Source organism: Klebsiella sp. CN_Kp091, from assembly GCF_040065095.1.
Classification (GTDB): Bacteria; Pseudomonadota; Gammaproteobacteria; order Enterobacterales; family Enterobacteriaceae; genus Klebsiella; species Klebsiella aerogenes.
In genome coordinates this window covers 1-210,013 of record NZ_JBEAIO010000002.1, presented here as the reverse complement: position 1 = coordinate 210,013, position 210,013 = coordinate 1, and the positions used below count along the sequence as shown (strand labels likewise).

The following is a 210,013-nucleotide window of genomic DNA, read 5'->3' as shown; positions in this document are numbered from 1 at the left end:
GAAGCCGCGCATCCGCAGCAGCCGGTGTATCAGCCTGAATACGCGCCGCAGCAGCAGCCTGTTTACCATCAGGAACCGGCGCCTGCCGCTGAGCCTGAAGCGCCGCAGGAAGAAACTAAACGCCCGCCGATGTATTACTTCGAGGAAGTTGAAGAGAAACGCGCGCGCGAACGCGAGTTGCTGGAGTCCTGGTACCAGCCAATCCCTGAACCAGCGAGCCCGGTGGCGACCAAACCGATAACCACTCCGACTGCTCCATCCATGCCATCCGTTGAGGCCGCCGCCGTGACAGCCGTCGCCGCTGGCGTTCATCAGGCCACGACTTCTGGAAGCGCAGCCGCGGCCGCCTCAGTGGCGTCAACCGTCGCTGACGCAGCGCCCGTTTTCAGCCCGGCATCCAGCGGCCCGCGGGTACAGGTAAAAGAGGGCATCGGTCCGAAACTGCCGCGTCCGAATCGCGTCCGCGTACCGACTCGTCGGGAACTGGCTTCCTATGGCATTAAGCTGCCGTCTCAGCGTATTGCTGAAGAGCGCGCGCGTCGGGCCGAGCTTGAACATCATTACGATAATGAACCGTTGAGCGACGAAGAAGCCGATGCGCTGGAACAGGACGAGCTGGCTCGTCAGTTTGCCGCAACCCAGCAACAGCGCTATGGCGAGTCCTATGAGTCAGAAAGCGATGAGCAGGACGAAGACGCTGCCGCTGAAGCGGAACTGGCGCGCCAGTTTGCCGCCACTCAGCAACAGCGCTATGCCAGCGAGCAGCCGCCGGGAGCTAATCCCTTCTCACCGGCGGACTATGAGTTCTCGCCGATGAAAACGCTGGTCAATGATGGTCCGAGCGAGCCGCTGTTTACGCCGACGCCGGAAGTACAGCCCCAGCAACCGGCTCAGCATTATCAACAACCGGCAGCCGCGCCGCAGCAGGGTTATCAACCTGCGCAGCAGCCCGTACACCATCAGCCGGTAGCGCCGCAGCCGCAGGCTTATCAGACGGCTCAACAGCCAATGCAGCAGCAACAGCCGGTTGCGCCGCAGGGTTATCAGCCGCCCGCGCCGCAGCCGCAGGAGAGCCTTATTCATCCATTGCTGATGCGTAATGGCGACAGCCGTCCGCTACAAAGACCAACAACGCCGTTGCCGTCGCTAGATCTCCTGACGCCGCCGCCGAGCGAAGTTGAACCTGTCGATACCTTTGCGCTTGAGCAGATGGCGCGCCTGGTCGAAGCGCGCCTCGCCGATTTCCGCATTAAAGCGGATGTGGTGAACTACTCGCCGGGCCCGGTGATCACCCGTTTTGAGCTGAATCTTGCGCCGGGGGTGAAGGCCGCGCGTATCTCTAACCTGTCGCGCGACCTTGCGCGTTCGCTGTCGACCGTGGCGGTGCGCGTGGTAGAAGTCATTCCGGGGAAACCTTATGTTGGCCTGGAATTACCGAACAAAAAACGCCAGACCGTATACCTGCGCGAAGTGCTCGATTGCCCGAAATTCCGCGAGAACCCATCGCCGCTTACCGTGGTGCTGGGCAAAGATATCGCCGGCGATCCGGTGGTGGCCGATCTGGCGAAAATGCCGCATCTGCTGGTTGCCGGTACCACCGGTTCTGGTAAATCGGTCGGCGTGAACGCCATGATTCTCAGCATGCTCTACAAAGCGCAGCCGGAAGACGTTCGTTTCATCATGATCGACCCGAAAATGCTTGAGTTGTCGGTGTACGAAGGTATCCCGCATCTGCTGACGGAAGTGGTCACCGACATGAAAGACGCTGCCAATGCGCTGCGCTGGAGCGTCAATGAAATGGAGCGCCGTTATAAGCTGATGTCGGCGCTGGGCGTGCGTAATCTGGCGGGCTACAACGAGAAGATCGCTGAGGCCGCGCGCATGGGACGTCCGATCCCGGATCCGTACTGGAAACCGGGCGACAGCATGGATGCCGTACATCCGGTGCTGGAAAAACTGCCGTATATCGTGGTGCTGGTGGATGAATTCGCCGATCTGATGATGACCGTCGGTAAGAAGGTAGAAGAGCTGATTGCGCGTCTGGCGCAGAAAGCGCGCGCGGCGGGCATTCACCTGGTGCTGGCGACCCAGCGTCCGTCGGTTGACGTGATTACCGGTCTTATCAAGGCCAACATCCCGACGCGTATCGCCTTTACCGTATCAAGCAAGATTGACTCGCGCACCATCCTTGACCAGGGCGGCGCAGAATCGCTGCTGGGCATGGGTGATATGCTCTATTCCGGGCCAAACTCCACGATGCCGGTTCGTGTGCATGGCGCGTTTGTCCGTGACCAGGAAGTACACGCCGTGGTGCAGGACTGGAAAGCGCGCGGTCGTCCGCAGTATGTTGACGGCATTACCTCCGACAGCGAAAGCGAAGGCGGTAGTGGCGGCTTTGATGGCGGCGAAGAGCTGGATCCGCTGTTCGACCAGGCTGTCAACTTCGTGACCGAGAAGCGCAAAGCCTCGATCTCCGGGGTGCAGCGTCAGTTCCGCATCGGCTATAACCGCGCGGCGCGCATCATTGAGCAGATGGAAGCTCAGGGGATCGTCAGCGAGCAGGGCCATAACGGTAACCGTGAAGTCCTGGCGCCGCCACCCTTCGAGTAAGTGCAAAGTTCGGTAAATAAGCGCAAAATCAGCCTGTTCTGCTATTCCGTTGCTATCAACGGCTCTACAGTAGAGACAGAACAGGCTCCCGCGTCGGGAGTGACGCACAATAAGGATCAACAATGAAGAAACTTGCCATCACCTGTGCATTATTGTCTGGCTTCGTGGTAAGCCAGGTTTGGGCAGACGCTGCCGGCGACTTAAAAAGCCGTCTGGATAAAGTCAGCAGCTTCCATGCCAGCTTCACTCAGAAAGTAACCGACGCAAGCGGTAATGCCGTGCAGGACGGGCAGGGCGATTTGTGGGTGAAACGCCCGAATCTGTTCAACTGGCATATGACCCAGCCGGATGAAAGCATTCTGGTGTCGGATGGGAAAACGCTGTGGTTCTACAACCCGTTTGTCGAGCAGGCAACCGCGACCTGGCTGAAAAACGCGACCAGCAACACGCCGTTCATGCTGATCGCCCGCAACCAGTCAGCGGACTGGCAGCAATATAATATCAAGCAAAACGGCGATGATTTTGTGCTGACGCCAAAAAGCGGTAACGGCAATCTGAAGCAGTTCACGATCAATGTCGGTCGTGACGGCACTATCCATCAGTTCAGCGCCGTTGAGCAGGACGACCAGCGCAGCAGCTATCAGCTGAAGTCGCAGCAGAATGGCGCCGTCGATGCATCTAAGTTCACTTTTACGCCGCCGCAAGGGGTGACGGTGGACGATCAACGTAAGTAGAGGCGAATGTGAGCAACTTTTCGCTCGATTTTTCCGATAATGCATTTCAACCTCTGGCCGCCCGTATGCGGCCAGAAAATTTAGCGCAGTACATTGGCCAGCAGCACCTGCTGGCGCCGGGCAAACCGCTGCCGCGGGCGATTGAGGCCGGGCATCTGCACTCGATGATCCTGTGGGGGCCGCCGGGCACCGGTAAAACTACCCTTGCGGAAGTGATCGCCCGCTATGCTAATGCCGATGTTGAACGTATCTCGGCTGTCACCTCTGGCGTCAAAGAGATCCGCGAAGCTATCGAGCGCGCGCGGCAAAACCGCAACGCCGGCCGACGCACTATCCTGTTTGTTGATGAAGTGCATCGTTTCAATAAAAGTCAGCAGGACGCCTTTCTGCCGCACATCGAAGACGGCACTATTACTTTTATTGGCGCGACGACCGAAAATCCGTCATTTGAACTTAATTCCGCTTTGCTCTCCCGCGCTCGCGTCTATTTGCTCAAATCACTGACCACGGACGATATCGAGCAGGTGCTCAACCAGGCGATGAGCGACAAAGCGCGAGGTTACGGCGGACAGGATATTGTCCTGCCGGATGAAACCCGCAAGGCGATTGCCGAACTGGTTAACGGCGACGCGCGCCGGGCGTTGAATACGCTGGAAATGATGGCCGATATGGCTGAAAACGATGATTCGGGCAAGCGAGTGCTGAAGGCAGAGTTGCTTACCGAAATTGCCGGCGAGCGTAGCGCGCGTTTTGATAATAAAGGCGACCGTTTTTACGATCTTATCTCCGCGCTACATAAGTCCGTGCGCGGAAGCGCGCCGGATGCGGCGCTGTACTGGTACGCACGGATCATTACCGCGGGCGGCGACCCGCTGTATGTTGCGCGCCGTTGTCTGGCTATCGCGTCTGAGGATGTCGGTAACGCCGATCCTCGCGCCATGCAGGTGGCCATTTCCGCGTGGGATTGTTTTACCCGCGTCGGGCCGGCGGAAGGCGAACGGGCTATCGCTCAGGCGATTGTTTATCTGGCCTGCGCGCCGAAGAGTAATGCGGTGTACACCGCCTTTAAGGCCGCGCTGGCCGACGCCCGCGATCGCCCTGATTACGACGTGCCGGTTCATTTACGCAATGCGCCGACCAAACTCATGAAAGAGATGGGCTATGGTCAGGAATACCGCTACGCGCACGATGAGCCTAACGCCTACGCCGCCGGCGAGCAGTATTTCCCGCAGGAAATGGCGCAAACGCGCTATTATCAGCCAACAAACAGGGGGCTCGAGGGCAAAATCGCTGAAAAGCTCGCCTGGCTTGCCGAACTGGATCAAAATAGCCAGATAAAACGCTACCGCTAATTGTGGCGTTGCGGTAAGGTTATTACCTATATTTCCGTGGCCGTAGTTTGCGGCCACTTTTCCTATTTAAATTCGATAAGCACAGGATAAGCATGCTCGATCCCAATCTGCTGCGTACCGAGCCAGACGCAGTCGCAGAAAAACTGGCACGCCGGGGCTTTAAGCTGGATGTAGATAAACTGCGCGCTCTTGAAGAGCGTCGTAAAGTTCTGCAGGTTCAAACCGAAAACCTGCAGGCGGAGCGTAACTCCCGATCGAAATCCATTGGCCAGGCGAAAGCGCGCGGGGAAGATATCGAGCCATTACGCCTGGAAGTGAACAAACTTGGCGAACAGCTGGATGCCGCAAAGTCCGAGCTGGAAACGCTGCTGGCGGAAATTCGCGATATCGCGCTGGCGATCCCGAATATTCCTCACGATGACGTGCCGGTTGGCCGCGACGAAAACGACAACGTTGAAGTCAGCCGCTGGGGTACGCCGCGCCAGTTCGATTTCGAGGTGCGCGACCACGTTACGCTGGGCGAAATGCATGGCGGTCTGGACTTCGCCGCCGCCGTTAAGCTGACCGGTTCCCGTTTCGTGGTGATGAAAGGCCAACTGGCCCGCCTGCACCGCGCACTGGCGCAGTTCATGCTGGATCTGCACACCGAACAGCACGGCTATAGTGAAAACTATGTTCCGTATCTGGTGAACCAGGACACGCTGTATGGTACTGGCCAGTTGCCGAAATTCGCCGGCGACCTGTTCCATACTCGTCCGCTGGAAGAAGAAGCCGATAGCAGCAACTACGCGTTGATTCCGACCGCCGAAGTGCCGCTGACTAACCTGGTCCGCGACGAAATCATCGACGAAGACGATCTGCCGATCAAAATGACCGCCCATACGCCGTGCTTCCGTTCTGAAGCGGGTTCCTATGGTCGTGATACTCGCGGTCTGATCCGTATGCACCAGTTCGACAAAGTTGAAATGGTGCAGATCGTACGTCCGGAAGACTCCATGGCGGCGCTGGAAGAGATGACCGGCCACGCTGAGAAGGTTCTGCAACTGCTGGGTCTGCCGTACCGTAAGGTAGCGCTGTGCACCGGCGATATGGGCTTCAGCGCCTGTAAAACCTATGACCTCGAAGTGTGGGTTCCGGCGCAGGATACCTATCGCGAAATTTCTTCCTGCTCCAACGTCTGGGATTTCCAGGCGCGTCGTATGCAGGCGCGTTGCCGCAGCAAGTCCGACAAAAAGACTCGTCTCGTTCATACTCTGAATGGTTCTGGTCTGGCGGTTGGCCGTACGCTGGTTGCGGTGATGGAAAACTATCAGCAGGCCGATGGCCGTATCGAGATCCCGGAAGTTCTGCGCCCGTATATGCGCGGCCTCGAATATATCGGTTAATCTTTTCTGCTCTTTCCTTAAAAGCGCCTGCGGGCGCTTTTTTTATATCCTTATTGATACCGGGCAATAATCCATTCAGTGAATCCGGTGATACTCCCTTTGGATTAATACAGCATAAAAAGCCAATAAAATCCGATATATATAAAATTATATAACGATTGTCAGCTTATTGTGAGCAACCAAAGCGAGTATCTATGAAAATCAAAGCCCCCGATGCTTTACTGGCTGCCGAAGTTAGCCGACGTGGTTTAATGAAAACCACGGCGATAGGCGGCCTGGCGATGGCCAGCAACGCATTGACCTTGCCCTTTACGCGTATTGCGCACGCCGCTGATACGTTGGCCCCGGAAAATGAGAAGGTCGTCTGGAGCGCCTGCACCGTAAACTGCGGAAGTCGTTGTCCGCTGCGTATGCACGTGGTTGACGGCGCGATTAAGTACGTAGAAACCGATAATACCGGTGACGATAACTACGACGGCCTGCATCAGGTCCGCGCCTGTCTGCGCGGCCGCTCTATGCGCCGCCGCGTCTATAACCCTGACCGGCTGAAATATCCGATGAAGCGCGTTGGCAAACGCGGTGAAGGAAAATTCGAACAAATTAGCTGGGAAGAGGCGTTCGATACTATCGCCAGCAATATGCAGCGCCTGATTAAAGATTATGGCAACGAATCTATCTATCTGAACTACGGAACTGGGACGCTCGGCGGGACTCTGACTCGTTCCTGGCCGCCGGGTAAAACCCTGATTGCACGTCTGATGAACTGCTGCGGCGGCTATCTCAATCATTATGGCGACTATTCATCGGCGCAGATTGCGGCAGGGTTGAATTACACCTATGGCGGTTGGGCAGACGGTAACAGTCCGTCAGATATCGAAAACAGTCAGTTGGTGGTGCTGTTCGGCAATAACCCTGGCGAAACGCGAATGAGCGGCGGCGGGGTCACTTACTACCTTGAGCAGGCGCGGCAGAAATCCAACGCCCGCATGATCATTATCGATCCGCGCTATACCGACACCGGCGCCGGGCGTGAAGATGAATGGATCCCGATTCGTCCGGGAACCGACGCGGCGCTCATTTCAGCGCTGGCATGGGTGATGATTACTGAAAATCTGGTCGATCAACACTTCCTCGATAAATACTGCGTCGGCTACGACGAGAAAACCTTACCTGCCGATGCGCCGGCTAATGGGCATTATAAAGCTTACATTCTTGGTCAGGGCTCCGACGGTATCGCTAAAACGCCGGAGTGGGCATCCACTATTACCGGGATCCCGCGTGAGCGCATTGTGAAGCTGGCCCGTGAGATTGCGACGGCGAAACCGGCGTATATCAGCCAGGGCTGGGGACCTCAGCGTCACGCCAACGGCGAAATCGCCACCCGCGCCATCTCTATGCTCGCCATTCTGACCGGCAACGTTGGGATCAATGGCGGTAATAGCGGTGCGCGTGAAGGTTCATATAGCTTGCCTTTCGAACGCATGCCGACGCTGGAAAACCCGGTAGAGACCAGCATCTCCATGTTTATGTGGACCGACGTGATTGAACGCGGTCCGGAAATGACCGCGCTGCGTGATGGCGTACGCGGCAAAGATAAGCTCGACGTGCCGATCAAAATGATCTGGAACTACGCGGGTAACTGCCTTATCAACCAACACTCTGAGATCAACCGCACCCACGAAATTCTGCAGGACGACAAGAAGTGCGAAATGATCGTGGTAATCGACTGCCACATGACGTCGTCTGCGAAATACGCCGATATTCTGCTACCGGACTGTACCGCCTCGGAGCAGATGGACTTCGCGCTGGATGCCTCCTGCGGCAATATGTCTTACGTCATCTTTGCCGACCAGGCTATTAAACCGCGTTTCGAATGCAAAACTATCTATGAGATGACCACCGAGTTGGCGAAACGTATGGGGGTGGCGGAGAAGTTTACCGAAGGGCGCACTCAGGAAGGCTGGATGCGCTATTTGTATGAGCAGTCGCGTAAAGCGATTCCCGAACTGCCGGATTTTGATACTTTCCGCCAGCAGGGCATCTTCAAGCAGCGTGACCCGCAAGGTCATCATGTGGCGTATAAAGCCTTCCGTGACGATCCGCAGGCCAATCCGCTGACCACGCCATCGGGCAAAATCGAAATCTACTCCCAGGAGCTTGCCAAAATCGCCGCGACCTGGGAACTGCCTGAAGGCGATGTGATCGATCCGCTGCCGATCTACACCCCAGGTTTTGAAAACTACAACGATCCGTTGACCGCTAAATATCCGCTACAGCTGACGGGGTTCCACTATAAATCTCGCGTCCACTCAACGTATGGCAACGTTGATGTCCTGCAGGCAGCCTGCCGTCAGGAGATGTGGATTAACCCGATCGATGCGCAGAAGCGCGGCATCGCCAACGGCGATCGCATTCGCATTTTCAACGACCGCGGTGAAGTGCATATCGAAGCGAAAGTGACGCCGCGAATGATGCCGGGCGTCGTCGCGCTGGGCGAGGGCGCCTGGTATAACCCGGATGCCTCACGCGTGGATCAGGCCGGCAGCATTAACGTGCTGACCACCCAACGACCGTCGCCGTTGGCGAAAGGCAACCCATCGCATACCAACCTCGTCCAGGTTGAAAAGCTGTAAGGAGTAACCGATGACAACTCAGTATGGATTTTTTATCGATTCCGCCCGTTGCACCGGTTGCAAAACCTGCGAGCTGGCCTGTAAAGACTACAAGAACCTGACGCCGGACGTCAGCTTCCGTCGTATCTACGAGTATGCCGGCGGCGACTGGCAGGAGGACAACGGCGTCTGGAATCAGAACGTTTTTGCCTACTACCTCTCTATCGCCTGTAACCACTGCGAAGACCCGGCGTGCACCAAGGTCTGCCCGAGCGGGGCAATGCACAAGCGCGAAGATGGTTTTGTGGTGGTCAATGAAGAGGTGTGCATTGGTTGTCGCTACTGCCATATGGCCTGCCCGTACGGCGCGCCGCAGTACAACGCCGCTAAAGGGCATATGACCAAATGCGATGGCTGTCACGAGCGTGTGGCACAAGGCAAAAAGCCGATTTGCGTCGAGTCCTGCCCGCTGCGGGCGCTGGACTTCGGGCCGATTGCCGAACTGCGTGAAAAGCACGGCCAACTGGCCGCCGTGGCGCCGCTGCCGTCAGCGCACTTCACCAGGCCGAGCATTGTGATAAAACCAAACGCCAACAGCCGTCCGTGCGGCGATACCACTGGCTATCTGGCCAATCCGAAGGAGGTCTAAAATGGGAAATGGATGGCATGAATGGCCGCTGATGATTTTCACGGTCTTCGGGCAGTGCGTCGCCGGGGGCTTTATCGTTCTCGCGCTGGCGTTGATGAAGGGCGAACTTTCGCGCGAGCGGCAGCGGCGGGTGGTAATGAGCATGTTCGGGCTGTGGGTGCTAATGGGGATCGGTTTTATTGCCTCCACCATGCACCTTGGTTCTCCAATGCGCGCGTTTAATTCGCTGAACCGCGTTGGCGCATCCTCGTTAAGCAATGAAATCGCCAGCGGCGCGCTTTTCTTTGCCGTCGGCGGGATTGGCTGGCTGCTGGCGGTGGTAAACAAACTGCCGTCTGTGCTGCGCAATCTGTGGCTGGTCGTCACCATGATCCTCGGCGTCATCTTTGTCTGGATGATGATCCGCGTGTATAACACCATCGATACCGTACCCACCTGGTATACCATCTGGACGCCGCTCAACTTCTTCCTGACCGTGTTTATCGGCGGGCCGCTGTTGGGCTACCTGCTGCTGCGTGTCGCGGGTGTGGACGGTTGGGCAATGCGTTTATTGCCGGTGATTATGCTGGTGGCGTTGGTGATTAGCGTGACCGTCGCGTTGATTCAGGGCAGCGAGTTGGCGACGATCCATAGTTCGATTCAGCAGGCTTCGGCGCTGGTGCCGAATTACGGTTCTTTAATGGCATGGAGGACGGTCGCGTTAGTGCTGGCGTTGGTCTGCTGGATTGTACCGCAGCTTAAAGGTTATCAACCCGCATTGCCGCTGCTGGGGCTGGCGTTTGTGCTGGTGCTGGTCGGCGAGATGATTGGCCGCGGCGTATTCTATGGTCTACATATGACCGTCGGTATGGCTATCGCCAGTTAATAACGTGAAATCACGCCGGAAGCCTATTTCGGCGTGATTAAAAAATGCGGTTGATTGATGAAATTTTTCTACTGATATTTCCTTCCTGGTTTTCCAATAAATTAATAAAAACAATGGAATAATATAAAGAATAATTCCGTTGCCGTTGCGCTGGATAAAAAACTTCTATCGTTGCCCTGAAAACCGCGTCAGGCCTGAATTCTGGCGGATTGACAATGTTTACAGCGGTGTCATGATGCGCACGAAATCTGAACTTCCTCACGGTTAACACCCATGACCATCTACACTCGCCCAGTGCAAATGTTGCTCTGTGGCCTGCTTCTGTTGACGCTGGCAATCGCGGTTTTAAATACGCTTGTCCCGCTCTGGCTCGCCCATGAAAATATGCCAACCTGGCAGGTTGGGATGGTCGGCTCCTCTTATTTCACCGGTAACCTGGTGGGAACCTTATTTGCCGGTTGGGTCATTAAACGTCTGGGGTTTAATCGTAGCTATTACCTGGCGTCATTGATTTTTGCCGTCGGCTGCGTTGGCCTGGGTATTACACTCGGTTTCTGGACATGGCTGAGCTGGCGTTTTATCGCCGGCGTGGGCTGCGCGATGATCTGGGTGGTGGTGGAAAGCGCGCTGGTGTGCAGCGGTACTTCCCGCAGCCGTGGTAGGCTGCTGGCGGCGTACATGATGGTCTATTACGTCGGTACCGTGTTGGGTCAACTGATGGTAAGTAAATTACCGACCGATTTAATGAGCGTGTTGCCGTGGGTTACCGGCCTGGCGCTGGCGGCGATCCTGCCGCTGCTGTTTACGCGTATCATGAGCCAGGCCGACGAGCCGCATGAAACGGTACGTATCTGGCCGATGCTGAAGCTGCGTCAGGCTCGCCACGGTGTGAATGGCTGCATTATATCCGGTATTGTACTCGGTTCACTATACGGCCTGATGCCGCTGTGGCTGAACCATCAGGGCGTCAGCGATTCCGGTATTGGTTTCTGGATGGCGGTGATGGTCAGCGCCGGGATCCTTGGGCAGTGGCCGGTAGGGCGTTTGGCTGACCGCTATGGCCGTCTTCTGGTGTTGCGCGTTCAGGTCTTTGTGGTGATTCTGGGCTGTCTGGCGATGCTCAGCCAGGCGGCAATGGCGCCGGCGCTTTTTGTGCTCGGCGCATCCGGTTTTACTTTGTATCCGGTGGCGATGGCCTGGGCCTGCGAGAAGGTTGAACACCATCAACTGGTGGCGATGAACCAGGCGCTGCTGATGAGTTATACCATCGGCAGCCTGCTGGGGCCGACCCTGACGGCAATGCTGATGCAGAACTTCTCTGATAACCTACTGTTTATTATGATCGCCAGCGTATCGTTTATTTACCTGCTGACGCTGCTGCGCAAAGCCGGACATCACCCGACGCCGGTGGCACACGCCTGATACCCTCAGGGCATCGATGGGAGGGCCCCATCGATGCGTGCAATCGTGAATATAACAATATAGCTACTGTATTGGGTGTAACTTAGCTGGAACGCGATATTGCTTACCATCGTATTGCAGCGTCCATGTTTTTTGCGTCGGAATATCTTTCGACCTGCACTCGTTATTTTCGTCCAGCCAGGCCGTTGAGGCGACATTCTTTTCGCTGACTTTTATGTCGCTAAAGCCATGATGTTTTGTGGCGCCCATTGCCAGCGTGCGTATGATATTCGTAAATTCCTCGGCGCAGTTGCCATCCAATTCCCCGACGCTATATTTTAGCACTATGCCGTCCAGCACTACGCGAAGCTGGCCGCGATCGAGTGTATAAAGCCATAGCGCCTCTTCACTAATGGGATTAACGCGAGAACTTCCGGTTTTCTGTATGCGCAATCCAAACGCAGTTTGCTCTGGCGCTATCTTCCAGCGCGCGGTATCAATAGCAAGATCGCTAATATAGATCGCGTCATCGTTCATACGTTCGGGAAGATGTAAACGTTGCTTAACTTCAAGAGTTGCAGTATCAAGTACCAGCAGCTCGAGATCGGCATTATGGTTATGGTCGCGCTGTTCTGGCTCCATTAGCGGAACGGCGGCCAGCGTGAGCTCGGGATGAGCAGGCCAGATGCGACAAATAGCGCTAAAAGGCGAGCCATTTTGTGTTTTGATAAATTGCTCTGCCGGTGTGATGACCCCCTGCTCAGTCGGCTGAGCATCAGGCCATACCTGTTTAATGATGGCATTGATATCACAGCTGCTGGCGGCAAAAATGCACTGCGATGCCAGTAAGAATGTTGTTGAAACTAACAGGCGTATAGTCATCTTCCGGATGTCCATTTTCAATGCTTCCATGACGAACTAAGAAAAACGTCAGCTTATTTGGGCGACGTTAATCAAGTAGAGGGGCTAGCTTTTTCGGAATAGGGTAGTGTTTGCCATCAAAGTGCAATAACCATGTCTCTTTGCCGGTTTTTTCCATATCTTCGCAATCGTTCTCTTTGGAAATGGTTCTGGTGGTATGTTCGTTTCTTCCACTTACCCGGATATCGGCATAGCCTCCATTGCCGGATGAGGGAACCATGACCAGAGTACGTTCAATATGATCGAATTCCCCTGCGCACATGCCATCCCATTCACCATGTGTTCTGTTAACGACAAGGCCATCAAGTACTTTATGAATCTGATTGTTATCATATGAATACAGCCACAACACCTCTTCTCTAAAAGGGGCTACTCTGGAGGGATTCCTCAGAGTAATGCGTAAACCAAAAGCGGTTTGCGTAGGCGTGATTTTCCAGCGGGCGGTATCAAGGGCAATACTATCAATACTAATCGTATCATCATTCATACGGTCGACGAGGCGTAACCGCTGTTTCACCTCGAGAGTGGCGGAGTTGAGGACCAGAAGTTCAAGATCGCCAGTATGTTCGTAGTCAGTTTGTTCGTGAGACATCAGCGGAATGGCCGCCAGCGTGATCTCAGGATGAGCCGGCCAGACGCGGCAAATTGCGCTCTGCGGTGAATAACTATCGCTTTCACCGCGAATAATTATTGATTTACCTTGCGGCACGCCTTCTGGCCAGGCCTTTTTGACGATGGTATTGAGATCACACTCGCTAGCAGCAAAGACGCACTGGGCTGATAGCAGGGAAAGAGCGAAGATAAGTAAGCGCATAGATTCCTTTCTAATGCATAGTTAACTGTAATAATAATAACGGCTGCTTAATGGCAACCGTTATTATGGTATAGAGCCGTTAGTACATCACCTTATGACCATACTGCTCAAGGATACCCTTCACCCGCTCCATGGTCTCTTTCTTCGGCGGGTGTACGCCGTCAAGCTTGTACTCTTCGCCCATCGCTACCCATTTGTGTTTACCCAGCTCATGGTAGGGCAGGAGTTCGATTTTCTCGACGTTGCCCATATCGCGGGTAAATTCACCCAGGCGATGAGCGGAATCGTCATCATCGGACCAGCCGGGAACGACAACGTAGCGGATCCATACGTTAATCCCTTTCTTTGACAGATACTGCGCGAATTCCAGCGTACGATGGTTAGAAACGCCGACCAGGTTCTGGTGGATTTCATCGTTCATCTGTTTGAGATCAAGCATCACCAGATCGGTGACCTCCAATAGCTCGTCAATCACCGGATCGTAGCGGCGCACGAATCCGTTGGTATCGAGGCAAGTATGAATTCCTTCTTTTTTACAGGCGCGGAACCAGTCGCGGACAAATTCCGCCTGCAGGATCGCTTCGCCGCCGGATGCGGTGACGCCGCCGCCGGAGGCATTCATAAAGTGGCGATAGGTCACCACTTCTTTCATCAATTCTTCAACGGTGATTTCTTTACCGCCATGGGTATCCCAGGTGTCGCGGTTATGGCAGTAAAGGCAGCGCATCAGGCAGCCCTGGAAGAAGGTAATAAAGCGGATGCCTGGGCCATCGACGGTGCCACAGGATTCAAAGGAGTGAATACGACCAATAGTTGACATTGCGGTGATATCTCCGGGTTCGGCCCTCCAGGGCCTGTGATGCACAGCTCAAACCGGCTGTGTTAAGTCTGTTTTGACAGGTACCCAAAGTATAGATAACTGGCAAAGCAGGCTGGGGCAGGGAATCACTTGTTAAAAAGGCCCCACTGATGTGGGGCCTTTATTGTACGCTTTTTCAGTCAGACAGGGAATTACATGGTCTGAGTGAAGGTACGAGTAATAACGTCCTGCTGCTGTTCTTTAGTCAGGGAGTTAAAACGTACCGCGTAGCCAGATACGCGGATGGTCAGCTGCGGATATTTTTCCGGGTTTTCCATCGCGTCGAGCAGCATTTCGCGGTTCATGACGTTCACGTTCAGATGTTGACCACCTTCGATGGACGCTTCGTGGTGGAAATAACCATCCATCAGACCGGCCAGGTTAGTCTTACGAACTTCGTCATCTTTACCCAGCGCGTTCGGTACGATAGAGAAGGTGTAAGAGATACCATCTTTAGCGTAAGCAAACGGCAGTTTAGCAACGGAAGTCAGAGAGGCAACAGCACCTTTCTGGTCACGGCCGTGCATCGGGTTAGCACCAGGTCCGAACGGCGCGCCAGCGCGACGACCGTCTGGGGTGTTACCGGTTTTCTTACCATACACGACGTTAGAGGTGATGGTCAGAACAGACTGAGTCGGGATAGCGTTGCGGTAGGTATGCAGTTTCTGAATTTTCTTCATGAAACGTTCAACCAGGTCAACGGCCATGTCATCGACGCGAGCATCGTTGTTACCAAACTGCGGGTATTCGCCTTCGATTTCGAAGTCGATAGCCAGACCGTCTTCGTCACGAATCGGTTTAACTTTCGCATATTTGATAGCAGACAGGGAGTCAGCAGCAACGGACAGACCTGCGATACCACACGCCATGGTGCGGATAACGTCACGGTCGTGCAGCGCCATCAGAGAGGCTTCGTAGCTGTACTTGTCGTGCATGTAGTGGATGATGTTCAGCGCGGTGACGTACTGTTTAGCCAGCCAGTCCATGAAGTGGTCCATGCGCTCCATGACTTCGTCATAGTTCAGCACGTCGCCTTTGATCGGCTCAGATTTCGGACCAACCTGCATTTTCAGTTTTTCATCAACGCCGCCGTTGATGGCATACAGCATGGTTTTCGCGAGGTTAGCGCGAGCGCCGAAGAACTGCATTTGCTTACCAACAACCATCGGGCTTACGCAGCATGCGATAGCGTAGTCGTCGTTGTTGAAGTCCGGACGCATCAGGTCATCGTTCTCGTACTGCAGAGAAGAGGTATCGATGGATACTTTAGCGGCGAATTTCTTGAAGCTCAGCGGCAGTTTTTCAGACCACAGGATGGTGATGTTCGGCTCCGGAGACGGCCCCATGGTGTACAGGGTGTTCAGGAAGCGGAAGCTGTTTTTGGTTACCAGAGTACGGCCGTCAACGCCCATACCACCGATAGATTCAGTTGCCCAAATCGGGTCGCCGGAGAACAGCTCATCATATTCCGGGGTACGCAGGAAGCGAACCATACGCAGTTTCATGACCAGGTGGTCAACCATTTCCTGCGCGTCTTGCTCGGTGATTTTACCCGCCTGCAGGTCACGTTCGATGTAGATATCCAGGAAGCTGGAAGTACGACCGAAGGACATTGCCGCGCCGTTCTGAGATTTAACGGCGGCCAGGTAACCGAAGTAGGTCCACTGGATAGCTTCCTGAGCGGTAGTCGCCGGACCAGAGATATCGCAGCCGTATTTCGCTGCCATTTCTTTGATCTGACCCAGAGCGCGATGCTGTTCAGCAATTTCTTCACGCAGACGGATGGTTGCTTCCAGATCTTCGCCGCTTTCCAGTTTCTCTTGCAGAGACTGGAACTGAGCGTATTTGTCTTTCATCAGGAAGTCGATACCGTACAGCGCAACGCGACGGTAGTCACCGATGATACGGCCACGGCCGTAAGCATCCGGCAGACCGGTCAGCACGCCGGATTTACGGCAGTTCAGGATGTCTTTGGTGTAAACATCAAATACGCCCTGGTTGTGAGTCTTACGGTACTCGGTGAAGATTTTTTTCAGCATCGGGTCCAGTTCGCGATTGTACGCTTTGCAGGAACCTTCAACCATTTTGATACCGCCGAACGGGATAATCGCACGTTTCAGCGGAGCTTCAGTTTGCAGACCAACGATTTTCTCGAGCGCTTTCTCGATGTAGCCCGCGTCGTGAGAAGTGATGGTGGATGCGAGGGAAGTGTCGAAATCAACAGGCGCGTGAGTGCGGTTTTCCTGTTTAACGCCTTCCATTACGCTGTCCCACAGCTTGGTGGTCGCATCAGTTGCGCCAGCCAGGAAGGATTCGTCACCTTCATATGGGGTGTAGTTTTTCTGGATAAAGTCACGTACGTTGACTTCGTTCTGCCAGTCACCTTTCGCAAAACCTTCCCAGGCTGTGGCTAACTTTTCATTAAGCTCGGACATGTAACACCTACCTTCTTAAGTGGATTTTTTATTTACTGCCTGAGACAACCATTAGTGATGATCGTCGCCACGCAGGTAAATGACCCAGTACGTCAACCCAACCAACAAACCACCGCCGATGATGTTTCCGATAGTGACTGGAATCAGGTTATCAGTGATAAAGTTCATAACGGTTAAGTGAGAAAAACTCTCCGGAGTTGAACCGATAGCGGTCCAGAATTCCGGGCTCGCAAAGTTGCGAATTACGATACCCATCGGGATCATAAACATATTCGCGATGCTGTGTTCAAAGCCGCTGGCGACAAACATCGCAACCGGCAACACCATAATCATCGCTTTGTCCATCAGGCTGCGGCCGGAGTAGCTCATCCAGACGGCCAGACATACCATCAGGTTAGCCAGGATACCCAGGCAGACGGCTTCAATAAACGTGTGGTGCATTTTGTGGTCTGCAGTTTGCAGAACATTTAAGCCCCAGCCGCCGTTGGCAGTCATATATTCGCCGGATAACCACATTAACAGTACAAACAGCAGCGCGCCGATCAGGTTTCCAACATAGACGTTAAGCCAGTTTTTTGCCAGCTGACCCCAGGTAATACGTCCACTGGCTTTCGCCACGACAATCAGTACGGTCGAGGTGAAAAGGTCAGCACCGCAGATGACGCAAAGAATCAGACCTAGTGAGAAGCATACCCCGCCGATAAGTTTGGCAATCCCGAAAGGCATTGCGGCAGTACCGGTGGTCGCCGTGATATAAAACACAAAAGCGATGGAGATGAAGACACCTGCGGTAATCGCCAGATAAAACGTCTTCAGCGGATGTTTCGTCGCTTTATAGACACCTGCTTCTTCGGCGACTTTCGCCATCGCGGCAGGGAGTAAAAGATCAAAAGGGTTGTCAGCTTTCACACTAACTCTCTCTTTATATAAGTTGGCGGTGTGATACTAACAAAGCATTATAGAAGGGAATTTGATGTAGATCATATCCTACCGGAGTCATAGGCCCATTTTGCGTGTGGAATTAGCTTGTTATTGACTTATGATTTTGATTTTAAAGGAAAAACTAAATTTTAATATTTGCAAATAATGTTGAAAATTTCCATGGGTGACCATTGATTACGGTTAATTAAAATGGAGTATTTTTATTAAAATTAACAATCTAAATATCACCAAAGTTTGATTTTTACGTATATTTAACTTTGCTCCTACAAAATGGCGTGGTTTTGCCACAAATCATAAGAAAACGGAGCCGCTGGCGGCTCCGTACATTATTTTTTACCCCTAAAGGATTATTTGGCCCAGAAGGCCGCTTTGGCACGCTGTAGCTTTTCGTAGGCTTTCAGTAAAGACTGATGCGCCGGGAAAGCGCGCAGATCGTTATCGACCGCCTGAAGGCCATAGAACGGCGCTTCGCCGCTCAGCGCGGCGCTCGCGGCTTCTACCGCATCTGCGCCATACATACGGATGAAGGCATTCAGATACTGCAGCGGCTGGCGTTCTTCTTCCTGACTAAGCAGCAGCAGCGTTTGCAAGCAGCGATAATAGTTGGCGCGCTCAGGGCTGAAGATGGAGGCATTGAATTCCATGGTCCACTCCGTCCAAATCAGCGCCTGATCCAGATCGCCGCCGGCCAACGCCAGCATTGCTTTCAGTTCGCCGATGCGCAGGGTATACCAGCCGTTGTCTTTGCCGGTTGCCAGGCCTAACAGCTCGCGGACGCGTGTGAAATCATCAAGGCCTTCATCGTCCATCTGTTCGATGAGCGCCAGATAATCTTCTTTTTCCCACTCGCTACCCGGCAGGGAGAGAATGGTGCTACGCAGGTGCGCGCCCATGCTGTTATTGGCGAGCCACAGGTCTTCCGCTGGATAAATATCTGACATCCCCGGAACGATGATCCGGCAGGCGTAGACGCTTAGATGTTCGTAGTCGGCGATATAGACTTCTTTATCTTCAGCTTTGAAGATAGCCATCAGGGTGGCGAACTCTTCTTCAGTTGTGCCGGAGAAATTCCAGTCCACGAACGGATAGTCGGCATCCTGTTTAAACATATCCCAGGAGATCAGGCCGCTGGAATCAATGAAGTGAGTTTCCAGGTTGGCATGCTCGGCAACTTCTTCGTCATCAAAGGTCGGCGGGGTAAAGACGTCGAGGTCTTTCAGGCTGCGGCCCTGTAGTAGTTCGGTAACGGTACGCTCCAGCGCCACGCCGAAATCCGGATGGGCGCCGAAAGAGGCGAAGCAGGTACCGTTAGCCGGGTTAAACAGAACCACGCAGATAACCGGGTATTTACCACCAAGGGAGCCATCGTAGGCGAAGATCGGAAAACCTTCGGCTTCGAGTTTGGCGATAGATTCAACGACGCCCGGATAGCGCGCCATTACTTCAGCCGGGATCTCCGGCAGGCTGATGCTTTCTGCGATGATGCGGTTTTTAATATGACGCTCAAAGACTTCAGACAAGCCCTGCACGCGCGCTTCATTTGCGGTATTACCGGCTGACATGCCGTTGGAGACGTACAAGTTGCCGACGATGTTCATCGGAATATAGACGGTTTCGCCGTCTGATTGACGGGTAAACGGCAGGCCGCAAACGCCGCGCTCGTCGTTACCGGATTGCAGATCCACGAGCATGCTGGCGGTCAACTGATCGTCCGGATCGTAAAAGGCGCGCAGGCGGGCATCCAGCAGGCCTTCTGGTACTTCATCGTCCTCGGTCAGTGGAAACCACTTTTCGTTCGGATAATGAACGAATGGACCATTGGCGATGGTATCGCCTAACCAGAAATCCGCGAAGAAGTAGTTGGTAGACAGACGTTCGAAATATTCGCCCAGCGCGGAAGCCAGCGCCGCCTTTTTAGTTGCGCCTTTACCATTGGTAAAGCACAGCGCACACTCTTTATCGCGAATGTGAACGGACCACACGTGTGGTACCGGGTTCAGCCACGAGGCCTCTTCGATATCAAATCCGAGGTCGAGCAGTTTCTGCTGGAAGCGAGCCATGGAATCTTCCAGGGCGGCATCTTTGCCGGGGATAAATGTCTGGGTCATAGCAATTCGTTTATTGTTGGCAGGATGGGCAATGATACGGGTTTTACCGGTAAGTGGCTATGTCGTTAGCCGCGGCAATGGATAAAAAGAGAAGAGCGGTAAATGGCATGCGGAGAAACTCCACATGCCATAGCAAGTTACAGGATAGGCGTACAAATGCTAACGATCATCGCGGCGCCGGCAAGACTGGTACCGACGATGCCTGCCGCCATCACTGCGAAGCCTGCACCCAGCGTAAAGGGCCCGGTAATCGCGCCGATGACAATTGTCGGGATGCTGACCAGCAAACCAATTGCCGCCGGAATGGATAACAGGCCAAAGCCGCCGCTCACATCAGACATTTCGTTATAGGTTAATTCACGCATAAATATTCCTTTAAAAGTGATTAATACCAGTCTTCATCGGCTGGTTTAAAAATTTTAATGATCGGGGAATGCGGCGGTAAATGGCCATGCTCTCGCGGAAACATAATTCATGAAGAATTAAGATAATATTCAAGTATTAAATGAGTTGACGGATTGCGCTATGGCGAGATCGTTACCTGTGAATGTAGTGGATAACTATTTATGCCGTGGGTCCAAATCCGGAATGGGTGACGGAACGCAGGCTAAAAGCGATTCTCTTGCAGCAATTATGTCGGTTTAATGACGTCAAGCTGGTTGATTCTTTTGTGTGACGATGGCCTCGTTTATGGGCCGCTTAGTTTTACTCGTTGCGGTGTGTGTCACTGAATGATAAAACCGATAGCCACAGGAATAACTTATGCCCGCGACGGTTCGCGTGCAGACAATATAGCAACGTGGTGAGGGGAAATGGCTCAGGTCTATAACTTTAGTTCGGGCCCGGCAATGCTGCCGGCAGAGGTTCTCAAACTGGCGCAACAGGAGCTGTGCGACTGGCACGGTCTGGGGACGTCGGTAATGGAAATCAGCCACCGTGGTAAGGAGTTTATCCAGGTGGCTGAAACGGCAGAACAGGATTTCCGCGATCTGCTCAATATCCCTTCCAACTATAAAGTGTTGTTCTGTCATGGTGGCGGTCGCGGTCAGTTTGCCGGGATCCCGTTAAATCTGCTGGGTGATAAAACGACAGCAGATTATGTGGACGCTGGTTACTGGGCGGCAAGTGCGGTGAAAGAAGCGCAAAAATACTGCACGCCTAACGTTATCGATGCGAAAACCACCGTTGATGGCCTGCGGGCCGTTAAGCCGATGAGCGAATGGCAGTTGACGCCGGGCGCAGCCTATCTGCACTTCTGCCCAAATGAAACCATCGATGGTATTGCTATCCACGAAACGCCGAATTTTAACGAAGATGTCGTCGTCACCGCGGATTACTCCTCCAGTATTCTGTCCCATGAAATCGACGTCAGCCGCTATGGCGTGATTTACGCTGGCGCGCAGAAGAATATCGGCCCGGCAGGGTTGACGCTGGTTATCGTGCGTGAAGACCTGCTGGGTAAAGCCAGCATCGCCTGCCCATCGATTCTTGATTACACCGTGCTGAACGCCAATGATTCAATGTTCAACACGCCGCCGACCTTCGCCTGGTATCTGGCGGGGCTGGTATTCAAATGGCTGAAAGAGCAGGGCGGCGTGGCCGCGATGGATAAAATCAACCGTCAAAAAGCGGATCTGCTGTATGGCGTGATTGATAACAGCGATTTTTATCGTAACGATGTAGCCGCTGCTAACCGCTCGCGGATGAACGTGCCGTTCCAGCTGGCGGATAGCGCGCTGGATAAACTGTTCCTCGAAGAGTCTTTTGCGGCCGGTTTGCATGCGCTGAAGGGCCATCGCGTGGTAGGCGGTATGCGTGCTTCTATTTACAATGCGATGCCGCTGGCCGGCGTCAAGGCGCTCACCGACTTCATGCAGGACTTCGAACGTCGCCGCGGCTAATTGCTGAGCGCTTATTTTCATCCCCGCGGCTGGTCTGCGGGGTTTTTATTCTGTTTTTTGAGAGTTGAGTTCCATGGAATCCCTGACGTTACAACCCATTGCGCGCGTTGATGGCACCGTAAACCTGCCCGGGTCAAAAAGTGTTTCTAACCGCGCTTTGCTGCTGGCGGCATTAGCCCACGGCACCACCGTGCTGACCAATTTGCTGGACAGCGATGATGTTCGCCATATGCTTAATGCGCTTAACGCCCTGGGAGTTCACTACACCCTGTCCGCCGACCGCACTCGTTGTGAAGTCACCGGCAACGGCGGCCCGTTACAGGCCAGCGGCGCGCTGGAGTTGTTCCTCGGGAATGCCGGTACGGCGATGCGCCCGCTGGCGGCGGCGTTGTGTCTCGGCCACAACGATATTGTGCTGACCGGCGAACCGCGGATGAAAGAGCGGCCGATAGGCCACCTGGTCGAGGCGTTACGCCAGGGGGGCGCGCAGATTGAGTATCTGGAGCAGGAAAACTATCCGCCCCTGCGCCTGCGCGGTGGTTTCAACGGCGGCCAGGTAGAAGTCGATGGCAGCGTCTCCAGCCAGTTCCTTACCGCTTTACTGATGACTGCTCCGCTGGCGCCGCAGGACACGACGATTGCGATTAAAGGCGAGCTGGTATCTAAACCTTATATCGATATCACGCTGCACCTGATGAAAACCTTCGGCGTTGACGTTGAAAACCACAACTATCAGCGCTTTGTCGTGCGCGGCGGGCAACAGTATCAGTCGCCGGGCGATTACCTGGTGGAGGGCGATGCCTCTTCAGCCTCTTATTTCCTCGCTGCCGGCGCTATCAAGGGCGGGACGGTAAAAGTGACCGGTATTGGTCGCAATAGCGTACAAGGCGACATTCGCTTTGCCGACGTGCTGGAAAAAATGGGCGCGACGGTTGTCTGGGGCGACGATTTTATCGCCTGTACCCGCGGTGAGTTGAATGCCGTTGATATGGATATGAACCATATTCCGGATGCGGCCATGACCATTGCTACCGCGGCGTTGTTTGCGAAAGGCACCACGGTGCTGCGCAATATTTATAACTGGCGGGTGAAAGAGACCGACCGCCTGTTCGCGATGGCAACTGAACTGCGTAAAGTCGGCGCCGAAGTGGAAGAGGGCGAAGACTATATTCGCATTACGCCGCCTGCGACGCTGAAATTCGCTGAAATCGGCACCTACAACGATCACCGCATGGCGATGTGTTTCTCGCTGGTGGCATTGTCGGCGACGCCGGTCACTATCCTTGACCCAAAATGCACGGCGAAAACGTTCCCGGACTATTTCGAGCAGCTGGCGCGAATTAGTACCCTGGCGTAAATTCTGTCTCGTCCGATAAGGTAAAGCTTTGTCATCTTGCGGGCTGGTATTCTGCCAGCCCGCTATAATTGCGCAATTCTTCTACATTTAATTTCAACTATTCCGTAATTTGCACGCAAGGCTCACTTTCTGGCGCATTGATGCGTATAATGCGCGGCGTTTATATTCATGCGCCTTGCTAAAGGAGAAAAAGATGACGGCAAATGTTCCGGTAATCACCATTGATGGACCTGGCGGTGCGGGTAAGGGCACGTTGTGCAAGGCAATGGCGGAAGCGCTTGGCTGGCATCTGCTTGATTCCGGCGCCATCTATCGCGTTTTGGCGCTGGCGGCCTTACATCATCACGTTGACGTCGAGTCAGAAGAGGCGCTGGTTCCGCTGGCAGCCCATCTCGATGTACGTTTTATTTCTACGGACGGCAATCTGGAAGTGGTGCTGGAAGGTGAGGATGTCAGTGCGGAGATCCGTACCCAGGAAGTGGCCAATACCGCCTCGAAAGTCGCTGCCTTCCCGCGGGTGCGCGAAGCGCTGCTGCGCCGTCAACGCGCCTTTCGCGAACTGCCTGGCCTGATTGCCGACGGCCGCGATATGGGCACCGTCGTTTTCCCCGATGCGCCGGTTAAAATTTTCCTCGATGCGTCGGCGGAAGAACGTGCGCAGCGCCGCCTGCTACAGTTGCAGGAAAAGGGTTTTAGTGTTAACTTTGAACGTCTTTTGTCCGAGATAAAAGAGCGTGACGATCGCGACCGTAATCGCGCCGTGGCGCCGCTTATCCCGGCCGCTGATGCTTTAGTTCTTGATTCCACCGAACTAAGCATTGAGCAAGTAATTGAAAAAGCGCTACAATATGCGCGCGAAAAACTGGCTGTCGCTTAGCCGTTAACCGGTAAAGCGTTGCGAGCCTCCGAATTATAGCAGTACCCCCGCAGCAACGGAGTGTTAGCGGGTATGTTAAACAACCCCATCCGGCACGGAGCCAGGTGGACGTTAAATATGAAACCTGAAGATTAAACATGACTGAATCTTTTGCTCAACTATTTGAAGAATCCTTAAAAGAAATCGAAACCCGCCCGGGTTCCATCGTTCGTGGTGTTGTTGTTGCTATCGACAAAGATATCGTACTGGTTGACGCTGGTCTGAAATCTGAGTCCGCCATCCCGGCTGAGCAGTTCAAAAACGCCCAGGGCGAGCTGGAAATCCAGGTTGGTGACGAAGTTGACGTTGCTCTGGATGCAGTAGAAGACGGCTTCGGTGAAACCCTGCTGTCCCGTGAGAAAGCTAAACGTCACGAAGCTTGGATCACGCTGGAAAAAGCTTACGAAGACGCTGAAACTGTAGTCGGTGTTATCAACGGCAAAGTTAAAGGTGGCTTCACTGTTGAGCTGAATGGTATTCGTGCGTTCCTGCCGGGCTCCCTGGTAGACGTTCGTCCGGTGCGCGACACGCTGCACCTGGAAGGCAAAGAGCTTGAATTCAAAGTCATCAAGCTGGACCAGAAACGTAACAACGTCGTTGTTTCTCGTCGTGCCGTTATCGAATCCGAAAACAGCGCAGAGCGCGATCAGCTGCTGGAAAACCTGCAGGAAGGCATGGAAGTCAAAGGTATCGTTAAGAACCTCACTGACTACGGTGCATTCGTTGATCTGGGCGGCGTTGACGGCCTGCTGCACATCACCGATATGGCCTGGAAACGCGTTAAGCATCCGAGCGAAATCGTAAACGTTGGCGACGAAATCACTGTTAAAGTGCTGAAGTTCGACCGCGAGCGTACCCGTGTATCTCTGGGCCTGAAACAGCTGGGCGAAGATCCGTGGGTAGCTATCGCTAAGCGTTATCCGGAAGGTACCAAACTGACCGGTCGCGTGACCAACCTGACCGACTACGGCTGCTTCGTTGAAATCGAAGAAGGCGTTGAAGGCCTGGTTCACGTTTCCGAAATGGATTGGACCAACAAAAACATCCACCCGTCCAAAGTTGTTAACGTTGGCGATGTAGTGGAAGTTATGGTTCTGGATATCGACGAAGAACGTCGTCGTATCTCCCTGGGTCTGAAGCAGTGCAAATCTAACCCATGGCAGCAGTTCGCGGAAACCCACAACAAGGGCGACCGTGTTGAAGGTAAAATCAAGTCTATCACTGACTTCGGTATCTTCATCGGCCTGGACGGCGGCATCGACGGCCTGGTTCACCTGTCTGACATCTCCTGGAACGTTGCAGGCGAAGAAGCAGTTCGTGAATACAAAAAAGGCGACGAAATCGCTGCAGTTGTACTGCAGGTTGACGCAGAACGTGAGCGTATCTCCCTGGGCGTTAAACAGCTGGCGGAAGATCCGTTCAACAACTACGTTGCTCTGAACAAGAAAGGCGCTATCGTAACCGGTAAAGTAACTGCAGTTGACGCTAAAGGCGCAACCGTAGAACTGGCTGACGGCGTTGAAGGTTACCTGCGTGCTTCTGAAGCATCCCGTGACCGCGTTGAAGATGCAACTCTGGTTCTGAGCGTTGGCGACGAAGTTGAAGCTAAATTCACCGGCGTTGATCGTAAAAACCGCGCAATCAGCCTGTCTGTTCGTGCGAAAGACGAAGCTGACGAGAAAGATGCAATCGCAACTGTTAACAAACAGGAAGATGCAAACTTCTCTAACAACGCAATGGCTGAAGCTTTCAAAGCAGCTAAAGGCGAGTAATCTTAGTTATTCAGGCCACAACGGTCTGAATAATGACGAGTTTACTTGACAGATTGCAGGATTCGTCCTGTAATCAAGCACAAAGGGCGGCTACGGCCGCCCTTGTTTAAGCTGTAAGCTAACTTTGCCTTGAAGGAAACCGGAGGAAAAATGACCAAGTCAGAATTGATAGAAAGACTTGCCAGCCAGCAATCTCATATCCCGGCGAAAGCGGTGGAAGATGCTGTTAAAGAAATGCTGGAACATATGGCCTCAACGCTTGCTCAAGGTGAGCGCATTGAAATCCGCGGTTTCGGCAGCTTCTCTCTGCACTATCGAGCACCTCGCACCGGGCGTAACCCGAAGACTGGCGATAAAGTGGAACTGGAAGGTAAGTACGTTCCGCACTTTAAGCCTGGGAAAGAACTACGCGACCGCGCCAATATTTACGAAGAGTAAGTTTTACCGCATCAGGCAAAGACTTACTTAATAAAAAAGCACCTGAGGGTGCTTTTTTTATGCCCGTTTTCCGTGTCCGCTCGCAAAATTTTTGTCATCTGAAAGCAAGAGACAATATTTCCCGGACAGCGCGACGCAACGCCATTCTTTTCAATATGACCACGGCGGCGAATTGTCTGACACTCCCCGATAACAGGGAGGAGTTATGCGATTACCACATCTGGCAGGCTGCGCCATAATCGGAATCTCGCCGCTGCTTTGGCTACCGGCGCTACCGAATATGTTAAGCGTTTGGTGTCTTATTGGCGCTGCGCTAATTATTACCACGCTGCGCAAACCTTACACAACGTATGCCGCATTGACGTTGCTGTTGTTCGCGTGGGGAATATTACATGCCCGGCAAGCGCTGTGGCCCACTGAGCATATTCCCGGTCGCAGCCGGCAGGCCGTTATTGAGCTGGTAGGCGGTGATGGCCTGACGAGCTGGCAAGGTAAGATAATCCGTCTTGAGGGGCGGCGTTTATATCCCGCGGTTGGGATTACCCTCTACGGCGGCGAACTGCCTGAAGCAGGCTGCGTTGGGCAGCGCTGGCTGATGACCATCCGCGCCCGTCCGGTACATGGGCAGCTAAATGAGGGCGGCTTTGATAGCCAGCGTTACGCCCTTGCGCAGCATCGTCCGCTTAGCGGACGTTTTCTAAATGCCTCATCGCTTGATTCACGTTGTAGCTCCCGGGCCCGCTATCTGGCCTCGTTGAACCGCGCACTCGCTGAGTATCCATGGAGAACGGTTATGCTCGGGCTGGGAATGGGGGAGCGCCTCGCGGTTGCGGATGAGATAAAAAAGTTAATGCAGGAGACGGGAACGTCCCATTTAATGGCTATCTCCGGCCTGCATATTGCGCTGGGGGCGTCACTTGGCTGGTTGCTGGTTCGCGGAATACAGTTCTTTCTTCCGTGCCGCTGGATAGGTTGGCGGATACCGCTGCTTGTCGGGTTAAGTTGCGCGCTGTTTTACGCCTGGCTTACCGGCATGCAACCCCCGGCGCTTCGTACCTGTGCGGCCTTAACCGCAGGATGTCTGTTGCGGCTACAGGCCAGGCGCTGGTCGCCCTGGCAAATATTTTGCTGTTGTATTGCGGCAATACTGCTGGCCGATCCACTGGCGATGATTTCAGAAAGCCTGTGGTTATCCGTGTTTGCGGTTGCTGCGTTGATTTTCTGGTATCAGCTCGCGCCGCTTTGCCGGCACCGCTGTCGTTCACCGTGGCGGCAGCTGCTGGCGCTAAGCCACCTACAATGCGGCCTGATGTTACTGCTTGCGCCGCTGCAGATAGCCCTTTTTCATGGTATTAGCCTGACTTCATTGATAGCTAACCTGGTTGCCGTTCCGCTGGTGACATTTCTAATAGTCCCGCTGATTTTAGCGGCCATGCTACTGCATCTTAGCGGTCCGGCGTTGCTTGAAATGGCGTTATGGCAACTCGCCGATCGGTTGCTGGCAATATTATTCTGGTTCTTACGCCATTTGCCTGCGGGATGGGTATCGCTCGACGAACGCTGGTTGGCGGTCAGTTTACTGCCGTGGCTGGCGCTCCTGGTATGGCGTTTTCAGGCCTGGCGTCAGATGCCGTTACTCTGTATTAGCGGCGTGGCGCTCCTTAGTTGGCCCTTCTGGCGCACCGCTTCACCGGACGAGTGGCGGGTGACGATGTTGGATGTCGGCCAAGGGCTGGCGGTGGTCATCGAGCGTCAGGGGGCGGCAATGCTCTACGATACCGGTCCTGCCTGGCCGGGAGGAGATAGTGGCCAGCGGCTTATCGTACCCTGGTTACGCTGGCGCGGCCTCCACCCGGAAGGCGTAATATTGAGCCACGAGCATCTTGATCATCGCGGTGGCCTGAATGCGATTATTCAGGCGTGGCCAAATCTCGTGATTCGTAGTCCGCTTAACGCGCGCGGGCATCTACCCTGTCGCAGAGGGGTAACCTGGCGCTGGCGAGGGCTCCGATTTCAGGCACTTTGGCCATTGCCGACGGGTGAACATAAAGGGAACAATGGTTCCTGTGTAGTTAGGGTCGATGACGGCAAGCGTAGCGTTTTACTTACCGGCGATATCGAAATCCCGGCCGAACAGCGGATGATAAGCCATTACTGGCAGCATCTTGTGTCTACACTTATTCAGGTCCCGCACCACGGCAGCAATACCTCATCTGGTCTGACGTTGCTGCAGAGGGTAGGAGGAGAGGCGGCTATCGCCTCGGCAGCGCGTTACAATGCATGGAAGATGCCTTCCAGTAAAGTCGAGCAGCGTTATCGTGAGCAAGGGTATCAGTGGTTTGATACACCGCACTCGGGGCAAATAACGATTGTTTTTTCTCCAGATGGTTGGCAAATCCATAGCTTACGAGATCAACTTTTACCTCGTTGGTATCATCAGTGGTTTGGCGGGGACGCGCAGAACGGGTAGAATATGCGGCTATTTCAACATAAGCTGGTTTATTGAATGCAGAACGATAAAGATCTCTCCACGTGGCAGACCTTCCGCCGACTTTGGCCGATGATAGCGCCGTTTAAAGCCGGGCTAATCGTAGCGGCCGTGGCGTTGGTGCTTAACGCGGCAAGTGATACCTTCATGTTATCGCTTCTTAAACCGTTATTGGATGATGGTTTTGGTAAAACGGATCGCTCAGTGCTGTTATGGATGCCGCTGGTGGTGATCGGTTTGATGGTGCTTCGCGGCATCAGTAGCTATATATCGAGCTACTGTATCTCCTGGGTTTCCGGCAAAGTGGTAATGACGATGCGTCGCCGCCTGTTCGGTCATATGATGGGCATGCCCGTCGCCTTCTTCGACAAACAGTCCACCGGGACGTTGCTGTCGCGTATCACCTACGACTCCGAACAGGTTGCTTCATCTTCCTCCAGCGCGTTGATAACCGTAGTGCGTGAAGGGGCCTCAATTATTGGCCTGTTCGCCATGATGTTCTATTACAGCTGGCAACTGTCGCTCATTCTTATCGTGCTGGCGCCTATCGTCTCAGTCGCGATTCGGGTGGTTTCGAAGCGTTTTCGTAATATCAGTAAGAATATGCAGAACACCATGGGCCAGGTGACCACCAGCGCGGAACAGATGCTTAAAGGGCATAAAGAAGTGCTGATGTTCGGCGGCCAGGCCGTTGAAACCAAGCGTTTTGACAAGGTCAGTAATAAGATGCGTCTGCAGGGGATGAAAATGGTCTCCGCGTCCTCCATTTCCGACCCGGTCATTCAGCTGATTGCCTCTTTGGCGCTGGCCTTTGTGCTCTACGCGGCGAGCTTCCCAAGCGTCATGGAAACCCTGACTGCCGGTACCATCACCGTGGTCTTTTCGTCGATGATCGCGCTGATGCGCCCGCTGAAATCCCTGACTAACGTCAACGCGCAGTTCCAGCGCGGTATGGCCGCATGTCAGACGCTTTTCTCCATTCTGGATTCCGAACAGGAGAAAGACGAAGGCACTCGCGTGATTGAGCGCGCCAAAGGTAACCTGGAGTTCCACAACGTCACCTTTAGCTATCCAGGCCGCGAAGTTGCCGCGCTGCGTAACATCAATTTGAGCATCCCGGAAGGGAAAACCGTTGCGCTGGTAGGGCGTTCAGGCTCAGGTAAATCCACCATTGCCAGCCTGATTACCCGGTTCTACGACGTCGACGAGGGGCAGATTCTGCTGGATGGCCACGATTTGCGCGAGTACAAACTGAGCTCCCTGCGCGATCAGGTGGCGCTGGTTTCGCAGAACGTGCACCTTTTCAATGACACCGTCGCCAATAACATCGCCTATGCGCGTACCGAAGAGTACACCCGCGAGCAAATTGAAGAAGCGGCGCGTATGGCCTATGCGATGGACTTTATCAACAAGATGGATAATGGACTGGACACGATTATCGGCGAGAATGGCGTGATGCTCTCCGGCGGTCAACGTCAGCGTATCGCTATTGCGCGCGCGCTGCTGCGCAACAGCCCTATCCTGATCCTCGATGAAGCCACCTCGGCGCTGGATACCGAGTCGGAACGTGCGATTCAGGCGGCGCTGGATGAACTGCAGAAAAACCGTACCTCGCTGGTTATCGCCCACCGTCTGTCGACTATCGAACAGGCTGACGAAATTGTGGTAGTGGAAGATGGTCGTATCGTTGAACGCGGCAGCCATCTTGATCTGCTGGAACATAAAGGCGTTTACGCGCAGCTACACAAGATGCAATTCGGTCAATGATAGCGCGCATCTGGTCCGGCGAATCGCCGCTATGGCGGCTATTGCTGCCGCTCTCCTGGCTGTATGGCCTGGTGAGCGCTTTCATTCGTCTTAGCTATAGGCTAGGGTGGAAAAAAGCCTGGCGCGCGCCGGTGCCGGTCGTCGTGGTCGGTAATCTGACCGCCGGCGGCAACGGTAAAACGCCGGTGGTAGTATGGCTGGTGGAGCAACTGCAGCAGCGAGGCATTCGCGTCGGCGTGGTGTCTCGCGGCTACGGCGGCAAAGCCGACCGCTACCCGCTGTTGCTGGATAATGTAACCAGCACCGCGCAGGCGGGGGATGAGCCGGTGTTAATTCATCAACGCACCGGCGCGCCGGTGGCGGTTGCTCCACTGCGTAGCGAGGCGGTAAAAGCCTTATTAGCCGCTCACGATTTGCAAATTATCGTCACCGATGATGGTCTACAGCACTACAAGCTGGCGCGGGATAAAGAAATCGTCGTGATAGACGGTGTACGCCGTTTTGGCAACGGTTGGTGGTTGCCGGCCGGGCCGATGCGCGAGCGCGCATCCCGCCTGAAAAGCGTCGATGCCGTTATCGTCAACGGCGGCGTCTCGCGCCCGGGGGAAATCCCGATGCAGTTGCGTCCCGGCATGGCGGTGAACCTGCTTACCGGCGAGCGTCGCGATGTTGCGACCCTCGACAACGTAGTGGCGATGGCCGGTATTGGCCATCCGCCGCGCTTTTTCGCGACGCTTGAAAGCTGCGGCGTACGGCCGGTGAAAACCGTAGCGCTGGCGGATCATCAGGCGCTGAGTCAAAGCGCAGTCGCCGCACTGGCAACCTCGGGACAGACGCTGTTGATGACCGAGAAAGACGCGGTGAAATGTCGTGAATTCGCCGCCGCTAACTGGTGGTATCTGCCGGTTGACGCCATAATGACCGATGATCGCGCACAGCGGTTGCTCGCGGACTTAGTGACGCTGGCGCAACGTTAGCCTGCGTACTGGTTTTGCTCGCCGCTGTGCTTGAATCCCCTACGGAGAACTTGCATGTCGGTATTGCAACTGTCGCTAAAAGAAGCTCGCCATCTTCATCTCGCGGCGCAAGGGTTACTGAAAAAGCCCCGGCGTCGCGCACGCCAGACTGACATCCTTTCCACCATCCAGCAGATGTCGCTGCTGCAAATCGATACGATCAACGTGGTCGCCCGTAGCCCTTATCTGGTGCTGTTTAGCCGTCTTGGCAGCTATCCGCAGCACTGGCTGGATGATTCTCTGCGTAGCGGCGAACTGATGGAATACTGGGCTCATGAGGCCTGTTTTTTGCCGCGCAGCGATTTCGCCCTCGTACGCCATCGGATGTTGAATCCCGACAAGATGGGCTGGAAATACCATAAAGAGTGGATGCACGAACATGCCGCCAGCATAGAAGAGTTGCTGGCGCATATCGCGCAAAATGGCCCGGTTCGCTCGGCGGATTTTTCCCATCCGCGTAAAGGCGCCAGCGGCTGGTGGGAATGGAAACCGCATAAACGTCATCTTGAAGGGTTGTTCACCGCCGGCAAACTGATGGTCGTTGAGCGGCGTAACTTTCATCGCGTCTATGATTTAACACATCGGGCAATGCCGCACTGGGATGATGAGCGCGACGCGCTCTCCCGCCTGGAGGCCGAGTCCATTATGCTGCGCAACAGCGCGCGCAGCCTCGGCATTTTTCGCCCACAGTGGCTGGCCGATTATTATCGCCTACGCCAGCCTGCATTACCGGCGCTGCTGAAGGGCTGGCAGGATGAGGGGCTGGTGACGCCGGTCATAGTTGAGGAACTGGGTGAAATGTGGCTGCATCGCGATCTGCAAGCTGTGCTGGAATCGGCACCCGGCGGGAAGTTAACCGCCAGCCACAGCGCCGTGCTCTCGCCGTTTGACCCGGTGGTGTGGGACCGTAAACGCGCCGAGCAGTTATTCAACTTCAGCTATCGGCTGGAATGCTATACCCCGGCGCCGAAACGGCAATATGGCTACTTTGTGCTACCGTTGCTGCATCAGGGCAAACTGGTTGGCAGGATGGACAGCAAGTTGCACCGTAAGGGAGGCATGCTGGAGATCTTTTCGCTGTGGCTGGAAGAGGGCGTGAAAGTGACTGCCGGGCTGGAAAGCGGGCTCCAGCGGGCAATTAATGATTTTGCGCGCTGGCAAGGTGCAGAAGAGGTTGTGCTGCGCCAGTTACCCGCGACGCTATTTGCTAACCAGCGGCAAGGTTGGGGCGTTGATGCCGCGTGATACGCGGGCGACCATCCTGTGATATGCTGCTGCCAAATCTATTCGGTCCATCAGGAGGAATCATGGATCACCGTTTACTTGAAATTATCGCCTGCCCGGTTTGCAACGGTAAGCTGTACTACAGCCAGGATAAGCAAGAGCTTATCTGCAAAGCCGACAGCCTGGCCTTCCCGCTGCGCGAAGGCATCCCGGTACTACTTGAAAACGAAGCGCGCTCACTCGCGGTAGAAGAGAGCCAGCCATGAGTTTCGTCGTCATTATTCCTGCTCGTTTTGCCTCCACGCGTCTGCCGGGAAAACCTCTGCAGGATATCAACGGTAAACCGATGATAGTCCACGTGCTGGAGCGCGCCCGCGAATCTGGCGCGGATCGCATTATCGTCGCCACCGATCATGAAGATGTCGCGCGTGCGGTTGAAGCCGCGGGCGGCGAGGTTTGCATGACCCGCGCGGACCATCAATCCGGCACCGAACGTCTGGCGGAAGTCGTTGAAAAATGCGCTTTCAGCGATGACACCATCATCGTCAATATTCAGGGTGATGAACCGATGATCCCGTCGGCGATCGTGCGACAGGTGGCGGAAAACCTCGCGGCCAGCACCAGCGGGATGGCAACGTTGGCGGTACCTATCCACGATGCCGAAGAAGCATTTAACCCGAATGCGGTCAAAGTGGTCATGGATGCCGACGGCTACGCGCTCTATTTTTCTCGCGCGACTATTCCGTGGGATCGCGATCGTTTTGCAAAATCGCGCGAAGAAATTGGCGATTCCCTGCTACGCCATATTGGTATTTACGGTTATCGCGCTGGTTTTATTCGTCGTTACGTTAGCTGGGCGCCAAGCCCGCTTGAGCAAATTGAGATGCTCGAACAGCTGCGCGTACTGTGGTATGGCGAAAAAATCCACGTCGCGGTGGCGGAAGTGGTTCCTGGCACCGGCGTTGATACGCCGGAAGATCTGGAGCGTGTCCGCGCCGAATTGCGTTAATCCTTACCGTCCCCTTCGCCTGGAGGGGACATATTTCTGCCGCTAATTAGCCCATTTTTGATCTTATCCGCTGACAAGTCGCCCCCATACGCTCATTATGAAAACAGTAGTTTTCATGAGGGTATCTATGATGGAACAGTTGCGAGCCGAACTGAGCCACCTGCTTGGCGAGAAGCTAAGTCGCGTGGAGTGCGTTAGCGAGAAACCCTCGTCAGCGCTATGGTCGCTGTATGATGCGCAGGGAAACCCAATGCCGCTGTTGGCGAAAAGCTTTACTACGCCCGGCGTAGCGCGCCAGCTGGCGTGGAAAATTTCGCTGCTTGCCCGTAGCGGCACCGTTCGTATGCCGGTGGTATACGGCGTCATGACGCATGAAGAACATCCTGGACCTGACGTATTGCTGATTGAACGGTTACGCGGCGTTTCAGTGGAAGCGCCGGCGCGTACGCCCGAGCGGTGGGAGCAGCTGCAGGATCAGATTGTCGAAGGGTTACTGGCGTGGCATCGCCACGATAGCGGCGGCTGTGTGGGGATGGTCGATAGCACTCAGGAAAACCTCTGGCCTCACTGGTATCGCCAGCGGGTAGAAATGCTGTGGAGCACGCTCAACCTCTATCACGACACCGGGCTGACGATGCAGGATAAGCGCATTTTATTCCGCAGTCGTGAGAGCCTGCCGCAGCTGTTTAGTGATTTTAGCGATAACTGCGTGCTGGTTCATGGCTGCTTTACGCTACGTAGTATGCTCAAAGACGCGCGCAGCGATCAGCTGCTGGCGATGGTCGGTCCGGGGATGATGCTGTGGGCGCCGCGCGAGTACGAACTGTTCCGCCTCGCCGACGGCGGGTTAGGGGAGCAGTTACTCTGGCGCTACCTGCAGCGGGCGCCGGTCGCGGAGTCTTTCGTCTGGCGGCGTTGGCTGTATCAGCTATGGGATGAAGTCGAAAGTCTGGTGAATACCGGGCGCTTCGATCGCGCCCGTTTCTCGCTTGCCGCGAAATCAATCCTGCCCTGGATCGCCTGACGCTCCCTTCAGCCACTGCCAGCTTCGTCCCAGGGTCTCGTAAATCGCGCGTTCGCTGTGCATCAGCCAATACGGTGACGGCAGGGCGCGCTCCCAGGGGTTAAGCGCTGATTCCACCGCCAGCTGGTTGGCAGGCGCCGGTAACGGATTCAGTCCGGCATGGCGGAAAAATATCATCGCTCGCGGCAGGTGCGAGGCGGACGTCACCAGCAGGAATGGCGCCGCGCCGATGGCTTTTTTGACTTCAGCCGCTTCCTGTTCGGTATCTTTTGGTCGGTCAAGGACGATAATCGCGCTACGCGGTACGCCGAGGCTTTCGGCGACGCGCGCCCCCGCCTCGGCGGTACTAACCGGGTTGGTTTTGGCCGCCGCGCCGGTAAAGATCATTTTCGCGCCTGGGTTTTCCCGCCACAGGCGTATCCCCTCAGCCAGCCGCGGCAGACTGTTGTTGATCAGGTTCGAGCTTGGCGCCCACTGTGGATTCCAGGTATAACCGCCGCCCAGCACCACAATATACGCAACGGATTTGCCGCCGCGCCAGGTCGGGTAGCTTTTCTCGATCGGTTTTAACAACCCGTCAGCCACCGGCTGCAGGCTTAATAGCGCCAGCAACAGCCAGCTCAGAGTAACCAGCGCTTTGCCGGTTTTCTGAAAACGGCTGCGCCATAGCAGGATGATGCCGATCGCCATCAGCAATAACAGCAGAGGAAGCGGCAGCATCATGCCGCCCAATACCTTTTTCAGTGTGAAAAGCATCCCAAATGGTTCCTTTTTTAACCATATAAGCAAAGTTCTGCGTGGATCTTATAACAGATCGCTTCATTATCGCCGTGGGTATGACAAAATAGCGGTTTTGTGTTGGCTTGTGGAGTCGTCCGTGCAGGATCGCAATTTTGATGACATCGCTGAAAAGTTTTCGCGCAATATTTATGGCACCACCAAGGGCCAACTGCGCCAGGCGATCCTTTGGCAGGATCTGGAACCGCTGCTAACGCAGATGGGGCCAGGGCCGTTGCGGGTGCTTGATGCCGGCGGCGGCGAAGGGCAAACGGCGATCCGCGTCGCGGAATTAGGCCATCACGTGACGCTATGCGATCTTTCCGCCGAAATGGTGGCGCGTGCTCAGCAGGCCGCCCGCGATAAAGGTGTGATCGACAACATGCATTTTGTACAATGCGCGGCGCAGGATATTGCTCAGCATTTGGAAAGCCCCGTCGATCTGATACTGTTTCATGCGGTGCTTGAGTGGGTCGCGGAACCGCAGGAAATGTTGCGCACGCTGTGGTCGGTATTGCGCCCAGGCGGCGCGCTGTCGTTAATGTTCTACAATGCTAACGGCCTGCTGATGCACAATATGGTCGCCGGAAACTTCGACTACGTGCAAATTGGCATGCCGAAAAAGAAAAAACGCACGCTATCGCCGGATTATCCGCGCGATCCGCAGCAGGTTTACGGTTGGCTGGAAGATCTCGGTTGGCAGATAACCGGTAAAACCGGCGTGCGGGTGTTTCATGATTATCTGCGTGAGAAACGTAAACAGCATGACAGCTTTGCGGCGCTGCTGGAGCTGGAAACGCGCTACTGTCGCCAGGAGCCGTATATCAGCCTGGGCCGCTATATTCATGTCACCGCGCTTAAGAAAGATCCAGGCGCACAGCCGCAGATGCAAGGATAAACTATGAGTGAATTTTCCCAGACAGTCCCCGAACTGGTTGCCTGGGCCAGGAAAAATGATTTTTCCATCTCGCTGCCGGTCGACAGACTCTCTTTTCTGCTGGCTGTCGCCACGCTGAACGGCGAGCGGCTGGAAGGGGAAATGACCGAGGGAGAACTGGTGGACGCGTTCCGCCACGTTAGTGATGCGTTTGAGCAGACCAGCGAAACCATCAGCCAGCGCGCCAATAACGCCATCAACGATATGGTGCGCCAGCGTCTGCTGAACCGCTTTACCAGCGAAATAACGGAAGGGAATGCGATCTACCGCCTGACGCCGTTAGGTATCGGCATTACCGACTACTACATTCGCCAGCGCGAATTTTCTACCCTGCGTTTGTCGATGCAGCTGTCGATTGTGGCCGGCGAACTGAAGCGGGCGGCAGATTCCGCGGATGAGGGCGGCGATGAATTCCACTGGCATCGCAACGTTTTTGCGCCGCTGAAATATTCGGTGGCGGAAATCTTCGATAGTATCGATCTGACTCAACGCATCATGGATGAGCAGCAGCAGCAGGTGAAAGATGATATCGCCCAGTTGCTGAACAAAGACTGGCGCGCGGCGATTTCCAGCTGTGAACTGCTGTTGTCCGAAACCTCCGGCACCCTGCGCGAATTGCAGGATACCCTGGATGCGGCGGGCGACAAGCTGCAGGCCAACCTGCTGCGTATCCAGGACGCCACCATCGCGCGCGACGATCTGCATTTTGTCGACCGTCTGGTGTTCGACCTGCAAAGCAAGCTCGACCGTATCGTCAGCTGGGGCCAACAGGCTATCGACCTGTGGATCGGTTACGATCGTCACGTACATAAATTTATCCGTACCGCCATCGATATGGATAAAAACCGCGTTTTCGCCCAGCGTTTGCGTCAGTCGGTGCAGACCTACTTCGATGCTCCGTGGGCGCTGACCTACGCTAGCGCCGACCGTTTGCTGGATATGCGCGATGAAGAGATGGCGCTGCGCGATGAAGAAGTCACCGGCGAGCTGCCGGCAGACCTCGAATTCGAAGAGTTCAACGAAATTCGCGAGCAGCTGGCCGCGCTGATTGAAGCGCAGCTGGTGGTTTACAAAGAGAAGGGTATGCCGCTGGATCTCGGCCTGGTGGCGCGAGAGTTCCTGGCGCAGTATCCGCGCGCGCGTCACTTTGACGTCGCGCGAATCGTTGTTGACCAGGCGGTACAGCTGGGCGTCGCCCAGGCAGATTTCACCGGACTGCCGGCAAAATGGCAGCCGATTAATGATTACGGAGCCAAGGTACAGGCGCATGTCATTGACAAATATTGAACAAGTGATGCCAGCTAAGCTGGCGCAGGCGTTGGCCAATCCGTTATTTCCGGCGCTGGATAGCGCCCTGCGCGCAGGCCGTCACATTGGCCTCGATGAGCTGGATAATCACGCATTTTTGATGGATTTTCAGGATTACCTGGAAGAGTTTTACGCTCGCTACAACGTTGAGCTGATCCGCGCGCCGGAGGGGTTCTTCTACCTGCGCCCGCGCTCCACGACCTTGATCCCGCGCTCGGTATTGTCAGAGCTGGATATGATGGTCGGCAAAATTCTTTGCTACCTCTATCTCAGCCCCGAACGTCTGGCTAATGAAGGCATCTTCACCCAGCAGGAGCTCTACGATGAGCTGCTGACGCTGGCGGACGAAAGTAAATTACTGAAGCTGGTGAACAACCGTTCCACCGGTTCCGACCTCGACCGCCAGAAGCTGCAGGAAAAAATGCGCGCGTCCCTCAACCGCCTGCGCCGCCTCGGCATGGTGTGGTTTATGGGCCACGACAGCAGTAAATTCCGCATCACCGAATCGGTGTTCCGCTTTGGCGCTGACGTGCGCGTTGGCGACGATCCGCGCGAAGCGCAGCTGCGCATGATCCGCGACGGTGAAGCGATGGCGCTGGAGAATCACCTGCAGCTCAATGATGAGAATGAAGAGAATCAGCCGGATAGCGGGGAGGAAGAATAATGATTGAACGCGGTAAGTTTCGCTCGCTGACGCTGGTTAACTGGAACGGTTTTTTTGCCCGGACCTTCGATCTTGATGAGCTGGTAACCACCCTTTCCGGGGGCAACGGCGCAGGTAAATCCACCACCATGGCGGCTTTCGTCACGGCGCTGATCCCGGATTTAACCCTGCTGCACTTCCGTAACACCACCGAAGCGGGCGCCACCAGCGGTTCGCGCGATAAAGGCCTGCACGGTAAACTGCGCGCTGGGGTCTGTTACTCGGTGCTCGATGTGATCAACTCACGCCACCAGCGCGTGGTCGTCGGGGTACGTCTGCAGCAGGTTGCCGGGCGCGATCGTAAAGTCGATATTAAGCCATTTGCCATCCAGGGATTGCCAACTTCGATCCAGCCGACCCAACTGTTGACCGAAACGCTCAACGAGCGCCAGGCGCGCGTCGTGAGCCTCAACGAGCTGAAAGACAAGCTCGACGCCATGGAAGGGGTGCAGTTCAAACAGTTTAACTCGATTACCGAATATCACTCGCTGATGTTTGATTTGGGCGTGGTAGCGCGTCGTCTGCGTTCAGCATCCGATCGTAGCAAATACTACCGCCTGATTGAGGCCTCGCTGTACGGCGGGATCTCCAGCACCATTACCCGCTCCCTGCGCGATTACCTGCTGCCGGAGAACAGCGGCGTGCGTAAGGCGTTCCAGGATATGGAAGCGGCGCTGCGTGAAAACCGTATGACCCTGGAAGCGATTCGCGTTACTCAGTCCGATCGCGATCTGTTTAAGCACCTTATCAGCGAAGCCACCAACTACGTGGCGGCGGACTACATGCGCCACGCCAACGAGCGGCGAATCCATCTGGATAAAGCGCTGGAGTACCGTCGCGAGCTCTTTACCTCGCGTTCGCAGCTGGCGGCAGAGCAGTACAAACATGTCGATATGGCGCGCGAGCTGCAGGAACACAACGGCGCAGAAGGCGATCTGGAAGCTGATTATCAGGCCGCCAGCGATCACCTGAACCTGGTACAAACCGCCCTGCGTCAGCAAGAAAAAATCGAGCGCTACGAGGCGGATCTCGACGAACTGCAGATTCGTCTGGAAGAGCAAAATGAAGTGGTGGCGGAAGCCGCCGACCAGCAGGAAGAAAACGAAGCCCGCGCCGAGGCCGCCGAACTGGAAGTGGATGAGCTGAAAAGCCAGCTCGCCGATTACCAGCAGGCGCTCGACGTGCAGCAGACTCGCGCCATTCAATACAATCAGGCGCTACAGGCGCTGGAACGCGCGCGTGCGCTGTGTCACCTGCCGGATTTAACCGCCGACAGCGCCGACGAATGGCTGGAAACTTTCCAGGCGAAAGAGCTGGAAGCGACGGAAAAAATGCTGTCGCTGGAACAGAAAATGAGCGTGGCGCAAACCGCGCACAGCCAGTTTGAACAAGCGTATCAGCTTGTTGCGGCGATCAACGGTCCGCTGGCGCGTAATGAAGCCTGGGATGTGGCGCGTGAATTATTACGCGACGGCGTCAACCAGCGCCACCTGGCGGAGCAGGCTCATGGGCTGCGTAGCCGTCTCAACGAGCTGGAACAGCGTCTGCGTGAACAACAGGACGCCGAGCGCCAGCTGGCCGAGTTCTGTAAGCGCCAGGGCAAACGCTACGATATCGACGATTTGGAAACGCTGCATCAGGAGCTGGAAGCGCGCATCGCTTCGTTAGCCGATAGCGTTTCTAACGCTCAGGAACAGCGCATGGCTCTGCGTCAGGAGCTGGAACAGCTGCAGTCGCGTACCCAGACGCTGATGCGCCGGGCGCCGATTTGGCTGGCGGCGCAAAACAGCCTCAACCAGCTGTGCGAGCAGAGCGGCGAGCAGTTTGAATCAAGCCAGGATGTCACCGAGTACCTGCAGCAACTGCTGGAGCGCGAGCGCGAAGCAATTGTTGAGCGTGATGAAGTCGGCGCCCGCAAGCGCGCCATCGACGAAGAAATCGAGCGTCTCAGCCAGCCGGGCGGTTCTGAAGACCCTCGTCTGAACGCGCTGGCAGAGCGCTTTGGCGGCGTGCTGTTGTCGGAAATCTACGACGACGTTAGCCTCGAAGATGCCCCGTACTTCTCCGCACTTTATGGCCCATCGCGCCATGCGATCGTGGTTCCGGATCTGTCACAGGTGGCGGAGCAGCTCGAAGGGCTGGAAGATTGCCCGGAAGACCTGTATCTGATCGAAGGCGATCCGCAGTCCTTCGATGACAGCGTTTTCAGCGTCGATGAGCTGGAAAAAGCGGTGGTAGTGAAAATTGCCGACCGCCAGTGGCGCTATTCGCGCTTCCCGACGCTGCCGCTGTTTGGCCGCGCCGCGCGTGAAAACCGCATCGAAACGCTGCACGCAGAGCGCGAAAGCCTCTCCGAGCGTTTTGCTACGCTGTCGTTTGACGTGCAGAAAACGCAGCGCCTGCATCAGGCCTTCAGCCGCTTCATCGGTAGCCATCTGGCGGTTGCCTTTGATGACGACCCGGAAGAAGAGATCCGCAAACTCAACAGCCGCCGCGGCGAACTCGAGCGCGCGCTGAATGCGCATGAAAGCGATAACCAACAGAACCGCGTCCAGTACGAGCAGGCGAAAGAGGGCGTGTCGGCGCTTAACCGCCTGCTGCCGCGCCTGAATCTGCTGGCCGATGAGACGCTGGCCGATCGCGTAGATGAAATCCAGGAGCGTCTGGACGAAGCGCAGGAAGCGGCGCGCTTTATCCAGCAGCATGGCAATCAGCTGGCGAAACTGGAACCGATCGTCTCGGTACTGCAGAGCGACCCGGAGCAGTTCGAGCAGCTGAAAGAAGATTACGCCTATTCGCAGCAAATCCAGCGCGATGCGCGCCAGCAGGCTTTCGCGCTGGCGGAAGTCGTGCAGCGTCGCGCCCACTTCAGCTATTCTGACTCGGCGGAGATGCTCAGCGGCAATAGCGATCTCAACGAGAAGCTGCGCCAGCGCCTGCAACAAGCAGAATCCGAGCGTAGCCGCGCTCGCGAAGCAATGCGTAGCCACGTTGCGCAGTTGAACCAGTACAACCAGGTGCTGGCGTCGCTGAAAAGCTCGTATGACACCAAGAAAGAGCTGCTCAACGATCTGTATAAAGAGCTGCAGGATATCGGCGTGCGCGCCGATGCCGGCGCGGAAGAGCGTGCGCGTGCGCGTCGTGATGAACTGCATATGCAGCTGAGCAACAACCGCTCCCGCCGTAATCAGCTGGAGAAAGCGTTGACCTTCTGCGAAGCGGAGATGGACAACCTGACCCGCAAACTGCGCAAGCTGGAGCGCGATTACTGCGAAATGCGCGAGCAGGTAGTGAGCGCTAAAGCGGGATGGTGCGCGGTGATGCGTCTGGTGAAAGACAACGGCGTGGAACGTCGTCTTCACCGCCGCGAGCTGGCCTATCTCTCCGCCGACGAACTGCGTTCGATGTCGGATAAGGCGCTGGGCGCGCTGCGTCTGGCGGTCGCCGATAACGAACACCTGCGCGACGTCCTGCGTATTTCGGAAGATCCGAAACGTCCGGAGCGCAAAATTCAGTTCTTCGTTGCCGTTTATCAGCATCTGCGCGAGCGAATCCGCCAGGATATTATTCGCACTGACGATCCGGTAGAAGCGATCGAGCAGATGGAAATCGAACTCAGCCGTCTGACCGAAGAGCTGACCAACCGTGAACAGAAGCTGGCGATCAGCTCCCGCAGCGTGGCGAATATCATTCGCAAGACCATCCAGCGTGAACAGAACCGTATTCGCATGCTCAACCAGGGGCTGCAGAGCGTATCGTTCGGTCAGGTCAACAGCGTGCGTCTGAACGTCAACGTGCGCGAGACCCACTCGACGCTGCTTGATGTACTGTCTGAACAGCATGAGCAACATCAGGATCTGTTTAACAGCAATCGCCTGACCTTCTCGGAAGCGCTGGCCAAACTGTATCAGCGCCTGAATCCGCAGATTGACATGGGGCAACGTACGCCGCAAACCATCGGCGAGGAACTGCTCGACTACCGCAACTATCTGGAGATGGAAGTGGAAGTTAACCGTGGTTCAGACGGCTGGCTGCGCGCGGAGTCCGGTGCGCTGTCGACCGGTGAAGCGATCGGTACCGGGATGTCGATTCTGGTGATGGTGGTGCAGAGCTGGGAAGATGAATCCCGTCGTCTGCGCGGGAAGGATATCTCGCCTTGCCGTCTGCTGTTCCTCGATGAAGCAGCGCGTCTTGATGCCCGCTCTATCGCTACGCTGTTCGAACTGTGTGAACGTCTGGAGATGCAGCTGATTATCGCGGCCCCGGAAAATATCAGTCCGGAAAAAGGCACCACCTATAAACTGGTGCGTAAAGTGTTCAATAATCACGAACACGTACACGTTGTCGGTCTGCGCGGTTTTGCCGCGCCGGTACCGGAAGCGCTGCCTGGGACCGCTGACGCCTCCTGAAAGGGCGTCGATTAATAGGAAAAAGGGTGACAATTTGTCGCCCTTTTTGTTTTTCTGTACAGTACGCTAACAGGGTATAGCCTTTAAACTTCTTTACATTTGGTAAGGCAAAAGCGTTTTCGCCTTTATATACTGAGAATAAGCCCCATTAGGCGGGCAGCAATGTGTTAACAGGGGGCAAGGGATGTTGCTAAAGAAACGGTATGGTCGACAATTGTCGGTGCTCAGCTTGAGCCTGGCTTTTGCATTTGCTCCACTGTTTAATGTTCAGGCCGCAGAGCCTGAAGTTATACCCACCGACAGCTCTGCGACGGTGGGCGATCTTTCGTCGGCATTAGTCCAAAGCGACGGGCAGTCCGTTGCGGTCGCGCAAATGGCCGGCGAGCAGCCGCTGGCGGCGGATGCCGTGGCGAAAAGCCGCGCTGAAATCGAGGCCATGCTGCCGTCGGGTTATCACCCGGTTTATATCAACCCGCTGGTGGCGCTGTACGCCGCCCGCGACATGAAACCCATGTGGGAGAACCGCGATGCGGTACAGGCCTTCCAGCAGCAGCTGGCAGAGGTCGCTATCGCCGGCTTCCAGCCGCAGTTCACCACATGGGTAAGCTTACTCACGGACCCGTCCATCAGCGGCATGGCTCGCGATGTCGTACTCTCCGACGCCATGATGGGATATCTGCATTTTATTAGCGGTATTCCGATGCAGGGGAACCGTTGGCTGTATGGCTCAACGCCGTACAAAATGGCGACGCCGCCGCTGTCGGTGATTAACCAGTGGCAGCTGGCGCTGGATAACGGTTCGCTACCGCAGTTTATTGCCGGATTGGCGCCACAACATTCACAATATGAAGCAATGCATCAGGCGCTGCTGACGCTGGTGGCGGATAACCGTCCGTGGCCGCAGCTGACCAGTAATGCCTCGCTGCGTCCGGGCGAGTGGAGCAACGATATTGGCGCGCTGCGTGAAATTCTGCAGCGTACCGGCATGCTGGATGATTCGGCGAAAATCGCCCTACCGGGCGATGTGGTAAGCCCATCGGCGAAACCGAAATCGAAAGCAAAACCTGCCGCGCGCGGCGTTTACGATCGCCAACTGGTAGAAGGCGTGAAGCGCTTTCAGGCCTGGCAAGGGCTGGGCGCTGATGGCGTCATCGGCCAGTCCACCCGCGACTGGCTGAACGTCTCTTCAGCGCAGCGTGCCGGCGTACTGGCGCTGAATATCCAGCGTCTGCGTTTGTTACCGAGTAAATTGTCCACCGGCATCATGGTCAATATTCCGGCGTTCTCGCTGGTCTATTACCAGGACGGCAGTCAGGTGCTGGCATCGAGAGTCATTGTCGGTCGTCCGGATCGTAAAACGCCGATGATGAGCAGCGCGTTGAACAACGTGGTAGTCAACCCGCCGTGGAACGTGCCGCCGACGCTGGCGCGCAAAGATATTCTGCCGAAGGTGCGTAACAATCCGGGCTATCTGGAGCAGCATGGCTATACGTTGATGCGCGGCTGGAACAGCAAAGAAGCTATCGATCCGTATGGTGTCGATTGGTCTACCATCACCGAGAAGAATCTACCGTTCCGTTTCCAGCAGGCGCCGGGCGCGCGCAACTCGCTGGGACGTTATAAGTTCAATATGCCAAGCTCGGATGCTATTTATCTCCACGATACGCCGAACCACAATCTGTTCCAGAAAGATGTTCGCGCGTTGAGCTCTGGCTGCGTTCGCGTCAATAAAGCCTCTGAACTGGCGAATATGCTATTGCAGGATGCTGGCTGGAATGATTCACGCATTTCCGACGCGCTGAAGCAGGGGGATACGCGCTACGTCAATATTCGGCAAAATATTCCGGTTAATTTATATTATTTGACCGCCTTTGTTGGCGCTGATGGACGTACACAATATCGAACAGATATTTACAATTACGATCTCACCGCGCGATCCAGCGCACAAATTCTGCCAAAAGCGGAACAATTAATCAGGTAAATGAAGTAGTTCTGCGAAAAATGTTGTCCTAGCACTGAACGAAATCGGGCCATGGTCGTCTACAAGGCCCGTATTTCCTGGGGTGAGGCTGCCTTGACGTTGGCAATAATGCCCGGTAAGGTGCCTTTCGTGCGCCAGAAGTGCATATACATATAATCCGCAAAAATGTATTGCGGCGGTCAATACGACCCAGCCAAAAATGTTTTAGCGGAAAAGTATATTACGATTCATTTACCTGTAGACCTGATTATCATGGACAAATTTGACGCTAATCGCCGCAGATTGCTGGCGTTGGGTGGCGCTGCCCTCGGTGCTGCCGCCATTCTCCCTGCGCCGGCATTTGCCACCCTCTCGACCCCCCGACCGCGTATTTTGACGCTGAATAACCTGCACACCGGTGAATCACTCAAGGCGGAGTTTTTCGATGGTAGAGGCTATATTCAGGATGAATTAGCAAGACTTAACCACTTTTTCCGTGATTTCCGCGCGAACAAAATTAAGTCTATTGACCCAGGATTGTTCGATCAGCTTTACCGCCTGCAGGGACTACTCGGCACCAACAAGCCTGTCCAGCTCATCTCCGGTTATCGCTCCGTTGATACCAACGATGAACTTCGCGCACGAAGCCGTGGTGTAGCGAAACACAGCTATCACACCAAAGGCCAGGCGATGGATTTCCACATTGAAGGCGTTGCCTTAAGCAATATTCGCAAAGCGGCGTTATCTATGCGCTCAGGTGGTGTAGGATACTACCCACGTAGCAACTTTGTGCATATTGATACCGGTCCGGTACGGCACTGGTAACGAAAGGAGCATCATGAACTATCGTATTATTCCGGTCACGGCGTTCGCCCAAAACTGTTCTTTAATTTGGTGTGAACAAACCCGGCTTGCCGCTCTGGTCGATCCTGGCGGCGATGCCGAGCGCATCAAGGAAGAAGTGGCGGCGGCAGGCGTCAGCCTGATGCAGATCCTGTTGACGCATGGTCACCTGGATCACGTCGGCGCGGCAGCCGAGCTGGCGCAACATTACGGTGTGCCAATTATTGGACCGGAAAAAGAAGATGAGTTCTGGCTGGAAGGATTGCCGGCGCAAAGCCGCATGTTCGGGCTGGATGAGTGTCAGCCGTTGCAACCGGACCGCTGGCTGAATGAAGGCGATGTGGTGACCGTCGGCAATATCGCTTTGCAGGTATTGCACTGTCCTGGCCATACGCCGGGGCACGTGGTTTTCTTTGACGATGCCTCTCGTCTGCTGATTTCCGGCGATGTGATTTTCAAAGGCGGAGTAGGGCGCAGCGACTTCCCGCGCGGCGACCATGGACAACTGATTGATGCGATTAAACGTAAACTGCTGCCGTTGGGCGACGACGTGACGTTTATCCCCGGTCATGGCCCGTTATCGACGCTGGGATATGAGCGCCTGCATAATCCGTTCCTGCAGGATGAAATGCCGGTCTGGTAATGCCTGACCTCAAGGAAGTAAAAAAGGCCGCGTTTGCGGCCTTTTTCTTATGCGTCAGGGCTGAGAATTACAGCACCGCGACGATGGCTTCGCACAGCGGCGCCATATTATCAGGCGTCATGCCGGCAACGTTGATACGCCCGGACGCGACCGCATAAATAGCGAACTCTTCACGCAGACGCAGTACCTGCTCTTTGGTCAGGCCGCTAAACGAGAACATCCCATTCTGTTTGGTGATGAAGGTAAAGTCGCGGCTGGCGCCTTTTTCCTGCAGAGTATTCACAAACAGTAAGCGCATGCGCTGAATACGCTGGCGCATATCGGTGAGTTCTTGTTCCCAGATGGCGCGCAGCGCGTCGTTGCTGAGAATCGTCGCCACCACCGAGGCGCCGTGCGCCGGCGGGTTTGAGTAGTTGGCGCGGATAACCGCTTTCATCTGGCTGAACGCGCGATCGACGGTGTCCTGATCGGCGGCAACCAGCGTACAGGCGCCAACGCGCTCGTTATACAGGCCGAAGTTTTTCGAGTAAGAGCTGGCGACCAGTAGCTCTTTATGCAGCGCGGCAAACGCGCGCAGGCCTTCAGCGTCTTCTTCCAGACCGCGGGCGAAGCCCTGGTAGGCGAAGTCAAACAGCGGCAGCCAGCCTTTTTCGGCGGACATTTGCGCCAGCTGCTGCCACTGCTCCAGCGTCGGATCGATACCGGTTGGGTTGTGGCAGCAGCCGTGGAACAGCACAACGTCGCCCGCCTGCGCTTCGTTCAGGCTGGCCAGCAGACCGTCGAAATCAAGCTGGTGGTTAGCGGCATCGTAGTAAGCGTATTCACGCACTTCCAGCCCGGCTGCGCCGAAAACGCTTTTATGGTTCGGCCAGCTTGGGTTGCTTACCCATACCCGTTTAACGTCGGTGTTTTTGGCAAGGAAATCAGCCGCTACGCGCAGGCCGCCGGTGCCGCCTGGGGTTTGGGCGGTACGGGCGCGCTTATCGCTGATAATTGCGCTTCCTTTACCGAACAGCAGCTCCTGAGTGCAGCGACCAAACTCCGGAATACCATCAATACCGAGGTAGTTTTTGGTGGTTTCATTTTCCAGCAGATATTGCTCGGCTTTTTTTACGCTGGTCAGAACAGGTGTTTTACCTGTCTCATCTTTGTAAACACCAATTCCGAGGTTAATTTTGCCTGGGCGGTCATCGGCACGAAACAGATCGGCCAGGCCCAGAATAGGGTCGGCAGGGGCGGCTGTAATGTTCTCAAACATGACGAGGTTCCATTGTGATTACTGAGGGAAATCCGCTATCAGGGTAACGGTAGATTTACAAATTGCCAACCGTTTGCGACAAAAAGCGAGAAGGTTTTTGCAAGTTACGATCTTCGTCTTAGTAACGCAGAAAAGCAGGACCGAAGTCCTGCTTTTTAGGCATATCACGAAGGGGTGTACTACAGATTAGAACTGGTAAACGATACCAACCGCAGCCTGGTCGTCGGTGGCAACGCCAGCTTCACGAGTATAGGAATTGTCGTCCAGCTGGTTGAACTTGTACGCCGCGTACACGTTCATGTTTTTGTTGAAGTAGTACCAGGTACCCAGTTCAATGTATTTAACCAGGTCCGCATCGCCGCCGCCGAAGCCGCCGCGAGCCTGCAGGTTTTTACCTTTCGTCTGCACGTAGCCGAGGGACGGACGCAGACCGAAATCGAACTGATACTGAACCACGGCTTCGAAGTTCTGAGTTTTGCCCGCGAAGTAGTTATCTTCTTCCGGCGTCATGTTGTAAGTCTGGGAGTACATGACAGCGGCGTAGATGTTGTTAGCATCGTACTTAGCAGAGGTTGCCCATGCTTCAGCTTTGTTACCGTTACCGTCACGCTTCTGGTCGGCGCTGCGGTTGGAGTTAGCGTAACCTGCGGACAGCGCGATACCGTTATCAAACGCGTAAGTTGCCGCGGTGCTGAAACCGTCGCCATTCTGTTTACGAACAACGCGGTCGTGATCGTTTTTACCCTGATACTGAAGCGCGAAGCTCAGGCCGTCCACCAGACCGAAGAAGTCTGAGTTACGGTAGGTGGCCACGCCGTTGGTACGGCCGGTCATGTAGTTATCAGTGTAGTTCCAGCCGTCGCCGCCCCACTCAACCAGCATATCGGTTGCGGATTCGACGTCGTAGATAGCGCCGTAGTTACGGCCGTAATCGAATGAACCATATTCGCCCGCTTTCAGACCGGCGAAGGCCAGACGGGTTTTGGTGGTCTGGGAACCTTCAACGTTGGACGCATCCATGTTGTATTCCCACTGGCCGTAACCGATCAACTGGTCGTTGATCTGGGTTTCGCCTTTCAGGCCGATACGGGCATAGGTGGTGTCGTCGCTGCTGGTGTCACCATTGGTGGTCCAGACATGTTCGCCAACCATTTTTCCGTAGAAATCCAGTTTGTTACCATTTTTGTTATAGATTTCCGCAGCGTTGGCCGCACCGGCTACCAGCAGGGCAGGGATCACCACTGCCAGAATATTGCGCTTCATCATTATTTATTACCCTCATTAATATTTTTTATATGACACTTGCCACCGCCAGCAATAAATTCCGTCAATGAAAATTTACAGAACTATTGAAGATAGTTTGGTGTCTGAAGGCATCTTTCCATCGGTGGTGCCGTTTCGCTAGCCGGAAAATGCTACCAATATCGTAAATTGGTTACAAAAAGAAAAAACATGTAACTAAATATGTATTTTTAGGAACTTTGTGAACTCAATCAAAATTCCGTTCCACTTTGCGAAGATTGTCACCTTCTCATATATATCTATATGAATTAGTTATGAATATTTTCGATAAAGCCAGATTTGATTATTTTTTGACTCAATTACGTCCCATTTTCGCTCAGGCGCTATTTTTGCATAACGTGCGCAGAATGATTAAAAAATAGCCAATTCAATCAGCGTATTCACTTGTGTCTTAACATAAGGTGCGAAATCTACGTACTAAGGGTAAGGAAATAGTGAGTAACATAATTACGAAATGTGAAGGTTGATGTTTAAGTTTGTTGAAATTCGTTCACGAAAATTGACATAAAAAAAGGTCGGCTTGCGCCGACCTTGTCAGTGTTTTTACGAAACGCGATTAGAATGTGGCGTTACGTGGCGTACGTGGGAAAGGAATCACGTCGCGAACGTTCTGTACGCCGGTTACGTAGGCGATAAGACGCTCGAAGCCCAGACCGAAGCCGGAATGCGGTACGGTGCCGTAACGGCGCAGATCACGATACCACCAGTAGTCTTCTTTATTCAGACCCATTTCGGCCATACGCGCGTCCAGCACATCCAGGCGCTCTTCACGCTGGGAGCCGCCGATGATTTCGCCGATGCCCGGCGCCAGAACGTCCATTGCGGCGACGGTTTTACCGTCTTCGTTAAGGCGCATGTAGAACGCCTTAATGTCTTTCGGATAGTTTTTCACGACCACCGGCGCTTTGAAGTGCTCTTCGGCCAGATAACGCTCATGCTCGGAGGAGAGATCCACGCCCCAGTACACCGGGTTTTCAAACTGTTTGCCGCAGTTTTCCAGGATAGTGACGGCGTCGGTGTAATCAACCTGGGCAAAATCAGCAGAGACAAAACGCTGCAGACGGTCGATGGCGTCCTTATCTACGCGCTCGGCAAAGAACTTCATGTCATCCGCACGCTCTTCCAGTACCGCCTTGAAGACGTACTTCAGCATGGCTTCCGCCAGACCGGCAACATCGTTGAGGCTCGCGAAGGCAACTTCTGGCTCCAGCATCCAGAACTCCGCCAGGTGGCGGCTGGTGTTGGAGTTTTCGGCGCGGAAGGTTGGGCCGAAAGTATAGATTTTGGACAGTGCGCAGGCATAGGTCTCACCGTTCAACTGACCGGAAACGGTCAGGAACGACTCTTTACCGAAGAAGTCTTTATCGAAATCGACTTTACCCTGGTCGTTACGCGGCAGGTTTTCCAGATCCAGCGTTGATACGCGGAACATTTCACCGGCGCCTTCGGTATCGGAAGCGGTGATAAGCGGGGTGGATACCCAGAAGAAACCCTGTTCGTCGAAGAAACGGTGCAGCGCCTGCGCCAGGGTGTGACGTACGCGCGCTACCGCGCCAATCAGGTTGGTGCGCGGACGCAGGTGCGCCACTTCACGCAGATACTCGATGCTGTGGCGTTTCGCCGCCATCGGGTAAGTGTCCGGATCTTCAACCCAACCGGTGACTTCCACGCTGGAGGCCTGGATTTCAAAGCTCTGGCCCTGACCCTGGGAGGCCACGACTTTGCCGGTGACGATAACCGAGCAGCCGGTTGTCAGGCGCAGCACTTCCTCATTGTAATTGGGCAGAGAATTATTAATAACGGCCTGTACAGGATCAAAGCAGGAACCGTCATAGACGGCGAGGAAAGAAAAGCCAGCTTTAGAATCTCGGCGGGTACGCACCCATCCGCGCACGGTGACTTCGCTGTCAACGGCAACGCGGCCCTGGAGTACGTCGGCTACAGGCACAACGCTCATAATAGTCTCTCTTTGTAGTCCAATAAAAAATTCTGTTTCCCCCTTCAGAGGGGGGATATCTATGTTACCTGTCATCTTCCATCAGACAAGCAGAATTCGCACATGGGAGGGCGGATTTCGGAAATAAATTAGCCGCGGGGCCGTTCTTTACCTTCCGTTTACCTCTTTTACGCGAATTATTCGATAATGACCGTCATTTCCTGCTTCGCGTTTTGCATCGATACGATGGTGCGGAAGGATTTGATATTCCCCGAGGCAAAGAAGAGCTCACGGGTCAAGGCTTCGTATTCCGCCATATCGCGGACGTTGATCACCAGTAGAAAATCGAAGTCGCCGGTGACGTAATAAACCTGCTGCACCTGCGGGCAACTGACAAACCGCTGTTTATCCTCTTCAAGTAGGTCAAGGCGTTCATTCTCGATCGTAACCTGCACCATGATGGTGGTTGGGCGGCCCACTTTACTGGCATCAACCACGCTCACGCTGCCTTTAATGATGCCAGCCTCTTCCAGCGCGGCAATTCGCCGGTTGACCGCTGAAGCGGAAAGACTGACGCGATCGGCGATTTCCCGCTGCGACAGGCGATTGTTGCGCTGTAGCAGGGTGAGAATTTTTTTATCCCAACTATCCAGTTTCATTATCTTTGTCGCCCTAAATACCTGTGATCGACCTCACGTATGCAACTTTGTTGCGTGATAGAGGTGAATCAGAGTGAAAATTGCGAAGCTATGGGCAATTTTGCGCCATTTAACCATCGGCGGCAGTGTACCATCTCAGACAGTGGTAAAGCGTGAAATCGCTACAGAAAGCCACTGACGTTATTTCTATTGCCTAAATAATTCGAGTTGCAGAAAGCCAACGCACATGCAACTTGGAGTATGACGGGTATACATCGATTTATTCGACCATCTCTTTATTGGCCGCGCGGATCCCTGCGCCCTTTATTTGGCCGGGCTGGTCGTTGATTAATTCATCGTCGTACGACGATATGGATAAAAGGTTTATTTATGACGGACACGATTAAATATCAACTCAACGCCCGGCATCTGCCGTATGAACAGGGGGTGGACCTCAGTCTGCTCAATGAAAACGTTGGCGACGAAGTGCTGGCATTCCATCAAAAATTCCCCGCCTATCGGGTAACGCCGCTGCGCAAGTTGGATTATTTAAGCCAGCGTCTCGGGCTGGGATCGTTGCATATAAAGGATGAAGCGCAGCGTTTCGGCCTTAACGCCTTTAAAGGATTAGGCGGTTCTTATGCGATGGGAAAATATCTCGCTGAACAGCTTGGGCGCGATATTAATACTTTGAGCTTTAGCGATCTTAATTCACCAGAAATTAAAGCCCGTATTAAAGATATTGTGTTTGTCACCGCCACCGATGGCAACCACGGCCGCGGCGTGGCGTGGGCGGCGGAGCAGCTTGGGCTACGGGCGGTTGTTTATATGCCTAAAGGTTCCTCGCCGGTACGCGCGCAGAATATTCGCCAGCATGGTGCTGAGTGCACAATAACCGAACTCAATTATGACGATACCGTCCGTCTGGCGGATAAAACCGCCAAAGAGCAGGGGTGGGTACTGCTGCAGGACACCGCCTGGCAGGGCTATGAACAGATCCCTACCTGGATCATGCAAGGTTATATGACGCTCGCCGTTGAAACCTGGCAGCAGTTGGCGCAAAGCGGCGCCAGGATGCCTACGCATCTGTTTTTACAAGCCGGCGTCGGCTCTTTTGCCGGCAGCATTATGGGGTATTTCGTTGAGAAGATGCAGCAGGATGCGCCGACGATAGTGATCCTTGAACCGCATAAAGCGAACTGCCTGTACCGTTCGGCAACCATCAATGACGGGCAACCGCACAGCGTCGGCGGCGACATGGCGACGTTAATGGCCGGCCTTGCTTGCGGCGAACCCAATATCACCAGCTGGCCGATGCTGCGTGACCATGCCCGTTGTTTTATCTCTGCCGATGATTGTCTTGCCGCTAACGGCATGCGCCTGCTGGCCGCGCCGCGGCCAGGTACCGATGAACCCTTTATCTCCGGCGAATCCGGCGCCATCGGCGCGGGAGTGCTTTATGCGCTGATGACCCAGCCGGAATACCGAGAACTTGCCGAAGCGCTGCGCCTGAATGCCGATGCGCAGGTCCTGTTAATCAGCACTGAAGGAGACACGTCACCGGATGTCTATGAAGACATCGTCTGGTTTGGCCGTAATGGCTAATCGCCATCGGCAATAACAAGAGGGCCATCTTACCTACCCTACGAGCCCTCGGTATGACATGCGTTCTGACTAATAACGAAAACATACGCGGATTCGCGTAATGCATAGAGAGAACCTGACCGATGAATACTGAAAATGCTGTGACAGAAAGAGGATGTTGCGATGCCGCAAAGTGGCATAGCGAAGATACCGTGTGGGTGCTTGGCCTGTTCGGCACGGCAATTGGCGCCGGGGTGTTGTTTCTGCCGATTAACGCCGGGATTGGCGGTTTCTGGCCGCTGCTTATCGTTTTTGCTCTCGCTTTTCCGATTACTTATCTGGCGCATCGCGGGCTGGCGCGATTTATTTATTCTTCCAACACGCCGGAAAGCACGATCACCGATGTCATTGGCGAGCATTTTGGCGCGCTAGCGGGGAAGGTGTTTACTGTTATCTATTTCTTCGCCGTGTACACCATTTTGATTATGTATGCGGTAGCTATTACGAATACAGCGCAGAGTTTTATCAGCCATCAGTTGGGACTGGCGGAGCCGCCGCGGGCAGTGGTGTCCATCGTGCTGATCCTCGGGCTGATGTTTATTGTCCGCCTCGGGCAGCGTTTGATTATGCGCGTGATGAGCACCCTGGTTTATCCCTTCATTATTTCACTTATTTTTATGGCGCTGTTTTTGATCCCGCACTGGAACGGCGCGATTTTGCACACCGTGAACTTCAGCGCAATGGGCGATGGGCGCGGCATTTTACTAACGCTGTGGATGACATTTCCGGTGCTGGTTATGTCGTTTAACCACTATCCGATCGTCTCGCCGATGGTCGTGCGCCAGAAGCAGCGCTACGGACTCGCGCTTGCCGAGCGCAAATGCGCGCAGATCCAGCGCTATGGCATCCTGTTAATGACCGTGGTGGTGCTATTTTTCGTTCTCAGCTGCGTGTTGAGCCTGTCGCCGCAGCAGTTAGCGGAAGCAAAAGCGCAGAATTTGTCGATCCTGTCGTACCTCGCCAACCAGTTTGAGACGCCGATTATTGCCTGGCTATCGCCAATCATTGCGTTTGTCGCGATTACGAAATCGTTTCTTGGCCACTATATCGGCGCTTATGAATCGCTGCGCGATCTGATTATCGAGGCCGCCGCCGCGCGGGGGAAAAAACCGACTATCCGCGCAGTTGACGCCGTTATTCTGGTTTTTATGGTCCTCACCTGCTGGTTCGCCGCCTATAAGAACCCAAGCATCCTCGGCATTATCGAGTGCATCAGCGGCCCGACCGGGGCGGCGATTCTACTGCTGTTGCCGATGTATGCCATTCATAAGTTACCGGTGCTGGCGCCGTATCGCGGCAAAGCCAGCAACGTTTTCGTCACCCTGATTGGGTTAATTACCGTATCCGCCATTTTTTACGGCATGTTCCAGTAAACCCGAACAATAGCGAGATGTTTTATGAGTCATGATCTACAGATAAACGGCCAGCGGCTGATCGATTCCCTGTTCGCGCTTGGTGAATGCGGCGCGTTGGAAGGCGGCGGCGTCTGCCGCCTTGCGGCGACCGCGGAAGATAAAGCCGGTAGGGACTTTGTTGTTGCCCGGATGAAAGCGCTGGGGCTGACTATCTATATCGATGCTATCGGCAACGTTACCGGTGTTTATCGCGGAGAAGAGGCGCTACCGATGGTGATGATGGGGTCGCATATCGACACCGTGGGTACTGGCGGCCTGTACGATGGCAACTACGGCGTGATGGCCGGTCTCGAGGTGATTGCCGCCCTTCAGGATGCCGGGATTCGTCCGCGACGTCCGTTAGCCGTAACCTTCTTTACCAATGAGGAGGGGGTGCGCTTCCAGCCCGATATGATGGGAAGCGTGGTGTTTGCCGGGGAGTATCCACTGGCGCAGGCCCTGGCGGCAAAAGACCACAACGGCATTACTCTTGACGAGGCGCTGCGGGAGATTGGCTATAAAGGCGAACATCAGCCGGGCAATCTGCCGGTAGATAGCTACGTCGAACTACATATCGAACAGGGACCTATCCTCGATAAGGAACGGATTGATATCGGCGTCGTCACCGGCGTGCAGGGTATTTCATGGCAAGAATTTACGCTAACAGGCGTGTCGAATCATGCCGGTACGACACCTATGTCCATGCGCCGCGATGCCGGCCTTGCAGCGGCGAAAATCGCCGTTTTCGCCCGTGAACTGGCGATGGGCCTCGGCGGCAATCAGGTGTCTACCGTCGGGCATATGAGCGTTAAACCCAACCTGATTAACGTCATTCCAAATCACGTCGTGATGTCGGTGGATTTACGCAATACCGATAACACTATCTTAATTGAGGCGGAACGGCGCTTAGCCGAGTTTGTCGTCACAACGGCGCAGGAAGAGGGGGTGGAGATAGCCAGCCGTTCACTGGTGCGTTTTAACCCGGTCATTTTTGCCGATGAAATCGTCAATGCCGTTGAAGCGGAGGCGAAACGTCAAGCCCTCAGTTATCGGCGCCTGCCGAGCGGCGCCGGCCACGACGCGCAATTTATGGCTTCGGTATGCCCCGCAGGGATGATTTTTGTCCCCTGTGTTGACGGCATTAGCCACAACGTCAATGAACATAGCGAAGCCAAAGATCTCATTGCCGGCGCCAATGTGCTGCTGCAGGTGGTATTACAGCGCGCGCAGCGTGCGGCATAATTTTTACAGGAGTGAAGAATGAATCAACAACAGTTAAAGCAGCAGCTTATTGCCTGGCGCCATCACCTGCATGCCAATCCGGAAAGCGCCTTTGAAGAAGTCAAAACCTCGCAGTTTATCGCCGAGAAACTCGAAGCGATGGGCATTGAGGTTCACCGTAATATAGGTAAAACCGGGCTGGTGGGCGTATTGAAATGCGGCGACGGTAACGGTGTTATCGCCATCCGCGCCGACATCGATGCTATTCAATTGAACGAACAGGGCGAACGGCCTTACCGCTCCACGACCGCCGAACGGATGCACGGCTGCGGGCATGATGGCCATACCTGCATTGCGCTGGGCGCGGCGCAGTTGCTATTGCAGCGGCAAAACTTTAACGGAACCGTCTGTTTTGTTTTTCAACCTGCGGAAGAACCCGGTTATGGCGCCAATGCGATGATGACGGACGGCGTTATCGAGCGTTTCGGCATCGAGGAGATTTACGGCCTGCACAATATGCCGGGTATGAAAGCCGGGACCATCGCCACCCGTGTCGGCGGCATTATGGCCAGCGAAGATAACTTTATTATCCGTATTAAGGGGCAGGGGGCGCATGCCGCCCGGCCGCATATGGCGAAGGATCCGCTGGTGATTGCGGCAGAAATTATTCTGGCGCTGCAGACCATCGTTTCACGCAATATCGACCCGAACGTGCCGGCGGTGATCTCCTGTACGGAGCTTCATACTGACGGTATCCGCAATGCGATCCCCACGCATGTGGAAATTAAAGGGGATACCCGCAGCTACTCCGCTGACGTACAGGCGCTGCTGGAAGCGCGCATGCGGACCATCAGCGAAGCGATTTGCGCGATGCACGGCGCGCAGTGCGAGTTTAGCTATACCCATGAATTCGCCCCGACGGTGAACTGGCAGCAATGCGTTGATGTCGCGGTCAATGCGGCGGTGAACGTCGTGGGGGCGGAAAATGTCGACGGCAACGTCGCGCAGATGATGATTTCGGAGGACTTCGGCGCCTTCCTGCAGGAGATTCCCGGCTGTTTCATCTTTTTAGGTAACGGCGATGCGTCTGATACTCAGGGCAATACGCCGCTGCATAACGCTTGCTACGACTTTAATGATGAAATTTTACTGACCGGCGCGGAGTATTTTGCCGAGGTGATCAGGACGAGATTGCCGCAGTAGAGATGTTGGTCGGCCCGGCAGCGTAACGCCGCCGGGCCGTTTTTTTAACTCGCCTTTTTAATCGGCGGCAGATCGAAGGCCTCACGCAGGGCACGGACGAAAGCCTTGTCGTGGCAGATGGTTTTACCCGGGCTATCGGAGAGTTTCGCCACCGGCTTGCCGTTACATTCTACTAGTTTTATGACGATATTCAGCGGTTTCACCTGTGGGATGTCGCAGGTTAACCGGGTGCCGATACCGAAACTGAGATTCACCCGCGAGGAGAAGTGGCGATACAGATCGACCGCTTTGCCGAGGTCGAGGTTATCGGAGAACACCAGCACTTTACTCATCGGGTCGATACCCAATTTCTGATAATGGGCGATAGCTTTCTCGCCCCACTCCAGCGGATCCCCGGAGTCATGGCGCAGTCCCTGATAGCGGGTGGCGAATTCAGGACCGAAATCACGCAGGAAAGCGTCCATGGTGATGCAGTCGGTCAGAGCAATACCCAGCCGATCCGGATATTCCGCCAGCCAGGCGGCAAGCGCCGCGCGCTGGCTGCTGGCAAGGTTTGGACTGATCTGCTGGTGGGCCTGGAACCATTCGTGCGCCTGGGTGCCCATCGGGGTTAAATTGAGTCGGCGGGCCAGATCGTAATTGCTGGTGCCGACAAACCACGGCTCCTGCTGCAAGCGCTGCACGATAGCCTGCTGTACTTCACGGGAGAAGCGGCGGCGGGTGCCGAAATCCATCAGGCGGAATGCCGACATATCGATGTCGGCGGTTATGTCGGCGAAGTCGGCAAGCTTATGTTCGAGCGTCTCCAGCGCCAGATCGACGCCGATTTCCGGCGAACGGTAGTGGTGCACCAGTTCGCTGATGACCGCCAGCAGCGGCACTTCCCACATGATCACTTCGCGCCACGGCCCGGCGAGGCGAATATTCAGCTTGCCATGATCGTTGATAACGGTGACCTGGCTTGGGTCGTAACGGAAGTCGCGTAGCCAGTCGAGATAGTCCTGCGAGAAGAACGGCAGGGTGGACAGCCAGCGATACTCATCGTCCTGCAGCTTCAGGTCGCGCATGGTTTCGACCTGCTCGCGAATCGCGTCGGCATAGATGCCGAGCAGATCGTCTCCGCGGCAGCGGAACTCTGCCGCTACCTCCACATCGTAGTAGCGGTGGAAGACGGCCTGCTGCATATGCAGCTTATAGGCATCCGTATCAAGCAGCGAGTGCAGTACAGGAGAAGTGAATTGTGTCATGGTGCGCAGTAGCATCCTCTCACTGGGGCGTTCCATTCAAACCAAAGCAGAAAAAAGGAGGCGGAGTATACCTTTAATACCCGGTGCTGTCCTGCTGCGATGGCTCGACGGTAACGCTGACGGTCATTTGCGAGGCCTAGTTTAATATATTGAACACGGATCACACCACAAGCTTTGCGTCGGGTCGAGCGCATTTCGTGCCTCATGTGTTATCAAAATGTAGCGATTTTCGTGTTGAACGTTGAAAAGATGAAGATTCTGCATAGCGCGATCTGCGCAACAGGAATAGACTGGAGCCGATACTTTACAGACACGCTAAAGGTTTTTTATGACACAACAGCCCCAAGCCAAATACCGCCACGACTACCGTGCGCCGGATTATCTGATTAGCGATATTGATTTGACCTTTGACCTGGATGCCGCGAAAACCGTTGTCACGGCCGAGAGTAAGGTTTCCCGTCACGCGGCTGCGTCTGATGTGCCATTGCGTCTGGATGGCGAAGACCTGACCCTGATTTCACTGCAGGTGAACGGCCAGCCGTGGAACGACTATAAAGAAGAAAATAATCAGCTGGTGATTGGCGGTTTGCCGGACAATTTCACCCTGACTATCGTCAATGAAATTAGCCCGGCGGCGAACACCGCGCTGGAAGGCCTGTATCAGTCAGGCGAAGCGCTATGTACCCAGTGCGAAGCAGAGGGCTTCCGCCATATTACCTGGTACCTCGACCGTCCGGATGTGCTGGCGCGCTTCACCACCAAAATCATCGCCGATAAGGCGAAATACCCCTACCTGCTTTCTAACGGTAACCGCGTAGCCCAGGGTGAGCTGGACAATGGCCGTCACTGGATCCAATGGCAGGATCCGTTCCCGAAACCCTGTTACCTGTTCGCGCTGGTAGCCGGCGATTTCGATGTGCTGCGTGACACCTTCACCACCCGTTCCGGGCGTGAAGTCGCCCTTGAACTGTACGTTGACCGCGGCAACCTCGACCGCGCGCCGTGGGCGATGACTTCGCTGAAGAATTCGATGAAGTGGGACGAAACTCGTTTCGGTCTCGAATATGACCTCGACATCTATATGATCGTCGCCGTCGACTTCTTCAATATGGGCGCGATGGAGAACAAAGGCCTCAACGTCTTTAACTCTAAATACGTGCTGGCCCGTACCGATACCGCGACCGATAAAGACTACCTCGATATCGAACGCGTCATAGGTCACGAATATTTCCATAACTGGACCGGCAACCGTGTGACCTGTCGCGACTGGTTCCAGCTCAGCCTGAAAGAAGGGCTGACCGTATTCCGCGATCAGGAGTTCAGTTCCGATCTCGGCTCGCGTGCGGTAAACCGTATCAATAACGTGCGTACCATGCGCGGGCTACAGTTTGCCGAAGACGCCAGCCCGATGGCGCACCCGATCCGTCCGGATATGGTTATCGAAATGAACAACTTCTACACCCTGACGGTCTATGAAAAGGGCGCCGAAGTGATCCGTATGCTGCACACCCTGTTGGGCGAAGCCAATTTCCAGAAAGGGATGCAGTTGTACTTTGAACGCCATGACGGCAGCGCCGCCACCTGCGATGATTTCGTGCAGGCGATGGAAGATGCTTCGAACGTGGATCTGTCGCATTTCCGTCGCTGGTACAGCCAGTCCGGCACGCCGGTCGTTACCGTGCATGACGACTATAACCCGGAAACCGAGCAGTACACCCTGACTATCAGCCAGCGTACGCCGCCGACCGCGGAACAGGCCGACAAGCAGCCGCTGCACATCCCGTTCAGTATCGAGCTGTACGATAACGAAGGCAAAGCGATCCCGCTGCAGAAGGGCGGTCATCCGGTACATCACGTATTGAATGTCACCCAGGCGGAACAGACATTCGTCTTTGATAACGTTTACTTCCAGCCGGTACCGGCGCTGCTGTGTGAATTCTCCGCGCCGGTCAAGCTTGAATATAAGTGGAGCGACCAGCAGCTGACGTTCCTGATGCGCCACGCGCGTAACGACTTCTCGCGTTGGGATGCCGCGCAGAGTCTGCTGGCGACCTACATCAAACTCAACGTTAATCGTCATCAGCAGGGGCAGCCGCTGTCGCTGCCGATCCACGTCGCTGACGCCTTCCGCGCGATCCTGCTCGATGAGAAAATCGATCCGGCGCTGGCGGCGGAAATTTTAACGCTGCCGTCGGCCAACGAAATTGCTGAACTGTTCGCCATCATCGATCCGATTGCCATCGCGGCGGTGCGCGAAGCGCTGACCCGTACGCTGGCGAAAGAACTGGCCGATGAGCTGCTGGTGGTTTACAACGCCAACAAGCTCGACAGCTATCGCGTAGACCATGCCGATATCGGTAAACGTTCCCTGCGCAATACCTGCCTGCGCTATCTGGCTTTTGGCGATGTTGAATTGGCAGATAAGCTGGTGCAAGCCCAGTATCATCATGCTGACAACATGACCGACGCGTTGGCTGCGCTGTCGTCGGCGGTGGCGGCGGAGTTGCCGTGCCGTGATGCATTGATGCAGGAGTATGACGATAAGTGGCACCAGGACGGTCTGGTGATGGATAAGTGGTTTATTCTGCAGTCCACCAGCCCGGCGGCCAATGTGGTTGAGACGGTACGCGGCTTGCTCAAGCACCGTTCATTCACGATGAGCAACCCAAACCGGGTACGTTCGCTGATCGGCGCCTTCGCGAGTAGCAACCCGGCGGCGTTCCATGCCGAAGACGGCAGCGGTTACCAGTTCCTGGTGGAAATGCTGACCGAGCTCAATAGCCGCAACCCGCAGGTGGCGTCGCGTCTAATTGAGCCGCTGATTCGTCTGAAACGCTACGATGAGAAACGTCAGGCCAAGATGCGTGCGGCGCTGGAACAGCTGAAAGGGCTGGAGAATCTCTCCGGCGATCTGTTCGAGAAGATTACCAAAGCGCTGGCGTAACGGCCGCAAAATCCCCGGTGGCGCTCTCGCTTACCGGGGCTACAGCGCTGTGCGATTTGGTAGCCCGGCCGAGCGAAGCGCGGGCCGGGGACATTAGTTAGCCATGACCAAACAAACGCGGCGCACGATCGCTGTCGCCGCGCTTCATCACCCGATCGAGCACCTGTGCTTCCAGTTCCGCCAGCTTTGCCGAGCCGAACCGCCGCGGACGCGGAATATCCACGCTCAAATCGAGGCCAATTTTCTTTTCTTCTATTAACAGCACCCGGTCGGCCATCGCCACCGCTTCACTCACATCATGAGTTACCAGCAACACGGTAAAGCCGTGTTCTTGCCAGAGCGAAACAATCAATTCCTGCATTTCCAGACGGGTGAGGGCGTCAAGCGCTCCCAGCGGTTCATCCAGCAGCAGCAGACGCGGGCGATGGATCAGCGCGCGGGCCAGCGCAACGCGCTGTTTTTGCCCGCCGGAGAGGGCCGCCGGCCACTCATCGGCTCTCTCTTCCAGCCCGACGCTGGCCAGCGCCTGGCGGGCGGCATCGCGCCACTGGCCCTTCAGCCCAAGTCCAACGTTGTCGATAACCGTTTTCCACGGTAGCAACCGCGCGTCCTGGAACATCATGCGCGTATCCTCCTGGATCTGCGCAAGCGGCGTCGCGCCTGCCAGCAGTTCGCCGCCATTGGGTTTTTCCAGCCCGGCCAGCAGGCGCAGCAGGGTGCTTTTACCGCCGCCGCTGCGGCCGACCACTGCGACAAATTGCCCGGTAGGAATATGTAAATCCAGCTCATTGAGAATGACATTGTCGCCGTAGCGTTTGCTGACCCCATTGAGTAACAGCGGGATCCCGGGATTAAGACGAGCAGTATTCATGCGTTAGCCTCCTGAAGACGGTACGCCGGGTTCCAGCGCAGCCAGACGCGTTCCAGCAGTTGCGCGCTAAAATCGGCGAGCTTGCCGAGAATGGCGTAAAGAATAATGGCGACCACCACCACATCGGTTTGCAGAAATTCGCGGGCGTTCATCGCCAGATAGCCAATCCCGGCATTAGCCGAGATGGTCTCAGCAACGATAAGCGTCAGCCACATTAATCCGAGAGCGAAGCGAATGCCGACCATAATCGAGGGCAGGGCGCCGGGGAGGATTACGTGGCGGAAGAGGGCGAACCCGGATAAGCCATAGCTACGCGCCATTTCCACCAGACCGCGATCGATATTGCGGATACCGTGCCAGGTATTGATATAAATCGGAAACATCGTCCCCAGCGCGACAAGAAATATTTTGGCGCTTTCGTCAATACCAAACCACAAAATCACCAATGGAATTAGCGCCAGATGCGGCACATTGCGCAGCATCTGGATGGAGGTATCCAGCAGGCGTTCGCCCCAGCGCGAGAGGCCGCTGATGAGTCCGAGCGTCAGGCCGATGGAGCCGCCAATGGCGAAGCCGAGTAAGGCGCGCCAGGAACTGATCGCCAGGTGTTGCCACAGCTCGCCGCTGGCGGAGAGCGTCCAGAAGGCTTTCAGTACCCCCTCCGGAGAGGGGAGAATACGGGTTGAGAGCCAGCCTACCGATGACGCCAATTGCCAGATAAGCACGGTGCCCACCGGTAAAAACCAAGGAGCGAGGCGTAATAGAAGTTTTTGCGAAGAGGCTGCCATAGTTCGCTCCCTAACTTTGCGCCGCTTTACGCGGGATAAATTCGTTCGCCACCGCTTCGCCCTGCAGGCGCAAGTTTTGCGGCTGAGGGATCGTCGGGACGTTGACATCGAGCAGCGGGAACAGCAGTTCGCCGACTCGCCAGGCTTCCTCAAGGTGCGGGTAGCCGGAGAAGATAAAACTGTCGATGCCTAGTTCGGCGTATTCATTAATACGTTCGGCGACGGTAGCCGCATCGCCCACCAGCGCGGTGCCCGCGCCACCGCGCGCCAGACCGACGCCCGCCCACAGATTCGGGCTGATTTCCAGCTTGTCGCGACGGCCGTTGTGCAGCGCCGCCATGCGGTGCTGGCCAACAGAATCGGTTTGCGCGAAGGCTGCCTGCGCGCGGGCGATGGTTTCGTCATCCAGATGGGAGATTAAGCTTTCCGCCGCTTGCCATGCCTCTTCATTGGTTTCGCGAACGATGACGTGCAAACGAATACCAAAGCGGACGCTGCGGCCGAGGCGCGCGGCTTTCTCACGCACCTGGGCGATTTTTTCCGCCACCTGCGCTGGCGGTTCGCCCCAGGTCAGGTAGAGGTCGACCTGTTCGGCGGCCAGATCCTGTGCAACGTCCGAGGAGCCGCCAAAGTAGAGCGGCGGTCGCGGCTGTTGCTGCGGCGGGAAGAGCAGTTTCGCCCCGCGCACGTGCTGGTGCTTGCCGTGGAAAGTCACGGTTTCACCTTCCATCAGTTTGCGCCAGATATGGGTGAACTCGGCGGAGGCTTCGTAGCGTTCGGTGTGGTCGAGGAATACGCCATCGCCGGCTAATTCATTTGGATCGCTGCCGGTGACCAGATTGAACAAGGCCCGGCCATTAGAGAGCCGGTCAAGCGTGGCAGCCTGGCGCGCGGCGACGGTGGGGGATACCACGCTTGGGCGCAGCGCGACAAGAAACTTCAGCCGTTGGGTGACGGGGATCATTGAAGCGGCAACCAGCCAGGCATCTTCGCACGAGCGTCCGGTAGGAATGAGTACGCCGGTGAAGCCGAGCCGGTCGGCGGCCTGGGCGATTTGCTGCAGATAACTGTAATCTACCGGGCGCGCGCCTTCATCGGTGCCCAGATAGCGGCCGTCACCGTGGGTGGGTAAGAACCAGAACATATTCAGACTCATGATTTCGCTCCTTGTGCGGGGGCAGGCTGCCAGATACGGTTTTGAATAGTGATTTTTTTCGGTACCAGCTTGTTTTCATAGAAGAGATCGGCGGTTTGCTGCTGGCGAGCGGCCGTTTCAGCACTTACCGGTGATATCGCAGTGGGCGGACGATGGTCGAGATAGCTGGCAATCACCGCTTCGGGTAGACCCATCGTTTTGGCCAGCAGGGCAATACTTTGCTGGCGATGGCTAATGGTCAGGGCATCCGCCTGGCTAAAGGTCTCCAGCACGCCTTCGATAAAGGCGCCGTTCTTTTCGGCATAAGGACGAGCGGCAAGATAGAACGAACCGGTCTGCTTTAGGTCGCTACCATCTTTCAGTACCCGTACCCCGCCTTGCAGCAGCGCCGCAGAGTAATAGGGATCCCAGATGGCCCAGGCGTCGACATTGCCCTGCTGGAAGGCGGCGCGAGCATCGGCGGGGGCGAGATACACCGGCTGGATATCGCTGAATTTCAGACCTGCCTGCTGTAGAGCGCGCAGCAGCAGATTGTGCGAGCTTGAGCCCTTCTGGAACGCCACCTTACGGCCTTTCAGTTCAGCCACGCTTTTGATTGGGCTGTTATCGGCAACCAGAATCACTTCCGCTTTCGGTTTCGCTGGTTCAGCGCCGATATAGACCAGATCGGCGCCGGCAGCCTGAGCGAAAATCGGTGGGATATCGCCGGTGCTGCCGATATCAATACTGCCGACGTTCAGCGCTTCCAGCATTTGCGGCCCGGCGGGAAACTCGACCCACGAAATCTTAGTTTGCGGATAGCGTTGCTCCAGCAGTTGATGGCTCTTCGCCAGCACCATACTGACGCTGCCTTTCTGGTAGCCGATGCGTAACGCTTCCGGCGCCTGCGGGGCCGCATGCGTAATAAAGGAAAGCATGAGTAGCCCGCCGAGGGTTAGGGCACGCAGAGGATTAAGCATGCTCAACCCCCTGTAACGTCTTTAGTCCGGGGATGCGGCTGTTGCGGCGATTCAGCGCCTGCCAGAAGGTCTCCAGCGCCTGGTCGAGACGGTTTTGCAGATTCGGTGTGAACTGCGGCTTGTGTTGATAATCGGTGACCTGGCTGTCATCGGCGAATACGCCGTGGAGGATCTCCTGCGCTTTGAGAGCGTTAAGCACTGGTTTAAGCGCGTAATCGACCGCCAGCATATGGGCGATGGTGCCGCCTGTCGCCAGCGGCAGGACAATTTTGCCTTCCAGAGCGCGTTCGGGGAGCAAGTCTAGTAGCGTCTTCAGCGCGCCGGAAAAAGAGGCTTTATAGACGGGAGTGGCGATAATCAGGCCATCAGCGCCGGCCAGTTGTTCATTTAAGGTATGCAGAGCGGGGTTATCGAAGCGGGCGTAAAGCAGATCTTCGGGATCGAAATTCTGTAAATGCCAGTGATAGACTTCGATGTCGGCCGCGGTAAGTTTCTCTCTGGTGTACTCCAGCAATGCGCTTGAGCGAGAAGGGTAGCGGGGGCTGCCCGCGATTGTAATAACGCGCATACACTCTCCTTATAACCAAATGTTTGCATTTATCTATAATTGATAACATTTTATGGCAGTGTGACAGAGGGCGTTTATTTCCCTAAATGATTTTTCCGGCGTTAAATTGCCAAAATGCGCATAACAGGCGGCTGAGAAGTAAACGTTTGCGTTGGTCGCGTGATTTTTTGTCGCAGGTCAATTCCCTTTCGGGCGCGGATCGAACATAATACGCCCCCGGTTTGCACACCGGGAATCCAGGAGAGTTCATGTACTATCCCTTCGTTCGTAAAGCTCTTTTTCAGCTCGATCCTGAGCGCGCTCATGAAGTAACCTTCCAACAATTACGCCGCGTCACCGGCACGCCGCTGGAAATGCTGGTTCGACAAAAAGTACCGTCGAAACCCGTTACCTGCATGGGGCTCACTTTCAAGAATCCGCTGGGGCTGGCGGCCGGGCTTGATAAAAACGGCGAGTGTATTGATGCGCTCGGTGCGATGGGCTTCGGCTCAATCGAAATTGGTACCGTGACTCCGCGTCCGCAGCCGGGCAATGACAAGCCGAGGATCTTCCGTCTCGTCGATGCCGAAGGTTTGATCAACCGCATGGGCTTTAATAACCACGGCGTTGATAACCTGGTCGAGAATGTGAAAAAAGCGCATTTTGACGGCGTGCTGGGGATTAATATCGGTAAAAATAAAGATACTCCGGTAGAGCAGGGTAAAGATGATTATCTGATTTGTATGGAAAAAGTCTATCCATACGCTGGATATATCGCCATTAATATCTCCTCGCCGAATACCCCAGGGTTACGTACTCTGCAATATGGCGAAGCGCTGGATGATTTACTCAGTGGTATTAAAAATAAGCAGCTCGAACTTCAACAGAAACATCAAAAATATGTTCCTGTGGCGGTGAAGATCGCCCCGGATCTTTCTGTCGAAGAATTGATCCAGGTAGCCGACAGCTTAGTCCGCCATAATATTGATGGCGTCATTGCTACCAATACCACCCTCGATCGTTCATTGGTCCAGGGGATGAAGCATTGTGATGAAACCGGTGGGTTGAGTGGTCGTCCATTACAATTAAAAAGCACCGAAATTATTCGTATGCTGGCCACGGAATTAAATGGTCGTTTGCCAATTATCGGAGTTGGCGGTATTGACTCGGTGATCGCCGCTCGTGAAAAGCTGGCTGCTGGCGCCACGCTGGTACAGATTTATTCCGGGTTTATTTTTAAAGGCCCGCCGCTGATTAAAGAAATTGTTACACACATCTAATCTTTTCCGCCTCTGAATCTTCCCCAGGGCTTTATTTCCAGCCCTGGTTGTTTTATATTCCTTCATTGTTGCTTATTTAGACATTTTAGTCTTTTCTTAATTTTAGAAATTATTCTGTAGCAGGATGCCATTGCTTTGCAGAAGGAAGTGGAAGAGGACGGGGGTAGAAATGCGGATTAAACCTGACGATAACTGGCGTTGGTATTACGACGAAGAGCATGACCGCATGATGCTCGACTTGGCCAATGGTATGTTATTTCGCTCACGTTTTGCCCGGCGCATGTTAACGCCTGATGCTTTCGCGCCATCGGGATTTTGCGTCGATGACGCGGCGCTCTATTTTTCTTTTGAAGAAAAATGCCGCGAAATTGAATTAAACAAAGAGCAGCGTGCCGAATTAGTATTAAATGCCTTAACCGCGATCCGTTTTCTGAAACCACAGATGCCGAAGAGCTGGCATTTCACCACGCATCAGCAGAACTGGCAACCCGCCAGCGGCGACGCCGCCAGCGTGTGGATCAGCGATACCGGCGAGCAGGTCAATTTGCTGGTGGTTGAACCGGGTGAAAACGCCACGCTTTGCCTGCTGGCGCAGCCGGGACTAACTCTGGCTGGCCGGGTAATGCAGTTGGGCGATGTGATTAAAATTATGAATGACAGACTGCAGCCGGCGCAGAACACGGCCAGCTACAGCCTGGGGCAGGCGGTTTAAGGCGCCAGGCGCAGCGCGGTTTTCGGTACGCAGCTGCAGCATAAAATGGTGCCATCCGCGGCGACCGCATTTTTCTTTAACGGACTCACTTCACCCTCTTCCAGGCGGATCCGACAACTGCCGCAGATCCCGGCGCGGCAGGAATAAGGGATACGAATGCCCTGTTGTTCCAGCTGCTCCAGCAGCACCTGCTGGTTGTTGCCGGTAAACTGTTGCCCTTGCCACTCAATCTCAACCGTCGCTTTTGGCTGCGCATCGGCCGCCAGCGTATCGTCGCTATCGCCAGCGCCATAGGTTTTAGCCGGGCCGCGCGTCAGCACTTCCACCTCATCACCCACGCGGATTACGCCGCTGTTGCGGGCGATCAGGTTCTGGCCAAAATCGACATCGCCGTTATCCTGCGCGGTACGAAAACGCTTTAACGTTTCCAGCGGCTCGCCGGACGGATGCTTTTGCCCACGCTCCGGGCTGACGGTGGTGAAAATGCAGCGGCTGCAGGGTTTGGCAACATCAAATACCACCTCGCCGATACGTATGACTTTCCAGCTATCTTCATCCCACGCCGCGGCACCGGTGACCACCAGATTAGGGCGAAACTGTTCTATGCTTACGCTGGCAGGGCACCGTTGCTGCAGGTCGCGAAGCGAGGCCTCGTTGGCGAGCAGGTAGGGATAACCATCGGCGAAGGAGAGGGGTACCGCGTCGTGGCGTTTTACTCGCCGGGTTAGCTGCGGCCCGAGCCAGCGCAGTTGGACGTCGCGGTTGAAGAAGCCGCTGAGCCACTGGTTGATGGCGGCTGGCGCGATTAAGGCGGTGAAATGGTTGCCCCACACCTCCGTCGGCTCGCCCTGGGGAGCGAAATCATCAAAGCGCACCAGCGCGCTGCTGCCATCCGGCGCGGTCAAGTGCAGGCCGTCATGAAGCGGCGAAGGCAGGAATTTCACCATCTGCGGAAACTGGCGCGCGGTAATAAACGTACCGTCGGTTTCAGTCAGCATAAAGATGCGGTCGAAGGCCATGCCGCTAATATCGGCAAAGGCATGGGTGACGCCAATTCCGCGCATGGATTTGACGGGATGAATAAAAAGTTTCGATAGCGTTACCATACGCTGCCCCTGGGTTCAAAAATAAGCCTTTAACTTTATGACATAGGGCACATATTGGCTATAATGCGCACCAATTTTCTTTAAGTAAAAGTGACGATATGAAATCTCTGTTTGCCAGCACGGCTCGTGGTCTCGAAGAGCTGTTAAAAACTGAACTGGAAGGTCTTGGCGCCACGGAGTGCCAGGTCGTCCAGGGCGGGGTTCATTTTCAGGGAGATACGCGCCTGCTGTATCAAAGCCTGATGTGGAGCCGGCTGGCCTCGCGCATCATGCTGCCGCTGGGTGAGTGCAGCGTGTATAGCGATCTGGATCTCTACCTGGGGGTTCAATCGATTCCGTGGACGGAGATCTTTACCACTGACGCCACCTTCGCGGTGCATTTTAGCGGCCTCAATGATGAGATCCGCAATAGTCAGTATGGCGCATTAAAAGTCAAAGACGCTATCGTCGATAGCTTCACGCGTAAAAACCTGCCGCGTCCGAATGTCGATCGTGAAAATCCCGATCTGCGTATCAACGTCTGGCTGAACAAAGAGACGGCGCATATCTCGCTGGATCTGAGCGGCGAAGGTCTGCATCTGCGCGGATACCGTGATGGTACCGGCATGGCGCCTATCAAAGAAAACCTCGCGGCGGCAATCGTCATGCGCTCCGGCTGGGTGGCGGGAACGCCGCTGCTCGATCCGATGTGCGGCTCCGGCACATTGCTGATTGAAGCGGCGATGCTGGCGACCGATCGCGCGCCGGGCTTACACCGCGGCCACTGGGGCTTCGGCGGCTGGGCGCAGCACGATGACGCTATCTGGAAAGAGGTAAAAGCTGAGGCGCAAACGCGCGCTCGCCAAGGGCTGGCGGCTTATGAATCACGCTTCTACGGCTCTGATGTCGACGAGCGCGTAATTGAACGCGCGCGCCGCAATGCCCGCCGCGCCGGTATTGGCGAGCTCATCAATTTCGTAGTGAAAGACGTCGCGCAGCTCAATAATCCGCTGCCGAAAGGCCCGTACGGCACCGTTATCAGCAACCCGCCGTACGGCGAGCGTCTGGAAAGCGAACCAGCGCTGATTGCCCTGCACAGCCTGCTGGGACGGATTATGAAAAACCAGTTTGGCGGCTGGAACCTGTCGGTCTTCAGCGCCTCGCCGGAATTGCTGAGCTGCCTGCAGTTGCGCGCCGATAAACAGTTTAAAGCCAAAAACGGCCCGCTGGACTGCGTACAGAAGAACTATCATCTGGCGGAAAGCGAAGGCGGCAAGCCGGCGATGCTGGCGGAAGATTTTGCTAACCGCTTGCGCAAAAATCTGAAGAAGTTTGAAAAGTGGGCTCGTCAGGAAGGTATTGAATGCTATCGCCTGTACGATGCCGATTTGCCGGAATACAACGTGGCTATCGACCGCTACGGCGAATGGGTGGTGGTGCAGGAGTACGCGCCGCCGAAAACCGTCGATGCGCACAAAGCGCGCCAGCGTCTGTTCGATATTATCGCCGCGACTATCGCGGTATTGGGGATCGCGCCGAATAAACTGGTGCTGAAGACCCGTGAACGGCAGAAGGGTAAAAATCAGTACCAGAAGATGGCGGAGAAGGGCGACTTTATCGAGGTACAGGAGTATAACGCGCGTCTGTGGGTTAACCTTACCGACTATCTCGACACCGGTCTGTTCCTCGACCACCGTATCGCCCGTCGTATGCTGGGCCAGATGAGCAAGGGTAAGGATTTCCTCAACCTGTTCTCCTATACCGGCAGCGCCAGCGTCCACGCCGGTCTCGGCGGCGCGCGTTCAACCACCACCGTCGATATGTCGCGCACCTATCTGGAGTGGGCGGAACGCAACCTGCGTCTCAATGGCTTAACCGGCCGCGCGCATCGCCTGATGCAGGCGGACGTGCTGGGTTGGCTGCGGGAAAGTACCGAGCAGTTCGATCTGATCTTTATCGATCCGCCGACCTTCTCCAACTCCAAACGAATGGAAGACGCCTTTGACGTGCAGCGCGATCATATCCGTCTGATGACCGATCTAAAACGTCTGCTGCGTAAAGGCGGCACGATTATGTTCTCGAATAACAAACGCGGTTTCCGTATGGATCATGACGGGCTGGCGGCGCTTGGCCTGAAGGCGCAAGAAATTTCGCAAAAAACGCTGTCGCAGGATTTTGCCCGCAACCGTCAGATCCACAACTGCTGGCTGATTACCGCGGCCTGAAAGGAATAAAGAATGTCACTGATTAGTATGCACGGCGCCTGGCTTTCGTTCAGCGATGCGCCGCTGCTGGATAATGCTGAACTGCATATCGAAGATAACGAACGCGTTTGTCTGGTTGGGCGTAACGGCGCGGGTAAATCGACCCTGATGAAAATCCTCAACCGCGAGCAGGGTCTGGACGATGGGCGTATTATTTATGAACAGGATCTGATCGTCGCGCGTCTGCAGCAGGATCCTCCGCGTAACGTCGCCGGTACGGTGTACGATTTTGTCGCGGAAGGGATCGCCGAACAGGCGGCGTACCTGAAGGCCTATCATGACGTTTCGCATCAGGTGATGACCGATCCGAGCGACAAAAATTTAAATGAACTGGCCCGCCTGCAGGAACAGCTGGATAACTTGGGGCTGTGGCAGTTAGATAGCCGTATCAACGAAGTGATCGAGCAGCTTGGCCTTAACGCCGACGCGCAGCTTGCGTCGCTGTCCGGCGGCTGGCTGCGTAAAGCGGCGCTGGGCCGCGCGCTGGTTAGCGGGCCTCGCGTACTGCTGCTGGATGAACCGACTAACCACCTCGATATCGAAACTATCGACTGGCTGGAAGGGTTCCTCAAATCTTTCAAAGGCACCATCATCTTCATTTCGCACGACCGTTCTTTTATCCGCAATATGGCAACGCGCATCGTCGATCTCGATCGCGGCAAGCTGGTGACCTATCCGGGCAATTACGATCAATATCTGCTGGATAAAGAAGAAGCGCTGCGGGTTGAAGAGCTGCAGAATGCTGAATTCGACCGCAAGCTGGCGCAGGAAGAGGTGTGGATCCGCCAGGGGATTAAAGCGCGTCGTACCCGCAACGAAGGACGCGTCCGCGCGCTGAAAGCCATGCGTCGCGAACGCGGCGAGCGCCGTGAAGTGATGGGCAGCGCGAAGATGCAGGTCGAGGAGGCTTCTCGCTCCGGCAAAATCGTCTTTGAGATGGAAAACGTCAACTATCAGGTTGACGGCAAAGTGCTGGTCAAAGATTTCTCCGCGCAAATCCAGCGTGGCGACAAGATTGCGCTGATTGGCCCGAACGGTTGCGGTAAAACCACGCTGCTGAAGCTGATGCTCGGTCAGCTACAGGCCGATAGCGGGCGTATCCACGTCGGTACCAAGCTAGAAGTCGCCTACTTCGACCAGCACCGCGCGGAGCTGGATCCGGACCGCACGGTGATGGATAACCTTGCGGAAGGTAAGCAAGAGGTGATGGTAAACGGTAAGCCGCGTCACGTGCTGGGCTATCTGCAGGACTTCCTGTTCCATCCAAAACGGGCGATGACCCCGGTACGCGCGTTGTCCGGCGGGGAGCGTAACCGTCTGCTGCTCGCGCGCTTGTTCCTGAAACCCAGTAACTTATTGATTCTCGATGAACCGACTAACGACCTTGATGTCGAAACGCTGGAACTGCTGGAAGAGCTGATCGATGGCTACCAGGGCACCGTGATGCTGGTGAGCCACGATCGTCAATTTGTCGATAACACCGTGACCGAGTGCTGGATCTTCGAGGGCGGCGGGCGTATCGGCCAATATATCGGTGGTTATCACGACGCGCGTGGACAGCAAGCGCAGTCGCTGGCGAATAAACAGCCGATTGTAAAAAAAACGGCGGAAGTCGCTCAACCGAAAGCAGAAAGTGTCAAACGCGCCGCCAGCAAACTAAGCTATAACCTGCAGCGCGAACTGGAACAGCTGCCGCAGAAGCTGGAAGATCTGGAAACTCAACTGCAGACGCTGCAGGAAAAAGTTGCCGATCCTTCGTTCTTCGGCCAGCCGCATGACCAGACCCAGCAGGTGCTGGCGCAGTTAGCGGAAGCGGAACAGGCCCTGGAAGCGGCCTTTGAACGCTGGGAATATCTCGAAGGACTCAAAAACGGCGCTTAAGCTGAGGAGTGTTCATGTGCGATCATCATCATGCTGCGCGGCACATATTGTGCCCACAATGTGATCTGCTGGTGGCTTTGCCGCCGCTGGAGCATCGCCAGAAAGCCGCATGCCCACGCTGCGGCACCACGCTCACCACATCGTGGGACGCGCCGCGGCAGCGTCCCACGGCCTATGCGCTGGTGGCGCTGTTCATGCTGCTACTGGCAAACCTGTTTCCTTTTGTTTATATGAAAGTCGGCGGGATCAGCAGCGAAATTGAGCTGCTGGAAATACCAAACGTGCTGTTCACCGAGGATTACGCCAGCCTTGGTACGTTCTTTTTACTGTTTGTCCAACTGGTCCCGGCGTTTTGTCTGGTGACCATCTTATTGTTGGTCAATCGCGTTCATATGCCTTCACGCTTGAAGGCGTTTCTGGCGCGGATTTTGTTTCACCTCAAAAGCTGGGGGATGGCCGAGATTTTCCTCGCCGGGGTGCTGGTCAGCTTCGTTAAACTTATGGCCTACGGTGATATCGGCGTAGGGCTGAGCTTTGTTCCCTGGTGTCTGTTCTGCCTGCTGCAGTTGCGGGCGTTTCAGTGCGTCGATCGCCGCTGGTTATGGGACGACATTGCGCCAATGCCGGTCATTAAGCAGCCGCTTCGCCCTGGCGTGCCGGGGCTGCGACAGGGGTTACGCTCCTGCTCGTGCTGTACGGCGGTGCTGCCAGCGGATGAGAAAGAGTGTCCGCGCTGTCACACCAAAGGTACCCCGCGGCGTAAAAACAGCCTGCAGTGGACGCTGGCGCTGCTGATGACATCGTTTGTGCTCTATCTACCCGCCAATATTCTGCCGATTATGATTACCGATCTGCTGGGCGATAAAATGCCGTCGACGATCATGGCGGGCGTCGTTCTGCTGTGGAGTGAGGGCTCTTACCCGGTTGCGCTGGTTATCTTTATCGCCAGTATCATGGTGCCAACGTTAAAAATGATCGCTATCGGTTGGCTGTGCTGGAGCGCGAATGGTAACGGCGCGCGTGATTCAGAGCGTATGCACCTAATCTATGAAGTGGTTGAATTTGTTGGCCGTTGGTCAATGATCGACGTTTTTGTCATCGCGGTACTCTCGGCGCTGGTGCGCATGGGAGGCTTGATGAATATCTATCCGGCGATAGGCGCGGTGATGTTCGCGCTGGTCGTTGTTATGACCATGTTCTCGGCCATGATGTTTGACCCACGTCTATTGTGGGACCGTGAACCAGATCCAAGCCATGAGGAAATGCAACAGCATGGAAAATAAGAGCGGAGAAGCGAAAGTGCAGAAGGTGAAGAACTGGTCACCGGTCTGGATCTTTCCGATTGTGACTGTGCTCATCGGCGCATGGATACTGTTTTACCACTACAGCCACCAGGGGCCGGAGGTGACGCTTATCACCACCAACGCCGAAGGCATTGAAGGGGGTAAAACGCGTATCAAGAGCCGCAGCGTTGATGTCGGGGTAGTGGAAAGCGCTATCCTGACTGATGACCTGAAACATGTAGAAATTAAAGCGCGTCTGAACTCGGGGATGCAGAAGCTGCTGCATAAAGACTCGGTGTTCTGGGTGGTAAAACCGCAGGTGGGGCGCGAGGGGATTAGCGGCCTCGGCACCTTGCTTTCCGGCGCCTATATCGAATTGCAGCCAGGTAAAGCAGGTTCTGTGGCGCCGCAGTATCCGCTGTTGGATTCGCCGCCATTGGCTTCACCGGATGCCAAAGGTATCCGTGTTCTGCTGGAAAGTAGCAAAGCCGGGCAACTCTCTCCTGGCGATCCGGTGCTGTTCCGCGGCTATCGCGTCGGTTCCGTTGAAACCAGCACCTTTGATACGCAGAAGCGTCGCATCACTTACCAGCTGTTTATCAACGCGCCGAACGACCGTCTGGTGACGACTAACGTTCGCTTCTGGAAAGATAGCGGTATCGCGGTTGACCTCACGTCCGCGGGGATGCGCGTTGAGATGGGATCGCTGTCGACGCTGTTTGGCGGCGGTGTAAGCTTTGACATTCCGGAAGGATTGGATCTCGGCGAGCCGGTGGCGAATAAAACGGAATACCACCTGTTTGACGATCAGAGGAGTATCCAGGATTCGGTGTTCACCCAGCATATTGATTACGTCCTGTTCTTTAAAGATTCTGTGCGTGGTCTCCAGCCGGGGGCGCCGGTTGAATTCCGCGGTATTCGCCTTGGTACCGTCGGCAAAGTACCGTTCTTTATCCCTGGTTTGAAACAGAGCCTGAACGATGATTATCGTATCCCGGTAGAAGTGCGTATTGAGCCGGAACGTCTAATCAACCAACTGGGCGGCGACCCTAATATTCGCGCGCATATTGACGATCTGATCAATCGCGGCCTGCGCGGTTCGCTGAAAACCGGCAACCTGGTCACCGGCGCGCTGTATATCGATCTCGACTTCTATCCGAAAGCGCCTCCGCGCGGCAAGATTCAGGAGTTCGGCGGCTATCCGATCATTCCAACCGTCAGCGGCGGTCTGGCGCAAATCCAGCAGCGTCTGATGGATGCGCTCGATAAGATCAACAATCTGCCGATTAACCCACTGCTGGAGCAGGCGACCAGTACCCTGGCGCAGAGCCAGAAAACCATGCAGCGTGTCCAGACTACGCTCGACAACTTGAATAAGATCACCTCAAGCCAGTCGATGCAGCAGCTTCCTGCCGATATGCAGAACACGTTGCGCGAGTTGAACCGCAGTATGCAGGGCTTCCAGCCGGGCTCGGCGGCCTACAATAAGATGGTTGCGGATATGCAGCGACTGGATCAGGTACTTCGTGAACTGCAGCCGGTACTGAAAACCCTCAACGACAAGAGCAATGCGCTGGTATTTGAGGCCAAGGATAAAAAAGATCCGCAGCCGAAGGGAGCGAAACAATGAAAAAGTGGTTAGTGGCGGCAGCGGTATGCGTACTGACGGCCTGCAGCAGCGGTGGTGAGAGTAAAACTTACTATCAATTACCGGTAGCAAAGAGCGGCGCGCAAAGCGCCGCCCATCAGAGCAAGAATTTGCTGTGGGTTGAGCAGGTCAGTATCCCTGATTATCTGGCCGGGAATGGCGTGGTTTATCAGACGACCGATGTGCAGTATGTGATTGCTAATAACAACCTGTGGGCCAGCCCGCTGGATCAGCAGTTACGTACTACGCTGGTGGCGAATCTGAGTAACCAACTGCCGGGTTGGGTGGTGGCATCGCAGCCGTTAGGCAGCGAGCAGGATACGCTTAATGTCTCCGTTAGCGGCTTCCACGGCCGCTATGATGGCCGGGTCATTGTTAGCGGTGAATGGTTGCTTAAGCATCAGGGGCAGCTGATTAAGCGTCCGTTCAATATTGAACTTAAGCAACAGCAGGATGGCTACGACGCGATGGTTAAGACCCTGGCGCAGGCCTGGAGCCAGGAAGCCACCGCGATTGCGAGCGAGCTGAACCGCCTGCCATAAGTAAAATTAATAAAATTAAAGCCGCCGCGACCTGAAAAATCGCCGCGGCTTTTTTTATTTGTCGCTTCAGATTGATAGTTGTGCTGGCTCACGATTTTTGTACAAATGAACTTTCATATAGCTCACAAATATGACACTGGCGTGAATTTTGCGCATTGACGCTGCCTGCGTTTCGCGGTAAAGGTTATACGTGGTTGCATATTTAGTGACCACTGTTTTCTTTTCCACCAGATCAAATAATGAGGGAAACGAGGCATGAAGAGACAAAAACGAGATCGCTTGGAACGGGCACATCAGCGTGGATATCAGGCCGGCATTACCGGCAGATCGAAAGAAATGTGTCCCTACCAGACCCTTAATCAGAGGTCCCATTGGCTAGGAGGTTGGCGAGAAGCCATGGAGGACAGGGTGCAAACTGCCTGACTGTCTCTTTAAAAAAGAAGCCTTCGCTCTGCGAAGGCTTCGCCTTTTGTGCTTCAGGACCTTTTGTACTTCAGAATAAGTACGGAAGGTAAATCAGAACGCGGAAGTATCCTGGAACAGACCTACTTTCAGGTCAGTTGCAGAGTAGATCAGACGACCATCAACCAGCACTTCGCCATCCGCCAGGCCCATGATCAGGCGACGGTTTACAATGCGTTTGAAGTGGATACGATAGGTGACTTTTTTCGCCGTCGGCAGAATCTGACCGGTAAATTTCACTTCGCCTACGCCCAGCGCACGGCCTTTCCCTTCACCGCCCAGCCAGCCCAGATAGAAGCCAACCAGTTGCCACATTGCGTCCAGACCCAGACAGCCAGGCATTACCGGGTCGCCGATGAAGTGACAACCGAAGAACCACAGGTCCGGGTTGATGTCGAGCTCAGCTTCAACGTAACCCTTGTCGTAGTTGCCGCCGGTTTCGGTCATCTTGACGACGCGGTCCATCATCAGCATGCTCGGCGCCGGCAGTTGCGGGCCTTTCGCGCCAAACAGTTCACCACGACCAGAGGCAAGAAGATCTTCTTTTGTATAGGATTCGCGTTTATCTACCATGTTTTCAGTAAGCCTTATTTTGAGTTCGGGACGCAGGATAGCTAACACGTGTAAGCTGAACAAGTCCGATCAGTTCGAATTTGATCCGCCTAACCAGCGTAGCGGCCATGGAAAACGATGGCGAGTCTCTTGTTGCATCGCCTGCGCAATCCGTTCCTGAATAGTTTGTCGTAGCGTTTGTCCTTCACCATCCCATTGCAGCTGGGTGAGAAGCGGCAGGGCTTCGGTAACATCATCAATGGCCCAGATAAAGAACTGCTCATCAGCCACGGCCTGGCGAAGTTCCTGGGCGAGGCTCAGATGGCGGACGTTGGCAGATGGGATAATGACGCCTTGCTTGCCTGTTAATCCGCGCTGCTGACAGATGGTGAAGAAACCTTCAATCTTTTCGTTTAGTCCGCCGACCGGCTGGACGCGACCGAACTGATCGACCGAACCGGTAATTGCAATACTCTGGTTGATTGGCACATTGGCCAGCGCGCTGATGAGAGCGCACAGTTCAGCCATTGAGGCGCTATCGCCATCCACTTCACTGTAGGACTGCTCGAAGGTCAGTGATGCGCTAAACGGCAGCTGCTGTTCAAGTTCAAGCTCGGACATGATAAAGGCCTGCATGATCATCATGCCTTTGGCGTGAATATTGCCGCCCAGTTCAGCTTTGCGTTCTACATCAATAAATTCGCCATCGCCGATATGCACTACGCAGCTGATGCGCGAAGGTTCGCCAAAGGCGCGCGGGTGGCCTGGAAACTCGATTACCGACAGGGCGTTGATCTGACCGATGCATTCGCCTTCGGTATCAATCATTATCTGATCGAGAAGAATTTCATCGCGCATCCGCTCGGCAAGATAGCCTTCACGCCATTCACGGCGCTCAAGCATGGTTTGCATCTCCGCGCCGCTAATCAATTCGCCTTCGCAGAAGGCTGCCGCTTCACGCAGCTGGCGACTAATCCAGAGAGGGGAAAGCGGAAGCGTCTCCTGATCGCCGGTGTCTCGCGCGCCTTCTGCAATCAGCAGCGGCCATGCGTCCGCCGCCGGCCCCGGCAGCGAAAGCTGACGAGCATTCTGCCAGACCCACTGGCACCAGAGTTTCAGGGTGTCGGCATCGGCTATCTGCAGGTTGTCTTCATACTCGCTGTAAATGGCCTGCGACGCGAGTTCCGGTTCCATCTCCTGAAAGTCAGCCAGCGCATCGCGCTCGCCGATCAGAATGATCCTCAGGTTCAGCGGCATGGAGGGAATGCTAACGGGAAGAGGGCGGGATTCGTCAATAGACAGCCAATCAAAACGCTGACGGGTCACCATGTTCTTCAGGCGCATCCATAGCAGCGGCTGGGCCAGTAGCGCACGCAGGGAGAGCAACAGGACGCCACCGTTCGCGCGGTGGACCAGACCTGGCTGCAGCGAAATTTCGCCGTTAAATTGGCGTACGCAACCAAAGAGCTGCTCCGCTTCAATCCAGTCGGCGGATTCAACCGGACCGCTGCTGGCAAAATTGTCTTCCGCGCTTTGTGCCGGCGACATGGTTACGTTGCCGCCGTTGACCTGATAGCGTACACCGAAGAACTCTGTTGTAGATTGCTGCAGGCTGCGGGCGGCTTCGGCTACCCAATGCAGATATTCCGGTTCTTCCGGCGCCTTTACCAGCATAAATGATGAAATGGCTGGCGTGATCAGAAGCTGTTCCAGCGCATAAAATAAACGGGGCTGTAGATCGCCGGCGAGGGATGCCTCTGTCTCGGCGAGATTGACCTGGGTAAACAGCGCCTGATAACTTTCCGTATCAGGAGCGAGGTCGTTTCGGGTAAGTTTCGTAATGGTCAAAGTCGCTGTTTTTTAGTCAGATGTAAAACGAGCGATTATACCCGAAGCCGCGTCTGAGCACACGGAGGATTGCGTTTATCACGCTGATAATGGAATCGTCCACATCACGAAAGATGATTTATTCTCAGCACATCCAGAAAAAACTGATATCCTGAAATGAGTTACACGGTCACATTGAGATCGCAATGAAATATCAACAACTGGAAAACCTTGAAAGCGGCTGGAAATGGAAATATCTGGTAAAGAAGCACCGGGAAGGTGAGCTGATTACCCGCTACATTGAAGCCAGCGCTGCGCAAGCCGCGGTCGATGTCTTGCTGACGCTCGAAAATGAACCTGTTCTGGTGAATACCTGGATCGATCAGCATATGAATCCGGAGCTGGTTAACCGGATGAAGCAGACTATTCGCGCACGACGCAAGCGTCATTTTAACGCCGAGCATCAGCATACGCGGAAAAAGTCCATCGATCTGGAGTTCGTTGTATGGCAACGCCTGGCCGGGCTTGCCCAACGGCGAGGAAAGACATTATCAGAAACCATCGTACAGCTGATTGAAGACGCCGAGCATAAAGAAAAATATGCCAGCAAGATGTCGAGCCTGAAGCACGATCTGCAGGTGCTCTTAGGAAAAGAGTAAGTCCCGCTACGATGTCGCTCTTTATTTTTCCTTTGAACTCAAAATCAGGCCAAAAAAAACCCCGCATAAGCGGGGTTTTTTATCGTAGAAAACTTAAGCCTGCGGCTGAGTTACTACGTCTTTGTAACCTTTAACTTCGATCGCTACGCGACGATCCGGAGCCAGGCAGTCGATCAGTGCAGCGCGAGCTTTCACGTTGTCACAGGTGTTGCCGGTAACCGGATCAGATTTGCCCATACCGCGAGCAGAGATCTTGTTAGAAGGGATACCTTTAGCTACGAGGTAGTCAACAACGGACTGAGCACGTTTCTCAGACAGTTTCTGGTTGTACTGCTCGGAACCGATGCGGTCGGTGTAACCCAGAACAACTGCAGAACCGTCTTTCGGATCCATGTTGCTCAGCTGGGTGTACAGCTGATCCAGAGCCTGCTGACCTTCTGGTTTCAGAGTTGCTTTGTTGAAGTTGAACAGTACGTCAGACTTCAGGGTGAAGGTCTTGGTGGTGACTTCCGGAGCTGGAGCTGGAGCCGGAGCTACAACCGGTGCATTGTCTTCCTGACCGAAACGGTAGGAAACACCAACGCTCAGCATGCCGTTGTCCGGACGAACGCCTACAGTGCCTGCGTCGCCGATGTTGTTAACCCACTGGTATTCCAGACGGGTAGCGATGTCACGGGTCATAGCCCACTCAACGCCGCCAGCGAATACTGGGGAAACGCCGGTGTCGTGGTTGTCGCCAGCGATGCTGTTGCTGGAGTCAGCGCGCCATACCATGCCGCCCAGACGGGTGTAGATGTCCAGATCGTCAGTGATCGGGTAACCCAGTTTAGCGGTCAGCTGAACGCCCTGAGCTTTGAATGCGCCGTTAACTTTGTCGCCTTTGTAAGGCATACGGCCCAGCCAGTCGTAACCCATTTCGAAACCGAGGTACGGGTTAACCTGATAACCACCGAACGCACCAGCGCCCAGCTGGCTTTCGTGGGTCGGGCCATTGTTGTTCAGGTTGCTGTTGTACCAGCCGGTGTCATGGAACTGGGACCAACCCAGTTTACCACCTGCATACCAGGTGTTATCTTTCGGAGCGGCCTGCGCTACGGTAGCGAAGCCAGCCAGTGCCACTGCAATCGCGATAGCTGTCTTTTTCATTTTTTGCGCCTCATTATCATCCAAAATTCGCCATGAAGGTACATAAGACCTCACGGTTAAATCCTTCACCGGGGGCGTGACTCGTTGTTAACTATGCTGATACATGCAGCGTAAGCCGATCACCCCTGGCGATGTAAAGTCTACAACTTAGTTAGAAACTTACAAGTGTGAACTCGGTCAGGCATATGAAAAAAAAGGGTTGTATACACAATATTTAACAAATATGGTTAATTTGTGAACACGGTAAAAAGTCGCAAAACCGCACCACACCGGGATCTCAGTGAAATTAACCACTTTGTGAGAATGGTTTTTGATGAGGCAAAAAAAATTCCAGGATTAATCCTAATTTCACTCAATGATATAAATTTGAGTGAATTTTTAGCCCACTTAATTGTCTCCCAGGCTGGCTTGTATTTCTCACCGGGCGCATGATAAAGCCCATCGCATGACCTTCTTCTGCAGCCTGCGCCAGACGTTCATGCTCTTGTTCAGTGAGTTCATCCGCCAGCCAGCCGATAACCACGCTATAATTCCCGGTACGTAAAGCGCGAATCATCGATTCCAGAGTGTTGCAGGGTGACATCTGGTTAATTTGCATCACTTTTGATAGCGGCAGGCCGGACGACTGTACCCATTCTTTACTCAGCTTTTGCTGCGGCGTGAGCCACAGCTGCCAGCGCGACTGCTGGCCCAACTGTTGTAATAAAGGTAGCAACAAAAGCTGCGTCATCATGGGTTGATCTTCGCGATAGACGATTTCACTAATCAGCCCAGTGGCTGAATGTTCGACGACGCTGTGCGAAGGGCGACGTACTGAAGCCGAAGTCAGTGGTGAACGATTTGCGTGAGCTGAAGTAAACATAGTCTATCCCGCCTGTGAGTTACTGTATGCATATACAGTATATCTGCCAGGGGTTAACGTCAACCTCATTTTCCCATTTTCGCATATATTTTATTCACTCTCCTCGCCTATGAATCAGAGCCGCAGCGACTTATTTATATGAATTCACGGTCTCTGTGCTGAACCCGCTGGAGACATTCTCCTCCATTAATCTCTACTTCACGGCTGCCGACCATGTCGTCAATGGGGCCGATATGCTGTTCATCAATTAACATTGCTTAAGTATTCAGCGAGTCTCTGCAACAGGATTTGCAGAATAACTTTTTCCTGAAAGCGCCTCGCAAAACGGCGAGCTGGTTGAAATGAAGCCAAAATTCATCTTGCTGCACAAAACGAACTCACTTATTTTCTTCAATAACGGATCCGTTAATAAAATTACTTTTATGTCCATGATTACCAAAGGAATGATCATGAAGAAAATTTCAAAATTACGGTTCCTCCAGTTTCAGGAGTGCCTTTCCCCCTTAGGCAAAATCAGTAGCCGGCCTTTATTTGGCGGATACAGCCTGGCGATAGAGAATACCGTGTTTGCCATGGTGGCCGAGGGCGAAATCTATCTTAGAGTGTGTGAGCAAAGCGCAGAATATCGGGTCGAGCATCATAGCCCAATGCTAATCATGCGCAAAAATGGTCGGCCGGTGGCGCTAAAATATTACCGTATAGATGAAGCATTATGGCAGGACAGTAAAATGCTGTTTCATCTCTCGAAACTGTCATTGCATACGGCGCGTAGCGAAAAGCAGCATCAGCGTGATTCCGGCAGGCTAAAGGATTTGCCTAATATCAGCTTCCACATGGAATTGATGTTGATTCATGCTGGAATAACCGATGTGAAAATGCTGCGTACAATCGGTGCGGAAAAAAGCTGGTTAAAATTGAGGGAGCATAATAAAGGAATATCAATCAATGTCCTCGAGTCCCTGGCGGGCGCGATTGCCGGCACCCATTCCGCCGCGCTCCCGGCGCAGCGGCGCCAGGAGCTACGGGAGTGGGCTAATACGCAAGGATACGGCGTGGAGGATTACTCCGGTTGACCGGCAATCCGGCGCTGCAGGCGACATATTTCGGGCAGCAGTGCGAGCAGTAGCCCAATCTGCTGCAGGACCAATGGTTCTTTACTGTCGGCTCGTGGTTCCAGATGCTGAATTCGCGATTGCAGATTGCTGAGCGCCAGCTGAACGCGCTGTTCGTCAGCGGGAGAATGATGCAGCGCATCATCAACGTAGCAGACGGCATCATCGAGTAACGCCAGTATTTCCGGAGTCGTCAGCTTTTCCCTGTGCGCCCCCAATGCGGAAATATAGCTGGTAAAAGTATGGTTAAGGCACAGCAGGCGGAATGCCGTTTCACGCATTGTGTTATCGGCTTTGGGCTCTGTGGATAAATTGGATACCACTGATGCCAGCTCGCTATCCCGGTTATGTGCATTACGTCGGGCGACGCGATACTCAAGACGGTTGTCGCGCCCCTGATGATACTGCTCAAGAATAGCGTCCAGATAACGGCAGTTAGCGTTGATAGCCTGATCCAGTACGCGAGGTAAATTACGGAAGTTCCAGTCTGGCCAGATAAAGGTCACTGCCGCCCAGGCGATAGCGCAGCCGATTAATGTATCGAGGATACGCGGTAAAGCGACTTCGAATCCCTCGCCCAACAGGTTAAAGCACAGCAGTACCAGCAGCGTGATAAACATAGTGGCATGCGCATACTGGACGTTGCGAAAAGCGAAAAATAGCACACCGGTTAGTACTATGAGCAGCAGTTGGCCTTCGACCGAAGGAACCAGCAGCAGCACCGGTAGGCCGATCGCGACGCCAATCAATGTACCGATGATCCTTAACGCCAGGCGATGCCGGGTAGCGTTATAGTTAGGCTGGCAAACAAACAGGCTGGTGAGCAAAATCCAGTAACCGTGGTTGAGGCCGGTAAACTGAATAAAGGCATAGCCCGCGCACAGCACCAGCGACATCCGCACCGCGTGGCGGAAAAGCGCCGATTCCGGGGTCATATTACTGCGCAGCCGTAACCAAATGTCGCTAAACCCGCTGGGGCGATCGTCTGCAAGCAGGTTTTCGGGGTGGTTGCTGGCCAGCACGCTGGTTTGCACCGATTCGATGGTTGCCAATTGCGCATCAATGGCGCGCAGGTTATTGAGCAGAAAACCCAGCGCTTTGACCTGATCTTGCGGCGCGCCGCTGGCGCGGACGCGATCCAGCGCCGCGTCGAGATGCATAAAGGCGCGTTCGAAGTGCGCATCGTGCTGATACGGAATGCGTAAGAGGATGGCGCGGGAGAGTTTCTGACACGCCTGCGCCTGCATCGACAGCATCCGCTGGAAGCGGAACATCACATCGCTGTAGCGGAAATGGTCGCGAAGCGTCTGATACTGAATATGCGATGAGCTGGCACGTTCATGAATGTCCTGGGCGACGAAATAGTACTGCAGGGTGCGACGAGTACCACGTTGCCCGCGGTCACCGCGCAGGCGCGTCAGTAAAGACGCTTTCGTCTGGTTAAGCATCGCAACCAGCTTGCCGTTAGCAAGCGCCAGATCGTACAACGGCGCCTGACTTTCATCTTCGATATCCGGATCGAACAGTCGGGATTTAAGTTCGAGATACTGCGCCAGCTGTTCATAGCTGCGCGCAAGGTTATCCTGCAGCGGGCGAATGGGAAAAATAAGATGCCCGGCGAGCGTTAATACGTTGTACCAGATGGCCCCAGCCAGCAAAAAGAGCGGCTGCAGGTACCAGCTATTATACAGAGTGACCCCTAACATGGTGTAGATAGCGATCAGTAAGGCGCCGAAAGCAATGGTGGCATAGCGTTGACCCAGCCCACCGAGCAGGATGAACCCAGTTGTAGACAGAGTTAAGCCAATTGCAAACAGCCACGGCCATGGAAACAATAATTCCACCGACGCTGAAGCAATAAAGAAACAGACCAGCGTAATAGCGAGATTACGTAGCCGCCCGGTAAGGCGATCGTCAAGGTCGGTCAACGCCGCGGCAACCACGCCAAGCGTTAACGGGATGGTGAGTTTGACTTCGCCAATCCACCACGGCGCAACCGTGGTGCCACAAAGCGCAATAAATATCCTGGCGTTATATAACCAGGCGCTATTCCATGTATAACGGCGGAGCAGGGGGCTTAACATAACAGTGTTCCGTACAATTACTGAAAGCGACGGCGGGCGTTGGCTTCGCGCGCGGCGCGCGCCGTTTCAACGGAGACCACGCGGCGTCCTACTGGCCAAAGCGCAATGGCGGCAATTTTAAAGTTGGCGATCCCGACAGGGATACCAATGATGGTCAGGCACTGGGCGATACCGCTGAAGATATGCATCAGGCATAGCCACCAGCCAAAGAACATGAACCACAAAATGTTCAAAATAGTGCCGCCCGCGTTCAGTAAGCTGTTTTTTGCTTCAGGTTCCAGTTCATCAACATGAATGGCTTCATTACCGTAGGGGAAAAGCGATAGCCTGGTGATTTCCCAACATGAACGCGTCAGCGGTAACGTGAAGATCAAAATAATACTGACCAGCGTCGCCAGTAGCCAACCGAGCGTGGTGGCGAAACCGCCAAGAACAAAGTTCAAAATATTCAGAATGGTACGCATAAACCCTCTGTTTAACCCTATGGATAATAAGACCCGACAATTGTAACGTTTTTTTGCGCTGGAGCACCTGCTCGCGGGCGGTTAAACTTAAAAACATTCAAACTGATTGAAATTTGGCGATATATGGAACTTAAAGCGACAACATTGGGCAAACGCATGGCGCAGCATCCTTATGATAGGGTGCAGTTGCTGAATGCCGGGGTTAAAGTCTCCGGCGATCGTCATGAGTATCTTATACCTTTCAATCAGTTATTGTCAGTTCAATGTAAGCGCGGTCTGGTGTGGGGCGAGCTGGAGTTCGCGCTGCCTGAAAGCAAAGTTGTGCGTTTGCATGGTACCGAATGGGCTGAGACGCAGCATTTCTATCATCATCTCAATAATCTTTGGCAGCAGTGGAGCGCGGAGATGAGCGAAATTGCCGCGCAATTACTGCGCCAACAGTTAAGTGAAATTGAACGCGCCAGCGCCGAAGGTAAGTGGCTGACCCGCCAGCAGGTCGCCGATGTTCAGGCGAAGATACGCCGGGCCTTAACCGGACTGCCTTTTCCTGAGAGCCGTCTGGATGAATTCGATAACTGCCGCGAACTGTGGCGCCAGTGTCAGTGCTGGCTTAGCGATATCGACGAGGCTCGCCTGGCGCATAATCAAGCCTATACCGAAGCCATGCTGGAACAGTATCGCGGTTTCTTCGATAAGATTGAGTCTTCGCCACTTAACCCGGCGCAGGCGCGGGCGGTGGTTAACGGCGAGCGTTCGTTGCTGGTACTTGCCGGCGCCGGTAGCGGCAAAACCTCGGTACTGGTTGCTCGTGCAGGGTGGCTGTTAAACCGCGGCGAGGCGGCAGCCGATCAGATCCTCCTCCTGGCGTTTGGCCGTCAGGCGGCTCAGGAAATGGATGAACGTATTCAGGAGCGATTGGGAACCGACGAGATTGCTGCGCGGACCTTTCATTCACTGGCGTTACATATTATTCAGCAGGGCAGCAAGAAGGTGCCGGCGATCAGTAAGCTGGAAAACGATACCGCCGCCCGGCAAAAGCTTTTGTTGAAGGCCTGGCAGCAGCAGTGTCAGGAGAAAAAAGCGCAGGCGAAAGGCTGGCGTCAGTGGTTGATGGATGAGATGGAGTGGCAGATTGACGAAGGCGATTTCTGGCAGGATCGCGCGCTGCTGCGTCGTCTGGCCGGTCGTCTTGACCGCTGGGTTAGTTTGATGCGTATGCATGGCGGCTCGCAGGCGGAGATGATCGCCAGCGCGCCTGAAGAGGTACGCGACCTCTTTAATAAGCGTGTGAAACTGATGGCCCCGCTGCTGAAAGCCTGGAAAACGGCGTTAAAAGAGGAGAATGCCGTTGATTTCTCAGGGCTTATACACCAGGCGGTCAACATACTGGATAAAGGCCGTTTTGTGAGCCCCTGGAAACATATTCTGGTGGATGAATTTCAGGATATCTCTCCACAGCGCGCTGAGCTGCTGGCGGCGCTGCGCCGGCAAAATAAGCAGACGACGTTATTTGCCGTCGGTGACGACTGGCAGGCGATTTATCGCTTTAGCGGCGCGCAGCTTTCTTTAACGACGGCATTTAACCACTACTTTGGCGAAGGGGACTGTTGCGCGCTGGATACCACCTATCGATTTAACGGTCGTATCGGCGAGATCGCCAACGGTTTTATTCAGCAAAACCCGCATCAGTTGGCTAAGCCGCTGAATAGCCTGACTGCTGGCGATAAGAAAGCGGTGACCCTGCTGCCCGATGATAAACTCGACGATCTGCTCGACAAGCTAAGCGGCTACGTTAAACCCGAACAGCGGATTTTGTTGCTGGCGCGCTATCACCATCTAAAACCCGCCGCGCTGGAAAAAGCCGCAACGCGTTGGCCGCATCTGCAGCTAGATTTTATGACAATTCATGCCAGCAAAGGCCAGCAGGCCGATTTTGTTATTGTGTTGGGCTTGCAGGAGGGTGATGACGCCTTCCCGGCGCCGGCCAGAGAGTCGGTAATGGAACAGGCATTGCTGCCACAGCCGGAAGATTTCCCTGATGCTGAAGAGCGTCGGCTACTGTATGTGGCGATAACCCGCGCCCGCCTGCGGGTTTGGCTGCTGTTCAATAAAGAACGACCATCGCCGTTTGTTGAGATGCTGCAGGAACTGGGCGCGCCGGTGGCGCGAAAGCCCTGAGCATCGGCGGCCTTGGGGCCGCCGCGGGTATTACTTCAGGCGCTCGGCAAGGTAGCGCTGGTAATCAGGGATGAGAATTTCAATCGGTTGATTAAAGTCCGGCGACTGGATGATAAAGTCAGCGGTGGCGGCATTCGTGGCTACCGGAATATTCCAAACCGTCGCCAGACGCAGGAGCGCTTTGACGTCAGGATCGTGCGGCACTGCATTCAGCGGATCCCAGAAGAAGATCAGTACATCAATTTTCCCTTCCGAAATCAGCGCGCCCACCTGCTGGTCGCCGCCCATCGGGCCGCTCAACATTGCTTTTACTTCCAGCCCGGTGGCGCGTGAAACCAGATTGCCGGTGGTCCCGGTAGCATAAAGCTGGTGCTGTGCCAGTAGCGCCTGGTGACGTTCGACCCATTTCATCAGCAGATCTTTGCAGTGATCGTGTGCTACCAGCGCGATATGTTTGCGTGCGGGTAAGGTACGTGTTGTCAGTTCCATAATGGGGTTCCACTTATATTAACTTGCAGACAGATTACTGGAAGTGACTGATGCTGCAAGCGTCGGGGAGAAAAATTTTGCCGTATCTGTGAGTTAGGCTGGATGGCTGGTTTACCCGGATTAGCTTACACTAGGGCTAAAGTGCAGGAGGATTATGATGAAAGAGAACGATATTGCCGGCATTCTGACTACCACCCGGACAATTGCGCTGGTAGGCGCCAGCGACAAGCCAGACCGCCCGAGCTATCGGGTCATGCGATATCTGCTGGAACAGGGATATCACGTCATCCCGGTTTCGCCCAAGGTGGCGGGCAAAACGCTGCTCGGTCAACAAGGCTATGCCACCCTGGCGGAGGTACCTGAAAAGGTCGATATGGTCGATGTGTTCCGCAATTCCGAAGCGGCGTGGGGCGTGGCGCAAGAGGCTGTCGCCATCGGGGCGAAAACGCTATGGATGCAGCTTGGCGTTATTAATGAACAGGCGGCGGTAATGGCGCGTGAAGCGGGGTTAAATGTGGTTATGGACCGCTGTCCTGCGATTGAAATTCCGCGGCTTGGGCTGGCGAAGTAAAATAAAAAACCCCGTGTTAACGGGGTTTTTAACAAAGCATCGGGAACATAGGCCAGTCAGTTACGCAGCCGCGGCGCCTGCAACTGCTTACGGATAGTCTGCGCCAGTTCGTCCATCGACGGCTGTTCGGGATGTTCATCGCTGGCTTCACTACTGAGCTGCGCTTCCGCGAGGTAGGTGTGAACAGGCTGGCCGTCCTCATCTTCCATCACAACATGATACCAGGGGGCCGCGCGCAGTTCATCGTTGGCGCCGATTTCATCCGCGGCGGGCTCGTCAAGCGAATACTCTGGATCGATATCAACGATTACGCCAAGGTAGCCGAGTAGCGTATGGCGAACCTGTTGGCCGATACCGAATTTGCTGGCAATCATAGTCACCTCCCGGGAAACGCTGGCGCCCACTGTATCCATCATCTTCAAATGTTCTTGAGTCATTAGAATAACGTGTGGGCGATGTTCCGCTTTTCAAGTTACATGACGCGACAGGCAAACCCTTTCAGATACAGACCTTCCGGGTAGGTTGCGATCACCGGGTGATCGGCAGCCTGACGGAACTGCTCTATAAATTGTACATCACGCCCGGCATCTATTGCGGCGTCGGCGATGATTTTCTGAAATAAATCGGTGGTCATCAGGCCGGAACAGGAGAAAGTCAGCAGTACGCCACCTGGGTTCAACAGCTGGATCGCCAGCATATTAATGTCTTTATAGCCGCGGCAGGCGCCCATCAGCTGGCTTTTGTTTTCGACGAATTTCGGCGGATCCATGACGATGACATCGAATTTTTCCCCCTGATCGCGATATTTACGCAGCAGTTTGAACACGTCATCGCGTACGAATTCGGCTTTCGACAGATCCAGCTTATTCAGCTCAACGTTCTGTCTGGCGACATCCAGCGCCTCCTGTGAGGTATCAACGCTGGTGACCTGACGGCAGCCGCCCATCAGCGCAGAAACCGCGAATCCGCCGGTATAAGAGAAGCAGTTGAGGACGCGCTTATCGGCGACGTAGCGGCGGGTCGCCAGACGGCTATCGCGCTGATCGAGATAGTAGCCGGTTTTATGGCCGCCCTGGATATCCACCAGCAGCTGCATACCGTGTTCGGTAATAGGCAGCAGCGCCGGCGGCAGTTCGCCTACCACCGGGCCTTGCGCCAGATCCAATCCTTCTTTTTTACGTACCGCCACATCGCTGCGATCGTAGATCGAGCATTGCGGGAACAGGGTTTGCAGAGCGCTAACGATAGCCGCACGCTGATATTCCGCGCCGGCGCTCAACAGCTGCAGGACGAAGAAATCGCCAAAGCGATCGATTGTCACGCCTGGCAGGCCGTCGGATTCCCCGGCGATTAAACGATAGCTGTCAAGACCATCGCGTTCGGCCAGCCATTGACGCCAGGTTTGCGCCTGCTGCAGGCGACGCTCAAAAAAAGCATTATCGATAGCTTCATGACGATCGAAACTCCAGACGCGGGCGCGGATCTGCGAGGAGGGCGAATAGGCGCCGCGAGCAAGCCATTTCCCCTGCGAATCAACGATATCGATCGTCTCGCCGGAGCGAGCTTTACCTTCCATCCGGGCGACGGCGCCGGAGAAAATCCATGGATGGCGACGCAGCAGGGATTTCTCGCGTCCTTTGGCTAATACTAAGCGTGGGATAATGGAATCTGTCATGGGGCTACCTTTAAGCGACGGAGCGTCGGCACCGAAAAATGGCGCGTAGATTAGCATAACTGGCTGGGGCAAGCACCATTCCTGCCGCCGTCGGGCGGATGTTTTAGCGTCAGGCAAAAGCGATTATGCTGGCGATAATTTGCTATGCTCTGCATCAGGATAGCGCAGTTGAGGAGGTAATAATGGCGAAGGTATGCACGATGGCGTGGGTTCACGGAGTCGTTCAGGGCGTGGGATTCCGCTATTCAACGCAGCGTGAAGCGCTGCAGCTGGGACTGACCGGTTATGCGCGAAATCTGGATGATGGCAGCGTGGAAGTGCTGGCCTGCGGACAAGCGGAACAGGTGGAAAAACTGATTGCCTGGCTTAAGGCCGGCGGTCCGCGTAGCGCAAGGGTCGACAGGGTGTTAATCGAGCCCCATCAACCCACCAGAGAGTGGCAAAAATTCGCCATTCTCTATTAAATGCACTTCACCGGTTTAGGCAGGCCGGCGATTTTCGTCGCCTGCTTGGCCGGCCCTTTGGGGAATAACCGGTACAGATAGCGGCTGTTGCCTTTCTCTTCACCGAATTTATTCGCCATTGCTTTGACCAGCATACGGATGGCTGGCGAAGTGTTGAATTCCAGATAAAAATCGCGCACGAAGCGCACTACTTCCCAGTGTTCGACGGACAGGGTGATCCCTTCCTGTGCGGCGATAACTTCCGCCATCGCTTCACTCCACTGAGTCGTCTCTTTCAGATAGCCTTCGCTATCGGTCTCTATTTCACTGCCTTCAAAGATAAACATGATTTTTCACATAATGCGGAAACTGCGCGCAGTGTAGCAAAAAATAAGGCCCCGCATAAGCGAGGCCTGGTGTTGCAGGAGAGAAGGTTAGTCTCTGCTGGCGAAGCCGAGGATGCTCAGCAGGCTGACGAAAATGTTGTACAGCGAAACATACAGGCTAACGGTGGCGCGAATGTAGTTGGTCTCGCCGCCGCGGATGATGTTGCTGGTTTCAAACAAAATCGCGCCGGAAGAGATAAGGATGAACACCGCGCTGATGGCCAGATGCAGAGCCGGCAGCTGCAGGAAGATGTTCGCCACCATACCAATCAGAACGACCACCACGCCCGCCATCAGCATGCCGCCGAGGAAGGACATGTCTTTGCGCGTCGTCAATACGTAAGCCGAGCAGCAGAAGAAGACCAGCGCGGTGCCGCCCAGCGCCAGGCCGATCAAATCGCCCATGCCTGCGGAGAGGTAAGCGTTCAGCATTGGCCCCAGAATGTAGCCGAGGAAGCCGGTAAAGGCGAAGGCCGCCAGAATACCGCTTGGTTTATTAGCCAGTTTGTAGGTCAGGAACATCAGACCATACATGCCCACCAGGGTGAGGATAAGCCCCGGAGACGGCAGCATCAGCACGGTGCTGGCGGTGGCGGTGATAGCCGAAAACGCCAGCGTCAGGCTGAGCAGAAAATAGGTGTTACGCAGAACTTTGTGCGTGCTGAGCAGCGATGAACGGTCACGCGATGAGGTAATTATACGATCCATGAGTCACTCTCTTATGACAGATGTAATTAGTTATGAAGCATAAGAAAAGCGAGCCGAAAGCCATAATGCTTTTACCCATCTTTACTCAGATCCCGGCGCCGGTGGGATAGCTTTTTATTCTGGAAAAATGGATTACGACAGTATGTTTATGCGTTCAGCGGCGGAAAGCAGATCTGAATCTTATAGGTCACTGAAAAATATTGCCTTAATGTCAGTCAGCGACTAAGTGTGGAAGGGGTATCAACGAAGCATAAAGGCAAGGGAAATGAAACTACAACAATATAACCACATCACGCACGCATTACTGGTTTTGGGGTTACTCGGCAGCGCGGCCGCGGCAATGGCCGCCCAGGTCCCGCAGGGTACCGAACTTGCAGCAAAACAGGAGCTCGTCAGGAACAACGGTAATGAACCCGCCTCGCTCGATCCGCATAAGGTCGAAAGCGACGTTGAGTATAATATCATCAGCGATCTGTTCGAAGGGTTGGTGAGCGTTTCGCCGCAGGGCGAGATTCAGCCGCGGCTGGCGCTGAAGTGGGAGAATAAAGATAACCTCGTCTGGACTTTCCATCTGCGCCCTGGCATCACCTGGTCCGATGGGACAGCGATTACCGCGCAGGATATCGTCTGGAGCTGGCAGCGGCTGGTCACGCCGACCACCGCTTCGCCGTACGCCAGCTATCCGGGTAATATGCATATCGTTAACGCCCGCGATATTTCGGAGGGAAAACAGTCGCCGGAAACTCTCGGCGTAAAAGCGCTGGACGATACCACGCTGCAGGTCACGTTGGATCAGCCTAACGCCGCCTTCCTCGCAATGCTTGCTCACCCGTCGCTGGTGCCTATTGATAAGGTGCTGGTGGAGCGCTTTGGGGATAAATGGACTAAACCGGAACATATTGTGACCAGCGGCCCTTACACGCTTTCGAAGTGGGTCGTCAACGAGCGCATCGTGGCGCAACGCAATCCTAAGTACTGGGATAATGAACATACGGTAATCAATAAAGTGACCTATCTACCGATTACTTCCGAAGCGGCGGATGTGAATCGTTATAAAGCCGGTGAGATAGATATTGTTTATACGCTGCCGGTGAACCAGTTTGCGTTACTCAAGAAAACGATGGGCTCGCAGCTGAATGTTTCTCCACAGCTGGCGACCTACTATTACGAACTCAATACCACTAAACCGCCCTTTAATGACCCCAGAGTGCGACGGGCGCTCAACATGGGGCTGGATAAAGATATCATCGCCGATAAGGTGATGGGGCAGGGGCAGCGTCCGGCATGGCTGATTAGCCAGCCCGATATCGGCGGCGTTACGCTTAAACAACCGGATTACGCCAGCTGGCCGCGCGACAAACGCATTGCCGAGGCAAAAAAACTGCTTAACGAGGCGGGTTTTAACGAAAGTCATCCGCTGGTCTTTAACCTGCTTTATAACACCTCGGAGACGCACCAGCGCATTGCCATCGCCGCCAGTTCGATGTGGAAGAAAAATCTTGGCGTAGAGGCGAAGCTGCAGAATCAGGAGTGGAAGACCATGCTGGATACCATGCATACGCATAATTTTGATGCTGTGCGTTATGCCTGGATCGCGGATTATGACGATGCGGCGTCATTCCTCAATAACTTCCGCACCGGCGACAGCGAAAACACCAGTCAGTACAGTAACCCGGCCTATGATAAAGCGCTGCATGATGCGGCGAAGGCGGCGGATACCACCGCGCGAGGCAAATTCTATCAGCAAGCGGAGGATCTGTTGGCTGAGGATGTGCCCGCGATTCCGGTTTATCACTACGTGCGTACCCATTTAGTGAAGCCGTGGGTCGGTGGGTTCGAGCCGGATAAGCTGGGCTATTACTACACCAAAGATATGTACATCATAAAACACTGAGTCAAAGGGCGTTCTTAACGCCGAATTTCTGCGCAAACTGCCTGAAATTCAGACGAATAACGCAGATTTGTTTGTTTTTAAGGCAGTTGAACAAAATGATGCTTTACAGCATCGGCAGAGGTGTTTATAGTGCGCCCCATACCGGAAGCGTGGCCGAGCGGTTGAAGGCACCGGTCTTGAAAACCGGCGACCCGAAAGGGTTCTAGAGTTCGAATCTCTACGCTTCCGCCAAATATAAGCCCCGAGCTAATTATTAGCTCGGGGCTTTTTCTTTTTTATCGGTATTAAGTTGCCATCTGGTATGCCATAACTGTCTGGCTGTGATGCTGAGCTTGAGAATTCGTCGGACAATACCACCGTCATGCGCCTGAACATCCATCAGACTCAGCATACCTGACTTCTTCATCGAATCACTCCATATGCTGCTTTCAAAATTGCGGGTAATGGCTTTTATGGCGGCTTCTGGTTTCTCTATCAGCCAGCTGCCACGGTGGAAGTCCTGAGTCATAGCCCAGCCGAGGACCGTTTTCCCTGATACTGCGGGTCAGTGCCGAGATATCGGCAAGTTGCTGAATGAGCGTTTCAATCTGTGCCAGTGCAGTGTTACGCCCGGTAATGGTACGTTCAATGCTGGTGAAGCGAATCACGTCGGTATGGTCGATTAATACTTCAGGTTCAGTTTGCATGTTGTTATCTCCATAAATTAAATGACCCGCAATCATGAACGCATCGAACCGGTTCTCGTTGCAACCTGAGCACTAGAACAAATATTATGAACCTATGTGCGCCCCCTCTTGTTTTATTGAGGGGGCGCGGCTTAGAAGATATTGAAGCTGTAGCCGACGATAAACTTCACGTCGTTACGATCGGTTTTATAGTTGCTGTCCGTCGCCCTGAACAGTGCAGGGAGCAGGGTGAAGGAGAGGCCTTTCGCCATGCCCTCTGCTACCGAGTAGCGAGCGGATAGATCGAAAGACACCATACTACCGTCGTACTTTCTCACTGAACCGGTTTTGCTGACATCGCTCACCACATGCCAGCCGTAGGTTCCGGCCCCTCCCAGGGTTAGCTCCGGTAGATTAAAATCTGCGAAGTTATAACTCACGCCAAAACGAACAGCATGGGCTCCGGAAACGTTAAAGTCTTCCAGCTGTGACAGCGTTGGCTGATAATCACGCTTATCGGAGTTCGCCCACGGGGTTAAGCGGAAGTTGTAATCCCCGGTGTTGGGTGCGTAGTTCTGACTGTAGCCGAGCGACCACACGGTATTGTTGTGACTCAGGTTAAAACCTATCCCAACATAGTATTCCGTTGATGGATCTTTAATCTTCGACAGATCTTCGATGTAGCGGGCGCCCTGATAGAAGAGCTTACTTTGCAGGGAGAAAGCTTTGGTCAAAGTATCGTTCCGTTCGACCAGCGCCTGCCAGTTGCGACGATAGCCTTTACCTTCGCCGTAACCAACGTCGAGAACGGTATTTCCGAAGTTATAGACCGCACCCACCGTGTGAATGTAATCGATGATTTCACCGGCTTTAATAATTTTGCCATTGTCATCAAGCCCGGCGGCGTTGTTCTGGTGCCAGGCCGTAGTCATCGGTTTAAAATCACGGCTCCAGTCGTTCTTGAAGCGGTCGGCCCAGGCGTAGGTTAGCCGCAGTTTATCGAGGGTCAGGGCACTGTCGAACCCGCGGAAGGCGTGGGGGTTGAGACCCCAACTGCTTTTAACGGTACCGGAGTTGATGGGGGTATAACCCGCCGCCAGCTTGAAGTTGGTACCTGCATCGCCAAGATTGAGCTTTAGTGCGGCAACCGACACGCTCATGTAGGACTTCTCGCACGGGCTGAACTTGCCTGGCTGGCCACATTCGTAGTCGTAGTAAAGGATCTCCGACTGACCGACAGTATGCCCGAGTTTGATGTTGGCGTTACCCCAGAAATCAAAGCCAATGACATCTTTGTAATAGCCAGAAATATAGCTAATCGCCACGTTACCGGTCTGGTTCTGGATCCCGGCCGGACCCAGTCCGTATTTACCGGTAGTAGGATCTTTGACTGCACGATGACGAATGTATAACGAGGTATTGAAGTTTAATTTGCCTTCATCATAAAATGCTTTCTCAAACTGCGAAGGCGCTTCATAATCCGTTTCTTCTTCCGCAAAGGCATTTGGGGCAATAAAAAGCAACAGCGATGCACACAGAGAAACTCTGAGCTTATGACTTGTCATTATTATATACCTTATAAAACCCTGTATTGTAGGGCGAGGGGACGTAATACTTATTTAAAATTATTGTTATTTATCAGTTCCGGGATCTGGGTGCCATATTTTTCCAGGAGATATTCATTATGTTGCGCCGAATTAGCAATATTACCGCTCAGAAACACCGGTAGACATTTATTATCACGCCCCAGCTTTGCGATGATTTCTGCAAACAGGCTGTGCATAATAAAGAGCCCGGTCATCGAGGAGACTGGCGCAAACGGCGTCGTATGATCCGCAAGCGACAGCACCGCATCACCGATGGGCACCTGGTTATCTATCGCGATATCTGCGCAGTCGCGCAGTTTGAGGCCAGCCTTGTGCTTCGACGGTTGGGTCTCGGCATATAGGAAACTGGTCAGCGCCAACGTAAATGCCCCATGCTCTCTTGCCCACAATGCCGCATCCACCGGCGCGGGGTTGATCCCGGAAGTTGAAATAACAATTAATGCATCTTTATTGGTTATCGCGAACTTCTCCAGATGCCCGGCGATATAATCATTTTGCTTTTCATAATACGATGAAGCTGCCGCACCTTCATGTAGCATTAAAGGCTCGATAAATATCGGCCGGACTGGGGCGATACCGCCGGCGCGATAAAACATATCTTCAGCGAAAATATGTGAGTGACCACAGCCGAAAATATAAATCACACCACCCTGATTAATGACCTTTGCCAGTTGCCCGGCGGCGGAGGTGATTTTATGGCTTTCCTGTTGGGTAATATCGTTAAGTTTCTTCTGGACGATATTTAAATAACTTTGAATCATTGTCATAACCAGTATCCTGACCATTGCGGTTGGTAGATTCGGTATAACGCTTCCATGTAGAAGTAATCCCCCCAGAGATTACATTCATCGATGCCTTTGCCAAGGGCATAGGCGTAAACACCGTGTTTAAGTAAGCCTTCGCAGGCGTCGTCATCGCGGGCAGAAGCGCCGCGCATTAATGCCTGCAGAAGCTGACGCGCCAGTTTCTCGTACCCGGCCTCCGGGAAGTGCTTGTGCGCTTCGAGCAGGCCGCACACGGCAATGGCCAGCGCGGAGCTGTCTTTTGGCGCCGCCGGATCAGTGGCAAGCAGCAGATCCCAGGCCGGAACACCGTCCTCCGGCAGGTAGCGGAAGAAGTACTCGCAGGCCTGCTGCCAGCGCTCGTAGTAGTCGGTTTCCCCGGTGGCAGACCAGTGAAGTGGGATCCCGAGAATGGCCCACGCCTGTCCGCGCGCCCAACAGGAGTTATCGCTGTACCCCTGGAAGGTTTTCCCGTGTGAAGGCGCACCGCTTTTCGGGTCAAAATAGAAGGTATGGAAAGTAGAGCCATCTGCGCGAAAAATGTTGTTGATAACCGCCGCATAGTGACGTTCAGCAACGATTCTATAACGCGACTCACCGCTGATCTTCGCCGCCACGTGGAGCAGAGGAAGGTTAATCAGTGAATCGATAATAAGCCGGTACTCCTGCGGGTCATTAAGCGTTCCCCAGGCCTGGATAAAACCGGCGCTGTCGTGAAAACGATTCACCAGCAGATCGGCCGCCGCCACGATAAGCGGGGTTAACTCGTCGCGCTCCGTCAGTTTCCAGTGCGCGACCGCCGACAGGCTATAAAGGAAGCCGATATCGTGATGGTCAAGGACATGGTGTGCCACCAGGCGCGCTTTAAAACTGACGACGTTACGTTCAACGCCGTCCAGGTATGCCGTATCGCCGCTGAACTCCCAGGCCATGGCCTGCATCCCGGTCCAAAAACCATTGGTCCAGTCGTTATTCTCTTTCAGGACATAGCGATTGTTGTGAGTGCAGGCGGAGGGGAATTTCTCGCCATACAGGCCCATGTTGCGCGTGATGCGCTGCACACATGCCGCCAGCGCATCCCGACAGTCGTCGGGAGTGATAGCAGGAAAGGGCAGCGGTGCGAGGCGATTAGACAGAGTCTCTTTCATGTTTTTCCCCTACAGCGTAAACACGCGCTCTTTGTACTGACTCATCAGCGCATCGTTGTATTCTTTGCCACCGGCCAGATTGATGCTGCGCATCACCGGCGGCGCGATACCCTGTTCCAGCAGCATCTCGATGCAGCGGATTACTACGTTATTGATGATGAAGGCCGCAGAAAGCGAGGACACCGGGCCGGTCATGATGTTGCCGTTATCCATACTCAGCGTGCAGTCACCGGCCGGACAGCCGTTATCGAGAATGACGTCGGCATATTCGCAAATGCTCTCGCTCGTTGATACCGACTCTCCGGTGTAGCGGGTGATTACAACCAGCTTCAGTCCCATCTCTTTAACCTTGCGTGCCAGCTCAACGTGCAGCGGCTTGGTGCCGGAGTTGGAGATAATCACAAAGCAGTCTGCCTCGCGCAGATCCAGCAGCCCGGAAAAGATATCGCCAATCCCTTTGAGCGAATCAAACCAGCCGGTTGGTCCATAGAACTGATCGATGGCTTTGGTGTTGACCAGGCCACCCGCACGACCGGCCAGCTCGACCGCCGCGGCAAACGAATGGCCGGAGCCAAAACCGTGAATGATGCCGTTGGCTTTGACGCACTCGGCAAACAGCGCCGCCGCCTGCTCAACTTCAGCACTCTGAGTAAGAAACACCTGATCCAGCGTTGCTAATACATGCTGATAATACTGCTGCTGATGTGGTGACATTCCTTATCCCTTATCGGCTTTTAAAAACGTAGTGATACAGGCGTTTGGTTCTTCCGGGGTCATCTGTGCTGTGACCGCTACGCCTTTTTCCAGCAACGCGTTGATGGCAGCAATCTCTGCATCGTTAACGCTTACCGAACGTTTAATCTGGCGACGATCGTCTTTGTTGGACATATTGCCGATATTGAGCTGGGTGAGGGCAGCGCCGCAGTTCATCAGCTTCAGCGCCAGCTCCGGCGTTTTCAGCAGGATCAGAACGCGCTGACCGTCGTAGTTCCCGGCGAGGATATTGGCGCTCGCTTTCTCAAAAGAGAGAATAGAGGTGTTGCAGCCTTCCGGTGCCGCACTGCGCAGCAGCATCTTTTCGACGTCGTTTGCAGCAACGGTGTCGTCAATCACCATAATGCGGTTGGCGTTGAAATGGCTTACCCAGCGGGTAGCCACCTGGCCGTGGATCAGTCGGTCATCGACGCGGATGTGAACAATACCTTTCATAATAACTTCCTTAAATCAATGTGTTGCTTAACCGAGAATATTCAGGTTGTAGCCAACGATACCTAAAATAATCAGAACGAAAATGACGCGAGTTGAGTTCATCTTTTTGAGCCCCAGCAGCCAGTAAGTGAACCCCACAACCAGCAGTGGAATAAGCCCCGGCATTATCTGGTCGGCAATGCTCTGCAGCTTCAGCGACACTTCGCCGTAGCTGAACTCAAAGTTAAGATTTGCCTTCACCACCGAGGGAATAAGCGCCCCGATGACCGTCAGCCCGAGAATGTTGGCCGCACGGGTAATTTTGTTGAGGCTGTTGGTCAACGATCCCAGCAGGTTCACCCCTTCCTGATACCCTTTACTGATGCTAAAGCGCATAAACAACATGCGAACCAGAGCGAATAGCAGCCAGAGGATAAGCCCTACCGGGTTGCCCTGTAGCGCGAGGTATGACGCGACGGAACCGATAATGGTGGTCGGGATAACGAAGAACAACGTATCTCCGATGCCCGCCAGCGGCCCCATCAGACCGGTCTTAATCCCGGCAACGGCATCTTTACCCGCAAGCCCGGTCTGCTCTTCCAGGGCGATATTTACCCCGAGGATCCCAGGCGCCATGGTGTTGTTGGTGTTAAAGAATTGGCTGTGTACTTTAGCTGCATCCTTCTGCTCTTCAGGTCTGGTGTATTTCTTCTCAAGGAACGGGTAGATGCTGTACAGATAGCCCAGACCCTGCATTTTTTCGTAGTTCCAGCCAGACTGACCGAAGAGAAACCAGCGCCAGAATACGCGTGTTAGTACTTTATTCATCGCCCATTGCTCCATTTGCCGGGGACTCGGTGGTTTGCGTTGCCTGTTTTTCTGAGTTGAAGACGTAAAGCGCAATCGCCAGTCCCAGCAGTGCGGCACCCAGCACCGGCACTTTCAGATAGGCCGACAGAAAGAAGCCCAGAATCAGGAATGAGATGTTCTTCTTAATCGGTAAATAACGAAGCAGGATGGCGATACCCAATGCAGGCAGTACGCCGCCGGCGACTTTCAGACCGTTCATGATGGAAGCAGGGATCCAGGTCACGACGTCATTAACGAAGGTTGCCCCGAGGAGCAGCGCTAACAGCACCGGCAGCATCCGCGAGAGCGAGATCGGCACCTGGCCCAGCAGGTTCATTCTTGCCGCCGCCTTCACCTGACCGTCTTCAATCAGCTTATCGGCCTTATGATGAATAAAGGTGTTGGTGAAGCGGGCGAGGATATCCAGCTGCACCATTAAGAGCCCAATCGGTACGGCAATGGTGGCACCGAACGCCGCGCCCTGGCCGCTGATGATGGCAAAGGTGGTTCCCAGCACCGCGCCGGTCATGTAGTCCGGAATCGATGCGCCGCCGAAGTTACCCACGCCCAGCACCAGCAGGTTCAGGGTGCCGCCAACGATAAGACCGGTGTTCATGTCACCCATAATCATCCCGGCAAAGAAGCCCGCCATGCTAGGTTTCACCAGCCCAAGCGTCGTGTTGTTGCCGTCATATATCGCCAGCCCTGAATAGAGCGTTAGTAACGCTATCTGCCAGACCGCAATGTGCTCCATTTTTTATTCGTCTCCGTCATTTGTTTGCGCGCCAAGCGCTGCCTGCTGTAAATGGTAAATACCATCACGCGCCGTTGTTATTATTTCATTCAGCGAGGCGGGAGTATGATTTTCATCAATCGCCATCGTTATTTCGAGAATTAAGTTTAAATTCATCCCAGAGAGTAGGGTGATATTATCCCACAGGTTGTTGCTGACAATAACCTCCATTGCGGAGTTATACGGCGAACCGCTTTTTAAATCAGAAAGAATAATAATGTTTGATTCTGCTGTACTGAGGGCGGTTATTTTATCGCGAAGTTCCTGTTTAAATACTGCTATACCTTTCTCACCATCGAGTTCAACTACATGGAGGTTAGGCTGTGCGCCGAGAATCAATTCTGTAGCCTGTCTGGCGCCGCTGGCGAAACCTCCATGAGAGATTAATAATATTTGATTCATCCTGCCCCCTTATCTGGTGTTCTGATTTCAATATAAAATGATTCTAACCGTTTCCAGGTTTCAATATATTCAATGATCTGGCCCTGCTCGTTATTGGTAAAACGCTTCATCATGATAACGGGCTGATTGGCGCCGAGACCAAGGTGCTGCAGTACTTCAGGCTCGACATCGGTTTGGGCGCAGATAGTTTGTCGGTACGGCATGGTATACATATCAAGACCATTGTTGACTTTAAATGCCTCGTAAATGGAACTGAGAGCCGAGTTCTTAACCGTCAATTTACTGGAAAAATAGTGAGCCGGTATATGGGAAATTTGCAGTGCGTAAGGTTTGTTGCTGTCAAATTTCAAGCGCGCAATGCGGTAATATCTTTCATCATCTTTTAAACCAAGCTTTTCTTTAATGTCAGAAACGTTTTCTAATTCGCATTGGATAACTTTAACTGACTGCATACCTTTTAAATCGTTATCTGACTCTGAAAAAATAATACTCTCATTGCGTTTGGCTTTCGAAACAAAAGTACCTTTTCCCTGGTAGCGGATCAAATAACCATCATTCACTAATTCATGAATGGCACGAATTACCGTGGCAGAACTCACAGAGTAGCGTTCTTTTAATTCCGACTCGCTGTAAAATTTTTCGCCGGGCTTAAAGGTACCGTCTCTAATTTCGTCTAACAGGGCCGTTTTAATCACCTGGTATTTCGTTGACTGTGCCGATGCTTTCATTGTTTCGCCAGTTTCTGTCTACATTGATTTTATTTCGTAGTCTTACGATACCTGTACCAGTTTGCCCGATCAACCACTCAACACAACTTAACCGGTTAACCTGTTAAGTTGTTTTCTGTATTGTGACGCATTTCTCAATTTCGTAGCTACTGATAAGGGAGAACGTAATGAATCTATGTCTAACTGGCTGTGTTTGAACACGACTGATTGTGAACGATCACATGACAGGCATCAGCAAAAGCCAGTAGAGACAACCATTCAGTAATGGTGCGTACATGGCTTCACTGAAGGTTTATTCATGCGGGAAGTGCTGTTGAACGAAAGGAGCTTTACTGTTGAAGAGCCCTACACCTACTCAGGACAACGCTTTGATGACCACACTCTATGGATTTAGTCTTCTATCTATAGCCTGTGGCATTTCAATATTAGCTACGCTCTGGATATGCAGAACATGAAGCTGCATTCATACTCTTTTCCCGCCGTTCCGGATGAGTCAGATTGACAGAAGGCCATGTAAACTCCCATCCACGTAAATTCTTTTAGCTTTATCCTTCAGCTATTGCCCTCTGATCTGGTTGGGTTTTGAGCAACGGAGTAAACATCGGGTAGGGGAGCCTCTTTAATCTTGCCGGTGGAGTCAGCAATTCTTTTCCTTCAGTTGCTCTCGCATCTACTGCAACGTACAGATAAATATGGGTAAAGACGCCGTAGAGAAGACCAGCCCATTGCGTCCTTGTTTATGGATAAATAGCTGTAAGCCTCGATCTTCATAGAGGTAAAAATCAGGTACCACACCGCTCAAAAGCCGGGCCTGGGAAGCGGTAAGCAGTGAGAGAGTCGAGATCATGGTATATACATTCCCTTGCCTGGTAAATTTAAAAGCCAAATTCTGCGTTACTTTGCGCGCAGGCAATCCTGGTTCATTATATTCTCCAATCGTAATAACCTTTCCGGTATCGCCATTAAAAACATATCTCACTTTCACTGAGTAAGTTCCCGCTTGCCTGTTAAAACTAATTTTCCCCCAGCAGGAGAAGTGATCTTTATCATAATTTTCAGTTACATTGAGTAACAATGGAGATAAGGCGAGGGTTAACAATATCAAAACAAAAATCCATTTCTTTTTCATGTTAGCGCTCGATAAAAAAAGTTGAAAAGCAAGAGGAGGTATCATCTGTGTTTTTATTACAAAAATGCATAAAAATCTTCGTGGCACGAGTATCCATTGCGATGTAGACATTTTTAGCCGTTTCACAGTGAATGTTTTTCTGCTGAAAAATAGAAAAATAATCTGCTTTTTGTCTAAGCTTATCCTTTTCACTTTTCATTAAGGTACAGTTGTTTATATCACCTATGCTGTAATAATTTTTAAAGTAATCATGAGTATTGTCACTTAAGTAATAATAAAAGGTGAAAATTGATAGCATCAATAATAGGACCGCAGAAACTGATCGCCATTTGTATTGATAAACAATGTCGATGAAATTAAGCGTGGCTTTCAAGGGAGAAATGCTGGTTTTCTGGGGAGGTCCAGGGTTAATCTCTGGTATTTTATGTTGTGTAGGGGAATATATACCATAGGCATTGTAGTCATTATTTATAATTTCCATATTATAACTTACAGATACATCATGACGTTTTTCTTTAGACGCAGCGCCTGCTGGAGAAACGTTTTCTGTAGGGGCATTATCCTCCTGCATAAGAATAGCTGTACCCAGAAAGCTGAATCCTTCTCGAGGTATGGTATGGATAGTATCATGAGAAATACCTACTTCTCGCAGAGCTTTACGTATCAGCGAAATGTTTTGATAAAGCGTATTGGCGCTGGTGTATTGACCTCTGCTTTGCCAAACATCTTGCGATAAATCATATTTTGTGACGATCTCACCCTTCTTTTCTAATAGTAGGGTTAAGCACCTGCTTGCCGGCACATTTAAAGAAACTTGCGCATACTCTTCTGATATTGGTACTAATAATTGCTGAGCAGGGTAGAAGTACACACTGTTATTGATAAGATATTTTTCTTTCATTCATTAGAACGCTAATTAATATGATAGATCTGTTACGATAAAATTATATGACAAAAAAACATATAACACAACAATATGTATTGAGGGTTAATTGGTGGAAATTATGTAAAGCGTTACTGTTATCAAGAGTGAAATAATAAATGCATGACAGGTTGTTATAATTTTTTGTTGCTTCATTTAAACGTTAATGCAAGCAATATTGATTATCATTTATTTATGGTGCGTTTAACGCAATGTATTGTTTTAATTGGTTTTTTATGGTTCTCATGAGATCTCATGAATTCTTATTTTAGGGAATGTAACTGACAGAGAAAGATTCAGAAAAAATGAGTGAGGAAATTTATGAAACACAAGTAGGGTAAATCTTAAAGATTGTTCAACAAAAGACAAATGAATAATCAACAAAGTTATCTTATGCGAGTGTTTTATAGGGAGAATGCGCCTTGATTCTTAGTCGATCCGATTATCCTTGCCAATTAAGTAATGTCACGTTTACATCAATTATTGATGATATGAACAAAACCTTGAGCGGTTTATACCATAACAGCAATTGCTATGTCTTTTTTATAGATGGAGACTCGCCTAACGTTAGTCTGCATGCTAAAAAGATTTATCTCGAAAGGAAGCGCGGTAAGAACATTTTTATGGTAACGCTGACCGCGAGGAAGAAAAATTACTCGACGATAATTAATCATCTGTCCGACCTGGTGATATGCAAGAAAGCATCATATTCATTTTTAAAAGAAGCGATAGAGTGGATGCTAAAAGCACCGCCAAAGGATACTGAGGACTATTTTCTGGGCGATATTTGGGGGAATGTCCTTAAAGGAACACAGAAAGAGTATGAAGTCCTCGACCTACTTTTTAAGGGTTACACTCAAAACCAAATAGCAAAAATATTAAATCTATCTGTGACAACGGTCAGCGGATATAAAATGAAAGCAGTCAGACGCCATGGGCTGAGAACTTTTAATGAGCTATACATACAAAAATTTAAAAACAATATTAATATCTACGATACTTGATAATAAGCCATGCAAGGTATTGCATGGCTTATCCTTGCACAACTATTTTTTTGCGAATTACAGCAACCACTGGTGATATTTTCTATTGATAGGAGAAAGTAATACTGGCAATTGCATTCGCGCTACCAGCCGTGATCTCCCCAGTTTGCACATATCTTACCGTAACAGGAATGGCGACATTTCCCTGTTCTTTTGTTGTGACCAGCTGAATTTGGCCGGTGGTGCCTTTTAATGAACTATCGGGCCCTAACGAAATGGGTTCTTCGCTATCAACAAAAAACTGTACGCCGATCCCTTTTGCATCAGAGTCCGGAGTCAATCCTACGGTTTTACTGGTGTTAGATACATCAGATTGATCGGTAATAACCATTGCCAATGCTATATTGGCATCACAGTTCAATGTAATTGTGGATGAAATGCCGTCGGAGCGACTCCCCACGCCTTTGAATACACTCTCGCTGACCTCTCCCATGGGAAAATTGATTAAAGATTGGTCCACATCACAGCCATTGGCAGTCGTTGAGATAGTGGTAGGACTAATCACTATTTTGGAAGTAGTCGATGCCCCGGAAAGAGACTCATGGCCTGTCATGACCGCGGCGGTGATTTCTGGTGTCGTTATTATGCCGGTTTCCAGTCGTCCACTAATTTTGACGAAATGGATTTGCGCATCAAAACCAATCTGACCAACTGCTCCGCTCCAGGTTGTGCTCTCTTGATCGGTTAGCGGAATATAGCTAGTGGCTTTGGTATCCTTGACGCCAATGGTAAAACCAATACCAGGCACACCTGTTTCATAAACACCATAAACCAGACCATTTACCGTTAATGTGACGCCAGAAGGTTGTAAGCCGCTACCTAGTTTGACGGTTGCTGATTTACAGGGATAAAGCCAGTTAGGACAGGTAAAAACATTATCTACGCTGACTGTAGTGGTAGCGCCTATCTGCTGACCAAAGGTGGAGGCGTCAGCATTTTGGGTGACGCTGATTGGCGCAGGGGTAAGCACAATCTGAGGTGTCGTGGCGGTAATGGCCATCGCTAAGTAACTATATGAAATAGATAAAATTGTAATTAATATTTTTAATATAATTTTCATTAATGATGGAGTCCATTTTATAGCTAATAAGTTAGCGAGAATAGAATGAAAAATTGACCTACTAGATAAAATCACGGGAAAGTAACGGTATAGGTCGCCGTACTATTTGCTTCTCCTGCGCTAAGTGAGGCGCCGGTGGCAATGTACTGAGCATAAAACTGCAATGCCATGGTATTACCCTCGTTCAGCAAGTAATTTTTTGATGCGCTACCCAGAGGAACGATCGTTTTATCTTCATTCAAGATTTTAATCGCGACGCCGCTGGCGCCACCTTCGGTCAATGCTAAAAAATCGCTATTTGTTCGATCGGGAACACCGGAAAATGTCACTACCGCACCGCTGACCGAGGCCGCACAATCCATTAATCGGATGGTGAAAGGTACCATTTGTGCGCTGCTATTGGTCTGCGTCAGCTGTGTTATATTGATCTCTTTCATATCTACATCAATCATTCTGGAGTCGTTTTCAACGACGCAACCGCTAGCGGTAATTTGTCCGGTAACATTAAGTAAAACGTCATATCCGAAAGCGTTGCGTATCAAAAACGGCATAAATAAAACCAATAACGGCATGACAATTTTCATTATTTACACCTTACTGACGTCGAATAAATACCTGTCACTGTATTGCTTTTTAATGCCCTGATATCGTATTTTGCAGTACAAACTTGAGTATTAGACTTTCCCCATCTGGCGGTTAATCGGCCAACATCTGCTAGTCCATTGATATAAACAAAACCAGAATCATCAACAATGCCGTTGTTAATGGAGCCATCGTCCGTTTCAGCGTTGACGATAGTGCCAAAAGGCAAAGGCAGTCGATCGTCTTTAACGAGTCTGAACATGACTTTCTTACCGACTCGCGCTTTGAATGTCGCGCGCACCAGCGCGCCTTCTGAAGGGATGACCGTTTTAACTGCTTCATCCAGTTCAACGTCCTGATTTAATGTCTCCTCGCGTAGTTGAACTCGATTTTCACGATAGGCGGTTGCATAAGGAATAATCGTATATCCATGTCCGTCAGTCTGGATACCGGTACCATTCACTAGTTCTGCATCAGATGCCCCTGCGGCTTTCACCAGAATATTTGTGTTTCCCAACTGCTGACCCAGAGTTAATCCGTCCTCATGGAGGACCATTGCTCCGGTAAATCCATATTTCAAAGACTGATTATCCCGGGAATAGCTATAACCAAGATCGGTAATGCCATAGCGTCCTTTATAATTTAAGGCTATATTACCGCCGGCAGGCGAATGGCGTTGGTGATATTGATAGAGGTTGTAGCTGAGCTTATTATAATCAAGTGCATTACCGCTAAGGCCGATAATCTCATTATAATCACCTTTATCAGTTCTCATCATTGAGGTATTGATTCTTGCTGTAGTTTTAGAACCGTTGGTTAAAAAGCTCGAAATAGGCAAAGAAAACGCCAGGTTCACGATTTTATCTTTTTCTGCGTTCCACGGATTACGGTTCTGCGCATAGCTTAGGGTGTAAGAAAGATTGCCCACGCTGCCGGAATAGCCAAATTGCAAGTTGGTATTTTTTTTCTCTGAACGCCAATAGTCCTGATGGTTGAACGATACATAAGCGGAGCCAAGCCCGTGTAAGCTTTGCGAAATCAGTATTTGAGACATCGCCTTTTTAGCATAACGCAGATTATAGCTATTAGTTGTATTAATCACCGGTTTGCCATTTTCATCAGTATTATACTCGATGGTTTCACCTTTCATCTTTTTATAAGTAGTATCACTAAATGAATAGAAGCCATCGGTAGAGTAGCGATATGCGGCAAAATTAAAGTTGGTACCAAAATCAGTAAGTGACCTGGCATAACGAAGTAGCAGTGAATTACCACGATGTTTTTCATCGTTTGATAGCTGACTCTCCGCATGGGTAATATCCAGGGAAATAGCTCCCCATGCCCCCATGTTTCTGGCGATGCCCAGTGCGGTTGCCTTATATCTTTGTGATAATTGCATTCCTCCGTAAAGCGTCAAACCCCAAGGGGAGCCCCAAAATAAAGACGTTTGCGTATAAAAAGGCGTGTTTTGTTCGCTTTTTAAACCAGAACGATAATGACCGGCACTAAGTGCATATTTCAGGTGTCCTTCTCTGACAAGATTAGGGACGCTCGAGTAAGGCACAACATAGTTTGTTGACTGCCCATTTTCTTCCATCACCTCAACGTTCAAATCTCCGCTGGCTGATGTTGGGTATAAATCGTCAATAGCAAAAGCACCAGGCGCAACGAACGTCTGATAAATAACATTATTATTTTGCCTGATAGTCACCCGGGCATTACTTTTTGCAATCCCGCGTACCGTCGGGGCGAACCCCTGTAGACTGTCTGGCAGCATGGAATCCTTCGACTCAAGTTGAATTCCGCGTATTCCAACGGTGTCGAATATGTTATAGGCGGTATTCGTTTCACCCAGAGTGATTTGACTTCTGAGAACACGAATATCACGTTGTAAATAACTATTAATATGGCTCCACTCACCTCCATTGTGGGTGTTATAAACCCAGTTTTGCTGGTTTCGTAATCGCCATGGTCCCCAGTTAACTCCTCCATTAAGGCCCAGAAAATAGTTACTCTGTGTAGAGTTAGTGCCCGAGCGGTAACGGTACTCGTTGCCACTAAACGTATAGTTAAGCATTGCCGCTGTGATCCCGTTTTCCCATTCTTCAGGGGCGATTGCTCCTCTGGCTTTATTTTTTAATAAAATCTGAGGAATGGAAAAGAAGACTTTCATCTGTTGTTGATCAAACATTACTGATATATCAGGTAACAGGCTAAAGTTTACACATTCTATAGTGTGCGAAGATTTTAATTTACTCAAGACAACTGGATTCAAACCCAGGTTCTCGAGTGTAGTAGGGGAAACACAGGGCGATAAAATGGCTGTATTATTTCTGGTTTTAACTTCAAACAATAAAGTGTCAGTTTTGAGAAATTTGTTGTTTACAAAAATATCTACCTTGTAATGCCCGGGTTGTAACTCAAGGCCTTGCTCAAACGATGATAGGTCAGCAACTGCATTGTTTTTATCACTGATGAATGCAGGATTGAATTTATAGCCAGCAGCTTGACTTTCATGTGTTAGAGTGAAGACAATTATAATAAAACCAGTTGCTAAAAATAGGGGGGTAGGGTGTGTAAGAGAATGTTCAGCATCCATTTTACTTCAAGTCCTGAGAGTCGAATCATATCATCCAGACAAATTAGAAATGCAAAGTTATAGGTTTGGTTTGAGCACCATAGTCATTAATTGTCTGAAACTTTATTACTCCATCTGTCGTTACGCCATTTTTAATTCTAATGCTTTCCCGGGGCGGAACCATTAGTGGGTTTAAATGCCGTCCATTGATGGTTAGATTTACCAACGTCAAAAAATAGGGCGAAGAGTTGGTTAACTCGATTTCGTTACCATATTTTTTGGCGCTTAACATTTCAGGTGCATCCTGTGGTCTTACCGTTAAGGCCTGCGGACGATAAAATAGTTTAATGCGATTCGCAGATGCCAACTGTAATGTATTACCGTATTTCTCTTCGTTTAAAGGAGGCACTGCTTTTACCGTTAACCAGAAAATACTTTCCTTATCCGCCGGTAACTCTGGCCCCGCGTATATTACACGCAAAAGTTTTTCACTCTTCGGCTTTAGCACGGAGAGTGGTGGTGTGATCATAAAATCGCTCGTCCGGTTCCCCTGATAATCTTCCGTCCAGGGTTGAATCAGAAATGCCATATTTTCGTCTGTGTTTCTGACCGAGAGCGATAGTTGCCTGGCATCAGAGGGATAGATCAAACGGGTTACCCCGAGCCCGACGCCGCCAGCAAACGAGAAGTCGATAGAAAATAGTATTATGGAAGTAGATAGAATTAACAGTGAAAAAAAACTTTTCAAAATGCACTCCTGTTTACTGTAAGAAAATATTTTTCGCACTGGTGAATGCTTATCCAATTAAGGGCATAAATATGCCCCTGGAATGAACATAATTTAAAATAAAAGTTCTTATGGATAAATCATGGTGAAAGTTGCGGTAGCATTCACATCACCAGCGCCGGCCTGGCCTAATGCATAATATTTAGCCATGAAATTAAGCGTAGTTTGACCGGTAGTTAAACTAATTGGCGCGGTCGGTTCATCTAGTTTAATTTCATTATTCTCGCTATCATACAATTTAATTCCCACCTGAGTTGCTGAGTTTCCACCATCTACTAAAGATAATACGGTTGAATCACCAGGGACGCTGTTGCCTGAAAAAATGACCTGTACCGTATTTGATGTATTAGTATTGCACTCCTCAAGTACGATAGGCACATTCGTAGGATTGGCGGTATCCCCCGCTACTTTCAGTAATGTCGTACTGACTGGGTCAAGAGGAATAGTCTGGCTAACACTGCCCGCTGCGACGGTGCAACTAGCATCGACCACTTTACCCGTAAAATTAATAGTGCCATCCGTTACCGGCAGGGCATATGCTGAGTTAAGCGAAATGTATAAGGTTGAAGAGGCAATTAACGCGTAAATAATTCTTTTTTTGAACATGGACTAATTCCTTTTTGATTAATACAATGTGAAAAAACAGATGGCTTAATCAGGTTGATTAATTTCCTGGAGTAAATGGCTGCTCCAGCTACTTATTACATAATATGACGTTGATTTTTTCTTATTATCTGGTGAGGCTAACTTGCCTCTTTTATAGTAACGATAGTACGGCGGTAACAGAGCAAAAGATATAGGACACCTCTTGCGGTTATTCAAAATAATCCTATTAATGGCGTGGGTATCAACTCAGCGAAAGCAAAACATGGTACCGGCGATATCCAATAGTCAAATTTATACAGAATACTTCTGGTGACCAGAGTTGGCCGTTGTAAAAATGCCGCTTTCGCTGAAGTAACGATTATGGGTACAACGTCTGCTGAGACTTGCTGAGCTCTTCTCGAGCCTGGTTAAGCTTTTTTAGCTTTTTGGACACATCTTTCGGATCTCCGCTATATTCGGCGTCTTTAAGTTCAAATTCTCGCTCACTGACTTTTTGCTGTTTTTCTCTGATTTTTTGTTCACGCTCCCAGCGCAGAGATTCATCGCTACAGTTCGTCTCGACTCTTCTCAGCGCTCTCTCTAAACCAGCAACCCGGTAATCATTATGATGCGCTTTTGCATAACGGATTTGTGTTTGAATTTTCTGTTTCTTGATGCTGCATCCGGCGAGGTCTCTGGCTATTGTGTTTTGCGGCAAACACAGTATTAGGGGAATAGCGGCAAGCAATAGTTTTATTTTTACTTTTAAAAACAACATTAAATTTCTCCTGGTTAGGTATAAAAATACAGAGGAGTATAAGGTCGTTATTTGAAAATTAAAATGAGAGGTTTCTCGAGAAATATCTCAACATTTAACATAAAAAGCATTTGGCTCATTATCGGTCTTTGTTTATTGTAAATGGCCTCAATGAGGCCATTTGCTCGTATTCGGCAGCAAGTACCTGTATTCTCTGCCTTTGAATCGCGGCTATACTTATTTTAATTATTCTGCGTTTCCCAGTAGGGCGGCATCCCAATCTTTTCAACCATAAAGTCGATAAATGCCCGGACTTTATGCGGCACTCTCCTGTTTTGCGGGTAGAGCATCCAGATGGCGGTTTCGCTGGGGAACATACTAAATTCCCACTCCGGGAATACCCGTTGAATGAGCCCTTGTTCTTCAGCCTGCTGCGATAGCCAGTTCGGTAAAATCGCAATCCCGGTGTGATTGACGCAGGCATAAAGCATGGCGGCGCTATCGCTAACGCTCAGTCGGTAGTGAATCGGGATGCGCTGCCATTCATCTTCTGAACCCATCTTACGCGTATACCAACCGGCGCCATGCAGACGAGAAAACATCACGATATCGATCTGCTGTTGATCGGCGCCTGGTGTTGCTGTAGGGCGGTTTTCCGCAATCCACCTTGGGCTGGCCCAGGCTGAGCGCGTCTGCGAAGCCAGTTTACGGGCATGAATCGATGAGTCAGGCAAAACACCGATGCGAATACTCAGGTCGATGCGCGTTTCAATCAGGTCCTGCACTTCATCGTTAAAACTGATATCCAGCGAAATGTTAGGGTGCAGACGAAGAAATTCATCCACGAAAGGCATCACGTGCAGACGGCCAAAGGTACTGGGTACGCTTAACCGCAGCAGGCCGGAAGGCTGTTTATCCAGTGCGGAAGTTAACTGGCGGGCTTCCTCCCATTGTAATAACAGTTGTTGGGCGTGCGAGTAAAAAAATGCCCCGGTTTCGGTTAATGCTAATCCACGGGTAGAGCGGTTAAACAACGTCACCTGTAAATACGCTTCCAGCTCGGAAATATGGCGAGAGACGGTGGATACTTCGATATTTAAGGCTTTGGCGGCAGCGCTGAAACTTTTATAGTCAGCGGCGCTAACGAAAGTTCTGATTGCGGATAAATGGTTCATCTGCTCTACGTCTCATTGATGATGAATGTTTCTCAGCAACCTATTCTGGTATAGCCAACTACAATAGCGGTCCTGATGGCACAGCTTATCACTTTGTTTCTCTAATTATTCCCGGCAATATCTAAGGATAATTATTATGAGGGTATAAAAAAGGCTTCCCTGACTGTGGGAAGCCGGATAATTGATAGTGATATTTTATTTTGCGCTGACGCGCCAGACGGTATTACCGACATCGTCGGCAATGATTAACGCCCCTTCATTATCCTGCGCGAGTCCGACCGGCGCACCGTACAGTTCTTTCTCATCGCGCGAGACAAAGCCGGTGACTACACTCTCTGGTTTACCGACGGGTTTGCCGTCTTTAAAGGCGACGAAGCTGACTTTATAGCCATTCAGCGGCGAACGGTCCCAGCTACCATGCTCGCTGATAAACACGCCGCCCTGATAGGTTTGTGGCAACATGTTTCCGGTATAAAACAGCATTCCCAGCGGCGCAACGTGGGAACTCAGGGCATAATCCGGCTTGATCGCTTTGGCGACCATGTCCGGGCGCGGCGGCTGTACGCGGCGGTCAACGTGCTGTCCGAAATAGCTCCACGGCCAGCCATAAAACCCGCCATCCTGCACCGAAGTCAAATAATCAGGTACCAGGTCGGCGCCGATTTCATCGCGCTCGTTGGCAATAGCCCAAAGCTTGCCCGTCTGCGGTTCCCAGCCAAGTCCGGTAGGATTCCTGATCCCGCTGGCGAAGATACGGCTTGCGCCGGTGGCCGTATCAACCTCCAGAACGGTGGCACGACGATATTCAATATCCAGGCCATTTTCGGTGATATTACTGTTCGAGCCGACGCCTACATACAGCTTCTTACCATCCGGGCTTGCCAGTAACGCTTTGGTCCAGTGGTGATTGACGGTGCTGGGCAGGTCCGCCAGCTCGCTCCCCGCATCGCTGATACGTGTCGCCCCCGGCTGGTAGTGATAACGCATGATGTTGCCGGTATTGGCGACGTAAAGATTATTGCCGATTAGTTGGACACCGAAAGGCGAGTGCAGATGTTCAAGGAAAATATGTTTTTCCCAGCCGCTGGCGTTTTTACGCAATAGCGTAATGCGATTCCCGCCTTTTCCGCCTTTACCTGACTGATTTTTCACTATCCCGGCAATCAGCTGCTTCGGCGTAGTCAGCGGCTCCTCGCCAGGACCGTTGCTTTCAACGACCAGCACATCGTTATTTGGCAGGACATAGACCATTCTGGGATGCAGGAATCCGTCGGCTATTTTTTCTATTTTCAGCCCCTGGGCAACCGTCGGTTGTCCATCTGTCTTCCAGCCTACGCCGCGGGGAACCTGCATCGGCGGCATCAGGAAATCCTGGGCCTTCGGCATTACGGGATCGGGCCCTACCTGCTGATCCGGGCTAAGTTTCGCTTTCTCATCGCATCCGGACAGGGCAAGCGCGGTGGCGAGCATAACGGGCAGGGGCAGTAGTAATTTATTCATGGCGAATCCCCTTATTATTAGCCAGGCAAGTGGAGCTGATAATATTGGCGACAAGCAGACAGATAACGGTAATCGATGAATAGATAACGTTCTGCGGCGCAATTGCCCATGCGTCGCGGCTATGAACAAAACAGTTGACCAACGCGGCAATAATAGCGATGAGATTTAGCCAGAAATCAATTTTTGCAGCCGGGCGTCGAGGAGTAAAAAACCAGACCTGCGCCAGATTAATCAACCGCGGAATGATGGCAAAAATAAGGCCAAGGGCAATAAGCCAACTGGCGCATTTCCCCCACATCACGTTAGTGCTGTAGAGGTAAATAATATCGAAGATAAGACCGGCGATAAAAAAGCCGTAAGGCACCGGATTGAGTAGATTATATATGACCATCGCAAGGCTATTACCTCGGTCATGAGAGCGTTCACTCATTGTCAATTCCTTGTCAGGGGGAATAAGGTAGGGTGAAAATAATGCTGACGTTCAAGCCGGAATACTGAATACCGCTTAGCAGATAAAATTATACATATCGTTAACAATTTCAGTATGCCAATCGCGGGAAATCTGTTTTGCGCAAATGGTCATACCGGCTACGGTAAGATTGTTGCAGTAGGGAGGAGGCGGGCCAGATGCTGACCGCGCCATGGTACGCTTAACTTTCTATTCGGGCAGCCAGCTGCTGGGCCATGTCGGCGAAAATCCTCGCCGCGGCTTTTGGTCGGGTGCCTTTGCGCTGCATTAACACCGCGGTTCTCTCAAGCGTTGCTTCCTCCAACAACCGGGTCACCAGGCCAGTGCGCTGGGCGGCGACATTCAGCGGCAGAATGGTCACTAATTGGGTTCGCTGGATGATATCGAGGATGGCATTGATCGAATGCATTTCAATGGTCACCCGCGGGTGGAAACCGGCTTGCTGTAAGCAGTGGTCAATTTGCAACCGGGTGGCGAAATGGTGGTTGAGCAGAATAAATTCCTCCGCGGCCAGCTGGCGCAACGAAAGGGATTCTTCGCGGGCCAGCGGGTGATGGTTCGCCACAACCAGCGCCAGCACTTCCTGTAGCAGCGGGGTGGAAACAATGTCTGGTGTAACTCCCTCGGCAAAGGCAATGCCAATATCCAGCTCATTTTCCAGCAGCATGCCCTCCATTTTCTCCTGCGACATCTCCTGTATATCCAGCGTGATATGCGGATAACGCGCATGAAATTCAGCCACTAACGGCACGACGAAATAAGAAGTAAAGGTGGGCGTCACGGCAATGCGCAGAGAACCGCGACTGAGGTCTTCGACATCATGAATGGCGCGTTGGCCCTCATCCAGCAGCTGAAATGCCTGACGGGCATACTGCAAAAACACCTCGCCCGCATCCGTCAGGTGAATATGCCGGCCGCTACGATCAAAAAGCTGCGCATCCAGGCTCTCTTCTAGCATCCTGATTTGCTGTGAGAGCGCCGGTTGTGAAATATGCAGGGCTTCCGCCGCGCGGGTAAAACCCTGATGTTCGGCGACGGCCAGGAAGTATCTAACATAGCGAATATTCACGCTTTCAATCCATAAGTTTTTTGGATGAATTTGATTATAAACAAGACTTTTATTTTATGCCATGCGCCGCGTAACCTCCCTGTCATTCCACAGCGAGGTAGACATTATCATGAAAGAAATCATTGATGGTTTTCTTAAATTTCAACGTGATGCATTTCCTGAACGCGCTGAACTGTTTAAAAGTTTAGCCTCCCGGCAGAGTCCCAGTACGCTGTTTATTTCCTGTTCCGATAGCCGGATGGTTCCTGAATTGGTCACCCAGCGTGAACCCGGCGATCTGTTTGTCATCCGTAATGCCGGCAATATTGTCCCTTCTTACGGCCCGGAGCCCGGCGGCGTGTCGGCATCGGTGGAGTATGCCGTAGCTGTCCTGAAGGTCGCGGATATTGTGATTTGCGGCCACTCCGATTGCGGGGCGATGACGGCAATTGCGCAGTGTAGCTGTCTGGATCATGTGCCCGCCGTTAAGCACTGGCTGCAATATGCGGATTCGGCAAAAGTGGTCAACGATGCTCGCGAGCATCGCGACCCGCAGGCCAAAACCGCGGCGATGGTGCATGAAAACGTGATTGCCCAGTTGGCGAATATTCAAACTCACCCTGCGGTACGTCTGGCGCTTGATGAAGGACGTCTGACATTACATGGCTGGGTGTATGACATTGAAACGGGGGAGATTGCCGCTTATGACGGCAATACCAGAGCTTTTATTTCGCTGGCCGGTCATCCGGATACCCGAGCGGTGCCGGTTTACGGTCAGTCATTTCATTTCACTACGATATAACGAGGTAACACTATGATTCAGTCACAAGTCAGCCGCGAAGTTCGTCTGGAGTTAGCGAATAAAATTTTGCTGATTAAAGCCAAAAAGGATCTCTCCTTTGCACAGCTTGTTGAAGGCACTGGTTTATCAGAAGCCTTTGTCACGGCCGCGCTGTTGGGGCAGCACCCGCTGCCTGCTGAAGTGGCGAAAATGGTTGGGGCAAAACTGGAACTCAACGATGATGATATTTTGCTGCTGCAAACGATTCCGGTCAGAGGCTCTATTGAGGACCGCGTGCCGACGGATCCGACCATGTATCGCTTCTATGAAATGCTGCAGGTCTACGACACCACCCTGAAAGCGCTGATTCATGAAAAATTCGGCGACGGGATTATCAGCGCAATTAATTTTAAGCTGGATGTGAAAAAAGTCAGCGATCCGGAAGGCGGACATCGCGCGGTGATTACTTTCGATGGAAAGTATCTGCCAACGAAACCTTTCTGATGACAATTAATCGTTAACAGTACGGGCCTGAACCACGATCCAGGCCCGTTGTTATCTGGCGGGTTGATAACGCATTTGCAGCGTGGCTGGCAGATAACGCTGCAGCGGCTGTGGCGTTTTACCATCGATCAGCTGACTGATGAGATCGTAGCAGTGCCAGGCCAACTGGCGGTTGTCCTGCTGGATGGTGTCGATGCGCAGCGACAGCGAATCATACAGATAGTGGTCATCGAAGCTGGCTAAATGGATCCCGGAATCCAGCAGGTTATGCTGGCTCATATAGCGTAGTACCCCTTCCAGCAAGCCGCAGGCGGCGGTAAACAGCGCCTTAGGCGGCCGCCCGAGGCGGGCGCACAGCGCGGCAAACATCTCATAGCCTGAGCTTGGGTGATAGTTGCCGTTGATAATCCACTCCGGGCGCAACTCAACGCCTGCCTGGGCTAATCCCTGACTAAATCCGGCCAGCCTATCGCGTGAGGGTGAGAGCCGCGGCTGCCCGCCGAGAAACCAGAACTCATCCGGATGTTGTCCGGCGATACGGGCGATAAGTTCCGCCGTCGGCGCCAGTGAATCGGTCATCACCAACGGCAGGGCGCTATCGTTTGGATTGCGATCGAACAGCACCACCGGCAGCTGTTCGCTGAGCTTCAGATAGTCGGCGTCGCTATGCATGCAAGAGGCGACAATTAAACCATCGACCTGACGGGCAATCATATTATTGACCACCATGCTCTCCTGACCGGGATTCTCATCGGTGCAAGAGATAAGCAGCTGTACGCCGGCTTCGCGGCACAGGGTTTCCAGCTCGTGAGAAAAAACGGCAAAACCATAGTTGGTGATCTCGGGTACCACCAGACCAATGGTATGGCTGCGGCTATCGCGCAGCGAACGGGCGTGAATACTCGGCTGGTAGTGCTGCTCGCGGGCGATAGCCAGCACCCGTTCGCGCGTCTCTTGCGCCACGCGCAGCTCTTTGCCGCGACCGTTCAAGACCAGGCTGGCGGTGGCTTTAGAGACGCCAGCCAGTTCGGCGATATCTTTTATGGTAATGCGTTTGGGTTTCATCACGAGCCAGGCGCCTGAAAGCAAAACGCTTATTCTACCATGCATGGCCGCAGCGGCCAGCAGCAGAATGCCACCGGCGTCGCGCCGCCGAATACCAGTTTACCTGGATAATCGGCAAAGAAGCGGCTGCTCATCGCCCCCGCGCCATCATTAATAAAGATCTCGACGCTGGATCGATCGATGAGGATCTGCAGTTTATGCGCCGCGCCGCGCCAGTAACGGTAATCGACAGTATCAGCTATCAGGCTTCGACGGGCCAGGCGTACGCCGCGGCTGTCCAGCGAAAGCTGCAGCGCACCCGCGAAATCCAGCGTCAGCGCATCGCCTGGCGCAACCTCGAAGGCGAGTTCCATCGGCTGCAGCGCCAGCGGTTCGGACTGCCAGTCCTGCGCCTCGCCGCGAAGCGCCGCCAGTTCGCGCACGGGATTTTGATACAGCGTGCCGTGGCGCCAGCTGAGTTCCCGCAGGCAGGTCATCTGATGGATCCAGCCGTGGGCCCGCGTAGGTTGCTGCATCTCTTCTCCGTCGGGGACCCCCATCCAGCCAACCAGCAGACGGCGGCCATCCTCCGCCAGGGTGGTTTGCGGCGCATAGAATTCGAAGCCGCTATCCAGCTCTTCGATCGCGCCATGGCGCCAGGTGGCGGCGGTTTGGTCGAAATGGCCCTGCATCCAGACTGCCGGATAGGTGTTCAGGAAGCGCTGTGCCTCGCGCGGCAATCCTTGCGGGCAGCTCAGTAAAATATATCGATCGCCGAGGGGGAACAGATCCGGGCATTCCCACATATAGCCGGCGTCTTTCAGGCCGTTAAGTCCGCTACCGGCTATTTCGCCATGGCTATTCCACTGCATCAAATCAGCGGAGCTGAATAGCAGAACCTTGCCGCGGTCGGCCAGATCGCGCGCGCCCAGCACCATCATCCAGCGTTCGCCATCGCGCCAGACTTTGGGATCTCGCACGTGGCCGCTATAACCTGCTGGCAGCGCCAGCACCGGGCCTTGTTTACGAAAAGTACCGTCGGGATTTTGCGTCGCCAGACACTGCCAGGCGGTACGGCTACCATCGCTAAATTTCACATTACCGGTGTAGCAGAGCGTCAGGACGCCGTTGTTATCTACCGCGCTGCCGGAGTAGCAGCCGTTGCGGTCGTATTCTTCGTCTGGCAGCAGGGCAATCGGTTCATGCCGCCAGTGCAGCAGATCCGGCGAACTCCAGTGCCCCCAGCCTTTATAGCTGTGATCGCAGGCAAGAGGATTCCACTGATAAAAAAGATGATAGCGACCGTCGAAGTGGATAAAACCGTTTGGATCGTTCAGTAGCCCGCATACCGGCGCCAGATGCCACTGCGGATAGTGGTTATCCCGCAGCGCGCGCGGCTGGTGGTTCATGACGGCCTGCAGGACCATCGGTAACAAAGAAGGCTGCGGCATTATTCAGCATCCGTTTTGTATTTGAGCGTCAGCGAAACGATAAAGGCGACCACAAACGCGATAGCCAGTCCGATGATGTAGTTAAGCAGGGAACTGGCCTGTACGATAGCCATTCCGGGGATGGCGGTCAGGCCGACGGCGGTCATATAGACGTGCATGGAGACCACCCAGGCGCCACCCGCCGCGCCGCCAATCAATGCGGCGATAAATGGCTTAACGAAGCGCAGGTTGATGCCGAATATCGCCGCTTCGGTGATGCCCAGCATTGCCGAAAAGGCGGAGGGGAGGGCAATGGCTTTCACTTTTACATCTTTGGTTTTAAACCACACCGCCAGACAGGCGCCGCCCTGGGCAATATTAGCCATCGCCCAGATAGGCAGCAGGAAATTGACGCCGATCGACGGGTTGCCGAGCAGCCCGGCTTCGATGGCATGGAAGCTGTGGTGAATACCGGTAATAACAATCACCGAATACAGCCCACCGAACAGCAGCCCCGCCAGCCAACCGGCGTGGGCAATGAGCGTGCTGAGAATAAAGGAGATGCCGTCGCCGAGCGCGCGACCGGCCGGGCCGATAATCAACAGGGCGATAAAACCGGAGATAATAACCGTCAGGAACGGCGTGAGGATCAGATCCAGCGCGTCGGGAATCAGGCGTCGCAGTTGCTTCTCAAGCAGGCTCATAAACCATACCGCCAGCAGCACCGGGAATACCGTCCCCTGATAACCGATCATCGCCACCTCGAGGCCGAAGAAATTCATGGTGTGGAAGCCCGAAGCCACTCCCCAGGCGTTGGTCAGCGCCGGGTGGGTAAGAATACCGCCGAGGGTTGCGCCAAGATAAGGGTTGCCGCCGAATTCACGCGCGGCGGTAAACCCGATCAGGATTGGCAGAATAATAAAAGCGGCCGAACTACACATATCGAGGATCAGGTAGATGGCGTTGCCCGGATCGACCCAGCCGGAGGTTTTCACCATTCCCAGCAGTCCCATTAGCAGGCCGGAGGCGACGATAGCCGGGATAATGGGCACAAAGATGTTCGACAGCAGGCGAGCGATCCGCTGGAACGGATTCAGTTTTTTCGCCGCCAGGTCTGCGGCTTCGGATTTGCTCGACTCGCTGATACCGGCCGCCTGAATAAAGGCGGCATACACTTTATTAACCACGCCGGTACCGAAGATGATTTGCATCTGCCCGGCGTTGCGAAAGCAACCTTTTACCCCCTCAATTTTTCCGATGGCCTGCTGGTCGGCGAGCGCGTCATCGACCAGTACCAGACGCAAGCGGGTGGCGCAGTGCGCGGCGCTGGCGATATTTTCTTTGCCGCCGAGCAGCGGCAGCAGCGCGCGAGAAATCTGTTGAAAATCCATAGTACCCTCTACAAAGTCTGTCATCATCATGGGCTATTGGGGGCCTGGAATGCCCCGAATCGCCGCTTTGCTAATTTTGCTAAAACGTTTTAATTATTTTGCCTGCTTACATCGTTAAAACTGGCGGTTCACATCGCTCTGATACGGTAAGGCGGTCATCGCGCCTTTGGCGGTAGTCGCCAACGCGCCACAAGTTTGCGCCAGCGCGACGATCGGCTCCAGCGCGGTGACATTGTCAGGAAAGCCGTGTGCGCTGAGGCTGGCGAGTAGCCCGGCAACAAAGGCATCGCCGGCTCCAGTGGTATCAACGCTGACCACCGGACGGGCCGGGAAGTGAATATGCTGCTGATGGAACACTGCTTGTACTCCGGCTTTTCCTTGCGTGACCAGCAGCAGTTTTGGCTGAAAGCGCTCGCGGACTCGCGCAATACCGCTGGCAATATCATCGCTACCGCTGATAAAGGCCAGTTCCTCTTCCGACAGTTTCACCACGTCAGCCAATGCCAGCGCCCGTTCGAGACAACGGCGTAACAGCTGGGGATCCTGCCACAGATCGCTGCGGATATTAGGGTCGAAGCTGACGCTGCCGCCGGCGCGTTTAATCTGTTCCATCGCCGTAAAGGCGCTGCTACGGCTGGGTTCGGCGCTGAGGGCGATAGAGCAGACGTGCAGCCACTGCCCGGCCGCGAATTGAGGGAGATCGCCTGGTTGTAAAAAAAGATCGGCGCTCGGACGAACCATAAAGGTAAAGGTTCGTTCGCCATGTTCATCCAGCGCCACCACGACGGTTGAGGTGCGCTGTGCGGGGTCTAAAGAAAGGTGGCTGATATCCACGTTCTCTTGTCGTAGCGTCTGGCGCATAAAATGGCCAAAAGGGTCATCGCCGACCCGGCCGATGAACCCGCTATTGCCGCCAAGACGCGCGACGCCGACCGCAACGTTAGCCGGTGCGCCGCCCGGACACTGTAATAAGCGGCCATCGCCCTCAGGCAGCAGATCGACGACCGCATCGCCGAGTACCCATACTTTACTGGTCATACTTATAATCCTTTTAGCTAAACTTTGTTAAACCGGTTTAGCTAATTTAAACATAACCGAAAATCCAACGGAACGCGGAAGTGATGAAAATGCGATCGGCAACGATAAAATGTGATCCAGCCGCGATATTGCGCGCTTAGCGCTTTACTACAGCGCTGCAAATGTCTTTGTCATTTCCACCTACCAATAATAAGGGGGAGAGGGCAGAGCGATAGGTCGCTTATTGCCGAGGAAAAATCCTCATATATCTATTTATTATTATTGCTTCGCCGTATTTATACGGTTTAAAAATATATTCTTGATGGCTTTAAACTTGGGCTCAACGTCGTTAATTGATTCTCGATTTTTATTATTACAACGTGTTAATAAGCTCGTTTCGTTAAAGGAATGTTAGAAAAGTAACCCGGCGGAAATACCCATTTTGGGTAATGCGCCAGGCCGTAATTGTTATCGAAATTTTATCCATATCTGCAGGAGTTCAGCCACGAGAAGATGCGGGAAAATAGCGTCAGGCGCCGCGATATGAGGTTGTTAGATTGTATTTTGTACAATCATCCGCGCTGAAAGACTAGCCGATACCATCGCTTTATTGTACGTTTTTTATACTTTTTCCATAGGTGCTATTCGAGTATTAGATCTAATATCCCTGTATTACACCATGGTTATTTTTTCCGGTGAAAACTAATGATTTGCGTTGAATTTACCGCTTGTTCAGATTTTTATTCTTCAATTTTTATAATGTTATTTTTTTGTTCTAAATGTGCCAAAAAAAACTAATAGTAATGGTTGATAACACTTTTTTTAAGGTAATTCATTTACTTGTGATCGTTAAATGATCGAATGTTGGTTATAAAGTGATCGAAATGAGGTGTTGTTACCGGTGTTATTTTTTGTTTTTGTGATCTATATCTCATTACATTCAAAATTTCCCCATACTTAATTGTGTGTGCTAATGATTCGGGAGTAGAGTTGCGCCGCCTTAAGAATATTCTTATAGAATTTCTAAAAATAGTTTCATGGCAATTCAACTCTCTCGAAGCAAATTCTTTACATCCTCCACTCCGGTTTGCACCTGTAACAAACTATTAACAGTGGGGCGAATTTGACGATTAGCTGAATTTTTAGCTATCGCGAGTGAGTGTTTTAATTGCCTCTTGGGGAAATAACTGAGGTCACGGGCGATTAAGTAACACGCCACGTGTATGTTTTCTAACATGGCTTATCGGGATAGGGATTATGGGTACCTCCGAATTACTTAAGCATATTTATGACTTCAACCTGTCGTATTTATTTTTAGCACAGCGGCTGATCAACGATGAGAAAGTGTCCGCGATGTTTCGTTTGGGAATTGACGAAACCATGGTTGATACCCTGGCGCAACTGACGTTACCGCAGATGGTGAAACTGGCTGAAACTAATCAGCTGGTGTGCAATCTGCGCTTCAGCGACCATCAGACTATCGAGCAATTGACCAAAGAGTCGCGCGTTGATGATCTCCAGCAGATCCATACCGGTATCCTGCTTTCCAGTCACCTGCTGCAAGAGCTCCGCGCCAAAGAAGGCGCTGCAGCGAAGAAAAGTGTTTGATAATGGCTGAGAAAAGTATTGTTCAGGAAGCGAAGGATATTCAGCTCGCCATGGAGTTGATATCTCTCGGCGCGCGTCTGCAGATGCTGGAGAGTGAAACTCAGCTCAGCCGTGGGCGCTTAATCAAACTTTACAAGGAGCTGCGCGGAAGCCCGCCGCCGAAAGGGATGCTGCCGTTCTCGACCGATTGGTTCATGACCTGGGAGCAGAATATTCATTCGTCGATGTTCTACAACGCCTATTTGTTCCTGCTGAAGAGCGGTAAATGCAGCGGAGTGGAAGCGGTGATCAAAGCCTATCGCCTGTATCTCGAACAGTGTCCGCAAGAAGCGGGCGAAGCGCCGCTACTGGCGTTGACCCGCGCCTGGACGCTGGTGCGCTTTGTTGATAGCGGTATGCTGCAGCTCTCCGCCTGCAATAGCTGCGGCGGCTCATTTATCACCCACGCGCATCATCCGCAGCACGATTTCGTCTGCACATTATGCCAACCGCCTTCACGCGCCGTAAAAAGACGTAAACTTTCTCCGCAACTGGCCGATATAACCTCTCAACTGCTGGACGAGCAGGCTAAACGCGTCATGTAAGTCGCCGTTCCGACGACTTACGGCAATCCATTTCGACGTGTAATACGCAGGGGCGGCATGCCGCCCCCCATTCCCCGCCTGGTTTACGCCAGGGCGCGTTTGCCTCGCCCGCCATCCACATTGTTAATTTGAGGTATGCGTGTGCTAGTTATATTGGGTTATCTCGTGGTCCTGGGAGCGGTATTTGGCGGTTATTTGCTGGTGGGCGGCCACCTTGGCGCGCTGTACCAGCCGGCGGAATTCCTGATTATCGGCGGCGCCGGCATCGGCGCGTTTATCGTCGGCAACAACGGCAAAGCCATCAAATCTACGCTGCGGGCGTTGCCCAAAATGGTACGTCGCTCCAAATACAGCAAGGCGCTGTATATGGATCTCATGGCGCTGCTGTTCCTGCTGCTCGCTAAATCCCGTCAACAGGGGATGTTGTCGCTTGAGTTCGATATCGACAATCCTCAGGAAAGTGAAATTTTCGCTAATTATCCGCGCATCCTTGCCGATAACCATCTGGTGGAGTTCATAACCGATTATTTACGCCTGATGGTGAGCGGCAACATGAATGCTTTTGAAATTGAAGCGCTGATGGACGAAGAGATCGAAACCTTCGAACAGGAGAGCGAAGTGCCCGCCGGCAGCCTGGCGATGGTCGGCGACTCTCTGCCGGCATTTGGTATTGTCGCGGCGGTAATGGGGGTGGTGCATGCGCTGGCCTCGGCGGACCGCCCGGCGGCGGAGCTCGGGGCGCTTATCGCCAACGCGATGGTGGGGACTTTCCTCGGCATTCTGCTGGCCTATGGATTTATCTCGCCACTATCCACGCTGCTGCGGCAAAAAAGCGCCGAGACCGTCAAGATGATGCAGTGCATCAAGGTCACGCTGCTCTCCAGCCTCAACGGCTACGCGCCGCAAATCGCCGTCGAATTTGGCCGCAAAACGTTATACACCACCGAGCGCCCGTCGTTTGTTGAGCTCGAAGAACACGTACGCCAGGTGAAAGCGCCTGCCGCGCAGGCGACGGAAAGCGAAGAAGCATGAAGCATAATCACCCGGTGGTTCTGGTCAGAAAGCGCAAATCACACCAGCCAGCCCATCACGGCGGTTCGTGGAAGATAGCCTATGCCGATTTTATGACGGCGATGATGGCCTTCTTCCTTGTGATGTGGCTGCTGGCGATCGCCAGCCCGCAGGAACTGACGCAAATAGCCGAATATTTCCGTACGCCGCTGAAAGTGGCGCTGACCAGCGGCGATAAAAGCAGCTCGGAAAGCAGCCCGATCCCCGGCGGCGGCGAAGACCCGACCCGTGAAGTCGGGTTGGTCAGCAAGCAGATCAATACCGCGGATAAACGCGCCGAAGAGCTACGGCTTAACAAACTGCGTGACAAACTCGATCAGTTGATTGAGTCAGACCCGCGCCTGAAGGCACTTCGTCCGCATCTGCTGATCAACATGATGGACGAAGGCCTGCGCATTCAGATTATCGATAGCCAGAATCGCCCGATGTTTAAAACCGGTAGCGCTCAGGTGGAAAGCTATATGCGCGATATCCTGCGAGCGATTGCGCCAATCCTCAATGATTTGCCGAACAAGATAAGCCTCTCCGGGCATACCGATGACATCCCCTACGCCAGCGGCGAACGCGGTTACAGCAACTGGGAGCTGTCGGCGGATCGCGCCAACGCCTCGCGCCGCGAGCTGATTGCCGGCGGCCTGGCGGAAGGGAAGGTGCTTCGGGTGGTCGGTATGGCGGCGACCATGAGCCTGAAGCAGCACGGCGCTGATGATGCCATCAACCGCCGCATTACCGTACTGGTGCTTAACAAAGAGACCCAGCAGAGCATCGAACATGAAAATGGCGAAAGCAATGCGCTGGAGATTAGCCAGCCGGATGCGCTGCCAAAGCTGGTCGCGCCCGCGCCGGTTAACCGCGATTCACACCCTGAGGTGACCCCATGAGCATGGATATTAGCGCTTTTTATCAGACTTTTTTTGATGAAGCAGATGAGCTGCTGGCAGACATGGAGCAACACCTGCTGGAGCTGGATCCGCAGGCCCCCGATATCGAACCGCTAAACGCTATTTTTCGCGCGGCGCACTCGATCAAAGGCGGCGCGGCGACGTTTGGCTTTTCCGTATTGCAGGAAACCACCCATCTGCTGGAGAACCTGCTCGACGGCGCCCGGCGCGAGGAGATGCGCTTGAGCACCGAAATTATCAATCTGTTTCTGGAAACCAAAGATATTATGCAGGAGCAACTGGACGCCTATAAAACCTCGCAGCAGCCTGACGCTGAGAGCTTTGACTATATCTGCCAGGCGCTGCGGCAGCTGGCGCTGGAAGCGCAGCAGCAGGACGCGCCTGCCGCGCCGCCCGTCGTGGCCCAGCCTGCGCCGACGGCCATCGCCGGCGGTATGCGCGTGAGCTTAACCGGGCTTAAAGCCAATGAAATTCCGCTGATGCTGGAAGAGCTTGGCAACCTCGGCGAGGTTCAGGATCCCCTGCAAACTGACAATAGCCTTGAGGTGACCCTGCTGACCACCGCCAGCGAAGAGGATATCTGCGCGGTGCTCTGTTTCGTTCTTGAGCCGGAACAGATCAGCTTTACCACGCCGCCAACCACTGCCGCTAAACCATCGCCGTCGGCTGAAGCTGTGCCGTCGCCGGTCGTCCAACCGCAGCCTGCTGCCGTCGAGCCGCCTAAAGCGCCGAGAGCGAAGGCCAGCGAATCGACCAGCATTCGCGTGGCGGTGGAGAAAGTTGACCAGTTGATTAACCTCGTCGGCGAACTGGTGATCACCCAGTCCATGCTGGCGCAGCGCTCAGGTAACCTGGATCCGGTAACCCATGGCGATCTGCTCAATAGCATGAGCCAGCTGGAACGTAACGCTCGCGACCTGCAGGAATCGGTGATGTCGATTCGCATGATGCCGATGGAATATGTATTCAGCCGCTACCCGCGGCTGGTGCGCGACCTGGCCGGCAAGCTCAATAAGCAGGTGGAACTGACGCTACAGGGCAGCTCTACCGAACTTGATAAGAGCCTGATCGAGCGCATTATCGACCCGTTAACCCACCTGGTGCGTAATAGCCTCGACCACGGTATTGAAGATCCGCAAACCCGTCTGGCGGCAGGTAAGTCTGAGGTGGGCAATCTGATTCTTTCCGCTGAACATCAGGGCGGCAATATCTGCATCGAAGTGATCGATGACGGCGCCGGACTCAATCGCGAAAAAATTCTCGCCAAAGCGGCGGCGCAGGGGCTGGCGGTCAGCGACAGCATGAGTGATGAAGAGGTCGGAATGCTCATTTTCGCGCCGGGCTTTTCGACCGCGGAACAGGTGACCGACGTCTCTGGCCGCGGCGTCGGCATGGACGTCGTGAAACGGAACATCCAGGAGATGGGCGGTCACGTTGAAATCCATTCCCGCGCGGGCAAAGGAACCTCGATTCGTATTTTGCTGCCGCTAACGCTCGCCATCCTCGACGGCATGTCGGTCAAGGTCAATGAAGAGGTCTTTATTCTGCCGCTCAACGCGGTGATGGAATCGCTGCAGCCGCAGGCCGAAGACCTGCATCCGATGGCCGGCGGCGAGCGGATGCTGCAGGTTCGCGGTGAGTATCTACCGCTGGTGGAGCTCTACCGGGTGTTTGACGTCGCCGGGGCTAAAACCGAGGCTACTCAGGGCATCGTGGTGATTCTGCAAAGCGCCGGCCGCCGCTACGCGCTGCTGGTGGATCAACTGATTGGCCAGCATCAGGTAGTGGTGAAAAACCTGGAAAGCAATTATCGCAAAGTGCCGGGAATTTCCGCGGCGACGATCCTCGGCGACGGCAGCGTGGCGCTGATCGTCGACGTGTCGGCGCTGCAAATGCTCAACCGGGAAAAGCTGCTGAGCGCAGCGGCCGCATAACGACTCATCTCATAAAATTAACAGGTGCAGACCATGGCAGGATTAGCAACCGTCAGCAAATTGGCTGGCGAAACGGTAGGTCAGGAGTTTTTAATTTTTACCCTCGGTAATGAAGAATACGGCATCGATATTCTGAAAGTGCAGGAAATCCGCGGCTATGACCAGGTGACGCGTATCGCCAACACCCCGGATTTCATCAAAGGTGTCACCAATCTGCGCGGGGTGATCGTGCCGATTATCGACCTGCGGGTAAAATTCGCCCAGCAGGGCGTCTCTTATGATGAAAACACGGTGGTTATCGTGCTTAACTTCGGCCTGCGGGTGGTGGGGATTGTGGTCGACGGCGTCTCCGACGTGCTGTCTCTCACCGCTGAACAGATCCGCCCGGCGCCGGAATTCGCGGTGACGCTGGCGACCGAGTATCTCACCGGTCTTGGCGCGCTCGGCGAACGCATGTTGATTCTCGTCGATATCGAAAAGCTGCTCAGCAGCGAAGAGATGGCGCTGGTCGATAACGTCGCCAAAAGCCACTAATCTACCGGGCGCGCTCTGCCGCGCCCGGTAAAAATAGTCCCCGCCTGGCATAAAGTTCCCCTCCCGCGCGCCGATAACCCTTTCAGTCACATACGTAAAGCCTGGCCGTTCAGGCTTCCAGGAAGGGGAAACATGTTTAATCGTATTAAGGTCGTCACCAGTCTCTTATTAGTGCTGGTGCTATTTGGCGCATTGCAGCTGATTTCGGGCGGTCTGTTTTTTTCGTCGCTGAAAAGCGATAAAGAGAACTTCACCGTTCTGCAAACCATCCGTCAGCAGCAGTTGCTGCTAAGTGAAAGCCGGGTCGATCTGCTGCAGGCGCGTAACTCCCTGAACCGCGCAGGGATCCGCTACATGATGGATACCAACAAAATCGGCAGCGGCGCGACTATCGACGAGCTGCTGGCGAAAGCGAAAGAAGAGCTGGCGCGCGCCGAACGTAACTACGCCGCCTATGAAAAAATCCCGCAGGACCCGCGTCAGGATCCGCAGGCGACGGAAAAGCTTAAGCAGCAGTATGGCATCCTGTACGGCGCGCTGTCGGAGCTGATCCAGCTGCTGGGCGAGGGTAAAATCAACGCCTTCTTCGACCAGCCGACGCAAAAATACCAGGACGATTTCGAGCAGACTTATAACGCCTATCTGCAGCAAAACGGCAAGCTGTACCAAATCGCCGTTGACGGTAGCAACAGCTCTTATAGCTCGGCGATCTGGACCTTAATTGTGGTCATCATCGTGGTGCTGGCGGCGATCGTCGGCGTGTGGATGGGCATCCACCATATCCTGGTGCGCCCGCTGAACCGCATGATTGAACACATCAAACGTATTGCCTCCGGCGACCTGACCCAGCCTATCCCGGTGACCAGCCGTAATGAAATCGGCGTGCTGGCCGCCAGCCTCAAGCACATGCAGAACGAGCTTATCGAAACGGTAAGCGGCGTGCGTCAGGGGGCGGATGCCATCTATAGCGGCGCATCGGAAATCGCCGCCGGGAATAACGATCTCTCTTCGCGCACCGAACAGCAGGCGGCATCGCTGGAAGAGACTGCCGCTAGTATGGAACAGCTGACGGCGACGGTGAAACAGAACGCCGAAAACGCGCGTCAGGCTAGCCAGCTGGCGCTGAGCGCCTCCGAAACAGCGCAGAAGGGCGGCAAAGTGGTGGCTAACGTGGTGGAAACCATGCACGACATCGCCAGCAGCTCGCAGAAAATTGCCGATATCACCGGCGTTATCGACGGTATCGCCTTCCAGACCAACATCCTGGCGCTTAACGCCGCGGTAGAAGCGGCGCGCGCTGGTGAACAGGGACGCGGTTTCGCGGTCGTGGCGGGCGAAGTCCGCAACCTGGCGCAGCGCAGCGCCCAGGCGGCCAAAGAGATCAAAGCGCTGATCGAGGACTCGGTCAACCGTGTGGATATGGGCTCGGTACTGGTGGAAAGCGCCGGCGACACCATGGGCGACATCGTCAATGCGGTCACCCGCGTGACCGACATCATGGGCGAAATCGCCTCTGCTTCCGATGAGCAGAGCCGCGGTATCGACCAGGTCGGCCAGGCGGTAGCGGAAATGGATCGCGTCACCCAGCAGAACGCCTCGCTGGTGGAAGAGTCGGCCTCCGCCGCCGCCGCGCTGGAAGAGCAAGCCAGCTTGCTGACGCAGTCGGTTGCCGTCTTCCGTCTGAAGTCGGAAGGGCAGGAAGAGTATAAAGCGCCGGTCAGCAATAAAACCGCGCCTGCCGCCATCGCTACGCATAAAAAAACCAGCGCCAGCGACTACCAGGATAACTGGGAGACGTTCTAACGGGTACCGGCCGCCGCATCCCTACGCGCGGCGGCCTCTCTTGCGTTGTAAGCCGGCCAAGACCGGCTACCAAGGAGATTGCTATGTTTAACCGAATCCGTATCTCTACCAGTCTTTTCCTGCTGCTGATCTCCTTTTGCATCATGCAACTGATCAGCACCGGGCTCTCTTACGTCGCGCTGCGCGCCGACAACCACAATCTTGAACGTATTACCGTCAGTAGCCAGCAGCGCGATGCGCTTAGCCTCAGCTGGGTATCGCTGCTACAGGCGCGAAATACCCTTAACCGTGCCGGTACCCGCGCGGCGCTGAAGGTGCCGCAGGAGCAGGTGGATGCGCTGATGGGCGGCGCCCGCAGCTCGCTGCAAAAAGCCGATCTCTACTTTAACCAGTTCCTCGACACGCCTCGCGTGGATGAGCAGGAGCAGCAGTTAGCCGATGCCACGCGCGACAGCTACGAAAAGCTGCGCGGCGCGCTGCGCGAACTGATCGTGTTCCTCGAAAATCGCAACCTGCAGGCCTTTATGGACCAGCCGACGCAGAAAATACAGGACCGCTTCGAGGCCGACTTTGTGCAATATCTGCAGCTGGCGAAGGCGACGACCGATGAAGCCAGCGCCTCCAGCCAGCGGGCCTACGGCTGGTCAATCTGGTTGGTTGCCGGGGCGGTGCTGATGCTCTTGGTGGTCACCCTCAGCGCGATGTGGTGGCTGCGAACCATGCTGGTGCAGCCGCTGAATATTATTCGTGGCCACTTTGAACGTATCGCCAGCGGCGATCTTTCCGCGCCGATTGAGGTCTATGGCCGCAACGAAATCAGCCAGCTATTTGCCAGCCTGCAGCGCATGCAACACTCGCTGATTGGTACCGTCGGCGCGGTGCGCGACGGTGCGGAGTCAATTCTTATCGGCCTGCAGGAGATTTCAGAAGGCAACAACGATCTCTCCTCGCGTACCGAACAACAGGCGGCTTCGCTGGAAGAAACCGCCGCCAGTATGGAGCAGCTAACCGCGACGGTAAAACAGAATGCCGATAATGCCCGCCAGGCATCGCAGCTGGCGCGTGATGCTTCTTCAACCGCCGCCAAAGGCGGCGAGCTGGCGGATGATGTGGTCACCACGATGCACGACATCGCCAACAGTTCGCAAAAAATCGGCGCCATTACCAGCGTCATCGACGGCATCGCCTTCCAGACCAATATTCTGGCGCTTAACGCGGCGGTAGAAGCGGCGCGCGCCGGTGAACAGGGGCGCGGCTTTGCGGTGGTGGCTGGTGAAGTGCGTAACCTGGCCAGCCGCAGCGCCCAGGCGGCAAAAGAAATTAAGCTGCTGATCGACGAATCCGTCAGCCGCGTCAAACATGGCTCAGTGCTGGTGGAAAATTCCGGCGCCACCATGCAGGACATCGTGCGCTCGGTAACCCGGGTCACCGACATCATGGGTGAAATCGCCTCCGCCTCTGACGAGCAGAGCCGCGGCATTGAGCAGGTGACGCAGGCGGTTACCCAGATGGATCAGGTCACGCAACAGAACGCCGCCCTGGTGGTGGAATCGGCTTCCGCCGCCGCTGCGCTGGAAGAGCAGGCGATTACCCTCGCCGATGCAGTGGCGGTATTCCGTCTGGCGGACGACAACTTCGTCGCGCCGGAAACCTCATCCACGGTAAAGGAGACCCTGGATTGTCAAACCGCATAAACCGCTCGTATTTTGCCGGTGCGTCGGCATGAAGCAGACAACATCAACCGCGCCGCGCGAAAGCGGCTCGGCGCTGGCGCAGATGGCCCAGCGTCTGCCGCTCTCCGACGCGCATTTTCGCCGCATCAGCCAGCTTATCTATCAGCGCGCCGGGATCGTGCTGGCGGCGCATAAGCGCGAGATGGTGTACAACCGGCTGGTGCGCCGTTTGCGTCTGCTGGGCATTCATGATTTCGGCGACTACCTGGCGTTGCTGGAAAGCGACCCGCACAGCGCCGAGTGGCAGGCGTTTATCAATGCGTTGACCACCAACCTGACCGCCTTTTTTCGCGAGGCGCACCACTTTCCGATTCTGGCGGAGCATGCGCGCTCGCGTCCCGGGAACTATAGCGTGTGGAGCACCGCCGCCTCGACCGGCGAAGAACCTTATTCCATCGCCATTACGCTCGGCGATGCGCTCGGGGAACGTGCGGGCAGTTGCCAGGTCTGGGCCAGCGATATTGACACCCAGGTACTGGAAAAAGCCGAAGCGGGGATTTATCGCCATGACGATCTGCGTACCCTGACGGCCGGGCAGATGCAGCGCTATTTTCTGCGCGGCACCGGGCCGCATCAGGGGCTGGTGCGCGTGCGTCAGGAACTGGCGGCTCGGGTCAACTTCCAGCCGCTGAATCTGCTGGCGCCGGAGTGGGCGCTACCGGGACCGTTCGATGCGATTTTTTGCCGCAACGTGATGATCTATTTTGATAAGCCGACGCAGGAGCGCATCCTGCGCCGCTTTGTCCCCTTGCTTAAACCGGGGGGGCTGCTGTTTGCCGGTCACTCCGAGAATTTCAGCCAGATCAGCCGGGATTTCTACCTGCGTGGACAGACCGTGTATGGGCTGACCAAGGAGAAGTGATGAGTAAAATCAGAGTGTTATGTGTTGATGATTCGGCCCTTATGCGCCAGCTGATGACCGAGATCGTCAACGGCCACGCCGATATGGAGATGGTGGCGGTGGCCCCGGACCCGCTGGTCGCACGGGATTTGATCAAAAAATTTAACCCGCAGGTGCTGACGCTGGACGTCGAAATGCCGCGCATGGACGGCCTCGATTTCCTCGAAAAACTGATGCGCCTGCGGCCGATGCCGGTGGTGATGGTTTCGTCGCTGACCGGTAAAGGTTCGGAAATTACCCTGCGCGCGCTGGAGCTGGGGGCGGTGGATTTCGTCACCAAACCGCAGCTCGGGATCCGCGAAGGCATGCTGGCCTACAGCGAACTGATCGGTGAAAAGATCCGCACCGCCGCGCGGGCGCGGCTGCCGCAGCGCGCCAATGGCCAGCCGCCGGCTATTTTAAGCCACGGACCGCTACTGAGCAGCGAGAAGCTGATCGCCATTGGCGCTTCCACCGGCGGCACCGAAGCCATTCGTCAAGTGCTACAACCGTTGCCGGCCACCAGCCCGGCGCTGCTGATCACCCAGCATATGCCGCCGGGATTTACCCGCTCGTTCGCCGAACGGCTGAACAAGCTGTGCCAGATCACGGTGAAAGAGGCGGAAGAGGGCGAACGCGTGCTGCCGGGACACGCCTATATCGCGCCTGGGGATCGCCATCTGGAGCTGGCGCGTAGCGGCGCTAACTATCAGGTCAAGCTGCACGACGGCCCGGCGGTGAATCGCCATCGCCCCTCGGTGGATGTGCTGTTTCGCTCGGTGGCCCGCCACGCCGGGCGCAATGCGGTGGGGGTGATCCTCACCGGCATGGGCAACGACGGCGCGCAGGGAATGCTGGAGATGCATCGCGCCGGGGCCTATACCCTGGCGCAGAGCGAAGCGAGCTGCGTGGTGTTCGGCATGCCGCGCGAGGCCATCGCCAGCGGCGGGGTCAGCGAAGTGGTTGAGCTGGAGCGCATGAGCCAACGCATGCTGGCGCAGATAGCCGGCGGCCAGGCGCTGCGAATTTAATTTCACGCCGCCGGGATGTCCCGGCGGCGTGGTGTGACGTGAGTTAAAAATGACACTGTTCAGGGGTAGTAATGGCAGATAAGAATCTCCGTTTTCTGGTCGTCGACGACTTTTCCACCATGCGTCGTATCATCAGAAATTTGCTTAAAGAGCTCGGTTTCAACAACGTCGAAGAGGCGGAAGATGGCGCAGACGCGCTAAATAAGCTGCGGGCCAGCAGCTTTGATTTCGTGGTCTCCGACTGGAATATGCCCAACGTCGACGGTCTGGAACTGTTGCAAACCATTCGTGCAGATAGCGCGCTGGCGGCGATGCCGGTACTGATGGTGACGGCGGAAGCGAAAAAAGAAAATATTATTGCCGCCGCGCAGGCAGGCGCCAGCGGTTATGTGGTGAAACCTTTTACGGCGGCGACGCTGGAAGAAAAGCTCAACAAGATTTTCGAAAAATTGGGCATGTAAGGAGAGGGCGATGAGAGAGATTCCAATGCCTGCCAGCGATGCAGCGACCGCGGGAGAGATAATCTCCCGTATCGGCCAGCTCACCCGCATGCTGCGCGACAGCATGCGCGAGCTGGGGCTCGATCAGGCGATTGCCCAGGCGGCCGAGGCGATCCCGGATGCCCGCGACCGTCTTGATTACGTTGTCACCATGACGGCGCAGGCGGCGGAACGGGCGTTGAGCTGCGTGGAGGCGGCGCAGCCGCGCCAGGCCGAACTGGAGTCCGGCGCCAGCGCGCTAAAATCGCGCTGGGATGAGTGGTTCGCTAATCCGATCGAACTGGACGACGCGCGCGCGCTGGTGACCGACACCCGTGAGTATCTGGATCGGGTGCCGGGCCATACTTCCTTTACCAACGCCCAACTGATGGAAATCATGATGGCGCAGGATTTCCAGGACCTGACCGGTCAGGTTATCAAGCGCATGATGGACGTGGTGCAGGAAATTGAAAAGCAGCTGCTGATGGTGCTGATGGAAAACATGCCGGAACCGCCGGTGAAAGAGAAACGGGCCAACGATAGCCTGCTCAACGGCCCGCAGCTTGACCAGAACGGCGTCGGTGTCATCGCCAACCAGGCGCAGGTTGACGATCTGCTCGATAGTCTCGGTTTCTGACCAGGCGGGGCGCAGGATGCTGCGCCCCAGCCTCCTTTCCCTCATCCGTGAAATAACCCCTCTTTTTCGCCGTTGTTCCGCCAATGACTTCGCCAATTTTTTGGCATGCTGACCGCCATTCTTTACCCTCCCGACACAGGAACTGCAGGCTTGGCCGAAGACAGCGATCTGGAAAAAAGCGAGGCCCCCACCGCCCACCGGTTGGAGAAGGCGCGTGAAGAGGGCCAGATCCCGCGCTCGCGCGAGCTGACCTCGGTGCTGATGCTGGTGGCCGGGCTCGCCATTATCCTGATGTCCGGCAGCAATATCACTCGCCAACTGGCGGAGATGCTGACGCAGGGTCTGCATTTCGACCACGGAATGGTCAGCAATGACAAACAAATGCTGCGCCAACTGGGAATGCTGCTGCGTCAGGCGGTGCTGGCATTGCTGCCGGTAATGGCCGGGCTGGTGCTGGTGGCGCTGGCTGCGCCAATGCTGCTTGGCGGCATTTTATTCAGCGCCAAGTCGCTCAAATTCGATCTTAAACGGCTGAATCCGCTTTCTGGTCTGAAACGCATGTTCTCCACTCAGGTGCTGGCGGAGCTGTTAAAAGGGATCCTCAAAGCCACGCTGGTCGGCTGGGTAACCGGGCTGTACCTGTGGCACAACTGGGCGGCGATGCTGCATCTGATGACCCAACAGCCGCTCGACGCGTTGGCCAATGCGCTGCAGATGATCCTCTATTGCGGATTTCTGGTGGTGCTCGGATTGACGCCGATGGTGGCATTTGACGTTTTTTATCAGCTGTGGAGCCACTTCAAAAAGCTGAAGATGACCAAACAGGATATTCGCGACGAATTCAAAGATCAGGAAGGCGACCCGCATGTTAAAGGGCGGATCCGCCAACAGCAGCGGGCGATTGCCCAGCGACGGATGATGGCTGATGTGCCGAAAGCGGACGTGATCGTCACTAACCCGACCCACTATGCCGTGGCTCTGCAATACAACGATAAAAAAATGAGTGCGCCGAAGGTGCTGGCTAAAGGGGCGGGGGAGATTGCGCTGCGTATTCGCGAGCTGGGGGCGCAACACCGCATTCCGATGCTGGAAGCGCCGCCGCTGGCCCGCGCGCTCTATCGCCATAGCGAGATCGGCCAGCATATTCCCGCCACCCTCTATGCCGCGGTCGCCGAAGTGCTGGCCTGGGTTTATCAGCTGCGCCGCTGGCGGCGCGAGGGCGGCCTGATCCCGAAAAAACCTCAACGTTTACCGGTGCCGGAAGCACTGGATTTTGCAAAAGAGAGTGACTCTGATGGCTAATTTGGCCTCCCTGCTGCGTTTGCCAGGGAATGTTAAAGATACACAATGGCAGGTGCTGGCAGGCCCAATCTTGATCCTGCTGATTTTGTCGATGATGGTGCTGCCGCTGCCGGCGTTTATTCTCGACCTGCTTTTCACCTTCAATATCGCGTTGTCGATTATGGTGCTGCTGGTGGCGATGTTTACCCAGCGCACGCTGGACTTCGCCGCGTTTCCGACCATTCTGCTGTTCTCGACGCTGCTGCGCCTGTCGCTCAACGTCGCCTCGACGCGCATCATTTTGATGGAAGGGCACACCGGGGCCGCCGCCGCGGGGCGGGTCGTGGAGGCCTTCGGTCACTTCCTGGTCGGCGGTAATTTCGCCATCGGTATCGTGGTGTTTATCATTCTCGTACTGATCAACTTCATGGTTATCACCAAAGGCGCCGGGCGTATCGCCGAAGTGGGGGCGCGTTTCGTGCTCGACGGCATGCCGGGTAAGCAGATGGCGATCGATGCCGACATGAACGCCGGGCTTATCGGCGAAGAAGAGGCGAAAAAACGCCGCGCCGAAGTCACGCAGGAAGCCGACTTCTACGGTTCGATGGACGGCGCCAGCAAGTTTGTTCGCGGCGATGCCATCGCCGGGCTAATGATTATGGTGATTAACGTGGTCGGCGGACTGCTGGTCGGCGTGGTGCAGCACGGTATGGAGCTGGGCGCGGCGGCGGAAAGCTACACCTTGCTGACCATCGGCGACGGGCTGGTGGCGCAAATCCCGGCGCTGGTGATCTCTACCGCCGCCGGGGTCATCGTTACCCGGGTGGCGACCGATCAGGATGTCGGCGAACAGATGGTCGGCCAGCTATTCAATAACCCAAAGGTCATGCTGCTGTGTGCCGCGGTACTTGGGCTGCTGGGGCTGGTGCCCGGGATGCCGAACCTGGTTTTCCTGCTATTTACCGCCGCGCTGCTCGGGCTGGCCTGGTGGCTGCGCGGCCGTGAAAAACAGGCGCCGAAAGCCGCCGACGAACCCATCGTGCAGGAGAATACCCAGGCAGCGGAAGCCAGCTGGGCCGATGTCCAGTTGGAAGATCCGCTGGGTATGGAAGTGGGCTACCGGCTAATCCCGATGGTCGATTTTCAGCAAAATGGCGAGCTGCTGGGGCGAATCCGCGGGATCCGCAAGAAATTCGCCCAGGAGATGGGATATCTGCCGCCGGTGGTGCATATTCGCGATAACCTTGAACTGGCGCCCGCCCGCTACCGCATTCTGATGAAAGGAGTGGAAATTGGCAGCGGCGAAGCGCAGCCTGGGCGCTGGCTGGCGATTAACCCCGGCAATGCCATCGGCGAGCTGGCGGGGGATAAAACCATCGATCCGGCCTTCGGTCTGGAGGCGGTGTGGATCGATAGCGCGTTGCGCGAGCAGGCGCAAATCCAGGGCTATACGGTGGTGGAGGCCAGTACGGTGGTGGCAACCCATCTCAACCACCTCATCGGCCAGTTCGCCAGCGAACTGTTTGGCCGCCAGGAGACGCAGCAACTGCTCGACCGCGTGTCGCAGGAGATGCCGAAGCTGACCGAAGATTTCGTACCGGGCGTGGTGTCGCTGACCACGCTGCATAAGGTGTTGCAGAACCTGCTGGCCGAGCGGGTATCGATCCGCGATATGCGTACCATTATCGAGACGCTGGCGGAGCATGCGCCGACGCAAAGCGATCCTTACGAGCTGACCACCGTCGTGCGCGTGGCGCTGGGGCGGGCCATTGCCCAGCAGTGGTTCCCCGGCAACGGCGAAATTCAGGTTATCGGCCTGGATACCCAACTGGAACGACTGCTGCTACAGGCGCTGCAGGGAGGCGGCGGTCTCGAACCGGGGCTTGCCGACCGCCTGCTTGAGCAGGCGCGGCAGGCGCTGCAGCGCCAGGAGATGCTCAGCGCGCCGCCGGTGCTGCTGGTTAACCACGCGCTGCGCCCGCTACTGGCGCGCTTCCTGCGTCGTAGCCTGCCGCAGATGGCGGTGCTTTCCAACCTGGAGATCAACGACGATCGCCAGATTCGCATGACCTCAACCATTGGAGCGGCCTGATGACGCGCTTTCTTCCTTTATTGTGCCTTTTATTGCCGGTTGCCGCCGGCGCGGCGTCGGGCTCATGGATTGCCGAAGGGCCCGGCGTCACTCTTGAACAGGGCGGGATGAGTGATTCTTCCGCCGCGCTGCTGCCGCCCAATACGCTACCCGGCGGCAATGCGCGCATCGAGACCGTTAGCTGGCGCTATCGTCTGCTGTCAGCGGAGCCGGCGGGGCTGCAGGTGCATTTATGTAGCCTGAATCGCTGTATTCCGCTGACCAGCGCCAGCGGTACCAGCCACGCGTTGGCAGGCGAGGCGGCAGAAGGGCCGCTGCGGTTTGTCTATTCCGTACAGACCCGCGGGCCGTTAAACCCGCCGCTGCGGGCGATTGCCAATCAGGTTATCGTTAATTATCAGTAGTCGCGGGGGAAAGTTTTGTATTAATACAGACCGTAGGCCGGATAAGGCGCAGCCGCCATCCGGCGCGAAAATGGCTCGTTATCCGCGGTTATTGCCCGGCGGCGCTACGCTTGCGCGGGCCTACAGATCACATGCCGGCGTAGGTCAGGTAAGCGTAGCGCCACCTGACAAAAAACGGCGCTACGGGTAACCGTCGCCATGGGGGAAATACAGAGAAAGGAATTCAGACGCCGATTTTACGGCCCAGCAGACTCGCGGTGCGCGACTGGCCATCCGGCCCGTACAGCGATTTATTATTCTTGCTAAGAATTGCCAGCGCCTGCTGGTTATGGGCGATCTGTTGATTGAGCAACAGGCCGTTATGCTGATTCTTTTCACGCAGGCTCTGGCTTAACTGTTGGATCTGCCGCCAGCTTTCGCCGAAGCTTTCATGGCCGGGGTAAGGCGCGCGTAGCGCAAGGTTAGCTTCCAGCGCCGGACGCTGTTGTTCAAGCCAGGCTACCGTCGCTAGCAGTTGACTCTTGCTATCGGTGACGCGCTGCAGCGCTACGCCGGGCAGTTCATCCGCACACAGCAACTGTTGCTCTTGCGCCAGCACGTCATCCAGCGCCCGCAGGGTTTCCGCCAGTTTATCCAGCAGAGTGCGTAATCTGTCCATCATCAGGCCTTATCTGTTTTGCTACCGGCAAGGCGCTGGATATCGTTGTGCGCATCCTGCAGCAGGGCGTCGGCGATTTTGCCCGCGTCCATTTTCAGTTCGCCGCTACGAATCGCCTGTTTGATGGCCTCGACCCGGTTCATATCAATATCCTGGGTGCCTGGCTGCATCAGCCGCGCCTGCGCATCGCTCAGTTTCACTTTGGTGGCGCTAACGGCGGTTTCCGCCGCGGCGGCCTTACGCGGCTGAAGCGGGTTGTCGGCCGGGGTTTCACGCGGCTGCACCGTGGAAACCGGCTGTAACCGCTGGGTGCGATCGATACTCATGGTCCATCTCCAAAATGGGTTTCTAATGGGGTTATCGGCAGGGGCTGGCAAACCTTTACTTTTTTATAACGTAATACGGATGGCGCCATCCTCCCCGGCGATACCGCTGACGATTTTGCCGGAAACCATGCGCACGCGCACGCTATCTTCGGCTGCCGCGTTATTCATTGCTTTACCGGAACCGCTGATGCTAAAGCCATCGCCCTCGGCCATGACCTGTACCGGCTGACCGGCTTTGATCACCCAAGCGCGACGCAGCATGGACAGCGTCAGCGGTTGGCCTGGGCTGATATTCCGCAGCGTCACGGCGCCCAGCGCTTTTTTGCTGTCGGTCAGCGTACGCGGCGGCAGGGTATCGAGCCTGCCTGATTTTAGCACCACATCCGCTGGGGTCAGCGGCGTTCCGCCGCTAATACCGCGCGCCACCGTCAGATAACGGCCAAATACCTGCACCTGGGTCTGAATAAACCGCCGCTCCTGCCCGCAGCGGGCAGAGACGCTGATATTGCCGCCGATTCGCGCATTGGGCGGCAGCGACAGCTGCGGTAATTCACACGGCGGCCACTGGGCGGGCGGCGTGCGCACCAGCACTTTCACCTCCACGGCATTATCGTTGAATTTGCTTTTAATGAAGCTTTCGATTTGCGTCGCCAGCGTGTCGGCGCGGGCGCTCAGGCTGCACAGCAGGCCGACCAGCAGGATTTTACTTTTCATCGCGTTCCCCTCACGCCACCCGGAAAGGGGTTAAGTGTAACGGCTGCCCTGAGGGACTAAACAGATAAATAGCGCTCCATTTTGCCCCTATTCCCGCGATAGGTTGGCGCAGGGGGCGTTTATGCTGTCGGCTCCAAATTCTAACCTTGCGGAGGGAGCATGCTCGACAAACTGGACGCTGCTCTGCGTTTTGGCCAGGAGGCGCTGAACCTGCGCGCCCAGCGCCAGGAAATACTGGCCGCCAATATCGCCAACGCAGACACGCCGGGCTATCAGGCGCGGGATATCGATTTCGCCAGCCAACTGAATAAAGTCCTGCAACAGGGGCGGGTAAACGGCAACGGCATGGCGCTTAACCTGACGGCGGCGCGTCATATTCCGGCGCAAACCATGCAGCCGCCGGAGCTGGATCTGCTGTTCCGGGTGCCGGACCAGCCGTCGATGGACGGCAACACGGTGGACATGGATCGCGAACGCACCAACTTCGCTGACAACAGCCTGAAATATCAGACCGACCTGACGCTGCTCAACGGTCAGATCAAAGGGATGATGTCGGTGCTGCAACAAGGATAAGGCGAATGTCTTTACTCAATATTTTTGATATCTCCGGCTCGGCGCTCTCGGCCCAGTCGCAGCGGATGAACGTCAGCGCCAGCAATATGGCCAACGCCGATAGCGTCACCGGCCCGGATGGCGAACCCTATCGCGCGAAGCAGGTGGTGTTCGAAGTGGCCGCGGCGCCAGGGCAGCAGACCGGCGGCGTGCGCGTCTCGCAGGTGGTCGATGACCCGGCGCCCGCGCGGATGGTTTATCAACCGGGCAACCCGTTGGCTGATGCTAAGGGTTATGTGCGGATGCCGAACGTCGATGTGGTGAGTGAAATGGTTAACACCATCTCCGCCTCCCGCAGCTATCAGGCCAACGTCGAAGTGCTCAACACCACTAAGTCGATGATGATGAAAACCCTGACGTTGGGTCAGTAACCGGAGATCCCGATGGCTATCGCCGCAACCACCAATGAATCGACCAATAACGCGGTTCTTGATTCCGCCAGCAAAAGCAGCACCAGCCAGGATCTGCATAACAGCTTCCTGACGTTGCTGGTGGCGCAGTTGAAAAATCAGGACCCGACCAACCCGATGCAGAACAACGAGCTGACCTCGCAGCTGGCGCAGATTAATACCGTACAGGGCATCGAAAAACTCAACACCACCCTTGGCGCGATCTCCGGGCAGATCAACAGCAACCAGTCGCTGCAGGCCAGCGCGCTGATCGGCCACGGCGTGATGGTACCGGGTAATAACATTCTGGTCGGCAGTAAAGAAGGGCAGGTCAGCACCACGCCGTTTGGCGTCGAGCTGGAACGGGCCGCCGATCAGGTCACGGCAACCATTACCAACGCCAACGGCCAGGTGGTGCGGACCATTGAGATTGGCGGCCTCACCGCCGGTGTGCACGCCTTCACCTGGGACGGCTCGCTGGATGATGGTACCGCCGCGCCGGACGGCGCCTATAAAGTGGCGATTAACGCCAAGGGCAACGGCGAGCAACTGGTGGCGCGCAGCCTGCACTTCGGCATGGTTAACGGCGTGATTAACGACAGCAACGGCGCGAAGCTGGATCTCGGCCTGGCCGGTAACGCCAGCCTCGAGGAAGTGCGGCAGATCCTGTAATTCGCATCTGGATTTTATCGATACCCTAAATATTTGGAGAGTAACATGGCCTTTTCTCAGGCAGTCAGCGGCTTAAACGCGGCGGCCACCAATCTCGACGTGATTGGCAACAACATCGCTAACTCCGCGACCGCGGGTTTCAAATCCGGCAGCGTGTCGTTCGCCGATATGTTTGCCGGTTCGCAGGTCGGACTGGGGGTTAAAGTTTCCGGGATCACCCAGAATTTTAAAGGCGGCACCACCACCGGCACCAGCCGCGCGCTGGATGTGGCGATCAACGGCAACGGCTTCTTCCGCATGCAGGATAAAGACGGCGGTATTTTCTATACCCGCAACGGTCAGTTTAAGCTGGACGAAAACCGCAATCTGACCAATATGCAGGGGCTGCAGCTTACCGGCTATCCGGCCGCCGGCACGCCGCCGACCATTCAGCAGGGCGCCAACCCGGTACCGCTGAGCATTCCGGAAGGGATGATGAACGCCAAAGCGTCGACTTCCGGTGAAATGGTCGCCAACCTGAAGTCCACGCATAAAGTGCCGGAGAACAAGACCTTCGACCCGGCGAAGCAGGACAGCTACAACTACGTCAACACCATCACCGCCTACGATTCGCTGGGTAACGCCCACAACATCAACGCCTATTTCGTGAAAACCGACGATAACAAATGGCAGGTCTATACCCAGGACGGCAGCGCGGCTGCGGTCAGCGCGGGCACCATGGAGTTCAATACCAGCGGCAACCTGGTGAGCGTTAACGGCCAGGCGGGCGAGTTCAGCATGACCATTCCGATGAGCGCGAAAGACGGCGCACCGGCGCAGAACTTCACGCTTAGCTTCGCCGGTAGTATGCAGCAGAACGTCGGTAGCGATTCGGTGAGTAAAGTGGCGCAGGATGGTTATGCCGCCGGCGAATACACCAACTTCCAGATTAATGATGACGGTACCGTCGTCGGTATTTACTCCAACCAGCAGACCCAGGTCCTGGGGCAGATTGTGATGGCCAACTTCTCCAACCCGGAAGGGCTGGCGTCGCAGGGCGATAACGTCTGGCAGGAGACCGGCGCGTCCGGCCAGCCACGCGTGGGACTCTCCGGCGGCGGCGGTTTTGGCAAACTGACCAGCGGCGCGCTGGAGTCGTCCAACGTCGACCTGAGCCAGGAGCTGGTGAACATGATTGTCGCCCAGCGTAACTATCAGTCCAACGCCCAGACCATCAAGACGCAGGATTCGATCCTGCAGACGCTGGTCAGCCTGCGCTAACGGAACTGAGTTATGGATCACGCGATTTATACCGCGATGGGCGCCGCGCGCCAGACGCTGGAGCAACAGTCGATTACCGCCAACAATCTCGCCAACGCCTCGACGCCGGGCTTTCGCGCCCAGCTCGCCGCGCTACGCGCGGTGCCGGTTGACGGGCCGAGCCTCGCCACCCGCACGCTGGTGGCGGCCTCGACGCCGGGCGCCGATATGAGCCAGGGGGCGCTGAACTACACCGGGCGCCCGCTGGATGTGGCGCTGCAGCAGGACGGTTTTCTGGCACTCAGCCTGCCGGGCGGCGGCGAAGCCTATACCCGCAACGGCAGCATTCAGGTTTCAGCTAACGGTCAGTTGACGGTGCAGGGAATGCCGCTGCAGGGCGACGGCGGGCCGATTGAGGTACCGCCGTCGGCGGAAATCACTATCGCCGCCGACGGCACGATTTCGGCGCTGAACCCCGGCGATCCGCCGAACACCATCGCGCAAATTGGCCGCCTGAAGCTGGTGAAAGCCGACGCGCGCGAAGTAATGCGCGGCGATGACGGCCTGTTCCGCTTAACCCCGGAAACCCAGCAGCGCCGCGGCAACTTGTTGGCTAACGATCCGCAGGTGCGGGTCATGCCCGGCGTGCTGGAGGGCAGTAACGTCAAGCCGATGGAGACCATGGTCGACATGATCGCCAACGCCCGTCGCTTTGAAATGCAAATGAAGGTCATCCACAGCGTGGATGAGAACGAACAGCGGGCGAACTCTCTGCTGTCAGTAAGCTGATAGCCAGTCGGCCCGCGGCCAAAGGAAATAACCAATGATTCCCTCTTTATGGATTGCGAAAACCGGTCTTGATGCGCAGCAGACCAATATGGACGTGATCGCCAACAACCTGGCGAACGTCAGCACCAACGGTTTTAAACGCCAGCGCGCGGTATTTGAAGACCTGCTGTATCAGACCATGCGCCAGCCGGGGGCGCAGTCCTCCGAACAGACCACGCTGCCTTCCGGCCTGCAGATCGGTACCGGCGTGCGCCCGGTCGCCACCGAGCGTCTGCATAGCCAGGGCAACCTGTCGCAGACCAACAACAGCAAAGACGTGGCGATTAAAGGCCAGGGCTTCTTCCAGGTGCTGCTGCCGGACGGCAGCCAGGCTTACACCCGCGACGGCTCGTTCCAGATCGATCAGAACGGCCAACTGGTGACCGCCAGCGGCTTCCAGGTGCAGCCGGCGATCACTATTCCGGCCAACGCGTTGACCATTACCATCGCCCGCGATGGCATCGTGAGCGTCACCCAGCAGGGTCAGACTGCCGCCCAGCAGGTCGGGCAACTGACGTTAACCACCTTTATTAACGACAGCGGCCTTGAAAGCGTGGGCGAGAACCTCTACCAGGAAACTGAAAGCTCCGGCGCGCCGAATGAGAGCACACCGGGCCTGAACGGCGCCGGTATGCTCTACCAGGGTTATGTCGAGACCTCTAACGTCAATGTGGCGGAAGAGCTCGTCAATATGATCCAGACCCAGCGCGCCTATGAGATCAACAGCAAAGCGGTTTCGACGTCGGATCAGATGCTGCAGAAGCTGACCCAACTGTAATGTTTGATGACGGGCGTCGCCTGCCGCGCCCGTCGCTTTTTTGGTGTAACAAAGGCGATACCCCGTGGTAACCACACATTCGATGGCCACCCTGCCGCGCCAGGGACAACGCTTGCTGGCGGGCATGGTGATGCTGACGCTGAGCGGCTGCGCGTACATTCCGCATAAACCGTTGGTCGATGGCTCGACCTCGGCGCAGCCCGCGCCGCCGACCGCGCCGGTACCGAACGGCTCAATTTTTCAGGCCGCGCAGCCGATGAACTACGGCTATCAGCCGCTGTTTGAGGACCGCCGCCCGCGCAACGTTGGCGATACGCTGACTATCGTGCTGCAGGAAAACGTCAGCGCCAGCAAGAGTTCTTCCGCCAATGCCAGCCGTAACGGTTCCAGCAAGTTTGGCGTCGCCACCGCGCCGCGCTACTTAGACGGCCTGCTGGGCAACGCCCGCGCCGATATGGATATTTCCGGCGATAACAGTTTTGGCGGTAAAGGCGGGGCGAACGCCAATAACACCTTCAACGGCACCATTACCGTCACCGTTAATCAGGTGTTGAGCAACGGCAACCTGCACGTGGTGGGGGAAAAACAGATCGCCATTAACCAGGGCACCGAGTTCATCCGCTTCTCCGGGGTGGTTAACCCGCGCACCATCAGCGGTAGCAACTCGGTTACCTCAACGCAGGTGGCGGACGCGCGCATCGAGTATGTCGGCAACGGCTACATCAATGAAGCGCAGACGATGGGCTGGCTGCAGCGGTTCTTCCTCAACGTCTCCCCATACTAATGAGCGGGCCATTTGCGCTGTTACTGAAAAGAGATTCACATGGTTAAAAAACTCATCATTGCGCTATTAATCGGCGCGGCCAGCTTACCGGCGACGGCGGAGCGTATTCGCGATCTGGTGACGGTACAGGGCGTGCGAGATAACGCCTTAATCGGCTACGGCCTGGTGGTGGGGCTCGACGGCTCCGGCGACCAGACCATGCAAACGCCGTTTACCACCCAAAGCCTGAGCAACATGCTATCGCAGCTCGGTATTACCGTGCCGCCGGGCACCAACATGCAGCTTAAGAACGTCGCCGCGGTGATGGTCACGGCGAAGCTGCCGCCTTTCGCGCGCGCGGGGCAGAATATCGATGTGGTGGTCTCATCAATGGGCAACGCCAAAAGCCTGCGCGGCGGGACCTTGCTGATGACGCCGCTCAAAGGGGTGGATAACCAGGTTTATGCGCTGGCGCAGGGCAACGTGCTGGTGGGCGGCGCCGGCGCGGCGGCGGGCGGCAGCAGCGTACAGGTCAATCAGTTGGCCGGCGGACGCATCAGCAACGGCGCCACCATCGAGCGCGAACTGCCGACCACGTTCGGCAGCGGTGGGGTGCTCAACCTGCAGCTCAATGATGAAGATTTCACCCTCGCGCAGCAGATTAGCGATGCGATTAATCGCCAGCGCGGCGGCGGCACCGCATCGCCACTCGATGCGCGTACCATTCAGGTACTGGTGCCGCAGGGCAATAGCTCGCAGGTGCGTTTCCTCGCCGAGATCCAGAATATCAACGTTAACGTTGGCGCCATGGACGCCAAAGTGATCATCAACTCGCGTACCGGTTCGGTGGTGATGAATCGCGAGGTGATCCTTGATTCCTGCGCGGTGGCTCAGGGCAACCTGTCGGTGGTGGTCGACAGACAAACCAGCGTCAGCCAGCCGACGACGCCGTTTGGCGGCGGCCAGACGGTGGTAACGCCAAATACCCAGATTTCAATGCAGCAGCAGGGCGGTTCACTGCAGAAAATCAACGCCAGCGCCAACCTCAACAACGTGGTGCGCGCGCTGAACGCGCTGGGAGCGACGCCAATCGACTTGATGTCGATTCTGCAAGCCATGCAAAGCGCCGGCTGCCTGCGCGCCAAACTGGAAATTATCTAATGGCCAGCGATGTTATGGCGATGTCGGGCGCCGCCTATGACGCCCAGGCGCTGAACAGCCTGAAGCGCGATGCTGCCGCCGATCCGCAGGGCAACCTCAAGCAGGTGGCGCAGCAGGTCGAAGGCATGTTTGTACAGATGATGCTAAAGAGCATGCGCGCCGCGCTACCACAGGATGGCGTACTCAGCAGCGACCAGACCCGGCTCTACACCTCGATGTACGATCAGCAGATTGCTCAGCAGATGTCGCAAAAGGGATTAGGGCTGGCCGACATGATGGTCAAGCAGATGAGCAACGCCAACGCGGTCCCCAGCGAAACGGCGGGCACCGCGCCGATGGCGCTGGATAATGAGGTGCTGCAGACGCTGCCGAATCAGGCGCTGGAGCAGATGATCCGCCGGGCGGTACCGAAAGCGCCGCCGGCCGCCGCGCCGCTATCGCTCAACAACGGCAATTTCGTTGCCCGTCTGTCAATGCCGGCGCGCGCCGCCAGTGAGCGCAGCGGGATCCCGCATCAGCTGATTGTCGCCCAGGCGGCGCTGGAATCCGGCTGGGGGCAGCGCGAAATCCCGACAGCCGACGGCTCGCCGAGCTACAACCTGTTTGGTATTAAGGCCGGGGGCAACTGGAAGGGGCCGGTTACCGAGATCACCACCACTGAGTTTGAACAGGGGGGGGCGAAGAAGGTGAAGGCCAAATTCCGCGTCTACGATTCCTACTTCTCGGCGATTGCTGATTACGTCAAGCTGCTGACCAACAACCCGCGTTATGCCTCGGTTGCTGAAGCATCGACTCCGGAGCAGGCGGCGCACGAGCTGCAGCGCGCGGGCTACGCCACCGACCCGCAATACGCCAGCAAGCTGGTCAGCGTGATTCAGCAGATGAAGCACGCAGGGGCGCAGGCGGTGAAAGCCTATGCCGCGGATATTAACGAACTGTTCTAGGTTCGAAGGTCGCGCCTTGTCCGGGCTACCAAATCGCACAGCGCGTAGGCCGGATAAGCGTAGCGCCATCCGGCATAAAAGCGGCTGCGGAATTTTGCAGGCAGATTTACTCAAGTTTTTACTTCTCTGACCGATAACAAGGGCAAGCTGAGCGAATTGACTTGGCAGCATAAGGAACCCTGATGTCCAATAGCTTAATCAATACGGCGATGAGCGGACTGAATGCGGCGCAGGTGGCGCTCAGTACCGTCAGCAACAATATCTCTAACTACAACGTAGCGGGTTATAACCGGCAGACGGCGATTCTGGCCCAAAACGGCGGCCTGGCCACTATGAACGGTTTTATCGGTAACGGCGTGACCGTGACCAGCGTGAACCGCGAATATAACCAGTTCATCACTAACCAGTTGCGCGGCGCGCAGAGCGCGGCCGGTTCGCAGAACGCCTACTACGAAAAGATTTCGCAGATCGATAATCTGCTGGCCAGCAAAACTAATACCCTGTCGGGGAGCCTGCAGGATTTTTTCACCAATTTGCAGAACCTGGTGAGCAACGCCGGCGACGACGCGGCGCGCCAGACGGTACTGGGTAAGGCTAACGGCCTGGTCAACCAGTTTAATAATACCGATAAATATCTGCGCGACATGGACAGCGGCGTTAATCAGCAAATTAACGACACCGCCCAGCAGATTAACAGCTATAGCCAGCAGATTGCCCGTCTTAACGATGAGATTACCCGCCTGCGCGGCAGCGCCAGCGGCGAACCGAACGCGCTGCTCGATCAGCGCGATCAGCTGGTCAGCGAACTCAACCAACTGGTGGGCGTTCAGGTAACCCAGCAGGACGGCGACGCCTATACCGTCTCCTTCGCCAACGGCCTGACCCTGGTGCAGGGCAACAACAGCTATCAGGTGGAAGCGATCCCTTCCAGCAGCGACCCTTCGCGCCTGACTCTCGGCTATAACCGCGGCAGCGGCGCCAGCGAAGTGCCGGAAGGGCAGATCACCAGCGGCAGCCTGAGCGGCGTGCTGCGTTTTCGCAGCGAGACGCTGGACGGCGTGCGCAATCAGCTCGGCCAACTGGCGCTGGCGATGGCCGATAGCTTTAACCAACAGCACCGCGAGGGCTTCGATCTCAACGGTGAGCAGGGGGGCGATTTCTTCAGCTTCAGCGGCGCGCGGGTGGTTGATAATACGCGCAATACCGGCGATGCCTCGCTGTCGGTCTCGTATACCGATACCAGCAAGGTAAAAGCCAACGACTACCGCGTGGAGTATGACGGCGCCAACTGGCAGGTCAGCCGTCTGCCGGACAACGTCAAAGTCAACGCCACCGCCGGTAAAGATGCAGACGGTAACCCGACGCTGAGCTTTGATGGACTCGAAGTCAGTATTGATGGCAACCCGCAACAGAAAGATAGCTTTACGGTGAAGCCGGTCAGCGACGTGGCGGGCAACCTGAAAGTGGCGATTACCGATTCAGCGAAAATCGCCGCCGCCGGTAAAGATGACAGCGGCCGCGGCGATAACGATAACGCTAAAAAACTGCTCGACCTGCAGACCAAAAACCTGGTGGATGGCAAAGCAACGCTTAGCGGCGCCTACGCCGGGATCGTCAGCGGCGTGGGCAACCAGACCGCCGCCGCGAAGGTGAGCAGCGAATCGCAGTCCAGTATCGTCACCCAACTGGCCCGTCAACAGCAGTCGCTCTCCGGGGTAAACCTCGACGAAGAGTATGGCGAGCTCCTGCGTTTCCAGCAGTACTACATGGCGAACGCCCAGGTGATCCAGACCGCCAGCTCGCTGTTCGACGCGCTGCTGAATATTCGTTGATTGTATTGAGGAACTGACAGCATGCGCATGAGCACCAGCATGATGTACCAACAGAACATGACCGGCATCACCGGCAATCAGTCGCTGTTTATGAAGGCCGCCGAGCAGCTTTCAACCGGCAAGAAGGTGATTAATCCCTCCGACGATCCGCTGGCGGCATCGCGGGCGGTGATGCTGTCGCAATCGCAGGCCGAGAACAATCAGTACACCCTGGCGCGTACTTTCGCCCGCCAGAGCGTATCGATGGAAGAGACCGTGCTTTCCGGAGCCACCTCGACGATTTCTGATATCAAGGCGCTGATCGTTAACGCCGGCGGCACCGAGAGCGATAACGACCGCGATTCGCTGGCGACCCAGCTACAGGGGCTGAAGGATCAACTGCTGAACCAGGCCAACAGTACCGACGGCAACGGACGCTACCTGTTTGGCGGCTATGAGAATGATAAGCCGCCGTTTGTCGATACCAACGGCAAGATTAGCTATCAGGGCGGCGATAAAACCGTTGAACAGAAGGTTGACGCCAACCGTACGATGACCATCGGCCATACCGGTAATTCGGTATTTATGGCGCTGACCAGCAATCCGAAGCCAGAGCCGGACGGCAGCGCGCCGGTCGCCGATGTGTTCGCCAGTATCGATATTGCGCTGGAAGCGTTGAAAACGCCGCTGCAGGGGGCCGATGACGCCACCAAACAGCAGGTGAACGATGCGCTGGCGAAGGCCAACCGCGGCCTCGATAACTCCTACAACAAGGTATTGAGCGTGCGCGCCGAGCTGGGCAACCAGCTGCAGGAAATGGATCAGCTCGATAGCATCGGTAAAGAGCGTGATATGACCAACCAGCTGCAGATGAGCGCCCTGACCGATGCTGACCTTGCGGAATCTATCTCTTCTTATTTTATGCAGCAGGCGGCGCTGCAGGCATCTTATAAAACTTTCAGCGATATGCAGGGCATGTCTCTGTTTCAGATGAATCGCTAATCACGAATAACCACTTTTTCATTTAGCACCTTGGCACGTCATCCCGTTCTCTCTGTGTACGCGGGGTGAGGTGCCCTTTTTTTATCAGGTGGAAGTGGGGGCTCTCAGCGACAAATTCACCACCTCATAGCGTGTAAACTCAAACCGGATCCCAACCTTCACACCATATCCTCTCAAGGAGAATTCCGGATGTTTACTCATATGCGTATCGCCAAACCCGTCACCGATCTTGCACGGTCCTGTTTGATGTACTGCCAGGGACTGGGCTTACACAAAATTGCTGAATTCAACGATCACGATGGTTTTAATGGAATAATGTTAGGGCGAGAGGGATTGGGCTGGCATATAGAATTCACCTGGTGCCAATATCATCCAGTACAACCCTTGCAGACGGAGGAGGATCTACTCGTGCTGTATTACCCGGATAAGAAAGGGTGGTTAGATGCTTGCGCCAGAATGCGCGAAGCAGGCTTTAACTTGACGAATTCTTTTAACCCTTATTGGGATATCAATGGCCAAACGTTCGTTGATCCAGATGGCTACAGGGTGGTACTCCAGAACAAGGCGTGGCGATAATGGTTTGCGCCTCAATGCGCTAATTCTCATCCATCAAGCCATAGTGCTGGAGTGTTTATTTAAACAATCTAATGCCCTTTGCCACAATTTTTTTAAATTCAGGGCATTGCATATGTTCCGGCGCAGTACAGCGGGCAGCGTGTTTTAGCCCCTGACTTAACAGCTGTAATCGGCGAATGGTGTTATCAATCTCCTTCGCGCGCTGCTCAAGGCGTTGGTGATCAATCGCTATCTTGCCGTCAGCGTTAACTATCTCGACTATCTCCGCAAGCGAAAAACCGGCGGCCTGTCCCAGCACGATCAGTTCCAGCTTACTCAACACATTTTCATGGTACTGCCTTCGCAGACCATGGCGACCGATCGGCTTGATCAGGCCTTTCTTTTCATAAAACCGCAGCGCTGAAGGCGTAATGCCGGAAAGCGTCGCGACCTCGCGGATATCCAGTTCTTTCATGATTGACTTAAACCTCACTTTAAGTTGCACACTGGTCAACAGAGTAGCATTGACGCATAAAAAGGAAGAATAAATTGAATATCATGGTTGTTGTGCAAATTTTAGTAACGGGGATCGGCGCGACGTTAGTCATGGATTTATGGTCGCTCTTTCAGAAGCATATACTCAAGATTGCGCCGTTGAACTATGCGCTGGTCGGTCGCTGGGCGTTATGGCTTGCGCGGGGGACAGTGCGACATAACACCATCACCGCAACCCCTCCGCTACACGGAGAGCGTTTTACCGGCTGGTTATGCCATTATTTAATCGGTATCGCTTTTGCGGCTGTGCCGTTTATGTTGAGTGGCGCCGATTGGTTTTATGCCCCCACTCTGGCGACAGCGCTGCTGTCAGGGGTCGTAACCTTATTGGCGCCGTTCTTGATCCTGCAGCCCGCATTTGGTTTTGGCATCGCGGCCTCACGGACTCCCCGACCGTGGCTGGTGCGCTCGCTGAGCCTACTGGCGCACCTGGCCTATGGCATTGGGCTGTATCTGACGGCGAGCGTACTTTCATGGTGCTCATTACTTTGATAGGTATTTGCTGGTACACGTTTTACCGTCAGCGAATGCTGGTATAGCAGGCATATCGCAGCTGACTCTTTTTACACGCCGGAGACGTGCTTTTTGTAAAAACAGAGAGTAGGAAAATAATGCCTACTCTCTTATAGTATTTTAAATAAGGCAATCATCTAACTTGATTGGGTAAATAGGCTTATTCTGACTTTTTGTATTGATAAGATGCAGAAGGGGATGAGTTATTAAATATCCCGTCAAAGTATGAATCTGTATCTTTAATTGATTTTCCTTCATATTTATCCAGAAAATCATCAACTGCTGCCTTAAACTTATCATTGCTCATGTATTCTTCAATTTTAAATGTCCCGCCGATTGTGTTTACACCAAAATTAAGGTTGACTTCATTATATGAAGCACAGGATGTAGATATTTTCTTTTGCTCCTGGCTAAAGTAAGTTCCATATACAAGAAAGCTAGGTTTGTAAAATACGTTACCGCTTTGATCTTTGAATAAATCATGAGTAGAATATGCATATAAATAATTATAGGCAGCTTGCGTTTTACTCATTTGTGCACTGAGGCCGTCACCAAATCCCTTCAGGAAATTTGCGAAGGCTGTAACATCGCCTGCTATAACGTTACATGCAAAGTTAATTACACTTTTGGCAATCTCAATACCTTGTACTGACGTATTTAAACTTCTGTCACCTGAAACAGGATCTGTGAAAAACGCATTAGTAAGATGCTTGGTGACTTCTTGCCATTGCTCGAAATTATACTTGTCGGTGCTACTGGGTGCCTTTTTATTAACAGCTGCACTGGCTACACCTACGAAGCGTTCCATTAATAAACGGCCTACTTTGACCTGTTCCTTCAACGCTTCTGGAGCATCATTAAATTGATATGTTTGATATTGAACAGCGCCCTCCTTAGAAAGCCCTTGAACAAGCGGAAGATCCTCTGAAAGAACCTCAGCATCTTTTAAATCATAAATTTTTCTGAAATATTCATGTGCCGACTGTACTGCATTTTCATTGAACATAGCAAACTCCTATAATATTGTTTTTCCTAAACATCAAATGAAATCAACATGAAAACATTTGATTTAGGTTAGATGTAGATGATGATATAACCTTTCATGACAAGTTATTTGTTAAATTACTAGCCATATAGTTTGAGCCTTCGCTTATGCTGAAAATGAAACACTCGAATTAAAAATAATCACATTAATTATATATGTTTATAAGCATATTACATCTTTCAGTAATGCATATCCCCTCCGTAATTAGTGAAGTGTTTTTTTGAATTGATAGTAGATACACATTAGAGTCCAATCATGATAACCCGTGGCATATATCTACCCATCATTTGTTCTATACCAACAAATGCAGTTCTTTTAAGACCGCGAGTTATTGTCCATGAACACTTAACTCTGGGGGGTTAACGTAAATAACCCATGTCCCTTTGATATTCGCTAAGCTAATGTTACTGATTAAACAATGATTCGGATTCTTTGGTAGCGGGTCTGATTCAATTTTGGCATTTTTATTTATTAAAGTTGAGGCTTTAGTCGCTCCTGCTTTTTTCCAGATGCTCTTTCGGGTCTTATCCGAGCCTATTAACTCATTTACTAAATCCTGGTTCGCGCCAGAGTCTTTTCGGGAGCAAAGAGCCGAAACATTTTGCAAATTATCAGGGTATCCATCCTGATTTTCATAATTCTCATCCATATTTGCGGCGCCGTAACGAACAACTAACGCACCTTTCGGTACTTTTTCGCTTGCGTAAGTCGTTGTTGACATAATGAAGATAATGCCAGCTATAACATACAGAATATTAGATGTTCTCATTTAAACCTCTTCATTTTAAATTTATTAGTTTATAGATGTGTTGTGGTTGTTTTTATCATAAAGCAGAGTTGAAACATCCACGGTAGACGTTACATGTTTTTTTTGATTAAAAATACTTAAATGAAAAACCTCTCTCGTTATGACTGTTATAGGAATGCTGATCTAAGAGATGTACCATATTTATTAAGACGCATGCCTGCACTATTGATTAATATCAATAGCGGTTTTTTTAATGCAGCAGATGACTCGCATTTAACAGCAAGTGTCTTTACCTTGATTGATAATCATCTATCCATTGAATCGCCTAATGCAAAAGTTTAGGTTCATTACTTTTTTATACAACTCGTTTAGTATTTAGAGTTACAAAGCATTGCTTATTTAAGCCGTTGAATTTCAAGGGGGCTAAAAAGCATTGAATTGTGTGGTGTATATACATAACTAGTTGATGCAGAGTGCATTTGTCGGCTCTGATGGTTGCAGGATTTCATATTGCACAAATAAGATGTTAATCTCGGAATAATCTAATATTCGATCTAATAAACTATTTGTCTATTTTTATAAGGATAATGTGCTGCATGTGATTCAATTGCTCTCCTTTGTTAGGTAAATCTGGTATGAGTTAAGTGGTCCCTTGCTGTTACCCCTGCTCTTAAATATGCATGTACAACCATTAAATCCTCTGCAATATGATGTTCATAAATGGTTTCAGAGCGTGAATGGACGACCCTGCGCTACTCACTTCTTGACCTTATCGGTATTTGGCGTGATTCAGTCACTTAAAGCAGGTGATTTTACGTTATGGATCTTCGCGCAGTTCAGATATCAGGAAGGTCAGAGTCGATAACATAAAAGAAACCCTGAACCATCAAGCACATATCATGGGAAATTTTCCAGCCTGATGTTAAGCGCAGGAGTCTGCGCTAAGAGGACGGGTGAATAGGCATGGCTTCGGCAGTTCCAGCTTCCGTTTCTCGCGTAAAGCATCTCTCCCGAGCGATGCCAGAGATGGGCATCATTTATCGGCCAGGATTATCTCGAACTGATAGCCAGTTTAGCCGCAAAACACAAAAATAAACCGCCGGTTGCTCTGTCCATGATGCTAACAACGCTGCTTTTTTTCAGGATGGTTGAAGCAAAATGCGTGGATAAGATAAGCGTCACTGACCAGAGAGTGCCAATCGTGACGTGAATGCTGACCAGGATAAATGTCCATAGTAAAGGGGAGTGCCCGGCAGGAATAAACTGAGGCAAAAACGAGATATAGAATATGCCCATTTTGGGGTTAAGCACATTCCCAAGCATCCCTCTGATAAACCAGTTGTTGTGTGAAGCTACGCTGCCATTATCGTGGTTGAAAGACGAACGAGGCCGCATCAGAAGCTGTATGCCAAGCCAGCTCAGATAGGCGGCTCCGCCGATTTTCAGAATCGTGTAAGCCAACGTTGAAACCGCCAGCAGGGCGCCGAGGCCCAGTGCAACAATCGCTCCCCAGATGAAACAACCAGTATCAATGCCCAGCGCCGCCTGAAATGCTTTTTTACCACCTTCAGCACAGGCGGTGCGCAAAATGAGTGCCGTGTCCAGGCCGGGAGTCAGGGTAAGCAAAAGCGCAGCAAGGGAAAAAGCGAGAAGTGAATCGGTAACAGACATTTTCTTTATCCGAAAGAGCGGATGCTACCCGATTATTGCTAACCGTTCAATCTCATGCCGGGGTGATCCGCTGCGGGCCGCCAGCAAATGCGATTGGCTCGCAGCAGATTATCCCTGTGAACTCAGATTTTCTGCGGTATAGCGCTCTTGCCGTCACGACCAATAATAATACCGTCTTTGAATACTAGCTTGCGCGGCGGCGTGTATAACACGGACGCCGGTACGTCGCTGGCTTCCAGAACCACCAGGTTGGCGGCGTTACCTTCCTTCAGATGTTCCAGCCCGTGGTTCGGCAGATTAATATGCTGGGCCGGAATACGGGTTATCATCTCGAAGGGGCGCATCAGCGGCGCATCTGCACGGTAATTGGCGCTGTAGGCGAACGTTTTCGCACGTTGTAGCTGATCGCCATCTCCCCAGGGGGACCACATATCCTGAATATTGTCGTTCGCCGCAGCGTAGAGAATTCCGGCATCCAATAGTGGTTCGATAGGCGGGAATGCGACATTGCCCGGAGCCGTGCCGATAACGCGGACGCCTAAGTCAGCCATGTCGGCCAGAACGGCGTTCAGTTCGCTTTCGGATATTTGTCCGAGTGAAAACGCGTGCGAGAGAGTGATTTTATCCTTCATCCCCAGCGCCTTGCCGCGAACAATAATCTCTTTGATGGAAGCCAGCCCCATCTGACCCGGCTCGTGCAAATGAATATCGATCGGCTTACCGGTCTTTTCCGCCAGGGTAAAGAGGACATCAAGGTGGCCTTTGCGGTCGTTATCAAAACCCTGCGGGTCGAGGCCGCCGATGTATTCCACGCCCATATCCAGCGCCTGAGCCATGTAATCCGCAACGCCTGGCGATTTAATAATCCCTGATTGCGGAAAAGCGACGAACTCCATGCTCATGTAGCCCTTAAAATCCTCACGAATGCGCATCAGGGCTTCAACGTCGGACAGCTTAGTAAGCGGGTCGATGTCGATATGGCTTCGCAGATGCGTCGTTCCCATTGCCGCCATCTGCCGTACAAGGTTGGAGCCATAAAGGTAGGGGTCATGTTTAAGCTCTACGCGCAGTTTGCGTTCGTTGGCCGCTCGTTCCGCTACGCTGGCGGTGGCGATATGGTGTAGACGCTCCGGCGCGCCGAAGCGCGTTTTGTCGAGGTGGACGTGGGTATCAATGAAAGAGGGTAACAGCAGACAACCCGTGCAATCTATCGATTGCGCATTCGCGGCGGATAAGGCGTGGCCCGTACGGGCTATTTTGCCTTCGGCAATCAGGACATCCGTTGGCGCGCTTGCCGTTCCAATAACGATGTTCTTTAGCAAAATCGGCGACGCTGACGCAGGCAGCTTCGGCTTATTGTCGGCCGCCTGCGCTGGCGCATTTTGCGCAAACGCACGTCCACTCGCTACGGCCATTAGCGCGCTGCTGGCAATGGCGCTGCCGATAAGCGATCTCCGGGATATCATCATCTTAATTGACTCCTTATTTTATTATTGCCCTGAACGCGGAAAATAACCAGCTCACTGAATAGCACAGGTATTTGTGTATGCGTTAGTAGCACCCATTCGTCAAATGCGTGATTTGTTTTTGTGAGGCGAGAGGGCTAAAACAGCATAGTAACAATGGGTTACTAACTTCCCGTGGAGGAAATGTTCTTTTTAGCCGCAGGAGAGGGGAGAAAAGCGATTTATGCGAAGGTACGGTAACGCCTGTTGTACATGGTATTGTAAGTATCCCGGCAAAACGAACCATGCGCTGATAGAATTCTTCCGGGATACTAATTATGTCGGCAGTTGACCGTCATGGCTTTGGTTTGATATCTCCAGGCAGAGTAAAGTCCCCACTGCGATCTACGTAGCTCAGCCATGCCTGCACCTTCCAGCCACATCATTTTGCAAACGTAAGCCCCTGACGGGGAAATACGGCTTTACTCTGCAAATTTCAACAGCGCTTCGCCATCGAGGCGATAGCGGACCCATTCGCTTTGCGCCGCGGCGCCAATACTGAGGTAAAAATCAATGGCCGGCTGGTTCCAGTCCAGCACGCTCCACTCAAGGCGTCCGCAGCGTCGCGCAACCGCATACCGGGCAATGGTTTTTAGCAGCGCTCGACCCGCGCCCTGGCCGCGATAATCCGGTGAGATATACAAATCTTCCATATAAATACCGTTGCGTCCGAGCCAGGTTGAATAGCTGGTGAAGAACACGGCATAGCCCGCCGTTTTACCGTCAATTTCGCAGATCAGCGCTTCGGTCTTACTATCGTCGCCAAACAGGGTTTCGCGGATCTCTTCGGGGGTGGTAACCACTTCCTGTGGGGCTTTTTCATACACCGCCAGCTCATAAATCATGTTGTAGATGGCAGAAGCGTCATCCGCACGGGCCTGTCTAATCGTAATACTCATCATTTTTCCTGTCGTTTTCACACGTTAATGATATTGATGACGCTAAGCATAGGGGGTATTGTCAGAAGAATTAAGTGCAATGAAATCACCCAATGATGAATGTTATGCATCCGGCGCTCAGACGCCTCGATCTCAATCTGTTGCTCGTTTTTGATGCCATCTATCGCCACAGTTCCGTTCGTCTCGCCGCCGATGAGCTGGCGATGAGTACCTCCGCGTTGAGTCACGCGCTGTCACGGCTGCGCGTGGCGCTGAACGATCCGTTGTTTTTTCGCGAAGGGCATCGGATGTGCCCGAGCGTCTATGCCACTCAGCTCGCGCCCTCCATCGCTTCAGTATTGAAATTACTTAATCAGGAACTCACGCGACAGCCGGAATTTAGTGCCGCCGACAGCACCGAGCGGATCCAGATAGCCATTACCGATTTCACCGCGTTATGCATTTTCCCTGCGCTGATGCAAAAGCTGCAGCATGAAGCGCCGGGCCTGCGTTTTGAGCTCCGTTATTTGCCACATAGCCCGGCACTGACGGAGCTGCTGGCGGGGGAGGTGGATCTGGCGCTGGGCTTCAGCACCGCTGAAGATATCCGGCATCATGAACTGGACGAAATTGACTGGTTTGAGGATGAGTATGTGGTTATCAGCCATACCCGTCGCACGGCGCTGACGCTGGCGGATTATCTCGCCGCTCGGCATCTGGTGGTCACGCCGTGGAACGAAAAGCAGGGGGTGTTGGATTTACGTTTGCAGGAATTAGGCTATACGCGGCAAATAGCGCTCAAAACTCCCTCAATGCTCAGCGCGCCGTTTATTGTGGCGCAAAGCGATCTGTTAATGGCGATTCCTCGTTATGCCGCAGAGAAGTTCCTTCATGCCGCCCCGATCGCGATTTTTCCTTTGCCGTTCACCATAAGTCCGTTCACCGTGAAGATCTATTCCCATAAACGCGGCGGGCAGCGAGGAGCAACCAAATGGCTGAAGACGGCGCTACAAAGCCTGGCATTGGCAGCGGATGCCGGGAGTTTTTAACCTCAAAAAACCGAACTTAAAATAACTATCGCAATAGTAACCGTCGCGACAAAACCGGTTTGAAAGGCGAGCGTTCGGACAACGGGGATCCCGGCGGTATACGCAATATAATGGACGATGCGCGCGAGCAAATAAATTTTAGCCGCAATTAACGTTATGGCGTTATTGACGTTTAGCAACGCGGCGGCCACAACCAGTGGGGCAAAAATAACGAGGTTTTCTACCGCGTTGGCGTGCGCCTTTTGCGCACGCTGCGCCCAGGGCGTCGGACCGGTTGATGGCGAATGGCCATTACCCGCTGCGGGCGCGACGTTAGCACGCGTGGCTCTGGCAATAATATAGGGGATCCACATCATAACCGTTAGCAGACAAATTAACGTAAGGATAATCAGTTCAGGGTTATTTTTCATGTTATTTGGCTCTGGTAATTAATAACGATAGAGGAAAGTCTATGGCTAAGGTTAAAATAGAACCATATGCAAAAATGACAATTTTAATACCATTAACGACATGAAGATAAATATTCTGACTCTGGATGGCGTGTTCGATACCGGCTTAGCGACGTTGCTGGATACGTTCGCCGCGGCTAATGATATGGCGCGACGCCAGAGCATGAATATTTCTCGCTTTGAGGTACAGATGATTGCCGTGGCCGGGCAGGTTAAATCAGCCCATGGGCTGAGTATTCCTGCCCATCAGGCATCGGGTTTGGATTCTCCCGACTGGATTGTGGTGCCGGCGATCAACGTTCACGCACGACAATCGCCACCGGATGGCTGGCACGATATTGCTGACGCTAAGCGGTTTTTGCAAAACATGGCGAAGCACGGCGTTAAAATTGCCGCGGCCTGTTTAAATACCTTCATCCTGGCTGATAGCCGTTTGCTCAATGAACAGGCCGCCACAACGTCATGGCTCAATGCGGCGCCGCCAATCCTTCCCGGCGCTATGATGGGTCATGTGGAGCTGGCGCTGTGGCTGATTCGCCAGAGCAGCCCGCCGCTTGCGGATTTGCTGACAACAGCGATGGCGGGGGATAGCCGCCATCCTCAGGTTTCCCGCTCGCCGGCGGGTTATCCTCAGCATGCCGATGCCCTGATAAAGCGCTTTGAGCACTGGTCGCGTGCGCATCTGGCGCAGGGATTTTCCCTGCAGGCGGCCGCCGGTGCGCTTAACGTGCATCCGCGCACCTTACAGCGCAGAACGGAGGCCGCGCTGGGTAAATCACCGTTGGCTTTTTTTCAGCAATTGCGGGTCGAACGAATAAAGCAGCTGCTTGCCGAGGGGAAAGATATAGAGTCGATTACCGCTGACGTGGGTTATTCGGAGGTGTCAACGCTGCTGGCGTTGCTGCGCCGTCAGACTGGAAAAGGAATTCGGGCGTTGCGTCGTGCTGTGTGATTTTATTTATAAGTCAGGGTAAGATGCGGTAAGTTATTATTCTGAGCAGGCTGCCAGTGAATGCGACCAAAAGTAAGATCATCATTTAATAGCACCTTTATTACTTTTCCTTGAGGCTATAACTATTTTAATAACACCATAAATGATTATTGTAAATATACTGCATAGAAACCAAAATTCTGGAATTGCAAAATAATAAAATGTAAAAAGAGAAATGATAATAACATAAACTTTAAGGTCGTTAAGTATTTCTTTAAAAAAAGAAGATAAACAGGACATTACATCACCTTTTTAACCTTTAAAGATACCACGCTGCTGATAATAATAGCACCTATGAATGATAATATAACCAAAAAGATAAACCATGAATTAAACGAATTGATAAAAACTGATTTTTCCATAAAGTTGATAACTTCATCAGCCTTTAATAGGTGAAACGCTAATTCAAACATTTTTGGTGCTAATTACATCTTGTGTTTTTATCATGAAAAGGGAATTCAGGCAATATCTATATCTTCTATGGTCAAATTTAGAATGGAAACCGACAGGAATATAGAACATTGGCAAATGCAATAGGGCTTCGCGGAGAAGAGCGCATTCTTTCCGTAATGAAAAGCTTAGCGTATTAATCGTCATTGAATAAGTTTGAGTTACGTAGGGCGGAAAATATTCACAGCATCTACCCGCGATACTTTTTTGTCGGGTGGCGGCTAACGCCTTACCCGACCTACGGATCGTACCATTGCGAACTGAAACTGCCGATGTTGGTTGCCTTAATATCCCCGGTGGCGCTGCCGCTTACCGGGGCTACTGCGCTTTGCGATTTGGTAGCCCGGAGAAGGCGCAACGCGCCGCGTCCGGGAAAAACCCTTAAAAAAGTTGCAAACCTATAACAGTGCGGCCTGCCTTTAATTTATTCACCATGCTGGCTGAAACTGCCGGTGTGGGTGGCCTCAAAATCCCCGGTGGCGCTAGCGCTTACCGGGGCTACAGCAATGTGCAATTATGTTGCGGATAGCTCAATTGCCAGTCAGGATTATTTCTTTTTCTTCACCACTTTCCATTTTCCGCCAGCGGCAGTGTCGGCCAGCACGATTTTAAATCGGTTACTTTCCCAGTGGGGCAGGCCTAATACGCGCCGCGCTATACGGTTACCTTTCGCCTTAATCATGATGTCGCTCCTTATTTTATTAAAGATGCACTAAACCCACGCAGGAAAATATTCTGCGTTTCCCGAGGTTTTGATTTTCTAAAAAATAAAATTCACTAACAATTAAATTCAGGCTTTATTGTAGGGTGGCTATTTTTTAATTCAAGCCGCTATGAACATTCGGACCTTAGTAGCAATAAAAACGTTTTTCCAGGCTTTTATCCCAGTAAACGGTTTTTATTGCCATTTTGTCCGGCGAAAAAGAGGGAAATAACGGCAGGGTTAAAACGTCATACCGCCGATAACGGCCGCCAGGCGATCGAACATTTCGCCAAACAGATGTTCGCAGAAGGGGGCTAGCATCGGCATCATCATGCCGAGGGTCATAATGCCAAAGGTCATGGTCACCGGAAACCCGATCACGAATACCGATAGCTGCGGCGTCATACGGTTGAGCAGACCCAGGGCGATATTGAGCGTGAGCAACAGACAAATCAGCGGTAACGCCAGCATCATACCGTTGATAAAAATTAATGAACCCAGTTGGGCGAGCGCCAGGAAACCGTTGCCGTTCAGCGGCTGGCTCTGGATCGGCAGGGTATGAAAACTGTCGGCCAGCAGCGAGATCAGCCACAGGTGGCCGTCAAAGCTTAAAAATAGCAACATTGCCAGCAGGTTCAGCAGCCGCGCCAGCACCGGCATATTGGGGCCGCCGCTGGGGTCGAAGAAGGTGGCGAACGATAGCCCCATCTGCATGCCGATGACTTCGCCGGCGAGGCGTACCGCGGCGAAGGTCAGCTGCATCGTCAGTCCCAGCGCCGCGCCGATCAGGATCTGCTGAACCGCCAGCCATAAACCGGCAGCAGAGATAATGGGGATCGCGTTGGCGGGCAGCGTTGGGGCGATCAGTATTGCAATCAGGCCGCCGAGGCCGATTTTCACCTTTTTGCTTATCTGCTTTTCACTCAGCACCGGCGCGGTGCTGATGAGGGCCAGAATACGCAGCAGCGGCCAGAAATACTGGCTGAGCCATTCGCTAAGCTGGGCGCTGTCAAAGGGGATCACGGCTAGCCGATAATATTAGGCAGGTTGCTGAATAACGTGCGCATATAGTCCAGCAGCAGGTTCAGCATCCACGGCCCGGCGATAATAATCGTCGCCACCACCGCGAGAATTTTGGGGATAAACGACAGGGTCATCTCGTTAATCTGGGTGGCGGCCTGCAGCAGGCTGACCACCAGCCCGCTGATTAGCGCCGCCAGCAGCAGCGGGGCGGCCAGCGCCAGGGCGACCTTCATCGCTTCGGTGCCAATGGCCATCACGGATTCTGGCGTCATGATTGTTCTCCGGCGGTTCAGGAATAGAAGCTCTGCGCCAGCGAGCCGAGCAGCAGCTGCCAGCCATCCACCAGCACAAAAAGCATTAGCTTAAACGGCAGCGAGATCGTCGCCGGCGGCACCATCATCATCCCCAGCGCCATCAGCACGCTGGCGACCACTAAATCGATAATCAGGAACGGAATAAACACCGTAAAACCAATCTGGAAAGCGGTTTTCAGTTCGCTGGTGACGTAGGCGGGCAGCAGAATACGCATCGGTACCGCCTCCGGCCCGGCCAGCGGCGGCTGGTTGGCCAGACGAGCGTACAGCGCCAGATCGCTTTCGCGGGTCTGGCGCAGCATAAATTCGCGTAGCGGCTGCGCGCCTTTATCCAGCGCTGTGTCGAGACCAATTTTATCCTGACTAAAGGGCAGGTAGGCGTTCTCATAGACCTTGTCGAACACCGGCGACATGATAAAGAAGGTCAGGAACAGCGCCAGCCCGAGCATTACCTGGTTCGGCGGCGCGGAGGGGGTACCCAGCGCATTGCGCAGCAGGCCCAGTACGATGATGATGCGGGTAAAACTGGTCATCATCAGCAGCATCGCCGGTAGGAAGGTCAGCGAGGTCAGCAGCACCAGCGTCTGCACCGGCAGCGACCAGCTCTGGCCGCCGTTGGCCAGCGGCTGACTGATAAGCCCCGGAAGCTGGGCGAAGGCGGCAGGACTCAGCAGCAGTAACGCGGCGGCGAGCCACGGCGCCCGACGGCGAAGGCAAGCGAACAAAGTAGGGAACATGGCTATTTTTCCGGGCGGTTGAGGACGTTGCGCATCAGCTGGCGGAAGTCGTTCGCAGGCCTTGCCCCTGCGGTATCTTCATCGCGCGGCGGGGCCGGAAATTGATGAAGCGGGGTGATCTGCTGGGCGGTAACGCCCAGCACCAGCAGGGTATTATCGACTTCCACTACCACCACGCGTTCGCGCTGGCCAACCTGGCAGCTGGCGCGCAGGTTAAGCAGCCGGCTGTCGCGCGCCTGCGGCGCAAAGCCGAGGCGGCGGAACAGCCAACCGGCCAGCAGGATCAGGAGCAGAATCGCGCCGAGCGCGCTACTCACCTGCATGAGCGCCGAGCCGCCGGATATTGCCGGTTCGGTAACCGGTTGGCTGGCCTGCACGGTAACGGGGGCGGTCATTAGCGGCTCAACCGACGCATACGTTCGGACGGGGTAATGATATCGGTAATGCGCACGCCGAATTTATCGGCCACCACTACCACTTCGCCCTGGGCTATCAGATAGCCGTTGATCAGGATATCCAGCGGTTCGCCCGCCAGGCCATCCAGCGCGACAACCGATCCCTGCGACAGGCGCAGCAGCTCTTTGATAGTCATTTTGGTGCGCCCCAGTTCAACGGTCAGCTTCACCGGAATATCGAGGATCAGATCGATATCCTGCAGGCTGCCGAGCGCATCCTGGGCCTCCAGCGATTTGAACACCCCATCGGTGGTGGCGCTGGATTTTTCAGACGACTGCTGTTCATTAAGCGCATCAGCCCACAGATCGTCTACGGATTCCTTTCCTGCGCCAGACGGTTGCTTAGGATCACTCATTGGGCTGTTCCTCACTCAGAGCATTCAAAATAGGGTTAATCAAGTGTTCAACACGAAGGGCGTACTGCCCGTTTAAGGTGCCATATTGGCTGGTCAGCACCGGCACGCCGTCGACATGGGCGATAATGCGATCCGGTTTATCTATCGGTAAAACGTCGCCAGGCTGCAGCTTAAGTATTTTCGATAAGCGCATCGGGATATCGACGAAGTTGGCAATCAGCTCCAGCTCAGAGTGCTGCACCTGCTTGACCAACGTTTCGCGCCATTGGCTATCTTCCTGGCGGGAATTCTCCAGCGGCGGATTGGTCAGCAGTTCACGCAGCGGTTCAATCATGGCGAAAGGAATACAGATATTGAATTCGCCGCTTAGCGCGCCAATCTCCACCTGGAACGGCGTGGTCACCACGATATCGTTCGGCGAGGTGGTGATGTTGGTGAATTTGACCTGCATTTCCGCACGCACGTATTCGACGTCAATCTTATAGATTGCGCTCCACGCGTCGCCGTAGGCGTCCAGCGCCAGGCGCAGCATGCGTTTGATGACCCGCTGTTCGGTGGGCGTGAATTCGCGGCCTTCGACCTTGGTCGGAAAACGCCCGTCGCCGCCGAACAGGTTATCGACGGCGATAAATACCAGGCTCGGCGCGAAGACGAACAGCGCGGTGCCGCGCAGCGGGTTCAGGTGTACCAGATTAAGATTGGTCGGCACCGGCAGGTTGCGGGCAAACTCGTGGTACGGCTGAATTTTAATCGGCCCGACGGTGATGTCCGGGCTGCGGCGCAACAGGTTGAACAATCCCATGCGGAACTGCCGGGCAAAACGCTCGTTGATAATTTCCAGCGCCTGCAGGCGTTCACGCACCACGCGGCGCTGGGTATTCGGATCGTAAGGCTTAACCTCGCTCTCTTTACCGCCGACAACCGTCTCGGGCTCGTCGCCCGTGTTGTCGCCGTTGAGCAAGGCGTCGATCTCTGCCTGTGAAAGAATGCTATCGCCCATGGTGATTACCGCAGTATGAAGGCGGTGAACAGCACATCGCTGACCACCTGCTTCGGTTGTCCCTTAACCAGCGGCGCGCTCAGCGTCTCTTTGATCTGCGCGACCAGCTGCTGCTTGCCTTGTTCATTGGCCAGATGACCGGCCTCCTGACGCGAGAGCAGCATCAGCAGGCGGCTGCGCACCTCCGGCAGAAAATCATTAAGCTGACGGCGAGTTGCCTCATCCGGCAGGCGCAGCGTCAGGCCGATATACAGTACGCGGTCCGGATCGTTGTCCGGGGTCACCAGATTGACGGTGAAGGTATCGAGCGGCATAAATACCGGCGGCGCGGGCGGTTTTTCCTTTTCGATGGCGGTTTGCGCGCCGCTGTCGCGCTGTTGCAGCAGCCACCAGCTGTAGCCTGCGGCTGCGCAGGCGGCCACGGCGACGATCGTCAGCAGGATGATCAGTAAGGGGCGTTTGGGCGCGGTTGCCGGAAGGGAGTTTTGAGACATAGCCAAATCAAATTCCTGTTGTTCCGCCCGCCGCGTTGCTGACGGGCATCACGCGCGGCGGCGCCGCACGTATGACATATAAAGGTATTATCGCGGCTAATGCGCGAGGCAATAGCCGGAATAAACGGGCAAATGGGGGCCAGATTGGCCGTTTAGCGCCCCTCAGGCGAAAATATCGACGCCGTTGAGCTGGTTGGCCATTCGCTGCAGGGCTGCCGGGGCGCTGACTGGCTCAATCGGCGCGCCATCGTTGCCGCCGCCGTGGCGTTCCGCGTAGCTGGCGCGGCCTTCACCATTACCGTTTTGCTGCTGCCATTGCGGCGTTGCCTCGCCGCCAACGCTGCTCTGACCGAGGTTGATTCCGCTTTCCGCCAGCGCGTGACGTAGCTGCGGCATCGCCGCCTCGACCGCCGCGCGTACCTGACCGTGTGCGGAAGCGATATGCAGCTGCGCCTGTTTATCGTCGAGCTGTAGGGTGATCTGCAGCGCGCCCAGCTCCTGCGGATGCAGGCGCAGTTCGGCGCTCTGCTGGCCGTTGCGATGGAACATCAGCACCTGCTGGCTCAGCGCCTGCTGCCATTCCGGGCTGCCGAGCTGGGCATTAAGCTGCGGCGTCGGTGGCGCGGTTACCAGCGCATTGGCGGGCGTGGCGCTTTGGCTGGGGCTGGCGGCGGCGAAAGCGACGGCGGCTGGCTGCGCTGGAGCATTCTCCGCCGGGCGTTCGGCCATATCGTGCTGCGGCGTGGTCGCGGCCTGCGCGACAGGGGAAGGCAGATTTTGCCCGCTAAGGGGATCCGTGCCCTGCTGCAATTTCGCCGCCGGCTCGCCTGGCGGCAGATTCCCGATATCCTGAGTAGTCGCGTTGCCGATACGGAGCGCGGCTTTATCGCCGGTAAGAGCAGGTTGTTGATCCTGCGGTAGCGCGGTCTGCGGCGGCTGAGCGACGATTGTCGCCGGCAGCATGGCGTACAGCGCCTGCAGCGTCGCCGGATCTACGGTTTTCGCCTCGCTGAGCGGCGGCGTATCCGTGTCGGCATCCTCTTTTTTCACTGTCGCCTCGACGGCGTTTTCCGCCGATGCCGGTAGCGCATTGACCAGCAGCGCGCCGCGTTCGCCGAGCGCGGCCAGCAGTTGGTTAAGCTGGTTACGGCTTAGCGGCGGGGCGCTTTCATCGCCGGCGCTCAGCGCCGCGGGCGGCAGCGTGCCGCTTGGCGCGGGCGTGAAGCGCGCGCCAAGCAGTTGCGCGAAGGCAGACGACAGCTGAACGTCATCGAGCGCCAGATCCGGCAGGGCGCTGGCGTCGCCGTGCAGGCTAAGGGCGGGCAAAGCATTGAGATTCATGAAGCGGTATTCCTTTGTGTACTGCGTTGCGCGAACTCATCCATCAATTTTTGATTGCGTTTGTTTTCCAACTGCAGCTCGGCGTTTTGCGCGCGTGTGTGCAGGGTGTCGTAGGCGTTCAGCCGCTGCTGATGGTCCTGCCACTGCTTCACGGCGTGATCCACCTTTTGCCCCCACTGCAGCAGCAGCTGGCGCTGTTGTTCGATGGCCTGTTCGAGGGTGGCGATAAACTGCTGGTAGTTCTGCCAGCGGGAGCTTTCCATGCCGCCGGAAAGGGTGCTGTTGAGCTTCTGCCGGTACTCGTCCTGATAGTTAAGCAGCATCGTCAGCTGTTGCTCGGCGGCCTGTTGCGCCTGACGCGCCTGACCCAGGCGCTGCGCCGCCTGTTCAACGGCCTCCTGGGCCAGATTGCGCAGGGTAATCAAAGGGGACTGTGCTTTCATCGCGTGGCGTCTCCGATGGCGTTATACAATCAACTGCTGTAGCTGCTGGCAGGCTTCGTCATAACCGCAGCGCTCGAAAATTCCCTGCTGCAGGTAGGTCTCCATTTGCGGATACAGGGTAATGGCTTTATCCAGCAGCGGGTCGCTACCGGCGGCATAGGCGCCGACGCTTATCAAATCGCGGTTGCGCTGGAAGCTGGCCAGCATCTGTTTAAAGGTGCGTACCCGGCGATAATGTTCCTCATCGATAAGCGACGTCATCGCGCGGCTGATCGAGGCTTCAATATCGATAGCCGGGTAGTGACCGGCTTCCGCCAGCCGTCGGGACAGCACCACGTGACCATCGAGGATCGCGCGTGCCGAATCGGCGATCGGATCCTGCTGATCGTCCCCTTCGGTGAGTACGGTATAGAAGGCGGTGATCGAACCGCCGCCGCTGATACCGTTGCCCGCGCGTTCAACCAGCGCCGGCAGTTTGGCGAATACCGAGGGCGGATAGCCTTTGGTAGCCGGCGGTTCGCCGATCGCCAGCGCGATTTCGCGCTGCGCCATCGCATAGCGGGTGAGCGAATCCATGATCAGCAGCACGTGCTGGCCGCGATCGCGAAAATCTTCAGCGATGCGGGTGGCGTAAGCGGCGCCCTGCATGCGCAGCAGCGGCGATACATCTGCCGGGGCGGCGATCACCACCGAACGCGCGCGGCCTTCGGCGCCAAGAATATTCTCGATAAAGTCTTTGACTTCCCGGCCGCGTTCGCCGATCAGGCCGACGACGATAACGTCGGCCTGGGTGTAGCGGGCCATCATGCCCAGCAGTACGCTTTTACCGACGCCGGAGCCGGCGAACAGTCCCATACGTTGGCCGCGTCCAACGGTCAGCAGGCCGTTGATGGTGCGCACGCCGACGTCCAGCACCTGCTCGATAGGGGTACGCTGCAGCGGGTTAAACGGCGCGGTAATCAGCGGCGCGCGATAGCCGGTTTCCGGTGCGGGCAGGCCGTCAAGCGGCCTGGCGCCGCCGTCGAGCACGCGTCCCAGCAGCGCCGGGCCCAATGGCAGTTGTTTACCGGCGTGCTGGCCGTCCGCCGCGCTGCGGGCGTAAACCCGCGCTCCCGGCACAATCCCTTCGACCTCTTCCAGCGGCATCAGATACAGCCGCTGATCGTTAAAGCCGACCACTTCGCTCTCCACTTCCTGCACACCGTCGCCGCCGTCGCGTTCGATAAGGCAGGTCGCGCCGAGCGGCAGCTGCAGGCCGGTGGCTTCCAGCACCAGGCCGGTGGCGCGGGTCAGCCGACCGTAGCGTCGCACGGTCGGCGTTCGGGCGATACGCTGTTCCAGCGCTTCAAGCGAATTCAGCCAGCGGCCGAGACGGGCGGTCATTACAGCGCTCCCGGCGCGGCGAGGCGACACAATTCATGCCAGCGGGTGGCGAGACTGGCGTCGAGATCGCCCTCTTCGGCGCTGACCTTACAGCCGCCGGGGTGTAGATCGCCGTCCGCCAGCAGCCGCCAGCCGTGCAGGCTGAGAGTGGTGCCTAACTGCTGCTCAACGCGCTCATAATCTTGCGGGTGTACGCGCAGCTGCGGCTTGCCGTTGAACATAGGCTCTTGCTGGATCAACTGTTGAATTTGCGTCAGCAGGGCGGTGCCGTCGCAGACCGGAGGCTGGCCAAGCACCTGTTTCGCGGCGGTCAGCGCCAGCTGCATCAGGCGTGAGGCGATGACCGAATCGAGCGCGTCAAGGGTGTGCTGAAACTCGCTCACCAGCTGCTGCCAGTGGTCGGTCAGCGGCTGTTGCTGCTGCTGTGCTTCCAGCAGCCCCTGCTGGCGACCCTCCTCAAGCCCCTGCTGAAATCCAGCTTCATAGCCTTTTTGCTGACCATCGGCATAACCGGATTGCTGACCTTGCTGCTCGGCCTGTAGGCGCAGGGCGGCAAGCTGCTGCTGCAGTTCCGCCTGAGCGTCAGGCTGCAAGGCTTCGTTATCCAGCGTCGGTAGCGGCGGTTCGAAAGCCGGCGCCGCGTCGCCAAGGTCGTTGAGCGACCAGGGCTGCCAGGGCATGGAATTAATGCGATCAGACATAGGTGTCCTCGCCGCCGCCAATGATCATTTCGCCGCTCTCCGCCAGCCGTCTTACCACCAGCAGAATCGCTTTCTGTTCGTTTTCCACCTGCGACATGCGCACCGGCCCGCGGTTGGCGAGATCGTCGCGCAGAATATCGGCCGCGCGCTGGGACATGTTTTTGAGGAACTTCTCGCGCAGCGGCTGCTCGGCGCCCTTCAGGGCAATCAGCAGCGACTCGCTGTCCACGTCCTGCAGCAGGCGCTGGATACTGCGATCGTTGACCTCCACCAGGTTTTCGAACAGGAACATCTCGTCGATGATCTTCTGCGCCAGCTCGCCATCGTATTCGCGCATCGCGTCGATAACGGCTTCTTCCTGCTGGGTTTTCATCAGGTTGATAATCTCGGCGGCGGTACGCACTCCGCCCATTTTGCTGCGCTTGAGGTTCTGGCCGTCGAGCAGGTTGTTGAGCACTTCGGTCAACTCCGCCAGCGCCGCTGGTTGTACGCCGCCGAAGGTGGCGATACGCAGCATCACGTCGTTGCGCAGGCGCTCATCGAACTGCGCCAGAATATCCGCCGCCTGGCCGCGCTTGAGGTGTACCAGGATGGTGGCGATGATCTGCGGGTGTTCATCGCGGATCAGATCGGCGGCGCTCTGCGGCTCCATAAAGTTGAGTGTTTCCATCCCGGAGGTGGTTTCACGGGATTCGAGGATATCCTCCAGCAGGCTGGCGGCGCGCTCTTCGCCCAGCGCTTTCACCAGCACCGATCGCAGGTAGTCGCTGGCGTTGACGCTCAGGGCGGCGAACTGTTCGGCATCGTCTTCAAATTCAGACAGGATCTCGCCGAGCTGTTTATGCGAGACCTGGCTCATGCCGGCCATGGTGCCGCTCAAAAGCTGGACTTCGCGGGAGGAGAGGTGCTTGAGCACCTCCGCCGCGCGGTCTTCGCCCAGCGTCATCAGTAAAATGGCGCTTTTATCGGTTCCGGTCAGGCTCATAGTTCGTTACTCATCCATTGGCGGATTACCAGAGCGACGACCCGCGGATCTTTATCCGCCAGTTCGCGGATGCGTTGGCTCTGGACTTCTGCGCTGACGCGCTGCTGCGATTTACGACGCAGCGCCAGCTCCTCATTGCTTGGTTTATGGCTGTCGTTTGCTTTAGCGACCGGCGCGCTGGCGGCGGCGACCGCAGCTTGCTGTGCGGCCTGACGCTGCTGCAGCTGTGGCTTAATCAGCTTGCGCCACAATACCCAGCCGACCAGCAGCACCAGAAGGTAACGTCCCAGCTCGAGCAGCAAATCGATAAACGCCTGGCTCTGCCAGAACGGCAGCTCGCCGCCGGTCATCTGATTGTCGGTAAACGGCGTATTGACCACCTGCAGGCTATCGCCGCGGGTGCTGGAGTAGCCCATCGCTTCGCGCACCAGCGCTTCAATCTGCGCCAGTTGTTCTTTACTCATCGGCTGCGCTTTGCCGTCGGCGTTGAGGCTATAGTTCACCACCACGGCGACCGACAGACGTTCCACCGTCCCGGCTTTTTGTTGGGTATGGCGGATGGTGCGATCGAGTTCGTAGTTGGTGGTGGCGTCGCGTCGGGTGCTTAACGGGCCGCTGTTGGCCGCGGCGCTACGGGTGTTGGTCGCGTTGTTGGCGTTATTGGCCGCCGGTTTAGCGGTTTCAATCGGCGCGGTGGCCGGCGCGCTCGGCTGGTTGGATAACGCCCCAGGGACGCCGCCCACCTGCGGCCCGCCGATTTGCTCGTTGCTGCTGGTTTGCTGCGAACGGATCGCCGCTTTCTCGGGCTGCTGGTTCGGCTGATACTGTTCGTCGGTCTGCTCGCGGGAGGCGAAATCGATCTGCGCGGTCACCTGAGCGCGAACGTTGGCGCTGCCGACCACCGGCGCCAGGATGGTTTCAATGCGTCGCTGATAGCCGTTTTCCACTTCGTTGGCATATTTCAGCTGCGAGGCGTTGAGGTCGCGCCCGGTGCCGTCGGACTGCGTCAGCAGGCGTCCGGCCTGATCGACCACGGTGACGTTGCCCGCCGGCAGGCCGGCGACGCTACTCGATACCATATAGACGATAGCGTTGATTTGGCCATCATCCAGCGCACGACCCGGCTGCAGCGTCAGGGTGACAGAGGCGGAAGGGGATTTTTGCTCGCGGACGAACAGCGAGGGTTTCGGCAGCGCCAGGTGCACACGCGCATTCTGCACCGGCCCCAGCGACTCGATAGTGCGTGAGAGTTCGCCTTCGAGAGCGCGCTGATAGTTAATCTGTTCGCTGAACTGGCTGATACCGAATTTTTCCTGATCCAGCAGTTCGAAGCCAACGGCGCCGCCCTTCGGCAGCCCTTGTTGCGCCAGACGCAGGCGGGTTTCATGCACTTTCTCCGCCGGGATCATCAGCGCCGCGCCGTTTTCGGCGAAGCGGTAGGGGATGTTCATCTGCGTCAGCTGGGTGACGATAGCGCCGCCGTCGCGATCGTTCAGATTGCTGTACAGCACGCGATAATCCGGGCTTTTCGCCCACAGCAGCAGCGCGACGATAATGGCGATAGCGGCGGAGGCGGCGACCAGCAGCGGTATTTTTGGATTGGCGCGCAGACGGCTCCAGATGGCCTGCAGGCCGTTGTCGCGGCTTTCGCCGGCGGATAACGAGGCACTCATGGTTGGCGGTATCCTTCGCTGGCGTTCAGGCGGCGACGCGTGCTGGCGTGCTGACGAACGGTATGGATAGCGTTATGTGACAAAACAGACTCCCTGATACACATCTTTTCTCAATAGCGGCGCTCCCATTTCTGGGCAGGCCATTATTCGTCTTATCAGATGATTCTGATTGCCCGATAAGCCGGGTTTTTTGCAGCTAATTAACCGCTTTAAGTAAAAATCGCTGTGTTAGGGTGTGCAGCATTGGAGAAGTACAGGGTGAAATAGCGCCTGGCGATCACGATAGTATTGAGGAAAAGATGGCGATTCAGGGTATTGAAGGCGTACTGCAACAGATGCAGGCGATGGCGATTCAGGCGGGAAATAACGGGCAGAATAGCGTACCGCAGGGAGTCAGTTTTGCCAGTGAATTGACCGCCGCGCTGGGTAAAATCAGCGATACTCAGCAGGCCGCGCGTCAACAGGCGCAGAACTTCGAGCTGGGTGTGCCGGGCATCAGCCTGAATGATGTGATGGTTGATTTACAGAAATCTTCAGTTTCATTGCAGATGGGCGTGCAGGTGCGCAATAAGCTGGTGGCGGCCTATCAGGACATTATGAATATGCCGGTTTAGGTGTGATAACTCTATATAATATCTATTCTTTGTCAGTTTTATCCTATTGCGTGTCACTACAGTACCGTTCACGTGGCAGGCCAGTCTGGAGTTAAACGCGAAGCTTTACTCTGCGCTGGGGCTGCACAATCTGGATAGGCCGGAATATTGAAGAGAGATGTCGTAATGCTTCGCGCCGGCGGCTGGCAGAAAGCCAGAATGGAACAGCAGATGCATGAATGGTTCGGACACATACCGAAGTTCATTATTACGCTAACGGTCGATTACTGCTCACAGTGCAGTGTCCGCCGGTGGAGCATGAGTTTTACCACATCGCCTGCCTACCGATGAGTTTGGCGCACCAAAGTTCAACAGAGAGACCGGGCAGCCAGTTATTTCTCTGTGCGGCCACAGTATCGAAGAGTTTGTTGGTGTCGTTTGTTATTACGTCGCCAGTAAGGATGTCCAGGAGCTGGTTGATGCGGTAAACACCCGCGTCAATGTTGTTTATCCTGACGATACGAGTGCCAAAGTGACTATTAAAGGGCGCGCAACCGCGAGCATAAATACAACAGGCTCGCTCAGCGTCACACCATCAACTATGTTCGCGCTACTGTCCAGATTGACTACATGCTGTGTCCAGGCCGTTTCTTTACCGACGCCGAATGGCATGAATGGGTGGTTATAGGTAAGTAGGATGTGGTCAGCATCGATGTTGCCACGCTGTACGCTATTGCCGATTCGGTAACTGCACTTGAGCAGAGCTATTTCGATTACATCTTTTCAGATGAAAAGCCGTCACTCGGTGAGCGGATTCGGACTTTCTGCAAATGCTGTTTATTAGAATTTTGTAATATGAAAACCTCACCCATCAACGGGTGAGGGAAGTTCTTAATTGTGAGCTATTTTTTCTTTTTTACCTAAATTCATCATAGGTCGTTCTATGAACTTATATGTGTAAACTGAAATAATTAGAGATAATGCAATCGATAGGGGAACTAACATAAAATACATGTTTAAAGGTAGCTGCAATGAAGTCATTGTATAAAGAATGATGTAGATAACTAACATGTGAACCATGTATACTGAATATGAAACTTTTCCAATGGTCTGAGATAGATTGTTGATGAATATTTTTGTGATGATGTTATCTTTTTCTCTTTTGCTTTTAATTAATGTCGCAGAGAATACAATAATCCAAATCAGATAACCAATGCAATCTTTCTTCAAAATAAGAATTATTGCAACGCACAGGCATAAGGAAGTTAGAATTATGTTGCGGTCTGTTATTTTTGGAAAAATATCACGAAGATAGTAAAATGACATAAAGCCAATAAAAAATGCCGCTGCACCAGTCCCAATGAATGCCTTGTTGTTAATCATCCTGCTAATTACTAAGAATAAAAAAATTGAGATGATTATGATGATGGATTTCTTTACAGTTGGGGACTGTATTACCTTATTGCAAATCATAAAAAGCAGCGGGGCAATCAGATAGAACTGCCACTCAACAGAAGCGCTCCATGCCTGACCAACAATCGTTGTTCCGGAGAGATGTAACATTTTCTCAGGGACAATACCTTGCAAGAGGAATAGATGCGGGACAATGTGTTGAATCATATTGTCAAGAAAGGTGTCTATTTGATGGATCCTAAAGTCAGTAGATGGTGATAACGGTGACGTGACCAATATATCTCTATAGAAATATATGCTTGAAATTGTTAAGGCCATAACAACTAAATATATTGGAAATAATCTTAATGCTCTCTGCTGTATGTATTTTTTGTAAGGCACTAAAGGGTTTTTGTTTAAATAGTTAAAGATCACAAAGCCGCTAAGAATGATGAAAACATCCACAGCGAAATCATTCATTAGGGTCATAGGGATCATGCCTGAAAGAGGTGGGATTGCTTCATAAGCATGCCCGGCAACGACCCAAAGAGCCATCAGACCACGTAGGCCGTCGAGTTCTTTTATGTGTTTCATTTGCTCCACCAGTATGTGTGTAAAAACGAGTAAATATAATTATTTTATGTATGAATATGTAAATATAATGGTTAAAAAGGTGTGTGTAAATTCATTTTTATCTTTATGTATCATATAGATATGAATATTCTTCTTAATGTGTAATTGTAGTACAATTTTTTTGAGATAAATCGGTATTGATAAAATGTAAATGACTTGGATCACAAATATGATGTTGTAATACCAGTTTTATTTCATAGCTCCATAGCATGAAAAGATAACCAAAAAAAAGATAATCAAAACAATAGATTACGTTGTTTTTGTTTCATGTCTTTAATTTAAAACACATCAAAATGACTGTATATAAAACCAGTGCTCAGCGAGCTATAGAGCATTCTCAGACAATCAGCTCTACTTTGTGGACAAGTCAACTTCGGAGGGGGAAAGCCAGCCTCTGGCTGATGCGTAACATGGGAGAGTTATCTGATGGATTATCCTTCGTCGGCGACTGATTACACCGTGAGGGCGTTAACCGTCGATCTTATCTGCGATGTATCAATGAAGACCACGCCAGATAGTACTGTGATGATGACTTACGACGGGAAAATAGACTTCACAAAAGTAATGGGCCGTTCGCTAATCACCAGGGAGGGGGAAGCTATCGAAGGGGAAGCACTTAACGATATTGTGGTGTCCAGTGTAGTGACCTTCATTACCAACTGCGCAACTCAGGTAGATGATGATTTCCCGGTAATGTGAATGGGGCATATATGGGACATGAAAGCGCATCCAAACTTAGATGAGCTTGGGAGGTGGGGGGAAATCGTTGTGTGTAACTAACTGTTGTCTGGTGTGCTCTTGGACGGTCCTGATAAGTTACAAAATTTGAATGGTCATATTATGAATATGCCGGTTTAGTCATAAAATCTCGGCGCAATTTCTTCGTGCAAACCGCTATGCTTAACGCTGGCGGTTTTGTCTATTTACGGCGACAACGGCAAAAAACTGCTCGCCTCTACCTTGATTTGGACCCATCAAACGGTGAATGAATGATCCTGAAATATCACTACAATTGATAGGGGATGCAGATCAATAGCAGTTCATCGATCGATACAAACGATCTGACTACTACCACTACAAACTGTATGGTCTTGCCAAAATAATTCTAATTTGGAATAGCAGATGTCCGAAAAAGTAGACCATCAATTGCGGCGTAAGGTATGGATTGGGATTTTTCTCGGTCTGTTGGTCTTTTGGGGAGCGATAGCGACGATGGTGGACTTAGTGTTGGCTTAGCCCGAACTACCGGCTTGTCAGCCAGAAGAGAGGCATTTTTGTGTTATCGGGGTAAGGTGAAAATTTAAATTTGGATGGTAATTCACTATCGTTTCTCGGCTCTGTAGCAAATAATCTGCGCAAATTTTGCTCCGCGGAGGCGTTATGCTGTGGCTTCAGACCGTTGTATTTTTTGTCGTTTTAGCTTTTGTTGCGATAGCGATGTTTCATGAAACCTGGCGACAGGATAGCGAGTAATCGCCGCTTTTACTCTTCTTGATATGCCCCCTCCTTACCAACAACTAAACTTAGATCGTGTCTAACAATCGTCTGGAGGTTGTTGTGAATAGATTCCACGATGAATACGACGAGCGGGAGCTGTACCATATGGTCTGCCGTTGGGAGGATGAAGGCGGGGCGCTAGCGTGACGTTTTTCCTTTGAACTGACAGCATTCTGGCGGATCAGGCGTGAAGCCGTTGTAGGGTATGAACGCGCGCGCTTGACCCCTGGCAACTTCAGGGGCAATATTCCACAGACTGTGGTAACCCCGGCAGTGGCATTATATCTGAGCATTTGGCTGAGCAACGCAATGGGTATCTTCAGTCGGAAACGTTGGACAAATATATAACCAGCATGGAGGAGCCTGGCGTGGGAAAGCCGCTAACAGAAGATGATCTTCGTGAACATGGTTTCACCGATAAAGAGATTGCCCGCCTGCGTGAAATCCTGGCGCGACAAGAAAGCCAAAACAAAAACTATTTTGATTTAATCGATGATCTTCGCAAAAGACTGTGGGCTGGAGTATTAGGTTTTTTTATTGTTTTTATAGTGCTCATTCATGGGTGTTATGGTTATGAGTTAATTAATCATTTTGCCTATTTGTTCATTTTATTATTCGGTTTCTCGGTAGTTTACAAACTAACTCCGTTTCCAATGGCGCTCAACTATAGAAATTGTATCTAAAAATAAGATAGTCATTTATCTTTAACTTCATACATCGTGTTACCTATCTGTATCCCTTTTACCGTTGAGGATATCCCTTTTAACGCCATGGCTGGCTTACTCATGGTTGTTACTTTTCGGTAAAAATCTGGGCCAGTAAAATAAAATAAGCGCCACGCTTCTGGTTTTAAGGTAAATTTGGCAAGGCCATAAAAAGAGGTTGAAAGATCGACTACCTGATATAAAAGCTTTCCTAACTCTCTACTAAATCCTAAAAATTGAGATGCATCTTCATAATATTTTCTGTAAAATTAACACCATCTAACTTTTCAGCTATTGCGCCAAAGCCATGAAACATCAATGTTGTACCAGCAATAACGCCAATAACGTTTCCTGTCATTAATGAGCTAGCCGTTATTCCAAAACCTCCGATAACCTGCATACCGCCAAGAACAACATTGATTCCGTCGATGATATAGACGATAACTTTTTATTTACCCGAAGATAATTAATTTGTGAATTAATAAGGTGTAAATGGAATTATGAATTATTTATTTCATTAGTTAAGAAGATGAAGTGTTGTCTAGCGAATTTTTTATGATGTGGCTTCAGGTCGTTGTATTCTTCGTCGTTGTGGCATTTGTCTTGATAGCGATGTTACATTTAATGCTGGAGACAGGATAGTGACTAAAACTCTTTGTTTTGTGTTGTGTTTTTTTGATTTCATATCTATATTTTGTTTCCTCTCCTAATTAGAAACTCTTCATCCTTTTGCCAGGTCCTTTACGCAACATTCGTTCCCATTCAAATTCCTGTTTAACGATAATTGGAGACTTCCGAATCATCATACATTCATGATGTCAACGCTGCAAATTCCATTGCAGATGAAATTTTTATGTTTTCCTTGTGACAATTTATTTCTTGTGCTATATGAAAAGGATATAAATATAATGTGGTTGAATAAAATGGAATGGTCAAATGATTAATAACATACAAATGCTAAGGGCTTTAGCTGTAATAATGGTGGTAGCATATCATTCTGTCGGTATAGTCAATAAATATGGGTTTGGGTTTGTAGACCATACGTTAATAGGAAGGTGGGGGGCTTTGGGGGTTGATATATTTTTTGTTATTTCTGGATTTATTATGGCGATGATAGATGATAATAAAAGAAAATCCCCTTATGTTTTTGCGAAAGATCGAGTGTTGCGAATAGTTCCCATTTACTGGATGATGACTGTTACATTGATATTAATTCAATCGGTCATGCCAGAAATATTTAGGGATACGATATATACAACATATCAAAATATTGCATCATTGTTTTTTGTTAGTAGTTATTTAGGCTTCAATTACCCCACTCTGTACGTTGGTTGGAGTCTTGAGTTAGAAATGTTTTTTTATGCTATTTTTTCATTGTGTTTATTTATTAAAAATCACAATATTAAAATAATTTCTCTTGTCGGAATTATACTTGTGCTATCTATCCTGGGGGTAATTAAACCCATTTCTATGGAGTTTGCGTTTGGTATCATTGCATACTATACCAGCAAAAGAATATCATCAATCCAGGCCAACATCAGGCTACTCCTTGTAACAACGTTAATCGGGATGGTTTTATTTTATTCTCTATCAATCCCCGTTGATTTATACTCCATCGAAAGACCTTTATTTGCGGGGGGGATTTCATTTTTTATTGTGTTTGTTGCTGTACTTTGTAGTGATGTGAAAAATAATGTTTTCACGGAGATTGGTAATGCTTCATACTCAATCTACCTGGTCCAAGTGTTCTCAATTCCGCTGATAACTAAAATAATGGTAAAGCTAGGCTTTAACTTGAGTGGTTTGCTCGTCTTCCTCATAGCTACGATATTTACCGTTGTTTCAGGGTATATCTTCTATATATTGATAGAGAGAAACATTGTTAAAGTAAGTAAAGGATTTAGAATTAAACGACTCAATAAAGTATAAAGCAGAAAATAACACTAAAATTTTAGCGCGTTATGAAAATCACTGCCTGACAGGCAGTGATTTTCTACAGTAATTTATTTCCTCTATATACCTCCCTACCAGCAACTAAACTAAGGTTATGACTAACCATCGTCTGAGGGGTTGTGATCATATTCCACGATGAATACGACGAGCGGGACCTGTACGATATGGTCTGCCGCTGGGAGGATGAAGGCGGGGCGCTAGCGTGACGTTTTCCTTTAAACTGACAGCATTCTGGCGGTTCGGGCGTGAAACCGTTGTAGGGTATGAACGCGCGCTTGACCCCTGGCAACTTCAGGGGCAAGATTCCACGGGCTGTGGTAAACCCGGCTGTCTGCATGACACCTGAGCATTTGGCTGAGCGACATAACGGGAATCTTCAGTCGGAAACGTTGGAGACATATATAACCAGCATGGAGGAGCCTGGCGTGGGAAAGCAGCTAACAGAAGATGATCTTCGTGAATATGGCTTCACTGATAAAGAGATTGCCCGCCTGCGTGAAATCCTGACATGGTTGTTTGTATTGCCTTTGCCATAGTCGTTTCGTGGATTTTTAACTTCGAAAGTAATGATTTTACTTACCCGCTAATCATTATTATTACCCTAATTGCTGTTTGGAAATTAACACCTTTCCCGATGGTTTTTAAAGTATATCTTATCTGCTTGAAAATTAAGTGATTTCTTATTATTAATTTCATATATGGTATTGCCTATTTGTATTCATTTTACCGTTGATGAAACACCTTTAAGAGCTAACGCAGGGGCACTCATTTCCCGAAGAATACATCCATGTTTTATCCCGTGAGTAATATCATATTAATCCGGTCAAGATAACATAGTATATTTTACAGGCATATTTCCCTAAGCCCGTGAGTGGCTTATTTTAGCTGGCGCGATGTTTGGAATATTTAATTGATGAATGTATGAAGCGTAAATAAAATAATAGATTATATATTATTGCTTATTAGCCCTGTAAAACCCGCCGATGGCTTACCAGGCAACACTCTGCATTGCCCTGGTGAGACCCATCATGCGCTTCCTGGCCGGAATATCTGGCTGTGAGGCTGTTGTTGTTATTGTAATTCTTCGCTTTTGCTCTTGATGGCGACCACATTATCGGACTGCAGTTCGCCAAGCAGGAGCGAGCGATCGTCGAACTGGCCGTAAGCGTTGTTGACCGCGTTCTGGCGAGTGGATTGATCGATCAGCGTTTTTAATTGCTCCATCCGCTGCTGCAACAGCCCTTTCAGTACCCCTTCGTTGTCGATAATCTGCTGCAACTTAGCGTTGAGCATCTCTTGCAGAGCCAGCGATGGCCCCGCTTTGCCGGTAAATTCGGCAGTTTTCTCAACCGCCGTCACGTAGGCAAACTGCATTTCCACCAGCGCTTCCCATTGCCCGGCGCGCGCCAGGGCAATCATCTGACTGCTCAGGGTATGGATCTGCTGATAGGCGGCTAAAAGCTGCTGTTGGCGTTCCATCACAATGTACCCTGAGCAGGTTGATAGTTTGGCCCAATTTGCCGCCAGGCATCGGCGATATTCTCCAGCAGCTTGACCACTTCGACGATCGCCGCTTCGTCATTATGCAGGTTGGCCTGCATCAGGCGTCGCTTCATATAATCGTACAGCGCCGCCAGATTATCGGCGATTTCTCCACCTTGCTGGTGGTCGAGGCCGCTTTTCAACCCGTTGTCGATGATGTTGATAGCCTTCGACAGCGCCAGGCCTTTACCGGCGATATCCCCCTGATTCATCAGGATGCGTGCGCGAAGCAGGGCGTTAAGCGCCCCGTCGAACAACATTACGATTAACTGGTGCGGACTGGCGCTCATCGCGCTGCTTTCCAGACTGACCTGTGCGTAGGCTTGCGTGCCGCTACGGTTATACATGCTGTTTCATTACCTGATTAGGGGTTACTGGGACGAGAACTGCTGTTGTAAGTAGTTACCCGTGCTGCTCAGCTTGGACATCATGGTATCCAACTGAACAAACTGTTGTTTATAGCGATCGATAGTGTTCTGGATGCTATCGGAAACGGTGTCGATCTGGATATTCAGGCGATCGAGATTGGTGTTGATACTTTTGGTCGAGTTCTCGATGATGCCGCCCGCTTTAATATAGTTCTGGATTTCATTATGGATTTCGGTGGCCATCCCGGTGTCTTTGCCATTGCCGGCGAAGAAGTTGGCGACCTGATCCGGTTTCTCGTCGAGCGCTTTATTGAGTTTCGTGCTGTCGACTTCAAGCTTGCCGGTTTTGGGATTGGTTGAGATCCCGAGGTTACCAAGGCCTTTCAGCTCCGGGTTGTCCTGAGCGGCGCTGAGGGCGCTTTTAATCGACGACTGAATGCCGCGCAGGGTGTTATCGCCCAGCAGCGCGCCGTTCTTGGCGCTTTGCGCTTCACCGCTTTTCACCGGGGTGTATTTGGTCAGCGAGCCGAAGGTGTCGAGCAGCGAATTGTAGTTATCGACCCACTCTTTGATTTTGTCGGCGGTGCCGCTTTTATCGATGCCGATCACCAGGTTTTGCGGTTCGCCGGCTTTGGTGGTGGTTTTCAGATCAATGGTGACGCCCTGCAGCGCATCGGCAATCGAGTTGGTGCTGCGCTTAATTTTGGTGCCGTTGACGACGATCTCCGCATCCTGCCCGGCGACGGTTTGCTTCATCGCGCCGCTTTTGCTGCTGCTGTCATAGTTGAGGATGGCGCCGAGTTTATCGTCGTTATTCACCTGCACCGACACGGTGTTTTTCTCGCCGGTGGTGGAGGAGCTCAGCGCCAGCTGATAGTCATTGTCGCCGACGCGCATAATGCTGGCGGTGACGCCGGCTTTAGCGCCGTTAATGGCATCGCGCATCTCCAGCAGCGAGGTCTGGTCGTCGCTCAGCGGAATCGTGGTCTGTTTTGGCGGGTCGCCGGCGGTGATCGTAATGGAGCGGTCGCTGTTGCCGGCGGTTCCTAGTTTCTCTTGTTGGTCGGTAATTGTCGCCTGGGTGGTCAGGGTTTGCGGCTGCGCCAGCTTCTGCACTTCAACGCTATAGTTGCCCGGCACCGCCTTATTGGTGGTGGTGATGGTGAACTGGTCGTGCTTGGTGGCGGTGGTGCTGTTGAAAAACTCCGGCTTGGCCAGCTCCTTGCTCAGGTTATCGAATTTTTCCAGCGAGCTTTTTAACGTGCCGTAAGCCGTTAGCTGCGCGTTATAGCTGGTTTGCTGAGTGGTATACGGCGTCAGGCGCTGTTGTTCCGCCTTGCTGAGTTTGTCCAGTAAACCGTTGAGGTCGAGTCCTGAGCCGATGCCTAAGGAACTGATCGATGCCATTGGTGTTTCTCCTTACTAATGACGTTATTCGCTTATTGCGTTATCGGCCCAGTGGAAAAAAAGTTTACCGAAAAAGTGAAAAAGGCGATGGCGTAATAGAAGAGGGAAAAAGCGCGTTATTTTCGCCATTGGCGGAGGGGCAAAAATTTTTCAAAAAATGGCTAAAGGTTGCAGAGGATACGTCGATACCAGAAGGGACGGTGGTTGACGCCGTGGGCAAGCAAGCCCGAACCTTTTAACCACGTTGCACTGAACGCAACTGACTCGTAAGGAATGCATATAATGGCACAAGTAATTAATACCAACAGCCTGTCGCTGATGGCGCAAAATAACCTGAACAAATCCCAGTCTTCCCTGGGCACGGCGATTGAGCGTCTGTCTTCCGGTCTGCGCATCAACAGCGCCAAGGACGATGCCGCGGGTCAGGCGATCTCCAACCGTTTTACCGCTAACATCAAAGGCCTGACTCAGGCTTCCCGTAACGCTAACGACGGTATCTCCCTGGCGCAGACCACCGAAGGCGCGCTGAACGAAGTTAACGATAACCTGCAGAACATCCGTCGTCTGACCGTACAGTCGCAGAACGGTTCTAACTCCGCAAGCGACCTGCAGTCCATCCAGGATGAAATCTCCCAGCGTCTGTCAGAAATCAACCGTATCTCCGAACAGACCGATTTCAACGGCGTTAAAGTCCTGAGCGGCGACCAGAAGCTGACCATCCAGGTCGGCGCCAACGACGGCGAAACTATCGATATCGATCTGAAAGATATCAATGCGAAGACTCTGGGTCTGGATAAGTTCAGCGTGGCTAATCAGATGAATACTAACAATGTTGGTGCTACAGCGTTAACTAAGGTCGATGTAACTGGTGCGCCAACTATGTCTGATAGTGAAACGACTGCTCCTAATGAAATTGATGGCAAATTGTATTCATACAACAATGGTACAACTACTAAGTACTTTGTTCAGTCTAAAGATGGCTCAGAACGCTACAGCGCAACTTTAGGTGCCGATGGCAAAGTTACTTTCTCTTCTAAAACCGACGAGAAAGCAACTATTCAAACTGATATCGATCTTGGTGATAAGAAAATCAATACACTGTCAACTGTAAAAACTGGAGAAGTAGCAGTAACTTCAGGCCTCAAAGCCGGTGAAGAATTACGTACTTTTAAAGATGAAAAAGGTAATGACGGTTATGTTGTTAAAAGCACTGATGCTGATGGGAAGGTGTCTTATGCAAAAGCTACGATTGATGCTGATGGTAAAGTGAGCAAAGGTGCCCAGCTATCTACCCAAGCTAAAACAGCTGATCCTCTCTCAGTTTTAGACAACGCCCTGTCCCAGGTTGACCAACTGCGCTCCTCCCTGGGTGCGGTACAGAACCGTTTCGATTCTGTTATCAACAACCTGAACAGCACCGTTAACAACCTGTCCGCTTCCCAGTCCCGTATTCAGGATGCTGACTACGCGACCGAAGTGTCCAACATGAGCCGCGCGAACATCCTGCAGCAGGCGGGTACCTCCGTGCTGGCGCAGGCTAACCAGTCGACTCAGAACGTCCTGTCTCTGCTGCGTTAATCGCACGCCTGATTACTGTCGCATCGCAACCCCGCTTCGGCGGGGTTTTTGCTTTATGCCATAGCCACCCGGCGTAAAACGGCGCAACGGCGGAGCATGTCGTAAATAGAGACGCTTTTATGCGGTTTTTCCGGCGATTGGCATTTTTGCCCCTGCGCATAATAGCGCTGACTCTCTTATCCGCAGGTTTCAGAAATAGTGAGCGATTTGTATACCGCCGAAGGCGTGATGGACAAAAATTCCCTCTGGCTGCGCTACGTTCCGTTAGTGCGGCACGAGGCGTTACGCCTGCAGGTCAGGCTGCCCGCGAGCGTCGAGCTTGACGATCTGCTGCAGGCCGGGGGAATCGGGTTGTTGAACGCCATCGAGCGTTACGACTCGCTACAGGGAACGGCCTTTACCACCTATGCGGTGCAACGTATCCGCGGCGCAATGCTCGATGAACTGCGTAGCCGCGATTGGGTGCCGCGCAGCGTGCGGCGTAACGCCCGCGAAGTCGCCCAGGCGATGCAGAAGCTGGAGCAGCAGCTGGGCCGCCCGGCCACGGAAAGCGAACTCGCGCAGACGTTGGGTATCACCCTTGCCGAGTACCGACAAATCCTACTGGATACCAATAACAGCCAGCTGTTCTCCTATGACGAATGGCGGGAAGAGCAGGGCGAGAATGCCGAACGACTACTGGAAGGGCATGAAGAGGCCAATCCGTTGCATCATCTGCTGGAAGGCAGCCTGCGCCAGCGGGTCATCGAGGCGATTGAAGCCTTGCCGGAACGCGAAAAAATGGTCCTCACCCTTTACTACCAGGAAGAGCTAAACCTTAAAGAGATTGGCGCGGTGCTGGAGGTGGGAGAATCCCGCGTCAGCCAGCTACACAGCCAGGCGATTAAGCGCCTGCGCGCGAAGCTGGCCAACGAAGGCTAATAACCACCTGCCGGGCAGGTGGTTAGCGGATTACGATTTACGCAAATCAATGCGCAGAATGCGCTCCTTCGCCCCTTCGACAAATACCTCAGGATCCCACTCGCGATTGAACCCTTCTTTAATGCCGACGTACAGGGTATCCATGTCCGGCGACAACACCATTTGATTAGGATAAACCGGGGTGCGGAATTCATGTGTCACGCGCCAGGTTTTGCCGTCCACGACGCTAATGGTGCCGCTGGTGAAATTACTCACGTACAGCTCGTTATATTTCGGATTGAAACGCACCGCGTTGGCGCCGATGCCGGTACGCACGTAACCCAGCGATTTGCCGTCTTTCAGATCGAAAATATACAGGCCGTCGTGCGGGCCGCTGCGATCGTCGTGATCGAAGGCGACCACGAAAATACGCCCTGAGTCGGAATCGACGATCAGGTTTTGCGCGCTGGCCAACTGCGGCGCGTTAAGCGGGATGGTGCGGACAACCTGCTGGGTTCTGGCATCGATCTCGTTGATATAGTCGCGGCCGCCAACGTAGATCTTCTGCGTCTTTTCATCCAGCGTCAGGCCGTAGGCGGTGCCGCGATAGGCGCCTTTGACTTCCCCTTTCAGCTGCAACGTCGTGCCGTCGAGCATCAACAATTTATGCAGCGGACGCATCCCGTCCTGGGTTTTCAGCATATGGCTGTAGCTGACAAATAACAGGTTAGCGGCGCGGCTGTATACCATATGCCGCAGATGTTCGAAGCGCGCATCGGCGGCGCCGTCGGTAGTGAAGCTCAGGCGCGGGCTGGTGCGGGTGATTTTACCGCTGGCGGCGTCGAACAGGCTAATACGCAGCGAAGCCGCCTGGGTATGGCCGACGTAAAGCATGCGCGCCGGCTGATTCATCGCCAGCGAGAAGGCGCGCCTGGGCATATCGTAGCGCTGGATAACCTGCAGGGTGGCCGGATTAAAGGCGTAGAGATAACCTTTATTGGCCGCGCGGTTAACCCGGTCGGTCGCCGCGGCGAATAGCAGGTTGTCGCCATTGTCGAACGCCAGCTCATAAACCCCTTCATTGGCTTCCTGCAGATAATTGGTTTTCATCGCAAAGCGCGACGCTTCCCGCGGCGGTGGATCGATGGCGAAAGCCGGCTGGGGGAGCAGGGCGGCGAGCAGCAGCGCAGCCAGCGGTTTTATCAAGTTGCGATTAGTCATGATGGTTATCCTTGTTGATAAATAGGGATCAGAACTGGATTTCGCCGCCGAAAATATAGGTGCGGCCGCGGGCGGTGGTGTTAACAGAGGCGCCCTCTTTGGCGTTATCGAGACTCTGGTTCATACGGTTTAGCGCTTCGGAGTAGTCACGATTCGTTACGTTCTGCACGCTAAAGCGCAGCAGTACGTTATCGGTCATCTGCCAGCTGCTATAGAGGTCGATAATGGTCGGGATATTCGGCATGCTCTCTTTAGGCACCGTGTTGGTGTCGAGGCTAATGCCTTCGGTACTCAGGCGTTTTGATTTACCGGTGAATTTCACCAGGCTGCCGACGGTGAGTTTGCGATCGAACAGGCGCCCGCCCACATCCACCGTGGCGTAGCTGCTGGGGAGATCGCTAAGGTCGCTATAGGCGAAGCTATAGACCGTGCTGGCAATAGAGGTGGGCTGATCGGTGCGCTGCTTGCTCCACGACACATTGGCGTAGGCAAAACCGATGTCGTATCCGGCTTCAATCTCATAGCCCTCGGTGGTCACCGGCGAGGTCACGTTAACCGAGATATTGGCGTTGAAATCCGGCGAAGCATTGGCGACATCTTTACACAGCCCCCCGTTGCTGCACAGCAGGAAGGATTCGCTGGTGATGTAATCTTTAATCCGCGAGCGGTAGGTCAGAGCTTTCAGATGCAGGCTATCCTGCTCGCTCAATAATCCTTGTTTGATAACGTTAAAACCGGCCTCCCAGGTCTCGGCTTTTTCCGGTTTCAGGAACGGGTTCATCGATGCGCCGCCCTCGTTGGCGAAGAACACTTCCTGAACGTTCGGCGCGCGCGATGAACGGCTCCAGCTGACGAACGGCTGCAGCCATGGCGTCACCTGCGCGGAGAAGGTCGCCGAGGGATTAAAACCGTTATCTTTAACGTTGAGTTGGGTTGCCCCTTGCGGGAAGCATTTTTCGTTATCTGCACAGGCCGGTTTATAGCCCTGTACCCGGCTACGGGTATAGTTAAGATTAAGATCGAGCTGATAAATATCCTTGTTTAATGTCAGCCCGCTATAGAGCGAGGCGATCTTCTGTTTGCCCGCCGGGGCAAAGGCGTTATGGTCGGTCTCATTATCCTGCACGAAGCGGCGGGAATAGCGGGTATCCATTAATTTACCGCCGAGCTGGAAAGCGGCATACAGATCGTCGGTAATACGAAAACGGCTGGTGTTGTTCATATCCAGCGCGTTGGACTTATTGGTGGTCGAGGAGTCGTTAAAGTTATACAGCGACTCCGGTTTATATGACTGATTGCCGCGGCTGGTGCTGGCTAAAACATTGAACTCGACCAGTTCATTGAGCGGCGCATAGTTATAGCGCAGATAGTAGTCGTCGCTGCTAATATCGCGACGGGTAAAGCTATTGCGGTAATTACGCCCGGAAAACTCGAAGCGGTTAAATTGATCGACGTTGAAATTGATTTTATACAGCTGCGAGCGCGGCTCCTGGCGCAGATATTTATTATCTTCGCCGATAAACTCTTCGCTGCTGCGTCCGCCGCCGTTTTTATAGGTCGCATAGGTGCGGGTGCCGCTGATGCCGAGTAGCGCGCCAAGGCCGCCGCCGTTATCGAAGGCGTCGGTTTTGCCGGCTACCGTTACCATACCGGTGCGGCCGAGTCCGTTATCGCCTACGGAAAAACGCGACAGCAGGCCGACCTGATGCCCCGGTTTTAACACATCATCGATACCGATCGTGCGCAGGTTGGCGCTGCCCGCCAGCGCGTTGACGCCTTGCGAACCGGCGCTGTTGCCGCGGGTGATATCCACTTCGGCCAGGAAGTTGGGGTCAAGCGGCACCCCGGCGGCGGTATTCGCCCCGCCGTGATAGTTAGCCGGCGCCATGCCGAAGAAGGTCTGGGTGACGCCATCCACCATGGTGTTTACCCGGCCCAGCCCGTTCATGCCGCGAATATTGACGCTGATGGTGCCCTGCAGCGGGTCGATTTGCGTATAGGTGCCCGCCATGCTGCGCAGCGAGGCATCGAGGCTTTGCAGATTCTTATTGAGCGTTCGCGAACTGTAGGCGCCGGGACGGGTATAGCTCTCCTCTGAGGAGCCGACCTGGCCGGCATTTTCCGCCAGCGGGTTATCGGTAATGGTGATAGGAGAGAAAACCGATTCTCCTTCGCTTTCGGCGGCGAAAGCCTGGCCGTTGACGATAAGTAGCCCGGTGACGAGCCCCGTGATTATTTGTGATTTTTCCATAATCCAATCCTGAGGTAATAAATATTTAACGCACAAAAAGGGCAGCAGCGTGCATCGCGCTTATTGCTAAGTGCGATGACACATTGCCCAAAATAAAAAATTATTAGCGGTCAGTGACCGTTATAAATAACGTCCGGGTTGCCTGAATAAATAACAGGGAACCTGGGGTTTATATTTTTAATAAGCCGAATTCCACCGGCAGCGTGACCTTATTTATACCGTTACGCAGCAGCTCTTTTGGCGGCGGCGGAAGCGGACGCGCATTTTCCAGCGCCATCAGCGCGGCGCGATCCAGCGAATGGGTCCCTGATGAGTTCGCCAACTGCGATTGCAACACCTCGCCGCGTTCGTTGACGCTGAAGGTAATAATGACGGTACCGGTACGTTTACGGCGGCGCGCATCTTCCGGGTAGTGGCGCATTTTGTTGATTTTGCCTTTCACCAGCGATTCCCAACTGATCTTGTTGTGGCTCAGGCGCGCGGCATCGCTATCGAGCGGCGCGGTGGTGCGCTGAGTAAGGACGGCCGGCGCCGGGGGCGCGGCGAAGCTGGTGATGGTTGAATTGCCCTTTTCCTCTTGTTGCTGGCGGCGGGACTGTTTTTTAACCTCGATTTTCTTTTTCCGCTGCGGTTCGGGTTTGCTGGCGGACAGCTTTATTTGCGCATTGTCGTGAATTTGTAGCTTCGGCGCCTCTTTCACCGCGGCTGTTTCCTGCTCGGTCATCGCCTCGACTTTGCGCTGCTGGGTGACGCCCGGCGGCAGCTCGGGATGAATAAATGACACTTCCAGTTCCGGCGCGTACTCCACCATCACCGCGGCAGGGGGCGCGGCATCCGGCGGCGAGGCGAAGTGAATGATAAAAGGCACGGCCAGCGCCAGGTGGCCAAGCACGCTTGCCGTTGTCCCCGCCAACCAGCGGGGACGCGATGCTATCAATGGTGTGGAGAGAGGGATATTCATTTTTCTGCCGCTACCGACCAGACATAATCAGCCTGCTTCGCCGTCGGCGTGGCGCCGTCGGTGGTCAGCAGTAACACCAGCGGTTTTTCCGCCTTGAGATCGGCCAGATGCAGCGGTACGCCAATATCTTTCGCCGCATGATAACCGCCGGCAATTAACAGCGCAGGGCGCGGCGCGGCTTTCATTTGCATCGCCATCAGGCGATCGCGCTGCTGTTGGATAGCGAGCATAGAGGTAACCTGCTCGCCATCGATTTGCCCGTTATGCATCAGAAAGATAATGGCCGATAGCGATTCATGTACCTGCGGGCTGTTGGAAAGTGCTCCGCGGGGAAACGTGGGATGTTGATAAATATCGCTCACCTGCTGGCGGCTGAGGTTAGCTGCCAGCAGTGGATAAGGCGCTTGCAGCGCGGTCATCACGACATCGCGATAAAGCGCCCACGGCCAGCCGGGATTCCAGCGCAGCGTTTCCGCCGCGCGAGTGGCGGAAACGGTCGTTCCGCTGAGGCTGGCCTGCTTGACCCGATTAACCGCTTCCTGCTGGCTTAGGTCAATCATCTCCATCAGTACGCTGCCCTGCGGGCGAAGGGTGTGAAGGTTCTGCAGCAGCCAGCGCTCAATCTGGTGATGCTGGGTGTTAGTATGTTCTTCGCCGACAATAACCAGCGGCGCCTGAGCGAGTTGGTTCAGCAATTGTTGCGGCGTCAGGGAGCGTCCGCTGGCGGTATCGCGAATATCCGCCTGCTCTACCAGCGCGCGCTCCCCGGCAGGGGAGAGGGGATAAACCGGGCTGTGACAGGCGCTGATGAGCAACGCGCAGCCTATAACCAGAGTGTTTAAAAGGGTTTCCTTAAACATAAAATATCCATTTTCGGCTTTTTAGTCGTCTTTTCTTCGTATCTTGCTGCTGGAACAGGATGATATGTGATATTGAGAATGATTATCAAGATCATTCTCATTTAAAATTATTGGCAAGAGTGATGGTTTCACCCGGCAAACAGCTGTCCGTTGCCGTGTTGTGGGTAGAATCTGTGAAGACGATCAAGATTTTAAACAGCGATAATATTTAAAGCTGCTGGCTTAATGTTGTCTTAATGTTTGTTTCAGTCGCGCGTCGAAATAAGCATTTTGTCATCAGGAAATTCTAATTGGCGGTGTTTTTCACTTTTTTAAAATGATGGTAATTGTTTTCATTATCATTCACATTCCTCTGTGATTTAATCCGTGCCAACCCGGTTTCTCCACGGCTTTTCGACTACCCATACTAAGGATTAGCTTATGAATTTCCGCTTATCGGCATATTGCGCGGCGATGCTCGCTGCTTCGGCTCTGTTTACCGCTCCGCAGGTTATGGCTGCTGACAATGGCGACGGCATTGTGGTGTATAACGCCCAGCATGAAAACCTGGTGAAATCCTGGGTTGACGGCTTTACCAAAGAAACCGGTATTAAAGTCACGCTGCGCAACGGCGACGATAGCGAATTGGGTAATCAACTGGTGCAGGAGGGGTCAGCCTCGCCGGCGGATGTCTTCCTGACTGAAAACTCGCCTTCAATGGTGCTGGTTGATAACGCCAAACTGTTTGCGCCGCTGGATGCCGCGACGCTGAATCAGGTCGCGCCGCAGTATCGTCCTGAGCACGGCCGCTGGATTGGCATTGCTGCCCGCAGTACCGTTTTCGTCTATAACCCGGCGAAAATCAGCGAATCTCAGCTGCCGCATTCGCTGATGGACCTGGCGAAACCTGAGTGGAAAGGGCGCTGGGCCGCCTCTCCATCGGGCGCAGACTTCCAGGCCATCGTCAGCGCCATGCTGGCATTGAAGGGCGAAAAAGCGACGCTCGACTGGCTGAAGGCGATGAAAACGAACTTCGTGGCCTACAAAGGCAACAGCACGGTGATGAAAGCGGTCAACGCCGGACAAATCGACGGCGGGGTGATCTACCACTATTACCGCTTTGTCGACCAGGCGAAAACCGGCGAGAACAGCAAAAACACCAGGCTGTATTACTTTAAAAACCAGGATCCGGGCGCTTTCGTGAGTATCTCCGGCGGCGGCGTACTGGCGTCCAGCAAACATAAAGAGCAGGCGCAGGCGTTTATCAAATGGATCACTGGCAAGCAGGGTCAGGATGAGCTGCGTACCAATAACGCCTTCGAATATGCGGTGGGCGTGAATGCCGCCTCTAACCCGAAACTGACGCCGCTGAAAGAGCTGGACGCGCCGAAGGTAGAGCCGTCAACGCTGAATAGCAAAAAAGTGATCGACCTGATGACCCAGGCTGGCCTGCTGTAATTTGATGCTGAAGTGATTTATCTATGTCTGTCCTGAGTCTGGTACTCGGAAAGAAAACAGGACGCCTGCCCGAGCGCAGGCGTCCTGCATTTCCGATGGTTGCCTTAGCTGTACTGTTTTCTGTAATGGCGTTACTGCCCTTAGGTTTTGTGGCCGCGGTGGGGATTGAGACCGGCTGGCCGACTATTAAAGCCCTGGTGTTTCGCCCGCGGGTGGCCGAACTGCTCAGCAATACGCTGTGGCTGACGCTGCTGGCGGTGCCCATCTGCATCACGCTTGGCGTGGCGGTGGCCTGGCTTACTGAACGCACCGCGCTTGCCGGGCGTCAGCTGTGGTCGGCGCTGGCGGTCGCGCCGCTGGCTATCCCAGCATTTGTCCAGAGCTATGCCTGGGTTAGCGCGGTTCCCTCGCTGCACGGCCTGTCCGCCGGGGTGTTCCTTTCGGTGCTGGCCTACTATCCCTTTATCTACATGCCGGTGGCGGCGGTGCTTCGTCGTCTCGACCCGACTCTGGAAGATGTTGCCGCCTCGTTGGGCACGCCGCCGTGGAAGGTTTTCTTCCGCGTGGTGCTGCCGCAACTGCGGTTGGCTATCTGCGGCGGCGCGCTGCTGGTGGCGCTGCATCTGCTGGCGGAATATGGCCTGTATGTGATGATTCGCTTCGATACCTTCACCACCGCCATTTATGACCAGTTCCAGTCCACCTTTAGCGGACCGGCGGCGAATATGTTGGCAGGGGTACTGGCGCTGTGCTGCCTGGCTATCCTGCTACTGGAGAGCCTCTCGCGCGGCAAAGCGCGTTATGCGCGCATCGGCGCCGGCGCGGCGCGAGAACAGAAGCGTCGTCCGTTGGGCAACGTGGCCGCATGGGGCGCGCAACTGCTGCTGTTGACGCTGGTGATGCTGGCGATGGGCGTCCCGCTGCTGGTGCTGTGCCGCTGGCTATGGCTTGGCGGTGTGGAGAACTGGCTGCATGCCGATCTTTGGCATTCGCTGCGCCAGACCCTGCTACTGGGAGCGGGCGGCGCGCTGCTGACCACCGCCTGCGCGATTCCTATCGCCTGGCTCGGCGTGCGTTATCCGCGCCGGCTGTTCCGCCTGCTGGAAGGCTGTAATTACATCACCAGCTCACTGCCGGGTATCGTCACCGCGCTGGCGCTGGTGACGGTCGCCATCCACTATGCCCGTCCGGTGTATCAGACCGAAGTGACGCTGTTCCTCGCTTACCTGCTGATGTTTATGCCGCGAGCGCTGATTAACCTGCGCGCCGGTATCGCCCAGGCGCCGGTTGAGCTGGAAAACGTCGCCCGTAGCCTTGGCCGCAGCCCGGCTCGCGCCTTATGGAGCGTTACCATGCGGTTGGCCGCGCCGGGAGCGGCCGCTGGCGCCGCGTTGGTATTTCTTGGCGTGAGCAACGAGCTCACCGCGACGTTGCTGCTATCGCCGTTAGGCACCCGCACGCTGTCGACCGGTTTTTGGGCGTTAACCAGCGAGATCGACTACGTCGCCGCGGCGCCCTATGCGATGCTGATGATCGTGATTTCGCTGCCGCTGACGGCGGTTCTTTATGTGCAGTCGAAAAAAATTGCAGGGTTGTAACATGCTGGAATTGTCCTCTATCTCGAAATCCTTCGCCGACGCGCTGGTGCTTGATAACCTTAATCTGACCGTGGCGCCGGGAAGCCGTACCGCCATTGTCGGCCCGTCGGGTTCCGGTAAAACCACGCTGCTGCGAATTCTTGCCGGTTTTGAAACCCCGGATAACGGGCGAATCGTTCTGCAGGGCAACACCCTGTTTGCCGAAGGCGTGTTTGTGCCGGCGCATCAGCGCGGGATCGGTTTCGTGCCGCAGGAAGGGGCGCTGTTCCCCCATCTTAACGTCGCGGACAATATTGCCTGGGGGCTGGATTGTAACCGCGAAGAGAAACGCCGTCGGGTCGCTGCGCTGATGGAGATGGTGGCGTTAGATTCGACATTAGCGAACCACTGGCCGCATGAAATTTCCGGCGGCCAGCAGCAGCGGGTTGCGCTGGCGCGCGCGTTGGCCCAGCGGCCATCGCTGATGTTACTGGATGAACCTTTCTCGGCACTGGATACCGGACTGCGGGCGGCAACGCGTAAAGCCACCGCCGACCTGCTGGCCGAGGCTGGCGTAGCGTCGATTCTGGTCACTCACGATCAGACGGAGGCGCTGTCGTTTGCAAGCCAGGTCGCGGTGATGCGGCAGGGGCGTTTTACTCAGGTAGGAACCCCGTTCGAGGTCTATTCGCGCCCGGTTGACGAGGCCACCGCGCTGTTTCTTGGCGATGCGCTGGTGCTCGACGCCGAACTCACGGAGGGGCGCGCGCGTTGCGCCATCGGCGAATTGCCGACCGACAATCCTCACGCCAGCGGCCGCGGACGCGTGATGCTGCGCCCGGAGCAACTGCGGGTGTCGCCGTGCGCGCCGCAGGAGAGCGCCTTTCGCATCGTAGATGTCGATTTCGCCGGCCATATCTCGACGCTGACGGTGACGGTTGCAGGGCAATTGATGCCGCTGGTGCTGAAAACCGTCAGCCAGGCCGCCTGGCAAACTGGCGCCGCGGTTCGCCTGGACGTTATTGGCCAGGCGCGGATATTTTGCGCATAGCGGTGAAAAGGTGAACATTCAGCCGGGATAAAAATTGATTTGGCGCGGAGATACGTTAATTAGCTGCTGATGTAGCACATTGTGCTAATTACACTACCAGCGAACGCTTTAGTATCCGCGCCACTGATCTCGTCGCCATGGAGTGGTAGGTCGTTGGAATAATTCCGCGAGGTCAGTCCATTCTTATTTACCCTGGGGATGATTATCGTTGCTGCGCGCTACGGCAGTGCCGACGATATTCCGAGGGTGAACGTTCAGTATTACGTTTAAACACCCGGCAAAAATAGTTGCTATCGATAAAGCCGCAATTATGCGCAATTTCTTTTACTTTTAAATCATAACCGCGTAATAGTTGCTTGGCTTTTTCCAGCCGCACGGCGGTTAGATATTCATTAAAGCCCACCGAGCCTGACTTCTGAAATATATGCGAAAGATAGTTCGGGGTAATATGAAAGCGTCTGGCCACCGATTCTCGGGTCAGCGGCTGGCTTAGATTTTCTTGTAGATAATCCTGAACGGCTAAAAACAGATCGCGGCTGCGGCTTACGCGCATTTCCAGCCCGACTAGTTGTTCAAGGCAGTGGCTTAACAGCGCGGAAACTACCAGCCGGGCGGTTATTGGGTCAGGCTGCAGGCAGACCTCATTCAACGCCAGCAGCAGATAGGAGCCAACGCGGGGGCCCAGCCTGGCGACGTTTTGCTTTTCAGTATGTAGTGTTTTACCGTCCCAGCGCTGGAGGCAAAAGCCGAGCTTTTGGCGGCCGAATAAAATGCTGAGCGTGGCCGCCGGGCCGGTCCACTCGGGTAGCGTCCACTTTCCCGCCTGTACGTAGAGTACCTGGGATGTGGCTAAGACCGCCGCGGATAGCGGCAGCCCCTGTTCATGAAGCTCGCCTTCAAGGACAATCTCCAGGCGCGGGAAGGGCACCTTCAGCGCCAGCGCCGGAACGGGAATATCCGGCTCCGGAAAGCGGACCTGCAGCCTATCTTTTTGATTAACTAAACGATTTAGTATGCCCGCCAGATCATCAATCATCCTGTCGACCCCGAGTTAAAATTATCTCGTTGATTATAATCTTTTTTATCCTGATGTTCCGCCTTACGGCGCGCTACGGATGCATTATTAAATGGGTGAATATTTTCGACGAATTAACCCTCCGTCAATTATTGATAATGCTCACATTTTTGTGGCTGGCGTACGGATATCCAGTTTTTCGTAGTTTTTCCTTCCTGCCTGGTCGTTGTCCGCATCGTAGAGTTTGATTGTGTTATCTAAAAGTTAAAAGGAAGACAATATGGACTCACAATCGACGGTTCATCTGGCTGCGCTTGGCGCGACCCAGACGCTAAGCGACCAAATGAAACATGAACTTGATACGCTTGGCTATACCGTGGTGCACAACGTCGTTGATCCTCAGTGGCTGAACGAGATGCGCGAGCGCATTGACGCGCTGGTGGAACGTGAAGGCGAGAATCTGGCGATGGAACACCATCAGGAGGCGACGGCGACGCGTATTGCCAACCTCATCAACAAGGGTGTTATCTGGGAAAAGGTGTGGTCACATCCGCTCATTCTTTCCGTCTGTCGTTATATTTTTAATGGCGCGTTTAAGGTTTCCAGCCTTAATGCCCGCGAGGCGCTGTATAACGGTGGTCATCAACCGCTGCACGCCGACTGGAAAAAGCCGCGAGTAGACTTCCCGAAAGTGCATCTGGTCAATACGATATGGGCTATTGATGATTTGAGCGCCGCCAACGGGGCGCCGAGGATTATTCCGGCGACCCATCTGCGCCCGGAGCTGCCGGAAGAGGTTTTGGCGGATCCCGAAAAGACGCATCCTGATGAAATTGTTTTTGCCGCGCCGGCCGGCAGCGTAATGATTTATAACGCGCATGCCTGGCACGGCGGCACCCGCAATCGTGAAGGCAGCAGAAGGCGCGTGCTTCATGGCTTATATATTGACCGTGCTGATACCGCGCAGCAGGACCAGCAGCGCTGGCTGACGCCGGAAACGGCGAGCCGCCTGACACCCGCGCAAAAGTGGCTGCTCGACGTGCAATAAGCGCCGTGGCCGGTCAGGGAACTTCCAGGTAAACGACCGGCTTTTTCATAATGCTATTAACGGCTTTGACAATCTGCTGTGGCTGCAACAGGAATGTGGCGATACTGGTTTTAATGGTGCGGAGCCCGTTAAAGCGCTGAGCGCCATCGATTTCGATATCGGTTACCAGTAACACCACCGTGGCGCGGGCAATATCCTCTTCGCTAATTCGGTTTTCCACGCCGAGCGCGCCCTGGGTTTCCACTTTCAGAGACCATTTTTCATGGTGACCGACTTTTTCCAGCAGCTCGGCTGCCATATAGGTATGTGCAACCCCGCTCACGCAGGCGGTCACCGCGACAATGTTGAAGTCCATAACATCCTCCAGGCGTTAACCGCCGATAGTGACGTGATATCCTGCAGCTTCAGCCAGCGCTTGATAAGGATGAATATCCGCCTCTTGGGGAGCGTTGACGCCGGCCAGCGGCCAGCTTTTACCCAGCAGACGGTATTTCGCCTCGCCATACTGATGAAACGGCAACAGGTGAATCTCCGTCAGACTGAATGGCGCGAGGAAATTTAAGATCTGCTTAAAATTCTCCGTGTTCATCGTGTAGCCAGGGATCAGCGGCACGCGCGGGATAAGATTCATTTTGCGGCTGGCCAACTGACGAAAGTTGTCCAGTACCCGCGGCTGATTCATCTGCAGTAGTGAATTGGCCCGCTCGCTATTCATGATTTTCAAATCAAACAGTATTTCGTCACAGGCTTCGGCCACCGGGAGGAAACGGTTAAAGGCGCAGTCGCCCGCGGTTTCGATAGCGGTGTGGATCCCCCACTGGCGCAGATGCTGGAGGAAACTGGCAGCAAATCCGGCCTGCATCAGTACTTCGCCACCTGACAGGGTGACGCCGCCGCCGGATGCCCGGAAGAAGACCTCGTCCTTAAGCACCTCGCGCAGCAGAGCATCGAGCGTGACATTCCGGCCTATCTGCTCCCATGCGCCGGAGGGACACTCAGCGACATCCTGCAGGCAGCGCGTGCAGCGCAGGCATTTACTCTCCCGGCGTAGGGTTTCAATCTTTGGCGAGATCGATTCAGGATTGGCGCACCACGGGCAGGTATGAGGGCAACCTTTGAAAAATACCACCGTGCGGATGCCTTGTCCGTCATTAAGCGAGTAGCGTTGAAGGTTAAAAATGCGCGCCGTATCGGCGCGCGTTTCGATGACCTCACAGCTGATGCGCGGTGCGGCGGATAATGTCATCCTGTATCTCCTTCGACAGCTCAACAAAGAAGGCGCTGTAGCCCGCGACGCGCACCACCAGGCCTGCGAAGTCCTGCGGCCGCTGCTGCGCTTCACGCAGGGTGTCGGCGTTGACCACGTTAAACTGGATGTGCTGCAGCTTGAGCTTGCAGAAGGCCTGTAAAAAGTCTGCCAGTTTGTTCAGGCCGCCATCTCCGGCAAGCGTTGCCGGGGTGAATTTGACATTCAGCAACGTACCGTTCGACAGCAGATAGTTATCCAGTTTGCTGACCGATTTCAGCACCGCCGTCGGCCCCTGAGCATCCTGTCCAACCATTGGCGACAGGCCGCCGTCCGCCAGCTGTTCGCCAGCCAGTCGACCGTCCGGCGTCGCGCCGACGACCGAGCCCAGCGGCACATGCGCGGAGACGGTATAGGAGCCAGGGGTAAAATGGCCGCCGCGAGGGTTCAGATACCGTTCTACCTCTTTACAGTAAAAACGCAGCAGATCGGCGCTAATATTATCGACTTCGTCGATATCGTTGCCGTATTTCTCGTAACGGTTGATCAAGCGGGCGCGGATTTTTTCTCCTTCCGGCGTGCGGAAGTTGGCTTTTAGCACCGCCATCAGCTCGGCAAAACTGAGGCGCTGTTGCTCGAAGACCATGCCCTTCAGTGCGTGCAGCGAATCGCTCAGGTTAGCGATTCCGATACCCTGAACGCCGGAGAAGTTATAGCGCGCGCCGCCTGCGGTGATATCTTTGCCGTGCTGCACGCAATCTTCGATAAAGGATGACAGCAGGGGCACCGGAGCCCAGTCGCGATGGCCGATATCGCAAATGTTGCTGCCTTCAACCATCAGCTTGATGTAATGGCGGATTTTGTCGCGGATTTGGCTGATGAGGCCGTCCCAGCTGACATCGGGCTGCTGCTCATTTTCCTGCAGCACAATTTCCATCACCTTCAGCAGATTAAACATCGCGATATCGTGCAGGCCGTAGGTACGCCCCGGAATAGAGAGCTCCACGCAGCCGACCACCGCGTAATCGCGGGCATCTTCCAGCGACACGCCGCGGTTGAGGAAGGCCGGGACGACCACCTCATCGTTGAAAATCTGCGGGATCCCGGTGCCCAGGCGAATGGTCTCAGCGGTTTTGCGCAGGAACGGGCGATCTATTAGTTCATTGACCCGCACCCCCAGGTTCGGCTGCGGTAGCTGCACATTCTGGTAAGCATCGAGAGAAAGAAAGGACAGTACGTTCACCGCGCTACGCCCGGTTTCCGTCAGTCCGCCAAGCAGGGCGGTGTAACCGGTAGGGAAACCTGCGAAATAGCGCGCGCTGCTGGAAGATCGCAGCAGAACGATATCGTTACACTTCACCCACAGCGACTCCAGCAGCTCCTTGAGATAATCGGGGTCCTGACCCTGAGTCAGCGACGCCTGATAAAAAGGCAGCATGTACTGGTCAAAGCGTCCGAGCGAAATCGAGCTGGCGTTGGATTCATACTGCAAAATAATGTTCATATACCAGAACAGCTGGCAGGCCTGGGCAAAGTCCTTTGGCCGATGCTGCGCGTTATGGCGTGAGGTCGCGGCGATGGTTGCCAGCTCCCGCTGACGCTGGGCATTCGCGCAGTTCGCGGCCATCTCTTCCGCCAGCGCGGCGTAGCGCAAAATATGGCGCTGAGAGGCTTCAAGTAAGATCAATACCGCCTGATAAAAGTGGTTATCAGGCTGCCGGGCGCAGTGTGAATTTAGCTCGGCGATCAGCGCATCAAGGCCATGATTCAGCAGCCGCGGATAGTCGATAATAATATGGCCCTGGCCTTTATCCGTCTGGTTAACGCTGAAAATCTGCGTGCTGATAGCAGCCTTTACTTCCTCGGTCATTTGACCATTGATGAAATCTTTCATTGAGCGCTTTTCCCAGTAAGGGAACAGCGTTTCGCGGTAAATTCGTTTATCTTCTTCGCTTATCGCGAAGCGGTCCTGCGGGCGGGTCGGGAAGGTGTCGAGTTCGTTGAGCAGCCAGTAGGGATCCATCTCCGGCGATATAATTCCCGCACGTGGTTTAACGGTGCGGTTGCCGGCAATCAGTTCATCATCACGAATCGAAATGGCCACCTTATCGAGGATCCACGCCGTGGCTTTCGCCCGGCGGATAATCACCGGCTCGCCCTCCGTCAGCCGATGGCTGGCGGTATAAAGCAATGCGCGTTCAAGGGAGATTTCGCGCGGCTGGGCGAACAGGCTGGTTTTCAGGCGTTGCGTACGATTCGTCATGACAAACTCCGTGTTGTGGCGAAGAGGCGCGTAAGCGCCTCTGAGATTAATGACAAACCTAATGCAATCATTGAGCTTGCAAATTGCACCAGGCAAATAACAAGGAAAATCAATTTATTGATTTTCGGCTGATAACCACAAAGAAGGAAAAACCACGCTTTTTCCTTCTTTGTCAGCAGTCTGAGAGGCGCGTAAGCGCCTCTTTTGGGCTTCAGGCGTTCTGGGAAAGGTGGCTGTCTATCTTGTTCATGATGGCGTCGGCGCGTTTTACCGCATCGCTGATATTGACGCGCACAATGGTTTTCCCGGCAAAACGTTCTTCAAACTTAATGCCGATATCTTTGGTCAGAATGACCATATCGGCAGCGGCGATATCCTCCGCCGTGAGTTCGTTCTCAATGCCGATGGAACCCTGGGTTTCTACCTTAACCTGCCAGCCTTTGGCTTTAGCGGCGCTTTCCAGCGACTCGGCGGCCATATAGGTATGGGCGACGCCCGATGGGCAGGCGGTGACGGCGATAATGTGGGTCATAAGGTGTTCCTTCCAGTCTGTTAGTTAATTTCGAAATCAAGATCTAATTCATCGTCGGCCTGGGCGTCGGACGGTTGCTTTTTGGTGAATGCTTTCAGGGCGATGACGCAGGCCGCGCTGACGCAGGCGCCGACAAAGAGTGCGGTGACAAAGGCGAGTTTGCCCTGGACCACCGGCAGCACGATAAGCCCGCCCCAGCCGGCATAGCACTGCGCGCCCATCAGCGCGGCGGTGACGCAGCCGCAGGCGGCGCCAATCATGTTGGCGGGAATAACGCGCAGCGGGTCGGCGGCGGCAAAAGGAATGGCGCCTTCGGTCACCCCGACGCAGCCCATCACCAGCGCGGCCTTGCCGGTTTCACGCTCTTCGGCGGTAAAATATTGGCGACCAATTAACGTCGCCAGCCCCATGCCCAGCGGCGGTACGGCGATGCCGACCGCGGCGATTGCCACGACGCTGTAGACGCCCTGAGAGACGCAAATCAACATAAAGGCGTAGGCCACTTTGTTAACCGGGCCGCCCATATCAAAGGCCAGCATCAGGCCCATAATGATGGCCAGCACCACGATGCTGCCTTCGCGCATCCCCTGCAGCCAGCTGGTCAGGTTTGCGGTCAGCGCGCCCACCGGTTCGCCGAGGCCCCACATCATGATCCCGGCGGTGATAAAGGTGCCGATGATGGGAATAATGAAGATAGGCATCACCGAGCGTAGAACTTTATGAACGGGAATTTTTTTCAGGTAATAGACCACCAGACCGCCAATCATTCCGGCTATCAGCGCGCCGAAGAAGCCGGCGCCGAAGCCGTTGCCGACCCAGGCGCCAATGGCGCAGGGGGCCAGCGCGGCGCGGTCAGAAATGGAGTAGCCGATGTAAGCGGCAAGGAAAGGTACCATCAGCGTCAGCCCGGCGACGCCGATATCAAAGAGCTTCTTCAGATTAGGGTCGGTGGCGGCATCGGGCACCGCGCCTTTGCCATATAACATGACGGACACCGCCAGCAGGATCCCGCCGGAAACGACGAAGGGGATCATGTGTGAGACGCCGGTCATCAGATGCTGGCGGGTATTTTTTAGTATGTGCACCAGTTCGTTCATTGCTTGCTCCTGAGCGCTGTGTGGCCCGTGACAGTATTGATGCCTCAACATTAGAAAAAGGGCGGGGTATAAAATAGTAGAGAAAAAGTGCATTTACTGGATATTTGTAAGGTGAGAAAGGAATTGCGATCCACCTCAAATCTTAGCTGTTATTAGGGCTACGTACGCCTGAACTGATGAATTGTGATGGCGAGCATAAAAAAGATGTATGTGTACAATAGTCCAGTAATTGCCAGTTTTATCACGTAGTTCATTGTCACTACTTTCATTACCTTTGGCTGAAATAACGCATTGCTCAGGAGGAAGGCGATGGCACTGGTAATTGAATTCATATGTGATTTGCCAAATGGCGTGCATGCGCGCCCGGCAAGCCTGGTCGAAACGCTGTGTAACCGTTTTTCGTCGGCGGTTGAGTGGCGGAATCTGCGGAGCGACGGTCGCGGGAATGCGAAAAGCGCGCTGGCGATTATCGGCAGCAACACCCTAAAAGGAGACGCCTGTCAGCTGATTATCAGCGGGGAGGATGAAGACGAAGCGTATGCCGCGTTAACCGCGTTTATTGAAAATGAATTTCCGCACTGCGATGCGCCGCTGCCCTCTGCGCAAACGCTGGATGTCCAGCCGGTGCCGGAATCGCTGTCGCGGCTGAACCCAACGCTGTTCCCTGCGCGCCCGGTGTGCGCCGGCAGTGCTGGCGGCAAGCTGGTTCATCTCAAATCACGCGATCTTCACGACCTTGGCGAACTGCCGATGGTCGCCAGCCTTGAACAGGAACAGGCGGCACTGGATAACGGTTTGCGTCTGTTGGTGCAGGATATCGATCTGCGGTTACTGGACAATGACGGCACCGCCAGCGCGATTCTGCAAGCTCACCGTTCGCTGGCGACCGATGCTTCGCTGCGCCAGCACCTGCTTGGCGGTATTCTCACCGGCCTTAGCTGCGCACAGGCTATTGTCGCCACCGGCGACCACTTCTGCGCCCAGTTCCGCGATTCCGGCAACAGCTATCTGCAGGAACGAGTGCTGGATGTCCGCGACGTCTGCTTCCAGCTATTGCAGCATATCTATGGTGAAGATCGCTTTCCGGCACCGGGACAACTGCGGGAAGCGGCTATTTGTCTTGCCGATGAACTGACCCCAAGCCAGTTTCTGGAACTGGATAAGTCGCAGTTGAAAGGGCTACTGCTGCGCAGCGGCGGCACAACTTCACATACTGTCATTCTGGCCCGTTCGTTCAATATTCCTACGTTGGTGGGCGTTGACCTGCCGGCGCTGCTGCCGTGGGTCGATACTCAGGTACAGATCGACGGTAATGCCGGGCTGCTGGTGGTGGACCCCAGCCCAGCGGTGGCGCGCTATTATCAGCAGGAGTCCTGGCTACAGGGGCAAATTCAGCAACAGCAGCAGGTATGGCTTGATAAAGCCGGGCAGACGCAAGACGGCATCCGCGTAGAGATCGCCGCCAATATCGCGCATTCGGTGGAAGCGGTGGCGGCATTTAATAACGGCGCGCAGTCGGTTGGGCTGTTCCGTACCGAAATGTTGTATATGGACCGTCCCGGCGCGCCGTCGGAAAATGAGCTCTACAACATCTTTTGTCAGGCGCTTGAGCCCGCTAACGGGCGCAGTATTATCGTGCGCACCATGGATATCGGCGGCGATAAGCCGGTGGCGTATCTCAATATTCCGGCGGAAAACAATCCGTTCCTCGGCTACCGCGCGGTACGCATCTATGAAGAGTATCAAGCGTTGTTTCATACTCAGCTGCGGGCCATTTTACGCGCCTCGGCGCACGGCTCGCTGAAAATTATGATCCCGATGATTTCATCAATGGAGGAGATTCTGTGGGTGAAAGAGCGGCTGGCGGAGGCCAAGCAGTCGCTGCGCGCCGAACAGATCCCGTTTGATGAAAAGATCCCACTCGGCATCATGCTGGAGGTGCCGTCGGTGATGTTTATCATCGATCAGTGCTGTGAAGAGGTCGATTTCTTTAGCATCGGCAGCAACGATTTAACGCAGTATCTGCTGGCGGTCGATCGCGATAACGCTAAAGTGACGCGTCATTACAACAGCCTGAACCCGGCCTTCCTGCGCGCGCTGGACTATGCCGTGCAGGCGGTGCATCGTCAGGGAAAATGGATTGGCCTGTGCGGCGAGTTGGGGGCGAAAGGATCGGTACTGCCGCTGCTGGTTGGCCTCGGTTTAGATGAATTGAGTATGAGCGCGCCGGCAATCCCGGCGACCAAGGCGCGCCTGGCGCAACTGGATAGCCGCGCCTGCCGCCAGCTACTGAATCAGGCGATGCAGTGCCGTACCTCACTGGAAGTCGAGCATCTGCTGGCCCAGTTCCGCATGCGTCAGCAGGATGTTCCGCTGGTGAGTACCCAGTGCATTACGCTCAATAGCGACTGGCGCAGCAAGGAAGAAGTGCTGAAAGGGATGACTGATAATCTGCTGCTGGCCGGGCGTTGCCGCTATCCGCGTAAGCTGGAGGCAGACCTGTGGGCCCGCGAGGCGGTGTTCTCCACCGGTCTGGGCTTTAGCTTCGCCATTCCGCACAGTAAATCCGAGCATATTGAGCAGTCGACCATCAGCGTCGCGCGGCTGGCGCAACCGGTGATGTGGGGCGATGAAGAAGCGCAATTTGTCATTATGCTGACGCTGAACAAACACTCGGCGGGTGACCAGCATATGCGGATCTTCTCACGGTTGGCGCGGCGCATTATGCATGAGGGTTTTCGTACCGCTCTGGTAAATGCGGCAAGCCCCGAGGATATCGCCGAACTGCTGCGCCGCGAGCTGGAATTGTGATTGTCTCTCCGGCCAGCGCCGCTGGCCGGAGAGCGAGCTATAAATCCAGCACTAACCGGCCGCCTTTAGCGCGTGAGCAGCAGATCAGCATACTCTGCTGGCTGGCTTTCTCTTCATCGCTGTAGTACTGATCGCGGTGGTCGGCTTCGCCCTCCAGAATCATCGTTTCGCAGGTGCCGCACACCCCTTCGCGGCACAGGCATTCCACCTTCGCCGCTTTGTTATTCTCAATCACCTGCAAAATGGTCATATCCTGCGGCACGGTAAATTCGCGTCCGGAACGCGCCAGCACCAGCGTAAATGCCTCTCCGCCTTTATCCTCAAGGATAAATTGCTCAAAGTGCAGCTGGCTGGCGGGAACCTGATACCGTTCGGCGGCGGCTTTCACCGCCTCGTTAAGTGCAGCCGGGCCGCAGGTATAGACGTGGGTTCCGGGCTCGATGTCGGCGAACAGGCGCGACAGATCGAGACGGCTGCCGAGCGCTGATATGTGAATATTGACCCGGTCGCGCCACGGCGCTGCGCTGAGCGCATCGACGAAAGCATTATTGTCGGCGTCGTGGAAACAGTAGTGCAGTTGCCAGTCGGCCTGCAGCTGTTCCAGTTCAGGAATATGCGCTAAAAACGGCGTGATGCCGATGCCGCCGGCGATCAGCAGATGTTTTCGCGCCTGCGGTTCGATGGCGAACAGGTTGTTGGGGGTGGACACCGTCAGGGTATCGCCCGGTCGCACCTGCTGATGCATAAAACGCGACCCGCCTTTGGAAGGCGACTCAAGACGCACCGCAATCTGCCAACTGGTGGTATCCAGCGGCGAGCTCATGAGCGAATAGGCATTGCTGTAGCGCTGCTCGCCATCCTGCATCTGGACGATAATATGGCTACCGCCGCTGAATCCCGGCAGCGGGGCGCCGGTCGGCGACACCAGCGTAAAACGCTTAACCTGGGCGGTGATCTGTTCAACATCGCGAACGATCGTCTCAAACATTTGATAATCAGACATCGCGGAACTCCATCAAAAAATCCCGGCGTGGCCAGTGCCGTCGCCGGGAGAGGATATTTACAACCCCTGGCAGAGATACTTCATCTCCAGGTAATCTTCGATTCCGTGTTCCGAGCCTTCGCGGCCAAGACCCGACTGTTTCACCCCGCCAAATGGCGCGACTTCGTTGGAAATCAGCCCGGTATTGATGCCGACCATGCCGTATTCCAGCTGCTCGGAGACGCGCCAGATACGGGCGGCATCGTTGCTGTAGAAATAGGAGGCGAGGCCGTAGATGGTGTTATTGGCCTGCTCAATGACCTCTTGCTCATCCTCAAATTTCACCAGCGCGGCCACCGGGCCGAAAATCTCTTCCTGCAGCAGCAGTGACCCCGGCTGTACGTTGCCGATAACCGTCGGGGTGAAGAAATTACCGCCCAGCGGATGTGCTTTTCCGCCGGTTAACAGCGTCGCGCCGCGGGTGAGCGCATCGTCGAGCAGGGACTGGACTTTGCGTCCGGCGTCGGCGTTGATAAGCGGGCCAATCTGTACATCGGACTCGCTGCCATCGCCGACTTTCAGGGCGGCGACGCGGGCGACGAACTTATCGCAGAATTGGTCGTAGACGGCGCAATGAATATAGAAGCGGTTGACGCAAACGCAGGTTTGCCCGGCGTTGCGGAACTTGGCGATCAGCGCTCCCTCGACGGCTTTATCGATATCGGCGTCGTCAAAGACGATAAACGGCGCGTTACCGCCGAGCTCTAAAGAGAGCTTTTTGATGGATTCAGCGCACTGGCGCATCAGCACGCGGCCAACTTCGGTCGAGCCGGTAAAGGAGAGCTTTCGCACCCGCTCATCGCCGGTGAACACCGCGCCAATTTCACGCGACTGCCCGGTGACAACGTTAATCACGCCCTGCGGGATCCCGGCCTGATTCGCCAGTTCCGCCATCGCCAGCGCGGTAAACGGCGTTTCGTTGGCAGGCTTAATTACCATCGTACAACCCGCGGCCAGCGCCGGGCCGGCCTTACGGGTTATCATCGCCGCCGGGAAGTTCCACGGGGTGATCGCCGCACAGACCCCCACGCCCTGGCGGATCACCATCAGGCGTTTATCGGCGCCGGGGGAGGGGATTATCTCGCCGTTGGCGCGTTTCCCTTGTTCGGCAAACCACTCGATAAACGAGGCTGCATAGGCGATTTCGCCTTCCGCTTCCGCCAGTGGCTTGCCCTGCTCGGCGGTCATTATCTGCGCCAGCGCGGTCTTGTTTTCGAGGATCAGGCGGTGCCAGTTCTTCAATAACGCTGCGCGCTGGGCGGCGGTAAGCGCGCGCCATGCCGGCAGCGCGGCAGCGGCGGCATCCACCGCCTGCTGCGCTTCCGTCCGTCCCATATTCGGGATCTGGCCGAGCGCCTCGCCGGTGGAGGGGTTGCTGACGGCAAGGGTCGTACCGTCGGCAGCGTCGCGCCAGCTTCCGGCAATCAGCGCCTGCTGGCGAAACAGATTTGAGTGAAATACGGACATGGCTAACTCCTTCAACGATTACGGCTGGAACACCTGGGCGACCAGATTATGGAAATGGGCGATCCCGTGCTCGGAGATACCGCTGCCGCTGTTATCCGCCATAATGCGCCCCTGGCCGCGATAGCCGCGGGACTTCAGCCCCTTTTGCACGCTTTCGACCAGACGTAAATCTTCCGGGCGGAACACGTCGCGATACCACTCAATCAGCGCTTTCTGATCGTCGGTCAGCTCTTCGTTGGTGAAATAAATGTCGTAATTCTGCAGGGTGGTCTCTTCATCCACCGGGAATTCATAAATGACGGTCATCATGCCCTTGATCGGCGTGACGTTGAGCATGGTGCACGGCCACAGCCAGAAACCGTGGAACGCGGCGTCGGTGCCTTCTTCGAATTTAAACGACTGCTCGGACGGTTTGGCGAAGCCATACTGCAGCGTCCATTTGCCGTGCATGGTGTGCCAGTAACGGTCAACCTGCACGGAATCCGAGAAGCCCGGGTGCGCCGGGCCGCAGTGGTAACATTCCAGATAGTTATCGACGATATTTTTCCAGTTCGCCGGGGTAAGAGTAGTAAAGCGCGCCGCCAGTTTCAGCTCATGCACATCCGGGCAGGCTTCCAGCACTTTGTCCTGCAGCCCCGGTAGCTGCGTTTCCACGCTCTCCGCTTGTGGGTTCATATTGATAAACACAAAGCCGGCATACTCTTCAAGGCGAACCGGCACAAGCGTAGCCTTATCGCTATCGAAATTCTCCACGTTTTCGCAGTTGCGGGCGTGGGCGAGATTGCCGTCCAGCTTGAAGGCCCAGGCGTGATAGGGGCAGGTAATCACGTTTTTGGCTTTACCTTCGCCGCTCAGCAACTGGTGGCCGCGGTGCGGGCAGACGTTATAGAAGGCGCGCAGAATGTTGTCGCGCCCGCGGACGATAACGATATTTTCGCCGATGATCTCCCGGGTAATGTAATCGTTCGGCCTGGCGACTTCGCTGCCGTGGGCGACGCAAATCCAGCTATTGGCGAAGATACGCTCTTTCTCGTACTCAAACGCCTGGCTGTCAGTGTAAAAACGGGCCGGAATGGTCCAGGCGTCCTGCGGATTGGCGCAAAAGTTAATCGGCAGGGTAAAGTCAGGGCTTAAATTGCTCATGTAGGGTCACCTTGTGATTATTGTCAGTAAGCGTTTTTTACAGCGACTGGCCGTCGCCTTTGAGTACCGCGCCAACCGGCAGCGTCTCGGCTTTAACGATCGGCTCGGGCGTATGGGTTTCTATCTGATGCACAGGCACGTGGGCGTAGTCCTGTTTTAGCCAGCGTACGAAGCCGCCGGTCTTGATCAGTAAAATGGCAAGGAACGGTAAGGCGGTTAGCACCACGGTGGTTTTCATGGTTTCCAGCGAAGCGCCGGTAAACAGAATCGATAGCGGGATGAGGGTTATCACCACGCACCAGAACAGGCGCATGCCGCGATCCGGATCTTCGCCTTCGCGCAGGTTACGGGTACTGGTCGCCGCCATGGTGTAAGCCACCGCATCCATATGCGAAGCGAGGAAAACAATCATCACGAACAGATAGGCGGCGAGGAACAGCTTGCCCGCCGGCAGCGACATTAGCACCTGTTGGACGGCGGTTTCGCCGCCGAGGGTCTGCATCACCTGCGGCACGTTAATCACGCCGTTGACGAACTGATGCATGGCGTAGCTTTCCATCACTCCGAAGAAGAACCAGCAGCCGGCGGTGCTGCCGAGAATCAGTCCCCAAATGACCTCTTTGATTTTGCGTCCGCGGGAGACGCGGGTGACGAACATCGCCACGCCAGGGGTATAGGAGATCCACCACAACCAGTAGAAGACGGTCCAGTTGCGGGTAAAGGCGCCGTCGCCGAGCGGGTCGGTAAACAGGCTCATCTGCAGGAAGTTTTGGGTCGTCAGACCGATGGCGTTGATGATGTTATTGGTGATGAATTCGGTCGGGCCAACCAGTAATACCACCAACGGCAGCAGGAACGCCCCCCAGCCGACCATTTTGCTCAGACGCTGAAGGCCGTTGTTGATGCCAATCCACGAACTCATGCAGAAAATACCGCCGGAGAGCAGGATCACAAACGCCTGGACTGTGAAGTTATCCGGCAGTCCGGTGAGTGCTGACAGGCCGCGGGTGAAGGTGGCGGCAGTGACCACCAGCGAAATGGTTAACGCTCCGACGGTGGCTATCAGGAACATCAGGTCAACCAGACGACCCCAGAAGCCCTGTGGATTGACGCCGGTGATCGCCGAAATGATCCCGGAGAGGCTGAGGCCTTTGTTTTTCCGCACGTGGAAGTGATAGGCCATGATCAGCGAGGCGAGGGTGTAGGTCGCCCACGCGCTAATGCCCCAGTGGAAGAAAGAGTACGGGATGCTGTATTCCAGCGCTTTTGCCGAATGCGGCGCAATATTCAGACCAGGGGTCTGGTAGTAATAAGCCCACTCGGCAACACCCCAGTACAGCGTAGAGGAGCCGAGCCCGGCGCAGATAAACATAAACAGCCATGAGAGAGTGCTGTACTCGGCTTTGCCTTCGCCGAGCCGGATATTGCCGTATTTGCTGGTGGCCAGATACAACACCAGTCCCAGCGCCAACAGCACCAGCACTTGTACCGCGGAACCCAGCAGGCGGGTAACGCCGTTAAAAATCGAATTAGCCGCCTGCGCGGTTTGCTGGGGGAAGAGACTTAATGTAGCGGCGATGAAAACAATGGCCGCGAGACTGATGACAATCAGCGGCACATCTTTTTTCTTTACGTTGCTCAACATGAGTGATCTCCTGGGCACGGTTGCCCGTCGGTGGCTTTAGCCTGTCGTTGTTATCACGCTGTAGGGTCAGGGTTCGTAGCAAAATGCTATTAACAATTGGATTATTTCTTCGTTACATGAATTAAACAATTGGCCGATTCGTGAAGCAATAAAACACGGAACGGAAATAATAAAAGGTGAATTGGCGCAGGTTCTTTCCTTCCGGGAATGAATAAAGTTCGCCGCTGTGATGCGGTTCACTTGTCAATCGTGGGGGATTCTGCATGCAGAGGAGAGAGAGGAGTTGGCGCGAGTTTTCCCGGGTAGCGGCTACGCCTTACCCGGGCTACGGTCCGAGCGACCTGCCTTTTATTTATTCACCACGCTGGCTGAAACTGCTGGTGTTGGTGGCCTCAAAATCGCTGAGACGTTCCCGGAAGGCCGGGGCAGCCCGC

186 protein-coding genes, 1 tRNA gene and 4 pseudogenes are annotated in these 210,013 nt (G+C 54.1%); 93 read left to right on the top strand and 98 right to left on the bottom strand.

Annotated elements, in window-relative coordinates:
• The 8 genes from ftsK to ABLV17_RS02095 all read left to right on the top strand — a co-directional run.
• Positions 1-2,610, top strand: a 2,610-nt coding sequence (gene ftsK, locus ABLV17_RS02130; RefSeq protein ID WP_348854063.1) for a DNA translocase FtsK, incomplete at its 5' end; no start/stop codon positions are given.
• A gap of 122 nt (positions 2,611-2,732) precedes the next feature.
• Positions 2,733-3,344, top strand: a complete 612-nt coding sequence (gene lolA, locus ABLV17_RS02125; protein ID WP_015367486.1) for an outer membrane lipoprotein chaperone LolA — start codon at positions 2,733-2,735, stop codon at positions 3,342-3,344.
• Between the two features lie 8 nt (positions 3,345-3,352).
• Positions 3,353-4,696 (top strand): replication-associated recombination protein RarA, encoded by a 1,344-nt coding sequence (gene rarA / locus ABLV17_RS02120; RefSeq protein ID WP_113374875.1) that lies wholly within the window; start codon positions 3,353-3,355, stop codon positions 4,694-4,696.
• A gap of 92 nt (positions 4,697-4,788) precedes the next feature.
• A complete protein-coding gene (serS, locus tag ABLV17_RS02115) occupies positions 4,789-6,081 on the top strand; it encodes a serine--tRNA ligase (RefSeq protein WP_015704878.1) in 1,293 nt (430 codons plus the stop codon).
• A 194-nt stretch (positions 6,082-6,275) separates the two neighbouring features.
• A complete protein-coding gene (gene dmsA, locus ABLV17_RS02110) occupies positions 6,276-8,714 on the top strand; it encodes a dimethylsulfoxide reductase subunit A (protein ID WP_308958111.1) in 2,439 nt (812 codons plus the stop codon).
• 10 nt (positions 8,715-8,724) lie between these two features.
• On the top strand, positions 8,725-9,342 hold the full coding sequence (locus tag ABLV17_RS02105; protein ID WP_015367482.1) for a DMSO/selenate family reductase complex B subunit: 618 nt from the start codon (positions 8,725-8,727) through the stop codon (positions 9,340-9,342).
• Position 9,343: 1 nt separating this feature from the next.
• Entirely contained in the window at positions 9,344-10,207 is an 864-nt protein-coding gene (locus tag ABLV17_RS02100) for a dimethyl sulfoxide reductase anchor subunit family protein (RefSeq protein WP_087858154.1), read from the top strand.
• Positions 10,208-10,480: 273 nt separating this feature from the next.
• Positions 10,481-11,629 carry an MFS transporter gene (locus ABLV17_RS02095; RefSeq protein ID WP_045389472.1) on the top strand — a complete coding sequence of 383 codons (1,149 nt, stop codon included), beginning with the start codon at positions 10,481-10,483 and terminating at the stop codon, positions 11,627-11,629.
• A 63-nt stretch (positions 11,630-11,692) separates the two neighbouring features.
• On the opposite strand, the gene ABLV17_RS02090 is transcribed toward ABLV17_RS02095, so the two are convergent.
• The 7 genes from ABLV17_RS02090 to ABLV17_RS02060 form a co-directional block, all read right to left on the bottom strand.
• A complete protein-coding gene (locus ABLV17_RS02090) occupies positions 11,693-12,490 on the bottom strand; it encodes a hypothetical protein (protein WP_228306440.1) in 798 nt (265 codons plus the stop codon).
• Between the two features lie 67 nt (positions 12,491-12,557).
• On the bottom strand, positions 12,558-13,343 hold the full coding sequence (locus ABLV17_RS02085; RefSeq protein WP_308958817.1) for a hypothetical protein: 786 nt from the start codon (positions 13,341-13,343) through the stop codon (positions 12,558-12,560).
• Between the two features lie 79 nt (positions 13,344-13,422).
• Positions 13,423-14,163, bottom strand: a complete 741-nt coding sequence (pflA, locus tag ABLV17_RS02080) for a pyruvate formate lyase 1-activating protein (RefSeq protein WP_015367479.1) — start codon at positions 14,161-14,163, stop codon at positions 13,423-13,425.
• Between the two features lie 191 nt (positions 14,164-14,354).
• Entirely contained in the window at positions 14,355-16,637 is a 2,283-nt protein-coding gene (gene pflB, locus ABLV17_RS02075) for a formate C-acetyltransferase (RefSeq protein WP_047045583.1), read from the bottom strand.
• A gap of 51 nt (positions 16,638-16,688) precedes the next feature.
• The gene (focA, locus tag ABLV17_RS02070) at positions 16,689-17,546 is read right to left on the bottom strand and encodes a formate transporter FocA (protein WP_015367477.1); all 858 of its coding nucleotides are present in this window, start codon (positions 17,544-17,546) and stop codon (positions 16,689-16,691) included.
• A 380-nt stretch (positions 17,547-17,926) separates the two neighbouring features.
• Positions 17,927-19,687, bottom strand: coding sequence for a 30S ribosomal protein S12 methylthiotransferase accessory factor YcaO (gene ycaO / locus ABLV17_RS02065; protein WP_348854062.1), 1,761 nt, complete (start codon positions 19,685-19,687; stop codon positions 17,927-17,929).
• 137 nt (positions 19,688-19,824) lie between these two features.
• Positions 19,825-20,052 carry a hypothetical protein gene (locus ABLV17_RS02060; RefSeq protein ID WP_015367475.1) on the bottom strand — a complete coding sequence of 76 codons (228 nt, stop codon included), beginning with the start codon at positions 20,050-20,052 and terminating at the stop codon, positions 19,825-19,827.
• Positions 20,053-20,499: 447 nt separating this feature from the next.
• On the opposite strand from ABLV17_RS02060, the gene serC reads away from it, so the two are divergent.
• The 12 genes from serC to ABLV17_RS02000 all read left to right on the top strand — a co-directional run bounded on the left by serC (position 20,500) and on the right by ABLV17_RS02000 (position 34,599).
• The gene (gene serC / locus ABLV17_RS02055; RefSeq protein WP_087858151.1) at positions 20,500-21,588 is read left to right on the top strand and encodes a 3-phosphoserine/phosphohydroxythreonine transaminase; all 1,089 of its coding nucleotides are present in this window, start codon (positions 20,500-20,502) and stop codon (positions 21,586-21,588) included.
• 73 nt (positions 21,589-21,661) lie between these two features.
• Positions 21,662-22,945, top strand: a complete 1,284-nt coding sequence (aroA, locus tag ABLV17_RS02050; protein ID WP_308958816.1) for a 3-phosphoshikimate 1-carboxyvinyltransferase — start codon at positions 21,662-21,664, stop codon at positions 22,943-22,945.
• A gap of 193 nt (positions 22,946-23,138) precedes the next feature.
• Positions 23,139-23,822: a (d)CMP kinase gene (cmk, locus tag ABLV17_RS02045; protein WP_045375636.1), complete on the top strand. Its 684-nt coding sequence runs from the start codon at positions 23,139-23,141 to the stop codon at positions 23,820-23,822.
• A 137-nt stretch (positions 23,823-23,959) separates the two neighbouring features.
• Positions 23,960-25,633 (top strand): 30S ribosomal protein S1, encoded by a 1,674-nt coding sequence (rpsA, locus tag ABLV17_RS02040; RefSeq protein ID WP_015367470.1) that lies wholly within the window; start codon positions 23,960-23,962, stop codon positions 25,631-25,633.
• Positions 25,634-25,783: 150 nt separating this feature from the next.
• A complete protein-coding gene (gene ihfB / locus ABLV17_RS02035) occupies positions 25,784-26,071 on the top strand; it encodes an integration host factor subunit beta (protein WP_004100704.1) in 288 nt (95 codons plus the stop codon).
• Positions 26,072-26,276: 205 nt separating this feature from the next.
• The gene (locus tag ABLV17_RS02030) at positions 26,277-28,541 is read left to right on the top strand and encodes a ComEC family protein (protein WP_308958815.1); all 2,265 of its coding nucleotides are present in this window, start codon (positions 26,277-26,279) and stop codon (positions 28,539-28,541) included.
• A gap of 36 nt (positions 28,542-28,577) precedes the next feature.
• On the top strand, positions 28,578-30,326 hold the full coding sequence (gene msbA, locus ABLV17_RS02025; protein ID WP_032707692.1) for a lipid A ABC transporter ATP-binding protein/permease MsbA: 1,749 nt from the start codon (positions 28,578-28,580) through the stop codon (positions 30,324-30,326).
• Positions 30,323-31,303: a tetraacyldisaccharide 4'-kinase gene (lpxK, locus tag ABLV17_RS02020; protein ID WP_113374287.1), complete on the top strand. Its 981-nt coding sequence runs from the start codon at positions 30,323-30,325 to the stop codon at positions 31,301-31,303. The genes msbA and lpxK overlap by 4 nt, the downstream gene beginning before the upstream one ends.
• Positions 31,304-31,357: 54 nt before the next feature.
• Positions 31,358-32,587, top strand: coding sequence for a winged helix-turn-helix domain-containing protein (locus ABLV17_RS02015; protein ID WP_308959148.1), 1,230 nt, complete (start codon positions 31,358-31,360; stop codon positions 32,585-32,587).
• A gap of 62 nt (positions 32,588-32,649) precedes the next feature.
• Positions 32,650-32,832 (top strand): protein YcaR, encoded by a 183-nt coding sequence (ycaR, locus tag ABLV17_RS02010; RefSeq protein ID WP_042892909.1) that lies wholly within the window; start codon positions 32,650-32,652, stop codon positions 32,830-32,832.
• The gene (kdsB, locus tag ABLV17_RS02005) at positions 32,829-33,575 is read left to right on the top strand and encodes a 3-deoxy-manno-octulosonate cytidylyltransferase (RefSeq protein WP_045375627.1); all 747 of its coding nucleotides are present in this window, start codon (positions 32,829-32,831) and stop codon (positions 33,573-33,575) included. Before ycaR ends, kdsB begins: the two co-directional genes overlap by 4 nt.
• 130 nt (positions 33,576-33,705) lie before the next feature.
• Positions 33,706-34,599 (top strand): YcbJ family phosphotransferase, encoded by an 894-nt coding sequence (locus ABLV17_RS02000; protein ID WP_087858167.1) that lies wholly within the window; start codon positions 33,706-33,708, stop codon positions 34,597-34,599.
• Here ABLV17_RS02000 and elyC read toward each other — a convergent pair.
• Positions 34,576-35,355 (bottom strand): envelope biogenesis factor ElyC, encoded by a 780-nt coding sequence (gene elyC, locus ABLV17_RS01995; protein ID WP_348854061.1) that lies wholly within the window; start codon positions 35,353-35,355, stop codon positions 34,576-34,578. The genes ABLV17_RS02000 and elyC overlap by 24 nt on opposite strands.
• A 121-nt stretch (positions 35,356-35,476) precedes the next feature.
• Between elyC and cmoM the strand changes: the two are divergent.
• The 7 genes and pseudogenes from cmoM to ABLV17_RS01960 all read left to right on the top strand — a co-directional run bounded on the left by cmoM (position 35,477) and on the right by ABLV17_RS01960 (position 46,179).
• Positions 35,477-36,281 (top strand): annotated as a pseudogene (cmoM, locus tag ABLV17_RS01990) (tRNA uridine 5-oxyacetic acid(34) methyltransferase CmoM).
• Positions 36,278-37,600, top strand: coding sequence for a chromosome partition protein MukF (gene mukF, locus ABLV17_RS01985; RefSeq protein ID WP_087858143.1), 1,323 nt, complete (start codon positions 36,278-36,280; stop codon positions 37,598-37,600). The pseudogene cmoM and the gene mukF overlap by 4 nt, the downstream one beginning before the upstream one ends.
• Positions 37,581-38,285, top strand: a complete 705-nt coding sequence (gene mukE, locus ABLV17_RS01980; RefSeq protein WP_015367459.1) for a chromosome partition protein MukE — start codon at positions 37,581-37,583, stop codon at positions 38,283-38,285. Before mukF ends, mukE begins: the two co-directional genes overlap by 20 nt.
• The gene (gene mukB, locus ABLV17_RS01975; protein ID WP_047045610.1) at positions 38,285-42,733 is read left to right on the top strand and encodes a chromosome partition protein MukB; all 4,449 of its coding nucleotides are present in this window, start codon (positions 38,285-38,287) and stop codon (positions 42,731-42,733) included. Before mukE ends, mukB begins: the two co-directional genes overlap by 1 nt.
• Before the next feature lie 184 nt (positions 42,734-42,917).
• Positions 42,918-44,714: a L,D-transpeptidase gene (gene ldtD, locus ABLV17_RS01970; RefSeq protein ID WP_087858142.1), complete on the top strand. Its 1,797-nt coding sequence runs from the start codon at positions 42,918-42,920 to the stop codon at positions 44,712-44,714.
• Positions 44,715-44,966: 252 nt separating this feature from the next.
• Positions 44,967-45,518 (top strand): YcbK family protein, encoded by a 552-nt coding sequence (locus tag ABLV17_RS01965; RefSeq protein WP_015367456.1) that lies wholly within the window; start codon positions 44,967-44,969, stop codon positions 45,516-45,518.
• 13 nt (positions 45,519-45,531) lie between these two features.
• A complete protein-coding gene (locus ABLV17_RS01960; RefSeq protein ID WP_015367455.1) occupies positions 45,532-46,179 on the top strand; it encodes an MBL fold metallo-hydrolase in 648 nt (215 codons plus the stop codon).
• Positions 46,180-46,246: 67 nt separating this feature from the next.
• Here the strand turns inward: ABLV17_RS01960 and ABLV17_RS01955 are convergent, their stop codons facing one another.
• The 4 genes from ABLV17_RS01955 to ABLV17_RS01940 form a co-directional block, all read right to left on the bottom strand.
• Positions 46,247-47,437 carry an amino acid aminotransferase gene (locus ABLV17_RS01955; protein ID WP_045395708.1) on the bottom strand — a complete coding sequence of 397 codons (1,191 nt, stop codon included), beginning with the start codon at positions 47,435-47,437 and terminating at the stop codon, positions 46,247-46,249.
• A 186-nt stretch (positions 47,438-47,623) separates the two neighbouring features.
• Positions 47,624-48,703 (bottom strand): porin OmpK35, encoded by a 1,080-nt coding sequence (ompK35, locus tag ABLV17_RS01950; protein ID WP_113374283.1) that lies wholly within the window; start codon positions 48,701-48,703, stop codon positions 47,624-47,626.
• Positions 48,704-49,295: 592 nt separating this feature from the next.
• Positions 49,296-50,696, bottom strand: a complete 1,401-nt coding sequence (gene asnS / locus ABLV17_RS01945; protein ID WP_308958946.1) for an asparagine--tRNA ligase — start codon at positions 50,694-50,696, stop codon at positions 49,296-49,298.
• Between the two features lie 176 nt (positions 50,697-50,872).
• A complete protein-coding gene (locus ABLV17_RS01940) occupies positions 50,873-51,334 on the bottom strand; it encodes an Lrp/AsnC family transcriptional regulator (protein WP_045395698.1) in 462 nt (153 codons plus the stop codon).
• A gap of 369 nt (positions 51,335-51,703) precedes the next feature.
• Here ABLV17_RS01940 and dpaL point away from each other — a divergent pair, with 369 nt between their 5' ends.
• The 4 genes from dpaL (at position 51,704) to ABLV17_RS01920 (ending at position 56,775) form a co-directional block, all read left to right on the top strand.
• Positions 51,704-52,918, top strand: a complete 1,215-nt coding sequence (dpaL, locus tag ABLV17_RS01935; protein WP_228302372.1) for a diaminopropionate ammonia-lyase — start codon at positions 51,704-51,706, stop codon at positions 52,916-52,918.
• A 122-nt stretch (positions 52,919-53,040) separates the two neighbouring features.
• The gene (locus ABLV17_RS01930; protein WP_049059585.1) at positions 53,041-54,330 is read left to right on the top strand and encodes an aromatic amino acid transport family protein; all 1,290 of its coding nucleotides are present in this window, start codon (positions 53,041-53,043) and stop codon (positions 54,328-54,330) included.
• A 24-nt stretch (positions 54,331-54,354) separates the two neighbouring features.
• Positions 54,355-55,593, top strand: a complete 1,239-nt coding sequence (locus ABLV17_RS01925; protein WP_049059584.1) for a Zn-dependent hydrolase — start codon at positions 54,355-54,357, stop codon at positions 55,591-55,593.
• Positions 55,594-55,611: 18 nt separating this feature from the next.
• Entirely contained in the window at positions 55,612-56,775 is a 1,164-nt protein-coding gene (locus ABLV17_RS01920; RefSeq protein ID WP_100631484.1) for a M20 aminoacylase family protein, read from the top strand.
• Positions 56,776-56,819: 44 nt separating this feature from the next.
• Here ABLV17_RS01920 and pncB read toward each other — a convergent pair whose 3' ends face one another.
• Positions 56,820-58,022 carry a nicotinate phosphoribosyltransferase gene (gene pncB, locus ABLV17_RS01915; RefSeq protein WP_271032276.1) on the bottom strand — a complete coding sequence of 401 codons (1,203 nt, stop codon included), beginning with the start codon at positions 58,020-58,022 and terminating at the stop codon, positions 56,820-56,822.
• Between the two features lie 328 nt (positions 58,023-58,350).
• Here pncB and pepN point away from each other — a divergent pair, with 328 nt between their 5' ends.
• A complete protein-coding gene (gene pepN / locus ABLV17_RS01910) occupies positions 58,351-60,966 on the top strand; it encodes an aminopeptidase N (RefSeq protein ID WP_308958473.1) in 2,616 nt (871 codons plus the stop codon).
• A gap of 97 nt (positions 60,967-61,063) precedes the next feature.
• On the opposite strand, the gene ssuB is transcribed toward pepN, so the two are convergent.
• The 5 genes and pseudogenes from ssuB to ssuE form a co-directional block, all read right to left on the bottom strand.
• A complete protein-coding gene (gene ssuB / locus ABLV17_RS01905; protein WP_308958472.1) occupies positions 61,064-61,837 on the bottom strand; it encodes an aliphatic sulfonates ABC transporter ATP-binding protein in 774 nt (257 codons plus the stop codon).
• On the bottom strand, positions 61,834-62,625 hold the full coding sequence (gene ssuC / locus ABLV17_RS01900; RefSeq protein WP_015367447.1) for an aliphatic sulfonate ABC transporter permease SsuC: 792 nt from the start codon (positions 62,623-62,625) through the stop codon (positions 61,834-61,836). Before ssuC ends, ssuB begins: the two co-directional genes overlap by 4 nt.
• Positions 62,626-62,635: 10 nt before the next feature.
• Positions 62,636-63,781 carry an FMNH2-dependent alkanesulfonate monooxygenase gene (gene ssuD / locus ABLV17_RS01895; protein WP_015367446.1) on the bottom strand — a complete coding sequence of 382 codons (1,146 nt, stop codon included), beginning with the start codon at positions 63,779-63,781 and terminating at the stop codon, positions 62,636-62,638.
• Positions 63,741-64,740 (bottom strand): annotated as a pseudogene (locus ABLV17_RS01890) (sulfonate ABC transporter substrate-binding protein). Before ABLV17_RS01890 ends, ssuD begins: the two are co-directional and overlap by 41 nt.
• Positions 64,733-65,308, bottom strand: a complete 576-nt coding sequence (ssuE, locus tag ABLV17_RS01885) for an NADPH-dependent FMN reductase (RefSeq protein ID WP_087858135.1) — start codon at positions 65,306-65,308, stop codon at positions 64,733-64,735. The pseudogene ABLV17_RS01890 and the gene ssuE overlap by 8 nt, the downstream one beginning before the upstream one ends.
• A gap of 248 nt (positions 65,309-65,556) precedes the next feature.
• Between ssuE and pyrD the strand changes: the two genes are divergently transcribed.
• Together pyrD and zapC are read left to right on the top strand one after the other, a co-directional pair.
• A complete protein-coding gene (gene pyrD / locus ABLV17_RS01880) occupies positions 65,557-66,567 on the top strand; it encodes a quinone-dependent dihydroorotate dehydrogenase (RefSeq protein ID WP_042892893.1) in 1,011 nt (336 codons plus the stop codon).
• 169 nt (positions 66,568-66,736) lie between these two features.
• Positions 66,737-67,279: a cell division protein ZapC gene (zapC, locus tag ABLV17_RS01875; RefSeq protein WP_087858134.1), complete on the top strand. Its 543-nt coding sequence runs from the start codon at positions 66,737-66,739 to the stop codon at positions 67,277-67,279.
• Here the strand turns inward: zapC and ABLV17_RS01870 are convergent.
• Positions 67,276-68,385 (bottom strand): YcbX family protein, encoded by a 1,110-nt coding sequence (locus ABLV17_RS01870; RefSeq protein WP_308958471.1) that lies wholly within the window; start codon positions 68,383-68,385, stop codon positions 67,276-67,278. The two genes, zapC and ABLV17_RS01870, sit on opposite strands and share 4 nt — an antisense overlap.
• A gap of 98 nt (positions 68,386-68,483) precedes the next feature.
• Here ABLV17_RS01870 and rlmKL point away from each other — a divergent pair, with 98 nt between their 5' ends.
• From rlmKL to rmf, 6 genes are all read left to right on the top strand, one after another.
• Positions 68,484-70,589, top strand: coding sequence for a bifunctional 23S rRNA (guanine(2069)-N(7))-methyltransferase RlmK/23S rRNA (guanine(2445)-N(2))-methyltransferase RlmL (gene rlmKL, locus ABLV17_RS01865; RefSeq protein WP_308958470.1), 2,106 nt, complete (start codon positions 68,484-68,486; stop codon positions 70,587-70,589).
• 12 nt (positions 70,590-70,601) lie between these two features.
• Complete coding sequence (locus ABLV17_RS01860) at positions 70,602-72,509, top strand: ABC transporter ATP-binding protein (protein ID WP_020079244.1); 1,908 nt, start codon at positions 70,602-70,604, stop codon at positions 72,507-72,509.
• Positions 72,510-72,523: 14 nt separating this feature from the next.
• The gene (pqiA, locus tag ABLV17_RS01855; protein ID WP_032711301.1) at positions 72,524-73,792 is read left to right on the top strand and encodes a membrane integrity-associated transporter subunit PqiA; all 1,269 of its coding nucleotides are present in this window, start codon (positions 72,524-72,526) and stop codon (positions 73,790-73,792) included.
• Positions 73,782-75,422 carry an intermembrane transport protein PqiB gene (gene pqiB, locus ABLV17_RS01850; RefSeq protein WP_308958469.1) on the top strand — a complete coding sequence of 547 codons (1,641 nt, stop codon included), beginning with the start codon at positions 73,782-73,784 and terminating at the stop codon, positions 75,420-75,422. The genes pqiA and pqiB overlap by 11 nt, the downstream gene beginning before the upstream one ends.
• The gene (pqiC, locus tag ABLV17_RS01845) at positions 75,419-75,982 is read left to right on the top strand and encodes a membrane integrity-associated transporter subunit PqiC (RefSeq protein WP_049051536.1); all 564 of its coding nucleotides are present in this window, start codon (positions 75,419-75,421) and stop codon (positions 75,980-75,982) included. Before pqiB ends, pqiC begins: the two co-directional genes overlap by 4 nt.
• 255 nt (positions 75,983-76,237) lie before the next feature.
• The gene (rmf, locus tag ABLV17_RS01840; RefSeq protein WP_015704906.1) at positions 76,238-76,405 is read left to right on the top strand and encodes a ribosome modulation factor; all 168 of its coding nucleotides are present in this window, start codon (positions 76,238-76,240) and stop codon (positions 76,403-76,405) included.
• A 93-nt stretch (positions 76,406-76,498) separates the two neighbouring features.
• Here the strand turns inward: rmf and fabA are convergent, their stop codons facing one another.
• Together fabA and ABLV17_RS01830 are read right to left on the bottom strand one after the other, a co-directional pair.
• Complete coding sequence (gene fabA / locus ABLV17_RS01835) at positions 76,499-77,017, bottom strand: bifunctional 3-hydroxydecanoyl-ACP dehydratase/trans-2-decenoyl-ACP isomerase (RefSeq protein ID WP_015704907.1); 519 nt, start codon at positions 77,015-77,017, stop codon at positions 76,499-76,501.
• 69 nt (positions 77,018-77,086) lie between these two features.
• Positions 77,087-78,844: a Lon protease family protein gene (locus ABLV17_RS01830; protein WP_308958468.1), complete on the bottom strand. Its 1,758-nt coding sequence runs from the start codon at positions 78,842-78,844 to the stop codon at positions 77,087-77,089.
• 185 nt (positions 78,845-79,029) lie between these two features.
• Here ABLV17_RS01830 and matP point away from each other — a divergent pair, with 185 nt between their 5' ends.
• Entirely contained in the window at positions 79,030-79,482 is a 453-nt protein-coding gene (gene matP / locus ABLV17_RS01825; protein ID WP_087858129.1) for a macrodomain Ter protein MatP, read from the top strand.
• 93 nt (positions 79,483-79,575) lie between these two features.
• Here matP and ompA read toward each other — a convergent pair whose 3' ends face one another.
• On the bottom strand, positions 79,576-80,628 hold the full coding sequence (gene ompA / locus ABLV17_RS01820) for a porin OmpA (RefSeq protein ID WP_087858164.1): 1,053 nt from the start codon (positions 80,626-80,628) through the stop codon (positions 79,576-79,578).
• A 352-nt stretch (positions 80,629-80,980) separates the two neighbouring features.
• Positions 80,981-81,490, bottom strand: coding sequence for an SOS-induced cell division inhibitor SulA (sulA, locus tag ABLV17_RS01815; RefSeq protein WP_087858128.1), 510 nt, complete (start codon positions 81,488-81,490; stop codon positions 80,981-80,983).
• A gap of 449 nt (positions 81,491-81,939) precedes the next feature.
• On the opposite strand from sulA, the gene ABLV17_RS01810 reads away from it, so the two are divergent.
• Positions 81,940-82,563 carry a TfoX/Sxy family DNA transformation protein gene (locus ABLV17_RS01810; protein WP_183269027.1) on the top strand — a complete coding sequence of 208 codons (624 nt, stop codon included), beginning with the start codon at positions 81,940-81,942 and terminating at the stop codon, positions 82,561-82,563.
• Here ABLV17_RS01810 and yccS read toward each other — a convergent pair.
• On the bottom strand, positions 82,551-84,686 hold the full coding sequence (gene yccS, locus ABLV17_RS01805) for a YccS family putative transporter (protein ID WP_213317011.1): 2,136 nt from the start codon (positions 84,684-84,686) through the stop codon (positions 82,551-82,553). The two genes, ABLV17_RS01810 and yccS, sit on opposite strands and share 13 nt — an antisense overlap.
• 17 nt (positions 84,687-84,703) lie before the next feature.
• Positions 84,704-85,150 (bottom strand): YccF domain-containing protein, encoded by a 447-nt coding sequence (locus ABLV17_RS01800; protein WP_020079238.1) that lies wholly within the window; start codon positions 85,148-85,150, stop codon positions 84,704-84,706.
• Between the two features lie 123 nt (positions 85,151-85,273).
• Here ABLV17_RS01800 and helD point away from each other — a divergent pair, with 123 nt between their 5' ends.
• Positions 85,274-87,328, top strand: a complete 2,055-nt coding sequence (helD, locus tag ABLV17_RS01795; RefSeq protein ID WP_087858125.1) for a DNA helicase IV — start codon at positions 85,274-85,276, stop codon at positions 87,326-87,328.
• Positions 87,329-87,358: 30 nt separating this feature from the next.
• On the opposite strand, the gene mgsA is transcribed toward helD, so the two are convergent.
• Positions 87,359-87,817 (bottom strand): methylglyoxal synthase, encoded by a 459-nt coding sequence (gene mgsA, locus ABLV17_RS01790; RefSeq protein ID WP_015367424.1) that lies wholly within the window; start codon positions 87,815-87,817, stop codon positions 87,359-87,361.
• Between the two features lie 157 nt (positions 87,818-87,974).
• Between mgsA and ABLV17_RS01785 the strand changes: the two genes are divergently transcribed.
• Positions 87,975-88,388 carry a CoA-binding protein gene (locus ABLV17_RS01785; RefSeq protein ID WP_087858124.1) on the top strand — a complete coding sequence of 138 codons (414 nt, stop codon included), beginning with the start codon at positions 87,975-87,977 and terminating at the stop codon, positions 88,386-88,388.
• A gap of 56 nt (positions 88,389-88,444) precedes the next feature.
• On the opposite strand, the gene hspQ is transcribed toward ABLV17_RS01785, so the two are convergent.
• Together hspQ and rlmI are read right to left on the bottom strand one after the other, a co-directional pair.
• Complete coding sequence (hspQ, locus tag ABLV17_RS01780) at positions 88,445-88,762, bottom strand: heat shock protein HspQ (protein ID WP_015367415.1); 318 nt, start codon at positions 88,760-88,762, stop codon at positions 88,445-88,447.
• Between the two features lie 98 nt (positions 88,763-88,860).
• A complete protein-coding gene (gene rlmI / locus ABLV17_RS01775) occupies positions 88,861-90,063 on the bottom strand; it encodes a 23S rRNA (cytosine(1962)-C(5))-methyltransferase RlmI (RefSeq protein WP_015367414.1) in 1,203 nt (400 codons plus the stop codon).
• A 182-nt stretch (positions 90,064-90,245) separates the two neighbouring features.
• Between rlmI and yccX the strand changes: the two genes are divergently transcribed.
• Positions 90,246-90,527, top strand: a complete 282-nt coding sequence (gene yccX, locus ABLV17_RS01770) for an acylphosphatase (protein ID WP_308958465.1) — start codon at positions 90,246-90,248, stop codon at positions 90,525-90,527.
• On the opposite strand, the gene tusE is transcribed toward yccX, so the two are convergent.
• A complete protein-coding gene (tusE, locus tag ABLV17_RS01765) occupies positions 90,524-90,853 on the bottom strand; it encodes a sulfurtransferase TusE (RefSeq protein WP_045360166.1) in 330 nt (109 codons plus the stop codon). The two genes, yccX and tusE, sit on opposite strands and share 4 nt — an antisense overlap.
• A gap of 87 nt (positions 90,854-90,940) precedes the next feature.
• Positions 90,941-91,600 (bottom strand): FtsH protease modulator YccA, encoded by a 660-nt coding sequence (gene yccA, locus ABLV17_RS01760; protein ID WP_015704916.1) that lies wholly within the window; start codon positions 91,598-91,600, stop codon positions 90,941-90,943.
• A gap of 265 nt (positions 91,601-91,865) precedes the next feature.
• Between yccA and ABLV17_RS01755 the strand changes: the two genes are divergently transcribed.
• Complete coding sequence (locus tag ABLV17_RS01755; RefSeq protein WP_308958464.1) at positions 91,866-93,494, top strand: ABC transporter substrate-binding protein; 1,629 nt, start codon at positions 91,866-91,868, stop codon at positions 93,492-93,494.
• 143 nt (positions 93,495-93,637) lie between these two features.
• Positions 93,638-93,725, top strand: a tRNA-Ser gene (locus ABLV17_RS01750).
• A 127-nt stretch (positions 93,726-93,852) separates the two neighbouring features.
• Here ABLV17_RS01750 and ABLV17_RS01745 read toward each other — a convergent pair.
• From ABLV17_RS01745 to ABLV17_RS01690, 12 genes and pseudogenes are all read right to left on the bottom strand, one after another.
• Positions 93,853-94,180 (bottom strand): annotated as a pseudogene (locus ABLV17_RS01745) (restriction endonuclease subunit M); the annotation flags it as partial.
• A gap of 131 nt (positions 94,181-94,311) precedes the next feature.
• Entirely contained in the window at positions 94,312-95,724 is a 1,413-nt protein-coding gene (locus ABLV17_RS01740) for an OprD family outer membrane porin (RefSeq protein WP_308958463.1), read from the bottom strand.
• Between the two features lie 50 nt (positions 95,725-95,774).
• Positions 95,775-96,551, bottom strand: coding sequence for an SIS domain-containing protein (locus tag ABLV17_RS01735; RefSeq protein WP_348854060.1), 777 nt, complete (start codon positions 96,549-96,551; stop codon positions 95,775-95,777).
• The gene (locus ABLV17_RS01730) at positions 96,530-97,696 is read right to left on the bottom strand and encodes a glycoside hydrolase family 88 protein (RefSeq protein WP_049045495.1); all 1,167 of its coding nucleotides are present in this window, start codon (positions 97,694-97,696) and stop codon (positions 96,530-96,532) included. Before ABLV17_RS01730 ends, ABLV17_RS01735 begins: the two co-directional genes overlap by 22 nt.
• Before the next feature lie 9 nt (positions 97,697-97,705).
• Positions 97,706-98,410 carry a sugar isomerase domain-containing protein gene (locus tag ABLV17_RS01725; RefSeq protein WP_308959155.1) on the bottom strand — a complete coding sequence of 235 codons (705 nt, stop codon included), beginning with the start codon at positions 98,408-98,410 and terminating at the stop codon, positions 97,706-97,708.
• A 3-nt stretch (positions 98,411-98,413) separates the two neighbouring features.
• The gene (locus ABLV17_RS01720; protein WP_047041836.1) at positions 98,414-98,905 is read right to left on the bottom strand and encodes a PTS sugar transporter subunit IIB; all 492 of its coding nucleotides are present in this window, start codon (positions 98,903-98,905) and stop codon (positions 98,414-98,416) included.
• A 27-nt stretch (positions 98,906-98,932) separates the two neighbouring features.
• The gene (locus tag ABLV17_RS01715; protein ID WP_047041835.1) at positions 98,933-99,712 is read right to left on the bottom strand and encodes a PTS system mannose/fructose/sorbose family transporter subunit IID; all 780 of its coding nucleotides are present in this window, start codon (positions 99,710-99,712) and stop codon (positions 98,933-98,935) included.
• Positions 99,705-100,487, bottom strand: a complete 783-nt coding sequence (locus ABLV17_RS01710; RefSeq protein ID WP_045375555.1) for a PTS sugar transporter subunit IIC — start codon at positions 100,485-100,487, stop codon at positions 99,705-99,707. The genes ABLV17_RS01715 and ABLV17_RS01710 overlap by 8 nt, the downstream gene beginning before the upstream one ends.
• Before the next feature lie 3 nt (positions 100,488-100,490).
• Positions 100,491-100,928 (bottom strand): PTS fructose transporter subunit IIA, encoded by a 438-nt coding sequence (locus ABLV17_RS01705; protein WP_308958570.1) that lies wholly within the window; start codon positions 100,926-100,928, stop codon positions 100,491-100,493.
• Positions 100,925-101,656 (bottom strand): GntR family transcriptional regulator, encoded by a 732-nt coding sequence (locus ABLV17_RS01700; RefSeq protein WP_000647589.1) that lies wholly within the window; start codon positions 101,654-101,656, stop codon positions 100,925-100,927. Before ABLV17_RS01700 ends, ABLV17_RS01705 begins: the two co-directional genes overlap by 4 nt.
• Positions 101,657-102,326: 670 nt before the next feature.
• Positions 102,327-102,785, bottom strand: coding sequence for a hypothetical protein (locus tag ABLV17_RS01695; protein WP_308958569.1), 459 nt, complete (start codon positions 102,783-102,785; stop codon positions 102,327-102,329).
• Position 102,786: 1 nt separating this feature from the next.
• Positions 102,787-103,686 (bottom strand): winged helix-turn-helix domain-containing protein, encoded by a 900-nt coding sequence (locus tag ABLV17_RS01690; protein ID WP_308958568.1) that lies wholly within the window; start codon positions 103,684-103,686, stop codon positions 102,787-102,789.
• A 644-nt stretch (positions 103,687-104,330) separates the two neighbouring features.
• On the opposite strand from ABLV17_RS01690, the gene ABLV17_RS01685 reads away from it, so the two are divergent.
• Positions 104,331-104,711, top strand: coding sequence for a helix-turn-helix transcriptional regulator (locus ABLV17_RS01685; protein ID WP_308958567.1), 381 nt, complete (start codon positions 104,331-104,333; stop codon positions 104,709-104,711).
• Positions 104,712-104,793: 82 nt separating this feature from the next.
• Here ABLV17_RS01685 and ABLV17_RS01680 read toward each other — a convergent pair whose 3' ends face one another.
• From ABLV17_RS01680 to cynR, 10 genes are all read right to left on the bottom strand, one after another.
• Positions 104,794-105,810 carry a fimbrial protein gene (locus ABLV17_RS01680; protein ID WP_308958566.1) on the bottom strand — a complete coding sequence of 339 codons (1,017 nt, stop codon included), beginning with the start codon at positions 105,808-105,810 and terminating at the stop codon, positions 104,794-104,796.
• Positions 105,811-105,881: 71 nt separating this feature from the next.
• Positions 105,882-106,394 (bottom strand): fimbrial protein, encoded by a 513-nt coding sequence (locus tag ABLV17_RS01675; protein WP_308958565.1) that lies wholly within the window; start codon positions 106,392-106,394, stop codon positions 105,882-105,884.
• The gene (locus tag ABLV17_RS01670; RefSeq protein WP_308958564.1) at positions 106,394-108,991 is read right to left on the bottom strand and encodes a fimbria/pilus outer membrane usher protein; all 2,598 of its coding nucleotides are present in this window, start codon (positions 108,989-108,991) and stop codon (positions 106,394-106,396) included. Before ABLV17_RS01670 ends, ABLV17_RS01675 begins: the two co-directional genes overlap by 1 nt.
• A 43-nt stretch (positions 108,992-109,034) precedes the next feature.
• Positions 109,035-109,718, bottom strand: a complete 684-nt coding sequence (locus ABLV17_RS01665; protein WP_308958563.1) for a fimbria/pilus periplasmic chaperone — start codon at positions 109,716-109,718, stop codon at positions 109,035-109,037.
• 108 nt (positions 109,719-109,826) lie between these two features.
• A complete protein-coding gene (locus ABLV17_RS01660) occupies positions 109,827-110,363 on the bottom strand; it encodes a fimbrial protein (RefSeq protein WP_308958562.1) in 537 nt (178 codons plus the stop codon).
• Between the two features lie 358 nt (positions 110,364-110,721).
• Positions 110,722-111,120, bottom strand: coding sequence for a DUF1090 domain-containing protein (locus ABLV17_RS01655; protein ID WP_308958561.1), 399 nt, complete (start codon positions 111,118-111,120; stop codon positions 110,722-110,724).
• Positions 111,121-111,341: 221 nt separating this feature from the next.
• Positions 111,342-112,274 carry a LysR substrate-binding domain-containing protein gene (locus tag ABLV17_RS01650; protein ID WP_308958560.1) on the bottom strand — a complete coding sequence of 311 codons (933 nt, stop codon included), beginning with the start codon at positions 112,272-112,274 and terminating at the stop codon, positions 111,342-111,344.
• 195 nt (positions 112,275-112,469) lie between these two features.
• Positions 112,470-113,774, bottom strand: coding sequence for a sorbosone dehydrogenase family protein (locus ABLV17_RS01645; protein WP_308958559.1), 1,305 nt, complete (start codon positions 113,772-113,774; stop codon positions 112,470-112,472).
• Positions 113,767-114,204: a DUF2231 domain-containing protein gene (locus tag ABLV17_RS01640; RefSeq protein ID WP_021463497.1), complete on the bottom strand. Its 438-nt coding sequence runs from the start codon at positions 114,202-114,204 to the stop codon at positions 113,767-113,769. Before ABLV17_RS01640 ends, ABLV17_RS01645 begins: the two co-directional genes overlap by 8 nt.
• 220 nt (positions 114,205-114,424) lie before the next feature.
• A complete protein-coding gene (gene cynR / locus ABLV17_RS01635) occupies positions 114,425-115,312 on the bottom strand; it encodes a transcriptional regulator CynR (RefSeq protein ID WP_308958558.1) in 888 nt (295 codons plus the stop codon).
• Positions 115,313-115,421: 109 nt separating this feature from the next.
• Here cynR and ABLV17_RS01630 point away from each other — a divergent pair, with 109 nt between their 5' ends.
• Together ABLV17_RS01630 and cynS are read left to right on the top strand one after the other, a co-directional pair.
• Positions 115,422-116,093, top strand: a complete 672-nt coding sequence (locus tag ABLV17_RS01630; RefSeq protein WP_087858163.1) for a carbonic anhydrase — start codon at positions 115,422-115,424, stop codon at positions 116,091-116,093.
• Between the two features lie 12 nt (positions 116,094-116,105).
• Positions 116,106-116,576 carry a cyanase gene (cynS, locus tag ABLV17_RS01625; protein ID WP_015704922.1) on the top strand — a complete coding sequence of 157 codons (471 nt, stop codon included), beginning with the start codon at positions 116,106-116,108 and terminating at the stop codon, positions 116,574-116,576.
• 51 nt (positions 116,577-116,627) lie between these two features.
• Here cynS and ABLV17_RS01620 read toward each other — a convergent pair whose 3' ends face one another.
• From ABLV17_RS01620 to ABLV17_RS01605, 4 genes are all read right to left on the bottom strand, one after another.
• Positions 116,628-117,641 (bottom strand): LacI family DNA-binding transcriptional regulator, encoded by a 1,014-nt coding sequence (locus ABLV17_RS01620; protein WP_045397754.1) that lies wholly within the window; start codon positions 117,639-117,641, stop codon positions 116,628-116,630.
• A gap of 29 nt (positions 117,642-117,670) precedes the next feature.
• The gene (locus tag ABLV17_RS01615; protein WP_308958557.1) at positions 117,671-119,071 is read right to left on the bottom strand and encodes a sucrose-6-phosphate hydrolase; all 1,401 of its coding nucleotides are present in this window, start codon (positions 119,069-119,071) and stop codon (positions 117,671-117,673) included.
• A complete protein-coding gene (locus tag ABLV17_RS01610) occupies positions 119,071-120,441 on the bottom strand; it encodes a sucrose-specific PTS transporter subunit IIBC (protein WP_308958556.1) in 1,371 nt (456 codons plus the stop codon). The genes ABLV17_RS01615 and ABLV17_RS01610 overlap by 1 nt, the downstream gene beginning before the upstream one ends.
• Positions 120,442-120,555: 114 nt before the next feature.
• Positions 120,556-121,479 (bottom strand): aminoimidazole riboside kinase, encoded by a 924-nt coding sequence (locus ABLV17_RS01605; RefSeq protein ID WP_213317016.1) that lies wholly within the window; start codon positions 121,477-121,479, stop codon positions 120,556-120,558.
• Positions 121,480-122,715: 1,236 nt separating this feature from the next.
• Between ABLV17_RS01605 and flhD the strand changes: the two genes are divergently transcribed.
• The 15 genes from flhD (at position 122,716) to ABLV17_RS01530 (ending at position 138,431) form a co-directional block, all read left to right on the top strand.
• Positions 122,716-123,066 (top strand): flagellar transcriptional regulator FlhD, encoded by a 351-nt coding sequence (gene flhD / locus ABLV17_RS01600; RefSeq protein ID WP_015367348.1) that lies wholly within the window; start codon positions 122,716-122,718, stop codon positions 123,064-123,066.
• Positions 123,067-123,068: 2 nt separating this feature from the next.
• Positions 123,069-123,650 carry a flagellar transcriptional regulator FlhC gene (gene flhC / locus ABLV17_RS01595; RefSeq protein WP_045397765.1) on the top strand — a complete coding sequence of 194 codons (582 nt, stop codon included), beginning with the start codon at positions 123,069-123,071 and terminating at the stop codon, positions 123,648-123,650.
• Positions 123,651-123,791: 141 nt separating this feature from the next.
• Entirely contained in the window at positions 123,792-124,682 is an 891-nt protein-coding gene (motA, locus tag ABLV17_RS01590) for a flagellar motor stator protein MotA (RefSeq protein WP_015704927.1), read from the top strand.
• Entirely contained in the window at positions 124,679-125,602 is a 924-nt protein-coding gene (motB, locus tag ABLV17_RS01585; RefSeq protein WP_042892855.1) for a flagellar motor protein MotB, read from the top strand. Before motA ends, motB begins: the two co-directional genes overlap by 4 nt.
• The gene (gene cheA / locus ABLV17_RS01580) at positions 125,599-127,557 is read left to right on the top strand and encodes a chemotaxis protein CheA (protein ID WP_087858110.1); all 1,959 of its coding nucleotides are present in this window, start codon (positions 125,599-125,601) and stop codon (positions 127,555-127,557) included. Before motB ends, cheA begins: the two co-directional genes overlap by 4 nt.
• A gap of 33 nt (positions 127,558-127,590) precedes the next feature.
• Positions 127,591-128,091, top strand: coding sequence for a chemotaxis protein CheW (gene cheW, locus ABLV17_RS01575; protein ID WP_087858109.1), 501 nt, complete (start codon positions 127,591-127,593; stop codon positions 128,089-128,091).
• A gap of 132 nt (positions 128,092-128,223) precedes the next feature.
• Complete coding sequence (locus ABLV17_RS01570; RefSeq protein ID WP_047065481.1) at positions 128,224-129,894, top strand: methyl-accepting chemotaxis protein; 1,671 nt, start codon at positions 128,224-128,226, stop codon at positions 129,892-129,894.
• 83 nt (positions 129,895-129,977) lie between these two features.
• Entirely contained in the window at positions 129,978-131,588 is a 1,611-nt protein-coding gene (locus ABLV17_RS01565) for a methyl-accepting chemotaxis protein (protein ID WP_308958555.1), read from the top strand.
• Positions 131,589-131,616: 28 nt separating this feature from the next.
• Positions 131,617-132,489: a protein-glutamate O-methyltransferase CheR gene (gene cheR / locus ABLV17_RS01560; RefSeq protein ID WP_348854059.1), complete on the top strand. Its 873-nt coding sequence runs from the start codon at positions 131,617-131,619 to the stop codon at positions 132,487-132,489.
• Positions 132,489-133,538 (top strand): chemotaxis response regulator protein-glutamate methylesterase, encoded by a 1,050-nt coding sequence (locus ABLV17_RS01555; protein ID WP_045397782.1) that lies wholly within the window; start codon positions 132,489-132,491, stop codon positions 133,536-133,538. The genes cheR and ABLV17_RS01555 overlap by 1 nt, the downstream gene beginning before the upstream one ends.
• A 71-nt stretch (positions 133,539-133,609) precedes the next feature.
• Positions 133,610-133,999: a chemotaxis response regulator CheY gene (cheY, locus tag ABLV17_RS01550; RefSeq protein ID WP_213793862.1), complete on the top strand. Its 390-nt coding sequence runs from the start codon at positions 133,610-133,612 to the stop codon at positions 133,997-133,999.
• Positions 134,000-134,009: 10 nt separating this feature from the next.
• Positions 134,010-134,654, top strand: a complete 645-nt coding sequence (cheZ, locus tag ABLV17_RS01545; RefSeq protein WP_087858106.1) for a protein phosphatase CheZ — start codon at positions 134,010-134,012, stop codon at positions 134,652-134,654.
• Positions 134,655-134,804: 150 nt separating this feature from the next.
• Entirely contained in the window at positions 134,805-135,956 is a 1,152-nt protein-coding gene (flhB, locus tag ABLV17_RS01540; protein ID WP_063410449.1) for a flagellar biosynthesis protein FlhB, read from the top strand.
• Complete coding sequence (gene flhA / locus ABLV17_RS01535) at positions 135,949-138,027, top strand: flagellar biosynthesis protein FlhA (protein WP_020079225.1); 2,079 nt, start codon at positions 135,949-135,951, stop codon at positions 138,025-138,027. Before flhB ends, flhA begins: the two co-directional genes overlap by 8 nt.
• On the top strand, positions 138,027-138,431 hold the full coding sequence (locus tag ABLV17_RS01530; RefSeq protein WP_045397788.1) for a flagellar protein FlhE: 405 nt from the start codon (positions 138,027-138,029) through the stop codon (positions 138,429-138,431). The genes flhA and ABLV17_RS01530 overlap by 1 nt, the downstream gene beginning before the upstream one ends.
• 223 nt (positions 138,432-138,654) lie before the next feature.
• Here the strand turns inward: ABLV17_RS01530 and flgN are convergent, their stop codons facing one another.
• From flgN to flgA, 3 genes are all read right to left on the bottom strand, one after another.
• Complete coding sequence (gene flgN, locus ABLV17_RS01525; RefSeq protein WP_162750210.1) at positions 138,655-139,089, bottom strand: flagellar export chaperone FlgN; 435 nt, start codon at positions 139,087-139,089, stop codon at positions 138,655-138,657.
• 2 nt (positions 139,090-139,091) lie between these two features.
• A complete protein-coding gene (gene flgM / locus ABLV17_RS01520; RefSeq protein WP_015367332.1) occupies positions 139,092-139,415 on the bottom strand; it encodes a flagellar biosynthesis anti-sigma factor FlgM in 324 nt (107 codons plus the stop codon).
• A 63-nt stretch (positions 139,416-139,478) separates the two neighbouring features.
• Positions 139,479-140,129 (bottom strand): flagellar basal body P-ring formation chaperone FlgA, encoded by a 651-nt coding sequence (gene flgA / locus ABLV17_RS01515; RefSeq protein ID WP_271032297.1) that lies wholly within the window; start codon positions 140,127-140,129, stop codon positions 139,479-139,481.
• 159 nt (positions 140,130-140,288) lie between these two features.
• Here flgA and flgB point away from each other — a divergent pair, with 159 nt between their 5' ends.
• From flgB to ABLV17_RS01455, 12 genes are all read left to right on the top strand, one after another.
• Positions 140,289-140,702, top strand: coding sequence for a flagellar basal body rod protein FlgB (flgB, locus tag ABLV17_RS01510; protein ID WP_015367330.1), 414 nt, complete (start codon positions 140,289-140,291; stop codon positions 140,700-140,702).
• A 5-nt stretch (positions 140,703-140,707) separates the two neighbouring features.
• Entirely contained in the window at positions 140,708-141,112 is a 405-nt protein-coding gene (gene flgC, locus ABLV17_RS01505; RefSeq protein ID WP_015367329.1) for a flagellar basal body rod protein FlgC, read from the top strand.
• A 12-nt stretch (positions 141,113-141,124) separates the two neighbouring features.
• Positions 141,125-141,802, top strand: coding sequence for a flagellar hook assembly protein FlgD (flgD, locus tag ABLV17_RS01500; protein WP_015367328.1), 678 nt, complete (start codon positions 141,125-141,127; stop codon positions 141,800-141,802).
• A 45-nt stretch (positions 141,803-141,847) separates the two neighbouring features.
• A complete protein-coding gene (flgE, locus tag ABLV17_RS01495) occupies positions 141,848-143,062 on the top strand; it encodes a flagellar hook protein FlgE (protein WP_015367327.1) in 1,215 nt (404 codons plus the stop codon).
• 12 nt (positions 143,063-143,074) lie between these two features.
• The gene (locus ABLV17_RS01490) at positions 143,075-143,830 is read left to right on the top strand and encodes a flagellar basal body rod protein FlgF (protein WP_015704934.1); all 756 of its coding nucleotides are present in this window, start codon (positions 143,075-143,077) and stop codon (positions 143,828-143,830) included.
• A 34-nt stretch (positions 143,831-143,864) separates the two neighbouring features.
• A complete protein-coding gene (flgG, locus tag ABLV17_RS01485; RefSeq protein ID WP_015367325.1) occupies positions 143,865-144,647 on the top strand; it encodes a flagellar basal-body rod protein FlgG in 783 nt (260 codons plus the stop codon).
• A gap of 82 nt (positions 144,648-144,729) precedes the next feature.
• Positions 144,730-145,431: a flagellar basal body L-ring protein FlgH gene (gene flgH, locus ABLV17_RS01480; RefSeq protein WP_015367324.1), complete on the top strand. Its 702-nt coding sequence runs from the start codon at positions 144,730-144,732 to the stop codon at positions 145,429-145,431.
• A gap of 39 nt (positions 145,432-145,470) precedes the next feature.
• A complete protein-coding gene (locus ABLV17_RS01475; protein ID WP_015367323.1) occupies positions 145,471-146,571 on the top strand; it encodes a flagellar basal body P-ring protein FlgI in 1,101 nt (366 codons plus the stop codon).
• On the top strand, positions 146,571-147,515 hold the full coding sequence (gene flgJ, locus ABLV17_RS01470; protein WP_271032298.1) for a flagellar assembly peptidoglycan hydrolase FlgJ: 945 nt from the start codon (positions 146,571-146,573) through the stop codon (positions 147,513-147,515). Before ABLV17_RS01475 ends, flgJ begins: the two co-directional genes overlap by 1 nt.
• A 182-nt stretch (positions 147,516-147,697) precedes the next feature.
• Positions 147,698-149,347 carry a flagellar hook-associated protein FlgK gene (gene flgK / locus ABLV17_RS01465; RefSeq protein WP_015704937.1) on the top strand — a complete coding sequence of 550 codons (1,650 nt, stop codon included), beginning with the start codon at positions 147,698-147,700 and terminating at the stop codon, positions 149,345-149,347.
• 21 nt (positions 149,348-149,368) lie between these two features.
• Positions 149,369-150,328, top strand: a complete 960-nt coding sequence (flgL, locus tag ABLV17_RS01460; protein WP_087858101.1) for a flagellar hook-associated protein FlgL — start codon at positions 149,369-149,371, stop codon at positions 150,326-150,328.
• A gap of 189 nt (positions 150,329-150,517) precedes the next feature.
• Complete coding sequence (locus ABLV17_RS01455; RefSeq protein ID WP_087858100.1) at positions 150,518-150,904, top strand: VOC family protein; 387 nt, start codon at positions 150,518-150,520, stop codon at positions 150,902-150,904.
• Between the two features lie 55 nt (positions 150,905-150,959).
• On the opposite strand, the gene ABLV17_RS01450 is transcribed toward ABLV17_RS01455, so the two are convergent.
• Positions 150,960-151,358, bottom strand: a complete 399-nt coding sequence (locus ABLV17_RS01450) for a helix-turn-helix domain-containing protein (protein ID WP_348854058.1) — start codon at positions 151,356-151,358, stop codon at positions 150,960-150,962.
• Positions 151,359-151,432: 74 nt separating this feature from the next.
• Between ABLV17_RS01450 and ABLV17_RS01445 the strand changes: the two genes are divergently transcribed.
• Positions 151,433-151,930, top strand: coding sequence for a DUF2938 domain-containing protein (locus ABLV17_RS01445; RefSeq protein WP_348854057.1), 498 nt, complete (start codon positions 151,433-151,435; stop codon positions 151,928-151,930).
• Between the two features lie 181 nt (positions 151,931-152,111).
• Here ABLV17_RS01445 and ABLV17_RS01440 read toward each other — a convergent pair whose 3' ends face one another.
• From ABLV17_RS01440 to ABLV17_RS01420, 5 genes are all read right to left on the bottom strand, one after another.
• A complete protein-coding gene (locus ABLV17_RS01440) occupies positions 152,112-152,957 on the bottom strand; it encodes a hypothetical protein (RefSeq protein WP_087858097.1) in 846 nt (281 codons plus the stop codon).
• A gap of 367 nt (positions 152,958-153,324) precedes the next feature.
• Entirely contained in the window at positions 153,325-153,765 is a 441-nt protein-coding gene (locus tag ABLV17_RS01435) for a hypothetical protein (RefSeq protein WP_087858096.1), read from the bottom strand.
• Positions 153,766-154,794: 1,029 nt separating this feature from the next.
• Complete coding sequence (locus ABLV17_RS01430; RefSeq protein ID WP_087858095.1) at positions 154,795-155,415, bottom strand: LysE family translocator; 621 nt, start codon at positions 155,413-155,415, stop codon at positions 154,795-154,797.
• Between the two features lie 122 nt (positions 155,416-155,537).
• A complete protein-coding gene (locus tag ABLV17_RS01425; protein ID WP_308958861.1) occupies positions 155,538-156,884 on the bottom strand; it encodes an amidohydrolase in 1,347 nt (448 codons plus the stop codon).
• 458 nt (positions 156,885-157,342) lie between these two features.
• Positions 157,343-157,819 carry a GNAT family N-acetyltransferase gene (locus ABLV17_RS01420; protein WP_087858093.1) on the bottom strand — a complete coding sequence of 159 codons (477 nt, stop codon included), beginning with the start codon at positions 157,817-157,819 and terminating at the stop codon, positions 157,343-157,345.
• A 92-nt stretch (positions 157,820-157,911) separates the two neighbouring features.
• On the opposite strand from ABLV17_RS01420, the gene ABLV17_RS01415 reads away from it, so the two are divergent.
• A complete protein-coding gene (locus ABLV17_RS01415) occupies positions 157,912-158,847 on the top strand; it encodes a LysR family transcriptional regulator (RefSeq protein ID WP_308958859.1) in 936 nt (311 codons plus the stop codon).
• Positions 158,848-158,849: 2 nt separating this feature from the next.
• Here the strand turns inward: ABLV17_RS01415 and ABLV17_RS01410 are convergent, their stop codons facing one another.
• Entirely contained in the window at positions 158,850-159,257 is a 408-nt protein-coding gene (locus ABLV17_RS01410) for an MAPEG family protein (protein WP_308958858.1), read from the bottom strand.
• 100 nt (positions 159,258-159,357) lie between these two features.
• Here ABLV17_RS01410 and ABLV17_RS01405 point away from each other — a divergent pair, with 100 nt between their 5' ends.
• Positions 159,358-160,248, top strand: coding sequence for a helix-turn-helix domain-containing protein (locus tag ABLV17_RS01405; RefSeq protein ID WP_308958857.1), 891 nt, complete (start codon positions 159,358-159,360; stop codon positions 160,246-160,248).
• 1,036 nt (positions 160,249-161,284) lie between these two features.
• On the opposite strand, the gene sra is transcribed toward ABLV17_RS01405, so the two are convergent.
• The 14 genes from sra to fliF all read right to left on the bottom strand — a co-directional run bounded on the left by sra (position 161,285) and on the right by fliF (position 172,345).
• A complete protein-coding gene (gene sra, locus ABLV17_RS01400; protein ID WP_072251507.1) occupies positions 161,285-161,419 on the bottom strand; it encodes a stationary-phase-induced ribosome-associated protein in 135 nt (44 codons plus the stop codon).
• 261 nt (positions 161,420-161,680) lie between these two features.
• A complete protein-coding gene (gene fliR / locus ABLV17_RS01395) occupies positions 161,681-162,463 on the bottom strand; it encodes a flagellar biosynthetic protein FliR (RefSeq protein WP_213317034.1) in 783 nt (260 codons plus the stop codon).
• Between the two features lie 2 nt (positions 162,464-162,465).
• Positions 162,466-162,735, bottom strand: a complete 270-nt coding sequence (gene fliQ, locus ABLV17_RS01390) for a flagellar biosynthesis protein FliQ (protein WP_015367302.1) — start codon at positions 162,733-162,735, stop codon at positions 162,466-162,468.
• Positions 162,736-162,752: 17 nt separating this feature from the next.
• The gene (fliP, locus tag ABLV17_RS01385; protein ID WP_308958854.1) at positions 162,753-163,514 is read right to left on the bottom strand and encodes a flagellar type III secretion system pore protein FliP; all 762 of its coding nucleotides are present in this window, start codon (positions 163,512-163,514) and stop codon (positions 162,753-162,755) included.
• Between the two features lie 2 nt (positions 163,515-163,516).
• Complete coding sequence (fliO, locus tag ABLV17_RS01380) at positions 163,517-163,909, bottom strand: flagellar biosynthetic protein FliO (RefSeq protein WP_113374252.1); 393 nt, start codon at positions 163,907-163,909, stop codon at positions 163,517-163,519.
• Positions 163,909-164,325 (bottom strand): flagellar motor switch protein FliN, encoded by a 417-nt coding sequence (fliN, locus tag ABLV17_RS01375; protein WP_015367299.1) that lies wholly within the window; start codon positions 164,323-164,325, stop codon positions 163,909-163,911. Before fliN ends, fliO begins: the two co-directional genes overlap by 1 nt.
• Positions 164,318-165,325: a flagellar motor switch protein FliM gene (gene fliM, locus ABLV17_RS01370; protein ID WP_015367298.1), complete on the bottom strand. Its 1,008-nt coding sequence runs from the start codon at positions 165,323-165,325 to the stop codon at positions 164,318-164,320. The genes fliN and fliM overlap by 8 nt, the downstream gene beginning before the upstream one ends.
• Positions 165,326-165,330: 5 nt before the next feature.
• Positions 165,331-165,819 (bottom strand): flagellar basal body-associated protein FliL, encoded by a 489-nt coding sequence (fliL, locus tag ABLV17_RS01365; protein WP_308958852.1) that lies wholly within the window; start codon positions 165,817-165,819, stop codon positions 165,331-165,333.
• 162 nt (positions 165,820-165,981) lie between these two features.
• Positions 165,982-167,160: a flagellar hook-length control protein FliK gene (locus ABLV17_RS01360; protein ID WP_348854056.1), complete on the bottom strand. Its 1,179-nt coding sequence runs from the start codon at positions 167,158-167,160 to the stop codon at positions 165,982-165,984.
• Positions 167,157-167,603, bottom strand: a complete 447-nt coding sequence (gene fliJ / locus ABLV17_RS01355; RefSeq protein ID WP_064736288.1) for a flagellar export protein FliJ — start codon at positions 167,601-167,603, stop codon at positions 167,157-167,159. Before fliJ ends, ABLV17_RS01360 begins: the two co-directional genes overlap by 4 nt.
• 21 nt (positions 167,604-167,624) lie before the next feature.
• Entirely contained in the window at positions 167,625-168,986 is a 1,362-nt protein-coding gene (fliI, locus tag ABLV17_RS01350) for a flagellar protein export ATPase FliI (RefSeq protein WP_271032308.1), read from the bottom strand.
• On the bottom strand, positions 168,986-169,687 hold the full coding sequence (gene fliH / locus ABLV17_RS01345) for a flagellar assembly protein FliH (protein ID WP_047065439.1): 702 nt from the start codon (positions 169,685-169,687) through the stop codon (positions 168,986-168,988). The genes fliI and fliH overlap by 1 nt, the downstream gene beginning before the upstream one ends.
• Positions 169,680-170,672, bottom strand: coding sequence for a flagellar motor switch protein FliG (gene fliG / locus ABLV17_RS01340; RefSeq protein WP_348854055.1), 993 nt, complete (start codon positions 170,670-170,672; stop codon positions 169,680-169,682). Before fliG ends, fliH begins: the two co-directional genes overlap by 8 nt.
• Entirely contained in the window at positions 170,669-172,345 is a 1,677-nt protein-coding gene (gene fliF, locus ABLV17_RS01335; protein ID WP_271032310.1) for a flagellar basal-body MS-ring/collar protein FliF, read from the bottom strand. Before fliF ends, fliG begins: the two co-directional genes overlap by 4 nt.
• A gap of 299 nt (positions 172,346-172,644) precedes the next feature.
• On the opposite strand from fliF, the gene fliE reads away from it, so the two are divergent.
• Both fliE and ABLV17_RS01325 read left to right on the top strand, forming a co-directional pair.
• The gene (gene fliE, locus ABLV17_RS01330) at positions 172,645-172,959 is read left to right on the top strand and encodes a flagellar hook-basal body complex protein FliE (RefSeq protein WP_015367290.1); all 315 of its coding nucleotides are present in this window, start codon (positions 172,645-172,647) and stop codon (positions 172,957-172,959) included.
• Between the two features lie 144 nt (positions 172,960-173,103).
• Positions 173,104-173,428, top strand: a pseudogene (locus tag ABLV17_RS01325) (putative metallopeptidase); the annotation flags it as partial.
• 401 nt (positions 173,429-173,829) lie between these two features.
• Here the strand turns inward: ABLV17_RS01325 and ABLV17_RS01320 are convergent.
• On the bottom strand, positions 173,830-174,924 hold the full coding sequence (locus ABLV17_RS01320) for an acyltransferase (RefSeq protein WP_087858078.1): 1,095 nt from the start codon (positions 174,922-174,924) through the stop codon (positions 173,830-173,832).
• 465 nt (positions 174,925-175,389) lie between these two features.
• Between ABLV17_RS01320 and ABLV17_RS01315 the strand changes: the two genes are divergently transcribed.
• From ABLV17_RS01315 to ABLV17_RS01305, 3 genes are all read left to right on the top strand, one after another.
• On the top strand, positions 175,390-175,662 hold the full coding sequence (locus ABLV17_RS01315; protein ID WP_271032311.1) for a hypothetical protein: 273 nt from the start codon (positions 175,390-175,392) through the stop codon (positions 175,660-175,662).
• Positions 175,663-176,828: 1,166 nt separating this feature from the next.
• Positions 176,829-177,143, top strand: a complete 315-nt coding sequence (locus ABLV17_RS01310; RefSeq protein ID WP_271032312.1) for a hypothetical protein — start codon at positions 176,829-176,831, stop codon at positions 177,141-177,143.
• Between the two features lie 957 nt (positions 177,144-178,100).
• Positions 178,101-179,093 carry an acyltransferase gene (locus ABLV17_RS01305; RefSeq protein ID WP_308958912.1) on the top strand — a complete coding sequence of 331 codons (993 nt, stop codon included), beginning with the start codon at positions 178,101-178,103 and terminating at the stop codon, positions 179,091-179,093.
• A gap of 1,095 nt (positions 179,094-180,188) precedes the next feature.
• Here ABLV17_RS01305 and fliT read toward each other — a convergent pair.
• From fliT to fliD, 3 genes are read right to left on the bottom strand one after another with little or no spacing between them, the layout of a single operon-like run.
• A complete protein-coding gene (gene fliT / locus ABLV17_RS01300; protein WP_032714211.1) occupies positions 180,189-180,596 on the bottom strand; it encodes a flagella biosynthesis regulatory protein FliT in 408 nt (135 codons plus the stop codon).
• Positions 180,596-181,006, bottom strand: a complete 411-nt coding sequence (fliS, locus tag ABLV17_RS01295; protein ID WP_015704959.1) for a flagellar export chaperone FliS — start codon at positions 181,004-181,006, stop codon at positions 180,596-180,598. Before fliS ends, fliT begins: the two co-directional genes overlap by 1 nt.
• Positions 181,007-181,030: 24 nt before the next feature.
• Positions 181,031-182,434: a flagellar filament capping protein FliD gene (fliD, locus tag ABLV17_RS01290; RefSeq protein ID WP_308958913.1), complete on the bottom strand. Its 1,404-nt coding sequence runs from the start codon at positions 182,432-182,434 to the stop codon at positions 181,031-181,033.
• Between fliD and ABLV17_RS01285 the strand changes: the two genes are divergently transcribed.
• The 3 genes from ABLV17_RS01285 (at position 182,428) to ABLV17_RS01275 (ending at position 184,933) form a co-directional block, all read left to right on the top strand.
• Entirely contained in the window at positions 182,428-182,673 is a 246-nt protein-coding gene (locus ABLV17_RS01285; protein WP_308958914.1) for a histidine kinase, read from the top strand. The genes fliD and ABLV17_RS01285 overlap by 7 nt on opposite strands.
• A 43-nt stretch (positions 182,674-182,716) precedes the next feature.
• Positions 182,717-184,012: a flagellin FliC gene (locus tag ABLV17_RS01280; protein ID WP_045360105.1), complete on the top strand. Its 1,296-nt coding sequence runs from the start codon at positions 182,717-182,719 to the stop codon at positions 184,010-184,012.
• Positions 184,013-184,210: 198 nt separating this feature from the next.
• Complete coding sequence (locus ABLV17_RS01275) at positions 184,211-184,933, top strand: RNA polymerase sigma factor FliA (protein WP_113374243.1); 723 nt, start codon at positions 184,211-184,213, stop codon at positions 184,931-184,933.
• Between the two features lie 30 nt (positions 184,934-184,963).
• On the opposite strand, the gene ABLV17_RS01270 is transcribed toward ABLV17_RS01275, so the two are convergent.
• From ABLV17_RS01270 to ABLV17_RS01255, 4 genes are all read right to left on the bottom strand, one after another.
• Complete coding sequence (locus tag ABLV17_RS01270; RefSeq protein ID WP_308958915.1) at positions 184,964-186,133, bottom strand: YncE family protein; 1,170 nt, start codon at positions 186,131-186,133, stop codon at positions 184,964-184,966.
• Positions 186,134-186,161: 28 nt separating this feature from the next.
• Positions 186,162-188,384: a TonB-dependent receptor gene (locus ABLV17_RS01265; protein ID WP_087858068.1), complete on the bottom strand. Its 2,223-nt coding sequence runs from the start codon at positions 188,382-188,384 to the stop codon at positions 186,162-186,164.
• Between the two features lie 169 nt (positions 188,385-188,553).
• Positions 188,554-189,345 carry a TonB family protein gene (locus ABLV17_RS01260; RefSeq protein WP_228302376.1) on the bottom strand — a complete coding sequence of 264 codons (792 nt, stop codon included), beginning with the start codon at positions 189,343-189,345 and terminating at the stop codon, positions 188,554-188,556.
• Positions 189,342-190,205: a ChaN family lipoprotein gene (locus tag ABLV17_RS01255; protein ID WP_308958916.1), complete on the bottom strand. Its 864-nt coding sequence runs from the start codon at positions 190,203-190,205 to the stop codon at positions 189,342-189,344. The genes ABLV17_RS01260 and ABLV17_RS01255 overlap by 4 nt, the downstream gene beginning before the upstream one ends.
• A 453-nt stretch (positions 190,206-190,658) precedes the next feature.
• Between ABLV17_RS01255 and ABLV17_RS01250 the strand changes: the two genes are divergently transcribed.
• From ABLV17_RS01250 to ABLV17_RS01240, 3 genes are read left to right on the top strand one after another with little or no spacing between them, the layout of a single operon-like run.
• Positions 190,659-191,642, top strand: coding sequence for an iron ABC transporter substrate-binding protein (locus ABLV17_RS01250; RefSeq protein WP_223848513.1), 984 nt, complete (start codon positions 190,659-190,661; stop codon positions 191,640-191,642).
• Between the two features lie 23 nt (positions 191,643-191,665).
• Positions 191,666-193,240: an iron ABC transporter permease gene (locus ABLV17_RS01245; protein WP_183269026.1), complete on the top strand. Its 1,575-nt coding sequence runs from the start codon at positions 191,666-191,668 to the stop codon at positions 193,238-193,240.
• A gap of 1 nt (position 193,241) precedes the next feature.
• A complete protein-coding gene (locus tag ABLV17_RS01240) occupies positions 193,242-194,270 on the top strand; it encodes an ABC transporter ATP-binding protein (RefSeq protein ID WP_308959174.1) in 1,029 nt (342 codons plus the stop codon).
• A 202-nt stretch (positions 194,271-194,472) separates the two neighbouring features.
• On the opposite strand, the gene ABLV17_RS01235 is transcribed toward ABLV17_RS01240, so the two are convergent.
• The gene (locus tag ABLV17_RS01235) at positions 194,473-195,306 is read right to left on the bottom strand and encodes an AraC family transcriptional regulator (protein WP_087858062.1); all 834 of its coding nucleotides are present in this window, start codon (positions 195,304-195,306) and stop codon (positions 194,473-194,475) included.
• Positions 195,307-195,565: 259 nt separating this feature from the next.
• Here ABLV17_RS01235 and ABLV17_RS01230 point away from each other — a divergent pair, with 259 nt between their 5' ends.
• Positions 195,566-196,333 carry a phytanoyl-CoA dioxygenase family protein gene (locus ABLV17_RS01230; protein ID WP_213317044.1) on the top strand — a complete coding sequence of 256 codons (768 nt, stop codon included), beginning with the start codon at positions 195,566-195,568 and terminating at the stop codon, positions 196,331-196,333.
• A gap of 13 nt (positions 196,334-196,346) precedes the next feature.
• On the opposite strand, the gene ABLV17_RS01225 is transcribed toward ABLV17_RS01230, so the two are convergent.
• The 5 genes from ABLV17_RS01225 to ABLV17_RS01205 form a co-directional block, all read right to left on the bottom strand.
• Positions 196,347-196,688 (bottom strand): PTS fructose-like transporter subunit IIB, encoded by a 342-nt coding sequence (locus ABLV17_RS01225; protein ID WP_047065412.1) that lies wholly within the window; start codon positions 196,686-196,688, stop codon positions 196,347-196,349.
• Positions 196,689-196,703: 15 nt separating this feature from the next.
• The gene (locus ABLV17_RS01220; protein ID WP_213317045.1) at positions 196,704-197,579 is read right to left on the bottom strand and encodes a [formate-C-acetyltransferase]-activating enzyme; all 876 of its coding nucleotides are present in this window, start codon (positions 197,577-197,579) and stop codon (positions 196,704-196,706) included.
• Positions 197,545-199,842: a formate C-acetyltransferase gene (locus ABLV17_RS01215; RefSeq protein WP_308959024.1), complete on the bottom strand. Its 2,298-nt coding sequence runs from the start codon at positions 199,840-199,842 to the stop codon at positions 197,545-197,547. The genes ABLV17_RS01220 and ABLV17_RS01215 overlap by 35 nt, the downstream gene beginning before the upstream one ends.
• Positions 199,843-200,053: 211 nt before the next feature.
• Entirely contained in the window at positions 200,054-200,374 is a 321-nt protein-coding gene (locus ABLV17_RS01210; protein ID WP_087858058.1) for a PTS fructose-like transporter subunit IIB, read from the bottom strand.
• Between the two features lie 20 nt (positions 200,375-200,394).
• Positions 200,395-201,471, bottom strand: coding sequence for a PTS fructose transporter subunit EIIC (locus ABLV17_RS01205; protein WP_087858057.1), 1,077 nt, complete (start codon positions 201,469-201,471; stop codon positions 200,395-200,397).
• A gap of 309 nt (positions 201,472-201,780) precedes the next feature.
• Between ABLV17_RS01205 and ptsP the strand changes: the two genes are divergently transcribed.
• Positions 201,781-204,282, top strand: a complete 2,502-nt coding sequence (gene ptsP, locus ABLV17_RS01200) for a phosphoenolpyruvate--protein phosphotransferase (protein WP_308959023.1) — start codon at positions 201,781-201,783, stop codon at positions 204,280-204,282.
• Between the two features lie 37 nt (positions 204,283-204,319).
• On the opposite strand, the gene ABLV17_RS01195 is transcribed toward ptsP, so the two are convergent.
• The 4 genes from ABLV17_RS01195 to ABLV17_RS01180 are packed head-to-tail and all read right to left on the bottom strand — an operon-like array spanning position 204,320 to position 209,579.
• Entirely contained in the window at positions 204,320-205,285 is a 966-nt protein-coding gene (locus tag ABLV17_RS01195; protein ID WP_308959022.1) for a PDR/VanB family oxidoreductase, read from the bottom strand.
• Positions 205,286-205,342: 57 nt separating this feature from the next.
• Positions 205,343-206,791: an NAD-dependent succinate-semialdehyde dehydrogenase gene (locus ABLV17_RS01190; protein ID WP_348854054.1), complete on the bottom strand. Its 1,449-nt coding sequence runs from the start codon at positions 206,789-206,791 to the stop codon at positions 205,343-205,345.
• Positions 206,792-206,809: 18 nt separating this feature from the next.
• Positions 206,810-207,934 carry a carnitine monooxygenase, oxygenase subunit YeaW gene (yeaW, locus tag ABLV17_RS01185; protein ID WP_308959120.1) on the bottom strand — a complete coding sequence of 375 codons (1,125 nt, stop codon included), beginning with the start codon at positions 207,932-207,934 and terminating at the stop codon, positions 206,810-206,812.
• Positions 207,935-207,971: 37 nt separating this feature from the next.
• Positions 207,972-209,579 (bottom strand): BCCT family transporter, encoded by a 1,608-nt coding sequence (locus ABLV17_RS01180; RefSeq protein WP_047054263.1) that lies wholly within the window; start codon positions 209,577-209,579, stop codon positions 207,972-207,974.
• Between the last annotated feature and the right edge of the window lie 434 nt (positions 209,580-210,013).

Excerpts from the sequence above, each read along its gene's own strand:
- lolA (WP_015367486.1), top strand. The coding sequence starts at position 2,733 with ATGAAGAAACTTGCCATCACCTGTGCATTATTGTCTGGCTTCGTGGTA.
- serS (WP_015704878.1), top strand. The coding sequence starts at position 4,789 with ATGCTCGATCCCAATCTGCTGCGTACCGAGCCAGACGCAGTCGCAGAA.
- dmsA (WP_308958111.1), top strand. The coding sequence starts at position 6,276 with ATGAAAATCAAAGCCCCCGATGCTTTACTGGCTGCCGAAGTTAGCCGA.
- ABLV17_RS02105 (WP_015367482.1), top strand. The coding sequence starts at position 8,725 with ATGACAACTCAGTATGGATTTTTTATCGATTCCGCCCGTTGCACCGGT.
- ABLV17_RS02100 (WP_087858154.1), top strand. The coding sequence starts at position 9,344 with ATGGGAAATGGATGGCATGAATGGCCGCTGATGATTTTCACGGTCTTC.
- ABLV17_RS02095 (WP_045389472.1), top strand. The coding sequence starts at position 10,481 with ATGACCATCTACACTCGCCCAGTGCAAATGTTGCTCTGTGGCCTGCTT.
- ABLV17_RS02090 (WP_228306440.1), bottom strand. The coding sequence starts at position 12,490 with ATGACTATACGCCTGTTAGTTTCAACAACATTCTTACTGGCATCGCAG.
- ABLV17_RS02085 (WP_308958817.1), bottom strand. The coding sequence starts at position 13,343 with ATGCGCTTACTTATCTTCGCTCTTTCCCTGCTATCAGCCCAGTGCGTC.
- pflA (WP_015367479.1), bottom strand. The coding sequence starts at position 14,163 with ATGTCAACTATTGGTCGTATTCACTCCTTTGAATCCTGTGGCACCGTC.
- pflB (WP_047045583.1), bottom strand. The coding sequence starts at position 16,637 with ATGTCCGAGCTTAATGAAAAGTTAGCCACAGCCTGGGAAGGTTTTGCG.
- ycaO (WP_348854062.1), bottom strand. The coding sequence starts at position 19,687 with ATGACCCAGACATTTATCCCCGGCAAAGATGCCGCCCTGGAAGATTCC.
- ABLV17_RS02060 (WP_015367475.1), bottom strand. The coding sequence starts at position 20,052 with ATGCGTGAATTAACCTATAACGAAATGTCTGATGTGAGCGGCGGCTTT.
- serC (WP_087858151.1), top strand. The coding sequence starts at position 20,500 with ATGGCTCAGGTCTATAACTTTAGTTCGGGCCCGGCAATGCTGCCGGCA.
- aroA (WP_308958816.1), top strand. The coding sequence starts at position 21,662 with ATGGAATCCCTGACGTTACAACCCATTGCGCGCGTTGATGGCACCGTA.
- cmk (WP_045375636.1), top strand. The coding sequence starts at position 23,139 with ATGACGGCAAATGTTCCGGTAATCACCATTGATGGACCTGGCGGTGCG.
- rpsA (WP_015367470.1), top strand. The coding sequence starts at position 23,960 with ATGACTGAATCTTTTGCTCAACTATTTGAAGAATCCTTAAAAGAAATC.
- ihfB (WP_004100704.1), top strand. The coding sequence starts at position 25,784 with ATGACCAAGTCAGAATTGATAGAAAGACTTGCCAGCCAGCAATCTCAT.
- ABLV17_RS02030 (WP_308958815.1), top strand. The coding sequence starts at position 26,277 with ATGCGATTACCACATCTGGCAGGCTGCGCCATAATCGGAATCTCGCCG.
- msbA (WP_032707692.1), top strand. The coding sequence starts at position 28,578 with ATGCAGAACGATAAAGATCTCTCCACGTGGCAGACCTTCCGCCGACTT.
- lpxK (WP_113374287.1), top strand. The coding sequence starts at position 30,323 with ATGATAGCGCGCATCTGGTCCGGCGAATCGCCGCTATGGCGGCTATTG.
- ABLV17_RS02015 (WP_308959148.1), top strand. The coding sequence starts at position 31,358 with ATGTCGGTATTGCAACTGTCGCTAAAAGAAGCTCGCCATCTTCATCTC.
- ycaR (WP_042892909.1), top strand. The coding sequence starts at position 32,650 with ATGGATCACCGTTTACTTGAAATTATCGCCTGCCCGGTTTGCAACGGT.
- kdsB (WP_045375627.1), top strand. The coding sequence starts at position 32,829 with ATGAGTTTCGTCGTCATTATTCCTGCTCGTTTTGCCTCCACGCGTCTG.
- ABLV17_RS02000 (WP_087858167.1), top strand. The coding sequence starts at position 33,706 with ATGGAACAGTTGCGAGCCGAACTGAGCCACCTGCTTGGCGAGAAGCTA.
- elyC (WP_348854061.1), bottom strand. The coding sequence starts at position 35,355 with ATGCTTTTCACACTGAAAAAGGTATTGGGCGGCATGATGCTGCCGCTT.
- mukF (WP_087858143.1), top strand. The coding sequence starts at position 36,278 with ATGAGTGAATTTTCCCAGACAGTCCCCGAACTGGTTGCCTGGGCCAGG.
- mukE (WP_015367459.1), top strand. The coding sequence starts at position 37,581 with ATGTCATTGACAAATATTGAACAAGTGATGCCAGCTAAGCTGGCGCAG.
- mukB (WP_047045610.1), top strand. The coding sequence starts at position 38,285 with ATGATTGAACGCGGTAAGTTTCGCTCGCTGACGCTGGTTAACTGGAAC.
- ldtD (WP_087858142.1), top strand. The coding sequence starts at position 42,918 with ATGTTGCTAAAGAAACGGTATGGTCGACAATTGTCGGTGCTCAGCTTG.
- ABLV17_RS01965 (WP_015367456.1), top strand. The coding sequence starts at position 44,967 with ATGGACAAATTTGACGCTAATCGCCGCAGATTGCTGGCGTTGGGTGGC.
- ABLV17_RS01960 (WP_015367455.1), top strand. The coding sequence starts at position 45,532 with ATGAACTATCGTATTATTCCGGTCACGGCGTTCGCCCAAAACTGTTCT.
- ABLV17_RS01955 (WP_045395708.1), bottom strand. The coding sequence starts at position 47,437 with ATGTTTGAGAACATTACAGCCGCCCCTGCCGACCCTATTCTGGGCCTG.
- ompK35 (WP_113374283.1), bottom strand. The coding sequence starts at position 48,703 with ATGATGAAGCGCAATATTCTGGCAGTGGTGATCCCTGCCCTGCTGGTA.
- asnS (WP_308958946.1), bottom strand. The coding sequence starts at position 50,696 with ATGAGCGTTGTGCCTGTAGCCGACGTACTCCAGGGCCGCGTTGCCGTT.
- ABLV17_RS01940 (WP_045395698.1), bottom strand. The coding sequence starts at position 51,334 with ATGAAACTGGATAGTTGGGATAAAAAAATTCTCACCCTGCTACAGCGC.
- dpaL (WP_228302372.1), top strand. The coding sequence starts at position 51,704 with ATGACGGACACGATTAAATATCAACTCAACGCCCGGCATCTGCCGTAT.
- ABLV17_RS01930 (WP_049059585.1), top strand. The coding sequence starts at position 53,041 with ATGAATACTGAAAATGCTGTGACAGAAAGAGGATGTTGCGATGCCGCA.
- ABLV17_RS01925 (WP_049059584.1), top strand. The coding sequence starts at position 54,355 with ATGAGTCATGATCTACAGATAAACGGCCAGCGGCTGATCGATTCCCTG.
- ABLV17_RS01920 (WP_100631484.1), top strand. The coding sequence starts at position 55,612 with ATGAATCAACAACAGTTAAAGCAGCAGCTTATTGCCTGGCGCCATCAC.
- pncB (WP_271032276.1), bottom strand. The coding sequence starts at position 58,022 with ATGACACAATTCACTTCTCCTGTACTGCACTCGCTGCTTGATACGGAT.
- pepN (WP_308958473.1), top strand. The coding sequence starts at position 58,351 with ATGACACAACAGCCCCAAGCCAAATACCGCCACGACTACCGTGCGCCG.
- ssuB (WP_308958472.1), bottom strand. The coding sequence starts at position 61,837 with ATGAATACTGCTCGTCTTAATCCCGGGATCCCGCTGTTACTCAATGGG.
- ssuC (WP_015367447.1), bottom strand. The coding sequence starts at position 62,625 with ATGGCAGCCTCTTCGCAAAAACTTCTATTACGCCTCGCTCCTTGGTTT.
- ssuD (WP_015367446.1), bottom strand. The coding sequence starts at position 63,781 with ATGAGTCTGAATATGTTCTGGTTCTTACCCACCCACGGTGACGGCCGC.
- ssuE (WP_087858135.1), bottom strand. The coding sequence starts at position 65,308 with ATGCGCGTTATTACAATCGCGGGCAGCCCCCGCTACCCTTCTCGCTCA.
- pyrD (WP_042892893.1), top strand. The coding sequence starts at position 65,557 with ATGTACTATCCCTTCGTTCGTAAAGCTCTTTTTCAGCTCGATCCTGAG.
- zapC (WP_087858134.1), top strand. The coding sequence starts at position 66,737 with ATGCGGATTAAACCTGACGATAACTGGCGTTGGTATTACGACGAAGAG.
- ABLV17_RS01870 (WP_308958471.1), bottom strand. The coding sequence starts at position 68,385 with ATGGTAACGCTATCGAAACTTTTTATTCATCCCGTCAAATCCATGCGC.
- rlmKL (WP_308958470.1), top strand. The coding sequence starts at position 68,484 with ATGAAATCTCTGTTTGCCAGCACGGCTCGTGGTCTCGAAGAGCTGTTA.
- ABLV17_RS01860 (WP_020079244.1), top strand. The coding sequence starts at position 70,602 with ATGTCACTGATTAGTATGCACGGCGCCTGGCTTTCGTTCAGCGATGCG.
- pqiA (WP_032711301.1), top strand. The coding sequence starts at position 72,524 with ATGTGCGATCATCATCATGCTGCGCGGCACATATTGTGCCCACAATGT.
- pqiB (WP_308958469.1), top strand. The coding sequence starts at position 73,782 with ATGGAAAATAAGAGCGGAGAAGCGAAAGTGCAGAAGGTGAAGAACTGG.
- pqiC (WP_049051536.1), top strand. The coding sequence starts at position 75,419 with ATGAAAAAGTGGTTAGTGGCGGCAGCGGTATGCGTACTGACGGCCTGC.
- rmf (WP_015704906.1), top strand. The coding sequence starts at position 76,238 with ATGAAGAGACAAAAACGAGATCGCTTGGAACGGGCACATCAGCGTGGA.
- fabA (WP_015704907.1), bottom strand. The coding sequence starts at position 77,017 with ATGGTAGATAAACGCGAATCCTATACAAAAGAAGATCTTCTTGCCTCT.
- matP (WP_087858129.1), top strand. The coding sequence starts at position 79,030 with ATGAAATATCAACAACTGGAAAACCTTGAAAGCGGCTGGAAATGGAAA.
- ompA (WP_087858164.1), bottom strand. The coding sequence starts at position 80,628 with ATGAAAAAGACAGCTATCGCGATTGCAGTGGCACTGGCTGGCTTCGCT.
- sulA (WP_087858128.1), bottom strand. The coding sequence starts at position 81,490 with ATGTTTACTTCAGCTCACGCAAATCGTTCACCACTGACTTCGGCTTCA.
- ABLV17_RS01810 (WP_183269027.1), top strand. The coding sequence starts at position 81,940 with ATGAAGAAAATTTCAAAATTACGGTTCCTCCAGTTTCAGGAGTGCCTT.
- yccS (WP_213317011.1), bottom strand. The coding sequence starts at position 84,686 with ATGTTAAGCCCCCTGCTCCGCCGTTATACATGGAATAGCGCCTGGTTA.
- ABLV17_RS01800 (WP_020079238.1), bottom strand. The coding sequence starts at position 85,150 with ATGCGTACCATTCTGAATATTTTGAACTTTGTTCTTGGCGGTTTCGCC.
- helD (WP_087858125.1), top strand. The coding sequence starts at position 85,274 with ATGGAACTTAAAGCGACAACATTGGGCAAACGCATGGCGCAGCATCCT.
- mgsA (WP_015367424.1), bottom strand. The coding sequence starts at position 87,817 with ATGGAACTGACAACACGTACCTTACCCGCACGCAAACATATCGCGCTG.
- ABLV17_RS01785 (WP_087858124.1), top strand. The coding sequence starts at position 87,975 with ATGAAAGAGAACGATATTGCCGGCATTCTGACTACCACCCGGACAATT.
- hspQ (WP_015367415.1), bottom strand. The coding sequence starts at position 88,762 with ATGATTGCCAGCAAATTCGGTATCGGCCAACAGGTTCGCCATACGCTA.
- rlmI (WP_015367414.1), bottom strand. The coding sequence starts at position 90,063 with ATGACAGATTCCATTATCCCACGCTTAGTATTAGCCAAAGGACGCGAG.
- yccX (WP_308958465.1), top strand. The coding sequence starts at position 90,246 with ATGGCGAAGGTATGCACGATGGCGTGGGTTCACGGAGTCGTTCAGGGC.
- tusE (WP_045360166.1), bottom strand. The coding sequence starts at position 90,853 with ATGTTTATCTTTGAAGGCAGTGAAATAGAGACCGATAGCGAAGGCTAT.
- yccA (WP_015704916.1), bottom strand. The coding sequence starts at position 91,600 with ATGGATCGTATAATTACCTCATCGCGTGACCGTTCATCGCTGCTCAGC.
- ABLV17_RS01755 (WP_308958464.1), top strand. The coding sequence starts at position 91,866 with ATGAAACTACAACAATATAACCACATCACGCACGCATTACTGGTTTTG.
- ABLV17_RS01740 (WP_308958463.1), bottom strand. The coding sequence starts at position 95,724 with ATGACAAGTCATAAGCTCAGAGTTTCTCTGTGTGCATCGCTGTTGCTT.
- ABLV17_RS01735 (WP_348854060.1), bottom strand. The coding sequence starts at position 96,551 with ATGGTCAGGATACTGGTTATGACAATGATTCAAAGTTATTTAAATATC.
- ABLV17_RS01730 (WP_049045495.1), bottom strand. The coding sequence starts at position 97,696 with ATGAAAGAGACTCTGTCTAATCGCCTCGCACCGCTGCCCTTTCCTGCT.
- ABLV17_RS01725 (WP_308959155.1), bottom strand. The coding sequence starts at position 98,410 with ATGTCACCACATCAGCAGCAGTATTATCAGCATGTATTAGCAACGCTG.
- ABLV17_RS01720 (WP_047041836.1), bottom strand. The coding sequence starts at position 98,905 with ATGAAAGGTATTGTTCACATCCGCGTCGATGACCGACTGATCCACGGC.
- ABLV17_RS01715 (WP_047041835.1), bottom strand. The coding sequence starts at position 99,712 with ATGAATAAAGTACTAACACGCGTATTCTGGCGCTGGTTTCTCTTCGGT.
- ABLV17_RS01710 (WP_045375555.1), bottom strand. The coding sequence starts at position 100,487 with ATGGAGCACATTGCGGTCTGGCAGATAGCGTTACTAACGCTCTATTCA.
- ABLV17_RS01705 (WP_308958570.1), bottom strand. The coding sequence starts at position 100,928 with ATGAATCAAATATTATTAATCTCTCATGGAGGTTTCGCCAGCGGCGCC.
- ABLV17_RS01700 (WP_000647589.1), bottom strand. The coding sequence starts at position 101,656 with ATGAAAGCATCGGCACAGTCAACGAAATACCAGGTGATTAAAACGGCC.
- ABLV17_RS01695 (WP_308958569.1), bottom strand. The coding sequence starts at position 102,785 with ATGAAAAAGAAATGGATTTTTGTTTTGATATTGTTAACCCTCGCCTTA.
- ABLV17_RS01690 (WP_308958568.1), bottom strand. The coding sequence starts at position 103,686 with ATGAAAGAAAAATATCTTATCAATAACAGTGTGTACTTCTACCCTGCT.
- ABLV17_RS01685 (WP_308958567.1), top strand. The coding sequence starts at position 104,331 with ATGGTAACGCTGACCGCGAGGAAGAAAAATTACTCGACGATAATTAAT.
- ABLV17_RS01680 (WP_308958566.1), bottom strand. The coding sequence starts at position 105,810 with ATGAAAATTATATTAAAAATATTAATTACAATTTTATCTATTTCATAT.
- ABLV17_RS01675 (WP_308958565.1), bottom strand. The coding sequence starts at position 106,394 with ATGAAAATTGTCATGCCGTTATTGGTTTTATTTATGCCGTTTTTGATA.
- ABLV17_RS01670 (WP_308958564.1), bottom strand. The coding sequence starts at position 108,991 with ATGGATGCTGAACATTCTCTTACACACCCTACCCCCCTATTTTTAGCA.
- ABLV17_RS01660 (WP_308958562.1), bottom strand. The coding sequence starts at position 110,363 with ATGTTCAAAAAAAGAATTATTTACGCGTTAATTGCCTCTTCAACCTTA.
- ABLV17_RS01655 (WP_308958561.1), bottom strand. The coding sequence starts at position 111,120 with ATGTTGTTTTTAAAAGTAAAAATAAAACTATTGCTTGCCGCTATTCCC.
- ABLV17_RS01650 (WP_308958560.1), bottom strand. The coding sequence starts at position 112,274 with ATGAACCATTTATCCGCAATCAGAACTTTCGTTAGCGCCGCTGACTAT.
- ABLV17_RS01645 (WP_308958559.1), bottom strand. The coding sequence starts at position 113,774 with ATGAATAAATTACTACTGCCCCTGCCCGTTATGCTCGCCACCGCGCTT.
- ABLV17_RS01640 (WP_021463497.1), bottom strand. The coding sequence starts at position 114,204 with ATGAGTGAACGCTCTCATGACCGAGGTAATAGCCTTGCGATGGTCATA.
- ABLV17_RS01630 (WP_087858163.1), top strand. The coding sequence starts at position 115,422 with ATGAAAGAAATCATTGATGGTTTTCTTAAATTTCAACGTGATGCATTT.
- cynS (WP_015704922.1), top strand. The coding sequence starts at position 116,106 with ATGATTCAGTCACAAGTCAGCCGCGAAGTTCGTCTGGAGTTAGCGAAT.
- ABLV17_RS01620 (WP_045397754.1), bottom strand. The coding sequence starts at position 117,641 with ATGAAACCCAAACGCATTACCATAAAAGATATCGCCGAACTGGCTGGC.
- ABLV17_RS01615 (WP_308958557.1), bottom strand. The coding sequence starts at position 119,071 with ATGCCGCAGCCTTCTTTGTTACCGATGGTCCTGCAGGCCGTCATGAAC.
- ABLV17_RS01610 (WP_308958556.1), bottom strand. The coding sequence starts at position 120,441 with ATGGATTTTCAACAGATTTCTCGCGCGCTGCTGCCGCTGCTCGGCGGC.
- ABLV17_RS01605 (WP_213317016.1), bottom strand. The coding sequence starts at position 121,479 with ATGACCAGTAAAGTATGGGTACTCGGCGATGCGGTCGTCGATCTGCTG.
- flhD (WP_015367348.1), top strand. The coding sequence starts at position 122,716 with ATGGGTACCTCCGAATTACTTAAGCATATTTATGACTTCAACCTGTCG.
- flhC (WP_045397765.1), top strand. The coding sequence starts at position 123,069 with ATGGCTGAGAAAAGTATTGTTCAGGAAGCGAAGGATATTCAGCTCGCC.
- motB (WP_042892855.1), top strand. The coding sequence starts at position 124,679 with ATGAAGCATAATCACCCGGTGGTTCTGGTCAGAAAGCGCAAATCACAC.
- cheA (WP_087858110.1), top strand. The coding sequence starts at position 125,599 with ATGAGCATGGATATTAGCGCTTTTTATCAGACTTTTTTTGATGAAGCA.
- cheW (WP_087858109.1), top strand. The coding sequence starts at position 127,591 with ATGGCAGGATTAGCAACCGTCAGCAAATTGGCTGGCGAAACGGTAGGT.
- ABLV17_RS01570 (WP_047065481.1), top strand. The coding sequence starts at position 128,224 with ATGTTTAATCGTATTAAGGTCGTCACCAGTCTCTTATTAGTGCTGGTG.
- ABLV17_RS01565 (WP_308958555.1), top strand. The coding sequence starts at position 129,978 with ATGTTTAACCGAATCCGTATCTCTACCAGTCTTTTCCTGCTGCTGATC.
- cheR (WP_348854059.1), top strand. The coding sequence starts at position 131,617 with ATGAAGCAGACAACATCAACCGCGCCGCGCGAAAGCGGCTCGGCGCTG.
- ABLV17_RS01555 (WP_045397782.1), top strand. The coding sequence starts at position 132,489 with ATGAGTAAAATCAGAGTGTTATGTGTTGATGATTCGGCCCTTATGCGC.
- cheY (WP_213793862.1), top strand. The coding sequence starts at position 133,610 with ATGGCAGATAAGAATCTCCGTTTTCTGGTCGTCGACGACTTTTCCACC.
- cheZ (WP_087858106.1), top strand. The coding sequence starts at position 134,010 with ATGAGAGAGATTCCAATGCCTGCCAGCGATGCAGCGACCGCGGGAGAG.
- flhA (WP_020079225.1), top strand. The coding sequence starts at position 135,949 with ATGGCTAATTTGGCCTCCCTGCTGCGTTTGCCAGGGAATGTTAAAGAT.
- ABLV17_RS01530 (WP_045397788.1), top strand. The coding sequence starts at position 138,027 with ATGACGCGCTTTCTTCCTTTATTGTGCCTTTTATTGCCGGTTGCCGCC.
- flgN (WP_162750210.1), bottom strand. The coding sequence starts at position 139,089 with ATGGACAGATTACGCACTCTGCTGGATAAACTGGCGGAAACCCTGCGG.
- flgM (WP_015367332.1), bottom strand. The coding sequence starts at position 139,415 with ATGAGTATCGATCGCACCCAGCGGTTACAGCCGGTTTCCACGGTGCAG.
- flgA (WP_271032297.1), bottom strand. The coding sequence starts at position 140,129 with ATGAAAAGTAAAATCCTGCTGGTCGGCCTGCTGTGCAGCCTGAGCGCC.
- flgB (WP_015367330.1), top strand. The coding sequence starts at position 140,289 with ATGCTCGACAAACTGGACGCTGCTCTGCGTTTTGGCCAGGAGGCGCTG.
- flgC (WP_015367329.1), top strand. The coding sequence starts at position 140,708 with ATGTCTTTACTCAATATTTTTGATATCTCCGGCTCGGCGCTCTCGGCC.
- flgD (WP_015367328.1), top strand. The coding sequence starts at position 141,125 with ATGGCTATCGCCGCAACCACCAATGAATCGACCAATAACGCGGTTCTT.
- flgE (WP_015367327.1), top strand. The coding sequence starts at position 141,848 with ATGGCCTTTTCTCAGGCAGTCAGCGGCTTAAACGCGGCGGCCACCAAT.
- ABLV17_RS01490 (WP_015704934.1), top strand. The coding sequence starts at position 143,075 with ATGGATCACGCGATTTATACCGCGATGGGCGCCGCGCGCCAGACGCTG.
- flgG (WP_015367325.1), top strand. The coding sequence starts at position 143,865 with ATGATTCCCTCTTTATGGATTGCGAAAACCGGTCTTGATGCGCAGCAG.
- flgH (WP_015367324.1), top strand. The coding sequence starts at position 144,730 with ATGGCCACCCTGCCGCGCCAGGGACAACGCTTGCTGGCGGGCATGGTG.
- ABLV17_RS01475 (WP_015367323.1), top strand. The coding sequence starts at position 145,471 with ATGGTTAAAAAACTCATCATTGCGCTATTAATCGGCGCGGCCAGCTTA.
- flgJ (WP_271032298.1), top strand. The coding sequence starts at position 146,571 with ATGGCCAGCGATGTTATGGCGATGTCGGGCGCCGCCTATGACGCCCAG.
- flgK (WP_015704937.1), top strand. The coding sequence starts at position 147,698 with ATGTCCAATAGCTTAATCAATACGGCGATGAGCGGACTGAATGCGGCG.
- flgL (WP_087858101.1), top strand. The coding sequence starts at position 149,369 with ATGCGCATGAGCACCAGCATGATGTACCAACAGAACATGACCGGCATC.
- ABLV17_RS01455 (WP_087858100.1), top strand. The coding sequence starts at position 150,518 with ATGTTTACTCATATGCGTATCGCCAAACCCGTCACCGATCTTGCACGG.
- ABLV17_RS01450 (WP_348854058.1), bottom strand. The coding sequence starts at position 151,358 with ATGAAAGAACTGGATATCCGCGAGGTCGCGACGCTTTCCGGCATTACG.
- ABLV17_RS01440 (WP_087858097.1), bottom strand. The coding sequence starts at position 152,957 with ATGTTCAATGAAAATGCAGTACAGTCGGCACATGAATATTTCAGAAAA.
- ABLV17_RS01435 (WP_087858096.1), bottom strand. The coding sequence starts at position 153,765 with ATGAGAACATCTAATATTCTGTATGTTATAGCTGGCATTATCTTCATT.
- ABLV17_RS01430 (WP_087858095.1), bottom strand. The coding sequence starts at position 155,415 with ATGTCTGTTACCGATTCACTTCTCGCTTTTTCCCTTGCTGCGCTTTTG.
- ABLV17_RS01425 (WP_308958861.1), bottom strand. The coding sequence starts at position 156,884 with ATGATGATATCCCGGAGATCGCTTATCGGCAGCGCCATTGCCAGCAGC.
- ABLV17_RS01420 (WP_087858093.1), bottom strand. The coding sequence starts at position 157,819 with ATGAGTATTACGATTAGACAGGCCCGTGCGGATGACGCTTCTGCCATC.
- ABLV17_RS01415 (WP_308958859.1), top strand. The coding sequence starts at position 157,912 with ATGATGAATGTTATGCATCCGGCGCTCAGACGCCTCGATCTCAATCTG.
- ABLV17_RS01410 (WP_308958858.1), bottom strand. The coding sequence starts at position 159,257 with ATGAAAAATAACCCTGAACTGATTATCCTTACGTTAATTTGTCTGCTA.
- ABLV17_RS01405 (WP_308958857.1), top strand. The coding sequence starts at position 159,358 with ATGAAGATAAATATTCTGACTCTGGATGGCGTGTTCGATACCGGCTTA.
- sra (WP_072251507.1), bottom strand. The coding sequence starts at position 161,419 with ATGATTAAGGCGAAAGGTAACCGTATAGCGCGGCGCGTATTAGGCCTG.
- fliQ (WP_015367302.1), bottom strand. The coding sequence starts at position 162,735 with ATGACGCCAGAATCCGTGATGGCCATTGGCACCGAAGCGATGAAGGTC.
- fliP (WP_308958854.1), bottom strand. The coding sequence starts at position 163,514 with ATGTTCCCTACTTTGTTCGCTTGCCTTCGCCGTCGGGCGCCGTGGCTC.
- fliO (WP_113374252.1), bottom strand. The coding sequence starts at position 163,909 with ATGACCGCCCCCGTTACCGTGCAGGCCAGCCAACCGGTTACCGAACCG.
- fliN (WP_015367299.1), bottom strand. The coding sequence starts at position 164,325 with ATGAGTGATCCTAAGCAACCGTCTGGCGCAGGAAAGGAATCCGTAGAC.
- fliM (WP_015367298.1), bottom strand. The coding sequence starts at position 165,325 with ATGGGCGATAGCATTCTTTCACAGGCAGAGATCGACGCCTTGCTCAAC.
- fliL (WP_308958852.1), bottom strand. The coding sequence starts at position 165,819 with ATGTCTCAAAACTCCCTTCCGGCAACCGCGCCCAAACGCCCCTTACTG.
- ABLV17_RS01360 (WP_348854056.1), bottom strand. The coding sequence starts at position 167,160 with ATGAATCTCAATGCTTTGCCCGCCCTTAGCCTGCACGGCGACGCCAGC.
- fliJ (WP_064736288.1), bottom strand. The coding sequence starts at position 167,603 with ATGAAAGCACAGTCCCCTTTGATTACCCTGCGCAATCTGGCCCAGGAG.
- fliI (WP_271032308.1), bottom strand. The coding sequence starts at position 168,986 with ATGACCGCCCGTCTCGGCCGCTGGCTGAATTCGCTTGAAGCGCTGGAA.
- fliH (WP_047065439.1), bottom strand. The coding sequence starts at position 169,687 with ATGTCTGATCGCATTAATTCCATGCCCTGGCAGCCCTGGTCGCTCAAC.
- fliG (WP_348854055.1), bottom strand. The coding sequence starts at position 170,672 with ATGAGCCTGACCGGAACCGATAAAAGCGCCATTTTACTGATGACGCTG.
- fliF (WP_271032310.1), bottom strand. The coding sequence starts at position 172,345 with ATGAGTGCCTCGTTATCCGCCGGCGAAAGCCGCGACAACGGCCTGCAG.
- fliE (WP_015367290.1), top strand. The coding sequence starts at position 172,645 with ATGGCGATTCAGGGTATTGAAGGCGTACTGCAACAGATGCAGGCGATG.
- ABLV17_RS01320 (WP_087858078.1), bottom strand. The coding sequence starts at position 174,924 with ATGAAACACATAAAAGAACTCGACGGCCTACGTGGTCTGATGGCTCTT.
- ABLV17_RS01315 (WP_271032311.1), top strand. The coding sequence starts at position 175,390 with ATGGATTATCCTTCGTCGGCGACTGATTACACCGTGAGGGCGTTAACC.
- ABLV17_RS01305 (WP_308958912.1), top strand. The coding sequence starts at position 178,101 with ATGATTAATAACATACAAATGCTAAGGGCTTTAGCTGTAATAATGGTG.
- fliT (WP_032714211.1), bottom strand. The coding sequence starts at position 180,596 with ATGGAACGCCAACAGCAGCTTTTAGCCGCCTATCAGCAGATCCATACC.
- fliS (WP_015704959.1), bottom strand. The coding sequence starts at position 181,006 with ATGTATAACCGTAGCGGCACGCAAGCCTACGCACAGGTCAGTCTGGAA.
- ABLV17_RS01285 (WP_308958914.1), top strand. The coding sequence starts at position 182,428 with ATGCCATTGGTGTTTCTCCTTACTAATGACGTTATTCGCTTATTGCGT.
- fliD (WP_308958913.1), bottom strand. The coding sequence starts at position 182,434 with ATGGCATCGATCAGTTCCTTAGGCATCGGCTCAGGACTCGACCTCAAC.
- ABLV17_RS01280 (WP_045360105.1), top strand. The coding sequence starts at position 182,717 with ATGGCACAAGTAATTAATACCAACAGCCTGTCGCTGATGGCGCAAAAT.
- ABLV17_RS01270 (WP_308958915.1), bottom strand. The coding sequence starts at position 186,133 with ATGACTAATCGCAACTTGATAAAACCGCTGGCTGCGCTGCTGCTCGCC.
- ABLV17_RS01265 (WP_087858068.1), bottom strand. The coding sequence starts at position 188,384 with ATGGAAAAATCACAAATAATCACGGGGCTCGTCACCGGGCTACTTATC.
- ABLV17_RS01260 (WP_228302376.1), bottom strand. The coding sequence starts at position 189,345 with ATGAATATCCCTCTCTCCACACCATTGATAGCATCGCGTCCCCGCTGG.
- ABLV17_RS01255 (WP_308958916.1), bottom strand. The coding sequence starts at position 190,205 with ATGTTTAAGGAAACCCTTTTAAACACTCTGGTTATAGGCTGCGCGTTG.
- ABLV17_RS01250 (WP_223848513.1), top strand. The coding sequence starts at position 190,659 with ATGCTCGCTGCTTCGGCTCTGTTTACCGCTCCGCAGGTTATGGCTGCT.
- ABLV17_RS01245 (WP_183269026.1), top strand. The coding sequence starts at position 191,666 with ATGTCTGTCCTGAGTCTGGTACTCGGAAAGAAAACAGGACGCCTGCCC.
- ABLV17_RS01240 (WP_308959174.1), top strand. The coding sequence starts at position 193,242 with ATGCTGGAATTGTCCTCTATCTCGAAATCCTTCGCCGACGCGCTGGTG.
- ABLV17_RS01235 (WP_087858062.1), bottom strand. The coding sequence starts at position 195,306 with ATGATTGATGATCTGGCGGGCATACTAAATCGTTTAGTTAATCAAAAA.
- ABLV17_RS01230 (WP_213317044.1), top strand. The coding sequence starts at position 195,566 with ATGGACTCACAATCGACGGTTCATCTGGCTGCGCTTGGCGCGACCCAG.
- ABLV17_RS01225 (WP_047065412.1), bottom strand. The coding sequence starts at position 196,688 with ATGGACTTCAACATTGTCGCGGTGACCGCCTGCGTGAGCGGGGTTGCA.
- ABLV17_RS01220 (WP_213317045.1), bottom strand. The coding sequence starts at position 197,579 with ATGACATTATCCGCCGCACCGCGCATCAGCTGTGAGGTCATCGAAACG.
- ABLV17_RS01215 (WP_308959024.1), bottom strand. The coding sequence starts at position 199,842 with ATGACGAATCGTACGCAACGCCTGAAAACCAGCCTGTTCGCCCAGCCG.
- ABLV17_RS01210 (WP_087858058.1), bottom strand. The coding sequence starts at position 200,374 with ATGACCCACATTATCGCCGTCACCGCCTGCCCATCGGGCGTCGCCCAT.
- ABLV17_RS01205 (WP_087858057.1), bottom strand. The coding sequence starts at position 201,471 with ATGAACGAACTGGTGCACATACTAAAAAATACCCGCCAGCATCTGATG.
- ptsP (WP_308959023.1), top strand. The coding sequence starts at position 201,781 with ATGGCACTGGTAATTGAATTCATATGTGATTTGCCAAATGGCGTGCAT.
- ABLV17_RS01195 (WP_308959022.1), bottom strand. The coding sequence starts at position 205,285 with ATGTCTGATTATCAAATGTTTGAGACGATCGTTCGCGATGTTGAACAG.
- ABLV17_RS01190 (WP_348854054.1), bottom strand. The coding sequence starts at position 206,791 with ATGTCCGTATTTCACTCAAATCTGTTTCGCCAGCAGGCGCTGATTGCC.
- yeaW (WP_308959120.1), bottom strand. The coding sequence starts at position 207,934 with ATGAGCAATTTAAGCCCTGACTTTACCCTGCCGATTAACTTTTGCGCC.
- ABLV17_RS01180 (WP_047054263.1), bottom strand. The coding sequence starts at position 209,579 with ATGTTGAGCAACGTAAAGAAAAAAGATGTGCCGCTGATTGTCATCAGT.